Below are 230,686 nucleotides of genomic sequence, written 5' to 3' on the forward strand. Positions count from 1 at the left end.
CAGAATGGTAGTGCTGACAGGCGGTGTGATTAGTTTGCCGTCAATTACAAACATCAGGTTCATGGTGCCAGACTCCTCGATATACTTATGATCGCGGGCATCTGTCCAGATAAGCTGATGGTATCCTTTTTCCTGCATTTTGCGGGCAGGCAGAAGCGCCGCACCGTAATTACCTGCAGCCTTGGCAAAACCGGCTCCTCCCTCAGCTGAGCGCATATAATGTGGCTCTATGGCTACTTTAAGCGGTTGCCCGTAATAAGCGCCTACCGGGCAAGAAAAGATAATAAAACGGTATGTAGAAGATGGGCGCACTCCGATAAAATCATCGGTAGCGAACATAAACGGACGGATGTATAGCGCGCAACCTGCGGTTGGAGGAACCCAGGCAGCATCAAGTTTAAGCAACTGCTCCAGGCCCTGCATAAAGATATCTTCCGGTAACGCAGGCATGCACATACGCTCTGCGGAAATGTTCAGGCGCTTTAAATTATCCAGCGGGCGGTAAAGCAAAATAGCGCCATCCGTAGACTTGTATGCTTTCATGCCTTCAAAAATAGATTGCCCGTAATGCAGCGCCGACGTTGCCGGACTTAAAGACATATTGCCATATGGCATGATCTGAGGAGTTTGCCAGGCGCCATCTTTGTAATCTGCCACCAGCATGTGGTCTGAAAAGATCTTACCGAACTCAATATTATTATAGTCCAGTTCCGAAATGCGGGATTGTGCAACGCATTCGGCAGGTATCGTTAGCATATCTAAAGACATATTAGATTTGTTTGGTTCCTTTAATTGGGTATCAGACGCGCGGTTTCCAGGTTACTTCTTCGGCACCGAGTTCCTGCGTCATTTTACGGCAAAGAGCAAACAGATAGTCAGACAATCTGTTTAAATATTTTATAACAAGATCATCTACTTCTGAAACTTGCTGCAGGCTAATGGCCAGTCGTTCTGCACGGCGGCAAACACAACGGGCTACATGGCAAAACGAAACAGACTGATGCCCGCCTGGTAGTATAAACGCACGCAACGGAGGCACTTCAGCTGTATACGCATCAATCTCCTGCTCCAGTAACGTAATATCTTCTTCGTGCAGGTCCGGCGTTTTCATCTTTGATTTTCCGGGATCAGTTGCCAGCAATGCTCCAATGGTAAACAGCCTGTCCTGTATTTCTTTTAACACATCGAGGCGGCTGTTGTTTACCTCCTGGTCCCGCACTAAGCCAATGTATGAGTTTAGCTCATCCACGGTACCATACGCATCTATGCGCAGGTCAGCCTTAGACACACGGGTACCGCCAATGAGTGCTGTTGTCCCCTTGTCGCCTGTTTTAGTATAAATTTTCATTTAGTTTGAGTGCTCTGTCTGAAATCTGGAGGCGGTTATCACATCATCATTCATGATATCAGACTCTACAAGGCCATCGCGCAGGCGCACAATGCGGTGTGCGTAACGGGCAATGTCTTCTTCGTGTGTTACCATGATGATGGTGTTGCCTTTGGAGTGAAGGTTCTCAAAAAGCTCCATGATCTCGTAAGATGTTTTGGTATCAAGGTTACCCGTCGGTTCGTCGGCAAGTATGATACTTGGGTCGTTTATAAGGGCACGGGCAATAGCCACTCGCTGCCGCTGGCCACCTGATAATTCGTTTGGCTTGTGCTTGCCGCGGTTGCCCAGGCCTACACTTTCCAGGGCCTGCTGCGCTTTTTCTTCGCGCTGGCTTTTGCTGTAACCGGCATAAATCAATGGCAAGGCAACGTTTTCAAGAGAGCTTTGGCGCGGCAACAGGTTAAAGGTCTGAAACACGAAGCCTATCTCCTTGTTGCGTACTTCGGCCAGTTCGTTATCGCTCATGTTACTCACATCCTGCCCATTCAGTATATACTGCCCGCCGGTAGGGGTATCAAGGCAGCCTATAATGTTCATCAGCGTAGACTTACCGGAACCAGAAGGCCCCATAAAAGCTACATACTCGCCTTTGTTAATTTTGATGGACACAGAACTAAGGGCATGAATGGTTTCGGCTCCCATTCGGTAGACTTTGGATATGTCGTGAGTTTCGATGATAACGCTCATACAGCTTATTTTATAGTTGCCAGCTATCGGCTTTCGATTCAGCCTCCTGCCGCTTTTTGTCTAATTTCTCTATAAATGTAGTATATTCAGAGGCAGGAAGCAAGCTTTGCAAAGTCTCTTTAGCCTCATCTGCATAGTTGTAAAGGCCTAATTCTATACTTTCGAGGGCATAAGCCTTGTGCAGCTCCGGCGCAAATGGGTTATAAGTAATTCCGCTTAAAAGTATGTTGTAAGCTTTTTCCGTTTTTGGCTCGTTCCTTTGAAAAAAATCAGCTGCAGCTAACACCACTTCCTCATCATATAAAAGCATTTTCAGAGCCTGGTCATACCTGGAGGCAGCTTCTTCGTTTCGGCCTCTGGCGTCGGCTACTCTTGCTTTAAAGTATAAATACTGCCGCTTGTCGCGGTCGGTCAGGTGCAGCTGCTCCATCCTGGAAAGCAACAGATCATACTTGCCGGTATTTAGCCACAAGCGCAGCTGTTGCAGGTTTAAAGCAGATCGCAACTGCCCCTCTGGCAGCAGCTTCGTCGAAGCCTCTTGTATGGCATCATACGCCTCTTTCCATCTTTTCTTACCCATCAGGTAATTTACACGCGCCACCATGGCACTACGGCTAAGCTCCTTATCCTGTACTGAGCTTACCAAAGCGTTTACCTCTTGCATAGTCAGGCGCGGCAAAAACGACAACAGGTACTGCACTTTATCTTTGTCAGGGGCCTCTGCCACAATTGTTTGGGTATTTTGCTGCAGCACAGCCATCAGGTCTTGTGCCACGGCAATAGCTGCTTCGTTTTCGGTGTAAGCTACTTCCTGCAGCACCCCAATGGCTTGTTCAGGCTCGTTGGCCAGCGCCAGCGCATAACCGTGTGCCAGAAATGCGTTTTGGTAGCCATTGTCTTTTGCTTTCTTGAAGTATGAGGCAGCTGCTCTGTAGTTCTTCTCTTCCAGCATCCAATGGCCAAGGGCGTAGTTATAGTAACCACTCTTTGCTTCTGCCTGCAAGGCCAGGTTCTCCAGCAGTCGCCTGCCTTCTCTTGGCCGGCCATTGTAGTGGTGTATAAGGCCTTTCAAGTATAACAGGTCCTCGAAAAAAATCTGGTTGCCAGGCGATGCCAAATAGCGGTCTATCGGTGCAACACGGGCGGTATCGCCTGCGCTTAGCCTGCTTATGGTTTGGTTATAGAACAAGGTAAGGTCCTCTACAGCATCCAACGAATCAGGCATAAAGACTTCCTTATCTCGTGGTTCCATGCCAAGCAACTGCCTTAGCAAAGCGGTATTGCTGCGCAGCGTTTTATACTTCCCTTTTATAGATGCATCGAGCAGCTCCTGCGCAGGCTCAAGCATGGCTTGCCTTGTATAATAGGCCAGCCTGTTGCTGTAAATAAAATCTTTATCAGAAGTATACTTCTGGGCCAGGTCAAAGTAGTAGGCGGTGCTATCCTGCACATTGGTCTGTGCATACATCAGCGCCAGGTTATTGTAAATTTCTGCACTTTCAGGAAACTCCCTCACCCCCTCCTGCAACACGTACAGCTTCTCAAAGAAATAGCGTTTCGCATCGTACAGGTTCGCCAGCCTGATGTAAAGCTTCGGGTTAGGGCGCTTGGATATTGCATCTTTCAGGCGGAGAATCTCGTTGTTGCGCTGGTTTGTTTTACGGTATAAACCCGAAAGGCTATAATTGGCTTTTACGTTGTTTACGTCAAACACATCACTCTCTTCATAAAAGCGCTCTGCCAGTATATCATTGCCGGATGCGGTGTATAAATCGCCGAGGTAGCTGTAGTAACCGGCCTGCGCATACATGTAGGAGCGGTATTGCGTGCGCACAATAAGTATGGCAAAAAGTATAAGCCCCATGATGAAAAACGAGAACATCGACAGGTTTTTAGGCTCATACACCACCTTGTAAACCGGCAACCGCTGCTCTATCAGCCTGCCAAAGTTTACCATGATGTAGATAAAAAACATAAAGCCGAATGCCAGGTGCGTGTATACCACCAGATCACGGAAAAGCGCAATGTAAGTATCGTTGGCAGTTGCAAAGGCATAGCCTATACTTGCAAAGGCAATGGTGGCAAAAACAAGGTACAGTACAGCACCTGTTGGCCTGAACAAGAAGAGTTTTTTGTAGTAAGCTTCGCGCTGGCGCATGCCCCAAAAGCCTGCCACAGCCGACAGCAAAAGGATAACATACGCATTAATGTACAGCAGGTCGGCGTGCAGGTAACCGATGTGGCGCAGGTACAGCAGCAACAGGTTAAGCAAGTATAAAACAGCTACAAGTATAAACTGCCACATACTAAAGCGGCGCTCAGGTGTTTTAGCCTGTGTGTTTATCCAGAGCAGGACATTTACGTTTTCGTAAGATACCCACAGCATAAACAGCAGGGTAATGATAAGCGTGCCGATGCTGCTGTAGTTTACCAAGTGCAGGGTTACCAGCTCGGCTGAAAATTCGGCTTCGCTGTAAAAGAACACCCCAAGTATGCCCACAATGCCCAGCATGGCCAGCAGGCGCAGCGAAAACCTGGTAGTTGGCAGGAATGCCTGGAAAGCATAACTTCCTAAGGCCAGGGTAATTATACTTACCAGCAGCGCTGTCTGGCCTGTACCAGATCCAAAAATACTCAGCTCATCAAAATAAAAACTAGCCAAAAACAGCATCAGCAGCAGCATCCCTACAAAGTATGGGATCCGCTTCATGGTGCTGATGGCAGCGGCATAAAAGGCTATGCCAAGTGCGATGAAACCCAGAAAAAACGTGGCCGCCGTGGTGTTTACAGTTGGCAGGGTTACGTCGTACTGTTCAAAAATCAAATACCCATCCGCCGGTAAGGTAAACTCCTCCAGCAGGCGCGACACCTCGTGCACCGGAACCGGCACTACCTGCAGGTCTGAAATTTTATCCCAGCCGTAAACATAGCCCTCTCCGGTGAAGTAGTAAAACACACCTATAGCCAGAGCTAACGTGGCAAGCAGCAATAAAAAAAGATAGGGATACTTGGTGTCAGTATCCCAGCCTTTCCAGAATTTGATTTTGCTCATATGTAAGTCAGCAGATTACTCCAGCACTTTTGGTACCCTGAAATAATCGGAGTCTTTTTTAGGGGCATTCAGCAATGCCTGCTCATGCGATACGGTATTTTGCGCCACATCTTCGCGCAGCACGTTTACTTCTTCAGACATGTGGGTAAGTGGCTCCACATTCTCTGTGTCCAGCTCACGCAGCTTGTCTACCCAGTTCAGGATCTTGTTCAGGTCCTGCAGCACTTCCTGCTCTTTTTCCTCGTTAAACTCCAGCCTTGCTAAGTGCGCTAATTTTCTGATAGTCTGAATATCCGTTGACATGTGTCTTAGTATGTTTTGTTACTTCTGTTTGGATTATGTTAAAAACCCGCTCCTTTAAAAGTGGCAGGTCTGCTTGTGTCATTCCTTTGGTATCTATCGGCTCGTGGTATATTACCTTAAGCGGATGCCATCTTACTTTCAGTTTCCCGTCCAGGTCGGGCAGGAAGTGTTGGTTATATGGCATGGTTACCGGCACTACCGGCAACTGCTTTTCGATGGCCAGCTTAAACGGCCCGTCTTTAAAAGGCAGCAACTGCTCTCCGGCTGTGGGCGGTATGGTGCCCTCCGGAAAAATAACCAGATTGCGCCCCTGCTCCAGCGACCTCACCGATTTGATATAGCTTTTGGCGCTACTTACTGCGCTTCTACGGTCTACGGAAATGTACAGCTTGTTGTATACTTTCCCCCACAGCGGCACCTTAGCCAGCGAGCTTTTGCCCACAAAGTTAAGAAATCCCGGTATGGAATGCAGCATCATCGGGATGTCGAGGTAAGAGCTGTGGTTTGGGGTAAAGATATACTGCTGCTTCGGGTCGAATTTCATGCGCCACTCTACTATCAGCGGGGCCATAAACATCCTCAAAAATATGGTAGACCAGGCTCTGTTGATGCCATGCACGTGCTTATACCACTTCTCCTTCCGGATAAGCAACGCCTGCACCGGGTAAGAAACCACAAACGGCACTATAAACCAGGTGCAGCACCAGGTAGTGTATAGCCTTTGGGAGAGGTATTTAATAGCTTTCATGCACTCAAATGTAAGAATATTCCCGCATTGTTCAACTTCTACAAAACCATCGCATCTACAGAATAATTCAATAACGTTTTGTACTGTTGGGTGGTATAGCTTTAAGTTATATCTGTTGATTTTACTTATGCCTTTAGCTGGCTTTGCTTACTTTTGGAACCAGTCTATAATTTTATAGTTACGTGTGCTCGAAGTATAACTTGCTTATCGTTCTATAGTTGATTTTGGTGCCGTCCTGGGCCGGGAGGCCCCATCTTTGGGCATCGCGCAGCTGATTTGAAGCTAACCTCGTACCTCGGGTTGCCTGCAGCACCGCAACAAATCAAAGGCGCTCTTTATCGAGGGCCCCTACCCCCACTCAAAGACTGATACATTTCTCATTGCTACCATCTCCTATAGTTTAGACAGATTAGCTTCAACCTTTCCCTACAATATATTCCCGTAGGGATAGATCGCGACCTGTCCGCTTAATACAGTTAACAATGAAACTATAGATCAAGAATAGCACCCGCAGAAATTTCCCTCCTCAGAGGGGGTAGGAGTGGGTTAGATTTACAAGCCTACTTCTGCCCTTCCTGCTGCAACATGATATGCGCCTTAAGTATACCGGCTACGCTGATGGCGTCGGTTATCTCGTTGTTCATGGCCATGCGCACGGCTTCTCTGAAATGTACTTTTCTAATGTGCAGCTCTTCGGTTTCTTCAAAAGCGGTTTCGCCGGGGGTAAGCTCCTGTGCCAGGAAAACAAAGCCTTCTTCGTCGGTTACGGAATTGGAAGTATGCAGGCGGCAGATATTCGTCCACTTGGCAGCAGTAAAGCCAGTTTCTTCCTGCAGCTCACGCTTCGCCGATTCCAGGATGTCGTTCTCTACCAAGCCACCACCCATTGGTATTTCCCAACTGTACTCGTTTAGCGGGTAGCGGTATTGGCCGATCAGGTAAGTATAACCTTCGTCGTCTATCGGAATAATACCGATGGCTTTGTTTTTCATACTTACCACACCATAGATGCCTTTGCCGCCTTTTGGGTTCAGCACCTGGTCTTCGCGCACTTTAATCCAGGGGTTCTGGTAAATATCCCGGCTGGACAGGGTAGTCCAGGGGTTGTGTGTCTCGTCGATCATAGCTTGTAATGTTGCTGCTGCAAAGGTAAGAGGTTTTGAAGGTAATATTGCTCAGTTTAAACCGAAGCAGCCTTAAACCACTCCTGAAGCAACTGGCTGTTGATATCAGCTATACTTTTGATTTTGATGTGCCGCATATCTTTGCCGGTGCCTTGCAGCAGGTTTTGTGTATCGTTCAGCTTCTGGAAGTTAAAAAAGCCCAACGACACATATCCCTTGGCAGTTTTGAGGTAGGCGAAATCTTTATCGGATCGGAATACAGGCCTGCTCCACTTAAACTCTTCTGTCGCGTTGGGCACGCTTTCATGTATCAACTGGCGGATTGCCTGCATCATCTCTTGCTGTGCTCCGGCATTCTCGATGTAGGCTGTTACGTGTGGGTTCACTTTATTGGCGCTTAAATCCTCTGTCAAAAGTATAAAATCAGCCTCTCCTGGCAATCATCTCCAGTTCTACTTGCGCGCCCAGCGGCAGGGAGGCTACACCTATGGTGGTGCGGGCAGGGTAAGGCGCTGCAAACTGTCTTTCGTACACGGCGTTCATGGCTGCAAAATTGGCCATATCTGTTAAAAATACATTTACCTTTACTACATCATCAGGAGTTAAGCCAGCTGCAGCCAGCACAGTAAATAGATTTTTAAAACATTGTTCCGTTTGTGCTGCAATATCGCCTTCTACTAGTTTTCCTGTTTCTGCATCAATCGGTGTTTGCCCTGAGAGGAAAACAAGGTCTCCAGCCTCCACGGCATGTGAATATGGGCCTACGGCTACTGCCCCTTCTGCGGTAAATGCTTTTCTTGGCATGGTTTGGGTTTGTTATATTATAATGGTGTTAGTGTAAGCGTCGGCTGAAGGATGGCATTTACACCTTTTTACCAATTGTTTATTCTTGTTTAGTAAGATAATCTAAGATAGGTGCGTAAGATTGAATCAAAGCAATCTGTACTTGTCCTTTTTCGTCTCTTTCATTTAATATTGGTGTACCTTCTTTTACTACCCGAATTATTCCTTCCTTATCAACAAAGAAATTTATTGGGTAGCTTTCTATTCCCCATTTGTCAAATAATTCTTGTGCATTTGGTAAAATAAGAAACTCAAAAGGGTGCTTAGTTAAGAGCTTCTTAATTTTTGTTGGGTTTTCAGGTGCAGGGGCTAAGAAAACTACGTCCTTATACATTTCTTTTAGCTTGTTTAATTCTGGCATTTCAAAAATGCAGGGGTTACACGTGGTTGACCAAAAGTTAACCATAACCACTTTGCCTTTCAAAGAATTTAAATCGATTATTTTGCCATCCAGCGTCTTTAGTGAAAATGATGGTAACTCTTTGTTTTCGTATTTTAAGACAAAATCACTCTTCTGGGGCATAATTTTAAAATCAATAAAAGTAGTATCTCCTATAGTGGTTCCATTACCAGAAGTGGAAATAGGATACCCAAGGTCTCTTATACTATCTTTTTGGGCTACTGTATAAAGCTTACCTACTCCGTCACGATACATCTTTACTGCTTTCTGATTTACGCTCGTTTGAGCATAGCTTATAGTAATAATTAAAAACAGAAACCAAGCGGATAATAAAGCCTTAAGTCTCATAGCTATTTTAAAATGTTGTTTTAATTATTAGTGACGGTGTTAGTGTATGGGCAGTAGCGGAATAGAAGCAAAGACTTTTGATTTACTACTGCACCCGCTATTTTCCATACACCTTGTTATCGGTTCGGGCTTTTATTCAAACTACTTTTCAATTTCATTGTCAGCTTTATAATCACCGGTCTGATAAATTTATAGGTAAGAATTCCAATAGCTGCCAGTATAAGTATGAAAATGGTTGGCAATATTGCCCCAAAGGTAAAGGTCATGCTAAGAATGAAGCCTAAGATGAACTCAGCATAGTATATGGGAATAATTAAGCTGAGCACTAATATGATGTAAGGTACATTATCTAAAAAGAGGCTGTACCCATTCGTGAATGAAGCTGCTATTAAAACCCCTAAGCCCAAACCTGTTATAAAAAGTCTTATAGCCTGTCTTTGTAGATGATTTGTTTGCTGTCCCTGTGGAAGTTGTTTACCAATTCTCTTTTCCGTCCTACCTATAAGAAACCATGTAAGAGTAGGAAGCATTAATCCGTTCCACCAGTTGGAGATTGCAGGCAGGTCTTGTTGTTGTAGAATATGATGACTGGCGACCCCACCCTGAAAATGCTCCCAAACAAGTAAGGAGAGAACAAAAACAGTTACAATACCTGTAAGAAGGACTTTAGTATTTGACCTGATTTGTATTCGAGCAATTTCTTGATTTATCATTATTTTCTATCTGCTTTTTTATTGTCTGCTTGACCGCCAACGTGCTGGTATAGCAGATTGCAATGCGTAGCCGAAGCAGTACTGCTATACTTGGTTGGGCTGAGTTATTTTATTTCCATAACCTCACCGCCATGGTTGGTGTACTTTCCTTGTTTTAGTTTCATGTCCCAGCGCCCTTTCTTAACTTCATACTCCCTGTCAAACTGGTTTATTAAGTCTTTTACCAGCTTAGTTTCTGGGTTGTCTGGCTGTTGGTATAATTCAGGATAGCTGTAAGTTCTCATTCCCTTGCTATCATGAATAGCTATAGACCAGTAGTCACCGTCCAGCCAATGCACTTGATAACCGTCTATTGTTTCTGCTTTCTTTAAAAGCTCTGTCTCGTTTTTTACCACTTGTAGCAAGGTAGAGGTAGTGGGTACTTCCTTTTTCATTACAAGCAGTTTGTTGTCTTTAAGACGGTGCGTATAGCGGTAAAGGTCAGTCTTGCCCTCACCGTTCTTTTTGAGGCTGTAGAATAGCTTTGAAGCTACAGGGCTTGCACCCCTAAACGTAATTTCCATTAGTAATGAGTCAGTAGCAGCCAAGGTCCCGACTTGCGGCAATGACACTTCTGACTCTTCTTCTCTTCCGAGAGAGCAAGCAGACAGCAACACCACAAGACACATAGCTAAAATTGTTCTCATTCTATACTTTCTAATTTAGCCCAACGGATTAAGCTATGGTGCATTTTAATGCACTATAGGTGTGGTTACCTGATGATTTTCTTCCTTTATTCAATAACTACTACGTCGGTTTCATTCTGATTGTAGTCGTAAAACAACTTCCTGTTTTTCCAAGAGTATTCTGGTCCACGCCAAACAGTTGCCTTTAAACTAAAGAGAAGTGCAACAATCGAAAATACTATTATTGGTAGTATAAAACTTTCTTTACTAGCTTTCCTGATTCTAAATGTCCAGACTAAGTGAATGATTGTTAAAAGGTAAAGTATGGCAAAGTAGAATAAATCTCCAAGCCCGTGGCCAAATGTAACATGCAGTCCAAAGAATCCTGCAATACAAAGGAATATCTCAAAGAACAGTACTGCTGAATTAACTAATTTAAATGTTCTCAAAATTCATAATTGAATTGACAGGTAACGTGCTCGTGCTATAATGTGGGTAAGGCGTAGCCGAGACCTAAATTATGCACCTTGTTAGCGGTTCGGAGTTTTTTTACTTTAATTTTTTCTTATAATCAGGTATAAACTCTCGTGTATAACAGGCCTTATCTGTTTTAAATATACCTTTCTCAAATGCTTCCTTATGTAATTGTGGTAGCTTCTTAAATCTTTTCATTCGGATTCTATCTACCTTCTTGATAGTTATAAAATCATGTGTACCGCTTAACATCAATACAACCTCTACTTCATCACACTTATCTTCAAGCTCTATAGATGCCCAATCTATTCCAACAGTACCAAACATTAGTCTTTTCACGGAAACAGGAATCTCGATTTGGAAAAAACCATTTAAATCTGTTCTGCCGACTTCAACTGTGTCATTTATTATAATTGACACGTATGGCAAAGTCTCGAAATTATTATCAATCACCCTTCCTTTAACTGTTTTGTCTTGAGAATACAGTCTACATATTGAAAAACCGAATACAATAAAAAGAATTAACAACTTCTTCATTCCAATATTATTCTCTTTCAGTTTGTTTAGCCTCTAAATAGTATTCTGCGCTGACCGCTAACTACTGTATAAACGTAATAAACATACGCTTTTTTGTCGAAATCTACAGATAACCGTAATCGTGTAGGCAAATATTCTTACCTCACCAACTCCCCCACCGTCTTTATCCCCCGTTTTTTAGCCAGCGCCAGCAGCTTTAGCAAAAGTATGGCGGTGGTAAAAGCGTCGCCGGGGGCGGTGTGGCGGGCTTCGGTGGGCAGGTTATACTTTTGGCTGAGGGCGTCGAGGCTGTAATCGGAGCGGTTGAAGCTGTCGGGGCTGTGGCGGAAACGCTCAAGGCGCTGGGCCAATTGGGCGGTATCTATACTTCGGTTCAGCAGTTTGCCCTGTATGCCGCTGCGCCGGAGCATGCCGTTCAGCATGTCGGTATCGAACTTTACGTGGTGGCCTACCAGTATGGCGTTGCCAGCAAAGTATAAAAAAGCCTGCAGCGCCTCCTGCTCGGTTAGTCCCTGCTCCTGCACCTGCGAGGGAAGTATGCCATGCACCTCAGGGCTCTTGTTGCCCAACTCCACTTCCTGGTGCACCAGGCACTCCAGACTATCCTGCACCAGCACCTGCTGCCCCTGCACTTTTACGGCCCCTATACTTAGCACCTTATCTGTTTTAGTATCCAGGCCGGTGGTTTCGGTATCAAACACAACAAATACGGCATCCTGTAGTGGAGTAGCCGCAGCAGGCTGGCTGTTTATACTTTGGATGTAGATTTTCCAGAACTCCGGGTCGTGAGGAGCGGCCTGCGGCGGACGGGTAAAAAGTTTGTGTAGCCAGTTCGCCATCAGCCTAAATAGCTAAGTTGAAAGCGCACCTGCAGCAGCTCCTGCACATCGCTGATGGGCTTAAAGGTGTTGCGCAGCGTTTGTCGTTCCAGTTTGTTCAGTTCCTGCGGGTTCAGGTAGCGGCCCGAGTTGCGGTTGCGCAGTCCGTTCAGGGCGCGGTAACGCATCATAATTTCGTAGGCCATGGCGGCCTCGCGGTACAGGTCGGCGTTATGGGGTTCCAGCTCCGCAAGCTTCTCAAAGCGCTTAAAAGTATTGTTCATTCCGGCCACGCGGTTGTCCAGCGTCAGTACGCGGGCAGCATCTACCAGGGGCGTCATGGCGCGTAGTTTTATGTCGAACTGGTCTTTGTGCTCGCCGCCGCGTTCTACTACAAAATTGCGGAAAAAGCTAAGCGGCGGCGGTGTTTGCAGCGCATGCTTGGCCAGGTATGGCAGGAAAATCCGTTCCTGTTGTATGTGCTCGTAAATGTAATCGGTTAGCTGCGTAGCCAGTTTAAAATCGCCGTACACGGGGCGGTAATCGAAGAAGATAGAAGTATGGAGCAGCGCCTCTTCGGTGGGCTCGTGTATCCAGGTATAGAAATGCTGTTTCCAGGCGTGCAGCGGCTGGCACCACTTCGGGTTGCTACCCATCATGTTGGCCGGGCACCTCTCAAATCCGCTTTTCTCCAGCGTGTCATTCACGATACCTGCCAGCTTCAGGAAGTATACTTGTGCTTCTTTTTCGCCGGCGGCATGCAGGTCTTCAAACACCAGCGCATTGTCCTGGTCGGTGCGCAACAGTTGCTCTTCGCGCCCTTCGCTGCCAATGCTTAGCCAGCAATACTGCAAAGGCGGCTCGCCAAGTATAGTTTCGGCATGTTGTAAGGCCCGCACTATAAGTGCATCGTTTATCTCGGTGATGATATTGGCGACAAAGGCTATACTTACCTCCTGCTCCAGGTATTTTTGCAGCAGCTCTTCGGCACGGTTTCGCAATGCGGGCAAGTTATCTATACTTCTGGTTTGCCGGATTTCCTGCACCAGCACCGCCGGGTTATTGCCCTGCGCCAGCAACAGGTCGTGCTCCGTTACAACGCCTTGTACGGCTGTGTTTATACTTCCGTCGGCGGTAATGCAGAGGTGCTTTATCTTATGCCGCATCATGGCAATCAACGCTTCGGCCATGTGCGGGTTTGGCTGTATACTTACCACCGGCGACGACATGATAGCCGTTACCGGATCATCTATACTTACATGCCCTGCCACTACCCGCTTACGCATATCGGTGTCGGTAAGTATACCCAAGGGCTTTTGCGCATCATCCACCACCATCATAAAACTGGAGTCTTTGTCGCTCATGATCTGGGCAGCCAGGCGCAGCGAGGTTTCAGGCGAGCAACTTATAAGCCCCTGAGAAGTATCTACGGCCAGCACATCTTCCAGGTGCAGGGGCAGCGGCAATCCCAATTGGCTTTTCAGGCCGCGCCGGGCCTGGTTTGTTTCCTGCATTCGGCCATGCTGCACCGATGCCCCTGCCGCAAAGCCGGCTGCAAAGTATAAAGCCACCTCGGGGCTTTCGTGAAGCACAGGCTCAAAAAGCTTTATCGATACACCATACACCAGCGATTCTTCGGCAGCGGTGGCTGTAGAGGAATAGTCTTTTTTCGCAATCAGGGCACGCACTCCAAACACGTCGCCTTCATCGCATACATCCACCAGCCTTTTGTTGCCGCCTGTATCTTGCTGTTCCAGCCTCACCGATCCTTGCCGCACAATATAAAAGTATAAATGCGCCGCATCGCCTTGCGAGAAAAGCACTTGTTCCAGCTCTAGGTACAAAACCCGCACCTGCGCTGCCAGTTGCTGTAGTTTTTCCGGCTTTACCAGGTTAAACGGCGGATATTTTACCAGGAACTCAAGTACCCGTTCTTGTATGGCGTTGGAGGGTTTCATAGCGGTGGTTTATACTTGTTAAGTTACAGGTTTGGCTGTGGCTTTGCAATACCTTACCCTGGCCCTCCTCTAATAACAGGTGAGGGAGATGCAGTACCGGAAACAATCAGAGGTCAGGGAGAGGCAAAACAAAAGTCCTGCTACTGGTGCGGCAGGACTTTTGGCATTAAATTAAACTATCCTTAATTAAACTTTTGCTTTGCTCAACGATCCTTCTACAATCTCGTCTACCACAGCAGGATCGAGTAAAGTAGATGTATCGCCGAGGTTGGACACGTCGCCTTCGGCTACTTTGCGCAGGATGCGGCGCATGATCTTGCCTGAACGCGTTTTTGGCAGGCCACTCACGATCTGTATCTTATCCGGTTTGGCGATCTTCCCTATTTTTTCCACTACAGTTTCGATGATCTCGGCACGCAGCCACTCGTCGTTTTCCGGTCTGTCTTTGCAGATCACGAAAGCGTAAATGCCTTGCCCTTTTACATCGTGCGGGTAGCCAACTACAGCAGATTCGATTACATGCACATTGTGGTTGATGGCTTCTTCGATCTCGGCAGTACCAAAGCGGTGCCCGGATACGTTGATCACATCATCTACGCGGCCGATAATGCGGTACAGGCCGTTTTGATCGCGCTTGGCGCCATCGCCGGTAAAGTATAAACCTTTGTAAGTAGAGAAGTAGCTCAGGCGGCAGCGCTCATGGTCGCCGTAGGTGGTGCGTATCATGCCTGGCCACGGAAACTTCATGCACAAGTAACCTTCTACCTCATTATCGGTTATTTCTTTGCCTTCGCTATCTACCAGTATTGGCTGGATGCCAGGTAGCGGGAAGGCTGCATGCGCTGGTTTTATAGGCGTTACGTTTGCCAGCGACGAAATCATGATGCCGCCTGTTTCGGTTTGCCACCAGGTATCCACAACCGGGCAACGCTCTTTGCCTACGTGGGTGTGGTACCAATGCCAGGCTTCCTCGTTTATAGGTTCCCCAACAGAGCCCAACACTTTAAGCGAGTCCAGGCTGTAGGAGAGCACATCGTCTATGTCGCCGCCCATTAGCGAACGGATGGCTGTTGGTGCAGTATAGAAAATGGTTACGCCAAACTTATCGCATACTTGCCAGAAACGGCCCATGTCCGGGTAAGTAGGCACGCCCTCAAAAAGCAACGTGGTAGCCCCCGACAGTAAAGGCCCGTAAAGCAGGTAGGTATGGCCTGTAATCCAGCCTATATCAGCAGTACACCAGTAAATATCGCTTTCTTCGTACTGGAACACATTTGAGAAACTGTACTGGGCATACACCATGTAGCCGCCGCAGGTGTGCACCACTCCTTTTGGTTTGCCCGTAGAGCCCGAAGTATAAAGTATAAACAGCATGTCTTCAGCATCCATCTCCTCGGCGGGGCAGTCTTTGCTAACATCCTTCACCTCGTCGTGGTACCACACATCGCGGCCTTCTTCCATGTTTACAGCCCAGCCCAGGCGCTCCACCACAATTACCTTCTCTACTGATGAGCAACTTTCAAGTGCTTCGTCTACCACGCGCTTTACCGGAATTTGCTTTGTGCCCCGGTTAAGGCCATCCGAAGTAAGCACCATGCTGCATTGGGCATCGTTAATTCTATCGGCCATACTTACAGCCGAGAAGCCTGCAAACACTACCGAGTGAATGGCACCTATCCTGGCACAGGCCAGTACAGCAAAAGCAAGCTCCGGAATCATGGGCATGTAAATGCAGATGCGGTCTCCTTTTTTGGCGCCGTTCTTCTTCAGCACGTTCGCAAACTGGCATACTTTCTCGTGCAGCTCGCGGTAAGTATAGCGCACAAACCTTTCCTTCGGGTCGTTGGGCTCCCAGATCAGGGCCAGTTTGTTGCCACGCGTTTTCAGGTGGCGGTCCAGGCAGTTTTCGGTGATGTTCAATTTACCACCTTTAAACCACTTTACATTGGGCTCCTCAAAGTTCCACTCCAGGGTAGTGTTCCATTTTTTTCGCCAGGTAAAGGTGCTTGCAATTTCGCTCCAAAATCCTTCAGGGTCTTCTATACTACGCTTGTAAGCCTGCTGGTACTCGTCGTATGTTTTGACTTGAAAATTTGTCATCGCTTAGATAGGTTTAGTTGTTATTAGGTATCAGTTTAGTTCTACAGTTTTATTTTTACTTCGGAGTGTTTTACGCTACCCCGCCCCCTGGAGAGGAGAATTTTACTTTTGCATATAATACCTCTTCCCGGTGAGGGGTAGAAGTAATGCTTGTATGGCGTACCATGTGCAAATCATCTAAAGTATAAATGCTTTGCCAATAGACCTTGATTTCAGCTTGTCGTGAATCTCGGTTAGTATGGCCGGATCGTCTATGGTAGACGGGATGGCATAGTGGTCGCCGTCGGCAATGTTACGCATAATTTTACGCAGTATTTTGCCTGAGCGTGTTTTGGGCAGTCGCGGCACTACGAGCACATTCCTAAAGTATGCCACCGCACCAATTTTCTCACGTATCAGCGCCACTAGTTCCTGTTCCAGTTGCTCTTCTTTGATCAGTTGCCCATCCTTGAGTACTACCAAACCTATTGGCCGCTGTCCGCGCAACTCGTCTGCAATGCCCACTACAGCACATTCGGCAACAGCATGGTGGGCGGCTACCATTTCTTCCATTTCGCCGGTAGAGAGGCGGTGCCCCGATACGTTGATCACATCATCAATGCGGCCCATAATGTATATATAACCGTCTTCATCCATGTAGCCGCCATCGCCGGTCATGTAGTACCCGGGAAAGCGGTCTAAGTATGATTTCCGGAAACGTTCATCGTCTTCCCACAGCGTTGGCAGGCAGCCCGGAGGCAGCGGCAGTTTAACAGCTACATACCCTTCCTGCGCCGGAATAAGCTCTTTGCCATCTTCTCCCAGTATCTCAACTTTATACCCGCACACAGGCAAGCCGGCAGAGCCCGGCTCAGGAGGTACCAACCCGTAGCCTACCATATTTGCCACCATTGGCCACCCTGATTCAGTTTGCCACCAATGGTCAATCACCGGCACTCTGAGCAGGTCTTTTACCCAATAGTAAGTAGCCACATCGCAGCGTTCCCCGGCCAGGAACAGGTACTTTAGCGAAGGCAAGTCGAAACGTCTTTTATGATGCCCCTCCGGGTCTTCTTTTTTGATGGCGCGTATGGCAGTTGGTGCCGTAAAAAGTACTTTTACATCGTGCTGCTTGATAATGCGCCAAAACGTGCCGGCATCTGGAGTACGCACAGGCTTACCCTCGAACAGCACGGTGGTGCAGCCATGAATAAGTGGTGCGTATACTAAGTATGAATGCCCTACTGCCCAGCCCACATCCGAAGCAGCCCAGAACACATCCCCGGGGTCTACACCGTACACCGCCTGCATGCTATACTTTAGTGCCACCGCATGCCCCCCGTTGTCGCGCACAATGCCTTTGGGTTTGCCTGTAGTACCCGATGTGTATAGTATGTACAGCGGGTCGTGCGCATCTACAGGAACACAATCCGCGGGCCCGGTATTTTGCAGCAGCTCCATGTAATCAAGGTCGCGGCCAGGTTGCATGGCAGCCTCCACGTAAGGGCGCTGAAAAATAATTGTATGATCAGGCTGATGCTTACTAACTTCCAGGGCTTTATCCAGCAGCGGTTTGTAGGGTATGTGCTTTTCGAACTCGATGCCGCAAGAGGCGGAGATAACGATTTTAGGTTTCGCGTCATCAATGCGCACGCACAGCTCATGGGGAGCAAAGCCACCAAAAACAACCGAGTGTATGGCACCCAACCGCGCGCAGGCAAGCATGGCCACCACAGCCTCCGGTATCACAGGCATGTAAATCACTACTGTATCGCCTTTGCTTACCCCTAGCCCGCTCATGGCACCGGCAAAGCGTGCCACCATGTCGCGTAGCTCCCGGTAACTATACTTGCGAATCGTATTTGTAACCGGCGAGTCATAGATCAGGGCTGTTTGGTCGGCGCGTCCATTTTCTACATGATAGTCCAGGGCAAGGTAGGCGGTGTTCAGTTTCCCGCCTTTAAACCAGCGGTAAAAACCGTTTTCGTCGGTGGTAAGTATCTGCTCTGGCTGCTTGTACCAGGCAATCTGCCCGGCTTGCTCGCCCCAGAAGCCTTCCGGGTCGGCTATACTTTTGCCATAGGCCTCTACATAAGCGCTTGGTTTCTTGGTCTTGGTCTCCATAGTCTCAGGCATTTTATAAGATATACGTCAGCTGGCTGACAGTTCTTTTATCTTCTCCATCAGGAAGCGAGGCGAGAAGGGCTTTGGAATGTAAAGGTCCGCCCCTACTTCGTAGCCTTTTTTTATGTCGGCCTCCTTTGTTTTAGCACTCAGGAAAATAACTTTAGAGTCTTTCATTTCTTCCTTTTTGCGGATATAACGGCATACTTCGTAGCCATCCACGTCTGGCATCATTATATCGAGCACCACAACTTTTGGCAATTCTTTATTTACGCTGTCGATAGCCTCGGTACCGTTACGTGCCACAAAAACCTTAAACCCGTTTTTGCGCATCAGGAACTCCAGGGGCAGCAGTATACTAGGGGCATCATCCACTACCAACACCTTCAATTTTTCTGTATCCTTTTTCATTGCTTTATGCTTTTGCAACCGGGGCAGTTACTTTTACAGGCAGCACAAAAGAAAATCTGGCGCCGCTGCCAGGCTCACTCTCTACCCACAACCTACCTTGGTGCGATTCTATTATTTGCTTGCTGATGGCAAGGCCAAGGCCGCTGCCTTCCGGCTTTCTCAGGTTCTGATTTCTTGCCTGGTAAAATTTATCGAAAATTTGTTTCTGGGCTTCGGGCTCTATCCCTTTTCCATTATCTGCCACATTCACTTTTATGTCGCCGTCTATGTAATAGCTTGATACGATAACACGCCCCTGGTTTGGGTTGCAAAACTTAATGGCGTTCGAGATAAGGTTAACCAACACCTGCATCAGGCGGTCTTTATCTCCCTTAAACGCTGGCAGGTTATGCTGCACATCTACCACCAAGGCGATGTTCTTTTCCTGCACTAACTGTATTAACGCCTCTACTGATTCGTCTATTATTTCTTTCATCTGCAGCGGCACCAGGTTAAGCTGTTGCTTACCCGACTCGAAACGCTCCAGGTCCAGCACCTGCGTAATCAGCCTGGTAAGCCGCTCAGACTCCTTTACGATGGTGTGCAGGAAATGCTCCTGGTCTTCGCGCTCCATATCCGGGTTATCGTATAAAATCTCTGACAGGGCGCGGATTGATGTAAGTGGCGTGCGGAGCTCGTGGGTAACGGTAGATAGAAACTCATCTTTTAGCTCGTCTAGTTGTTTTAGCCGTTCGTTAGCGCCACGCAACTGCTCGGTAGCCCGGCGCAACTCCATCGATTTCCGGCGAAGCTCGTTGTTAATAGATATCAGTTGCTGCGACTCTTTAAGGATGTTGAGCACCTCTTCGATGCTTATCTTCTCCTCTGTTACTACTGATGAAACCATGATCCTGGCGGACGAGGAACCGATCACACCAGATAAAAGCTTTTCGGCATACGTTACTAATTTGGGATCTGCTTTACCGGTTTCGTCTGTTGGGGCGGGGTATTTGCGCTGATAAGCTTTCATGGCGGTTTCGGTGCGCTTGCGGCCCAGAAAGCTTACCAACAGCGATTTTATATCTGGTATATAAGCTGTTCCTTTCCATACTATAGATGACTCAAACACAGTAGAATACTTAAAGATATCTACAAAAACCTCTGCCTGGTTACGCTCCTGCGAGGTTTGCCGGCTAAGCAGCGATACGCCAATGTATAGCCCCGTATTCAGGAACATGGTCCAGAACATGGCATGCGAGATGTAGTCCATGTCTTGCAGGCCAAACAGGGCAAAAGGCTTTAGCCACTCCACCCCAAAAGGGCCATGTGTAAGTATGGTAGTCGGCAGCATGCTTACGCCCACCATAGATGGCACCACTAAGGTATAAAACCAAAGTATAGAGCCTACGATTATACCTGTCAGCGCACCGTTTTTAGTGCCCTCTTTCCAGAAAATGCCGCCTATCACAGCTGGTGCAAACTGTGCCGCCGCCGCAAACGACACCAGCCCCACCTCTACCAGCGAGTAATACTCTGCCACACCTTTATAGTACATATACGCAAGCAGAAGCACTACTAAAATGCAGAAACGGCGGCTATTTATAAGGATGCCCGTCAGCTTGTTTTGGTAACGTTTTTTGATGGCAGGCACACTTACCAGCACAGGCATAAACAGGTTGTTGCTCATCATCACGCTAAGCGCTATCACCGACACAATAACCATACTTGTAGCAGCCGAAAAACCGCCCAGGTACACTAAAACCGAAAGTATACTTTGCCCTTCGCTTAAAGGTATGGCCAGTACAAACATGTCAGCATCTACGGTGCCATTGGCAAAAAGCAGATCGCCGGCAAAGGCAATAGGCAGCACAAAAATGTTTATCGCAAACAAGTATAACGGGAACAGCCACATGGCCTTGTTCAGGTGCTGCTCGTTTACGTTTTCTACTACAGCAACCTGGAACTGGCGCGGCAATAGCAGTATGGCCAGCATCGAGAGCAGCACCATCCAGAACCACTCCGCAAAGCCTCCATCCTCATTAAAAGTCACCAGCCGCTCAAAGTCAGGCAATTGCGCTGCCTGCTGCATAATATCGCCAAAGCCATTAAAAACGCCAAAAGTCACAAACAGGCCCGCAGCTATAAATACCACCAGCTTCAGCACCGACTCAAAGGCGATGGCCGTAACCATACCCTCGTGGCGCTCGGTTGCCTCTACGTGGCGTGTGCCATACACAATGGTAAAAAGCGCCAGGCCAATTGCTATAAAGAACGAGGTATCCGGGAAAGCCTCTGCCTCTCCTACCCGCCCGGTAAGCATGCTCAGGCTGCTGGTAATAGCTTTAAGCTGGATAGAGATGTATGGAATAATGCCCATCACAAAAATGACCGTAACGATGCTCCCGAGGGTAATATTTTTACCGTACCGCGAAGAGATGAAATCGGCCAGAGTGGTAATGCGCTGCACTTTGCATATGCGGATGATTTTGCGCAGCACTACCCACCAAAGCGGCGCCATTAAAGTTGGCCCGATGTAAATAGCCAAGTACTCCAATCCTCCTGATGCAGCCCTGCCCACGCTACCGTAATACGTCCAAGCGGTGCAGTATACAGCCATCGATAAAGCATAAATATAGGGGTTGCTAACCAGGCTGCGCCCAGCAAGGGAACGCCTTTCTGCCCACGAGGCCAAGCCGAAAAGCAGCGCCAGGTAGCAAAACGATATGCCGATAACAACCCAGTAATTCATACTTTATCTCTTCTTTTTCGGGGGTCTTGCCTGTTTATAAAAAAGCCTATAGCCGCAATACACGCCAGCCATACCCCTGAAAGGTATAGGTACAGCACAGGAAAGCCACCAACCGTTCCGGCAGCGTTGAAAATGGAGATCAGGGGGAAGTTGAGCAACACGATAAACAGTACGCTGATAAAAAACAACCGCCTTCCTTTTACTTTGTCGCGCATGGTGGAGGGTTAAATTGATAAGGTTAAAATTGCTGAATGGCTACTTCCATACTGTCTACAGAAGCAACCATTCAGCAATTTTTACAACTACAAAGCAACTACTGGTTAATGATGCACCGCAGCCTCACCCGCACCTCTTGGTATGCGGATGTCCTCGATCAGCTCCTGGATGTGGGCTGGCGGGGCCGGTGTGAATCGGGACACGACAAAAGATACGATAAAATTAAGCACCATGCCAACTGTACCTATACCTTCCGGCGATATCTGTAAAAACCAGTTTTCAGGCACGTTGGCGGCAGGGTTTATAAACTTAAAGTATGAAATATAGGCAAGTGTGAACACCAGGCCTGTAACCATTCCCCAGATAGCCCCTTGTTTGTTCATGGTTTTAGAGAAAATACCCATGATGATAACAGGGAAGAACGATGCGGCTGCCAGGCCAAAAGCAAAGGCCACCACCTCGGCCACAAAGCCAGGAGGGTTAATGCCGAAGTAACCTGCAATCACAACGGCAAAGGTAGCTGCCACACGCGCTGCAACAAGCTCCTGTTTCTCGGATATGCCGGTCATAACGGATTTTTTAAGCAGGTCGTGGGCAATGGATGTGGAGATAACCAGCAAGAGGCCTGCAGCTGTGGAAAGCGCCGCAGCCAGGCCGCCAGCCGCCACCAGAGCGATTACCCAGTTTGGGAGTTGCGCAATTTCGGGGTTAGCCAGCACCATGATGTCCTTGTCTATTTTCAGCTCATTTACATCCGGATTTTTGACGTACTGTATGCGGCCATCGCCATTTTTATCGTCTACGCCAATCAGACCTGTTTTTTGCCAGTTGTTTACCCATTGCGGCATAGATGCAATGGGTTGGTTACTGGTGGTTTGCAGCATGTTGTACATACCAAAAGCGCCAACAGCAGGAGCTGCCGTATAAAGTATGGCAATAAACACCAGCGCATACCCCGCAGACTTACGGGCATCTTTTACTTTAGGCACAGTAAAGAAACGCACAATTACGTGTGGCAAACCGGCTGTACCAACCATCAGCGCAGCCGTGATAAAGAACACATCGATGGTTGCTTTGCTGCCGTCGGTGTAAGCCGTGAAGCCCAGCTCGGTGAGCATGCCATCAAGTTTATCTAACAGGTAAGTCCCGTCCTGCAGCGTACCACCCAGGCCCAACTGAGGGATTGGGTTGCCCGTAAGCATCATCGAGATAAAAATGGCAGGCACCATGTAGGCAAAGATCAGCACGCAATACTGCGCCACCTGCGTATAGGTAATGCCTTTCATGCCGCCCAGCACCGCATAAAAAAGCACGATGATCATACCAATGATTACGCCTGTCTCGATCTGTACTTCCAGGAAACGGGAGAACACGATGCCAACACCACGCATTTGCCCGGCCACATACGTAAAGGAAACAAAGATGGCACAAACCACAGCTACCAGGCGCGCTGTTTTGGAGTAGTAGCGGTCGCCCACAAAATCAGGCACGGTAAACTTACCGAACTTGCGCAGGTAGGGCGCAAGCAACAATGCCAGCAGCACATACCCTCCGGTCCAGCCCATGAGGTACACCGAGCCATCATAGCCCATAAAAGAGATAAGGCCAGCCATCGAAATAAAGGAGGCGGCAGACATCCAGTCGGCGGCGGTTGCCATACCGTTGGCCAGCGGACTTACGCCACCGCCAGCCACGTAAAACTCTTTGGTAGAGCCGGCACGCGACCAAATGGCGATGCCAATGTAGAGGGCAAACGAAAGGCCCACTATAATGTATGTCCAGGTTAAGATATCCATTGTTTTAGCTTTTTATAGTGGGAGATTAATCTTCGTGCACGTCAAATTCGCGGTCTAGTTTGTTCATCAGCCATACATAAAGGAAGATGATCAGCACGAACACATAAATAGAGCCCTGTTGCGCAAACCAGAAACCGAGCTTAAAGCCGCCCAACCTGATACTGTTCAGCTCATCTACCAGCAGTATTCCGAACACATAAGACACAGCAAACCAAAGGCCCAACAACGTGAGTAGAATCCGGACGTTGCGCTGCCAGTATTCCTGCATTCTATTTTTATTATTTTCCATGATGTTTTAGTTAAAGTATGATCAGGTTTTAAGGTTCTTATAAGTAAATCATAGCCTGCAACGTGATTTCGGGCCTATACTTGACATTGCTTGGATTAATGAAGTCAGGCCGGTTGCGCCAGTTAAGCGTTAGTTTGGAGTGGTGGCCCTCCAGCAGCAGATTTGCGCCAACATCCAGCACTTTTACCGACACCTTATCGCCGCTGCTGTCGCGCACGCCATCCAGGTTGCCGTAGCTAAACGCGGTGTAGGGCTGCAGCCTGGCTTTTTCGCTAATCAGGTTTTTAGGAAGCAGATATCCCAACTGCCCATACAGTATATCGCCTGTGCCAATGGTCGGGAAGGCATTGCCACGCAGAGCGCCACCGCCTGTGGCAGGGTTCATGATACCGATGCTGCGCACGTTGTTTCTGCCGAAGTCGTAGTTGTGGTATACAGCATATGCCGTAATCGCCGTACCTGCCTCCTGGTTAAGTGGCAGGTCCAGAAAAGCATCAACGCCAAAAAGACTGATGTCGGATGCTACTGTATCCTGCACCAGCCCACGCTGCTCGGTACGCCACATGCCATCTTCGTTGTGCATAAAGCCGGCACCGATGTTAAACACTCTTTTAGTGCCCAGGTAAGTACCCACCATAAAAGGCAACAGGTTTGATTCCTGCTCTAAAAACTGGTAATTGTAGTACCCTTGAAATACCTTCTTGTTGTTGCGCGGATTATAGTTGGCTGCCGACCCTATGGCCTGTGCTGTATTGGTAACAAAAGGATCGTTTACTGCCATGCGGTAGTCTAACTTACCGATTTTACCTTTGGCATAAACACCCAACATGCGCGCAAACTGGTCGGCAGCATCGATGGTAGCCCAGTTAAAAATCGGTGCATCGATGGCCATAAAATTAAGCGTACTTGCATTTGTCATGCGCGATACGCCGTTCCAGTAATGCAGGCCAGCCCCTAACGACAAGTACTGATCAAACACTTTATACTCTGTCCAGGCATCGTGGATAAAGAGTTGCGGCTTTTTACCGTCGGCGGCGCTTACGCCTCCGCTAACGGCATTCTGGTTATTTATACCAAAGTGCAGCAGTATCAGGAAACGTGGAGAAATCTGAGAATAGGTAAGAAAGCGGGAGCGGCGAAGGCCAACATCAAAGGTATTATCCTGGAACTCGTTGTTTCGGATAGAGCCACTATTGTTCTCGTTGTACCTGATCCATACCTGGTGCCAGGTTATAAAACGGATATACTTTGCACCATCTGGGCTGACAGGAATTTTTATACCTGAGCTATACTCTGTAGAGCCTTGAGCAGCTACATCTCTCCCAGCGCAGCAGAGCACCAGCCCTACTACCACATGAAGTAACAGTTTTTTCATTTGGTTACTTTTTAAAGGTTAAAGAGAGGTCAGCTGCTTCCCCGTTTTGTTCAAACTATATTATTCAGAATTAAGGGAAAAAGATGAGTTGCTGTTGATTTCTGCTAATTTAGTATAGCTAAAGCCTTCTAAGCTTAGTTATAGCTGTTCTTGATATCGTTTGAATAGGAAATCAGCTATACTATGTTGCTGCAGTTGGTCTATTCGCATTAAGTTTTTCAGCCTTTCAGATAAGGTTCAGGTTATTGTTCTAAGTATAACCTTGATAGCTTCCGAGCCAAACGCTTTGCGGTATCTGCCGTTCTTTCTCAGTTTTAATTACTTGTACTTTTATTTCTGGCATTGGTGCCCTCAGTCAGGGCAGGGGATAAAAGCCCCGTGCAGACGAATCTCTGTATTAGGCAAGGAGGGGTAAGGAGTGGTCGAATCCGGTACTGCAGAAGAAGTAAAGCAAATAGCTGGTAAGTTACTCCTTAAACCGCTTCCACTTAATCATCATATACTTGTCGCCAAGTTCTGTGATCATCATACCAGCACCTTTCAGGTTCCCACCGTTCTTGAAAAATTCTACCAGCTCGGCCTGGTTCATTATTTTGTAGGTAGGATGGTACTCTGTCTGCTCAGGGGCCTTTATTTTATACTTGCGCACCCAGTTCATCACGGATACATGACTTACGCCCAAAATCCGCTCTATCTCACGGTAGCTGATGCCTTCTATGTAAAGCTGTAGCGCTTTGGTAACATAATAGCTGTCTATACTTTTGCCGATCTTGTTTACTGTAAAGTAGTATCCGCATTTTTTGCAGCGATAACGTTGCCTGTCACCCACTATGCCACTCTTTACTACGTGTAGCGCATCGCACTTTGGGCAGATCGGATTCTTCATAAACAGCTAGATTTTAAACTATTAACTAAATAGCTATAGTAAGTTAGCATAACTATACCTATTTAGCAACAAAATCAACGACTAAGTAAGTACTTAATCACTCTTATCTGCAGGTAGCATAAAAAAGCCCGGCAAGCACAGCCGGGCTTTTTGTGTTGGTATGGCCATAATACAACCTCCAGCTAGCTTCTTAGCTGCTGACTTCTTTATCTTGCTACATATCCCGCACAGAAACCAGCACTTCATTATACTTATGGGTGCTATGCAGAAACTGCACTACCTTTCTACCTACTTCTTCAGGCGACGCAAGCTCACCGTTAGCTTTATACTCCCGGAAGCGCTGAATATTACTAAAGCTTTCTGCATCACTTTCGCGGATGTGCTCCTGCATACTTGTATCTACCACACCCGGCGACAGCGCATATATTTTAACGCCACTTCCACGGACATTCTGTTCCTGCTGTATTGCCTGAGACATCATATCCAAGGCTGCCTTTGAGGCGCAGTAACTAGCCCAGCCATCAATCGGGTACTTGCCGGCGCCGGAGCTAACGTTTACAATCACCTTCTCGCACGGCACGTTTTGGTATGCTTCCAGGAAAGTGTTCATCAGCATGGCTGGCACAATCACGTTCACATCAAACACAAACTCGAAACGCTCGTTGGCCATTCCTTCTCCCACATAACCGATATCGCCCAGCACACCGGCATTGTTTATCAGCACTAAGCGTTCTGCATCTTTGCAGGGCAGAAAAACCTTTTGCAGGTTATGCTCTACGGCAGGGATATCTGAAAAGTCGAGGGGTTGGTAACGGTAATTAGGGTGCTTTATACTATTGGTGCGCGATACGCCCACTACATGATTGTTCTCGTCTTTCAGTAGTTCTTCGGCTATCGCTTTGCCTATGCCTTTGCTGGCTCCGGTAATGATGTAGTAGTTCACGGTTAAATCTTTAGAGAGTTTGGGAGTTATGAGTTACGGGAAATGCAACAGGAAAGGTTATTCCTTCTTTCTGAAGTATAAAGTATAAAAGTATCCTCTAAAACAAAAAGCTGGTGCCTCTGCCTTTGCAGAAACACCAGCTTTAAAGTATGGTCAGAAGTATAAATAAGCTTTTGCCCTTTACGCCATTCACTTTACACCGCTACAAGCGCGACTGGAGCTAGCTTAAATGTTCACGCTTCGGTTTTAAAGTATATACTGGCTCAGGTCACGGTTTTTCACCATATCAGACAGGCGTTCCTGCACCATGGCGCGGTCAACTAAAATACGGGCATTGGCTCCGATCTTATCCGGCACATCAAAAAGTATATCGTTTAGCAGGCGGCTCATTACCGTTTGCAGGCGGCGTGCACCAATATTTTCTACTTCGGTGTTTACCTCGTAGGCAATAGATGCTATTTCGTCCAGGGCCTCGTCGTTAAAGGTAAGCTCTACATCTTCTGCTCCCAAGAGTGCCTCATACTGTTTTGTAAGGGCATTTTTCGGGAACTTCAGGATCTGGTAGAAATCATCTTTCGTCAGGCTATCCAACTCTACACGAATCGGGAAACGGCCCTGCAATTCTGGAATAAGGTCGGATGGTTTGGCTACGTGGAACGCGCCGGCTGCGATAAACAGAATATGATCGGTGTTGATGATGCCATACTTGGTGTTCACCGTAGAGCCTTCCACTATCGGTAACAGGTCGCGCTGCACACCTTCACGGCTTACATCTGGTCCGCCACCGCCTTTTTTGCTTGAGCTGGCAACTTTATCAATCTCATCGATAAAGATAATGCCGGAGTTTTCTGCTTTGAAGATGGCCTCTTCCTTTACCTCATCCATATCGATCAGTTTGGAAGCTTCTTCCTCGAGCAAAATTTTACGTGCCTCGGCGATAGTTACTTTACGCTTCTTGGTCTTCTTTGGCATCATACCGCTGATCATCTCCTGGATGTTCATCATAGAAGCCTCGTCCATTCCGGGCCCCATAACACCCATGCCCGGCATGGCATTTTGCTGCACCCGTATTTCAATTTTACGGTCTTCCAGTTCTCCGTTCCTGATCTTCTCCCTGAATTTCTCACGGGTACGCTCGTTCAGTTCGTAGTCTGTTTCAGGCATCGCATTTGGGTCGGCGCTCAGGCTAACGGGAGAATTGTTGCGTCCCTGGATGGGTGGAATAAGTGCATCAAGAATGATATCCTCTACCATTTCTGCAGCCTTCTGCTTTACTTCTTCCTTTTTCTTTTGCTTTACAAGGTTAACAGACTGCTCCACGAGGTCGCGCACCATACTTTCTACGTCGCGGCCTACATAGCCTACCTCCGTAAATTTAGAAGCCTCTACTTTAGTAAATGGTGCATCGGCAATTTTTGCAAGGCGGCGGGCAATTTCTGTTTTACCTACACCGGTTGCCCCAATCATCAGGATGTTGTTGGGCACAATATCACCCTGTATACTTTTGTCGGCGTTCATGCGGCGCCAGCGGTTGCGTAGCGCAATGGCCACGTTACGTTTGGCATCATTCTGCCCAATAATATATTTATCCAGCTCTGCTACAATCTGAGCCGGTGTTAAGTGTTCTATTGAATCTAGCATAGTAGTCTTTAAGTTAAGGTACGCTACGGTACTTTATAGGTGCCATAGCGTATACGTTATTAACTGCTTTTCTTTTTAAGAATTGTGCTGGTATTGGTGCTAACGGTAACATAATGGGTGGCACCGGACGGATGAAAGAAGGCGCTGCTGTAGTTAAGTTCGAAGGCTCGCACGCGTAACATTCCGCCAAGCGAGAAGCCTGCTCCGCCACCGCCATTATCCAGCCGAAGCTCTTTGCGGCGCAGGTGGTTGTAACCTGCTCTCAGGTTAAAATTTTTACTGAACACAAATTCAGCGCCTGCCACAAAGTGTCGTGCAATTTTATCGCCCAGCTGCTTTTCTTCTTTTACCTCGTTGCCGTTTTCATCCAGTTGGCCGGGAGCATTGGGGTCTAAGTAAACAACATCGAACTGATAAAGTTTATGTGCGGTAAGCGAAAGCCTGATGGGCATGTGTTCTGGTTTGTAGCTTACTCCCAGTTGGGCATCCCAGGGCATCGGCTGGCGTTCCCCGTCATCAAATGGCTTCACCTGGTAGCCCACATTTTTAAACGCAAGGCCGACAGTAAAGTCTTTTTCAGGATGCTTAAAGGCAACACCGGCATCGGCAAGTATACCTACCGCTTTGTTCCCAGCCATACTCGATACCGCTACTTTTGCCGTAGCACCTATGGTAAAAGCATCGGCCTGTCGGGCATGCGTGATACCCAAAGTATAGTCATTCACATTAAAGCTACCTTCTTCTAAGCCGGTAGCGTCGCGCTGCACAAAATCCCCGTAGTTTAGGTAATTCAGGTTTACAGCCCAGCGGCCATACTTTGTGGTGTTAAAAGCATAGGCAAGGTTGCTTTGCTTGATATCGGCCAGGTAGCCCACATAACTCAAACTTAGCTGGTTATCCATTTCGGGGTTCAGCAAGCCGGGGTTAGCCGACACCATGTTCACATCATGGCCTCCTGCGGTAACGTTTACGCCACCTAAAGCAGCCTGTTTAGCATTGTTAGGTAACTCCAGAAACGTAAAACCACGCTGCCCTCCTACCTGCGCCTGCGCCGTAAGCGCAAAGCCCAGCAAAATGCAAAGTATAAGAGCAGACGATTTTTTCACGTTACCAAGTATGAGTGTTATTGTCATTTCTAACGCTAGTGAGAAATCTGATCTATTGCATGACTATGAAAAGCTCCAGATTTCTCACTAGCGTTCGAAATAACAGATACCAATTACTCTTTATCAGCTGCGGCTTTCTCTTCCGTCACTACCAGTTTCAGCGGGTTCTTTACCTTCTCCTTCAGCAGCGCAATTTTAACAACCTCGTCCACACGATCTACATAATGTATGGTAAGGCCTTTAATGTACTGCTCCGGGATCTCGTTGATGTCTTTCCTGTTTTTCTGGCTAAGTATGATATCGGTGATACCGGCACGCTTGGCAGCCAGAATCTTCTCTTTTATACCGCCTACAGGCAATACCTTGCCCCGAAGCGTGATCTCGCCTGTCATAGCCAAACGCCCTTTTACTTTGCGCTGGGTAAACACAGAGGCAATGGACGTGAATATGGCAATACCAGCCGATGGGCCGTCCTTTGGCACAGCCCCTTCCGGGAAGTGGATGTGCAAGTCGTACTGGTCGAACAGGCGGTAATCTATGTCCAGTAAATCAGCGTGTGCTTTTAAGTATGAGATGGCCGTCATAGCCGATTCTTTCATCACATCTCCTAGCTGGCCTGAAAGCGTAAGTTTGCCTTTGCCCTTGCTAAGTATGGATTCGATGAAAAGGATATCGCCACCTACTGATGTCCAGGCTAAGCCTGTAACTACGCCAGCTGTGTCGATGTCCTGGTAAATTTCTTTGTCGAATATCTCAGAACCCAGGCGTTTAACCACATCTTCCGGCTTAATGTTAACCGGATATTCCTCTTCCATTGCCTTTAGTTTGGCTGTGTGGCGCACCAGTTGGCCAATTTTTCGCTCCAGGCTACGCACTCCAGACTCGCGGGTATAATCCTCTATTATTTTCTGAATCGTAGCTTTGGATACTTTAGCATCATCCTCTGTAAGGCCGTGCTCAGCTATCTGCTTTGGTAACAGGTGCCGCTTCGCTATCTCCGTTTTCTCCTCTAAAGTATAACCCGTCAGCTCGATGATCTCCATACGGTCGCGCAGGGCCGGCTGAATGGTATCCAAAGAGTTGGCCGTAGCGATGAACAATACTTTGGACAGGTCATATTCCACATCCAGGTAATTATCCATAAACGTGCTGTTCTGCTCCGGGTCCAGTACCTCCAGCAAAGCAGAAGACGGATCGCCACGGAAATCAGAAGCAATCTTATCTATCTCGTCGAGTATAATTACCGGGTTCGAAGAGCCTACTTTTTTAATCTGGTTGATGATCTTGCCGGGCATGGCACCTACATAGGTACGGCGATGACCGCGAATCTCGGCCTCGTCGCGCACGCCACCCAACGACATTCTGACATACTTTCGGCCCAACGACTCTGCAATAGACTTGCCCAACGATGTTTTACCAACACCCGGAGGTCCGTACAGGCAAAGTATAGGCGCCTTCATGTCGTTCTTCAGCTTCAGCACGGCCAAATACTCCAGGATACGCTCCTTCACTTTCTCTAGGCCGTAATGGTCTGCATCAAGTATTTTTTTGGTGCGCTTTAAATTAAAGTTATCCTTGGTGTACTCGTTCCATGGCAGGTCCAGCAGAAACTCGAGGTAGTTTACCGCCACCGGGTATTCGGCAGCCTGAGAGTTTAAGCGTGCCAGTTTATCTATTTCTTTTTTAAAGTGCTGCGCAACAGGCTCAGGCCATTTCTTCTTGGCGGCACGTTCTCTGAACCGCTCAATCTCCTGGTCTGGTCCCTCCTGTCCTAGCTCATCCTGCAATACCTTTATCTGCTGGCGCAAAAAGTAGTCGCGCTGCTGCTGGTCCAGGTCGGTATGTACTTTGGTATGGATTTCCTGCTTTAATTCAAGCAGCTGTATTTCGCGTAGCATCAGCTCCAGCAGCTGCGTGCCGCGTTCTACGCCGTCGTTTACCTCCAGCAAGGCCTGCTTCTGGGCTACATCTACGTTCAGGTTACTCGACAGGAAGTGCGTTAAAAAGCCCGGATTGTCAATATTATCGAGCGCTACCTGTGCCTCCTGCGGTATCTCAGGGTTCAGTTTCAGCATTTTACCGGCCGCATCTTTCAGCGATTGCACCAGCGCCTTTACCTTCTTATTCTTTTTATCCAGCGGAGTTTCGGTACAAGCTGTAACGCGCGCCGTTAAGTATGGGTCTTCAGACGTTACTTCTTCTATCTTAAAACGACTGTGCCCTTGAATAATGATCGTGGTATTGCCATCAGGCAATACCAGCATTTTCAGTATCTTAGCCACCGTGCCAACCTCGAAAAGGTCTTCTGCAGTAGGGTCGTCGCTGTTAGAGTTTTTCTGGGCAACTACGCCTACTATTTTATCTCCTTTATGTGCTCTCCGCACTAGTTTCACAGATTTTTTGCGGCTTACCGTAATTGGCAATACCACCCCCGGAAACAGTACTGTGTTGCGTACTGCCAGTATCGGGAGTTCATCAGGTAAAGCTTCAACAGGTAGATCGTCTTCTGCCTCCGCAGTAATAATCGGGATCAGCTCTACCTCTTCGTCGTCAGATAAATTGCTTAGCAAAAGGTTTTGTAAAAAGTTCTTTAAAGTATAGTTCATATAAAGATCAATGCCATAATGACAGAAACAAAGCAGTTGGAGCTATGTTCTGAGGTTTTTGTATAGTTGTCAAGACTTGTGCCATACTGTTATAGTCTGCTTATTTGTCCTGTGCCGAAATGTTTTATATGCAATATTAAAGCTAAAAAGACATTAGCATCTAAAATTAGCACAAAATATAGTTCAAAAATAATATCTTTGGCATGAGGATAAATCTAGTGTAATGCAGCAAAAATCCCTGCTCATAGCCATTTTTACAATACTGTTGTTTTTCCCCCTGCTTTGCATGGGGCAGTTACAACATATCCCGTTGGATAGCGCACAGGGGCTTAAGCTAAACAAGCAGGCACCAAACCCCGAGATTCACCTCAATTTCCCTAATATAAATAAAATACCTTACTATCGCGACCAGAAGAAGCTTTCTGCGATACAACGGCTGGAAAAAAGGAAGCAATACGACCAGGTGCTGCCGCTGCTAGAGCGTTATGTAACAAATTTTGGGATACAGAACTTCTACAAAGACACTTACCTGCTATGGCGGCTTGGGCAGCTTTTTGAGCGCACCGGCAGAAAAGAGGAGGCAAAGGAGCTTTACCGGCTGGTACTGAAGCACCACCGCACCGATGCTCGCGGTGTGTACTCCTATTACGACTCGCTGGAGCAAAACACAAAAGACTATTACGTGCCCCTGGATTATTATTATGAGCTGGTAGAGTATCGTAAATCCATCGCCACTTTTAAACCTCCCAAAGGCGTTTACCTGAACATGGGCAATGCCATCAACTCGCCTTACGAAGATTACGGCCCTACCCTGAACGAGGAGAATGAGGTGTTTATTTATACTTCTAAACGCAACTTGCAAGGCTTAAATGGCCGCGCCAACGAAGATTTATACTTCTCGAAGCAAAATAATGGCTTCTGGGAAGAGGCACAATCCTTTGGCAAGCCCATTAACAGCATATACAACGAGGGCTCTGCCTGCCTTAGCCGCGACGGCAAAACGCTATACTTTGCCCGTTGCGAATCGCCGGATGGCTACGGAAACTGCGACCTGTACATGGCTAAAATGCAAGCCGACGGCAAATGGGGTGAGATTACAAACCTGGGGCCCAATGTAAATACCAATGCCTGGGACTCTCAGCCTACCCTATCGCTTAACGAAGACACCTTATACTTTGCCTCTGACCGCCTGGATGGTTTTGGACTATCGGATTTATACTTTACCTACAAAAACAAAAATGGAGACTGGGCTCCGGCACAGAACATGGGCCCTACCGTGAACACCCGCGAGAGCGAAGTAAGCCCCTTCTACCACCCCAAGTACCAGGTTTTATACTTTAGCTCACGTGGCCAACTCTACAACTTCGGCGACTTCGACATCTACAAAACATACAATGTGCAGGGGCATTGGCAGGAGCCACGCAACATAGGCCCTTTGGTAAACGGGCGGGGCAGCGAGTACTACTTTACCATTGATGCCGATTCCCGAAATTTATACTATGCCCGCTCCGAAGCCGACGATATTCAAAACCTGGACCTGTACTCTTTTCCGTTGCCAATGGAGGCACACCCGCTGGCCGTAACCAAAGTGCAGGGTATCTTAACCGATTCGCTTACAAATAAACCACTATCTGGCATCGTTTCTATTATAGATCTGGATAACGGTATTGAGGTTTCCTCCAAATACTTGCGCCCGGACGGTTCTTTTGAGTTCGACCTTATTGATAACTCCCGGTATATGCTGATGATACAAGGGCCTGATTTTTTTACTCTCGAACGCGAAATCTCCCTGCAGCAGGATACATCATTTAAGCTGATGACAACACTTATCGACTACAGCATACCGATGGTGTTCGAGAACATTGAATTCGACCAGAATCAGTCTGAAATAAAAGAGAATATGAAGCCTATACTGGATGAAGTCGCGCTTTTCCTAATTGACCATCCTACATTCAGGCTTGAGATTGCCGGCCACACCGACGGTGCCGGCGACAAAGAATTTAACCTGGTGCTTTCCCAGGATCGTGCCGATGCCATCAGGAAATACATTGAACAGCGGGTAAACATGATAGAAGGCCGCATTGATGCCGTTGGCTTTGGCAGCTCTAAACCGCTAAGAGACGAAAAAACGGCCGAAGACAGGAAAATCAACCGCCGTGTAGAGTTCCGGTTGATAAAGCCGGAGAAACCTGAGCGCGGTTTAAAATAAGTATAATGCCTTTTACAGCCGCGCATCCTGCCATTGTACTTCCGTTGAAGTATAAATTTCGCCGCCTCTTTTCTACTACAGGATTGGTAATTGGCAGCATAGCTCCTGATTTTGCATACTTTATCAGCCCCCTTATCACAACTAAAGTCAGCCATACGTTAAAAGGTATACTTGTCTTCAATTTACCCGTCACCCTTATACTTGCTTTGCTTTTTCATGCAGTTGTAAGAGAGCAGCTTATTCGGTTTCTGCCTCCGTTTCTGGCACGCAGGGCTGCTGTGGCTGCACATGCTAATTGGTTCAGGTATATGCGCCAAAACTGGCATATCTTCTTTATTTCAGCCTTTATAGGTATTTTATCGCACTTGTTCTGGGATAGCTTTACACACTACTCAGGCTTTTTTGTGCGCCACTTCGCCATTCTCCGAAAGCCTGTTGATTTTTTGGGTTATGCTTTGCCCCTTTGCCGCTGGATACAGCATATCAGTACAGTTGCTGGCCTGGCAGCAATTTCTTTATACATAAGCAAGTTGCCAGTTTATACTTTACAGCAACAGCGAAAGTATAAATGGTTATTTTTCTGGGCTTTCGTGATGGGATCTGGGCTGCTGCTGTTGCTCTATACCAGCCCCAATATAGCTAGCATAAACCAGGTAGAACGATGGGTAGTGCGGTTTTTGAGCGGAGCCTTATCTGCGTTAATTATGCTGACGGCACTTTTAAAGGTGCGCCAATTGGTTTTAAAGTAAGATTATAGGGGTTTGCAGGGTACTATTTGTGTGCTTACGCCACTGGGTATAAGCTGTGGCTAAGCTTGCGGAAAGAAAAAACCTGGTGCTATAGCGTGAACTTCTTCTGTTCTTCGCCACGCTGCAGTAATACGCTTTCAGTTTTGCCTTTGTAGTTCAGGTTTACGATGTTCATCTGGTCGCCAAAAACCTCAGTAAGGACTGCATTTTTCACATATAGTTGCGCCAGCGAGGCACTTTTAACAGGCACTTCCACGTACATCCACACCGCATCAGTTTCGGCTTCTGAGCCAAGTAGCTTATACTTTAACGCCTTACCTTTTGCCAGTTCAAAACTTAGTTTGGTTTGCAGATAGGCATAGAGTTGCTGCTGCTGCTCCGCAGAGTTGCTGTTGTAGGTTATTTTTGTTTTGGTAAACTTAGAAACCGCCTCTTCCAGGTCGTCAGTAAAAACCTTGAGCGCCACCTCCAGGGTTTGGGTGCGGGGGTTATACTTTATATCGGTAATGCTTGTATGGAAATCGTGCGCCAGCGCAGGAAAAAAAAACGATACCAGCAGGGCCAGCACCAAAAACAGAGTTTTATACTTCATACTTATTTTCCAGAGGAAGGCAGGTCTGAAAGTACACGTTTTGCCATGGCAGGCATATTGTCGCTTACAATACGCTGCACATCGTTCATGTTAGACTCGTAATCTACACTTATCTTATTGCCAGACACCAACTCTCCTTTGTTATTGTAGATAGAGTAATGAACCAGGAAATTGCGCTCATAGTTCAGGGCAGCACGGTCCAGGCAGTTCTCATAGTTTGTTTTTACCTCAAACTGGTTAATGAAAACATAATAATCAATGCCATACTGGTTGTTGAAGTAGCTGAAGAAATTCGGGTCTTTCACTTTTACGCCAAAATGCTTTGTCGGGTCCTTGGCAACGGAAACCGGCTGAGTTTCTTTCTCACCACCCAGCTTCTCTTTCTGCCGTTGCACCCAATCCAAGGCTCCGCCTTTTTCCTCTTTTACTACTGGCTGGTTGTTATACTTAGATTGCTTGTTGTCCTGGTAGTTATAGCTAAGCGATTTATACAGGCGGCTAAGTTCGCTTACGCTGTCGCGGTAAACGCCTCCCAGCAAATGTATGGTTTCGTAACCTTCCGGAGCTAACAAAGCATTCAACCTGTTCCGGAAAACGTGGCGCACGTTTTGGCGCGGTATCTTTGATTTTTTGGCTATCTCATCATCCGCATCCGAAAAGTATAAGTATGGATCGAAGGGGATAACCATGACGCGACTTTTGGTTTTATGCTCGGCGGTGCGCGGTGCGGCGGCTCTGGAGGCAGAGTTACTTGCCACAGGTACTGTAGGAGCTGGTGCGGCTTTAGCTGCTGTTGGCTGTGGTTTTGGTTTGGCAACCTGCACACTTGCCATGGCCTTACGGTTCAGGTAAAGCGTCTGGCCTATCTGCAGTTTATACTCGTTCCATTTCTGAAGCGAATCCAAGGGAATATTAAAGCGGCGGGAAAGGCTGTAATAGGTGTCGCCTTGCTGTACCAGGTACACGCTATCGCCTTGTGCGGCAATAGCGTGCTGGTTTATAGTTGTAGGCCAGGCTGCGGGAGCAGCTTCGGCGGTGATAAAGGCAAATACAAAAATTAAGTTTGTCAGGGCGTACTTCACGATGGCTTTCATGAGAGGATCTTGGTTAGAAGATTATCTTGAACACATCATTAAATATAGCAAATGCCATTAAGCCTAACAATAAAACCATACCCACTTTTTGGGCATTCTCTAAAAAATTATCAGATGGCTTGCGGCCGCTGATGATCTCGTAAGTAAGGAAAACAACGTGACCACCGTCAAGCGCCGGAATAGGCAGGAAGTTCATGAACGCCAGCACCATAGACAGCATGGCCGTGATGTTCCAGAATTTGTACCAGCTAAATGTATCTCCAAAAATCTGGGCAATGCCAATTGGGCCGCTCAACGATTTAGAAGCAGAAACCTCACCTCTGAATATTTTGCCAAAGCCTTTTAAATTTGCTGTGATTACGCCAAATGCCTGGTTCGTACCCATCGGGATAGACTCGCCTAAACTATAGTTCTTTGTAGCGAACTGCAGCAAAGGCACCTGCATAAAGCCAAGCGTGCCTTCTTCGCTCACTTCGGCCTTAAGTTTTATAGGTTTACCGTCACGCTCTACCATCATGGTTACTGCTTTGCCTGCATTGGCATGCAGCGCCTGCTGTAGCTCATGGAAAAACTTAATGCTCTCGTTGTTAATTCTGGTAATAAAATCGCCCTCCTGCAGGCCAGCTTTGGCTGCTGCGCTTCCGGCCATTACCTGTCCTACTTTAAACGGCTGCCTTGGCTGCACAAAGAACATACGGTCCTTGTCGTCGGCTACGCGGTCCATCAGGTTGGCTGGCACCTCAATTTTAACCTGCTGCCCGTTGCGCTCTACTGTGTAGTAGGCATTGCGTCCAAGTATGGCATCCATAGAGTACACATCCTCAAAGCGCTCCAGTTCTTTGCCATTTACAGCTACTACCCTATCACCGGTCTGAAAGCCAATGTCTTTCCCGATCTCGTTAGGTACTACGCCATACTTTACTTCTTTTGCAGGTATGTACTGCTCGCCATAATTGTAAGTAAGGGCGATGTAAATTACAATACCAGTAATCACGTTCACAATAATGCCGCCCATCATTACAATCAGGCGCTGCCAGGCTGGTTTTGCGCGAAACTCCCACGGCTTCGGCTCTTCTTTCAGGGCTTCTGTATCCATGGACTCATCCACCATACCGGAAATCTTAACAAAACCGCCTAACGGGATAAGCCCCAGCATGTATTCTGTCTCACCGAATTTTTTGCTGAAAATCTTTGGAGGAAAGCCGATGGCATACTTCTCTACGCGCATTCCAAACCACTTTGCTGCCAGCATGTGGCCAAGCTCGTGTAATCCTACCAGTATCGTCAGGCCCAGGATGAGCTGACCAACCATTACTAAAATATCCATCAATAAAATCTTATTCTTGTTTTGCTATGGCCCGCAAAGGCTACAGTTCTTAGTTATTTATGAGTTCAATAGCTTTTTCCCTAGCCTCTCTGTCTGTATCAACATAGTCTTCGAAGGAAGGATTCGCAATATACGCAACTTTTGCCATACAGCTTTCGATGATATCCGACATCTGCAGGAAACCTACTTCATCGCGAAGGAAAGCGGCTACGGCCACCTCGTTGGCAGCGTTCAGGATGCACGGCATGTTTCCGGCCTGTTCCATTGCTGTAAAAGCCAACTGCAGGTTTCGGAACGTTTCCAGGTCGGGCTGTTCGAAGGTAAGCTGCGGGTAATCCATAAAGTTAAAGCGCGGGAAATCGGACTTTAGCCTGTTAGGGTAAGCCAGTGCATACTGTATCGGCAACTTCATGTCGGGCAGGCCCATTTGCGCCTTCATAGAGCCATCCTCAAACTGCACCAGCGAGTGGATAATTGACTGCGGATGCACCACTACTTCTATCTGCTCGTTTTTAAGGGCGAAGAGCCATTTGGCCTCGATCACCTCCAGGCCCTTGTTCATTAATGATGCCGAGTCGATTGTAATTTTAGCACCCATGTCCCAGTTGGGGTGTTTTAAGGCCTGTGCTTTTGTTACAGTAGCCAGTTCTGCTGCGGTACGCCCTCTAAACGGCCCACCAGAGGCTGTAAGTATAATTTTCTCGATCGGGTTATGAAACTCTCCTGCCAGGCATTGAAAAATAGCGCTGTGCTCCGAATCAACGGGGTAAATATTAACACCATACTCCTTCGCTAGATCTGTGATCAGTTGGCCGGCCACTACCAACGTTTCTTTGTTGGCTAGCGCAATGTGCTTGCCCGCCTTGATGGCCCGGATAGTTGGCTGCAAACCGGCATAGCCTACCATAGCGGTAAGCACCATGTCTACAGTACCCATCTCTACTACAGCATTAAGGGCATTTGCTCCGGCGTATACCTTGATGTCGGTGTGTTGCAAAGCACCCTGTACTTTATCGTAAAGGGCTTCGTTTGCAATTACAACGGTATTGGGGTTAAATTCCAGCGCTTGCTGTACCAGCAGGTCGGCGTTGCTGTGGGCAGTAAGCACCTCCAGTTCAAAACTATCGGGGTTTGCCTTTATAACCTCTAAGGCTTGCGTACCGATAGAACCGGTAGAGCCAAGTATGGCAATTCTTTTCATTTAATTTGAAGTATAAAGTATAAGTTGGAAAAGCGCCCAATCTATACTTCACGTGTCTTGAAAAAGTGTTAACTGTTAAACTTTGTTTGCTCCTCGTTTCCTATTGATAACAATCCATCAGCCAGGTTTCTATCATTACTTAAACGTGGCACCTTATTTTGGCCACCCAGTTTACCCTGAGACTTCATATAGTTCCGGAAAGAGCCTTTTGGCAGCTCCGTAAGCTTTAGTTTATGCAATATGTTACCCACAATCAGGTCGTAGTAATACGAGTTGAGCCTTTGGAGCTGCTCGTCCAGTTCATCGGCAAAGGCTGTTGCATTATGCGGTGGTTTGGCAAACTCAACCAGCCACTCATGATACGATGCCCCCTGGCTCTGACTAACGTAGGGTGCTACTGTAAACTCTGTTAACTCTACCTCTGTAAACTTAGCCATCGTTGCCTTCATTGCCTTTTCTACTTCCTCGCCGATAACATGCTCGCCAAAGGCTGATATAAAGTGCTTAATGCGGCCGCTTACCACTATTTTATAGGGCTTTACAGATGTGAACTTCACGGTGTCGCCAATAGAATAAGCCCAAAGCCCGGCGTTGCTGCTCACTACTAAAGCATAATTCACGCCAACTTCTACTTCGCCAATGGTTAAGCGGGTAGGGTTCTCGTTGAAATACTCTGAAACAGGTATAAATTCGTAAAAGATGCCTGTATCAAGCAGCAGCAGCAGCCCCGAATCGTTTTGCTTGTCCTGGTACGCAAAAAAGCCCTCTGATGCCGGAAACAGCTCAATAGAATCTACCTGCTTGCCAATAGACTCGAACAGTTTTTTGCGATAAGGCTCAAAATTAACGCCTCCGTAAACAAACAAATTAAAGCTCGGGAAAATGTCTTTTATCGACTTCCCCGTCTGCCGCATAAGTTTATCAAAGTACATCTGCACCCAAGGCGGTATCCCTGAAATCAGGGTCATGTCCTGGTCGATGGTTTCTTCGATTATCTGGTCCAGCTTGTTTTCCCAATCTTCAATGCAGTTGGTTCTGTAGCTTGGTAACTGGTTTGTGCGCAGGTAACCGGGCACATGGTGGTTAGCTATGCCAGACAAACGCCCTGTATTTATTCCGCCAACCTCTTCCAGCTCCGGGCTCCCGGATAAGAATATCATCTTCCCATCCAGAAAATCAGACTTACCGGTATCGTGCACATAAGCCAATAAAGCATTGCGGGCACCGTTTATGTGGTTCGAAATAGAATCTCTGGAGATAGGGATATACTTTGTGCCCGAAGTAGTGCCCGATGTTTTTGCCAGGTAAAGCGGCTTGCCAGGCCAGAGCACATCTTTCTCGCCTTCTTTTACTTTTATGAAATACTGGCTCAGGCCCTCATAATCGCGAACGGGCACAGCTTTCACAAAATCTGCATGCGATTTTATGTTGCTGAATTTATGGTCGCGACCAAACAAGGTGTTTTGAGCTTTGCTTATTATCTTCTGAAAAACTGCCTGCTGTGCTTCCACCGGATTCTCCATCCAACGCAGGTTCTTTTTATGCACATAGGCAGCAAGCGGTTTGCTCAACAATGCTTTTACACCCATACATTCTGTTTTTGTGTGATGGTAAATATAGCCAGATTAACCAGTATTGCCATATCGTCAGCTAATTTCAGCGGCTTAGCTCTTTAATTTTATACATCTACTGTAACATACAAAGGCTATTTGCACTATTAATGTGTTAAACCTTAACTAAATAAAAAGCTATGAGAGAACATAATGCAGAGGCTACCTGGAAAAAAGGCCTGAAAGACGGAGAAGGAAACATTAAAACCGGAAACGGCACTATCGAGTCGGCATACAGCTACGGCACACGCTTTGGCCACGAAACCAATGGCACCACCCCCGAAGAACTTATAGGCGCCGCACACGCAGGTTGCTACTCTATGTTTTTGAGCGCCTTGCTGGGCAAAGAGAGTTACACACCGGATTATATACACACAAAAGCGAAAGTTATACTTGGCGAGAAGGACGGCGCACCTTTGGTAGAGCGGATAGATTTAACTGTTGAGGCCAAAGTACCGAAACTATCTAACGAGGACCTTCAGAAACTTGCACAGGAGGCAAAAGAGAAATGTCCTATATCGAAAGCCCTTTCTGCTGTACCGGAGATTGGTTTGAAGGCAACTTTAATTGAATAAATTATTATATTGCACTAAGATATGAGATAAACCTGAAGTTTCACCAAATCACCTTAACATGGCAGTACCCGGTAGTAGTAACGCACGATCGTCGCTGATTGTGCAGCTAAGCCCAACAAAAAGTGCAAAACTCTCTTTTACAGTACAAATTATACTTACACTTTTTTGGCTGGCCTGGGCTGCAATGCTGCTCGTAACCGGAGAAGGTGAAAACGGACAAGGCTACTTATACTATGTTTTTTTTGGGCTTGCGCTTATTTTTTTCATGTATGTGGTGCTGCAAAATACTTCTATTTTCGGAGTACAATCTTACATAGAAGTCACGCCCCAATACATTGTGCAAAAGTATGGTGTATTCAGAACAAAGCACATCGTTTCGATACCTGACATAGAGGCCATGCATGTATCGCCGTATGCCCTTAGAATCTCGCTTAAAGATGAAAGCAAGGTATACATGGATTTAAAGCAGGTGCGTAAAAAGCGAGACCTGGAGAAGATCAAGAACAGAGTAAAGGATATTGCCGCAACCAACGGTTTCGCACTTTCTGAGTCTGTTACCAACCGGCCATAAAAACAACTGGTTTACACAAAAAAGAGAGCGGCCATACTTGTGCAAAGTATGGCCGCTCTCTTTTTTGCCTGGTTTTACCGCTTCCCTTTTAAGATGGAAGTAAACCACCACATAAATTCAAGGTAATACCCTACCAGGAAAATAACTAAAATAAAGAGGACCAGCATTATAAGCAGATCATCCACCGTCCAGGTTTTACCTTTTATCACTTTTACCAACCCAACAAGGCCATGCGTGGCAGCTGCTATAAAAAGTAAGAAAACAAAGAGGATGTTGGCTCCACCTGAATGGTTTAACAGGAATAAAGAACATAGCAGGAAGTATGTCAGGAAAATGATCAGTTGCCGTCTCAAAGCTAGCCAAATACCCATACTACTTGTTTTATAGTTGCAAATTGAAGACCAATGCTACCTTATACTTATGCCGAACGCTAATTGGTTTTCCTGACGCTGTTGGTGTTTTCAATAACAACTTGCACTACAGGATAACGGCTATTCTTCTTGCTGGTGAAAACGCGCAGCAAGGGCAGGCGATGAAGTATTATGTTCTGGTTGGTGTTTTCATTAACAGCGTAACGGTAGCGATGAAGCAGCAAACAACCGCACCCTCAACAACCTGACACTTGCAGCAGAAGAAGTATAAACAGTTGATGTTTGTAGGACTAAAGTTGCTGTTGGTGAAAACACCAGCAGCGGCGGGGTGACGTAAATTTCGCTTGCTACGAAAACACCTGGCAAATTAACATCTCTTAAGTCCTTTATAAAACGAAGCGGGCCATACTTTGCACAAGTATGGCCCGCTTCGTTTTACATGTATACTTATTAACCAGCTTTGGATTTAAACTTCTTCTGAAGCTCCTGGATACTGGCTTTAAACTTCTTATCTGTATCAATCAAGTCAGAAACTGTTTGCACCGAGTGTATTACCGTACTGTGGTCGCGGCCGCCGAAATGGTAACCGATAGACTTAAGCGAGTGGCTGGTAAACTCTTTGGCAAAGTACATGGCCACCTGGCGTGCCGTTACAATCTCTTTCTTACGCGTTTTGGCTTTCAGCGAGTCCAGGCTTACCTGGAAGTACTCGGCCACGGTTTTCTGGATGAAGTCAAGGTTTACCTCTGTCTCAACATCCTCAATAATATGCTTCAAGGCCTGCTTGGCAAGCTCCAAGTCAATTTCTTTGCGGTTAAGCGACGACTGCGCGATCAGAGAGATCAGCACACCTTCGAGTTCACGCACGTTGGTATCTACGCTGTACGCCAGGTACTCCACCACATTATCCGGAATATCAATACCGTCGCCTTGCATCTTTTTCTGGATGATGGCCATACGTGTTTCAAAATCCGGGCTTTGCAGGTCGGCCGTTAAGCCCCACTTAAAGCGGGATAATAAACGCTCTTCCAGGCCTTTCAGGTCGCGCGGCGGGCAATCTGAGGTCATTACGATCTGCTTGCCAGACTGGTGCAGGTGGTTAAAGATGTGGAAGAACATTTCCTGCGTCTTCTCTTTACCGCTCAAAAACTGCACGTCGTCGATGATCAGGATATCAACCAGAAGATAGAAGTTGGCGAAATCCTGTACGTTGTTCGTTTTCAGGGACTCGATGAACTGGTTCACGAACTTCTCTGACGAGACGTAAAGTACAAACTTCTCAGGGTTGCTGTTTTTGATCTGGTTACCGATGGCTTGCACCAGGTGCGTTTTACCTAAACCTACTCCACCGTACACCATCAATGGGTTAAAAGAGGTTGTACCCGGCTTGTTGGCTACGGCATACCCCGCAGAACGGGCCAGGCGGTTACAGTCACCTTCAATATAGTTCTCGAAAGTATAGGTCGGGTTCAGCTGCGAGTTCAGGAAGTTACGGTCAATCGTCTTCGACTCGAACGGGCTCTTGATGAAGTTTTGCTCGGGGCGGTACGAATTAACGACAGCCTGCGGTATTTTTTTTGTAGGAATATTTACCGTTTGTGGTTTGTTTACCTCGTTGCCGCGGTCCACAATGATAGAATACTCCAACCGGCCTTCGTTGCCTAGCTCCTGGTAAATGACTTTCTTTAGAAGTTGCACATAGTGCTCCTCCAGCCACTCATAAAAGAACTGGCTTGGCACTTGTATAGTAAGTACGCTATCGCGCAAGGATATAGGCTTAATTGGCTCGAACCAAGTCTTAAAGCTCTGTTCGCCAATGTTTTCCTTTATCACCTGCAGGCAGTTACTCCATACAGTTGTACAATCTTTGATCATCCAATTTTCCAAAACTCACTAAGATTCGTCTGGTGAAAATACCTCTCCTTTTATCAGCAGGGGGTTACAAATTTGCTTAAATATATGTAAACAAAAAATTATTTTTTCACGAAGTTGTTACAGGTATGTTTACCGGCAAAAGCGCAGTTCTCATATCTGTTCTTTTCTTAGTTGTTTTGTTGAAGGAGAAGTCGATGCGGCCAAGGTAAATACCAGACCAACCTACCTGATTCACAAGGGTTTCGTGACCGCTATCGTGTTTTACCAGGGTTGGCTCATCCAGGAAAGTATGGGTGTGGCCGCCTAAAATTAAATCTATCCCTTCTACCTGTGTGGCAAGCTTTAAATCGTCTATTTTTTCGTTATCGTATTTGTAACCTAAATGTGAAAGGCAAACAACAAGGTTACACTTTTGTTTATCGCGCAGCTCCTGCACCATTTCCCGGGCCACCGCCACCGGATCGTTGTATACCGTGCCCCCAATGTTGTTGTCGCCTACCAGGCCCTGCAGCTCAATGCCTAAGCCAAAAACGCCAACGCGCACCCCTTGCTTTTCAAAAACTTTGTAAGGCTCGAAGCGGTTTTTAAGGATGGTTTTAGAGAAATCGTAATTGGCAGACAGGAACGGGAACGATGCGTGCGGCAGCATTTTATTTAAACCTTCCAAACCGTTGTCGAAGTCATGGTTACCAAAAGTGGCGGCATCATACTTCATTTCGCTCATGAGTTTATACTCCAGCTCACCTCCAAAAAAGTTAAAGTATGGCGTGCCCTGCCAAATGTCGCCGCAATCGAGTAGCAGCACGTTTTGTTCCTGCTGCCTTATCTGCTCAATCAGCGTTTTACGTTTAGCCATGCCGCCCATACCGCCATACTTGCGCCCATCATCCGGAATTGGATCGATGCGAGAATGCTGGTCATTAGTATGTAGTATGGTAAGGGTTATACTTTGTGCAGCAGCAGCCGAAAAAGGCACGCCGAGCAAGCTTATACCAGCCGCCCCTACTGCTGTTGTTCTAAGAAAGTCTCTTCTTTTCATCTGGTTTTATACTTAAGGGAGGATGGTTACTCTATTCTGTACTTCTGCTGTTACGGGCTTGCCAGCGGCAGTTAGTTGCCTGATATGCTGCAGAATAGCATCCCGCAACAAAAAGCCAACTTTTTCATACTTTACCGGGTCTTTCAGCATCGCCAACCCGTCGCCGCTGCCAGCCAGGTAATCAGACGTAACTAAAGTATAGCTTTGGGTTACATCCAGCGGCTTCCCGTTTATTTTAATGTTTGTTGCCTTACCACCCGCCACAGTATAAGTGGAGTTGTTGATGGCTACAAACTTTTTCTCAGCGGCATAGTCAAAAAGCTGCTTTACGCTTTCGCCACTCAGGGTTAGCACTACCAGCTCATTCTCGAAAGGCATCAGCTCGAACACATGGCCTGTGGTAATGTTGCCCTCTGGCAGCGGCACGCGTAAACCTCCATTAGTAGTAAGCGATAAATCTATGGGTTTGCTGTAAAGCGGCTTGCTTTGGATAATCTGCAGGTCGGTTACGAAATTAGCCAGCGGCGACTCGTAATCTCCTTTTTGCAGAGCATTCGGTGCTATACCTACTACCTCCGACATTTTCACAGATACTTCCTGCCGGTAAGGCGCAATTTTAGCCTCCATCTGCGGGTCGGCCATAATGGCGGTATCAACAGGTACATCGGTAGTGGTTAGGCTAGGCGAAGCTACAAAAGTGCGCTGGCAAGCTCCTAAACTCAGCAGGAGTAGCAGGCCCCCTATGTACTTTGAGGCGTTTTGTTTCATGTTTATGTGTAAAATATGGCGCAAAGTTACCAGCCTCTTCAACAGCAAGCAAACAGACTAAGTTCTTACACACAAAATACACGGTAAACTTTGCAACGTTTTTTGCAATATTTCAACAATATAAAGGACTTAGCTTTAGTTAATATAATATATTGTGTATGAATTGACAACCACATCAGCATCATGAAAACGAAGCTTTTAGTCCTAATCCTCGCTGTTATCCTGCTTGTTCCATTTACCAGTAATTCCACACATATAAATGGGGCTTATTTTAGTTATAAGGTTGATTCGCAGAATCCGCTGAAGTATAAATTTAAGCTCACTATATTTTCAGATGATCGCTCTATTGCAGATGATCCTGTTGTACACATAGGTATGGGCGACCTAAATCAGGTTACAGTACCTAAAACCAAAAATATCTCTTATCAAAATTATAATAGCATCGAGGTTTATGAATGGGAATACACTTATGCTGCACCCGGTAACTATATGGTGTACTGGGTTGGTATTTATAGAAATCCCAATATTATCAATGTTCCACATCCATCTGATCAGCTGACCCAGTTTATAAGAACACAGGTAAAAGCTGGATTTACGACCGTTAACAATAATAGTGCAGATATTATTGTACCTGCCCCACATGAGGCATTTGTAGGCGAGCCGTTTAAAACGAATATGATCGCTTACGACGCCGACGGAGACAGGCTTACCTATGAACTGGTACCACCACAGCACCTGAATCAGAATAGCATACCCCAGAACCTGCCAGGATACCAGTTTCCGGTTGGCCTGCACATTAATAAATTTGGTGAACTGCATTGGCAAAACCCAGTTGTTAAAGGAGAATATGCCATCTCAGTTAAAATAACAGAGTATAGAGAACAGCAACCTGTAGGCTATATCGTAGTTGACATAAACCTGCTGGTAAAAGACAGGGATCATCAGCCTGTTGTAAAACTTTTGAATAAAGACAGACTCACAATAAACTACGACGGCTCTGTGTATGCAAAGCCAGAACAAACGTTAAAGCTCGAGTTCTTTGTGGAGAAAGCCCCCAATAGCACCCATCCAATCTATGCAAAACAATTCAGCGATTTGGACACGCTTGATCTTGCAACTCCTGATTTTGCGGCCCGCGACTCTGCCAATGGCCTGGCTGTAACTTTAAGGTTAACACCTGCTACAAGTATAGCACGCAACCAGCCTTACATAATTGGTTTAAGAGGAGCTTCCAGGATTGACATGAACCCTACCGCACGAAATCAATTTGCCTATGGCTGGGACTTTGTGAATGTATACATCGGAGCGCAGCAGCCAACTTCGTCAGGAGATCTAGCCGATAATGCAAGGGTGCAGCTATATCCAAACCCAGTTGCAAGTAAGTTTTTTGTGGAAGGCGATAACTTACACAACGCACAGTTAAAGGTGTTCAACAGCAACGGGAAGCATGTGTTTACATCTAACTTAATAGCTGGCAGAAATCTATTAAAACGCCCTGCGCATATATCAGCTGGTGTGTATGTGTTTCATATTGTAAAGGGAGGCAAAACTATAAAATCGGGCAGACTGGTGCTGGAATGACCGGACTGCAGCAGGATAAGCAAAAAAGCGGAACCTCATCAGTTCCGCTTTTTTGCTACTTTTTACTGTTCATGTAATTCAGCGCCAGGTTGGTCAGGGTCTTAACACCTAGCTTCATGCCGCTTTCATCAATGTAAAACTCCGGCGTGTGGTGTGCAGGTGCAGTTGCAGGGTCCTGTCCTTTTTTCATGCCGCCTACAAACAAGTATAGCCCCGGAATCTTCTGCTGGAAGTATGAGAAGTCTTCTGCTCCGGTCATGGCATTCATCAGCACTACCTTGTCTTTGCCTGCGGTTGCCTGTAATGTAGGCAGCATTTTTTCTGTTAAGGCTGGATCGTTATAAGTTAAAGCTGCTGCTTCCCTAATCTCCACTTCAGCAGTTGCCCCGGCACTCTCTGCAATTTTGGTAGCCGTTAACCTAATCTTGTCATGGATCTTTTTCTGCATTTCCTTATCAAGGGTGCGAATGGTACCTTCCATCATCACCTCTTCAGGAATGATGTTATTGCGTACCCCACCATGTATCTGCCCTACTGTAATCACTGCGGCGTCTTCGGTTAATTCTGTCTGGCGGCTGATAATTGTCTGCAATCCGTTGATGATCTGTGCCGATACAACGATAGGATCAACACCACCCCAGGGGCTGGCACCATGCACTTGCTTGCCTTTAACTTTTATCGAGAATACATCTGCAGCTGCCATTATACCACCTGGTCTATACTTTAGCGTGCCCACCTCCGTCTGCGAGTTAATGTGGAGGCCAAAAATCACTTCCGGCTTCGGCCCCTTCTCCAGAACGCCTTCTTTTACCATCAGAGCAGCGCCTCCCTCCTCTCCGGCAGGCGGTCCTTCTTCTGCTGGTTGAAACACAAATTTTACTGTGCCCTTTAGTCCGTCTTTCATACTGGTAAGCACTTCGGCAGCCCCTAAAAGCATGGCAATGTGCGTATCGTGGCCACAGGCGTGCATCACTCCAACTTCCTGTCCATTATAGGTGCCTTTTGCCTTGGAGGCAAAAGGGATATCGGCTCTCTCCGTCACAGGCAGTCCGTCGATATCTGCTCTCAAGGCTACCACAGGACCAGGCTTGCCTCCTTTCAGAACACCGACTACCCCTGTTTTTGCAACACCGGTTTCTACTTCCATACCCAATTTTTTAAGATGGGTCGCAATTTTTTCAGCTGTTTTAAACTCGCTGTTGCCCAGCTCTGGATGCGCGTGATAATCCCGGCGCCACTCAACTACCTGCGGCTCTATTTTATCGGCTAGCGTGTTTACCCTGGCCTGCAGCTTTGCATCTTGTGCCATGGCAGGTGCAGCCAGTAAGCTTAGCCCAAAGGCAGTAAGTAAGGTCCGTTTTGTGTTCATTGGGTTAGTTGCTTTGAGGTGGAGTATGAATATAGTAAGTTAAAGCAAATGATGGAAGTATGGTGAACTATATTTTGCACCACCTTGCCTATGCTTGTTTTGCCAGAACTGGCTGTATCAACTTTTAGATGGGCTCGCTGTTAAAGGGCAACAGGTAAATTTCGTGGCAAAAGTACAGGCAACCGTAAGGCTAATGCAAAGAATGCCTTGCAGCAAGAGCTTTATACAAATTCCTTTCAGAGGATATAAAAGGCTTATGCAAAGTATACCTGCCCTACGTTATGTTCAACAATGCTATAAACGGCTACTGGCCTACAACCTTTCGTAGAAAAGATTATCTTTACAACAAAATACAACAACAGCACGATGACGGAAGAGCAGAAGCTATTTTCAGAATTCAACCCAGCCACAGCGGCTGAATGGGAACACAAAGCACAAAAAGACCTGCGCGACACCTCCCTGGACAGCCTTACCTGGCACACCTACGAAAACATCGACGTAAAGCCATACTATGCAAAGGAAGATATAGCGAACCTGCCTTTTGCAACGCATTTACCGGGGCAATTCCCATACCTGCGTGGGCACAAAACAGCCGATAACAGCTGGAAAAACATACAGCAAATTACAGTATCCGGAGTAGGAAGAGCAGCCGTTGATAAAGCAGCTGACGCCCTTACCCGTGGTGCGGACGGTATACATTTCTTTATCCCAAAACACAAGGAGTTTGATATTGCCTATTTGGCTGATGTGATTGACCTGACAAAGTATAGCATCAGTTATACTTTACAGGAGCAGCCACAACTCTTCCTGAAGAACCTGTTCGCTGAACTGGAAAGCCGCCAAGTATCGCCGCACAACCTGCACGGCTTCCTTAACTTTGATCCGGTTACGGTAAAAAGCACTATCACAGACGAGGAAAGCAGCGCCATTATAGAAGTGCTGAACCTTACAAAAGACAGTCCTGATTTTTACGGCATAACCGTTAACGGAACAAGCTTTAGCGGTATTGGTGCATCTTTTACACAAGAGCTGGCTTATACTTTAAATGCTGCTGTGGCTTATACCGATAAGCTGACAGAAGCTGGTGCAGCGCTGGACGATGTGCTTTCGAATATGCAGTTCCAGATGGCGGCGGGCACTAATTACTTTTTCGAGATTGCCAAAGTGCGTGCCCTGCGCCTGCTCTGGGCTGCTGTGGTAGAAGCTTACCAGGCAAAGCCAGAACTGGCTGCGTTGTTGCGCATACACAGCGTTACCTCCAGTTGGTACCAAACCACCCTGGACCCGTACGTGAACATGCTACGCGCCACAACCGAAGCCATGGCGGCTGGTATCTCCGGCTGCGACTCCTTAACTGTAGCGCCATTCGATAGCACCTTTAAGGCCCCTGATGAGTTTTCGGAGCGCATAGCCCGCAACGTATCCATTATACTTAAAGAAGAATCTTATCTTGATAAAGCTATAGACCCTGCTGCCGGCTCGTATTACCTTGACTCATTGACAAATGCCCTCGCCACTAAAGCCTGGAAATTGTTTAAAGATGTGGAGACCCGTGGTGGCTTTGAGGCAGCTTATGCAGATGGTTTTATACTTGGCAGCATCACCGAAATAAGCCGCAAGAAGTTCCGAAACATAGCCACAGGCCGCGAGGTGCTGGTAGGTACAAACAAGTATCCGAACCCAAAAGAAGTCATCGATTACGATCCGGAGGCGCTTATCCAAAGCGAGGCTTTCGATACAACGCGCGCTGCCTATCCTTCTGAGGTGATGCGCATGGCTACCGAATTGCACCTGCGCAAATTGCAGCGTCGCCCAAGGGCCGTAGTTGCCGTAATCGGAGAGACTGTTCAACGGCACATCAATGCAACGTTTGCCCAGGAGTTTTTCTCTTGCGCTGGCTTCGAAACAGATGTGCAGCAGTTTGCTTCTGTAGAAGAGGCCTCTGATAAACTCGAAAATACGACGGCAGAGGTGGTGGTTGTGTCATCTTCGGAGGCTGCTTATGTGCGGGAGTTTGGCCCAAGAATCCGAAACCACCACGCTAAGCCAACCATCATACTTGCCGACGATCCGCAGCACATGAAAGACGAAATGGTGGCGAACGGTTACCAGGAATTTATTTTCGAAGACTGCGACATGACTGTGCTACTGGACATTATCCAGAGAAGGCTGAGCGAAGGAGAAGACAAAAACTAAGCATGAAAGCCTTACTTATAAGTATACTAATAATGGCCACTACAAGCACCCTAACCTCTTTTACTATGCCTAAGGGCGATGCCGTGCAGGAAGTAAAACAAGCGCTGGAAGGCCAGATAGAAGCCTGGAACAAAGGCGATCTGGAAAAGGCTATGACCTTTTACTGGAACTCGCCGGAAATGCTATGGATAAGCAAAAGCGGCACCGAAAAAGGCTATCAGGAAGTATATGATATGTTTCTGCAGGATTTTACCGACCGCAGCAAAATGGGCGTTTACACCTATGAGCCGCTGCACATCGAACAGGTATCCAAAGAGGCAGTATACTTTGTTTTCCGGTGGAAGATTGAGTTAGATGGCAAGCGCCTGATGGGTGGTGTGTCGTCGCAGGTATGGAAGAAAGTTAACGGCCGCTGGGTAGTAACATCCGAACACGCAAGTTAGAAAAATGACTGAATTGTGAATGAGTGGTTGAGTGAATGATTATAAAGCACTTAAATACTTGTTCTTATCTATTAAAAATGTGATTGAATTTTGATGAGCGAATGAATTGATAGTAAACCTATTCACACATTCACTCAACCACTCATTCAAAATTAAAATATGAAGCCTGACTTTTCTAAAATAGATTTAAACAAAGTAGCTGCAGCTGGCAAAAGTGCTGATGCCCCCGCAGAGGCCAACGTATGGAAAACAGCGGAGCAGATGCCATTAAAAAGCTTTTATACTTCGGAAGATGTAAAAGGCTTTGAACACATGGACTTTGCCGCTGGCTTACCGCCATACTTGCGTGGCCCTTACAGCACCATGTATGTGCAAAAGCCCTGGACAATCCGGCAGTATGCCGGTTTTTCTACTGCCGAAGAAAGTAACGCTTTTTACCGCCGCAACCTGGCTGGTGGGCAAAAGGGCCTTTCTGTTGCTTTCGACCTGGCAACGCACCGCGGCTACGACTCCGATCACCCGCGCGTGGTTGGCGATGTTGGTAAAGCCGGTGTAGCCATCGACTCGGTAGAGGACATGAAAATCCTCTTCGACAAGATTCCCTTGAACGAAATGTCAGTGTCCATGACCATGAACGGCGCTGTATTGCCAATTATGGCGTTTTATATTGTAGCCGCCGAGGAACAGGGCGTGAAGCCAGAGCAGTTAAGCGGAACGATACAGAACGATATCCTGAAGGAGTTTATGGTGCGCAACACCTACATCTACCCGCCGGAGCCAAGCATGAAGATCATCGCCGACATCTTTGCTTATACTTCCCAAAAGATGCCGCGCTTCAACTCCATTTCCATTTCGGGTTACCACATGCAGGAAGCCGGTGCCACAGCAGACATAGAACTGGCTTATACGTTGGCAGATGGCCTGGAGTATGTGCGTACAGGTTTACAGGCAGGTATGGATATTGATGAATTTGCTCCGCGCCTTTCGTTCTTCTGGGCCATCGGTATGAACCACTTTATGGAGATTGCCAAGATGCGTGCAGCCCGTATGCTGTGGGCGAAGCTGATAAAGCAGTTTAACCCCAAGAACCCGAAATCGCTGGCACTTAGAACGCATTGCCAGACTTCGGGATGGAGCTTAACAGAGCAAGACCCGTTCAATAACGTAACCAGAACGTGTGTGGAGGCTTTAGCAGCTGCACTTGGCGGTACGCAAAGCTTGCATACTAATGCCTTGGATGAGGCGATTGCCTTGCCAACTGATTTCTCGGCTCGTATTGCCCGTAACACGCAGATCTACCTGCAACAGGAAACTAATATTACCAATGTAGTTGACCCATGGGGTGGTTCTTACTACGTAGAGGCACTTACGCACGAACTGGCGCACAAAGCCTGGACGCTGATTGAGGAAGTGGAAGAACTTGGAGGTATGGCTAAGGCCATCGAAACCGGTTTACCTAAAATGCGCATCGAAGAGGCTGCTGCCCGCAAACAAGCCCGCATAGATTCAGGCAAAGACGTAATTGTAGGCGTAAACAAGTATAAACCAAATCAGATTCAGGAAATCGAGATCTTGGATATTGATAACACCGCTGTGCGCGAATCGCAGCTGCGCCGCCTGGCAAGTATAAAAGAGACACGCAACGAGGACGCCGTAGCCAATGCGCTGCAGGCTTTAACAGACGCTGCCGAGACAGGGGAAGGTAATTTACTTGATTTAGCAGTAGAGGCGGCACGCCATCGCGCCACTTTAGGTGAGATTTCGGATGCATTAGAAAAAGTTTACGGAAGACATAAAGCTGTGATCAGATCTATATCAGGTATCTATTCCGCGGAGCTGTCAGATGATGAGAACTTTGAGCGAGCCAAAGCCATGGCTGATCAGTTTGAAACGCTGGAAGGCCGCAGACCACGCATCATGGTCGCTAAAATGGGTCAGGACGGCCACGACCGTGGCTCTAAAGTAATTGCCACCTCCTTCGCTGACCTCGGCTTTGACGTGGACATAGGACCATTGTTCCAGACGCCAGCCGAAGTGGCCATGCAAGCCGCCGAAAACGATGTGCATGTGGTAGGTGTAAGCAGCCTGGCAGCCGGCCACAAAACGCTGGTTCCGCAACTCATTGAAGAGCTCCGCAAACTGGACCGTGACGACATCATGGTAATTGTAGGTGGCGTTATTCCTGCCCAGGATTACGATTTCTTATTTAAAGCCGGTGCAGAGGGCGTGTTTGGTCCTGGCACAATCATCTCGGTTGCAGCTCAGAATATCCTGGAAAAGCTGATAAAACGGGTAGAAGCTTAGGTTTAAATAAGCTATCATAAAGGCGCAGCTGCTTAGTTTCAGCTGCGCCTTTGTATTTCAGAGACTGGTGCCGGAATCTATCCGGTGAAGTATAGTGTATATTAGTCTCCAGACTTACTTTTATACGTTGTGCTCCTCCTGCTTTAGACGAGAAACAGCAGTATCAGTTCTACAAATTCTCCTTACCTTCACGTAAAGCAAACCTATACTATGGCATCAGCATTTGCGCATGCGCTGGCGGCAGTTGCAGTAGGCAAAACCTACCCTAAAACGTATACTTCTCCTAAATTCTGGATACTAGGAGTACTATGTACCATTTTACCAGATGCGGACGTGGTGATGTTTAAGTTTGGGGTGTCGTACGAGCATTTACTGGGCCACAGAGGCTTTTCTCACTCGCTGGTATTTGCCTTGCTGCTCGGAGTAGCGCTTACTGCTATTTTCTACAGAAGTATAAAATTAACAAGTAAACAAGGATTGGGTTTTATACTTTTCTTCTCGTTTTGCACCGCTTCGCACATCCTGCTTGATGCATTAACCAATGGTGGTTTAGGTGTAGCGGTGTTTGCTCCTTTAGATAATACGCGTTATTTCTTGCCTTGGCGGCCAATACAGGTTTCCCCCATAGGAGTAAGTAACTTCTTTAGTGAATGGGGCTGGCGCGTAATCAAAAGCGAAGTGCTGTGGGTGGGCTTGCCTGCTGCTATTTACCTGGTCATTGCGGGTGTTATCAAATCTGCAAAAGCCAGAAACAAAACTGCCCGAGCCTAGTTTACCATTAACGATACCTTTACCATGAAACTAAAACCCATTCTTATACTTGTTTCCGTCATCTTAATCGGCTGGTTTATTTACGACACCTTGTCTATACCTGGCGTTGATGACTTAAAAGGCGACTTTAAAGAAGTAGCCATGTACCGAAACGAAAACAATACCGGCCCGATTATAAGAATTTACGCTGTAACCGTTGATGATACACGATGGGAAGAGATGCAGGCTTACGGCGAATTTATGCCGCATACCAAGTATGGCAACACCAAAGTATACTTCTTCTTAAAAAACAGCCCCGCACCTAACGAGGTAACACCGGGAGACAGCAATTTTGAAGCACGATTCCGGGAATTTGCTGTAGCCAAGTATGAAAAGGACGCCATGGGCCAGGTTTCGTTTGTGCAATACCCTTTCCGTTAGTATACTTGTCGCTTTGCAGTTGGTTTGCGTAAGAAAAAGCTGATGTTTTCTCTCGTAACAAACCAAGGCAAGTATGACCTATTTTTATAGCATCTTTAGACTATACTTTCTGCTGGCTTTACCTTTTACCCTTATGCTGCTGCCTGCTCAAGCACAGCAGCTATACCGCCCGGAAAAGGACATGGGAGAGCTGTTTGAGCACGTGCAACTGCAGCGGGTCTTCCCTGATTCTAAAACATTTCCGGATTGCGTGCCTCTTGCTGATCCTGAGCACATTATACAGGCATTTTACAGGCAACGGCACCTACCAGGTTTTAACCTGAAAGCATTTGTACAAGAGCATTTTGAGCTGCCGGCACAACCAACAACAGCTTTCACCACCGACTCCAGCAACTCTGTAACAGAGCACATAGAACGGCTTTGGCCTGTGCTTACGCGCCAACCTGGTGCCGGTGTTGGCTCTCTTATACCTTTGCCACACGCTTATATTGTACCTGGTGGGCGCTTCAGGGAAATCTATTACTGGGACAGCTTCTTTACTATGCTAGGGCTACAAGCTAGCGACAAGACAGCGCTGATTCAAAGTATGGTGGATAATTTCACGCACCTTATCCATACCGTAGGCCACATACCGAACGGCAACCGCACGTATTACCTCAGCCGGTCGCAACCACCGTTTTATGCGCTTATGCTGCGTGTGCTGGCACAGCAAAAAGGCCGTGAAGTACTGCTAAAGTATGCGCCTGCCTTGCAAAAAGAATATAGTTTCTGGATGGATGGTGCAGCAACTCTATCTGCTGCCAACCCAACACACCGGAGAGTGGTGCGTATGCCCGATGGCAGTATACTTAACCGCTACTGGGACGACTCCCCTGCCCCACGACCGGAATCATACTTAGAAGATGTAGAACTGGCTAAAACATCTGGCAGAAACCCTGAAGAAATTTACCGTAATATTAGAGCCGCCGCAGAGTCTGGCTGGGACTTCAGTACGCGCTGGTTTGCTGATGGCAAGAATATCAGTACCATTCAAACTACCAGCATCATACCTGTTGATCTTAATGCGCTGCTTTACCACGTGGAACTTACACTACAGGAAATGGCTGTACTGGCAGGCAACCACGACGAGGCACGAAAGTATGAGAAATTGGCCAGGGCACGCCGCGATGCTGTATTAAAGTATAACTGGAGCAGTAAAGACAGCTTCTTTTACGACTACAATTTTGTAAAAGGCGCTACTACCCAAATACCTACCTTAGCATCCGTTTACCCGCTATACTTCAACATGGTAAAGCATAGGCCTGCCGCCGCTGTTGCACAAAAAATAGAGGCTGAGTTTATACGTCCGGGCGGAGCAGTTACTACACTTAACCCAAGTGGCCAGCAATGGGACGCTCCTAATGGTTGGGCTCCCTTGCAATGGATGACGATAAAGGCGCTCCAAAACTATGGCTTTAACGAGCAGGCAAATACCATCGCCAACAATTGGGTTATACTTAACAACGAAGTATACCAGGCTACCGGCAAGCTGATGGAGAAGTATAACGTTGAGAACCTTACATTAGAGGCCGGTGGCGGAGAATATCCCAACCAAGACGGCTTTGGATGGACCAATGGCGTATTGCTTAGGTTGCTTTCAGAAAACCCGGCGCTCTACAAGTTAACAGAAAAACAGGGGGTGCGACAGCAGAACTAAAGCAGATGTTTAGCTCTTTTTGCAAATTAATTTCTTTTTGGCTCGTACAACAGAGAGGTAAATAAATTTGACAGCTATGAAAAAGAAAATAAATATTTTAGCAACTATTCTTATCTCTGCTACTATGGCGCTGGCTTCATGCGGAGGCGGTGAGTACGGCGAAAATGCAGAAATGCCACCTGAGTCTACAACCGGAGAAACAAACGAAACGGGCGTTGACGGTTCCGGAGACTTACCGGGAACTGGTGCAGACTCATCGCACATAAACGATAAGTTATCAGGAGACACAACTTTACAGCAGCAATAACTTTTTTGAAGTATAGATCACAAAGAGAAGAAGCGGGTTAATAGCCTGCTTCTTCTCTTTTAAGCACCTCCCCTCGCTCTTTTTAAACATTAGCGGCAGGCTTGGCATTGCATTTGTACTTTGCGTAAGCAACAGAACGTTTAACAATTGCTATGATAAGATTTAGACACCTCGCAGCTGCAGCCATACTTACTTTTAGCAGCCTTAATGTATTTGCCCAAGGCGAAAAAAACAACTGGTACTTTGGAAAGGGAGCCGGAATCGTGTTTGCTGAAGGTACACCCACAGCTAACGCTAGCCGCTTGTTTACCGAAGAAGGCAGCGCCTCGTTATCAGATAAAGACGGCAACCTGCTGCTTTACACCAATGGCATTACCGTCTGGAACCGCAACCATAAAGTAATGCCTAACGGCAATAGCTTAATGGGCGGAAAATCCTCTACACAATCAGCGCTTATACTTCCCAAACCAGGCAGCGAAACTATCTTCTATATTTTTACAACGGATATACAGGCCCAAAGCAATGGCCTGCGCTATAGTGTTGTGGATATGAGCAAAGACAATGGCACCGGCGATATTGTAACCCGAAACAACTTTATGGTGGCACCTGCCACCGAAAAGCTTACAGCCGTGCGCCACAGCAACGGCCGCGATTGGTGGGTGCTGGCGCACCGATGGAACAGTAACGGCTACATGGCTTACCTGGTAGATGCGGAAGGTGTGGCAACGCAACCTGTCATGAGTATGGTAGGCATGGTGCACGGCGGGCCAAACCGAAAAGCCATAGGCTATTTAGTGCCCTCCCCGGATGGTACACGTTTGGCAGCGGCACTTTGGAACGATGATAGCAGCTTTGAGATACTTAAGTTTGACCGCAGCACAGGTAAAGTATCCGACCCGATACACTTAAAAGGGTTCTCACAGGCATATGGTGTAGCTTTTTCGCCGGATGGCAGCAAAGTATACGGCACCACGAATAACGGCCAGATGAACAAGGGACAGATTGTGCAGTTTGATTTGCGCGCTGGCAGCCAGGATGCCATTTCAAAATCAGCGGTAGTGGTGGCCACTTCTGGCAGCCCAAGTCTAGGAGCCTTGCAGCTAGGCCCTGATGGCAAAATGTATGTAGCCCGAAAAGACAACTATTACCTCGGAGTTATAGAAAACCCAAATGCAAAGGGTACAGCAAGTGGGTATGTAGATAACGGCTTTCACCTGGGCAAGCAAAAAAGTGATCTTGGTTTGCCTAATTTCCCTCAAGGTCTATCCAGATAAAATATTTTATAGTATAAACCAGAAGCGCCGGCCTTACAAGGGCCGGCGCTTCTGGTTTATACTTCTGTTACCAATGCCATTACAGCAACTTTGGTTTGCCAATTTTAAATTTCAGGAAGCCCATGGCGAAAGACCCTCCAGGGTTATTCTCTGTGAAAGGGGCTGTAATATCACGGGTACTAACTCCGAATTCGTAAACCGGTGTTACTATAGCCAAACCTAGTGGCAGGTTAAGCTTATCGCCTGCACCTGTAGATACTCCCGTACTGAATCGTAAAAAAGAAAGCGGCATTACATCAATCCCTAAACCAAAAAAATCCTGGGTGATGTTGCCTGGTGCGGTGTTTAAGGCATGAACATAGTCTAAACCCACTTCTACTTTACTTCCAAGCTTTACGCCAACACCCGCTCTAAAGCGCGTTGGCAGGTCGGTTTTAAGCTCATTTACCGGGCTAAACACCAGCGCACTATCAATAATGGTTTTAGCAATATCGCCGGCATCTTCAAAGCTGTACTCGTCTGTTCCCTCTATTTCAGGCAACTTAAAACCTCTGTCTTGCGCCTGCAGCAGGTTTTCAGTCCATGTAATTTTACCAATGTCTGTTACCGATACCCCCACTTTTACAATTTTGGCGATCTCAGCAGATAAACCCAAATCAAATCCATGGCCACGCCCAACCGGGCTCAGTAATCCATCCGCATCATTGTATGTAAACTTCGGGTCGTTCAGGTAGTCATCATAGTTGATATCCAGCACAGGAGACGCAGCACTATATGCTTTAACATCACCACCCTTAGAGCTGAACTCGTAAAGCGCCATGCCTTGTATGTAACGGTAGCCGGCACCGCCGTAGATATTAAACATTGGCAGGTCTATGATTTTGCGGCCGTATGCCACATTCCACTCATTTACCCACGATGCCTTTATCTCGGTGCCATCAAATAACTTAGAAGCATATACGGTTTGCCCTGGCGCCACATCATTATAAAGTTGTGCATCCTGCCCCAGAAAAAGCAGCTCAGAAAAGTTTTTATTGAACGCCGCATGCCCAAGTGCGCGCTGGCGGTTGCTGAACGCCAATGAACCGAACTTTGGCAGGTTGATGGAAATAGCAAAGGTGTTAAAGTCTACACCTGCGTTAAGCACATTGTCGCTTGTAAAGGCTTTGGCTAAATCACGACAGTCTTCCAACGTAATCTCGCTTCCATCTGCTGCATCAATAAATTGCTTAAGTGTACTTTTGTTAAAGGCTTGAGAACTTACAGCCAGGCCACCCTCGGCAATAGAAAATGTTACAATAGAAGTACCACGGCCCAGGTTGGCAGGGTTAACGCCTATGGCTTGGTAGTCGTTAACAAAAGTGTTCATTACGCCCCCACGGCCAGTTGCCGAGAAGCTGCTAAGTTCTGTTTGCGCCAGTACGCTTGCCTGCAACCCTAAAAACGCAGCAGCCAGCATCAACATCTTTTTCATAAAGGTGGTGTATATTTTATACTTTGTTTGATCTAAAATTAAAGGACAGGTATAACAAGAAGTCAAAGGAAAACTATTTATACTTCAACGCTTTAAACGGCTGCCAAATCGAATGCAATTTCTGGCTTTTAGCTTTCATTTCCATATATATCCACATAATTATTTAATATTTTATATATAGAGAAGCATATATTAAGGCTTAACTGGAGCTAATACGCGTATAAGTTTTAAATTTGCAGTAGTCGCAGCATCAACTAAAGTAAGCAGTTTGGCCAAACGATTTAGCACCGAAACCTATGTAAAAGGCATTTTAGCGGGAGACCGTGTTATGCTAAGCCGTGCTATAACGCTGGTGGAAAGCAAGCTTTTCTCAGATCAGGAACTTGCCCAACAGGTAATCAACGAGGTTTTACCGCATGCCGGAAAATCGGTTCGCATTGGAATTACAGGGGTGCCAGGTGTAGGTAAAAGTACTTTTATTGAGGCTTTTGGCACTTATCTGATAAAAGAGCAAGGTAAAAAGCTTGCCGTACTAGCTATAGACCCCACCAGCCAGCGCTCCGGCGGAAGTATACTTGGAGATAAAACGCGTATGGAGGCACTCTCCATGAATCCTCAAGCCTACATACGCCCTTCGCCGGCCGGTAAGTCGCTTGGAGGCGTAACCAGGAGCACGCGCGAAACAATTATACTTTGCGAGGCTGCCGGCTTTGACACTATTATTGTAGAAACTGTTGGTGTAGGCCAGTCTGAGACAGCGGTGCATGCCATGGTCGATTTCTTTTTGCTGCTGATGCTCGCCGGCGCAGGCGATGAACTACAGGGCATAAAGCGCGGCATTATGGAAATGGCCGATGCCATTGCCATTACCAAAGCCGATGAGCAGAATGTGCAGAAAGCACGTGCCGCTAAGGCTGAATACCAGAATGCGCTGCACCTGTATCCTATAGGCCCCTCAGGCTGGGTGCCTAAAGTAAGCACCTGTTCTGCCCTCCAAAACACCGGCCTCGACGCTATTTGGCAAACTACAGCTGACTACCTGGAGCTTACGCACAATAATGGTTTTTTTGAGAAGAAGCGCCGCGACCAGAACCTGCAATGGATGTATGAGGCGATACGCCAAGGCTTGGAGGATAATTTTTACAGCCACCAGCAGGTAAAGCAGCAACTGCAAAGTATAGCCGAGCAGGTTAAAAACGGGCAGAAGTCTGCTTTTGCCGCTGCTGCGGAGTTGCTAAGGCTGGTGTAATTCAAATATTTGCTAGGTTTAACTATCTCTGCCTTTCCTAAGCTATAAACCAAAAGCAGCTGGCTCATCTCCTGAACCAGCTGCTTCTGAGTATTTCTTTGAGTATAAACTACCTTGCTTCTTCTAAGCTAACTTTAGCCCATTTGCAGATACCTCCAAGAGGCGGGTTAAACTTATAAACGTTCACCTTAACAGACTGCACAAACGGAAACCGCTCGTAAACTTTGTCAATGATGCGGTGACCGAGATGCTCTAGCAGGCGTGCAGGTATTTTCATTTCCTCCAGCACCAGTTGGTACAGCACTTCGTAGTTTACCGTTTCGTCCAGGTTATCGGTTTCGGCGGCGCGGCGCAGGTCTGTGTTAATAAGCAGGTCGATGCCATACTTGTTACCGATCTTCTGCTCCTCGTCGTAAAACCCATGGAAGGCAAAAAACTCCATGCCCTCCAGCGCAATCTGCCCCATCCTTAGCTTAACTCATCAAAGAAAGAACCGCCGCCTTGCTTAACAGTTGCACCGTTAGTGGCATAAGCATTGCGCGATGGCTCTGTTAACGGAGGCTGAATTTCTGGCTTATCCGGGGTTACTGGTTTAATTTCCGGTATCGGTTGCTCAATATCCGGTGCAGGTACACGACCAGGATAATCCGGCTCTACTGGCTCTACTTCTGGCGATGGAATATTAGGTACCGGCGTTGTTGGCGTAGGCACTTCGTTTGGTTGCGTAACATCCGGTGCCGGATCGCCAAACGGATCGTAACCATTACCGTTTCTGATAGCTACAGGTGCATTGGCAGCCGTAGATTCAGGCAGAACATATGTTTCGTTTGCAGTATTCATTTCTTTCAGGTTTTTTAACAGCTCGGCGTTTTCAACTCTTACACCGGCCGCTCTTGAAAGAATACTGTTTGTATCGCTCTTAGGTTTAGATTTTGTACGCTCTGCTCTTTCCAGCGCCTCGTTAGCAAGATTCTTTAAATCGCGCACCATGGTATCCAGGTGGCCTTCCATGCGCTGGTAATCCTGCTCCAGGGCTTTTACCTCCTGCTGCATTTCCAAAACAATCTTTTCAGCTTCTTTTTTAGCCTCTTCCAGCATCTGGCGTGCCTGGTTGCGGGCCTGGCTCATCATTTCGTTGGCTTTCAGCTCGGCCTCGCGTGCCTGCAGCTGCGCTGATTTTGTGGCTTGCTCCAGTATGCTATTGCCTGTATCCTCGGCAGTTTTCAAGGTTTTATATAGCGACGACTCCACCTCACGCAGTTTTTGGGTTTCGCGGTGCGAAGCATCCAGTTTCATGCGCAGATCCTTGTTCTCATCCAGCAACTTTTCCCATTGCTGCGAAAGGGTTAGCAAAAACGCGTTTACTTCATCCTTATCTAATCCTCTAAATGCCTTCTCAAACGTTTTTTGCCTGATCTCTAATGGTGTAATCTTCATAACTTTAACCTAAATTAATATCCCAAACCGAAATGGTGCGGTCATCGCTACACGAAACTAACTGATTCTGGTGAGCCGACCAAAATAATTTATTTACTGATGTGCCGTGGCTTGCATTACGTACTTTGTCTATCACTTTCAACAACTTAAAAGTATCGGCATCCCATACTTTTATAGACTTATCCATGCTGCAGGTGGCAAAATAACGGCCATCTGGGCTAAAGGTAATATGGTTGATGGTATACATGTGCGCGATCAGGTAACCTCGCTCCTTGTACTGCTGCTCTACCTCCCACACCCGCAAGTGCGCATCACGGCTTCCGGTTAGCAACAGCTTGCCATCAGGAGTATAGGCCAAAGTAAACACAGAGTTTGCATGCGCTGCCAATTCATACTTTACTTCCCTGGTGGCGGCATCAAAAATACGCACTACATTATCACTATAGCCTACTGCCAGCTCATTGCTATACTTATTGTAAGCCAGGCAGCGGGCACTCTGGTCAGACTTCCGGATAATGGTCTCCAACTCAAAAGTATGGCTATCAAGCACACACACGGCTCCGTTACCTAAGGCCACGTATACATTATCAGCAGTAAACGCTATGTCAAAAATGGCCACTTTAGGCAGCGGCACGGACTTAAGTATTTGCTTGTTCTCGAGGTCTATCACCTGCACTCCCTCCTGGTTCTGCCCTATCAGCAGCAGGTTGCGCTCCGGCACATAGCGCAGCGCGTAAACCGAACTGGTCACCTTTGCAATCAATTCTCCATTCTCAGGTTGTGTCAGGTCCCAGGCTACTACCATGCCATCGCCTGCTCCTGAATAGATTATGTTATCGCTACCCGACCTTTCTAAAGTATAAATGCAATCGCGATGCCCGGTAAGGGTAGCTACTTTTTGTACTTGTATCTTGCTGGCCATAATGCCACTATGCTTCTGTGTCTTAAATTTTAGCTAAATTTACAACAATCTAGCCTAACAAAGCTTGCCTATACTTATAAAACCCGCCGCCTACCAGTTTATTGCCTATGCCGCTTCTCCAAATTAAACAGCTAAACCCACATACAGCACTCGGTATCTGGCAAACTGATGAGCCTGTAGAAGAGCTGCTTAGGCTATTACCAACCTTTGTAGATTGCACGCAGGTAGAGCGGGTGCACCAGAGGCGTAAACGGGAATGGCTGGCAAGCAGAGTACTGGTTTATAGAATGTTAGAGCAGTTCACCACCTCTCCTGCCGTTCTTCGGAAAAATGAAAATGGGAAGCCATACTTTGAGAATGAGCCTTTCCATGTTTCCATATCACACTCTCCTTACCTGGCTGCTGCTATCATTTCTGATAAATTTGAAGTTGGCATAGATATTGAACTCCTTTCGCAAAAGGCGCTGCGTGTGGCCGACAAGTTTTTAAGTGAGGCAGAGAAAATATTTACTGCACAGAACGAAGCACAAACTTGCCTGTACTGGAGCGCTAAGGAAACTTTGTATAAGTTGTATAGCCGTAAACAATTGATTTTTAAGGACAACCTTATTTTAAAGCCCTGCGAAGATCAAAATGTGCTGGATGGACAGGTATTTACCGCCAATTTAAGTAAATTGTATCGGGTTAACTTTGAATACCTGCAAAACCACGTACTAACCTACTGCCTCGACGACCTACAAGCTTAAACAGAACTAAAACAAAAAATCATGAAACACTTTGCCACATTTGCTGCCGCATTTTTGCTAACTACCTTTGCTTTTGCACAGGGCGGCGGTTACCAGCTAGGAGATAAAGTGGCGAATTTCTCCTTGCAAGGCGCAAACAACCAAAGCGTATCGCTCAGCGACTTTACCAGCGCTAAAACGGTAGTGCTGGTGTTCACGAATAACCAATGCCCGTATGCCAAACTGTACGAGAACCGCCTGGTTACGCTTGCCAGCACTTACGCCAGCAGAGGTGTGCAGTTTATCTTTATTAACCCTGGTGCAGGCGAGGGCAGCGAAACCCTGGAAGAAATGAGTGCTAAGAACTACAGCTTCCCATACCTGGCTGATGCCGGACAAAAGATAAGCGGACAGTTTGGCGCCACCAAAACACCCGAGGTTTTTGTACTGCACAACACCGGCGACAGTTTTGTGTTAAAGTATAAAGGAGCCATAGACGATAACCCGCAAGTAGAATCCGGGGTAAAAAACAATTACCTGCGCGGTGTACTTGATGATGTGCTGGCAAATAAGGCTGTTGCAGCCGGCGATAAAAGGGCTACGGGTTGTTTAATTAAAAAATATTAAGCTTATACAAGTATAAAAAGAGAGGGGCCAGCTTTAAAAGCTGGCCCCTCTCTTTTTATACTTGCGCCTTTCCCTAAACAGGTGGCTCCTCATCCGTGATAGAAGTCAGCAACTTTGTAACTTCTGTGGCTTTTTCGGGGTCGTTCATCTTCTCAAAAGAGAAGGCAAGGTTACGAAGGGCACGCTTAATAATGTCTAGGTTACTGCATGGCTCATAAAATATATCAATTGGGTTCAGGTTGAGCTGCAGTATGTAATTATCGATGTCCGATTTTGAAAGTATAAGCCCTTTGTTGTATACGTTGATGTAAAACTGCACCCCATCCAGCTTATAGGTAAGTATAAACAGGTTAGGTAAGTTTACTCCGTATACCGGCATATCGAGGCGCTGGGCCAGCGTCATGTAAAGTACGCATAGTGTTAGAGGGTTGCCACGCTTTGTCTCCAGCACCAGGTGCAGCATAGAGTTTGCCGGCGAGTGGAAGTTTTTGGTGTTCGCCGTGAAACGCTTCTCTTTAAACAACACATTGTTCAGCGCCTTTACCTGGTCATAAGGGTGCATTTCCTCCTTCATATGCGTCCAGGCATCAAAGTATAACTGGTCTATGGTTCTGGTTATGTTAGCATACTCTACATCAGGGTATAAGTATGAGTTAACCAGATACATGCCTTCCAACAAATCCTTGGCGCCGTTCTCTTTCCACTCCTTCAGGCGTACCATCAGCCCGTCGAACTGCAGGTTGTGTATCAGGTCTTCAATCTTTTTCTGAAGTTCTGTATCTAACGTTTCCTCCCACTCCTCCTCCAGGTAAGGTATAACGCCCACGCCCAAAGCTACAATTTGCTTCTCCACATGCGACGCCACCTCATGGTCTCTATCATCTAACAGCGAGATAAGCGCCTTTATTTCGTTCTTCGTCAAGGTAATCGGTAATTATAAATGACTTAACTCATTTCCAACATCTAATAATTTACAGCAATAAACACTAAATGGATTCTTCATTCACTTAATAATCCTTATAAAATGCTTATTTGCTGCAAACTAGGCACATGCCTTATTGCATCATCAGTTAAAATCATGTTTGGATAACGCCAACATTGTACGGTTTTTCGAGGGGTGCATGGTTGGCAGCTTCTATACCCATCGATATCACTTTGCGGGTTTCCAGCGGGTCGATGATGCCATCAACCCACAAGCGCGCGGCCGCATAGTATGGCGATAGCTCTTCGTTATACTTGGCGGTGATGCGTTCCAGCAGTTCCTGTTCTGCCTCTGGTGTAATTACCTCTCCTTTTGCTTTTAGTGAAGATACCTGTATCTGAAGTAACGTTTTTGCAGCTGAGGCACCGCTCATTACGGCAAGCTGTGCTGTTGGCCAGGAATAAATCAAGCGAGGGTCATATGCTTTGCCGCACATGGCGTAGTTACCGGCTCCGTAGCTGTTACCGATAAGTATGGTAAACTTAGGCACTACAGAGTTAGCCATGGCATTCACCATTTTGGCACCGTCTTTAATAATACCGCCGTGTTCTGCTTTGCTGCCCACCATAAAGCCCGATACATCCTGCAAAAACACCAATGGTATCTTTTTCTGGTTGCAGTTCATGATAAAGCGCGCGGCCTTGTCAGCAGAGTCGGAGTAAATAACGCCACCCATCTGCATTTCGCCTTTTTTGCTCTTTACTATTTTTCGCTGGTTTGCTACAATGCCCACAGCCCAGCCATCAATGCGGGCAAGGCCGCAGATAAGGGTTTGGCCGTAATGGTCTTTGTAAGCCTCAAATTCAGAGTTATCAACCATACGTAGTATAATATCCATCATATCGTAAGGCTTTACTCTGTCGGCTGGCATTAAACCGTAGATTTCCTTCTCGTTTAGTTTCGGGGCGGCAGGCTCAACGCGGCTAAAACCGGCTTTAGGGTTATCTCCCATCTTATCAAAGATGTTGCGGATGTGGTCCAGCGCCTCTTTGTCGTCTTTGCACTTGTAATCGGTTACGCCAGATATTTCGCTGTGTGTGGTGGCCCCGCCAAGCGTTTCATTGTCTATGGTTTCGCCGATAGCCGCTTTTACCAAGTATGAGCCAGCTAAGAAAATGGAGCCTGTGCCTTCCACGATCAAAGCTTCGTCGCTCATGATAGGCAAGTAAGCACCGCCGGCTACACAACTGCCCATAATGGCTGCAATCTGCACAATGCCCATCGAGCTCATCACGGCGTTGTTGCGGAACATACGCCCAAAGTGCTCTTTATCCGGAAAGATCTCGTCCTGCATCGGCAAAAACACACCTGCACTATCTACAAGGTATACTATGGGTAACTTATTTTCGATGGATACCTCCTGAGCACGCAGGTTTTTCTTGGCTGTGATCGGAAACCAGGCACCGGCTTTTACGGTAGCATCGTTTGCAACTACCACACATTGGCGGCCCTTAATGTAGCCTATACCTGTTACCACGCCGCCACTCGGGCAACCGCCAACCTCCTGGTACATACCATCACCGGCAAAAGCTCCGATCTCCAGAAACTCAGAACCTTCGTCCAGCAGGTACGCTACACGCTCACGGGCTGTCATTTTACCTTTATCGTGCTCTTTCTGGATGCGCTTTTCACCACCACCCAGGTGTACCTTCTGTAATTTACTTTTTAACTGAAAAATTAGCTGTTTAAGTGCGTCTTCGTTCTTGTTGTATTCGATATCCATGTAGGGTTAGTTTGTAGTTTGGGTGATAGACTATCAAAGAAAAATCCGCCCTGAAAAAGCGGATTTCACAAATATACAATTTTACATATAAGGCTTAATTAGATTTTAGGCCGGCAGCACCTTTACCTGTTTTGCTTGTATCAGGCACAGGAACATAAACAGTATCAGGTACTGTACGGAACTCCTGCGGGTTCTGATCTTGCAAGTCTTTTACCTCATCCAGGCCTATTACACGGCCTGTGGCATCCACCTTATACTTATCTTTTCGGCCGAATACTGAGAAGTTCACATAGCGCTTCGGATATGCCTGTATATCGCGCAGCAGCAGGTTAAGTGCCTCTGTAGAGCGGTTCATATTTTCATACAGTTGCTCGTCGTTCATCAGCTTGCCGATGGAGCCTTCGTCTGAGTTAAGCCTTGCTACAGCTGTCTGCAACTCCGAAACAGCGCCATTCGCATTCGACACCAGCTTGTTGAATTCAGCTCTTTTAAGTGTGTCTGTAATCTCAGTCATGTTACGGGCAAGTAAATTTATCTGCCGCTCAGTCTGCCGCAGCGACAAGGTTAGAGCGTTTACATTTGCCATAATGGCATTGATGTTCTGCTGATTTGCCCGCAGCATTTCGTTGAGTGCCTCTGTTGTTTTGTTTGTATTGGCAAGTATGCCCTGTATGTTTCCCTTGGCCTCGCTATCAAGCAACTTGTTTACACGGGCTAGTGTGGTATCTACTCTATCAATGATAGGTACAGTTTTAGAAGAGATAATATCGGTTATAGAGCTTTCTTTGTAAGGTATAAGCTTCTCATCTCCCTGGTATATTTTCTGGCTGTTGCCCAGGTACAAGGTAATGGCTTTGCTGCCCAGCAGGTCGGAGTTACCAAGCGCCGCAATCGTGGAGTCGCCCACTTGCAAGTTTTTAAGTACCTCTATTTTAACAAGTATGTTGTTATTCTGCTCCGTCATCAGAGTCATGTTCTGCACCGAGCCTACCTGCACCCCGTTAAGTATAACCGGGTTAGAAACGGTAAGCCCGTCCACGTTGTCATACACAACAAAGTAGGAACGTGTATCTGAGAAAAGGTCTGAGCCTTTCAGAAACATGAAACCAAAATACAGTATAACCAATGCTACTATACCTAGTAGCGCCACTTTTATTTCTTTGGATATTTTCACGTAGGGTGTGTTGCTAAAAGCGTTAGTTCATTGCCTCCAATTCTTGTTTATAATCTTTGAAGGCACGATATATTCCTGATGCCATATACGATTGGCCGCTTTTATCGTTAAGGAATTTTTCTTCGGTAGGATTAGTAAGGAAACCGCACTCGATCAGAACGCTTGGCATGTATGATTTCCAGAGCACCAGAAAACCTGCCTGCTTCACGCCACGGCTATGGCGGCCCACCCTGTGCTTGAATTCTTTTTCTACTTTATCGGCAAAGCGTATACTGTTATCCATGTGCGCGCTCTGGTGCAAGGCAAAGAGTATATGGCTCTGCGGAGACTTCGGATCAAAGCCGCCGTAGTTCTCTTTGTAGTTATCTTCCTGTAAAATTACGGCATTCTCACGCTTTGCCACTTCAAGGTTACCGTTTGATGTATGCAGCCCCATTGTGTAGGTTTCTGTACCGTAAGCAGCAGCAGGGCCAGCGTTAAGGTGTATGGAGATAAAAAGATCAGCATTGTTTTTATTCGCTATCCCTGCACGATCGATCAACTCAACAAAGTGATCTGATTTACGTGTATAGACTACTTTCACATCAGGTAAGTTCTTCTCTATCAAAGCGCCTACCTGCAAAGCAAGTTTAAGGGCAACATCTGCCTCTTGTGAAAATTTGCCGTTACAGCCTACATCTTTGCCGCCGTGGCCAGCATCGATAACTACTGTGCGTACTTTATAAGCCTTCTTGAACTCTAATGTGTTGGAAGAGAAAAGCAAGAAAACAATGGCCAGAAATGAAACAGTAACAATATTTCTCACAATGCTCGTTAGTTAAAAGCTAAAACAATAACTTTGTACAAAATAAATAAAACTTTAGGGAAGTCTGAAGAAGTTGCGACACATTTTGATTTTTTTACTGCTGCTGCAGTTTGCCATACTTACTCCTTCGTTTGTATCAGGCCAGGGTGCACCTACTCCGCGCACTCCTAAACCAGCTGCTACTCAAATACAAGACACTATTCCCGCTGGGCAAGACTCTCTTCGCCTTTCCGCACCCAAAGGAGACATCGAGACGACTATCAAATATTCTGCCAGAGACTCCATCATGTTTGAGGTAGACCGCAAAGTAGTCAACCTCTACGGCGATGCCAAAATTAATTACGGAGACCTCTCCCTCGACGCCGCCTATATCCAGATCGATTACGAATCAAATACGTTGCTTGCCACTCCCCTGCCAGACTCTACCGGCAAAGAAACAGGCGTGCCTCTTTTCAAAGACTCTGGCGGATCGTATGCTGCCAAGCGCATTGCCTACAATTACAAAACCAGAAAAGGACGAATATCTGAAGTAGTAACGCAGCAGGGCGAAGGGTATATACATGCCGAAGTCGTAAAAAAGAACGAGAATGACGAGTTTTTCGGTTACCATGCTCAATATACAACTTGTAACCTAGAACACCCGCACTTCTTTATCGGAACAGGCAAAATGAAAGGCATTCCGAATGAGAAAGTAATGACCGGGCCTTTTAACCTAGTAGTAGCTGATATTCCAACGCCCCTCGGATTCTTGTTCGGCCTTTTCCCGATGCCAAAGAACACCCGTTCTTCTGGTGTGATTGTACCCAGCTTCGGGGAATCAAGGGCGCAGGGCTTTTACCTGAGCAACGGCGGCTATTATTTTTCATGGAACGACTATATAGGCACGCGGGTAACCGGCGATATATACTCCCTGGGCGGTTATAATGTTAGTGTAGACAATACCTACCGCAACAGGTATTCTTACAGCGGCAGCCTTGGCTTTTCGTACCGTTACTTTAAAAACGACGAAGCTGACATTGAACGCTCCCGCTCTACAAACGACTTGCTAAATGCCCTGCCACCCACACAACGCACCATTTGGATCAACTGGTCGCACTCTCCAGTACAAAAACCGGGGCGCGGCCGCTTTTCAGCGAGTGTAAACGCAGGTAGCACAAGCCATCAGCGCCTGAACTACAGCAATACATCGCAGTACTTGTCGCCAACGTTTAACTCTAACATCACCTACCAGAAAACAATAGAGAATACACCGTTTAGCTATACCGCCAAGCTTTCGCAAGGCCAGACAAGTGGTGGCGTGTACAACTTTGTATTGCCAGACCTGAACTTCTCCATGACGCCGATCAGCTTTTTTGAGGCTTTTACCAACGACCAGCCTACAGGCAAATGGTACGAGCAGTTCACGATCGGCTACAACGTTACAGCCCAAAACAGACTAACAAACATTAGATCAGCAACTACTGATTCTTTCCAGGGTATTCCTATAACTGAGGGAAACACAACGCAGGATACTATTAGCCTGAGTAATTTTAACCAGCTCTGGAAAAACGGACGCCGCTCTGCTGACCATAACCTTCAGCTAAACCTGGGCAGCTATAAAATAGCGCGCTATTTCAACTTCTCGCCTTCGGTAAGTTACCGCGAAAGCTGGACCGACCAGAAGTATAGCTTCCGTTGGGATCCGGACTCTCAGAAGGTAGACGTAGACACAACTAACTTTGGCCGGGTGTATGATTACAATGCCAGCGCCTCGCTTAGCACTACTATATACGGAACGGTGTATGTTGGCGGCAAACGCGTAGAAGCTATTCGCCACCTGGTTCGCCCGACTATAGGTTACAGTTTCCGCCCAGACTTTGGCAGAGACAACTACGGCTTTTACCAGACAGTACAGACCAGCACCTTCCCTGCGCCTGGCAGAGATGTCTTTACCCGCCTTGCCCGTGTGAATAATGCTCCTGCGGCAGGCTTACAGAGTAACTTAACCTTTGGGGTTTCCAATAATATTGAGATGAAAGTAAAGTCGCAGAACGACTCTACAGCAAACCAATTTGAGAAAGTAAGCATACTGGACAACCTGGCTATTAACAGTTCTTACAACTTTGCAGCAGACTCTCTTAAACTTAACCCTATTTCATTAACGGCTAACACCAGGTTATTTAGAGTATTTAACGTTACTTTTAACTCTACTTTTGAGCCATACAAACGCGACTCACTAGGTGCCCGGATTGACGAGTATGTTTTTGACCTCTCAAAGTTAAAACTGGCCACACTAACAAACGCTAACTTTTCTATTAGTGCCAGCCTAAACCCGGAGGCAAGGCAGTCAAGGTCTTCTGGAGCCAGCAATTTGCCTATACTTAACCCTAACAGAGATCCCCTGCTGCCAGACTATGTGGATTTTAAAATTCCGTGGACACTTAGCTTCGACTATACAATCGGTTATTTTAGAACCTTTGGCAGATCAGAGAACACAAGCATAACGCAGACGCTGGGAGTAAACGGCTCGGTAAACCTGACAGATAAATGGAAAATAACATACTTTGCAGGCTACGATTTTACAAATAACAACATTGCCAACGCCAACCTGCAGATATACCGCGACTTGCATTGTTGGGAAATGAGTATCGGTTGGATACCTTACGGATTTGCACAAGGCTACAACATCACTATCAACGCCAAATCTGCGTTGCTGCAAGATCTGAGACTTACCCGAAACAGAACTGCCCGTAATAGATTTTAACAAAAACAGCCACACCAAAATGTGGCTGTTTTTGTTTTAGATTTTATAGCTTTACACCTTAACTATTGCAATTGCTATGTCTGTTCATAAAAGTGACTTAAAAAAAATCACGACACACCAGCTTCAGAACATGAAGGAGCGAGGTGAGAAGATCTCCATGCTCACAGCATACGACTACTCCATGGCTACTATCCTGGATGCAGCCGGAGTTGACGTATTACTGGTAGGCGACTCAGCATCCAACGTAATGGCTGGCCACGAAACAACACTACCTATCACCCTGGACCAGATGATCTACCATGCCTCTTCAGTAATTCGAGGGGTGAACAGAGCTTTTGTAGTAGTAGACTTACCATTCGGTTCTTACCAGGGTAATTCCTCAGAAGCTTTGCGATCTACAATCCGCATCATGAAAGAATCTGGCGCACATGGCATAAAACTGGAAGGCGGAGCAGAGATAAAAGAATCGATTACACGCATACTTAGCGCAGGCGTACCGGTAATGGGCCACTTAGGCCTTACGCCGCAATCTATCTATAAATTTGGCACTTACTCTGTGCGTGCCAAGGAGGAAGAGGAAGCTCAGAAACTGATAGACGATGCCTTGCTGCTGCAAGAGCTAGGCTGCTTTTCCATTGTATTAGAGAAAATACCATCCGAGCTCGCTAAGCGCGTGGCCGAAAAGCTCCAGATCCCGATTATAGGCATTGGCGCTGGTCCGCATGTAGATGGCCAGGTACTCGTAGTTCATGATATGCTGGGAATAAACAAAGAGTTTAAACCTCGTTTCCTGCGCCGCTACGCCGACCTGCACACCATCATGACAGATGCTGTACAGAACTACGTGAAGGATGTTAAAAACCACGACTTCCCGAACGAGAAGGAGGCATATTAAGCTTTATGCGATAGAAGGTCAGTAAGCCATACTTTAAAGTATAGCTTACTGACCTTCTTCATACTTTATACTTCTGATCACACCCCAACAAAGCAGGATAAAAGGTAAAGCTGTTTTTAGTCATATACCTGCTTTAGATTATACGTATGGCGTTAGACGTTCTTTTTGAGGATAACCATGTGCTGGTGGTAAACAAACCAGCCGGCTTACTTGTGCACGGCGACGAAACCGGCGATGTAACGCTGGCTGACCTGGCTAAAAAGTACGTCAAAGATAAGTATAACAAACCGGGCAATGTATTTATAGGCGTTGTTCACAGGCTAGACAGGCCAGTTAGTGGAGTTGTGTTGCTGGCAAAAACATCTAAGGCTCTCAGCAGGCTTAACGAACTCTTCCGGAGTAAAAAAACGCAGAAAACATACTGGGCCGCTGTAGAAAACAAACCGCAGCAAGAACAAGGCACCCTTGTGCACTGGCTCATAAAAGACAGCGCCAGAAACGTTACTAAGGCATATAGCAAGGAAAACAACAACGGTTTAAGATCGGAACTGCATTACAAACTATTAGTTGCAAGTAAAGACAGGTATCTGCTAGAAGTAAACCCTATTACAGGGCGGCCACACCAGATACGCGTACAGCTGGCATCTATGAAGTGCCCTATACTTGGCGATTTAAAGTATGGCGCCGCCCAGCCATTGCCAGACAAAAGTATAGCCCTGCACGCCCGGCAGTTGCAGTTTGAGCACCCAACCTTAAAAACACCTGTAACAGTTAGTGCACCGCTACCCGCTACACCTGTGTGGCAACCGTTCAGCAACTTACTTTAGTACTAAAGCAGGAATTCGCAAAAGTGATTTAAATCATTTTTATGAACTTTTATATGCTCCACTCTATTTTACATTAAATTCATGTTGTAGATTTGCGAAATAGCCTGGCAATTTGCTTGTGCTGCACAGCTTAACACATTATAAACACCTTCATATTAGTTAAATGGCAATACTCATTTTCTTTGTAGTGCATTGGTACCTGTCTCTTTTCGTTCAGACATTTTACCTGCACCGCTATGCTGCCCATAAAATGTTCACGATGAACCCTTTCTGGGAAAAGGCATTTTACCTGTTAACTTATATTGCCCAAGGCTCTTCATTCCTATCGCCACGTGCTTATGCTGTGCTTCACCGCATGCACCATGCTTTTTCAGACACAGAGCGCGACCCACATTCACCGCATTTTTCTAACAATGCCTTTACCATGATGTGGAAGACAAAAGAAATTTACAACAATGTACTTAACCGCCGTGTAGAGCCTGAACTTCGTTTCGAGGGCAACTACCCTGTCTGGAACGCTATTGAAAAAATAGGCGACTCATACTACTCCAGAATTGGGTGGGGCGTAGGTTATGTGTTATTCTATATCGCCTTTGCCACACAGTGGTGGATGTACCTGCTGTTGCCTGTACACTTCCTGATGGGCCCGGTACACGGCGCTATTGTAAACTGGAGCGGCCACAAGTATGGCTATCAGAACTTCGATAATAACGACAAATCAAGAAACTCGCTTTTCTTTGACTTCTTAACTGGAGGCGAACTGTTTCAGAACAACCACCACAAATTGCCGAACCGTGTTAATTTTGGTGTAAAGTGGTGGGAAGTAGACCCAACATGGCCAGTTATCTGGACACTTAATAAAGTTGGCATTATTAAGCTGAAAGAGCCGAAAGCTAAAACAGTAAGAGCCAGAGCAAATGCTTAGTATAAAAAGCCCTCCCGCAACGGAGGGCTTTTCTTTTTTGAAAAAATGACACTCTCTGCTCTAAGTACTTGTTTCTTTTATAGTATAAATACGGGGATAGTATAGTTGCCACTTAAGCACAGGCCTACTTAAAGCCACAGTATCACCTACTTTTCGTTTGCAAAACGTTGCACTTAACCAAATAATATTCTTACCTTTGCGGTTCTAAAAACTGGCGGACGGGATTCGCCGACTTAATTATTCTATAAAAAATGGCAGTAAAAATCAGACTGGCCCGCAGAGGCCGCAAGAAAGCCGCTATCTACGATATCGTAGTAGCCGATGCAAGATCACCACGTGATGGTAAGTTCATCGAGAAACTGGGTACTTACAACCCTAACTCAAACCCTGCTTTTATCGATTTCGATCAGGAGAAGGCGTTTAACTGGATGATGAACGGTGCTCAGCCAACTGACACAGTTAAGGCTATGCTTTCTTACACAGGTATCCTTTACAGAAGACACCTGCAAATAGGTGTTATTAAAGGTGCTATTTCTCAGGAAACTGCTAACTCTCGTTTCGAAGAGTGGAAGAAAGAGAAAGAATCTAAGATTGAGAGCAAGCGTCAAGGTCTGATGACTGACAAAGAAGCTAAGAAAAAAGCTGCTTTCGACGCTGAAACTAAAGTTAAAGAAGCTCGTGCAGAGTCTATTCGTCAGCGTGAGGCTGATAAAGCTGCTGCTAACGCTCCAGCTGAAGAAGCTGCAGAGGAAGCACCTGAAGCATCAGCTGAAGGTGGCGAGTCTACTGAAGAACAAGCATAATTTCTTTTGCCATGAATATTGATGCCTGCTTCCTTCTTGGATACATCGTCAAGACCCATGGCACAAAGGGCCAGGTAGTAGCGTTTTTCGACGTTGACTTTCCTGAAGATTATGAAGATCAGGAATCAGTTTTCCTTGAACAAAAAGGAAGACTGATTCCTTTTTTTATTGACGCTGTAGAGCCAATAAAAAACAGCCGTTTCATCATCAAGTTTGAAGATATAAACACGATGGAACAGGCAGAGGCGCTTCGCGGCACATCTTTATACTTGCCGCTGAACGAACTGCCAGAGCTGGAAGAAGATCAATTTTACTTTCACGAAGTGATCGGATATCAGGTAGTGGACCAGAACCACGGCAAGCTTGGCACAGTAAAAGAATTTTATGATTTGCCTCAGCAGCAGTTAATGGCTATGGATTACCTGGGCCAGGAAATGCTGATCCCGGTGATGGATGAAATCCTGCTACGTGCTGACCATAAAGCCAAAGAACTGTACATCATGCTCCCGGAAGGCCTTTTGGAAGTATACACCGAACCATCCAACCCCGAAGACGCCGACGATCAGGACGACGACACGGAGGAGGCAAAGTAATGCGTTTCGATATTATCAGCTGCCAGCCTGACCTGCTGGAAAGCCCCTTTAGCCACTCTATACTTAAACGAGCCCAACAAAAAGGCTTGGCAGAAGTGCATGTGCATGATTTACGCAAGTATGCCATTAACAAGCACGGCCAGATAGATGACTACGCTTTTGGCGGTGGAGCAGGCATGGTAATGATGATCGAGCCGATTGATAAAATGATTACTGAGTTGCAGGCCGAGCGCACCTACGATGCCATTATTTACATGACACCGGATGGCCAGACGCTTAACCAGCAAGTAGTAAACAAGTTTTCGCTGTTACAGAATGTGATTATACTTTGCGGCCACTACAAAGGCGTGGATGAACGCGTAAGGCAGCATTTTGTAACTCACGAAATCAGTATCGGAGACTACGTACTTTCAGGTGGGGAGCTGGGCGCAGCGGTTTTAGCAGACGCCATTATCCGTATCATTCCTGGCGTGCTAAACGATGAGTCCTCGGCATTGACGGACTCTTTCCAGGATGGGTTGCTGGCACCGCCGGTTTATACACGCCCTGCAGAATACAAAGGCATGAAAGTGCCTGATATACTGATGTCTGGAGATGCACCCAAGATTGAGCAATGGCGCTTTGAGCAGGCTGTAAACCGCACCAAACAGCGCCGGCCAGATTTACTGGAAGATTGATTTAGATTTTGGCAAACAGTTTTTGTAAACTTTATTACTGCTATGGCACATATTTTTGAGCGATGGCAGCAAAAAACTATATTTTTTTTCTGCAAATGTTCCTATGTAATAAATATTTACATATCTTTGCAGTCCGAATTTTGAAGAAGATACTTTAAGAAAATAGCCATCATGAGCGAGTTAATTAAATTTATTGAGCAGGAATATACTGACAAACGCGCCTCTTTCCCTGCTTTCAACGCAGGTGATACAATCAATATCCACGTTAAAATCCGTGAAGGTAACAAAGAGCGTATCCAGCAGTTCCAGGGCGTTGTAATCCAGCGTAAGAACGTAAACACTAACGGCGAAACATTTACTGTTAGAAAAGTATCTAATCAGATCGGCCTTGAGCGTATTTTCCCACTTCTTTCTCCATCTATCGAGAAAATCGAACTTGTGAGAAGAGGTAAAGTAAGAAGAGCAAGACTTTACTATTTAAGAGGTCTTTCTGGAAAAGCAGCTCGTATCAAAGAAAGAAGATAAGAATACCTGTTTTCATAAATTTTCCGTAGTTTTAGTGAAGAGGAGTTGTGCAAACAGCTCCTCTTTTTTTGTGCTGTATCCTTAAATTGCTTTAGTTACCGTCCCAGTTAACTTAGAAGTATAAACCCGTATTCCATGAGATATTGTTTTCACGCACTATTGCTCATTAGCATTCTTTTCATCACGAGTTGTAAAACAGATTATGCTACCCTGCCAACTTACACAGGCACCAGGCAATTACAGGCAGTTATAGAAGTACCGGCAGGCAATAACCTGCAGCTAAAGTACAACAAACAAACACAGGAGTTTGTAAGCGATAAAAATGCAGGGAAAGACCGAATAATAGAGTTTCTTCCGTTCCCGGGAAACTATGGGTTTATACCTTCCACAGAGGTTGGTAAGAATGGGAGTGGCCTACCTATACTTGTACTAGCCGAAAGAGTTGAAACAGGAACAGTAATGGAAGTTGTGCCATTAGGGATATTACAACTGGAAACAGAAGGCGAAATACAACCCATCGTAGTTGCAGTACCCGCACGCCCTAGCGAACGCACAATTGACGCTACTACGCTAGCAGCTTTCTCACAAAGCTACCCAGCAGCACAGTTTATACTTAAAGAGTGGTTTGTAAACCGTAATAAAACAGCTAACACTAAATTTGTCGCCTGGCGCGATGAACGATTTGCGGATAAGGAAATACAGCGTTGGATGATGCTTTAAGTACGTTCACTTAAAAGCTAGTAGCATGCCTGGTTTCGGAAAAAGTGACATAAGTAAAGTATTCTTAAGTAGATAAAGCAATTTCTAGCATTTAATAACAGTTCTTCCCGGTAGTCATAAAAAAGCGCTGACCGGCAGATACGGACACATCCACCAGTCAGCGTTAAATAAATTTGCTTGACGCTGTAGCTTACTTTATTTGTTGCAGCTTTGCTCTCACAGCCTCAACTGATTTTTCCATTTCTTGCACACGCTGGCGGCTAACCTCCTGCTGTGTCTGGTTATTTACCACTTCCTGTTCCAGTTGCTTAAGTTCTCCGGCATTGCGTACCAGCTCCGCCTCAAGCTCCTGCTTGCGCTTCTTGTTCTTGTCAATGTTTAGCTGTATATCGTTTGCCTGCTTCACAACACGGTCCTGCTCCTGCTTCGTTGCGCGCAGTACATCCTCGGCTTCGTTTATTTGGCGCAGCACATCTTCGCGGTACACTTTTCTGGCAAAACCTTTCATAAAGTTCTCCGCAGCGGTGTACTCCTGCGGCGTAGCATTCTTATCTACATAAGCTACACCCATATCAAGGCTCCACCATACATAACTGCCATTTGTACCGCTGCCTACAGTAGATAAAACACGCATAGGCTTATTACTGATAGTGTCTATAACAGCACTTTCAATAGTATACACTCCTTTAGTATATTTCACTTTCCCGGCTTTGCTAGACAGGTGGTCTTTCCAGTATTTTTCTACAAACTTAGGATCCAGCTGTACTGTAAGCTGCTGCCCCCGGCGCATGACACCATTAACTGTTTGCTCACTCTCCTCTACCTTAACTTGCTGCGCTTGGCAGATACCTGCTACCATTAATAGCATTACAAGTAAAACTGTTCTCATTCTCATGCCTGACTTTAGTGATTTGATGATGTGTACCTTGAAATGAAGTACGAAAATAAGTAATCGTACTGATAAACAGGATGTACCAAGAGAATAATTTAGCGAAAATTTGATTTGGGATTAGAATTAGCAGCGTTAACTTTGTAAACTTATAGCTTACGTAAAAATCGAAAGCCTTAAGCAAGGCAAAACATTAGCCATGCAGGGTTGTTGGAAACATTATGAGAGTAACCGTTTGCCGAAAAGAACACTTTAATGCTGCGCACAGGCTGTATAACCCGGCCTGGACCAATGAGCAAAACGACGCTTTTTTCGGGAAGTGCAACAACCCGAACTACCATGGCCACAACTATGAGCTTATCGTTAAGCTTACAGGGCCTGTAGATCCGGAAACAGGATATGTGTTCGACATGAAGAAACTGAGCACAATTGTGCAAGAGGAAATCATTGCAAAATTTGATCATAAAAACCTGAACCTGGATACACCTGAATTTGCGCAACTAAACCCCACAGCCGAGAATATAGCTGTTGTTATATGGGAGAAGCTGCGCCAAAAAATTGATGCCGGATTTGATCTGGCCGTAGTACTTTATGAAACAGAACGAAACTTTGTTGAATACAATGGATAACCAGGATTGGGATGATGAAATGGATGATCACATCCTGGGTTCATTAGAAACACCGATGCGACCTGATGCATTTGCGCTTTCTGATAGTGAGAAAATAGCGGTTATCGAGGAACACTTCGCACATATCATGACCGCACTTGGCCTTGACCTGACAGATGACAGCTTGAAAGGCACGCCACACCGTGTGGCAAAAATGTATGTGAAGGAGATATTCAGCGGTCTGCACCCGGATAATAAACCAGCTGTGCGCCGTTTCGAGAACAAGTACAAGTATAACCACATGCTTGTAGAGCGTGATATTACGCTTTACTCATCTTGCGAGCACCACTTTGTCCCTATCATTGGCAAAGCACACGTAGCCTATGTACCAAACGAGCATGTAATTGGCTTATCCAAGCTAAACCGCATTGTGCAGTATTATGCCCGTCGCCCTCAGGTGCAGGAGCGCCTTACTATGCAAATTGCCAATGAACTGAAGCAGGCGCTTAAAACTGAAAACGTAGCGGTAATGATAGAGGCGGATCACCTTTGCGTGATGAGCCGTGGTGTAAATGATGTTACCAGCAGCACTATAACAGCAGAGTACTCCGGGCTCTTTCAAGAAGACCACTTCCGAAATGAGTTTCTGGCACATATAAGCAAGAAATAAACGAATTTATAGCCGTATACAATACCAGCCTGCACTTAAAAGCCAAGTATAAACTGGTAATCAAAACTTATTACCAGCTTATTTACGTATAGTTACATTTCTATATTCATTTTTCTAAATTAGAATTATGCCAGGTAAAATACTTATTACAGGTGGTTCAGGGTTGGTAGGCATGCGCCTGTCCGAAATGCTGATTGACCTTGGTTATGAAGTTGCGCACCTGAGCCGTAATCCCAGCAAAGTATCAACCTACAAGACCTTTAAATGGGATATAGAGAGCGGGTATATTGATGATAACGCTGTTTCTTATGCCGATTACATCATCAACCTGGCAGGTGCTAGGGTATCTGATGGAAAGTGGACGGAGGAGCGAAAGAAGGAAATCCTGAAAAGCCGCGTAGAAAGTATAAACCTACTGCACAAGTGCCTAAGCAGATCTCAGCACCACGTTAAGGGTTTTATCTCCTCATCTGCTATTGGCATTTACGGCAACTCCGGCGAAAGGCTTATGTCTGAGGAGAGCACTTACGCCGATGATTTTCTAGCCGAAGTATGCAAAGCCTGGGAAGCAACCGCCTGGCAGATGCGCGACCTTAACTTACGCACCGTTATCTTAAGGTTAGGAATTGTGCTGAGCAACAAAGGCGGCGCCCTGCCCCAAATAGCAAAACCTATCAAACTAATGGCAGGCGCAGCCCTGGGCAGCGGCAAGCAATACATGTCTTGGGTGCATATAGACGATGCCTGCCGCTTATTTATTCGGGCTATAGAAGACACGCAGTTTGAAGGCGTGTACAATGCTGTTGCGCCACACCCTGTTACAAACGAAAAGTTTACAAAAGAACTGGCAGAGGCAATGCACAAACCTTTGGTATTACCCAAAGTACCTGCTTTTGCCTTAAACTTGGTAATGGGCGAGATGAGTGATGTGATACTGGCCAGCCAACGGGTTAGCGCAAACAAAGTGCTGCAAACTGGCTTTACCTTTGAGTACAATTACCTTGAAGAGGCGCTTGAGTCTTTTTACGATCCTTCTTAGAAAATATAAAAGTATAAAAACAGTAGAGGCCGCTATATACGATAGCGGCCTCTACTGTTTTAGGAATATGAGTGTGTTAAAGCAGGTTCCCTCCCAGGTTTAATATTTCCAGTACAGAATCCACTTCAGTAGAATCTATCTCTACGGCCCTTGGCAGTACCGTGGTACAGTTATACTTCTTGCTTATTTTAACGGTAGGCCCTGGGAAGCGCCCCATAGTATACCCTAGCGATTGGTCTTTGTAAATCTTCTCCATATAAAGCCCAAATACTGGCAAAGCCGTTTTAGAGCCCTCTCCTAGTTGTGATGTTCTAAAATGTATACTTCTGTCTTCGCCACCAACCCAAACACCTGTAACAAGGTCTTTTGTAACGCCCATAAACCAGCCGTCAGAGTGGTTGGACGTTGTACCAGTTTTACCGCCAATCTCGTTTCCTTTCCAGAGGTCATATTCCCACAAGGCCTGCGATGTGCCACCTGGCTCTTCTATACCGCCTTTGAGCATGTGCATCATCAGGAAAGCCGTTTCTTCGCTTAGTACCTTCTTCTGCCTTGGCATAAACTGGTGAATCAGGTTGCCGTTGCGGTCTTCGATACGGGTAATGAACATTGGCTTAGTATGGAAGCCCTGGTTCGGGAACGTACTATAAGCACCCACCATATCAAAAACAGATACATCGCTTGGGCCCAAGCCTATTGAAGGCACCGATTGCAAAGGGCTATTAATACCCAACCGCTTGGCATACTTTACTACAGTTTCCCAGCCGATAATTTCGGTGAGTTGTGCTGTTACAGAGTTTACAGACTTACCCATGGCGCGGCGTAATGTCATGGGTGCACCGGTGTACTGCCAGTCGGCGTTTGTTGGCGACCACGATTTTTTCTCCCCGTTCTCTACGTAGTTAATAGTGATGCGCTTATCCACTATTTTATCGCAGGGAGAATATCCGTTATCGATGGCAGCCACATAAACAAATGGCTTAAAGGTAGAACCAGGCTGGCGACGTGCCTGCTTTACGTGGTCATACTTAAAATACTTAAAATTGATGCCTCCTACCCACGCTTTGATGTGCCCGGTGAAAGGGTCCATGGTCATCATACCGCTGTGCAGGAAGTGCTTGTAATAAGCCAGCGAGTCAAGCGGCGACATTGTTACTTTCTTCTCTAGTGCCGGATTATCCCAGGTAAACACCATCATTTCGCGAGGCGTGTTCAGCTCGCGGTTTATGGCTTCTGTATCATTGCCATACTTCTTTTTCAGGCGCTGGTAATATGCTGTTCGCTTTATTGTTTCCTCTATAAAGCCCGGTATCTCACGGTCCTTTTCATCTACCCATGGGTTACGGCCTTTCCAGTGGTTATCGAAGCGGCGCTGCAACTTACGCATGTGCTCGTTCATGGCCTCTTCGGCATGCTGCTGCATTCTGGAGTCAATTGTAGTATAAACTTTAAGGCCATCGCGGTACAAGTCATAGCCATTCTGCTTGCACCACTCCTGCAGGTAGTCTGCAACTGCACCTCTAAAGTACGTGGCAGGGCCGTCGTAATGGTTTTCTACTTTATAATCCAGCACCAGAGGCAGCTGGCTAAGCGAGTCGGCCTTTGCTTTGGGCAGGTAATTATACTTCGCCATCTGCCCTAAAACCGTGTTGCGGCGTCGGGTGGCATTTTCAGGGTTAAACCTTGGGCTGTAGTAAGTCGGGGCTTTGAGCAAACCAACCAGCACCGCCGCCTGCTCTAGTTTTAAGCTATCAGGAGATGTGTTGAAGAATGTTTTTGAGGCTACCTTGATACCGAACGAGTTTGAGCCAAAATCCACAGTATTCAGGTACATGGCCAGGATCTCATCCTTGGTATAGCGCTGCTCCAGCTTAATGGCCGTAAGCCATTCTTTTGTTTTAGAAATAACAATGCTGAGACCAGGAATATGGCCCAACACGCCCTTAGAGTCATCGGTTCTGGTTTTGTACAGGTTTTTAGCCAGCTGCTGCGTAATGGTACTTGCGCCACGGGCCTCGCCTTTAAAACTGCCGTAAACTGCCGAGGCAATAGCGGCAGGGTCTATACCGGCGTGCTCGTAGTAACGCACGTCTTCCGTAGCCACCAGCGCCTTTATCAGCATCGGCGACATATCGGTATAAGATACAGGACTGCGGTTTTCACGGAAGTACTTCCCGATCAGTTGCCCATCAGAAGTATAAAGCTCTGAAGCCTGGTCAGAGCGTGGGTTCTCCAGTTTATCCAGGCTAGGCGAAGTGCCAAAAAGGAACAGCACATTGTATTCCACGCTTATCAGGTACAGCAGCACAAAGGCAAACCCAAGGAAAAAGCCTCTCCAGATAAACCTGATTATCCCCCTGTAAACCGACCTCTTTGGTTTTTCTATTTCTTTTTGCTCTTTCAGCATTGTATTCAAACAGAATCAGATCTATTATAAATCGTTTTAATCAGATGAAAAACGAGTGCAAATATACCTTTTGTACTTCACATGTTTGGATATAACTTGACAAAACTTAGCCAATAATCTGTAAATGCACGCTACTTTTAAGGTAGCTGATTATCTTTGCCTTAGCAAGTACAAATTAAAAACAGGCATGCAGCAGACCCCAGAACAGGCTTTTGATAGAATAATTGGCTTACCGCTAACTAAAACCACACGTAACGCAACTGTGCAATACTTCCATTTTGGCAACACGCATTACACTACGCCGCAGGGCCTTGTGCTCGACATTGGAGAGCTAACAATAGCCGTGAACTGCCCTTGGCAAGTACAGTTGCCTGACGGACAAACTATAAAGCACAGCGAAGTATACATTCGTAAACGCGAAGCCGGCTTACCCACACCTGTATGGGACTGGAAAAAGCCTGGCTCCAGTCTAAGCGATCAGCGTTTGATGCAGCTTACCAACGATAATCCAAACCTAGTGGTAGAGCGCGTGGAGCAGCAGCAGGATTTCACTTTGATGCTATACTTTAGCGACGGCACTTTGCTTAGCATCCTTTCAGACCCTGAAACGCCTGCAGATGAGTACTGGCAATTATTCAGCAACACCGGCGACGGCCTGTCTGTTGGTGCCGGCGCTAACGGTATAATTTTTTAACCAGTAAACAGAGGGCAAGCAATTGCCCGGCAACTTTTAGGGCGGCTGCTCAGTAACCTAAATAAAAACAGGTATTGAACATCCGCCTTCAACTTTTTGAACTGGAAGACCAAAGATGGTTTCCGCATGTGGTGCGCCAGGGTATGCTGGACTACCTGCGTTTCATGATAACCAAACTTGAAACGTACGAAGCTGCACTACCTTTACTGGAAGAGCTTTTAGTTAAAACAAAGCAGCACCATATTATTGATCTGTGCGCAGGCGCCGGAGGAGGTATAGCCGGCATTAGAGAAGGGCTTAGCAAACGCATGGCTGCAACCATTACCGTCACCCTCACCGACCTCTACCCTAACCTCGATGCTTACGAGTACTTGCAAAACGAATCCAAAGGGGCTATAGATTTTATTCCTGAACCGGTTAATGCCCTGAATGTACCCGAAAACCTGCATGGAGTGCGCAGCATTTTCTCATCGTTTCACCATTTCCCGCCGCAGATAGCGCAAAGTATATTACAAGATGCTGTAAACAAACGTGCTGCCATTGGCATATTTGAAGGAGCTAAAAAGAGCTGGACCGAAATGCTGTTGCTTTGGCTTACGTTTCCTTTTGCCATCATCTTTGTCACTCCCTTTATCAGGCCGTTTAAATTTAGCAGACTCTTTTTTACGTATGTCATACCCTTGATACCCTTGGGTATACTTTGGGACGGGACGGTTTCGCTGCTCCGTATATACCCACCAGGCAAACTGCAAAAAATGGCAAATAAAGTTAGTGGCACCTCTTATACCTGGAAAGCAGGCCGGGCGGGAAAAGGCCCTGGTAAGCACGTTATCTACCTGATTGGGTATCCGGAGACTAGCGACTAAGTTATGCTGCTTAAACCATACTTGTTACAGCAGTAGCAACCATATATTGCGTTACCTGATCATAGGAATTAAAGCTTAAGCAACTGAAGATTACACCATGGCAAATTACCGAAGCGCGCTCATACTTATGCGGATACCTTTCTCGGTGTACCTGATGCCTGTGTTTTGGTTTGCACTAAGCACGCTTCACAGTTTTGATCTATGGCGAGCAGCAGCTGTTTTTTTAATACTGCACCTGCTCGCTTACCCGGCCAGTAACGGCTACAATTCCTATTACGACCGCGACGAAGGCAGTATTGGCGGCCTGGAGCGGCCGCCACAGGTAACAAGGGAGTTAATGCACCTGGTGTTATTATTCGATATACTGGCTATTGCCTTTGCAAGTATACTTTCTCCGTTGTTTGGAGCCTTACTTGCTTTATACCTGCTCATCTCAAAAGCATACAGCTACGAGGGCATCCGGCTTAAAAAGTATCCTGTTCTCAGTACCTTTGTTGTCACTTTTTTCCAGGGAGCTTTTACGTATGGCATGGTACAGGTGGGCCTGGGTTTAGCAATATCGCAAGTGCTGCAGCAGCCAAATACATGGTATGCTCTGGTTAGCACCTTGTTTCTCTGCGGCTCCTACCCCCTCACGCAAATTTACCAACACCAGGAAGATGCAGCGCGAGGCGATAAAACACTTAGTTTACTTTTAGGCATCCGGGGCACGTATATTTTTGCTGCTGCCAGTTTGCTTTCCGGTACGGCCATATTGCTGTGGTTATACTTTAGCAGCACCCAGTTTCACAACATCTTTATCTTCCTGGTATGCACCATGCCCATTTTATACTTTTTCTCGGGCTGGGCTATTCGCGCCTTCAAAGACAACAGCGCTGCAAACTATAGCAACACCATGCAAATGAACAAGATATCTTCTGTGTGCATTAGTCTTGCTTTTATACTGATGACCTTTTTTAATGCTACCCCGAAAGTATAACTAAAGTGTAAAGCACCGTATACAGAAAAAAACTGCTGGCCTATGAAGCTACTATACGCTATACTTGCTGGCCTGGCCGCGACCGCCGCCATGACGGCCTTTTTATACTTGCTCTCATACCTGACGCACCGTGTCATGAAGGTGATAAAGATACTTGGCACCATGCTTACAAGGCGCACCCAACCCGACGGAAGCCTCTCTGATGCCGCCAGCACAAAAGTAATTGGAACCATAGCACACTATGCAGCAGGCATCTTTTTCGCCTTAATTTACCTGGCACTATGGGATTCTGAGGTTGGCTTGATTACAGCCTCGTGGGGTCTGCTTTTTGGCTTGGCGCACGGTATTATGGCCATGCTGATCTGGTACTTTTTTTTCATGATGCACCCCAACCCTCCTATCATTCCTTTAAGGTCCTATCTGCTCACATTAATCGCAGCACATGTTGTGTTTGGGTTTGTTGTTACTTATACTTTTCACCGGCTGTTGCAACCTGATTATTCTTTCTGGTGGTAAATTTATAAACAGCAAAGGAGGCAGCTACAAAACAAAGCCGCCTGCCAGGTGTAATACCCAGCAGGCGGCTTTTATACTTTAAGCTAATGTTTATACTTAGCCGTTCATCGAAATCAGGAACTCTTCGTTGCTCTTCGTGCCTTTCATTCTGTCTTTCAGGAACTCCATAGCCTCTACAGAATTCATATCCGACATAAATTTGCGCAGGATCCAGACACGGTTCAGTTCGTCTTTGTCCATCAGTAGGTCTTCGCGGCGTGTACCAGATGCAGGAACATCGATAGCCGGGTAGATACGCTTGTTGGCCAGCTTACGATCCAGCTGAAGCTCCATGTTACCTGTACCTTTAAATTCTTCGAAGATAACTTCATCCATTTTAGAACCGGTATCGATAAGCGCAGTAGCAATGATGGTAAGCGAGCCACCGTTTTCTACGTTACGGGCAGCACCGAAGAAACGCTTTGGCTTATGCAGCGCGTTGGCATCCACACCACCCGATAAGATCTTACCAGACGACGGAACTACGGTGTTATAGGCACGAGCCAGACGGGTGATTGAATCTAGAAGTATAACCACATCATGGCCACACTCCACCATACGCTTCGCTTTATCAAGCACAATGCTCGATACTTTTACGTGGCGCTCTGCAGTCTCGTCAAAAGTAGAGGCAATTACCTCTGCGTTTACGCTGCGGGCCATGTCAGTAACCTCTTCCGGGCGTTCGTCGATCAACAGGATCATCAGGTATACTTCCGGGTGGTTTTCTGAAATAGCGTTGGCAATTTCCTTCAGTAACACAGTTTTACCTGTTTTTGGCTGCGCCACAATCATACCACGCTGGCCTTTACCTATTGGGGCAAAAAGGTCCAGTATACGCGTAGACATCATGCTTGGGCGTGTTGTCAGTTTTAAACGCTCTTCCGGGAACAGCGGTGTAAGGTGCTGGAACGGTATACGGTCACGGATTTCTTCGGTAGTACGTCCGTTTACAGTCTCTACTTTAAGCAAGGCAAAATACTTTTCGCCTTCTTTTGGTGGACGTATCTGGCCTTTTACAGTATCACCGGTTTTTAAACCGAATAGCTTTATCTGCGATGGCGATACATAGATATCATCCGGAGATGCTAAATAATTGTAGTGCGTAGAGCGAAGGAAACCATACCCATCCTGCATCAACTCTAAAACACCTTCATTTAGGATTATTCCGTCAAACTCTTTAAAGTTGCTATTGCTTACCTGCTGCTGGTTTGCACGGCGAGGGTTGTTGTCGCTTCTTTCGTTGCGGTTATCGTTACGCTGCTCTCCACGGTTATCACGCGGTTGCTCGTTTCTGTTGTCGTTACGCTGCTGCTCACGTCCCTCGTTACGATTGTCGTTGCGCTCAAAACGATTTTCTCTGTTATCGTTGCGGTTGTCGCGCTGCTCGTTACGGTTATCGCGTGGTGGCTGTTCTCCGCGGTTATCGCGCTGCTCGGTGCGGTTATCGTTACGCTGCTCACGGCCTTCGTTGCGGTTGTCGCGGCGGTTTAAGCGCTCACGCGGCTGTTCAGGTGCAACAGTTTGCGGGCCATGGTCTTTTAATGGTGCCGGTGCTGCAACTGCTGCTGCGTCTCTGCGGTTTGCCTGCTGTTCGCGCGGGGCTCTTCTTTCCGCTGGCGCAGGCGCTGCTGCCTCAACTGGTTCTTCTACAGCAACAGTTGTATTATCTTCAGCCTCATTGGCTGCAATTTCAGGTGTACGGGCAGGAGATTTGTACTTTTTGGCTACTTTTTCGGGAGGGGTAATGGCTTGCTGATCAAGGATTTTGTAAATAAGATCTTGTTTACTAAGCTTCTTGAAATTTTTAACGCCCAGATCTTCAGCAATTTCCTTGAGTTCTGAAAGAAGTCTATCTTTCAATTCTTCAATATTGTACATAAATAGTGGTATGGTAGTTAAATTAACTTTGCTAGGTTTGCATGGGCGAACGCAGCGAGAGATTTTATTTTTAAACTAGGAAATAGAATAGGTTGCGAAAGAGTTTTTTGAGGCACAGGAAAGGGCCTACATTAAAATTGCAGTGCAATGTTATTGCAATGCAGACTAATTAACAAATATTACCGGTCATTTTATGAAAAAAGTTTCACTATTTGTGTAAAAGATTTCGTAAATGCCTCAAACTACCCAAAAAAGTATATTTTTGTAGGTATACATAACACCAACTATGCTACAGCTATCAGTTTTAAGAGAGCAAACCGAGCAGGTAATTGCCGGCTTGAACAAGAAAAACTACAAAAACGCGGCCGAAGAGGTTACCGCTTTACTGGAGCTCGACCAGCGCCGGCGACAGGTGCAGAACGAGCACGATGAACTTCAGAGCAAAGCAAATTCACTTTCGAAGGAGATTGGCATGCTGATGAAGAACGGGGACCGTGAAAAAGCAGAAGCTTACAAATCAGAAACCTCCGAATTAAAGATAAAAACGAAAGCGCTGGCTGAGCAGCAATCCGCCCTTGAGGAGGAGATTCAGCAGGCACTTTACAAGCTGCCAAACCTGCCGCATGATAGCGTTCCTGCTGGTAGAACAGCAGAAGACAACGAAGTAGTTCTACAGCACGGAGAAATTCCTACATTGCATGAGGGCGCACAACCGCACTGGGAGCTTATACAGAAGTATGATATCATCGATTTCGAATTGGGCAACAAAATTACGGGTGCTGGCTTTCCGGTTTACAAGAAGCAGGGAGCCCGTTTACAGCGTGCCTTAATCAACTTCTTTTTAGATGAGGCCATAAAAGCCGGATACATGGAAGTGCAGCCTCCGATCTTGATAAATGAGGCATCAGGTTATGGCACAGGCCAGTTACCGGACAAAGAAGGCCAGATGTACCATGCTACAGAGGATAATTATTATCTGATCCCGACGGCAGAAGTACCGATCACGAACATTTACCGCGATGTGATTGTGCCTACAGAGCAGCTGCCAATTAAAAACACCGGCCATACACCATGCTTCCGTCGTGAGGCTGGCTCTTGGGGGGCCGATGTGCGCGGCCTAAACCGTTTGCACCAGTTTGATAAAGTAGAAATTGTACAGATAACGACACCAGAAAAGTCTTACGAGGCGCTGGAGGAGATGAGCAGCTACATACAGGGCTTGTTACAGAAACTGGAGTTGCCTTACCGCGTGCTGCGCCTTTGCGGTGGCGATATGGGCTTTACCTCTGCCCTAACCTACGACATGGAAGTATACTCTACTGCCCAAAGCCGTTGGCTGGAAGTAAGCTCTGCCTCTAACTTTGAAACGTACCAGGCCAACCGCCTGAAGCTGCGTTACAAAACAGAATCAGGTAAAACACAGCTGCTGCACACCTTAAATGGCAGTGCGCTTGCCCTGCCGCGTATTGTAGCCGCTATACTGGAGAATAACCAGACACCAGATGGCATTAACATGCCGAAGGTGCTGCACCCATACTTAGGATTTGAGAAGATCTCTTAGAATTCCTGCTTTACTTTAAAACAGAACAGCCGCTGACTTTATACTTCAGCGGCTGTTCTGTTTTATACTTCAAGTTATCAGCAGCGCCCTGCCGGGTGCTGCCGTAACAGCCTTAGCCGTACTGCTCCAGGTACTGTTGGTAGTGGTTCTTCAGTTTATACTTCTTAAGTTCCTCCCTGGCTTCATCTATACTTTGTGCTGTTAAAGTATGTGTGCGCAGCAGCTCAAGTATGGCTTCCTCCTCGGCAGGTTCCATACTTTCGTAGGCTTGCACAAAGGCAACAGCAAGAGCCAGTTTGTTTTTCTGTACTTGCACAAGTTTAACAGCTATCAGTTTCTCCAGCGCCTCTTCCACCTCCTTTAAAGTATAAACGGTACCACCTGCAGCATCGGCCATTAGTAAAATTTCCTGCAAAGGGGCACCTCCCTCTCCGCCTGTTGCTAAAAGTATGGCTTCCAGAAATTGTGCGTCAGTTGGTTGCCAGGTTAGGTTATAGTCAGGCATCTTGTTTAATTATTTTAATCTCATGTAATTTTCTGATTTATTTTGATACTAACAACATACAAAAGCAAAACAGAAAGACATTCTTAACGCAGGTTTTCGCCAAAAAGGTAAATGCAAGTATGATTACCAAATCTCCAGAAGATGAATTCTTAGACATGATTCAGACAAATGCCAGCATCATACATAAAGTGGTGCGGCTTTATATAGACGACCCGGAAGACCGCAAAGATCTGCTGCAGGAGATTATTGGCCAAGCCTGGAAATCATTTTCAAGTTTTAGAGGCGAAGCTAAGTTTTCTACGTGGCTTTACCGGATTAGCGCAAACACGGTGCTTACATACAAGCGCAAACAACAACCTGTGCCTCACCCGCTGGACAATAAGTTGCACGATCATATCGCAGCCTCTGATGAGGTGGAAAACGCTCAGGCGGAGTTGCTTTTGGCAGCCATAAAGCGTTTGCCCGAAACAGACAGGCTGCTGGTATCGCTGCACCTGGATGGCTACAGCAACGAAGAAGTTGCCGATGTGGTGGGTTTAGATAAACCACATGTAGCCGTAAAGCTGCACCGCATAAAGCAGCAGCTCATAAAGATGCTGAAACCGCACGCCAACGCAAATGAATCAGTAAAAGCATCAACTAAGGCATAAAACTTAATCAACGACATAATGGACTTACATAAAGCGTGGCAAGATTTAAACCAGCCAGAAAAATCAGAAAATAAGTTAACAAAAAAAGAAATGACAGAAGCCCTTTACAAAGACTCCCAAATGCCCTTGCCGGGGCTGCGCAAGCGGCTGATAGCCAAACTTGGTTACCTGATTTTCTTTACAGCCTTGTATGCAGGTATTATTCTTTACGTGGATCAGGTATTTGTTAAAATCCTTTTTAGTATGGTTGTAGCCGTACATGCAGCCTTTATAGTTGCTTTTCTGGCAGAGCTGAAACAGCTTGACAACGCAGGAGCGCCAGATGCCAGCTTGCTGCAAACCTTACAAAAATACTACTACCATGTCCGGAAAATTCTAAAGTATGAGGAGTGGTACGGCATCGTAGTTTTCCCTATTATCATTCCGGCAAGTTTAATTCTGGGCCAGGTATTTACAGATCCTGCGGCAGAGGTTGTGTTCACGACCAAGCGACTACTTTATATGATCTTTTTAGTTGCTGTTTTAGGGCCCTTAGCACATTTCGCTGCCCGAAAAATGAATAATTACGCCTACGGAAGTTACCTGAAACAACTCAGAAACAACATTAAGGCTTTAAAAAGCTAGTACTACGCGTTAAGTGATAAACCGTCGAACGGTATATCGCGCATGCACTTAAAATGCCCTTTTGGGCATTTTTTGTATCCAATTTTAGAGCAGGGGCGACAGCTGAGGCCTTGCACTTCCAGCACCTTATACTTTGTCCGGAAGGGGTACATGCCAAACTCCGGAATGGTGTTGCCCCACACGCTGATAATATCTTTCTGAAAAGCGGCTGCAATGTGCATGAGGCCGGTATCGTGGCTTACCACCTGCGTTGCCTGCCGCACCAGCGAGGCTGAGCCGTTCAGGTTATACTTGCCGCAGGCGTTGTACACCTTCAAAGCCTCATTAAAGTTAGTTGCCCGCAAAAACTCGGCTACGGTATCTCCAGTATCAAAATCTTCTTTGCCCCCTAAAAGTATAATAGGCTGCTGCAGTTGCTCGCACAGTTCTATTATTCTGTCAACGGGCAAACGCTTAGTATAATGCTGTGCGCCAATGGCAAAGGCTACATAGCCGTTCTGAAAACCAGCTGGCAAAGTATGGATATCCACCTCATCCTTGGCAGGTATAAAATAATCTAAGCCTTTGCCGTCATCTTTCACGCCAAGGGCAGCGGCGGCATCCAGGTAACGTTGTACAATGTGCACATCCGGCAAACGGTTGATTTTAAAGTTCACCATCAGCCATTTTTCGTAGTTAAGCTTATTAAAGCTGCGGCTTGGCTTGCCCAATTTAGCTTTAATCACACGAGTGCGCAGGTTGTTGTGCAGGTCTACTACATAATCAAAGTTTTCTGCCTTTAGCTCCTGCACCAGGTCGCCTAACTTATCGCCCAGCACATGCACCTTGTCTACATACGGGTTATTGGCAAGTATACTCTGGAAAGCTTTTTTAGTGCAATAGTGCACCTCCGCGCCGGGCACCTGCTCTTTTATGCAGCGGATTACGGGTGTGGTAAGCACAATATCCCCGATAGAGGAAAAACGTAGTATGAGGATTTTTGGCATTTTATACTTTCAATAATGGCGTGAGCCGCAGTTCCAAGTATTTTTGGAGCATTCGCGCGCTTGTTTTGCTATAGCAGGGGCCTCTGGACTAAATATGCTATTCCCCTCCGAGGAGGGGAATTCTAGTTGCAAGGCAATAGTTTATACTTTACTACTTTATCTTCTCCTTCCGCTCTCTGAAATACTGCTCTGCTTCCTCCACAGATTTTGAGTTAAAAGTCATTTCTTTGGTTAAGCCTCCTTTGCGGCCAACCAGTACGCCATACTTCATGTCGTCGTAGCCGCTGGTGTGGTGGGCATCGGGGTTTATACTTAGCATTACGCCTTTATCAAGCGCATACTGTACCCAACGCCAATCCAGGTCCAGGCGCCACGGGTTTGAGTTTATCTCGATGATCACGTTGTTGGCAGCACAAGCGTCTATTACCTCTTTATGGTTGATGGGATAGCCTTCGCGGCGCAACAATAAACGGCCGGTTGGGTGGCCCAGCATGGTTGTGTATGGATTTTCGATGGCTGCTATCAGACGTGCTGTAGCCTTTTTCTCGTCCATGTTTAAAGTGCTGTGGATGCTGGCAACTATAAAGTCAAAAGTTTTGAGGATATCCTTGTCGTAGTCCAGCGAACCATCTCCCAGAATATCAGACTCAATGCCTTTAAATATCTTAAACGGAGCCAGTTTCTTGTTCAGTTCGTCAATCTCTTTTTGCTGGCGCAGCACATCGCCTTCGCGCAAGCCGCCGGCATAAGAGGCTGTTTTGCTGTGGTCGGAAATGCCCAGGTACTGGTAGCCCATGTCGCGGCAGTAAACAGCCATTTGCTCCAGCGTATGCGCGCCATCAGAGTAGGTGCTGTGGTTGTGCAGTATTCCTTTCAGGTCGGTGAGCTCCAGCAGTTCCGGCAGTTTGTTTTCCAGCGCCAGTTGTATCTCGTTGGTGCCTTCGCGCAGTTCCGGCGCTACATAAGCCATGCCTGCCGATTTGTAAATGTCTGCCTCAGAAGTATAGCCCTGTTCACGTACCACCGTTAATAAGTTCGTGCTGCTTGTAAATGGCTGCGACAGGTGCTCCAGGCTTGAAGAACAAAGAAAAAGCTCGTTTGCAAAACGCTCTTCCGGCACCAGCTTAACCTCCACCGAGAGGCCGTTTAAAGTATATGCCCCGCGCCAGGCAAATGGGCCTGATGCTCTTTCATCTTCCTCCAGTTCTGCAATTGTATTCAAGGCACCATGTGCAGTAGCAGGAGTGCTAGTACCAAGTATAAACTGCAGGTTGGTGATGATCTCCATGCGGCGGCGCACCTCTCCTGCCAACGCCACCTGTGCACCTGGCAAGGCTGCTTTTATACTTTGCAGTAAGGCCTCTGCTCCTGCCTCGGCCTCGGCATAAAGCAGTTTGCCACGGTTTTGCTGGGTAAAGAGCAGCGCCTGTTTTATGTTTTCTTGTGTTTTTGCGCCAAAGCCTTTCAGCTTGCTTACCTTATCCTGTTCGCAGGCCTCCAGCAGTTCTTCCACGGTTTCGGTACCGAGCTCCCTCCAGAGGTTGCGTACTTTTTTGGGGCCGATGCCTTTAATGCGCAGCATCTCCACCACTCCCGGAGGCGTGGCTGCCAGCATCTGGTCCAACTCTTCAAACGAGCCGGTGGTGTTTATCTCTACTATTTTAGCCGCAATGCCCTTGCCTACGCCCTGTATACTTTCCAGCTGGGTTTGGCTCATGCCGGCTAGCGGATCTTCTACGAGCTCCAGGGTGCCTACTGCATTGGTGTAGGAACGTATTTTGAATGGATTCTCGTCGTGCAGCTCCATCAGCTCGGCTGCAAGCTTAAATAATCTGATTATCTTCTTATTTTCCAAGGCTCTGTTGCGTATAGTTACAAAGATAGAAAAAGCACCCGAACCCTTTGCCTGTGCTTTTATATTCGTTTACTTCTATATAAAGACAGAATTAACTATCTTAGCAAAGTAAACATATATACTATATGAAATACGCTTCGTTGCTATGCCTGCTTTGCCTGCTGTTTATGGCAAATACCTGTAAAAGAAATAAACTGGAATCTGAGCTGATAGGCAAAACATGGTTGCACTCTTACGAAGAAGATGAAGGCGACATAACCGTTTACCGCCCCAACACTTTTGATTTTCCGCCGTCGCGCGGCAGAACAGGTTTTGCCCTGGAAAAAGAAGGCGTACTAAAGCAATATGACATTGCCCCTACCGATGGACTGGAAGAGCACCTGGGCAAATGGACAAGGGAAGACAAAGATAAAATACGCGTACAGTTTGAGGGCAACGAGCAGCAGGAACAAGGCTACCTTATAGAGGTGGTATCGCTAAAAAATGATGTGCTTAAGATAAAGAAGACTGCCGCAGATAAGGAAGAGTAAGCTTGCTGGCAAGTATAAATTCGGTCATGTTATACATTCATACGTTACGCCTTATGAAATACCAGAACCTGAATAACCGCACACGCATACGCATTATCCTTGCCCTGCTGTTACTGCTGGTGCTTATGATAAGCTTTAACATTGGCTCTGGCTTTTTTACTGGCCTGGCAGGTGGGTTGCTTCTGAGTGCCCTTGTTGCAGAACTTGTTATTTACTATAACAGAAGCACGCATTAATCCATTTAACGGCTCTAAAACCTTAAATACCAGACTCATGCTATCCTTTTACAGCAAATTAACGCGCAACACCCGCTGGCTTATTTTCATGCCGCTGTTGTTCTTAAATTCTGTGCTTACGGCTTTCAAACTTGTGCCAGGCCCGGTAAGCTGGTTATTCTCCGGAGTGTTATTTGGCATGCTGCTGTTCGCCTTGCTAGTGTATATAAAAGAACAAAAAAAGGCCTGAAGTCCATCTCTTAATCAAACTTGGACTTGTGAGGTTAACAACTCATACTAAAGCAGCTTTCTTCTTGCTGATAATAGCCGTTACCACGGGCCTTATACTATCCGGCACCTCGTTTACACCTTTTTGGGCCGGTGCAATTTATACCTGGCTTGCCTGCGGCATTGCTGGCGTAATGGTGCAACTAGTTTTATACTTTAAAAACAGGCTATCAACCTGAACTGCCTATGCTGGTCTACGAGAAAATATCAAAATCAAACCGTACTATAATTGCCATACTAATGCTGTTTGTATTTATGGCTTTGGTGGTGGCCGATATTTTCATCAGCTTTTTCGGAGGCATGGTGGTGGGGGTGCTGCTGTTCCAGTTTTTCCTGGAGGCCCGCATGTTTCTCTACGCCAAAAAACGCCGAAAATTTTAACACCCACTAACGTAACATCACAAGTATACTTTTAACCTTTACTTACCCTAATTAAACGAATGCATTACTGGCTTGTAAAATCAGAACCAGAAACTTACTCCTGGGCGAACCTGGTAAAAGACGGAAAAACAATGTGGGATGGCGTGCGCAACTACCAGGCACGTAATAATATGCAGCAGATGCAACCCGGCGATATGGTTTTGTTTTATCACAGCGTATCCGAAAAGGCCATTGTAGGCATTGCTAAAGTAGACAAAGCCGCTTACCCCGACCCAACTGCTAAAGAAGGAAACTGGGTGGTGGTAGACCTCGTGCCTTTCCGTGATTTTAAGGAGCCTGTAACGTTGGAGCAAATAAAAAAAGACGAACGCTTGCAAAACATTGCTCTTTTGCGCCAGTCGCGCCTCTCGGTAATGCCGCTTAAAGCAGAAGAGTTTGATGTGCTGCTGGCTTTAGGCAATTAGGGCCCTGCAGCTGTAGGGGCTGATAAAATATAACCGATATAACAACGAATGGCGCCTGAAACAAGTACATAGGGACAGGCGCCATTTATACTTTCCTGGTACTACATAGCATAAAAACCCTACTATGGCTAAAGTACGCATCGTATTATACTTGTACCTGTTGCTGTTTGCTGCTGTTACTCTTGCACAGCAGCCTGCACAGCCTGTGCGCCTGGAGCTGCCTTTCGATAAAACCGCAACTGTGGCAGAGGTACTCGCCTTACCGGATAGCGCCCTCCTGCTTTACCACAAAACCAGCAACGCCTGGAACACCAAAGCCACCTTTTACTTTACAAAGTATAACCATAAGCTGGAAGAAGTATGGAGCACAACCGCAGAACTCCCGCCTCGCTACGACTATATCCGGCACTACAACGAAGCTCCTTATACTTACCTCATCTTTAGCGGCGAGATACCCGAGCAGTACATTATTACCAGGACAAACATAAGCAACGGCATCACAGAAGTTAAAAAGTATGAGTTAAAAGACATTGAAACCATACATGAGTTTAATGTACTGCAGGGCAATTATTTTCTGATAGGCCGCGACCGCTTTAGCCAAAAGCCGCTGCTGCTGCACCTGAAGCCCTCCGACGACAAGCCAAAGCAACTACCCTCCGTTTACGGCGATGAGTCCACGTTTTCGGACATGCTGGCCGACCTGGAGAATGAGCGGCTGGATGTGGTACTTACCGAGTCCAATGGCCGTGTATCGAGGCTACAGGTAAAGAGCTTTACAGCAGAAGGAGAATTAATAAGCAACCATTTTATACTGCAGCAGAACAACATGAGCCTGCTTAATGCCGAAATTACGCCCGGCGACAGCGCCCAGAAAATGCTGTTAGGCACATATGGCACCCGGGATCTTCGGTTTACCAGCGGTTTCTTTTCCACGCCAGTAACATCGGTTTATTCCAGCGGAGACTTTTATAGTGTGCTGCAGTTTAAAAACTTCCTGAAGTACATGAAGCCCCGCCGCGAGGAACGCACGCGTAAGCGTGAGGCCGAACGCCTGCGCCTGGGCAAAGAGCCACAGTACCGTTTCCGTATACTGCTGCACGACCTAATTACCACCCCTACGGGCTATGTATTGGCTGGCGAGGCATACTACCCTCAATACCGCAGCAACTCAAACCAATATAACATTGACAGGCTAGGCCAGCGGCAGGCCTTTATGCAACAATCGGATGGATATAAGCGCACGCATGCCATTGCGATGGGTTTTGATAAGCAGGGAAATTTGTTGTGGGATAATGCTTTTCCGCTGAAAGATGTATCAAGCATGGAACTGGTGCATACCGTAGAAGTTGCCCGTGCCAGAGATGGCCGCGTGATAATGGCCTATCCCGAGAAAGACGAAGTTATCTACCATATCATGCACGAAGACAAGTATGACGACAAAGCGCACAGGCTACAGATAATGACTTACAACGAAAGCGAAAAGGCGCAGCTCACAGAGTATCCCGGCATCATTAAGTGGTTTGACAATAATTTCGTCGCTTTTGGGTTCCAGCGCATCAAGCCATCCCGTGGCGAGGCTCGCAATGTGTTTTACCTGAACAAGATCAGCTTTTGATTATTGGCAACTAATTGTTTGCTGCAGGGAAGTAGAGTATAGACGCGACTTTTTCCGCAATGAAACAATTAACCCATCTAACCATTCAACAATCAACTTAAACTCTCTATATTTGTAAGCAAGACAACCGGCTATGCAGAAAAGACTCATCGTAAACCACCAATTGCTCGAGATCATGGTGATGCGCCTTTGCCACCAGCTTATCGAAAACCACGGCGACTTTTCTGATTCTGTTATACTTGGCCTGCAACCCCGCGGCATTCACGTAGCCCAGCGCATCCAGAAAACTTTAGCATCCATACTTGGCAAGCAGGTACCAACCGGCTACCTCGACACCACGTTTCACCGCGACGATTTCCGCCGCCGCGACACCCCACTTACAGCAAACGCAACTAAAATAGATTTTCTGATTGAGGGTAAGAAAGTGATATTAGTGGATGATGTGCTGTATACGGGCCGCTCTGTAAGGGCTGCCATGGATGCCATGATTGCTTATGGCCGCCCTGCCAACGTGGAGCTGCTCGTGCTGATAGACAGGCTATACACGCGCCACCTGCCCATACAACCAACGTATGTGGGCCGCCATGTAAACTCCTTGCAAAGCCAGCGGGTACTGGTAGCATGGCAGGGGCAGGATACACCGGAAGACAATATCTGGCTGATTACTAAAACCGACGAATAGATTCCTCCCATGCAAGAGCTTAGCGTTAGGCACCTTTTAGGCATCAAAGACATCACTTCTCAGGATATTCAACTCATCTTCGAGACTGCCGACAATTTTAAAGACGTGCTTAACAGGCCTATTAAAAAAGTGCCCTCGCTGCGCGATATTACCATTGCCAACGTTTTCTTTGAGAACTCTACCCGCACACGCCTCTCCTTCGAGCTTGCCGAAAAGCGACTTTCTGCCGATGTGATCAACTTCAGCAGCAGCGGCAGTTCCGTTAAAAAAGGCGAAACCTTGCTGGATACGGTAAACAATATCCTGGCCATGAAAGTGGACATGATCGTGATGCGCCACTCCAGCCCCGGGGCACCGCACTTCCTGAGCCGCCATATACAAGCCAACATCGTAAACGCCGGCGACGGTACACACGAGCACCCAACGCAGGCACTACTGGATAGTTTCTCCATCCGAGAAAAGTTCGGAGATGTGGCTGGGAAAAAAGTAGTGATCATTGGTGACATTCTGCACTCCAGGGTGGCGCTTTCGAACATCTTTGCTTTACAGAAGCTGGGCGCTGAGGTGATGGTTTGCGGGCCTATTACCTTGTTGCCAAAGTATATCAAGGAACTTGGCGTTAAAGTAGAGCTTGACATCCGCAGGGCCCTTGCCTGGTGCGATGTAGCCAACGTGCTGCGCATACAGCTGGAACGCCAGCAAATGAAATACTTCCCGTCGCTGCGAGAGTACACGTTATACTATGGCATCAACAAAAAAATGCTGGATAGCCTGGACAAAGAGATTGTGCTGATGCACCCGGGCCCGATAAACCGTGGCGTAGAACTTAGCTCCGATGCCGCCGACTCACACCACTCTATTATACTGAACCAAGTAGAGAACGGCGTTGCCATACGCATGGCCATTTTATACTTGCTCGCTTCTAAGCAATAAGTATAACACCCACATAAATACGTTATTTACTGGCATCAGCAACAACTTATGAAGGATACGCAGGTGATACATGTGCCGGGTTTAGGAAACTCTGGTCCTGAGCATTGGCAAAGCATCTGGCAACAAAACGAACCTGCCAGCCTACGTGTGCAGCAAGCAGACTGGGATAATCCTGTTTGTGAAGACTGGGTAGAGGAATTGCAGCGTGTCATCTCTGCTGTAAAAGATAAAGATATTCTGTTGGTGGCACACAGCCTGGGTTGCCTTACGGTAGCGCATTGGGCCAAAAAGTATAAAGCACCCGTAAAAGCGGCATTTTTGGTTGCGCCCCCTGAAGTTGAAATAAATGTTACGCTAAAGGAGGTGCTTGATTTCGCTCCGTTCCCGAAGTATAAACTCCCTTTCCGGTCTATGCTGGTGGCAAGCACCGACGACGAGTACTTAACAATTGAACGAGCAGAATACCTGGCAAACCTATGGGGTAGCGAGTTTGTGAATGTTGGTGCATTAGGCCACATCAACGCTTACTCGAATATAGGTGCCTGGGAACAGGGGCAAAAGCTTTTTGAGAGGCTAAAGGCTTAATAATAAGTATAAACAGAAAAGGGCCGCAGATAAATCTGCGGCCCTTTTCTGTTTATACTTAGATACTTAATCTAAATTCAGTTGCATGTCCGGGGTATTCATTTCAAATCCTACCCTTCTGTTTCTGGCTCTTGCGCTTTCTGTTCTGCGCTTAGACAACCTTTCGTTTACTTTCACAAGTGGCTGGCTTTCACCGTAACCTCTTGTTACTAATCTGTCTGGGTTCTGAACACCACGCTCAATTAAGTAATCCTTAACGGCTTGTGCTCTGCGCTCAGAAAGAGCCTGGTTGTACTCTTCAGAACCAACGTGGTCAGCGTGACCTTTGATCAACAGTACGTGGTCTGGGTATTTACCTAGCACAGTTACGATGCTGTCAAGCAGTTGCTTGTAGCCTTCCTGTACTCTGGCTCTGTCAAACTCGAAGCGTACTTTCTCTTCCAGTATTTTCTTCGTAGCTGCATCTAGTTCAGGGCAACCGTTGGCGGTACCTGGACCTGGAGTGTTAGGGCAAGCATCTTCGTTATCAGCTACACCGTCACCGTCAGAGTCTGTTGGGCAACCGTCTGGGCCTGTCTGTACGCCAGCCGGAGTATCAGGGCACTTGTCGTCTTTGTCAGCTACGCCGTCACCGTCAGAGTCAGGGCAACCGTTAGTGGCAGCTGTACCGGCCTCATCTGGGCACTCGTCATTTCTGTCTGCTACGCCGTCACCATCTCTGTCAGGGCAACCGTTCAGGTTAGCTACGCCAGCCTCTGTAGGGCACTCATCCTGGTAGTCAGCTACACCGTCGCCGTCTGTATCAATCGGGCAACCGTCTTTGTCAACTTGCACACCAGTCGGAGTGTCTGGGCATTTGTCTCTTCTGTCAGGCACACCGTCCATGTCTGTATCTGTTGCTTTACCTAAGTTAAAGCCCAGACCAACGTTGTGCATCAGGAAGCGGTCGTTGTCACTTACATCATAGCCATCAATCTTATCCTGGCCCATGATCATGTAGTTGGTTTCTACAAATGCGGAAACAGCATCAGAAAAACGGAAGCGAATACCGGCACCACCTCTTGCAGCAGCCGTTATAAACTTGTCGTCAACCTGAGGGCTGCCATCGGCTCTTACTGCATCCGTTTTAACCCATGCACCACCACCGGCAATCTGCAGGTATGGCCCGATAAAAGCATCTTCTTTAAGAATGGTACCATACATTTTCAGCCTTAAGCCAAGCATAGCTGTACCCATCTGGGCATCAAATCTACCGAGTGCTTCATTCGCCTCAGTACTTCCGTAGGTCAGGTGCAAACCTCCATCAAAGGAACGGCTTATGTAACGGTTAAGCGATAAACCGCCGCCCCATTCCAGGTCACCGAATTTATCGTCACCATCTAAATCACCTTTGTATTGCAGGGCACTTCCGTATATCTGGAGATTTGTCCTCTGGTCACCGCTTTGTGCAAATAACGCTGAACTTGCTGTCAGCATTAATGTAAGCACGAAAGCAATTGTACTCAGTTTTGTAATTCTTGTTTGCATGATTCTATATTGTATATTTTGATATGATAATACGCGCATGTTTTCATTCAAGTTTTAAGATATTAAAAAAATAACTGAACGTAGAGTCTGGGAAGCGTTTGATAAGGCAGGGCTAGTGGTGGTGTAAACATTCTATTCATAAGCAACGCTTTTAAAAATCATGGAACGAAAAGATCTGACATCTAACTCTTTCCTAATTCAAAATTGTACAGCTTTTTAAAGCCGCACCAACCTCTGGCTAGAAGTAATTACCCAATATTTTAAACTGATAAAGGGTTACAAGGTTGTAGCTACATAAAAAAATTAGAGCAAAGGCCCTTATTTTAGAGTAAGAACAATAAAAAAGGTTGCCAGCAAATTGCCAGCAACCCTACCGATACGCTATGTTAACCCCTTTATTTAAACCTTTTGCATAATTTGCTCTATCTCATCTGCCTCCAGGGGTATGTTTGCCATCAAATCCACCGGCCCATTAATAGTTACAAGTATATCATTCTCTAACCTGACGCCTATACCTTCTTCTCTTATATAGATGCCCGGCTCGCAGGTAAATACCATGCCCTCTTCAAAAGTACGGTGCTTATCTCCTACATCATGCACATCCAGGCCCAGGTGGTGCGAGGTGCCGTGCATAAAATATTTTTTGTAAAGAGGGTTTTGCGGGTCTTGGTGGCGCACATCGTTTTCGTTTAGCAAGCCCAGTTGTATAAGTTCGTTTTCCATAACTGTACCTACAAACTTATGGTATTGGCCTAAAGTGTTACCAGGCACCAGCATTTGCGTTGCGGCCTTCATTACACGTAGCACCGCATTGTATACTTCGCGCTGCCTTTTGGTGAATTTACCATTTACAGGTATGGTGCGCGTTAAGTCCGATGCATAGTTGGCATACTCTGCCCCAAAATCCATCAGCACCAAATCACCGGCCTTGCATTCGCGTTCGTTATCTACATAATGTAAAATGCAGGCATTTGCCCCAGATGCTATAATAGGTTGGTAAGCTGGCCCTTTAGACCGGTTACGGATAAACTCATGGTAAATTTCTGCCTCTACGTCGTACTCCATTACACCTGGCCTCATAAACCCAAGCACTCTCCTGAAGGCTTTTTCGGTGATGTGGCATGCCTGCTTTATCAGCGCCACCTCTGCCTCAGACTTTACAGCACGCAGCAAATGCATAATGAGTGCCACGCGCTCATACTTATGCACCGGGTAGTTTACCATCATCCATTTCATAAACCGGGCATCGCGGGTCTCTACCTCTACTACGGCCCTTGGGTGCTCGTTCGAGTTCAGGTAAATGTACTCTGCCTCTGGCAGCAACGCATGCAGAAAGGAATTGAACTCGTGCGTCCAGAGCACGGTTTTTATGCCCGATACATCCTGTGCCTGCTGCTTGGTAAGTTTGTAGCCTTCCCATGTGAGGATGTGGTCATTGGTTTCGCGCACAAAAAGCACTTCTTTCAGGCGTGGGTCCCTGGAGTCAGGAAACAGGAGCAGGATGCTTTCTTCCTGGTCTATGCCTGACAGGTAAAAGAGGTCGTTGTTTTGCCGGAAGGGCATCGTGCCATCCGCATTGGTCGGCATTACATCGTTGGAGTTGAAGATGGCGACAGAACGGGGCTTGAGGTGCTTAATTAAATTGCGGCGGTTTTGCACAAACAGCTCTTGTGCAATGGGGGCGTATCTCATAGTTTACTCTTAGGGTCTGGATGATTATCAGCCTAAGTTAGTAAAATTATTATTTCAGAGGGCAGTTGGAAAGGCTATACTTTATACGTGTTGTTTTATACTATCTCAGCCAGTTGCAGCACCTCCAGCAGTTGCTCGTTGCGTATTTCCCTGGCGCATTTAAAGTGTCCTTCAGGGCAGGCTTTGTAACCATGCAGGCCACATGGGCGGCAATACAAGGGTTCTTCGCGTTCTACTATGTTAGCAAAATCGGCCAGCGGCCCAAACCCAAATTTAGGAACAGTAGAGCAGTATATGGCACAGGTAGGAGCATTCAGCGCAGAGGCAAGATGCATTGGTCCCGAATCATTCACATAATTAAGTACGGCATCGCGCATAAGTGCCGCAGACTGCAACAGGCTTAGCTGGCCGCACAGGTTCTGTACACGCTCGTTTGTGCTATGCCCAATAATCTCGTCGCAATGGGCCTTATCTGCCGGAGAGCCCAACAAGTATACTTTATACTTTGGATCTATACTATTAAGAAGTGTTACCCATTGCTCCTTCGGGTACTGCTTAGTAAACCAAACCGAGGTTGGGGCCATGCAGATAAACTTTTCCTGCTTCAGGGCTTCTACCTTGGCAAAATCAACCTGGCTTGGGTATAGCTTCGGCTTGGCGGGCGTGGCATCGGTTATACTTTTAATCAGCAGGTGGTTGCGCTCTACCTCGTGTGTGCCGGTAGTTACATCGTGCCGGTGCTTGTGCGTAAAAAACCTCGAAAACGGGTTCTTGTCAAACCCTACAGTCTCCTTTGCACCAGACAAGGCGGTAAGTATACCTGTTGCGCCAAAACGCTGCACGTTTATTACTAAGTCATACTTCTCGGCACGTATCTGCGACAGCAGCTGCATCAGGCTTTTATACTTGCCTTCTTTCTTGTTCCAGATAAGAACCTGCCGCAGCAGCGGGTGCTCCTTTATCAAACCTTCGTTGCCTTTGCGCAACAGGAAATCAAGCTGCGCCTCCGGATAAAATGCATGCAGTTTCTCGATCAATGCCGTTGCCAGCACCACATCTCCTAAAAAGGCGGTTTGTATGATCAGTATCTTTTTCATGATAAGCACCCGAAGTATGGGGCAAAGCTACTTTAAACTTGCCTGAGTTAAAAATTACGGCCTTCTCAAATCTTAAACAGAGTGCAGGTATAATATAGTATTAAATCTATACTTTGCCTGACAAATATTTTCCCTAAGTTATTATGAATAATTTAGGTTTTATTTCGTTTTCTAGCTTGTTTTAAGCTTCGCGCTTGCGCCAGCTGCTTAAAAGGCCGGGCCCCTGAAACGTAACTTAGCAAAGTATAGCACTTAATTAAAGTATGAAAAAAACCAGTACACTCCTATATCTTAAACAAAGCCGTTCCCCCTTTGCATTTTACAGCGCTTTGGCATTTATACTTTTGTTTATGCCCGGTTGTGTGTCTACCTATATGCCCAATGTGCCCAATGTGCCCATGTTCACGCAAAAAGGAGAGCTAAGTGCTGGTGGCCATATTACTCCCAAAGGCAATATCACCTTTAATACAGCGTATGCGGTTACAGATAATTTTGCAGTTATTTTAAACGGCTCTATGCTGAACAGCGAACGAAAGAAAAGGGATTTCAGGCACAACCTGCTGGAGGCTGGCGGTGGTTACTTTACTACGTTTGGCCCGGACCAGAACAGGATACTGGAAATTTATGCTGGCTATGGCGGGGGCAGCAGCGACCGCACCGAGAAAGACAAGTATGAAGACGGCACCATGCACTATAAACGCATGGAGGCCAACTTCAGCAAGTATTTTGTGCAGGCAAACTTTACTTCAAAAAAGAAGAAATCGCTGAAGCTGTTCAGCAGAGAGTACCCGTTAAACTATGGCACCACCCTGCGTGCAAGCTACGTAAACATGCACGACTACCTGGTAAACAGCGAGCCCGCTAAAGAAGAAGACAATATTTTCCTGGAGCCCATTTTTTACACCCGCCTCACGCTTAACCCATCGGTGCAGCTGCAGTATACTTCTGGCACCACCTTCGGGCTGAAAAACCGCGATGCATTAACAGCCGCCTATTCTGTTTTCTCGCTTGGGTTTGTGATTAACGTAGGGGGCAAAGCCAAGGGAAATTAAACTTAATAGCGTAACAACAGGCAATTTAGCTGCTTATGCGGGTTAACTTGAAGTCAGGTGTATTGCCTGGTTTAAAGTATGTGCCCATGCAGGCAATGGCCTGGCCACGCCCACCACAAAGCCGAATTTATACTTTGATTTTACTGCGGCAGCTATAACCTGAAATTTGCCAACCCAATCTAAAGCACCCGTTAGCCTAAAATAAGGAGAAAAGGCATGTGGCAGCACTAAACCAGGATGCTGTAAAGTATAAATGCTTAGCAGGGAGATGTAATTCCTGTTAAGCTATTTACTTACAAAGAACCTTCGCTGTCTCCTCAAGATTCTACTTCTTTTTCCGTACCTTTGCAGGCTAATTTCAAATTGAATGCTTGATTATCAAACCCATACATTACCCAACGGAATACGCATAGTGCACAAGCAAGTGCTGCATACCAAAATTGCCCATAGCGGGTTTATTATGGATATAGGCAGCCGCGACGAATGCCCAAACCAATTGGGCCTGGCCCACTTCTGGGAGCACATGGCATTTAAAGGCACGCAAAAGCGTAAATCATTCCATATACTTAACCGCTTAGAGTCTGTTGGCGGCGAATTGAACGCCTATACCACAAAAGAAAAAATCTGCTTTTACAGCTCTGTACTTGATAAACACTTTGATAAGTCTTTTGAGCTGCTCACGGACATTACCTTTCACTCTGTTTTTCCGGAAAAGGAAATAGAAAAAGAGCGCGGGGTTATACTTGAGGAGATGGCGATGTATTTAGACACACCCGAAGAAGCCATTGTAGATGAGTTTGATGCCGTTATTTTTGAAGGCCACCCGCTGGGCAACAACATACTAGGCACAAAGGAGAGTGTTTCTAGCGTAACCAAACAGGATTTCCTCGACTTCATTAACCGCAACCTTAGCAACAACTCGCTGCTGTTCTGCTCGGTAAGCAACCTGCCCTTTGAAAAAGTGGTAAAGCTGGCCGAACGTTATTTAAGCGATATCCCCAATGTACAGAAGCAACGGGAGCGCATACCGTTTACAACCTACACGCCTAAAACTGTAACAATCGAGAAACCGATTTCGCAGGCACATTGTGTTATGGGTTGCCCTGCCTATGCCCTGTCCGACGATCGCAGAATTCCGTTCTTCATGCTCTCGAACCTTTTAGGCGGCCCCGGCATGAACTCCCGCTTAAACCTGGCAGTCCGCGAAAAGCACGGCTTGGTTTATACTATTGATGCCAATTACGCTACGTACATAGATACAGGCTTGCTTACGATTTACTTCGGCACAGAGAAAAAGCAACTAAAGCGCACCACCTCACTTGTACTAAAAGAACTGAAGAAGCTACGCGAAAAGCCACTAGGATCGCTGCAACTGCACACCGCCAAAGAGCAATTAATGGGGCAGTTGGCTATGGCCGAGGAGAGTAACATGGGCCTGATGATGATGATCGGCAAAAGTATACTTGACTTGGACCGGGTAGAATCCCTAAACGAGATTTTCGACAAGATCAAAAGCATACAGGCCAACGACCTGGTAGAGATTGCCAACGAAGTACTGCGCGAAGACCAGCTAAGCTTCCTGAACTATGTGCCTGTTAATGATTAGATGGCTGAACTGACTGGCAAGTATATACTTTCAGTAAACCACTAACGTTCATAAACTTAAAAAACAATATAGCCCAAATGGAATTCATTGATGAGGACCTGCAACGCTACGCAGAAGAGCATACTTCTCCTGAAAACGAGATACTTCGCAAAGTAAACCGACAGACGCACCTGAGCGCCATGAAGCCACGCATGCTCTCGGGGCATATGCAAGGCAGGTTGTTGTCGATGTTTTCGCAGATGCTAAAGCCAAAGCAGATATTAGAGGTAGGCACTTACACAGGTTACTCTGCCCTTTGCCTCGCCGAAGGACTACAGCAGGGCGGCACCCTGCACACCATTGATATCAACGAAGAGCTGGAGGACCGTGTGCGCGGCTATTTTGAAGATGCAGGACTCTCCCAAAGTATAAAATACTATATCGGCAACGCCCTGGATATTATACCCACAATAGACGCAGCGTTTGATCTCGTGTTTATAGATGCCGATAAAATAAACAACGCCGCCTACTACGACATGGTGATTGACCGCGTAACAACCGGCGGTTATATTATTGCAGACAATGTACTCTGGAGCGGCAAAGTGCTCGAGAAGTATAGAAAGAAGTTAGACGAAGACACAGCTGCCTTACTTGCCTTCAATAAAAAAGTGCACGACGACCCGCGGGTAGAGAATATCCTGCTGCCCATTCGCGATGGGTTGATGGTAGCCCGGAAAATATAAGCAGCACAACGCTGAAAAAAAGGGGAACAAGCTTATTGCTCGTTTCCCTTTTTTGTGTAATACCTATCTCCATCAAAATATTTGCAAGGCACTACCTAAAACAGCAAACCCTGCGATGGGTAAAAAATTTAACTAAAAATACTTCGTTAGTAAGTATAAAGAGCGGTAAAATCCTTTAATTTTGCATTAACTATATTGTTTTCTGAATATATTAATGCATAGATAATTAGCTCGCTGTTATTCAACCGGCAGTAGAGCCTAAACACAGATTTTTTAGCCAAAGTATAATTACCATTTTCCTTTTTATGAGAAAACAGCTACCCCTTCTCGTTTTGCTGCTTTTGCCTTTGCTGGCATGGGCGCAAAACGTAACTGTACCCAAAAATGTGTACTTCGCTGATGTGCACCTGAGAATATCAGACGGCGCACAGCAGGAGATTCAGAAGAAAGTAGACGCCCTGCACCGAAACCAGACTTACTTTAAAATCAAAGTTGACCTGGCAAACGCTTACTTCCCGGTTATTGAGCGCGTATTTAAAGAAGAAGGCGTTCCGGACGACTTTAAATACCTTGCCCTGCAGGAAAGTGGCCTTATCGGCGATGCCGTTTCTACTTCGAATGCTGTTGGTTACTGGCAATTTAAGAAAGAGGCCGCTTCGGATTTTAACCTGCGCATGGATAACGTGGTGGATGAGCGCCGCCATATCATCGAGGCCAGCCGTGGTGCAGCGCAGTATTTTAAGCGCAGCAACAAAAACTACGACAACTGGTTTACCTCGCTGCTGTCTTATTACCTGGGTTATACAGGCGTAAAAACCTATTCGAAAGCATCAGACAAAGGTGCCCGAAAAATGGATATCACAGAGAAGTCTCACCCATACGTAATTACTTTCCTGGCACACAAGATAGCCTACGACAACTTTGTAGGCAGAGACAAGCCGGCTGTATCGCTGCGCGAGCTGCGTGCTACCCCGGGCCAAAGCCTGACAGATATCGCCCTTGCCACTAAGACAGATTTTGCTGAGTTGGAGAAATATAACAAGTGGTTGTTGGGCAACTCTATCCCATCAGACAAAGATTACTACGTAATGATACCAGTACGTGGGGATGACAAAGGATTAGTGGCATCGACTAAAGAAGAGGCCCCTGCGCCAGCAGCTAAACCGACTCCCAGTACAGCGCAGCAAACAGCCGCTGCGGCAATAGTAAAACGCAACGGGTTAAATGCAATAATTGCCCGCCCTGACGACACAAAAGACAAATTGGCTTTACAAGCCGGCCTATCAACCCGCAAGTTTTTAAAGTATAACGACCTGCATGCATTTGATGAAATTGTAGCTGGTGCGGCATACTATACTGAGCAGAAAAAAGTAAATGCAGATGCTGAGTACCACGTAGTACAACCCGGCGAAACAATGCAGCTGATATCGCAGCATTACGGCATCAGGTTAAACTACCTGCGCTATAAAAACCGCATGGCCCGCAACGAGGTAGCTGTACCAGGCCGTGTACTTTGGTTACAGAAGCGCCGTCCGGCTGCTACGCCTGTAGAGGTAAAAGATGCCAATGCTAAGCAAAGTATAGCTTCAGCCACAAAAGGCAACAGCCGCCAGGAAAACACAGCGGTAAAAGAAACTACTGCAGCAGCTAAAAACGAAGCACCAAAAGAGAACATTTTCAGGCGCTTCATCAACAGCTTTAAGAAGGATAAAAAAGAAACTGCCCCTGCAGCGGAAAAATCACCGGTTGCACAAGCTGCACCAGTTGCCGCACCTGCCAAGCAAGCAGAGCCAGTAGCAACAGAAACAGCACCTGAAGCAACTCCTGTAGCAGAGAGAACAGCAGCAGTTGAAACTCCTGTAACAGAAGAAGCCGCTCCAAAGCCTGCTGCTGTTTTATACCCTTCCAGCAAGGATAGGCTGGTGATAAAGCCTAAACCAGAGAACCCGGCAGCAGCTAAAGCCGAACCAAAGAAAGAAGCAAAAGCAGAGCAGCCGAAGCAGGAAGTTAAGCCTGAAGCAAAACCAACACCAGCTGCACCTCAAAAAGAGGCCCCTGTTGCAGCCGCACCGGAAGCAAAAACTGAAGCCGTTGCGCAACAGGAACCGGCAACAGTTCCTGCCAAAGAAGCAACTCCGGCTAAGCCAGCCGAGACTGTTAAAGAGGTTGTGGCGGCACCAGCTAAAACGGTAACAGCTACCCCAGCAGCAGTTGAAGAGGAGGCTACCTACACCTCCACAGAAGCTCCGGTTGCAAAATCAGCAAAGCATGTGGTAGCAAAAGGAGAATCGCTTTATAGTATATCAAAGCAGTATAACACAACTGTGGCAGAACTTACAAGCTGGAACAAGCTAAGCAGCACCGCGCTACAGCCTGGCCAGGAGCTTATTATCGCAGAACCATTGGCTGCCGCAGAAGTAAGCGATGTTGCCGGGAATGCAACAGAAGTTCAGGAAACGGAAAAACCCGCTGCAGATTACCATACGGTAGTAGCCGGTGAAACCCTTTACCAGTTGTCTAAGCGTTACAATGTGTCTGTAGATAACCTGCGTGCCTGGAACAACCTACTTGACAACAACCTGAAGCTTGGGCAAGAACTGCGTTTGACTGCACCAGAAGATGCCACAGAAGAAGTTGAAGCAGAACCAGCTGCCACAACAACAACTGAAAAGGCGACAGCTGTCCCGACTACAACTGGAAGCACGTACCATACCGTGGTAACCGGCGAAAGCATGTACCAGATATCGCGCAAGTATGGCGTTACCATAAAAGATGTGATGGAGTGGAACAACAAATCCGACTTTAATGTAAAGCCAGGCGATAAGCTCCTGATCAAAAAGAAAGATTAACGTTTGACGCCTAATAAGATAAAGAGCCTGCCGCAAAAGCAGGCTCTTTTTTTGACATGTTTTCCTTATCAGAAACAAAAGCTAAAGGCAACCTATCGCTCTTCTGGCGGTGCAGTTAAGTTAGATGCAGTATGTAAACCTCTTGCAATTTCAGGCACTATGCCGAGGCGCTCGTAAATAGGTTGCACCATGCGCCGCAGCTTAGGCCGGTAAACTGCAAACGGAATTATACTTAAAGCACAAAGCAATCCGCAGCCAGCTAATGTATACCCTACCCCTATCTGCTCTGCAACAGAGCCAGCCAGCATGCTGCCAATAGGTGCCATTCCCATAAAAGCTGTAGAATAGAGGCTCATTACACGGCCCCGCTTGTCATCGTCGACCAGGGTTTGCAGCAGCGTATTACAGGAGGCCATCGTTACGATCATCCCGAAACCTGAAAACAGCATAAGCACCAACGACAGCAGCAGCACTTTAGAGAACGAAAACGCAATAAGGGCCAGCCCAAAAATAAGCATGGTGGCCAGTAATACCTTGCCCAACCCTACCACCGATTTGCGCTGCGCCAAAAATAGTGCTCCGGTAAGTGCGCCAAATCCGGAAGCTCCCATTAAATAGCCCAGCGTATTGGCACCACCGTGTAAGATATCGCGGGCAAAAACAGGCAGCAGTACCGTAAAGGGCATTCCGAACAAGCTTAGCAGGGCCACAATAATAATAAGTGAGCGGATAGGCGGAAAACCGAAAGCATACTGAAAGCCATACTTAAGCGATTGCCATACTTTATGCTGCTGTGCCACACGCTCAAATGGCTTCAGGCGCATCAGCAGCAACGAACCAAGTACAGCTATATAACTAACAGCATTAATTAAAATGCACATGCCCTCTCCCACAGCCGCTATCAGCAACCCCGCAATAGTTGGCCCCACCAGTCGCGCCATGTTAAATAACGATGAATTAAGGGCTATGGCGTTGCTCAGGTCTTCTCTTTTATCCACCATCTCCACCACAAAAGTTTGCCTGGTAGAAATATCGAACCCATTCACAATGCCCAGAAAAGCGCTTAAAGCCAGCACCTGCCATATCTGAATCGCATCGGTGAGCACCAGCACCGCTAGCGTAGATGCCTGCACCATGGATAGGGTTTGGGTAACGAGCAGTACCTTGTGGCGGTTAAACTTATCGGCTAGCACACCGGCAAAAGGGCCAAGTATAAAAGACGGAATCTGGCTTGAAAATGTGACTGCCCCAAGAAGGAACACAGAATCGGTGAGGCGGTATACAAGCCAGCTAAGTGCTATTTGCTGCATCCAGGTACCGATTAGCGAAATACCCTGCCCCACAAAAAAGAGCCTGTAGTTACGGTAACGCAAGGCTCTGAACATGCCACCAAGTTTGCTTTCTGTTGTTTCTTCCATACTTCTGTTCATCCGTTACTCCGGCGTAGGCCTATACTTACGTATAAGGCAAGTTTAACAGTTATATCGTTTTCCCGGCAAACGCTAAGCCCGGAACACAGGGTACATTTTCTGATTAAGGGAGATAAATGGTAACTTAGCAAACAGACCACACATTAGACCCTATAATTATTTAAGCATGGAGCAACTGTTAGAGAGAGTATACTTTCAAAACACAGTACAGGATTACATTATCGTTTTAAGTGCCATTGCAATTGCAATGCTTTTGATCAAGTTTTTCAAGCGCACGATCCTGTTCAGGATCATAAGATGGGCTGAAGCTACTGACACGCGATTTGACAATTACATTGTTGAGGGAATAAATAAGTTCGGTATTCCTATACTTTACTTTAGCGCTATCTATATCAGTATAAGTTACCTCACGCTTTCAGAAAGGGCGCAGCGGGTGTTAACCATAGCTGTCACAGTAGCCATTACTGTGATGGTGGTGCGTTTTGTGATATCAACCATCCTCTTGATTATCAGGTCGTACCTGCACCGGCGACACCCTGAAAAAGACACAGTAAACGAGTTAGGCGCTCTAAAGCTAATCGTAAACGCACTTATCTGGTTTATAGCCATAGGCTTTTTACTGGACAACATGGGTTACGACCTAACCGCGATCATTGCTGGTTTGGGTATCGGTGGTATAGCTGTGGCACTAGCTGCGCAAAATATACTTGGCGACCTTTTTAACTACTTCGTAATTTTCCTGGATAAGCCTTTTGAGGTAGGGGATTTCCTGGCCGTGGATGATAAAAGCGGAACCGTAGAGCATATCGGTGTTAAAACAACCCGCATTAAAACCCTGTCGGGGGAGCAACTGGTTTTCGCAAACAGCGACCTTACAAGCTCCCGCATCCACAACTACAAGCGCATGCAGCGCCGCCGCATTGTTTTCTCGATTGGTGTAACGTACCAAACTGGCTATGAGCAACTGGAAAGGCTACCGGCTCTGCTGCAATCCATTGTGCAGCGCCAGGACGATGTTGAGTTTGACCGCGCCCATTTTAAATCATACGGCGACTCCAGCCTCGATTTCGAAATAGTATACAACGTGCTGCGCCCAGACTACAACTTTTACATGGACACGCAACAAGCTATCAACCTGGCCATATTTAAAGAATTTGAACGCATGGGTGTTGAAATGGCTTATCCTACACGCACACTTTTTGTGGTAAACCAACAGCAGGAGGAAGTGCGTAACCAGGAAGTATAAGCTACAACTTTAGCTAAGTATAAACTTAGAGGCAGCGGGATTATTCCTGCTGCTTTTTTGTTAGTAAGTGTGTTAGTAAATGGGCTGCTTTAGGTTTGGGCGGCCGGTCTATTTTCCGTAATTTTAACATCCCGAAAATGGCTTCAAGTACAGCTTTTACTTTACTTTAAGGTCATTGTTAATTCTTCTTTCGTATTACATAATTCCTCCTGAATGCCAGTTTTTTCGCATTTACATACGCATACGCAGTACTCGCTGCTCGACGGTCAGGCTAGCATCAGCGCGCTTATGAAAAAAGCGCAGGCCGATGGCATGCCCGCCGTTGCCATGACCGACCACGGAAACATGTTTGCCGCCTTCAACTTCGTGAACGAGGCGAACAAGTATAACGTGAAACCAATTGTAGGCTGCGAGTTTTATCTTGTAAAAGACCGCCACCAGAAAACGTTCAGCAAGGAAGTAAAGGATGTACGCCATCACCAGCTGCTGCTTGCCAAAGATCAGGAAGGCTACCAAAATTTGGCCAAGCTTTGCTCTATGTCTTACATTGAGGGTATCTACAGCAAGTGGCCGCGCATTGATAAAGAACTCCTGCTGAAGTATAGCAAAGGCTTAATTGCCACCAGTTGCTGTATTGGTGCCGAAGTGCCGCAAGCTATACTTTGGAAAACCGAAGAGGAAGCCGAAGAGATATTTAAGTGGTGGCTCGATGTGTTTGGTGAGGATTATTACATCGAGATTCAGCGCCACGGCCTGATGAACATTGACGGGACCGGCAAAAGCCAGGAAGACATCAACCAGGTGCTGCTGAAGTGGGCCAAAAAGTATAACGTAAAAGTTATCTGCACCAACGACTCGCACTATGTGGACCAGGAAGACTGGAACGCACACGACATTCTGCTTTGCGTGAATACCGGCGAGGACCAGAGCACCCCGGTTGGTGACTTTACCACAAAATATTACCGCTTTCTGAGTGATGACCAGAAGGTGATCTATGATACGGTGGAGAATGTGCGCAGCACGTATGGCCATCAATCCAGCGTGCGCCAGATGCTGAACCGTATTGATGAGGCTGGTCCGAAAACACGCTTTGGCTTCCCTAACGACCAATTCTACTTTAAGACGCAGGCCGAGATGAACGAGTTGTTCAAAGATGTGCCTGAGGCTGTAGATAATACAAACGATATTGTAGACAAGATCACGCCTCCTAAACTGAAGCGCGATATTCTGCTGCCCAATTTCCCGATTCCGCCGGAACATGCCGGCCCGGATGCATTCCTGCGCCACCTTACGTACGAGGGTGCCAAAAAGCGCTATACGGATATCACGCCTGAAATTGAAGAACGCCTGGACTATGAGCTCCGCATTGTGGAGACGATGGGATTTGCCGGTTACTTCCTTATTGTGCAGGATTTCATTAACCGTGGCCGCGACATGGGTGTGTTTGTGGGTCCTGGTCGTGGTTCGGCTGCTGGTTCTGCGGTGGCTTATTGCATAGGTATCACCAACATCGACCCGATAAAGTATAACCTGCTGTTCGAACGTTTCCTGAACCCGGAGCGTGTGTCAATGCCCGATATTGATATTGACTTTGACGACGTTAACCGCCAGCGCGTGATCGATTATGTGGTGGACAAGTATGGCAAAACACAAGTAGCCCAGATCATCACATTTGGCACCATGGCTGCCAAGTCATCTATCAAAGACGTGGCGCGCTCTACCTCGCTGCCGCTTGCAGAAGCAAATGAACTGGCCAAAATGGTACCGGACACCCCAGGCACTACCTTGGCGAAGGCTTTTATGGAAAACCTGGACCTGGCTGCCATCCGCGAAGGAAACGACCACCGCGCTGCTGTGCTTAAACTTGCTGAAAAGCTGGAAGGCTCTGTTCGTAACACAGGTATCCATGCGGCAGGTGTAATCATTGCTCCGGATGATATTACCAATTACATCCCGGTTTCCACTTCCAAAGACTCTGACCTGCTGGTAACACAGTTTGATGGAAAGGTAATTGAGAGTGCCGGCATGCTAAAGATGGACTTTCTGGGCCTGAAAACCCTGACCATTATCAAAGATGCGCTGGAGCTGATCAAGAAGAACCACGGTGTTGAGATCGATATAGATGAAATTCCGATAGACGACGAAAAAACCTACCAGCTTTACCAGCGTGGTGATACGATAGGCACGTTCCAGTTCGAGTCGGAGGGTATGCGCATGTACCTCAAAGATCTGCAGCCTACCAACATTGAAGATTTGATTGCCATGAACGCCCTTTACCGCCCGGGCCCGATGCAGTTCATCCCGAACTTCATTAACCGTAAGCATGGCAGGGAGGAAGTGGAGTACCCGCACGAACTGCTGGAGCCGATCCTGAATTACTCTTACGGGATCATGGTGTACCAGGAGCAGATTATGCAGACGGCCCAGATTTTGGCTGGTTACTCGCTGGGTGGTGCCGACTTGCTGCGCCGCGCCATGGGTAAAAAGGACATGAAAAAGATGGCCGAGGAGCGTGAGAAATTCATTGCCGGAGCCGCCGAAATTCATAAGATCCCTGCCAAGAAGGCCTCGGAGGTATTCGACGTGATGGAGAAGTTTGCCCAGTACGGCTTTAACCGCTCCCACTCTGCCGCTTACTCAGTTGTTGCTTACCAGACGGGTTATCTGAAGGCTCACTACCCTGCTGAATACATGGCTGCCGTGCTTACCAACAACATGAACGACATCAAAAAAGTGACGTTTTTTATTGAGGAAGCCCGCAAGCAAGGCGTTGCCGTACTTGGTCCGGACGTGAACGAGTCGTTACTCAAGTTCAACGTAAACGAGCAGGGGCAGATCCGTTTCGGTTTGGGTGCGATAAAAGGTACCGGTGAAGCTGCTGTAGAAGCCATCATCTCCGAACGTGAGAAAGGCCTGTACCAGGATATCTTCGACTTTGCCAAGCGCATTAACCTGCGTGCGGTAAATAAAAAGACCTTTGAAAGTATGGCCCTGGCCGGCTGCTTCGACTCATGGGAGCTATACCACCGTGCCCAGCTGATTGAGATACCGGAAGGCGAAAGTATGCCTTTACTGGAGAAAGCTGTGCGTTACGGCAACAGTTACCAGGCAGAGCAGCAGGCAGCACAACAGTCGCTGTTTGGTGGTGGAGCCGCTGTAGCTGCGCCGCTTCCAAAAATACCGGAAGTACCTGTCTGGACACAGGCAGAAATGCTTCGCCGCGAAAAAGAGGTAGTAGGCTTCTACATGTCCGGCCACCCACTCGATCAGTTTAAGCTGGAGATAGATTCTTACTGCACCTGTCCGCTGGATAAGATTGAAGAGTATAAAAACCGCGATGTGAACGTGGCCGGCATGGTAACCGATGTGGTGATCCGCACGGCTAAAAATGGTAACCCGTTTGCGCTATTTACCATCGAGGATTACGACACGTCGATGCAGATGGCGCTTTTTGGCGAAGACTACGTGAAGTTCTCGCCATACCTGAAGATGGGTTTATACTTGTTCATCAGGGGCAAGGTGCAGCTGCGTTACAAAACCGAAGACCAATGGGAGTTAAAGCCACAAAATATCCAGCTTTTGGGTGATGTGCTGGACAAAATGGCACAAGGTGTTCAAGTTAATGTTAACCTGCAGCTTTTCACGCCAAACCTGGCCGAAGCTTTAGAAAACGCCATTGTTTCAAGCCCTGGACAGAAACGCCTGGAAATTATGCTGCATGTACCCGAGGAAAAGCTTGCCTTGCCAACCTACTCCAGAAAGTATAGAATCGATCCGAAGTTATTCTTAAGCTCCATCAAGGAATTGGGCTTAGGTGAGTGTAAGTTGCTGTAGCATCAATTTCGAATAGAACCTGCTCAAGTATAAGAAAAGAGGCTGTTGCTACAAACAATAGCCTCTTTTCTATTATAATAGCGCTATCATTTTGCTACCTCAGCGCTGTGGCTCCACGGTTTCTTGGCCTCGGCGATAGCTGCATCTAAAAGTGCATCCTTACCTGCCGCTATACTTGCTATAGTAGGCTTTACCTCCTTGTCAATCTTCACACCCTTACGTTGCTCGAAAGTGCCATTTGCGCCACGCTCTCCTACACCTGTAAACGCAACTCTGGCACCGCCTGGCAATGGTAGCCAGGTAACATTGCCTGTTGTTCCGGCCGTTTGCGATCCCATCACGATGGTATTAGGCCGCTGGGCCAGGTTAAAAGCACAACTCTCTCCCATACTTTGCGTGTGTTCATTTACCAGCACAATCATATTACCGTTGAATGGCACCAGTTCAGATTTGGCAGGTCGTTCAAAATCATAAGCAAATGTTGCAAAGAACCCCGGGTAGGTTACCAAGGCGTTTGCAGACATAGAAACAGGCATCTTTTGCTGGAAAAAAGCAGGTATTGCCTGGAGGTATACATTATAATTGGGGTACTTGCGCAGGTCCATGATAACGGTTTTAGCATGCTGCAAATCCAGGAACAGCTCTTTTAATAAAGCTGTACCTTTTATTGCCCCAAAATCTACCCATACTATACCATCCCCCACTTTGCTCCACAGCGGCTGCTTTGGCTTATCATGCATTTTTGCAAACTGCTGATACGGGTAACGCTTTATGGTTTTGGTTAGTCGTTGGTTCCCTCGTTTAAATTCTACTGTCACATTATCAGTAGTATCTACATGCAGCAGGTAATCGGCGATATCGCGGTTGGTAGCAGCTTCGTTTGAGCTTATCAGTAAGGGTTGCAGGAATTTTACCCGCTCTTTTACCGGTTTTCCATTTATACTTGTAATGATGTCTCCCGCTTTTACATCCAGCGCTTTGGCTACTGAGTCCGAAACAACTTTGGATACCACGAATCTATTTTCTACATAACTCAGGTAAAACGGAGCCTTAGGCCCCCACATATTGTTAAGCACCGGGCTATTCAAAAAAGCATGGCTGTCAACCAACTCTTTGTTCAGCTTCTGGATAGCCAGGTGATAAGCAACTTCATTTGCGGCCTCAGAGAACACAGGAATGTAGGCGTCCAGCACAGAGATCCAACTTTTCCCAATAGTCTGCTTGTGCGGGTAAAAAAAGTTGATGGTGTTCCAGTACCTTGCCAGCGCCAGTAGCCTTGTCTCCTTACCAGGGTAAGCAGGGGTTGCCATTGGCTCCTCCGTAAAAAGCACATAATCCAACGTGTACTCTTTATACTTGTTAGTGATGTATTTGCTATCAACCGGCTTATGGTGTTCATACATCTTTTTTAGTTGCTGCTTTAAGGTACCACTAATGTTGTAGGCCTCAATTTCTTTTGCAGAGAATATGGCTTCAATAGAATCCGCCTTGGGTAGGTTGTAAGCAGCGGCAAGCTCCGGGGCAGGAACCAGGTTGTATAAACCGTCCAGTAATTTGTTAAACTCCCCCTGGCTTTTACTTACCGTTACTTTAGGAACATAGCTTATATATACCGAATCCCAGTTTATTGTGCCGGAGGCAACCTCAGGGTGATAGTACTTCATCAGGCCCCATACTTTGGTCAGAGTGGCAATACGGTCAACGGTTCTTTTATCCTGGGCAAAAGCCTGGCGGTGTACTGCCAGCGCAAGTATAAAGAAGAGGCAGATTTTAAATGATTTCATTTTTCTGTTCCGGAGGATTGTTATTAAGCGTTAGGTAATGCACTTACGTACAAACTATTATACTAGTATAGATGCTTTAAAGAGACTAACCGTTGCCTGATAGCTTGATGTATGCTTCTGTTTAGATCTCCTGCGTTCACTTATCTTTTTAACTGCTCCTCCAGATGCCAATTTATCTACTTATACTCCGCTTCCGAATTATTTTCTGCCCCTGAACTTGCTTCTAAAACTTTTATTCAAAACATTTGTTTGTACAAATAACTTGCACCTATACGCATACTTTATCGTAAGTAAACAGGTGTAGATAGAACCAGTAACAAGAGCAACAGGACAGCTTGTCAGGTTTAGGTAGTTTGGGCGGAAATTTGCCAAACCTGTAATTGTTACTATATTTAAACTTAGAAATTAACACAACAAACCATTAAAGTTATGGCTAACAAAGCAATAGAGATCACAGACTCGAATTTTGATGAGATCATCAATTCAGATAAACCAGTATTGGTAGACTTTTGGGCAGAGTGGTGCGGACCGTGCCGCATGGTAGGCCCGATTGTAGAAGAATTGGCTGGCGAGTACGAAGGCAAAGCTGTTATCGGTAAAGTTGACGTGGACGCTAACCCTCAGACATCTGCTAAATTTGGCATCCGCAGCATTCCTACGCTGCTGGTTTTCAAGAACGGCGAAGTAGTAGATAAGCAAGTAGGTGCTGTGCCTAAAAACGTGCTATCGCAGAAGCTGGATGCTCAAATGGCATAAGTAACAAAATAAAAGTATAAAAACGGCCTCTCCCGCTACTACAGCTAGAGAGGCCGTTTCATTTTAATCCTCTTCCTTGCAGATAATACTGATATCGCCGTTGCGCTCTAAGTAAGCTTTGTGGATGGCACTTATCTCTGGCCTGTGCCCGGAGTTGCGCATAGCCTCCAGAAGGTCGTTCTCGGTAACGCTGTTGCTGCGCATTACCTCCCACCGCACCTCTCCATCTTTCACAAGCTCCTGTGGTTTGCCCTTGATAATGTTTCCGAATCCGTTTTCAGTATTAAATGCCACCGTTGCCAACAGTTTATGGAGCAATACCAAAGTTAAGGCAGCAGCTAGTGTTGGCCAGAATGGCGCATTGCCCGTAATAGCACGGCTTAAGATGGAGCCGTAAATGATACCCAGTACAATATCGAATGCTGTATTTTTACCAAATATTCTATGGCTGCCAATGCGCATAATAGCAAGAGCCGCGAAGAATACTCCCACGGCTCTCAATGACATCTGCCACCAGTTAAGCGTTCCTTCCCCGATGCCAAACAATAAATTAAAAGTATCAATGGCTTCCTGCATACTTCAGAAAACGCACAGGAAACCGAAGGGTTATACCTGCCTTAGCCGGCGTCGTTGCAGTTGCAGAGGCTTTTATCAAGGCTGTACAGCACCTCGAAGTTCTGCTCCACTTCTTTTATAAGCTCTCGCAGCCTATTGTTATACTCCTGCACCCGCGTTAGCCTTACCACCTCCAGTTCTACCTTATTCACCTGGTCCAGCAACTGTATACTTTTCCCGAACTCAATATTTTTCTCAACCATGCGGCTAATATACTGCTCCAGGGCTGTGTTGGGAGTGGCTGTTGCGGTTTGCAGGTTGCTCTCGATGCACAACTGTCTTTTAAGGTATTTAAAAACTGTCTGCTCGGCAGTCTGGTTTAGTTCGTCTTTCTTTTTTAGCGCTTGCTTTAACTTATAGCCGTCGTAGCGTTTGTTATACTCTGTTACAGCATCGCGTACTTTTTCGCGGCAGCTGTGGCATTTGCTTGCCGCAGCTTTGTCTAGTAAAGCATTTCGCTGTGGTACTGTTTCGTCGGTAGCCTCAGCTGCGTCTAGCTTCTGCAATTCCTGTGCATATACTTCGGTGTACTGCAGGTCTTCCAGCTTCTTTATCAATCTTATTATGGCTTCGCCTTCTACAGACGCAGACAAGTACTCCGCTTTAGGCAATTCCACGGCATAAAGCTTCGCTAAAGCTAGCTCCCGCTTATCAGGTGTGTTCCAGCTTTTAGGATCATTTTCAAGATCACGCAGGGTATTAACCAGTATTTTACCGTTTTTCAGGTTATGGTCGGCCTCTAAGTATAAATCAGCGTTGCCAAGTATGGCTTCGTACTCTGACTTAAAGATATTTATGTACGCGCTGTTTTTCTTAAACTCCTTTTCGCGGGCATCAAAAGTGCTTTTCAGGCGCTTATACTCCTGCACAATGCCAAACAGGTTTTTAGCATTTACCTCCGGGCTGTTGTTGCGGTAGTTGAGGCGGTATGTGTTCAGGTTCTGCTTCATTTCAGCAAATACACGCAAAAACTCCACATAGAGCTTCTCCTGCCGGAACGTTTCATCGTTTACCAGCTTTTGCTCATAGGCGCTCAGTATTTTTTGCTTGCGCTTCTCAATTAAATCCAGCGTTACTTCATCACCAGTCAGCACATCCATTTTGTATAGCGATTTGTAATTGGCCACCACCATAAACGGATAGTCTTTGTAGGCAGCAAACTCCTCCAGGCTTTTGCGGTCTAACCTGCTGGTGCTTTTAGACAGGTAATCTGCTAGCTTAACGGATTTTATACTTACTCCTTTCACATCGTTTGGCACAAATACATAAATGCGCACCGAGTGCAGGCGTGTGTCAAACTCCTGGCCCTCGTACAGGCGGATGGTAGAGCTAAACTTATACTCTTTTTTACCTGAGCGGGCATTTAGCAAGTTGCCAAACTCACCAACCAGCGATAGTATGGCTCCCGACGGATTTGTAAGCTTTGACAGATTTACCAGTTGGTTGGCAACAAGGCTAAACACCTGATCGCCATCATTGTTTGTAACTGCCTTTGCATTTATAACGGCATCAATGCTGCTTTGCGTAGAGGTTAAAGGCATTTTATCGATGATACGCACTACCTCCAGGTGGTCGCTTACCTGTGTTTTATACTCTTTCTTATCCTGGTTTACATAAAAATTGTAGAGCGGGTATACAATGGCATCGTTGCCGAAAAGCTTCATGTTTTTTAGCTGCGCCGTTATAAACAGGTACTCTAATTCGTTGCCGTATTTTTTCTTCGGTTTCTTTACCCCTCTCTCCAACTCGTTTAGCACCCGGGTAAACTTGTTGCCGTTAAACAAATAAATGTCTGTGGAGAGGTACTGCCACTCATCCGTAAATGCAAAATCATCGTTATAGCTGTAGCCAAGGCGAGTTTCGATAGTGCGTTGGGCAAAAGCCTGCTGGCAAAGCAACAGCAGAAAAAAAGCGAGAACTATTTTCTTCATAAACTACGTTAAAAATCTTGTAGCAGTACAGGTAAAAAATACTGAGAAAGGGCAACGTTTTTGGTTGATCATTAGTGCAATAAAATTGCTAATAATAACGGTAGAATCATAAAATAATTATTTAAAACAGATTAAGGTATGTTGAGACATGTGATGTTAGGGCTAGCGCTTATCTTTAGTACCAGCACCCTTATGGCCAAGGCCCCTATGGGTAATGCAGGTGATATTAACTATAGGGCAGCGGCAGAGCTTACAGAAAGCCAAAAAGTAGAGAGGCTGATACTGTTTATAAAAAGCCTGAAAGACGCTACGTTTGTCAGGAATGGCAGCGAGCATACGTGTGAGCAGGCAGCAGAGCACTTACAGTCTAAATGGGAGAAACACAGAAATAAAATACAGTCGGCGAGGGCTTTTATAGAAGATCTGGCTTCTAAATCCGGGTTGTCAGGCCAGCCGTACCTGATCAGGTTTAAAGATGGCACAGAACTAACCACTAACGCTGTACTAAACCAGGAACTTGAAAGATTAGAAGCCATGTAATCATACTTTTTGCCGGAGGCTGGCGTTTTACCAGTCAAAGCCAAGTATAAAAGTATGAATCGCACGATAAAAGAAATGTCTATGATACAGCTGTTGGAAGAATCAAGAGATGATTTAGTAGCATTCAGAATTTCAGGGCATATTGATAAAAACGATTATGAAGTGATGCTGCCCGTGCTGGAGGAAAAGATAAAGCAGCATGGCAAAATAAGAGTGTTTGCGGAGGTACAGGAAGTAGCGGATTACTCGATAGAAGCTCTTTGGGAAGATGTTAAATTTGACTTTAAACACGCCTCGGACTTTAGCCGCGCAGCCATTATCGGCGACAAAGCCTGGATTGACTGGCTGACAGTTCTGGCAAAGCCTTTTACCACCGCCGAAATTAAATATTTTGATTTTACACAGCGCGAACAGGCCTGGCAATGGATAAATGAATAAAAAGGAAAGCACAAGCGAAGAGGGCCGGTAAAGTATACTTTACCGGCCCTCTTCGCTTGTGTGGCTGATAATGCAGTCCCTGTTTTCTTAGTCTTTGTAAATGTATACCTCGGCTTTCCCGTTTTTAATAGCGCCACGGTACATACCCGCAGAGTTGAAAGGCATAGAAAAATTGCCGTTTCTATCTAAAGCAATCACACCGCCTTCGCCGCCAAACTCCACCAGTTTTTTCATTACCACTTCTTCGGCTGCTTTCTTTACAGAGTAGTTTTTATACTTCATCAAAGCGGCAATGTCGTGGGCTACTACTGCACGTATAAAATACTCGCCGTGGCCTGTTGCAGATACCGCGCAACTAGCATTATCGGCGTATGTACCTGCCCCAATAATAGGAGCATCGCCTACGCGGCCGTAGCGTTTGTTTGTCATGCCACCGGTTGTTGTAGCGGCAGCTAGGTTGCCGTAAGCATCCAGGGCAACGGCACCAACTGTACCGAATTTGTTTCCTTCTGTAAATATGTTTTCGTTGCTGCCTGTGCCGCCGTCATGGTCAAGCTGTGTTTTTTCTTTGTCCTTTATTTTCTGCAGCTGCTGGTAGCGTGTTTCGGTGTAGAAGTAAGATGGGTCTACGATTTCGATCTGCTGCATTTGGGCAAATTTTTCGGCTCCGGCTCCAATCATCATCACGTGCTCTGATTTTTCCATAACGGCGCGTGCAGCCGTGATCGGGTTTTTGATGGTGGTTACGCTGGCAATAGAACCGGCCTTTAGCGTTTTGCCGTCCATGATGGCAGCGTCCATTTCATTTTTGCCCTCGCTGGTAAATACAGCTCCTTTTCCAGCATTAAATAGCGGCGAGTCTTCCATTACTTTTACGGTGGCCTCAACAGCATCTAAGCTTGTGCCGCCCTTTTTCAGAACTGCATACCCTACCTGCAACGCTTCGTTTAATTTTTCGCGATAGGCTTTCTCTTTCTCTGGTGTCATGTTCTGGCGGGTGATTGTACCGGCACCTCCATGTATAACCAAAGTTACTTTACTGTAATCGGGTTTTGTTTGTGCAAAACTTACGGCGCTTAACAGGAAGCAGGCAAGCAGCAAGTATACATTCTTTCTCATGGCCTTTTTTGTAGGTATAATGACAGGTAATCTCTCTTAAATATAGGTGATTTTAGTGTATTGCGTACAATTTTATAAAATTGCAGCCAAAGCGCTTCACATACCTTATCTAACGTGCTATGTTTCTACTACGGCTAAAGCATTGGCAGGCATTTCTGCTCCTTTTTATACTTCCGTTTATACTTCAGTATGTGTTTACTCGGTTGCTGTCTGTTGCAGGCCTCTCCTCAGATTCGCTGCTTTATACTTTAATTGATTCTATACCGACAATAATTCCTACGGCCTGGCTCTGGCTGATAGGTCTGCACTTTTACCGGCGGCTGCCTGCCAGCATTAAAATCAGCGCTTTATACTTTCATCTAGGTGTTTTATACTTTGCAGCTTACATTCCTCTCCTGATTTATACCTTAGGCCTGGTGCGCGAAAGTATGGCCGAAGGAACAATACCTTTGGGCATGCTGGGTTTGCTGCTGCCCATGCACCTGTTTGCCACCTTTTGTTATCTGTATGTGGTTTACTTTTCGGCCAGGTGCATTGCAAGCGCAGAAAAGCAGCGCATAGTGGCATCTAACGAGTATATAGCCGTGCTTTTTCAAATCATGTTTCTGCCCATCGGAATTTGGTTTATACAACCCCGCATCAACCGCCTTGCCTCAAAAACACCTGAAGTATAAATCCTTAACCAAACAACGCAGTTCTCCAAAGTTAGCTTAAGTGCAATTATTAAAACTATTTAAGAATTTATATAGGCATACTACAATATATCAGGAAAATAAGCGTTTAGCAGCAAAAGTTTTATAGTTAAGAGAGTAATTTTGAGCAATTATATAGTTTTAAGAACAATCTTTTACCATATTTGCAATCAAGTTTTATAACAAAGTAAATAAACCTTAACCAACAAATTCACAAACGCACATGAAATTCAACTTCTTCAAAGCAGCATTCACCATGTTGCTGTGCTCTTCACTAATGGTATCTTGTGTTTCTTCTAAGAAATACGAAGACTTGAAAGCTAGCAAAGAGGCTCAGGAGCGCGAGCTTGCTGACTCTAAAGCAAAAGCTGATCAGTTAGCTGCATCTTTAAAAGAACGTGAGCAGAAGCTTGCTGAAATGGAGCGTGCTATGAACGAGCAGCAAAAAGTATTGGATAACCTTAAAAACGAAGTTAACGCTGCTCTGCAAGGCTTTAACCAAGGCGACCTTAGCGTAAGCGTTAAAGACGGAAAAGTATACGTTTCTATGTCTGATAAGCTTCTTTTTGCTACTGGTAGCACTAAAGTGAACACAGGTGGCCAGAAGGCTATCAACCAACTGGTAGACGTATTGAAGAAAAATCAGCAGGTAGGTGTAATGGTAGAAGGCCACACAGATGACGTATCTGTTGCTAACGGCATGAAATACCTTACTGACAACTGGGACCTGAGCGTACTTCGCGCTACTGAAATCACACGTATGATGACTGAGAAAGGTCTTTCTCCTGACAGAATTACGCCAGCTGGCCGTTCTTTCTACATGCCAGTTGATACAGGCCGTTCTGCTGACGCAAAAGCGAAGAACCGTCGTACTGAGATCATCTTGACTCCAGACTTTACTGAGATCTACAAAATCCTGGGCATCCAGGCGTAGTTCTTACTAAATACAAGTATAAAAGCCGATGCTCTGAAAAGGGCATCGGCTTTTGCTTTTAGAGGTAGCCATCTGTAGATGAGAGAACAGGTTAAGCTTGCAGCTATAAATCATTTGCGCTCTTTAGCCAGCTTAATGGCATTGTATAAGGCAATTGCGTTCTGAGAGCCGATCAGCAAGGGATCGCGGTCATAAAAGTGCAGCTGCACCCCCTCTCCTCCGGACACATTATAGGCTTTCCCTTTAGTGCCCCACCGAATGCCCCAGCCTCCGTAGTCACGAATGGCGTTGTAAGTTATCTTCTCATAGTCGCGCACCAGGTGCAGAGGTATAGTAACAGGGCGCGCATGAAAAGGCCAAAAACGTACTTGCAGCTCTCCCTGCCTTACTTCTGTAGTCAGCTTCATTTTGTAGAAAAACCAAGGCATCCCCACACCTATCAACGCGAAAAGTATAGCCAGCTGCACATCAGCTACAGGCCTGTTGCCAAACGCTCCGCCTAACAACACCTGGTAAATAAAGCCCGCCCAAAAAATTGCCGTTGTGCCAAGTATAACTACCCAAAGCCAGAATTGCTTAAACCGCTGTTGCTCTCTGTAAAGTATAAATTGGCCTGCCATTTTCTTGACAAAGGATTTATTGGACAAAAGACAAAGGACTTATAAGTTAAGGAAAAATCAACATCTTAAATAAAGAAAGCCGCCTGCAGATTAGTTTTGCAGGCGGCCTCTATTAGTGCAATCTTTTGTCAAATAGTCCTTTGTCAAAGAAAGACTATCCTATCGCAGACTCCAGGTCAGCAATAAGGTCATCTGCGTCTTCTACGCCAACACTCAACCTGATAAGCGAATCGCTTAAGCCGCCTTTCATACGCTCTTCACGTGGAATGCTGGCATGCGTCATACTAGCTGGATGGCCGCACAGCGACTCAACACCTCCCAAAGATTCTGCTAACGCAAAAAGCTTCAGGTTTTCTAATACCTTTGTTGCATCCTCTACCTTATCACCTTTCAGCACAAACGACAGCATGCCTCCAAAATCGCGCATCTGCTCTTTGGCAACGCTGTGGTTCGGGTGGTCTTCAAAACCTGGCCAGTATACTTTCTCTACTTTCGGATGGTTTTTCAGGAATTCTGCAACTTTTCGTCCGTTCTGGCTATGGCGTTCCATGCGCAGGTGCAGCGTTTTTATGCCCCGCAACACCAAAAAGCAGTCCTGGGGGCCAGGGGTGCCACCGCAGGCATTCTGTATAAAGGCAAGGCGATCATGCAGTTCATCATCCTTCACAATAACGGCACCCATAACCACGTCAGAGTGGCCTCCCATATACTTTGTAAGCGAGTGCATCACAATATCAGCACCCAGGTCAATAGGAGTTTGCAGGTATGGTGTTGCAAAGGTATTGTCGGCTACCAGCAGCAGGTTGTGCTTTTTAGTGATAGCTGCGCAGCCTTTGATATCAATGATGTTCAGCAGCGGGTTAGTTGGCGTTTCTACCCAAATCATTTTGGTGTTCTCGTTTACCAGCGCCTCCACCTTGCTCAGGTCCTGCATGTTGGTAAAGTGGAACTTGATGCCGTAGTTCTGGAAAATCTTGGTAAAAATACGGTAGCTGCCGCCATACAAGTCGTTTGTAGAAATAACCTCATCGCCTGGGCTTAGCAGTTTGATGATGGCATCAATGGCTGCCATACCAGAAGCAAAGCAAAGGCCATGCTTGCCGTTTTCCAGGGCAGCCAGCGCATTTTGTAACTGCGTGCGGGTTGGGTTATGCGTACGCGAGTATTCGTAGCCTTTATGGTCGCCTGGCGATCGCTGCACGTAAGTTGATGTCTGGTAAATTGGCGTCATGATGGCGCCTGTTGTTGGGTCTGGCTCTACGCCAGCGTGTATCGCTTTTGTTCCGAATTTCATATTCAAAGTATGTTTTATAGAATGATCGGTATGCTGCAAGTTATAAAAATTAAGGAAGAAGAAAGCACAGGCATTTATACTTAGCCCCCGCCCCGACAGAAAGCACTTTTAAAGCCGCAAAAATCTTTTGTCCTTTGTATTTCGTCTATTGCTAAGTATAAACTAAAAATTACTGCATGAAGTTACTCCCCCTGCTGCGCAATCTTGTACGTGAAAATGCCTCAACGTTTGTATCGATGTTGCTTTTGGTGGTGGTGCCTGTGGTAGTAAGCTCTACGCTGGCGTTTATACTTTACCAGTACCAGGACTTTTTGCGTGAGCTTAGCTGGCTGCAGATGCTGCTGTACTTTGCTGTAATATCGGTAACAATGGCACTTGCCTTAACTCCAACTACCTTTGTGGCCTTGGTCAGCGGCTTTTACCTGGGTTGGAACGGCTTTGCAGGTATTGTGGTATCGTATGGCATTGCAGCGCTGGTTGGCTACGGCCTTGCCCAGTTAATAGATCATGGCAAAATGATGAGTTTCCTGAACCGCTTTGAAAAAGCCCGCAATCTGATGCAGGAACTGCGCAACCAAAGCTGGAGCCTGATCTTTTTAACGCGTATTTCGCCGGTGCTTCCCTTTGCTTTGATGAACTTTGTGCTCTCGCTGCTGCAGGTAAACAAGAAAAAATTCTTCCTGGCAAGTATAGTTGGCATGCTGCCACGCACCCTTTTCTTTTTTTGGATAGGCACGCAGGCAAACGATATCATAAAATTATTGCAAGACCCTGACAGCGGCACCGGTGGGCATATACTCTTAATCTCGCTGATAGTCATTTCGATAGGCGGCTTATACTTCGTTTTTGACCGCGCCCTGAAGAAAGCATTGAAGAACGCTAGCGCTAAAAATTAAAAAAATGTGCAATCAGGACTTGCGCTGTAAGAAAAAATGCCTTTACTTTGCACTCACAATCACGGTAAAAGGTCACGTAGCTCAACTGGATAGAGCATCTGACTACGAATCAGAAGGTTAGGGGTTCGACTCCCTTCGCGACCACGAAAAGCCTCTTAGAGAAATCTGAGAGGCTTTTTTAGGCTTTATGCTAAACTAAAAAGGGCCGGAGCACAAGCCCCCGACCCTTTTTAGTTTAGTTGTGTAAAGCTACTTAGACCTCTACAACGGTTTAGAACTTAGCTAAGCCACCTGTTTATTAGCATTATTCTTTAGCGCTTCGCTTATAATAGCACTCCATTTGGTTGCCAGCTGCAGTTCACCACCTAAAAGCATGTTATCTTCTTTCTGATAAAACACCAGCAACTGCGGCTTTGCAGCACGAAATGACAACCGTAGAGCAATCAGGTCAATAATTTTATTGTCGTTAACCTCTCTGCTATCTTTCACTAGTTCGCAGCTTTTTACATCGGCTAAGTCAAGCAGCAAGACCTGCTCCTTATCTGCTTGCTTGCAAAAGTAAAAGAGTTTATGCTGCTTTTCATCAAGCCCAAGGGCAAAGCGCTGGTTCCAGAAATCATACTTTGTGAGGCTTAACTCTTGCTGCCCGGCTAAAGCAAGAAACTCTTGCATTGCCTTGCCTGCTACTTGCTTTTGCTTTCTGGAGATATACATGATAGGCACTATAAATAATGCCAGGGAAATTAAGCCGATAATTATTGTTACGAAATCCATTTTATATATTTTAAAGTAAATGCAAAACATACTGCGCTACCCAACACACGCTACACGTTGCTGAACGGCACAACCTTATTTGGCTAAGCAAATCCTAGCCTGAAACAAATACATTAAATGGATTACCAGAAATAGTGAAACGGGAAGATAAGGTCGCCGCTTGTCAAGCTGCGATGAATATCTTTTGAGAATAAAATGTAAAGCGTCGCAATGGATTGCAACTTTAGCTCATGAGCATGAAGATATGCAAATAAACTGTTTGATTGGCTTTTGGAGGGTGGGGCCGGGGAATTATTCTGTACAATTAGATTCTCTTCTGCGCGCTGAAGCCCCGGGGGGGTGTGAAACTTATCTCCTGACAAGCTTTCCGGTGAATGCTTAGCCTTTACCTCCTTAACAGCAGCAAATACTTTTGCATCACTACCCTCACTTGTGCCAGCGCAGGCAAACACAAGCGAGAAGAGCAGGAATAGGTATTTGATTAAGTTACTCACAATGCAAAGCTACATGTATAACAATGCAAAATAGCCTTGTAGCCCTAAATTATTTTTGGAGCCATACTTTACAAAGTACTAGCTTAATGCTATATACAAAGTAAAAAGCCAGGCACTACCCTACTAGTAATAGGTTGATGCCTGGCTTTAAACTTTGTAACCTTCCTGAGGTCAGGCTACTTTATTTTGAGATGTGTATAGTTGGTTTCTGAAATTCTCAAGCGCAAGCATCTCATTTTGTCTAACGCTGTACTTTTCATGGTCGCCATAAAGCTCCTCCCAATCCTCAAACACCTTCCATACTTCTGCCTTGTTGTATGCTGCACCCTCTTTTCTTGTTAAAGCACGCGTATGAAAAGGTTCAAGAAGTATGTCCTCTTCCCACATGGGCACCTTAACAGTATGGCTTTTACTGTTTAGCACCTCAATTATCTCTGCACTTCTTCCTTCGCGTGCGGCCAGGTAATAGTACCTTACAAAGGCCTTGATGTTCTGTGGGTGAGACATTAGAATTAACTTAAGTATTCTGTTAAGGGTTTTCTGTAATTCGCTATACTTAACAGGTTATCTGAAGTTGTGGCTAAAGTATAGATTCACAATACATTACAAATTAATATTCATATCCTTTTGTTTTAAGCTGCTCCTAACTAAATTTACCTGGCTTGTACCCTCACTAACAACTATAATTAGTTATTATTTGTTAATTTTGCAGCATATTGTTAGTTACTTAAAATATTGAATAGTATGGGAATGTATCCTGAATATATGGTTGCTCCAATTCGTGAAGATTTAACTTCATCTGGCTTTGAGCAATTGATGACACCTGAAGAAGTAGAGCAAGCGCTGAAAACTGAAGGTACTGTATTGTTAGCTGTTAACTCTGTTTGCGGTTGCGCAGCCTCTAAAGCACGCCCTGCCCTTAAAATGGCTGTAGCTGCCGGCGATAAAACACCAACAAAACTTGTAACTGTATTTGCTGGCATGGAGCAGGACGCAGTAGCTAAAGCACGTGAGCACATGCTGCCTTACCCTCCATCATCACCGTCAATCGCATTATTTAAAGATGGCGAGCTGGTGCACATGATAGAGCGTTACCACATTGAGGGCAATGAACTGCACCGCATTGTAGATAATCTTAAAGGCGCTTTTGAAGCTTACTGCTAACCAAAAGTAGATCTAAAGTAAAAGGGCAGCGGCCGGTATGTAATGTACCGGCCGCTGCCCTTTTAAACGTTTTATACTTTTACCTATACATGCATGCCCTTTAAATCTAGGCCGATATCGCGGCGGTAGTTACGGTCTTGCCAGGTAATGGCCTCTGCGGCGGCGTTAGCCTTTGCAAGTGCTTCTTCCATGGTATCGCCAAGGGCAGTAACAGCTATTACGCGGCCACCGTTGCTTACCATTTTATCGCCCACCATTTTAGTGCCTGCATGAAAAACAAGTACATCCTGCGGCACATTCTCTATGCCTGAAATCTCTTTTCCTTTCTCAAAGCCTTCAGGGTAACCTCCCGACACTAAGAATACTGTTGTAGCCACTCTTGGGTCAATCTCTAATTTATACGCTCCCAAGGTATGATCGTGGAGCGCCTTAAACATTTCGAACAAGTCAGATTTTATGCGCGGAAGTATAGCTTCTGTCTCCGGGTCTCCAAGGCGCACATTGTACTCAATTACATAAGGGTCTCCATTTACATTCATCAACCCGATAAACAGGAATCCGGAATAGTCCATATTATCCTGCTGCATGCCTTTAAGCGTTGGCTCAATTACACGCTCCTTCACTTTTGCCATAAAGGCATCATCAACAAATGGCACCGGCGAAATGGCGCCCATACCGCCTGTATTCAGGCCTGTGTCGCCTTCGCCTATCCGCTTGTAATCTTTTGCCTCCGGCAGCAGCACATACTCTTTACCATCAGTAAGTATGAAAACTGATACCTCTATACCTTGCAAATACTCTTCGATTACAACTTTGCTGCTGGCATTACCAAAACGCTTGTTGCGTAGCATGGCATCTAAAGCATCATAAGCTTCGTCGTAATCCTGGGCAATAATTACGCCTTTACCAGCCGCCAAGCCATCTGCCTTAAGTACAGCAGGATAACTGTGGTTTTTCAGGTACTCGCAGGCTTTGGTAAAAGTCTCCTCTGTGAAGGTTTGATAGCGCGCTGTAGGGATATTGTACCTCTGGAAAAAAGCCTTGCAAAAATCTTTGCTCCCTTCAAGCATAGCTCCTGCTTTTTTCGGCCCTACAACCAGGATGTGCTTCAGGTATTCTTTTTCCTGGAAATAATCGTGCATCCCCTCCACCAGGGAGTTCTCCGGGCCTATCACCACCATCATGATGTTAAAGTCTGTGGCAAACTTGGCTACTTCTTCAAAGTCATGTATGTTGATGTCAGCGTTTGTATGAAACTCAGAAGTTCCGGCATTGCCGGGTGCCACAAAAATCTGGTCGCAATACTCGCTTTGGCTTAGTTTCCAGGCAATGGCGTGTTCTCTGGCCCCGGATCCGATAATTAGTACATTCATAGTTTGGTTGCTAATTGCTGATTGTTGATACCTGTACTCAGCGTTGCTAAAAGTACCGCTGCGAAGTTATAAATTTATACTTGCCGGCGCAGCACATTCCGCAGTTTTATACTTTGTTGATCTACATCTTCTTTAAAACAAAAAGACCGCTGCTTAATCACAACGGTCTTTTTGTTCTTCGTCATACTTTCATCACAAACCGATTAGTTCGCGTACTCAGACAGGAACTTGATGCGCATCAGGCGAAGATCCTCTTCTGAGAAATCGTCGGTGCCAAGCTCTTTTACTGCCTCGCTGATATTATCAGTACTGGCATTCATAAAGTAGTCATAAATATCGTCCTGGCGTTCCTGATCAAGTATATTATTGATATAGTAGTTCAGGTTAAGTTTTGTACCGGAGTAGCAGATGTGCTCGATTTCCTCTATCAGCTCCTGCATTGTCAGGTCCTTAGAAGCTGCAATCTCTTCCAGGTCTACCTTCTTGTCAATCTGCTGAATAATGTAGATCTTGATCTTCGACTTGTTAACTGTTGTTTTAACTACCACGTCGGCAGCTGTTACAATGTCGTTTTCCTCTACATACTTCGTGATCAGGTCCAGGAACGGCTTACCGAACTTCTGCACCTTGCCCATACCCACACCACCTACGTGCGCCAGGTCTTCTTTGGTAGTCGGGTAAACAGTTGCCATCTCCTTTAAAGATGGATCCTGGAACAAGACGTACGGCGGCAGGTTTTTCTCCTTCGCCATTTTCTTGCGCAACGTCTTCAGCAGGTCAAACAACACTTCATCGTGTCCGGCAGATGCCTGCGTCTCTTCCTTCTCCTCGTCTTCTTTTACCTCCTGCTCGTAATTATGGTCTTTTGTAAGCTGTATACTTTGCGGTTTGGCTATAAAGTCTAATCCTTTCTGCGTCAGCTTTACCACCCCAAAGTTTTCTATGTCTTTTTCAAGATATTCAGATAGAAGGACTTGGCGGATAACAGAGCTCCAGAACTGCACATCGTGGTCTTTGCCTTTAGCAAAAACATCGAGTTTATCGTGGTCGTAGCTGGTTACATACTGGTTACGCAAACCTGTAAGCACGGCTGTAATGTGCTCTATGCTAAAACGCTCTCCTGTTTGCTGTACTGCCATTAATGCCAGCTGTGCCTCTTCCTTCGCCTCAAAACGCTCTTTAGGGTGCAGGCAGTTATCGCAAAAACCACAATCTTTTTCGTAAGCCTCGCCAAAGTAGTGCAACAGTTGCTTACGGCGGCATACTGCAGAGTCGGCATATGAGGCCATTTCCTGCAGCAACAGCTTTGAGTTATCGCGCTCTGTTACCGGTTTATCTTTATTGAATTTCTCCAGCTTTACGATGTCGTCATAGCTGTAATACATGATACAGTTTCCCTCCATGCCATCGCGCCCGGCACGGCCAGTTTCCTGGTAATATCCTTCTATAGATTTTGGGGTGTCGTAGTGGATCACAAAGCGAACATCCGGCTTATCAATGCCCATACCGAATGCAATGGTCGCCACAATCACATCAGCATCTTCATTCAGGAAAGCATCTTGGTTGGCCATTCTTATGCTGGAATCCAGGCCTGCATGGTAAGGCAATGCCCTTACATCGTTTACACGAAGCAACTCCGCTATTTCCTCTACTTTTTTGCGGCTTAGGCAGTATACAATTCCGCTTTTGCCTTTATTTCTTTTTACATATTGGATAAGCTGCTTTTTAGTATTGTGCTTTGGCCTAACCTCGTAGTATAAGTTGGTACGGTTAAAAGACGATTTAAACACAGAAGCCTCGTCCATTTGCAAGTTGCGCTGTATATCCAGCTGCACTTTAGGGGTGGCTGTGGCTGTAAGCGCAATAATTGGCAGGTTACCGATCTGGTCTATAATGCCACGTATACGGCGGTATTCCGGCCGGAAGTCATGCCCCCACTCCGAGATGCAATGCGCCTCGTCTATGGCCACAAACGAAATGTTGGAGCTGCGCAGAAACTCAACGGTTTCCTCTTTGGTAAGCGATTCCGGGGCTACATACAGCAGCTTTACCTCACCAGCCAGCGTCTCTTTCTTTACTTTATTAATTTCTGCCTTAGACAAGGTAGAGTTAAGAAAATGTGCGTTAACCCCGAAGGCGTTAAGCTGGTCTACCTGGTTTTTCATAAGGGCAATCAGCGGCGATATAACGATAGCTGTGCCTGGTAAGGAGAGTGCAGGTAGTTGGTAACACAACGACTTGCCGGCGCCTGTAGGCATAATCACAAAGGTGTTCTTGCCATTGATAATGTTGTTAATTATCAACTCTTGATTTCCTCTAAATTGATTATACCCAAAAACTTCCTTTAATTTGTTCTTGAGATTGACCTCTTGTTGTACTGACATGTAATCTTGCAGAAAATTAATCAATTGCATGTACCTTTTGGGGTACCTTAATACAAATTTACTTTGAATCTTGTTAATAATATAGCCCTAACAGCAAAAAAAGTCTTAATAGCCGAAGCGGAAGCAATCGCCAGACTAGCAGATTTTATCGACGAAAGTTTCGAAAGTTGCGTCGAAGCCATTTTACACTCTAAGGGCCGCGTGGTGGTAACCGGTATTGGCAAAAGTGCCAACATCGCCACCAAGATTGTTGCCACGCTAAACTCTACAGGAACACCGGCCATATTTATGCACGCTGCTGATGCTATTCACGGTGATTTAGGCATGATACAGCCCGATGATTTTGTGATCTGCATTTCTAAAAGTGGCAACACCCCAGAGATAAAAGTTCTGGTTCCCCTTCTTAAACGCAAAGGTTCTAAATTGGCTGCAATCGTCTCAAGTATAGACTCCTACCTGGCCCAGAGCGCAGATTTTGTGCTTAACGCTAACGTAGAGCGCGAGGCATGCCCACATAACCTGGCCCCTACCACCAGCACTACTGCTGCCCTTGCCTTGGGCGACGCCCTTGCGGTAAGCCTGCTGGAGGCCCGTGGTTTTAGCAGCGCCGATTTTGCGCACCTGCACCCAGGTGGCTCGCTAGGCAAACGCCTCTACCTGATGGTAGGCGATATTTATGGTCACAACCAGGCACCCAACGTTAATGAAAACGCTTCGTTAAAGGAGATTATTATTGAAATCTCATCTAAAAGGCTGGGGGCAACCGCTGTCGTTAAAGAAGGAAGCAAAGAGTTGGTTGGTATTATTACTGACGGTGACCTGCGCCGCATGCTTAACAAGTATGATAAAACAGAGGGCATCAAAGCCAGCGACATCATGACACCGTCTCCTCTCACAATAGAGCCGGACCAGTATGCCGCAGAAGCGCTTGCCATGATGCAGGATAAAAGTATAACACAGTTAATCGTAACTAAATCCGGTAACTTTGAGGGGTTTGTGCACCTGCACGATCTCCTGAAGGAAGGACTTGTATAAAACAAATGGATAAGAACACTTACGTGGTGATAATGGCCGGCGGCATCGGAAGCCGTTTCTGGCCATTCAGCCGTACCAACTACCCAAAGCAGTTTCATGATGTGCTGGGTATAGGCGAAAGCATGCTGCAAATGACAGCAAAGCGTTTTCAGGATATTTGCCCGCCTGAGAATGTGTACGTGGTTACAAACAAAGATTACGAGGCACTTGTAAAACAGCAATTGCCGTCTTTAACGGATAACCAGATCTTATTGGAGCCGATTGGCCGCAACACCGCTCCCTGCATTGCTTATGCGTCTTACAAAATAGCGCAGCTAAACCCGAACGCCAACTTGGTAGTTACGCCATCTGACCACGTAGTGCTAAAGCAGGATGTGTTCACTAGTGTAATCAAAGAGGCTGTAACGGCTGCCGACAAAGATGATGTGCTGATAACCCTAGGCATTACGCCAAGCAGGCCAGACACCGGCTACGGCTACATCCAGTTTATCGGTGATGAGTCCCAAAGTATAAAAAAGGTTAAGACATTTACCGAGAAGCCAAACCTGGAGCTTGCCGAGATGTTTATTAACAGCGGTGACTTTGTTTGGAACTCTGGTATTTTTATCTGGAACGTAAAAAGTATACTTAACGCTTTCAGGCAACAGCTGCCAGAGATCACAGAGATTTTTGAGGAAGGTGTAACCACATTAAATTCGCCTCAGGAACAGAATTTTATCACTAAAGCTTATTCGCAATGCCGCAACGTGTCTATTGACTATGGCATTATGGAGAAAGTAGATAATGTATTTGTGCTGCTTGCTGATATTGGTTGGTCTGATTTAGGCACCTGGAACTCGCTGTACACGATAAACGACAAAGATGATAACGGCAACGTGATAGATGGCGAGGTGCTGCTTTACGACACAAAGGACTGTATCATTAAAACGCCTAAAGAGCGCCTGGTTGTGCTACAAGGCTTAGAAGATTATATAGTTGCAGAATATGACAATGTGTTGATGATCTGCAAGAAATCTGAAGAGCAGAAAGTAAAGGAGTTTATGGCTGATGCCAAGTCTAAAAAAGGCGTAGATTATATCTAAGTATAAGTAAATAAAGCAAAAGGTCCTGAAGCAAGTAATCTTCAGGACCTTTTGCTTTATACCCCTCACAGTAAAAGCACATTAGTTAATGGCTGTTTTTTTATACTTATACTTTATAGAAAAGCTAAAAACTGGGTTGCTCTTATATTGCCGTGTAAATTAGAAAAGGCAGCAGCTAAAGTATAGCTGCTGCCTTTTCTAATTTATTTAAAAGTATAAACTTTATCTTGGCTCCAGGCTACCCAAGCTTGAGTAACCACTCTCGCGGAGGCGCTGGCTCATGGCTTCGTAAAGTATGATGCCTGTCGCTACAGACACGTTTAAGGATCCAATCTGGCCCATTAAAGGGATACGCACACGCACATCGGCACGCTTTAGATATTCCGGCGAAATACCATCTTCCTCGCTACCCATGATAATGGCAGTTGGCCCTGAAAAATCAACAGCAAAGTCTGTGATCATGTGCTCCGTTTTTTCGGTACAGGCTACAATCTGAACACCGTAGTCTTTCAGGTAATCAATAGTATCCTTTAGGTTTGGCTCGCGGCATACAGGTACCAGGTTAAGTGCGCCAGCAGAGGTTTTCATGGCATCCGCATTTACCTGTGCACCTCCCCGGCTTGGTATCACAATGGCATCTACTCCCATACATTCTGCATTTCGGGCAATAGAACCAAAGTTTCTCACATCAGTTACCCTGTCAAGTATAAGCAGCAGCGGTGTTTTGCCTTGCTCAAAAAGAGAGGTTACAATTTCTGATAGCGGCAAGTATGTAATAGGAGATATTAAGGCTACGGCTCCCTGATGGTTTTTGCGCGTTAGCTTGTTCAGCTTTTCCAAAGGCACAGATGCAACCGGTACATCATACTTTTTGGCCTCTGCCATAATCTCGTCAGTAGTCGGGTTTTTCGTACCGCGCAGCAGGAAAATCTTCTCTAATGTTTTTCCGGCAAGCATTGCCTCTAATATAGGCCGCGAACCGAAAATCATTTCTAACTTTTCTTCTTTGGGTATTCTAGGGCCGTTATAACGGTTGCCTACATGTTGTCTGTTATTCCTGCTCTCCATTTTGCTACTGTGCTGTACCAGCTTTCCTCGTACTCGCGGTGCCGTATCAGCTCATAATAATTTTTGGTAAAGTTATTCTCTTTTTTGTTAAAAACGAACTTAACATAAGGGCTTACCTCCGACTCGCGGTAAATCCAGGTTTCGGTGTTGCCTGTGCGGCTAATGGTATTGGGCTTGCCGTAGATAATGTAAATCATGCCTCTGTCTGTTGCCCAGCCGGGTTTATGGCATGTAAAAAGCGTATTCGCCTTCTCTACCCGCCCATAATACGACCTGATCAGCTCTCGTGCAGTTGCCTTGTCGCCGGCTACTTTAAGCCAGAAATTATCAATGGCTTCTTTTGCGTCAGTTGCATTCATCAACGACTCACGCTCTGCTGAGGTAGTTATATAGATGAGGGGCTGCAATAATTCCTGCGCCATGGATAGTTGCGGATATGCCCATTTCTGCACCAATATTCCTTTGGCAAAGGTAGAAGATGGCTCGAAAAGGTAGAAGCCGTCCCTCTCAAATCCAACAGTATCGCCGGCACTAAAGGCAAGCGTATCTGCCACAGGCATGGCTGGTGCGGTTGCCCGCTGCTGTGCAGACATAGGTGGCAAGGCAGGTGCTAAATCGCCTTCAAAGTAATGGACTGTTAGTGGTTGTGTCTGGCTATCATATTGGCGTATAAAAATCTTATCCGAGGTGTTAAGATAGTCTCCGAAGATGGGTTTCTCGTCTTTAACCTTTACAAGCAGGTAACTCTTTTCGAGCATTTGCGCTTTAAGCGGAATTCTATACCGTATGGCCATCCGCTCCTGCCCTACCAAAGCCTGCCATATCCTTATATGTAAAATATTAGGCTCAGCAATTATACTTGCCGGTATCGTAAACGACATGTGCAACTGCCCCTCTATATCGGTTATCTTTCTGGCTGGCTTCACTAATGAGTCTGCGGCCAGTACTTTATCTCGATCCGACAGGCCTGTTTTTACAAAATACTCTACTGACGTGGTAGATTGCAGCACATCCAGTACCTCCTGCTCGTCTTCAAACCTCATATAAAAATGCAGGCTGTCGTTCGCTTCATAAAAGTTATACTTCATGGAAATCTCCGGGGCAACAGGCCGCGCAACAACTGGCTGTAAGCGCGTAGCTTGTGGTGTGCCACAGGCAAACATGCCTATTAGTATAAGCAGTGAGGCAAATGGTAAAGGTATGCGTGTCATCTACAGCAAATTTTCTTTAAAGCCCAGAACTGGAAAGCCGGTCCGCAGTAGTACTGTGGCCCGGCTTTCTTTACTGTGTAATACTACTTTTTGTTTAACGTCGCATGCGCTGCAGGTATTGCATAAACTGTTGCTGCAACTGCTGTGCTCGGTCGTTCATGCCCATTTCTTCTGCAATGCCTACTAACTGCTGCATAATGATCATGTTTGTCTGGATCTCCATATCAAACAAGGCTCCCTTTGCAAAGTAGTAATCCAGGGATTTTGTAGACTTCTGCACCATAGAGTCCATTATCTCTTTTGCCTTTTGATCATCTCCAACGGCTTTGAACAATGGTATAAACTGTGGAGTGTAATAATCATAAGGCACCGCTGCTTCTGGCATCACCTTAAAGCAATAGTCCAGAATTTCTTTGGCACGGGCAGTATTTCCATCTTCCAGATACGCTGTTGCCAGCTTGGCAAACTTATCACGGGCGTTGGCAGAGAAGCGGTAATAATTCTCGTCATAGAAGATGTCTTCTCTGTCGAAGTTACGGAACTTGAATTCTTTCATCATGTTCTCATACATCACCTCTTTGTTTACAAAGCCTTGGCTGCCTTCTTCTGTGGTTCTCACAGGCACAACTCTGTAAGCAAGTCCCTCCAGCTGGAAGTACTCCGATAAGCCTATAAAATCGGCGCTGTTTACCGTAGTTGAGAAATAGATTGGGCGTTCCCAATTATTAGTGGCTAAAAGGTCGAGTATGATCAGGTGCTTTTTCTCAAGTATAGATTTGTTGATCGTCCACTGCATGCGGTCAACGATCTCTCCTTCTTTCTCTTCAGGCACGATGTTCATGGCATCAACCTTTGCCTTATCAACTGCAAGCGAGAAGTTTTTAGTAGGGAATGTAAGCAGGGTAGTACCCGCACCATACTGCACCTGCAAGGCCGGATGGTTTTGCTTCACCAGGTCTACATACTGTTTAAGGTCTATACCGGCAGCCACCTGAGAACGCTCTACATAAGGCAGGTAATCATTTATACCCTGGCGGTAATTCTGGTTTTCAAGCGTTAGTGGCCACGGCTCAGATTTATAGGCCTGGCGTTGCATCTGGTCGATGTACCAGTCTGTGTTAAGATAGCTAAGCACGGCTACACGAACGTCGGTTCGGTATCCTTCTACTTCCTGCGCATACCATAACGGGAATGTATCGTTATCGCCGTTCGTGAAAAGGATGGCATTTGGTGCACAAGAGTCCAGCAGGTTTTTGGCGGAGTCTACGGAGTGGTAGCGGTCTGAGCGATCATGGTCATCCCAGCCTTCTGCAGCCATAACACCAGGCACTAACAAGCCCAATAACGTAGCTACGGAAGCCGTAACCTTGTTATTTTTTATTCCTTTGTTCAGCAGGTCTGCCAAGCCCATCACACCCAATCCGATCCAGATACTAAAGGCATAAAACGAACCGGCAAACGTATAATCTCGCTCGCGTGGCTCTACTGGTGGCTGGTTTAAGTATAAGGCGATGGCGATACCGGTAAAAAAGAACAGCAAACCTACTACAAAGGCATTCCGCTCATCTTTCCGAACCTGGTAGATCAGGCCTAGTATACCAATCAGCAAAGGCAGCAGGTAAAAACAGTTTCTGGCTTCGCTTTCCAGCACGCGATCCGGTGCATTCGGGTCAGATTTGCCAAACCAGAGTACTCCGGCATGCTGCACATCGCTCTCGCGGCCCACAAAGTTCCAGAGGAAGTAGCGCCAGTACATGTGCCCGAGCTGGTAGTTAACCAGGAAACTGAGGTTTTGCCCAAATGTCGGACTTTGCCCTTCACGCAGGTCAACCCATTTCTTGTATTCGGCTAAGTGCTGCGGGTTATCGCTGTAAATACGCGGCAGTAAAGTTTTGTCTTTGCTGTCGTAAATAGGCTCTACGCCTCCTTTAACTTCGATGTACTTGTCTTTGCCTTTAATGTAGCGTGGTGCTTTTTCCTGCTGATCAACTGGCTGCGCATTGTATTGCGGCCCGTAAAGCAACGGACGATCGCCATACTGCTCACGCTTCAGGTAAGAAACGAACGTCATAATATCGTCCGGATCATTCTCATCAATTGTAGGGTCGTAAGAAGATCGTATCGGGATAATCATGTAAGAAGAATACCCGATCAGGACAAAAATAAAGCAGAGCACCGCTGTATTAAGGATACGGTTGTTATGCTTGATGGAGTAGCGAAGACCAAAAACAATGGCAGCGATCAACAATACCAGGAACACAATCAGGCCTGAGCTAAACGGCATGCCGAATGTATTTACGAAAGTAACCTCGAAAGCACCCGCTACCGATGGCAGACCTGGTATTACACCCCAAAGTATGGCCACCACAATAACTGCACTTATAGCAAAGGCAATAATGCCGCCCACCAATGATGGTTTATACAACCTGAAGTAGTAAATAAACGCCAGGGCAGGAATTGTTACTAGGTTTAGTAAGTGAGCTCCTATCGACAAGCCAACCAGGTAAGCGATGAGAACCAGCCACTTATCAGAGTGAGCCTCTCCTACTTTTGCCTCCCAGCGCAGAATAGCCCAGAAAACAATTGCGGTAAAGAACGACGACATGGCATATACCTCGGCCTCTACAGCTGAGAACCACGCTGAATCTGAGAAAGTATAAGCCAGGGCACCTACTGCGCCACTACCCATTATCAGCAAAATATTGCCTTGCGTTGGCTCAGCCCCCTCTTTCACCATCAGCTTACGGGCAAGTATAGTTATCGTCCAGAACAGGAACAGCACCGTAAAGGAGCTACACAGCGCCGAAAGCAGGTTTACCCACCATGCCACTTGTGTTACATCGCTGGCAAACATGGAGAACATTCGCCCAAGCAGCAGGTAAAATGGCGCCCCCGGAGGGTGTGGCACTAAAAGTTTGTACGAGCAGGCAATAAATTCGCCTGCATCCCAGAAGCTGGCAGTTGGCTCCAGCGTTAGTACATATACTGCAGTCGCGATAAGGAACACGACCCAGCCCACGAGGTTATTTATCTTACGATAATCCGTCATAGCATTAGTTTATTCAGCCCCGAAAATAGTAAATTTAAACTAACGTGGCTAAGCAATTTTAAGGGTTAGTAACAAAAAAAGCCGGCCTGTTGGCCGGCTTGATACTTTTAGGAAAGCCTTTTACTGTTATCGCTGAAGCACAAGGCGCTTAGTTTCAACAGTTTTATCGTTTACAAGAAGACTGTAAAAGTATATTCCTGATGGAAGGCTTGTCATGTTCAGTTCAACCTCCAGCTTTTCGGCCGGCACTAATTCATGTACACTCAGTACCTTACCAATTGTATTAGAAATCCTGATCTTATAGTTCTCCTGGGCACCTGGCAAATTAAGCGAAAGCCTTGTTATGCCTTTTGATGGATTTGGGTAAGCATTGATCGAAGGAAGTTGCTTTATAGTACGTGCAGGCGCTATAGAAGCTAAGCTTACTGTAGCAAACATACTCTTTGTACCGCGGCTCTCCACAACATGAAATTCCTGGCTAACAGCGGAAGCATACAGTTTAGAACAGGTATGCTCATCCTCGTTGCGCACAAAAGCCGGACGGGCATTCTGAGCGGATACGCTCAACTGCGATCCTTTTTCCTGGATAAGTTTCCAGGTAGTGGTGCCGCCTTTGTAGGTTGGTGACTCCCCTTCAACCACAGACATGCTGTTATTTGCATTTGCTGCAAAACCCAACAGGTGTGTGCTTACAAGGGTGGCTATAAAAAATAGTTTAGTAAAGTTCTTCATAAGGGCTACGTCTCGATTTAGATTTTATGATCTATTCTGACATTAAGATCAAAGATAGTTTAAAATGCCAAAACTTTAAATATTATTTTTGAAATATTTGGTAAAGAATAAAATTGGCAAAAACCTGATTTCTATACTTCTACTTACATACTTTTAGGCTTTGTCAAAAATGATGCCTTATTAATCAAAATGGTTGCATGCGCTTTATCAGAATACGAACGTTATAGGAGCATCACAAATGCCATATATATAAATTTACCAGCATAAACGCCAATAACTAAAGTATAATTCTCAGCATTTCCTCTACCACACAAAATTGCACAAACCCACACTAGTAGCAGCAGAAATTACACTTTAAGAAGAAGATGATTGGACTCTAAACAAAACATAGCAGAACTGCACAACCAGCCCGGCAGCCCTCCGTTACAAAAAATATAATATTAAACCAGGATTAGCTGATTTTATAAAATTTAAGAATAGCTTCTATAAATTTTGAAGTAGCATAAATTATTACCCTCTACACAGGCACGTTGGCTGTAGCCCTGTCCGCTTGGTTATACCCTGCCCCAAATGCCACTTAAAGAATGAGCATGCCTTTACTTTGGCAGCGTAGACTAAATTACTTATAAAACGGCAACTATCTCAGGTTTAACAAGTTCATAATACTATACTTTCTTTACTTTTATGAAACCGTATTTCATGTTGTTGCTAACCTTTCTGCTTTGCTGGCAGGTAAGTATGGGGCAGCAACCTACTTATACCGGCATTGGCCACGTCACCTTTTCGGCTGGCGCACCGCTTGATCTGATCAAGGGCACATCAACGGAAGTAACCGGAAGTATCGATCCGGTTACAGGCAAAGTATATTTTGAAATTCCTGTTAAGTCGTTTCAGTTTGCCAACTCACTAATGCAAGAGCGATTTAACGACAAATACATGCAAACCGACAGGCACCCTAAAGCAATTTTTACAGGGCAGGTAGCCAATTTCAGCGAGAGCAGCAAAGAAGTGACTGCTAGTGGCACTTTAACCATCCATGGGGTATCAAAGCGCAGAAGCATAAAAGGCAAAATAACAAGAAAAGGAAGCCAGCTTATACTTGAGTCGTTGTTTGTGGTTAGCACAAAAGAGCACCACATAGACTCACCGAAACTTACCAGCGGCTTTATGGCAGAGAATATTAACGTGAACCTGCGTTTGCAGCTAACACCAGACCAGAAGCCAGCCCAGGTAGTTGTACTAAATCAGAAACGGGGCATTAAATAACAAAAGCTATTTCTTTAAAAGAGAAGTATCGCAGCTCACCGTCTATTTCAACGGCAAGGCGCCCTTCTTCATCTACACCCTGAATCTGCCCCCTTACCCGTTGGTTTTGCACCTCAAACACATGTTGTTCCTGGTAGCGGTAAAGCCCCTGCAGGTACTCATACTTCAGCTTGGCTGTTTTGCCGTTACGCAACTCCAGGTATCTTTTTTCCAACAGTTCCAACAATCTGTTCGTAACTTGGCCAAGGTTTAACGCGTGGCCTAATACTTTTGCAAGCGAAGTGGCCGTTGTATAACCAAACTCTAGCTGGTTCACATTTAAACCAATCCCGATAATACTATGTTGTAAAGTCAGGCTATTTATTGCGTTCTCTATTAAAATCCCGCCAAGTTTTTTATCTTCAAAGTATAAATCGTTTGGCCACTTAACCTGTGCGTTTTTAAGGCCTAACTCGTGTAGCAGGTCCAGTACGCCCAGCGATACAGCCATGTTAAGGTAAAACTGGTGCTTAACAGCCAGAAATTTTGGCATCAACACAACCGAGAGCGTGATATTTTTACCAGGTTCAGCCTCCCAGGCATTGCCACGTTGTCCGCGGCCGGCCGTTTGGTTGGTTGTTATTACCGTACAGCCTTCTGTGGCCTCATTTTTGAGGAGAAGCTGCTGGGCCTCAGAATTTGTAGAATCGCAAGCCGGCAGAAAATTTAGCTGCTGGCCTATAAACAGCGTATTAGGCAACATACTTTAACCCAGAATTTAATACTTTTGTACATCAAATTTAAGTATAGCAAATGAAAGAAACCAAGGTTGAGGCTAATTCAGACATATTGGCAGAACTAGTCGTGAAGGGAATGCAAGAAAGAAAAGCATCCGATATTGTCATAATTAACCTTAAATCACTTAAAAACGCCGTATCAGATTACTTCGTAATAGCATCAGCCAGTTCCGATACACAACTTGATGCCATTGCTACCTCTATTGAAGAGGAAGTTTTTAAAGCGATAAAGCAGAATCCGTGGCAAAGTGAAGGCCGCATCAACAAAGAGTGGGTGCTGCTGGATTATGTAGATGTGGTAGCACACGTCTTTTTAAAGGACAAGCGCGAGTTTTATGCATTGGAAGAGCTTTGGGGTGATGCCAGCATAAAGCACGTAGAATCTGTCTAATGCATTTGGCCTAAACATTTGGATATGGCCAATGTTTACATACAACTGAAACTAAACATCAATGGCAGAAAATAACAAAAAAGGCACTAATAAAAAGAAAAAGCCGATTATCCCTAATACCCCGCCGCGCCCGACTATGCAACTCTGGATGCTGGCTGTGTTGATACTACTGATATTTGGACTTACATACCTGAACAAAAGCAACTCCTCTATCGAAACTACCCAGCAGGAGTTTGAAGAAATGCTGTTAAGCGGCGATGTGAAGAAACTAAACATCGTTAATGGCAAAACTGTAGAAGTTATACTTAAGGATGAAGCCGTAGAAAACGAGAAGTATAAGCAGGAACTGACTGACCGTGGCATGCTGACCATGGACCAGGGCCCGCACTATCACTTCCAGGTAATCTCTGCTGAGTCATTTAAAGAAGACTTAGATAAACTTCAGGCTAACATCCCGAAAGAGCAACATGTAGGCTACAGCCTTGTAGACCGTACCGGCTTTGGCGATTTCTTCCTGCAATGGGGCTTCCTGATACTGCTTGTATTTGGATTCTGGTTCCTGATGCGCCGGGTAACTTCCGGTGGCGCTGGTGGCCAGATATTTAACATCGGCAAATCAAAGGCTGCACTTTTCGATGCTGAAAACAAAGTGAAGATCACATTTAAAGATGTGGCTGGCCTTGAAGAAGCAAAAGAAGAAGTACAGGAGATTGTGGAGTTTCTTAAGAACCCTAGCAAGTTTACCATACTTGGTGGTAAAATACCGAAAGGTGCGTTGCTGGTAGGCCCTCCGGGTACCGGTAAAACGTTGCTTGCTAAAGCTGTTGCCGGCGAAGCTGATGTACCTTTCTTCTCACTTTCAGGTTCCGACTTCGTGGAGATGTTTGTGGGTGTGGGTGCAGCACGTGTGCGCGACTTGTTTAAGCAGGCAAAAGCCAAAGCTCCTTGTATTATCTTTATTGATGAGATTGATGCTATTGGCCGCCACCGTAGCCGTGGTGCTACTCCGGGTGGTAACGATGAGCGCGAGAACACATTAAACTCTCTACTTGTGGAGATGGACGGTTTCGCAACCGACTCAGGTGTTATTATACTTGCTGCTACCAACCGCCCAGATACCCTGGACTCAGCTTTATTGCGCCCTGGCCGTTTTGACCGCCAGGTAAGTATAGATAAGCCGGATATTAACGGACGTACCGAGATATTTGATGTACACTTAAAACCGCTTACACTTGCATCTGATGTGGATGCCAGAAAGCTTGCTGCTCAAACACCTGGTTTTGCCGGTGCCGAGATAGCCAACGTGTGTAACGAAGCTGCCCTGATTGCTGCCCGTCGAAACAAAAAGGCTGTAGAAATGCAGGACTTTAACGACGCCGTTGACCGTGTGATTGGTGGTTTGGAGAAGAAAAACAAGATCATCTCTCCACAGGAAAAGAAAATTGTAGCATACCACGAAGCTGGTCATGCTATTGCAGGCTGGTTCCTGGAACATACTGATCCGTTGGTAAAAGTAAGTATAGTACCTCGTGGTGTTGCCGCATTGGGTTATGCGCAGTACTTGCCAAAAGAGCAGTTCCTGTACACTACCGAGCAGCTGATAGACGAAATGTGCATGGCTCTTGGTGGCCGTGCCGCTGAAGATATTGTATTCGGCAAAATATCTACGGGTGCTTTAAGTGACCTGGAGCGCATTACCAAAATGGCCTACAGCATTGTAACCATGTATGGTATGAACACGAAGATCGGCAATGTATCGTTCTACGACTCTAAGCAGACAGATATGGCCTTTAATAAGCCATACTCTGAAGCTACAGCTGAGACTATAGACGAGGAAGTACGCAACATCATCAACGCGGCTTACGAGAGAACAAAAGCTTTGCTGATGGATAAGCGTGCAGAACTGGAAATTATCGCCAAGGAATTACTGGATAAAGAAATCCTTTTCCAGAGCGATCTAGAGCGATTGGTTGGTCCTCGTCCGTTTGATGCCCTTACAACATATCAGGCGCATACAGCTGGCACAGACCGTAGCCAGACAAAAAGCGAGGTAGAGCAAACACACCCAGTTGAGCTTGGCAACACAGAACATCCTGAACAAGAAGAAGGATCTGTACCGGGCACTCCGCTGGCAAACAATAACTCACCTGCTGAAAGAGATAATATCAACTCCAGAACAGCTTAGTAACAAGCATGTACGAAGCAAAATCAAAAGAAATAGTTTTAAGAAGAGTAAGAGAGGCGCTGACTAAGTCGGCGCCTTTTCTGCCTCCTACTCCAGACTTTACATCACCGCTGCACACACCTATACCCTTAGATGATTTGTCGGTGGTGTTTGCGGAGAACTTTATCAAAAACGCAGGCGTGTTTATCTACTGCGACAACGAGGAAACATTCTTCGACCAACTTTACATCTACAAAAAAGAGCAGAACCTGCAGCACATGTATGTGTGGGAATCTAACCTGCAAAATGCATTGCACCATGCTGGCATCGAGTTCTCGGCAGACCAGGATAACTTTGTGCGTGACGCTGACTCCAGCCTTACCACTTGTGAAGCGCTGATTACCCGCACCGGAAGCGTACTGGTAAGCTCTGCCAATGCAGGAGGTCGCCGCTTAAGCATTTACCCACCAACCCACATGGTTGTGGCCAAAGCAAGCCAGTTAGTGCCTGATATCAAAGATGCTCTACAACGCGTGCGCGATAAGTATAAAGAGAATTTTCCTTCGATGGTATCGATGGTTAGTGGCCCAAGCCGCACAGCCGATATCGAAAAAACATTGGTAATGGGCGCACATGGCCCTAAGCAGCTCGTACTTTTCTTGATAGATGACCTTCCGCATTAACAGTCTGGAAGTAGGCAAAAAAGTATACTTTGCCTCAGACTTTCATTTAGGCGTACCTGATGCCGCCACCAGCCTTGCCAGGGAAAAAAAAATTGTAAAGTGGCTTAACCATGCAAAACAAGATGCTGCGGCCATACTTTTACTCGGTGATATCTTTGATTTCTGGTTTGAGTATAAACATGCCATACCCAAAGGTTATATCAGGTTGCAGGGCAAGCTTGCCGAGATAACAGACGCAGGTATACCTGTATACTTTTTCACGGGGAACCACGACATGTGGATGTTCGATTACTTCCCAACGGAACTGAATATACCCATACTTCGCGAACCAATATCTACTACCATAGGTGATAAGACCTTTTACATTGGCCACGGAGACGGCCTAGGCCCTGGTGACCATACGTATAAAGTACTGAAGCGCGTCTTTAACAACAAGGCCTGCCAATGGCTTTTTGCACGCATCCATCCAAACCTGGGCATAGGCGTGGCTAACATGTGGTCGCGCAGGAGCCGCATCAGCAACATAAAAAAGGATGAGGCATACTTAGGAGATGATGAGTGGCTTGTTCAGTACAGTAAAGAAGTACAGGAAAAGCAGCATCACGATTATTATGTTTTTGGCCACCGGCATTTACCTCTTGATATTCCTATCGGAACGCAAAGCCGCTATCTTAATTTAGGAGAATGGGTCAATTTTTGCACATACGGTGTGTACGATGGAAATAACTTTGAGCTTAAGACTTTTGAAGGCTAGCTATTGCATACTGCTGCTTCTGCTGGCGCTGCTAATGGGTGCTATACCTGCCTTTGCCCAGGATTTGGTGCAGACTGCTGCTGTTGTAAAGGTTGGCCCAAGTATAGCCATCAGTTCTCCCACAGCAATCTCTAAAGACCGAAACGGCAATTTATACTTTCTTGCTGCCAACCGCAGTCTTCTACGAATCGATTCTTTAGGGAAACCGCTGGGCAATTTTTCGCCACCCACCCGCGGCCGTATAGCCAGCATAGATGCCTGGAACCCCATGAAGATCCTTTTGTTTTACGAAGACAGGCAGGAACTGCTTTTGCTCGATAGATTTCTGCGCCCAGTAGCTAACACCACCCTACAAGACCAAAACTATACTGGCACCGCTAAAGCCGCAGCACTTGCCGCCGACGATAACTTTTGGCTTTTTGACGAGACAAATCTTACCTTAAGCAAGCTGGACCTGCAGCTGCGCAAAATAACAATTGACACACCCTTAAATCTGATACTGGATAAAGAGCGGTTTAATGTGAGGCAACTGCGGGAGTACCAGAATATGGTATACTTACTCGATGCCAACGGGATTTTCGTTTTTGACAACCTGGGCAATTACAAAAAGAAACTGCCTTTTGCAGGTGTTAACTTTATCGACTTCCTGAACAATGAATTATACTTTGTGCAGAACGGCACCTTGCACTTTGTAAACCTTTACACTTCAGAAACGCGCACCTTACAGCTACCATCAAACTATGTGACAGCCTTAGCAAGCGATGCCCGTTTATACTTGTTCGCTGTAAAGCAGCTGGACATCTACACCTTGCATTAACTTATTTTGCCCCGGAGAAAACCTTTAAGCCAATTACCCCGGCAACAATCATCAGTATACAAAAAATACGTATCGCATCACGTGGCTCGTTCAGGAAAACAATGCCAAGTATAGCAGTACCCGCTGCCCCAATTCCCGTCCAAATGGCATAGGCAGTACCTAAGGGTAGGTGCTTCATTGCCTGGGCCAGCAATACAAAGCTCAAAATCATAACCAGCACCGTTACTACACTAACCCCAAGTTTAGTGAAACCTTCGCTGTACTTTAGCCCAAAAGCCCATCCTATTTCGCAAATACCTGCCAATATCAGGTATATCCAAGCTGTGTTCATATATGCCCTATAAATTTAAAAAGTAAAGATACTTATTGCCTGCTACTTACTACTTAAAAGAATTCATTAACATTTTGGCTTAATCCCACTAAAGAAATAAATTAGCCTCCTAAATGCCTCAAATCCAAAACTATGAATGCTTCCTTAGCTCCTGCCCGCGTTAACAATACGCATGTTGCCGCAGGTTTTGCTGTACTTTTTGCAGTTTACCACTTCCACGAGTTCTTCCAGTCATTAACTATTTCAGCTATTACCCTGCTCACGTTTATGGTGGTAAGCTATGTGGTGGCGCGTGCGCAGCAATTGCGGGGCCTGCAAAGTTGGGGCTTGGGGATGCAGCAGCATTGGTGGGTAAAGTTAGCATTAGGTTTGGCAGCAGGTATGTTGTTTGTAAGCTTATCAACAGCTGCATCTGTTTACCTTGGCTACGAAAGAGCAACAGCATCGCCTGGAGCAACTGTTTTCTTTAAGCAGATCTGGTGGATTATGTTCATGACCTTTTGGCCATCATTAGCTGAGGATATTCTTACCCGAGGTTACCTATACAAGCACTTTGGGCATCGGATGCCGCCCTATACTTGGGTGGCGTTTTCTGCAGTTGTTTACGTTCTGAACCACATTTGGCGCTTAACTGATCATCCTGCCGTACTTACTTACCTTTTTATACTTGGTTTAGTTCTAGCAACAGCCATGGTTCTTACAAAATCGATGTGGCTTACACTTGGCATACATTGGGGTGCAAATATTTTGTATTACGTTTCGGTGGATATTTTTGCTGTAGAGGCTGTGGTAGACGGCCGCGAGAGCACATGGGTGTTAGCTGCTGCATACTTGCTTCTTCTTGTAGTGATGCTACTAACTGCCGGAGTGCTGCAGAAATCTAAAACTCGAAAAACCGCAAGCACACCAGGCTTAGCTTATAAATTATAAAGCACAATTAAACGGGCATTTGCATTTCGTACTGCACCAGAACACGCTTAAAGTTGCGCTGTTCCAAGTATGAAATAAAACCTGCCCTTGCCCTATCCACATTGATAAGCATAAGCGCAGGAGCCTTTGTTAGTTGTGCTGCCTGCCGCAGCAATGCTGTACCAATGCCACTACAACGCATGCTCCTGGCTACTGCCAACTGTGCTACTGCACCATTGCCAGGATAAAGTATGAGAAACCCACAATGGCGCTGCTCTTTGTCCAAGGCCTCTAGTATAATGTTTTCATAGGAGCTCCTTTTGATAGCGGCAATAGTATTCTGCCAGGATGGAGCAATGTCCCAGAAAGTTTGATAAACATCCCAATTTGGCTTAGAGGTTATTTTTATACTTATGTTTTCGGGTGCTTCTACCCCTAAAAGCAACTCTTCCTTCTTTGCCCGGAAGCAGTCTAATGTCCGGGTTATCTTAAAGCCTATACTTCTGTAGCTTTTGAGTGCAGGCTCATTTTCCTGTATTACCTCCAATTGGCAAAGCGTTATGCCGCTTTCACGTAGTTTAGGTAGCAGAAATGCATAAAGTTGCTGCGTCAGCTTTTGTCCTCTAAAAGCAGGTATCACACCGGTTCCGGCATTATAGGCAGCCGGTGTGCCCGCCCACTCTCCTAAGCCGGTAAGTATAAACCCCACCATCTCGCTGCCTGCATAAGCTGCCACACAATAGGTCGGTTCTATTCCTTCACGCTGCAACTTCGCCTTAAACTGGTGTTCGCTTAACTGTATCGGTACAAGGTAATCCGCAAAAGCTTTAAGGAAGGTTTGGTGCAGCAAAGGCATATCGTGTGGTTGCAGAAAACAGAATGTAAAGTCAGGCATGGCAACAAATTCGGTTACTGATTCTTTTTACGGTTATCAGCGGAAATCTTCTGTGCTTGCAAATGCCTCACCATTTATCCGACAACTACTTATGCACTAAACCGTTAGTATTTTTATTTGATCGGCCAGCCTGCTGGCCATGCAACCAAACCAAAATAATAAGCTATGAAAGCACTTGTTTTTCACAAAATCAACGACGTTCGCGTGGAAACCGTGGACGACCCGCGCATTGAGGAAAGCCGCGACGCTGTAATACGTGTAACTTCTACGGCCATCTGCGGTTCAGACCTGCACATACTAGATGGCTTTGTGCCACAAATGCGCAACATGGTACTAGGCCACGAGTTTATGGGTGTTGTAGAAGAAATAGGACCTGGCGTAACAAACCTGAAAATTGGAGACCGCGTGGTTGTGCCTTTCCCGATAGCCTGCGGTACCTGCTATTTTTGCAACCACCAATGGCCTACCCAATGCGAGAACTCAAACTCTAACTACGGCCCCGACGGAGGCTTTATGACAGAGAAAGCTGCTGCACTTTTTGGGTATACAGATTTGTACGGAGGGTATAATGGCGGCCAGGCCGAGTATGTACGGGTACCGTTTGCTGATTTTGGACCGCGTAAAGTGCCTGATGGCCTTACTGATGAGCAAGTGCTTTTCCTGACAGATATTTTCCCGACAGGCTGGGCCGCAGCCGACTGGGCAAAAATTAAGGGTGGCGAAACGGTAGCTATTTTTGGTGCAGGCCCTGTGGGCATCATGGCTGCAAAATCAGCATGGCTGATGGGTGCTGGCCGCGTAATAAACGTAGATGTGCAGCAGTACCGCTTGGATATGGCTAAAAAGTCGGCTAACTCAGAAACTATACTTTGGCAAGACCAGGACCAGGTGGTAGAGCTTATCCGCAGCATGACCGAAGGCCGCGGCGCTGATGTTTGCATCGACGCTGTAGGCATGGAAGCAAACCGCAGTTTCTTAGATAAAGCAAAGGCTGTGTTTAACGCAGAAAAAGGTACGGCAAAAGTACTCGAAACCTGCCTTAGAGCTGTCAGAAGAGCTGGCGTTGTAAGTGTCGTAGGCGTTTATGGTTCGCCGTTCGATAACTTCCCGATTTACCGTTGGTTTGATAAAGGTATAACACTAATGGGCACCCAAGCACCCGTGCAAATTTACATTGACCACCTGATGCAGCTAGTGCAGGATGGCAAAGTGAAGCTTGATGATATCATCACCCATACTTTGCCGCTAGAGCAAGCAGCGTATGGTTATGAGATCTTTAAAAAGAAACAGGACAATTGCGTGAAGGTAGTTCTGAAACCCTAGTTTGGCTGAAATTTCTGTGATCAGCATGTATAAGCTATGTGCTGATCACAGAAATTTAACATATTTACTAAATACGCTCGGCAAAGATTCGATTTTCTCTTTAAACTGTATATCTTTTTCACCAATGTAAGTTGCAAAAGAGTTAGCCTTTTTGCCACACATGCCTGCATATAATCCAACGGAGCTAAGAAAAACATAAAAGTTAATATCTGCGAGGTTATTTCCTGCAATCAACTCTAGGGAGCAAGTTGAAGAAAGTTCTATTACTTTGATACCACGCTTATACCTTGTTACAACGTTCCTAATCTCTTGCAGATGAGTGGCATTATTGTACTGTTCTGGATGATATTTTATATAGATCTGATCAACTTTTCTTTTCTGAAAGTATAAGAACATCTTCTCAATAGCCTGCACATAAACAGCCTTCTCTACGATTCCGTACTCATAAAGTGCATCCAAGGCAATAAGATGGCCATTTATGCAGTTACTGGCTTCTGAGTTGTAAAAGGGATTATCAAGTATAATTTTGTTCCTGAATTCTGGAAAAGCTGCTTCGCTTATTCCGTAAACTTTGTCATAACCTTCATCATAGAAGTATGGGTTCTGTGATAGTCTTCCAAAATAATTAAGATGTTTCAGTAATTTGTAAAAAGAAGTCGCGTAACCCGCAGGGCATATCTCATTATTGATTTTGGAGATAGGATAAAACGATGCCATTCCTTCCTCTAGGAAACTGAACCCGCTACACTTCCTATGCGATATAAATAACTGAATAAAGCTCGTACCAGACTGATTGGTATACAAGTGGAACGAATCACTATTTGTGATCTGAGCAACATAATCGTCAAACGCCCTCAGTTTTCTCCAGCCATTCCAGAGTTGTTTTTCAACAGCAAATGAATCAAAGAGATGATGGCTAAAAGGAACTATACTTTGTTTTATCTCAGAAAACTTATAAAGTTGCTTAAAACCTCTTCCCAATAAAAGGCAACAGGCATGCTTATCCAGTTTTTTATACTTTATTACTTCCAAAGCAACAAAGTATGTTACTGTACTATGTATGTAGAAAAGGTGTTTCACCTGATAAAATATTGAGCAAAATAATATTTATACTTATAGCCTAAGGTTAGACCAAGCAATCCTAGCAACACAGTTACAACTATCTTATAAATTACCTCCGCATCAGCCAAAGTATACACCACCACCAGCGCCAGTACGGTTAGCGACAACCATAGCCATGGATAATAGTTAATGTCAGCTACTTGTTTATACTCTTTTAAAGCATAACCCGAATAGCCCATGTACATTAGTGCTGCAAATGTGGTGATGGCTGCAGCCTCTATTCCAAAATAAGGTACAAGCATAAGGTTTAGCAGCACGTTGCCCATACCAGCCACCGTAGATATTTTCCAGAGTACTTTGGTGTGCTCTCGGTACACCAGCAAATTTACTGCGCCAAGGTACATGGGGCGGTAATTGTATCCCATCATGATGATAATGGCTAATGGGTAAGCCTTCTGCAATTCTTGGTTTTTGATCAGAAGTATAAACAGCTCTTTTAGCCACAGGCAAAGTATAAATGTTAACCCCAGAAAAAGGGCTTGCAGCGAAAAAGTCATGCTGCGGGCTTGCTTTGCAGCTTCTGTGTCTCCTTTGGGCTTAGAGTAATACTGCATGTAGAACGGAGAGGCTGCCTGCACTATTGAGGTAGAGGCTGCCATAAAGTAAAGGCCAAAGCTCGAGGCAATATTATACAAACCAATGCGCGGCAGCGGCACCTTCAGGAAGTCAAGCACCAGTTTATCAGAAGTATCGAGCAAAAAGAAAGAGAAGTGGTGCGGAATTACAGGCAAAGACACCTTCAGCGATTTTTTGATGCGATGCCACCTGTAGTTAAAAACCGGCCACATCTTCTCTTTAAAGTATAAAGGATAGCCATATAGTATAAACCCGACAAGCGCACCGGCAGCGTTTGCATAAAACCAACCCATATAGCCCATCTGCAAATAGGCTATCGTGTAAATATTTAGCCCAACTGTGATCACTCCTACTATAAACGAACGAATAGCTACCGGCACCGGCCGCTGCGAAATCTGGAACAGGAACATTGCCTGAAACTCTGTTACGCCGAACAGCACCACCGGCAGCACATTAAGCGCTAATAGTTCCCAATGGTTTTCCCGCGCCTCATCGGGCATTCCCCACCACAGTAACGCACCAAGTATAAGGCCATACAGCACCGCCCACTCCGAAAGAAACCCGTGCAGTTGCCGCCAAACCCACTTGTAACGCATTGGGTGCTTGGCATAAGCATTTACCATTACCACAGACAGCCCCAGCGAAAAGAGTGTGTTAAGTGCAACCACATAGGCCGTTACAATACCGCCTACACCATAATCTAAGGTAGTAAGGTATGGTGTGATAACGGGCAACGAAAGTACGCCGGCCAGGCGGGGCACGTGTGCCGCCAACCCATATATTGCCGCATGTGATAGTAACTTCCGAAGCATTGCCTAAAATTATACTTAAATTTCAAGCCTTTCTCCACTACGCATCATTTTTCGTAATTTACCTCTCAACATCTGCTGCTGGTACTGCTTCATGAATTAAATTAGCATGACTCATGTTGGCATATGTTGTACTTTAGGTAGTGGGAAAAGCAAAAGCCTAAAATTTTAGTATATTTGTTAATTAACGATAATTGAAAACAAGAATAGCCTAGCTATATAAGGAGATATAAAAGTGGGATGTAGTTCATGTTCTAGTGGCGGATGCGGCACCAAACCAGGTGGCTGCAAAAGCAACGGCGGGTGCAGCACGGGAGGCTGCAACCGTTTAAACGTGTTCGACTGGCTCAGCGATATGGAATTACCCGTTTCGTTTGAGGAGTTTGACATAGTAGAAATAAGATTTAAAGGAGGCCGCAAGGACTTCTACCGTAACGATAACAGAATAGAGCTGACAACGGGCGATGCCGTGGTTGTAGATGTTCCAAATGGGCACCACATTGGCTTTGTATCGCTTAAAGGCGAGTTAGTGCGCCTGCAGATGATGAAGAAAAAGGTGGATAACAACGAAGAGATTCGCAGCATCTACCGCATTGCCAACGAAAAGGACATGGAGAAGTTTAACGAGGTAAGAGACCTTGAGGGAACCACCATGTACCGCAGTCGCGAGATCATTCAGCAGTTGGGCCTTAAAATGAAGCTCTCTGATGTAGAGTATCAGGCCGACAGAAGTAAGGCTACGTTCTATTACTCTGCCGACGACCGTGTAGATTTCCGTGATTTGATACGCAAGCTTGCCGAAGAATTTAAAGTGCGTATAGAGATGCGCCAGATAAGCCTTCGCCACGAAGCCGGCCGATTAGGAGGTATAGGCTCGTGCGGCCGTGAGCTTTGCTGCTCTACCTGGCTAACTGATTTTAAAAGCGTGTCTACCACGGCAGCGCGTTATCAAAACCTATCGCTGAACCCTAGTAAGCTATCAGGCCAGTGCGGGCGCCTTAAATGCTGCCTTAACTATGAGCTCGAAACATACATGGATGCCCTAAAGGATATCCCGACAGTAAACCGCCCGCTGCAAACAAAGCAGGGTGATGCGGTACTGCAGAAGACGGATATTTTTAAGCGCATGATGTGGTTTGGCTACAAAGGCGACAATAATTGGTATGCTGTGCCGGTAGAGCGTGTGCAGGAAATACTGGAGCAAAACGCGAAAGGTGTTGCTGTAGACACCCTGGTGCTGGTGCAAGAAGAAGAGCCGAAACAAAATGAGTTTGTAGCGCAAGTAGAAGGTAGCCTGGAGCGCCTCGACGACAAGTATAAAAACAAGAAAAAGAAAAAGAAGAAAAAGAAAAAGCCAGGTGCCGGCACGCAAGCAGAGCAAGTTGTAGCTGATGCTCCTAAGCCACAGAAAGAGCGTCCTGAGAGAACACCTGAGCCACAAGGCGAAAAAACTGAGCTGGACCAGAGGCCTCGCAGGCAAAAGCCTTTCAAAAACAAAAACCGCGAAGACAGGGAAAACCGTGGCCCTCGTGAAGGCAGAGAGCCAAGAGAGGGCAGAGAACAACGCGAACCAAGAGAAGCCCGTGAGCCTCGCGAACAACGTGAACCGAGAGGCGAGCAGCGAGAAGGCAGAGAGCCAAGAGAGCGTCGTGAGAACAGGCCTCCGCGCCCTCCTAAGCCTGAAGGCCAAGGGGCTGCCACACCTGCTGCCAACCAGGAGAGAAACCCTGAGCAGAAACCGAAAAAGCGCAACAGAAAGCCTTTTAAGGGTAAAAAACCAGATCAAGAATCTAAACCACCGCGAACCGATGCATAAAAACCTGGTATGGTGGGTTGCCGCCTTACTGCTGCTACTAAGCAGCTGCGACCCTGCCCGCATTTATGAGCAGAACGTGGAGTTGCCGGAAAGTAACTGGCAAATTGATAATGCACCTGTTTTTGAGTTTGAGATAACAGACACAACGAAGGTATATGATGTATACTTTAATGTACGCTACAACATAGAGTACGATTATTATAACCTGTACCTGCGTCACCAACTGGTAGGGCCGGATAGTGTACAGGTATCAGCTAAGTTGCATGAGGTGCTGCTAATGGATGCTAAAACCGGCAAGCCTTTAGGTGATGGCTCCAGCGATACGTTTGATCTGCAAACCCTGGCGCTGGATAATGTTAGGTTTGCCAAAGTAGGCAAGTATAGCTTAAAGCTAACACAGTATATGCGCCGCGATCCGTTGCCACATATTGTGGCCGTTGGTGTAAGAGTTGCCGAAAACGCAGCAGAATAAAAATCAAACTAACGATGCATAAAAGCCCTGCACAGATTTGCTGTGCAGGGCTTTTGCTTTTTGTTGCTTTTACGTACAGCGGTAATACCTATACCTTTCATTATTTAACGTATAGTTATGTAGCAACAAAACACTTGTTCCGTAAGTATTGATTAGCTCGCATAATTATAAGCACATACTGTCAAAATGAAATCCACTCTTATCATACTAGGCTTCGTCTTCACCCTCTTTTCATTTCTTCCATTTATCAAATCACCGCTCTGGTGGATCAGGGTTTTAGACTTTCCGCGTTTACACATCGCCATATTTCTGACAATCATACTTGTAGTATATATCAGCATGTATGGCCTCGGCGACACATCGGATAAACTAATGCTTGCATTATGGTTAGCTGCCATCCTAAACCAGGTTAGATATATATTCTGGTTTACACCTGTTGCAAAGGTAGAGGCACTACGAAGCGAGCAAAAGCAGCCAGCCAATGCCTTTACCCTAATGATCGCCAATGTGCGGATGGTGAATAAGAAGTACCAGAAGTTTAAAGAACTTGTGTTGAAGGAGAACCCAGACATGCTGGTAATGAACGAACCCGACGAGGCATGGCACGAAAGCGTACGCATGGAGTTTGATAAGCTTTTCCCGTTTTCCATTAAAAAGCCTATTAGCAATACCTATGGCATGTTGCTCTGGAGCAAGTTTAAGCTGCACGACAGCGAGATCAGATTTTTGGTAGAGGAAGACATACCTTCTTTTTATACTATAGTTGAGCTTCCCAGCGGCAAAAAATTTGACCTTTTCACAGTACACCCACAGCCCCCCCGCCTGATGCGCAATACAGAAACCCGCGAAGCCGAGTTGCTTATTGTTGCCAAACAAGCTAAAGAAAGCAAGTACCCAAGTATAGTTGCCGGCGACCTGAACGATGTGGCCTGGTCTAGTACCACCAAGCTATTCAAAAAGATAAGTTGTATGCTGGACCCACGTGTTGGCCGCGGATTTTACAATACCTATAACGCTTTAATCCCTTTCTTCCGCTACCCCTTAGACCATGTGTTTTATGAACCGGATTTCAGGCTGGTAGACCTAAGACGGCTAAGCAAGTTTGGGTCGGACCACTTTCCTATTGCTATTACGCTTAATTATGAGCCTATCACCCAGGAAAAGCAGGAGCCACCAAAAGCAGACACCGAAGACAAAGTAGAAGCAAAGGAGTTGATTGAGGAAGGATTGGAAAAAGGCGAAGAACGTAGCCAGGAGAAAAGCGAAGAGCAGAAGCAGCGGACATAAAAAAACCCGCTCAGCAACTGAGCGGGTTAAAATAGATGAATGATGCCTTGCGGCACTATATGGTTACAACCTAGATTTTCTCTACGTTGATTGCATTCAATCCTTTTTTGCCATCTTTAACTTCGTAAGACACGTGGTCGTTTTCGCGGATCTCATGGATCAGACCAGTCTGATGCACGAAAATTTCCTGGTTAGTGTCGTCGGCTACTATGAAACCGAAACCTTTTGATACGTTAAAGAATTTTACTTTACCTGTCATCATTACAATAATAATTAATTAATGAGGCAAAGGTACATATTCCTTTCAAAATTACTACTAACTGCAAAAAAATATCAACCGGAACATCATCAGACACTTACAGAAGTATACCTCTGTAAAGCAACTCCTTTGTACTACTACTTTTAAGGTTATCTGCTGCCTCCGTTTTCATGCTTCCGTGGCCTTTAATATTGCATTACTCCTCTACCCTTATACTCCAATATCGAAATAACCAACTAACGTGGGGTTCGTATAGCTAAAACGTTCTGTTACATTAAAAAAGCGGCACCGTCACCAGTATTTTGTGCCGGTTCTGTGGGTAACAGAATCCACATCTGCCGCCCCTGTGGCTCAAATGTGCGGGGCACGCAACAAACTTAATTTTAACAATAAACAAGGAGATCAGAACTATGAAAGACACTGAGAAAAACCAAAGCTCGAATGAATCATCTAATATGTCGAGCGGGTCGTCCAGTAACCCCTCGTCATCATCTAATACATCAATGGGAAGCTCCAGCAGCGGCCTAACTTCATCTTCAGGATCTGACAGCGGCTCTTCATCCTCAAAAAGCGGTAAATCGTCTGGCTCAGGCTCTAAATCTTCCACTACAAAGGCCAGTTCTTCTAAGTCTGCCAGCGGCAAATCTTCAAGCACTACTTCAGGCAAATCGTCTGGCTCTACGTCAGGCAAGTCATCAGGGTCCAGCTCTGGCAAATCTTCGTCAGGCTCTTCCTCTTCTTCTCAACAGGGCAGCAACATGAACCAAGGCTCCGACTCAGGCAGTTATGGCTCCATGAGCAGCGGCTCGCAGCAAGATTATCAAGGCTCTAACCAGGGTGGCTACGGCAACCAGAACTCCGGCGACCAAGGTGGCTATGGCAGCCAGGGCGGTTACGGCTATGGATCGCAGCACGGCAACTACGGAGGCCAAAGCGGCTATGGTTACCAAGGCGATTATGGCTCTTCTTCTCAGGGAGGCGGCATGAGCCAAGGCTCAGGCATGCAAAGTGGCTATGGTAGCGGCAGCCAAGACATGGGTAGTGGTTACGGCGGATCTTCTCAAGGAAGCAACTATGGCTCTTCATCACAAGGAATGTCAGGTAACACGTATGGCCAGGGTGGCTCTTATGGCTCGTCAGGAGGCTACAACTATGGCAACCAGGGCGGCATAGAGGGCAACCGTGTAAGAAACCAGGATCAGGATTTCGGCGCTAGCCGCGGTGGCATGCAAGGAGGTTACCAGGACAGAGAAGGCGACAGACAAGGAGGCATAATCTCGGGTGGCACTTCAGGTGCGTTCGGAACACAAGGTAACTCGTCGCAGGGTAGCTATGGCAGCTACGAAAGTGGCTTAAGTGGCAATTACGGCAACCACGGCGGTGGCTACACCAGCCAGAACCAAGGCTCGCATCGCTTTGGATCAGGCCAGGGCGGCTACGGTGGCAGCGGTAATTATGGTTCGTCAAACCAAGGCAACTACGGCATGATGAACGACCAGGGAGGCATGGGCCGATACGGCGAAAGCGGCGGTTCTGGCAACTCCAACTATGGTTCTGCTTCGCAAAGCTACGGTTCATCATCAGGTGGCATGGGCAGCGGCTACGGCGGCTCATCCAGAGGAGGCTCTTCTCAGGGTGGATACCAGCAAAACTACGGCCAGGGCGACTATGGCCAGCGAGGCAGCTCTAACCAAGGCATGTCTGGCGGATACGGCTCTTCCAGCTATGGCGGCAGCGGCTCTATGGGCGGTAACTATGGTTCATCTTCAGGCAGCGGCCAGCAAGGCTATGGCTCAAGTATGACAGGTTCCGGATCATCCAGATCTGGTATGCAAGGTGGCTACGGCGACAGAGACCGTTACGGTTCTATGGGTTATGGCTCATCGAGAGGCATGAGCGAGTACGACCGTGACAACCAAGGCTCACAGCGTGGCTGGGATTCTCAAAGCTCGATGCAAGGTGGCTACGGCAGCCAGGGCGGTTATGGCTCAAGAGGTGGTTCTTATAACGATGAGTATCGTTCAGGAAGATCAGGTTCTCAGGGCAGCGACTATGGACAAGGCGGCTACGGCTCAGGTTCTGGCAGTTCTAGCTCCAACAACTATGGAGGCAGCAGCAGATCAAGCTACGGCGACCGCGACAGAGGCGGCTACGGCGATAGCAACTACAGTAGCGGTATGAGCGGTGGCTATGGTTACGGATCAGGCTCTGGCAGTTCAGGCCAGGGCAACTACGGGCAGAGCGGCTATAGCTCAGGTGGCTACAACCAGGGTGGCCGTGGCGGCGACCAAAGCCGTTATGGCTCTATGGATAGCAGCACATCCTACTACAGCGATAACCGTGGTTCAAGCTCTCGTGAAAACTACAGAGGCTATGGCAGCGGCGACTATAATTCTGGATCAGATTCGGACCAGAACAGAAGCAGCCGCAGAAGCGATCGCTATCGTAACTTAGACAGAGACGAATAATATACTATAATACTTATAAAAGAGGCCACTCCAGAATCTGGAGTGGCCTCTTTGTTTATCAACCAACATCATTAATGTATAGATTTCTCTACTCAAAGCATTCTTTGTAATCTTGTGCAAACTGCTTAAAAGTATGAGGCTTACGGTCAATAACTGCCTGCACAGAATCAAAAACCTGGTTTGAGTTTCCGGCTTTATACACATCGTACAGTTCTATCATAGCGTCAGCCATCCAATCTGGCGCGCCCTGCGCTATCATAGCCTGTCTGGCAGCATCGCTGGGCACATCTACAAACTCAACTTGCTTGCCTGTAACTTCGCTTAGCACTTGTGCCGCCTCCCCGTTAGATATAGCCTCTGGGCCAGTTAGCTCATAAATTTTACCTTCGTGGCCTTCGCCTGTCAATACCTCTACGCCTACTGCTGCAATATCACGCACATCTATGTATCCTATTTTGCCGTCGCCGGTAGGTAAATACACTTTGCCTTCGCTCTTGATGGTGCTGGCGCTGTAATTCACAAAGTTTTGCATAAAAGAGGCAGGTCTTAGAAAAGTATAAGCAATGCCGCTGTCTTCGATGTATTTTTCTATTTCGCGGTGCCAGCTGCCCAGCATTATAGGAGGCTCAGCGTCTGCCCCCATAGCCGATAGCTTTACAATATGCTTTACTCCGTTTTCTTTGGCCTCGTCTACCAGCGTTTTAGCCATGTGCACCTGCCCTTTTGCAAAAGGAGTGATTAAAAAAAGCTTGTCTACATGCGTAAAAGCGGCCTGCAAAGAATCTTTGTCTTCAAAGTCCATTTCCACTATCTCGACCCCGGGTAGGCGTGTCAGGTTTTCGCCTTTGATGACAGAGTGTACTCCGGCTCGTACTCTTATGTCGCCATTATACATTGAAAGCTGCTTCACCACTTCTCGCCCAACGGTACCGGTAGCACCCGTTACTAATATTGTTAAATGCATAGTTTTATTCTGGTTTAGGATGTATACCTTTAGTACGGCTTTTTAGCTATTCTTGATGATAAATTGACAGCTACAAGCCTTAAAAAAGATGAAACAGCTACTGGCCTAACGTCAGTTTAAATAGCTTGCCACCCTCATTTGTGAGCAGCAACTCGTGTTGCGAAGTATAAAGTATGGCCTCTGCCTGGCCGGTTCTGGCAAGCGGTATACAAAAGTGCCTGCCGCCAAGGTTTATACTTCCGTTCTGCACCTCAAACAAGTATAACTTACCATAGCCAAGTATGGCAAACTGATCTCCTGCCGGCGAGAGGGCTGCGGCTGTAGTCATGGCTTTTACCGGCAGTTGCTCCTGTAGCTGGGCCGTATAATTGCCCGGTGTGGCTGGCAAAGTATAAAGCTTCAGCTTTTTATGCCTGCCACGGCTCTTGGTAAAAAGGTACAGCGAGTCCTGGTGGTAAAAGAAAGCCTCCAGGTCAAAATGCAGGTTATCTTCGGCTGGCGGAAAAGCATTCTGGTCTTCAAACGCAAAGTTTATAGTGCCTGCTAACGTATAATTCTCCTTGTTGATTTTGTAGATGCGCAGGTCTTTGCGTTGGTTCGCGTTGTTGCCAAAGTCCCCGATGTAAAGATGATCTTCATCCTCTGCCAGATCTTCCCAGTCTCTGTTCTGTAGTTGTGGCAGCGGTACAGCATTCAACAACTCTCCCTTTTTGCTGATGTTGTAAAGTATGGCAGGATTGCCGCTATCAGGATGGGTCCAGAGGGTGCTGTCTGGGCCATGGGCCAGGCCGGAGCTTTCCTGTACTTGCTTGTCCATCTTACTTACCCGCTCCAGTTTATACTTGAAGTCAGGTTTCTCAAAACCATTATTGCGCCTGTCAGGGCCACAGCCACAGAAGCTGGTTTGCAAGTAGATGTAGAGGGTAAAAAGTTTGAGGAGCAAAGTCTTAAATATTAGAGAGCTTAGAAGTTAAAAAGTTGTTTAAAGTTACAGAAATTATAAATTCTATCGCCATTCAGAATAGGTAAAGCCTCCGGTGCTGCCATTGCTGCTACAGCGGTGATCATCAACATTGTAACAACTTAACTCCCAAACCATCTAACGTCGCCTCCGGATTCTCCCAATACTGCCTGCTGTATACTTTAACGTAGGGCCAATGGCGCTGCTTTAGAAGTTGCGGCACATCAGCGTGCAGGTGGCGCACCGCATGTTGGCTGTAAAATAAGTCATCGTCGGTGAACACTACAGCTTTGTAGGTATTGTTTTCTACCATTGTTAAATCGGCAAAAGGCACTTCGGGTTGTAAGTATGGCAGTTGTGCAGCCAACCTCTCTTTAAGCAAAGGCACGTGCGTTGGTATATGCTCTTTTTTAGGCTGATACCGGAAATACCGCCTGCTAACCTGCTGTGCATAGTGCAGGTAATCTTTCAGTAGCTTTGGCCCCGGGTGCAGCGTGTTCTCTACTAGCAACTGCTCTGCCCGGATGCTGCTCACCACCAGCACCTGCTGCCGTGCACGGGTAATGGCTACGTTAAGGCGGTTTTCGCCGCCTGCCTGGTTCAGGCTGCCAAACTGCATGTTCAGTTTGCCTTTTGCATCGGGCGCGTAACCCACCGAAAGTATAATTACCTCCTTCTCGTCGCCTTGTATGTTCTCAATGTTTTTTACTAAAACAGAGGCCGGTATAGCTATACTTTGCTGCGCGGCTTTCTCCTCCAGCAGGTCCTGCACCAGCATTTGTTGGTTATAGTTAAAGGTAATCACCCCGATTTCCTCCTGACCTGCCTTTAGCTGCTCCAGCACCAGTTCTACCACTTTCTCTGCTTCGGGTAGGTTCTGGTTGTCCTGCCACAGCCCGTGTACTTTTACAAACTGTATGGCTGGTTGCCTGTCGTTCAGGTCGTGCAGTTCCGGTATCAGTTCCAGTTTGTGGCGGTAAAAGTAGCGGTTCGAGAACTCAATCAGCTCCGGATAACGGCTGCGGTAATGCTGCGTAAGCATCGTCTGAGGCAAGTATAAACCGCAAAGCTGCAACAAGGATTCTGCAAACAACTCTTCAACTTCCTCCTCCTCAGAGGTGCTCCAGCGGGCACGGTATAAGTCGGACGGTTTTAGCTGCTGCTGATCGCCAGCCACTACTACTTGTTTGCCACGCAGCATGGCCGGTATACCTGTTTCGGCATAACATTGCGAGGCTTCATCAAAAATAACCAGGTCAAAACAAGCCTCCAGCGGAAACACCGCCGACACCGTTTCCTGCGAAGCCAGCCAGCAGGGCATCAGATCTAATATCTCTGCAGCGAACATAGAGAACAGCTTGCGCAGCGGGTACAGGCTGCGCTTTTTGCTTACCTGCGCATGCAGTCTGCGGTAGGTAACAGGGTTGCCGAGGCGGTTAAGCTCGATGTTCTTGTAGGTTTGTTCCCGCAAGCGCGACAGCACAATTTCCTGGCTCAGCTGCTGCTTTTCCTGCAATAGCCGCTGCAGGTCTTCCTCCAGTTTGGTGAGGCCTCCGTTGCTGGGCAGGCGCAGCTCCGGGTGCTGGCTTTCGAGGTGGTGCAGCCAGGCAAGGTACAAACTGTTCAGGAACAGCTTCTCCCCTTCCTCTCCGGATTTTATACTTTCGCTTAAGAGCAGTTTAGCCACTTCACGCTCTGCCTGCGTCAGGTCTTCTTTTAACGCATCAAAAGCCACCAGTTCCTCAAAGTATAAAGGCAACGCCTGTAGCAATTCATCAGCAAAATCCTTCTCCCGCAAAAGCCTTTCTACCTGGTGCTCCGTCAGCCATTGCAGCCAGTTTTTCTGCGCCTCGTCCAGCTGCAGTATAGTTTGTTTCAGCTCCTGCAGGTGCTCGGGTAAGTTTACCGTTTTCAGCAGTTTTTCGTGCAGCACTTTATTATGGTGCAGTTTATTTAGTTGCTGATGTGCCTCCAGGGCCTGCTCTACTACCGCCAACTGTTGCAGCACAGGTGTTGCGTTATCCTCAACGGTTAAGTTATACTTTATACTTTGGTTAATGGCCTGCATCAGCGTTTCGGCCTGCTGCCTTAGCGCCAGCCTGCGCTGCAGTTCGCTTACACCGGCTGCATCCAGCTCTAGTTTATACTTTGCCAGCGCCTGTTTCAGCGTGTTCTTATCTTTAGAGAATTGCCAGCTTATACTTTTAAACAGGTTGCCCTGCTGCTCCTCATACTTTGCAATAGCAGCTTTTACTTTCTCAACATCAGCCGCAGGAATGGCAGCATCCGGAGCAGGGCCAACGGAATATAATTTTTTCAGTTCCTGCACCTGCTTTGTTAGTTCTTTTATACTTACAGGCTTTTGCAGCAGCACCTCCACCACCTCGTGCACCCCATTTTGCAATAACCATTGGTGTACATGGTTTATACTTTCGAGGATGTTTGGTGGCAGCGCGTTCAGCTCCAGATCAAATCCACTTTGCTCGTTTATACTTTGCTGTAGCGCATCGTACTCTTCCTGCACCGCTTTTATACTTTGCTCGAGTTGCTGCCGCTGCGGCCAGCTGTAGCCTTTCATACTTCGCCGGTCGCGCCACACAAAACCGGGTGCCTCAAACCTGACAGCCTGCTCTAGGTATTGCCTTAGCCTTGGTAAAAAAGCGACTACTGTATCAGCCGAAAAATTCTTGTAGAAGTTATCTAGATTTATGTGTGGTTGCTGCAGGCTGCTGAGCAAGTATAATTCTTTAGCCGACCAGCCGCATACGCTGGTATCAAACAGGGCTTTTTTAAAACTCTCGAGCTGCTCTGTGCTTTTGTTGATGCCGCGGCTAACTTCCAGAAAGGCCCTGTCGGTGTAGATGCTGTTGAGTGCCAGGTTCTGTTTTTTATACTCGTCGAGTTGGTCTACCTGGTGCAGCAACTGGCTAAAAATGGCTTTGCGATCGGTGTTGATATCGTGCACCAGGCCGGCAAAAATGCTTAAACCCTGCTGCGACAAACGCTGATGCACCACATCCAGAGCGGCTCTTTTCTGGCTCACGACCAGCACCTTTTTGCCCCGCGCTGTAAAATCCGACACTAGGTTACAGATAAGTTGAGACTTGCCTGTGCCCGGCGGCCCCTGCACCACCAAAGATTTGCCTTGCTTTACCGCCTGCAGCGCGGCCTCCTGCGAGGCATCTATGGCAAAGGCTGTAAAGGTTTGCTGTGCAGGCGCTTGTGTGTTTATACTTTCGAAAGGTGTGGCAAACAGGTCTTCCATCTGCTGCAGGTCCTCGCGCTCCAGCAGTACGTCGTAATCATTAAGTAGATAGGAACCCGTCTGCGGAAAAATACCGATCACGGCCTCCGGCTCCAGGTGTAGTTGCCCGTCTTTCAGGTGCGTTTCGTAGTCTGCTTTTTTATAGTCGCGGAACGCTTTAAGCTTATCACCAAACAACTCACGACCTGCATTTATACTTAGCTGGCTCTCTTTCAGCAGTTCGTATACTTTGGTTTTAAACTCCAGCGGATGCTGCGGCAGCGTGCTCAGGTCCAGTTCGGTAAGATCTTCGGCAAGCGGTGTGCCCATGTAGTGCGCGTAAGCCAGCAAAAAGCTTTGGTTAAACTGCGGCTGCTGCGATGTATCCGGCACCAATTCCCACTCCTGCGCCGCATTAACCTGTAATGCCACCGGGAAGAACAGCAAAGGGCAACGAACCGGCGTACCATCCGAGAATTTACCGTGCACAAAGGGCCAGCCCAGGTATAACTCCCGGCTGCCGCGCTCTTCAAAAATCATATCGGCTTTGCGCTTGATGTAACGCAACTTTCGGCTGGCATGTGTAACCGGGGCGTAACGGCTGTCGGCGTACGGGCTTAGTGTTATTTTCTTTTTACCGGAAAGCAGTTTATTCAGTACCTCAAAGGCCGGCTCGCTGTTTAAAAAATCAAGCGCCTCCACATCTACGTGCAGCTCCTGGTACAGGCGCAACAGCAACAGCGCACGGTTTCCGGTGCCCAGGTTCAGTAGTCTGCGTCGGTAGTTTTTGAGGATGTTTTTCATATTGCCTTTCCCGTAAACGAAGAATCGCCTGCGGTAGTCTTAGCGCATTAGCAAGTTACAAGTAAAAGGACTGAGTTGGAAGTGGAAGTATAAACATCGCTGGTTACATTTGCAGCAGATACATTCCGTCTTTCATGATCGCTGCCATAGCTACTTCTATCATTTTCCTGCTGATACAGGTTTTCCTGCGGCACAAGCAAAAGCCAGTTGCAAATTATGATACCTTACTAGCGGTTAACGAGTGGAAGTATAAATCGCTTGAGATCTTCTCTTTGATTCCGCTTTTCTTTTTTATTGGCAGTATCAATTACATCGTTTACCTGCTTGGCAACGATGTTCAGCAGCTGGTAACGAAAGGTAACAGCTCAGACTTCAGCATTTTCCCCTCTGAGAATTTCTGGCTGATGATCGGGCTGTTTTTTGGCTTTGGCTTGGTTATTACTCCCATGGAGGCAATTTATACCTTGATCCTGAGAGAAGAATACTCCGCTTACCTGGAGTACACCAACCGCAAGCACGGCTACGACGGCCTTAAACTGCTGCGCCCTGCTTGCAGGATGCTGGTACTAACCGGATTTATACTTTCATGTCTTGGGCTGAATTGGTATGTACAGCTCAAAAACGACACGATCACTTTTAACGATTTTTTCCAGCTTCAGCCAAATACTTATAAGGCAGGAGATGTGGTAACTATAAACCACTTCAGTCAGATCAGCAATAAAGAAGGTGAGCTGGAAGACCGGCCGCACTATAAAGTTGTTTTCTCGGATGGCAGAGAGTGGAATACTGACAAGAACATGATTGGCGGCAGCTACGAAACCTATACAGCTATGGTAGAGCATTTAAGTATACAATCTGGTAAGGAGGTAAAATACCAGGACTCTGAAGCAAATTAATTTTGCGGCTGCTATAACTTAACAGCTGAAGATTATACGTATTCGATTGCAACTTTTTCGTCCTTTGCAAGTTCATTAGTAAACTACCAAAGCAGAGCCTCCTCCTCTTTAGTCATACATAAACCGATGATCCGATCACTCCTGAAGCGCTACACCTACCTGCTACCGGCTCTGCTGGTGCTGCTCACCCTCTTCTCCTCTTGCCGCAAAGAAAGACAGGAGAAGGATGTAAAGCGCATGAACGAGTACTCCACCTCTAAAAAATACCCTTCTAAATTTGCCGATGAAAGCTTGGACAGGTGGAAGCAGCAGGTACCAGACATACAGGATGTAAAAATAAAATCTACTGCCGATGGCACTATGCAGCCTGCTTTGTTTTACACATCAAACACGATAGGCAAAAGGCCGCTGCTTGTTATGCTGCACAGCTGGAGCAGCGAGTACCTGCAGTTGGTAAGTGTTCCGTTCGCGAAGTGGGCTATTAAGTATGACTGGGCATTTATACACCCAAATTACCGGGGTAAATTTGATAACCCGGAGGCAATGGCCTCTGACCTGGCTATACAGGATATTGTAGATGCTGTAAACTACGCTAAGCAAAATGCTGAAATAGATGAATCGCGCATTTACATCATGGGCTCTTCCGGTGGCGCTATGACAGCCCTGGTAGCCGCAGGAAAGCACCCTGAAATATGGGCAGGCGTAGTGGCTTGGGTTCCGGTTTACGATCTGGTAGATTGGTATGCCTTTAGCCAGAATTACCCGCACCGCGATTACAACCGCCATGTAGTAGCAGCCTGTGGCGGCGAACCTTTGCCCGGAACACCGGCTGCCGAAGAATGTAAGCGCCGAAGCCCCAGCATGTACCTGCCTAATGCCAAGGGAGTACCTGTGTTCCTGGCAGGCGGCACCGAAGATGTGCTGGTTCCGGTAAGCCACACCATCCGGGCATTTAATGTACTAGCCGCCCCGGCAGATACTATCTCAAAAGAGCATATGGATTACCTTGACCAGGAGCAGCAACTGCCAGAAGAGTTAGCCAGTACATCAGCAGAGTTTAAATATTTTGGCGGCTCCGACCCTGAAGTTGTGTTTGCACGGCAGTCCGGAGACGTGCGGCTGGTGTTGTTTAAAGGTGTGCACGATATGGCCTATAACCCCGGCCTGCTGTGGCTGAACGAGCAACGAAAGAAAAGTACAGCTCCGGCAACTGGCACCGCAAAAAACTAAAGCAGATGGAGCCAGATGCACCAAAACCTAAATTGCCTGTAGTAGATCAGGTTTCTTCGGGTGGCGTGACATTACGCAAGAGAGATGCTGGAGTAGAGGTGGCACTCATTTCTGTTGGCAAACCGGCAAGGTGGCAACTACCCAAAGGCATCGTAGACCCCGGCGAGACACCTGAAATAACGGCCCTCCGTGAAGTTGAGGAAGAGGCTGGTATCAAAACAGAACTACTGCAGAAGCTGGATACTATTGAATACTGGTACGTGGGTAATAAAGGGCAGCAGCGGGTACGCTTTCATAAGTTCGTGCATTTCTTTTTACTGGCTTATATTTCCGGCGATATTGGCAGGCACGATTGGGAAGTAAATGAGGCACGATGGGTTGAGATGAAAGAGGCAGAGCAGCTGCTAGCCTTCAAAAGCGAAAAGCAAATGGTGGCAAAAGCCTCGGCAATAATTGCAGCCCTAAATAAAGCTTAGCTCTCCTTTTTAAAGCTTAAACAAACATTGCTGCTAGGGCCTAACAAAACGTATACTTTAATTATCGGATTACGCTTACAATATTATGACAGAAACAGAATCATCTGAAGAAAAATACCTGCACGGATATTCCAAAGAAGAGCAGCAGCGCTTGTACAAGCAGGCCCGCTTTATGGAAAATAAGATTTACTCTGATATTGATTTTTCTACGGTTACGAACCTGCTCGAAGTAGGCTGTGGTGTGGGTGCACAAAGCGAGGTTCTGCTGCGCCGTTTCCCGCACATACACCTCACCGGCCTCGACTACTCCGAAAAGCAGATAAAGCAGGCGGAAAGTTACCTCTCCACTATCCCCTACGCCACGAACCGTTATACTTTGCTGCAGGGCAACGCCATGGACATGAACTTTGACTCGCAGACGCAGTTTGACGGAGCTTTTCTGTGCTGGGTGCTGGAGCATATCCCGGAGCCGGCGCGTGTGCTGTCGGAGGTGCGGCGTGTGTTAAAGCCGGGCAGCCCAGTTGTGATAACTGAAGTACTAAACTCCAGCTTTTTTGTAGAGCCTTACTCGCCCAGCGTACTGCAGTACTGGATGCGCTTTAATGATTTGCAGTATGATATGAGCGGCGACCCATTCGTAGGCGCTAAGCTCGGCAACCTGCTGCAGTCGGTGGGATACAAACGCATTACCACAGAACCAAAAACCTACCACCTCGACAACCGCAATCCAGCCAAACGTGCTGAAATGATCGGCTTCTGGACAGAACTGCTCTTGAGCGGATTGCCACAACTACTGGAAGCTGGCTATGTAGACGAAGATCTTGCCGATAAGGTGCGGGAGGAAATGCGCATCGTAGCAAAAAGCCCTAATGCAGTATTCTTCTATACATTTATGCAGGCGAAGGCTTATACTTCGTGAAGGTAAATTTAATGGCGTAAATGCCGCAGGTTTGCGTCAGCGCAACCTGTGGCTTAGCTTTAAGCCAGTTTGTAACTGGCGTAATTTTCATATCTATAATTTCGCCAGTTACAAACTGGCTATCATGCATAACCACCAGTTACCGCTGCGCTCAAACTGGCGGTATTTCTTAGCTGTTCATTCATCCTACCAAGCTGTGAACATTCTCGCCTATGTCATGATCTAAAACCACTACACCTCCAGGTACGGCCTCAACTTCTCAAACTGCTCTTGGGTAATAATCTTGATGTTCCTGATTTCCTCTAGCTGCTGGTAAGCCCCGTGCTGCTCCCGGTAAGCCACAATCAGGCGGGCCATGTTTGAGGTAACATAAGGGTGCGCGCGCAGTTCATCAGCCGAAGCTTTATTGATATTCAGCTTTTGCGGCGTGTTGGCCTTAGGAACAAAAGTATACTTCTCCAGGCTATCCACGACATTAGGTGGTAAACCAAACACCTCCCGTACCTGTGCCATACTATGAAAACCGCCGAGGCTGTTCCTATACTTTAAAATACGGGCAGATAGCTTGCTGCCAATACCTCTGATCTGCTTTAGCTGCGTAGTATCAGCGGTGTTGATGTTGAAGGGTGCAAGTATAAACCGTTCGCGCGGAGGGCGGTTGTTGCTCCAATCAGGGTAAGGTGTTGGACGGGAGTTACCAGCATATTTTTGATTGTTTCCATACTTGCTTGGCCTGTCTACAGGCAATTGAATGTATGGGTACAGCTGCTGAAAAACAGAATCCGGGAAGCCGTATATTTTACCAAGTTCTGCTTTATAGGTAAAGTCGCCAACCTTTTTGCGGTAATTAAGGATGCGCTGCGCCATGTAGGTGGGCATGCCCAGCTGCTGCCAGCCCTCTGCGGTTAGCTGGTTTGGGTTGAACGGCTGTAACTGATCCGGCACATTATACTGCTGCTTGCGTTGCGGCCTCTCCGGCTGTTTTGCCTCCAGCTGCGCCACCAGGCTGTCGAGCAGTTGCCTGTCAGATGCGGAGTTTATACTTTGCTCCGGAGTATACAACTTACTAAAAAGAAATGGTGCTGCCGTAAGCAGCACCATTAAGGTTATCAGCCACAGAAACCCGTTTACCTCGCGCTGCGAAAAGCCAAAGTATCGCCGGATTAAGTGTCTGAGTTTATTCATTCTTTATCGTAAAGTTTCCTGACGGCCTGGCTCGTCATCATTATCCAGGTACGAATCTGGCTCAGGTTTTGGCGGTGTTTTTATTACTCTCCAGAAGAAGTATAACATCAAACCGGTTACTGTGCCCAAAGTCAGCAGCATGACAACAATTGCAGATGTATTCATAGTTTCTTAAATTCTACCTTCTCTAACTCTTTTTTTATAGGCGATATACACCAGCAACGCCAAGCTTAGCCACACAGCTACTAACAGTATACGCGAAGCATTCACAAAGAACAGGGTATCCTGTAGTTGCTCTATTACGGCTGGATCTGTGGCAGCAGCTAGTTTTGCCTTAAGGTCGCTGTTGGCAATTTTCTTGATGATGGAGCTGTTATCAAGTTCCCAGTTGCCGCTGAAAGCTGCAGCCCAATCGCCACCTTTTGGTGTAAACAACGAGCCCAGGAATACCCATAGCAATAGCGCAGGGGTGACAAACTTGATGATGAATTTGTAGATACCCGGTACTTTGATATCAGAACCAGAGATAATCTCTCTCCAGCCTTTGTTGATGCCAAACACCCAGGCAAAAAGTATAGACTCGAGCAAGGCAAACACTACCAGCGATACTGTACCAGCCCAATAGTCGTACTCATCAAACACACCGTAGTTAAAGAACAACACGGTTGGCATACCCAAAATCAGAACGATCAAACCAAAAGACCAGGCAGCAGATTTGCGTTTCCAGTTAAACTCGTCCTGCAGGAAGCCAATCCAAGGGGTACCCATAGCCAGCGACGAAGTTATACCTGCAAAGAATAGTAAGCCAAACCACATAAATCCGGCAAGTGCACCCAGGAAGTCGCCCCACTGGTAGAACAAGTATGGCAACGTTCGGAAACCAAGGCCAAGGCCACCGCTTTGCACCAGCTCTGTTACTCTGTCAATACCTAAGTAGCCAATAGAGATAGGAATAAGTATAGCACCACCCAGCACAACTTCCACAAACTCGTTCATCCAACCAGCAGACATAGCGTTAAGGGCGATATCGTCTTTTGAGCGCACATAGGATGCATAGCAATGCACAGTACCCATACCTACTGATAAGGTAAAGAAGATCTGTCCGGCGGCAGCCAACCAAACCGATGGCGACCACAGCTTATCATACTGCGGCGTCCAGAGGAAGTTTAAGCCTACGGTACTGTCGTTGATCGCACCGTTTTCGCCGGCTGTAATTGTAAAGCCTTTATAAGCCAAGAAGATACCAAATAAAATCAGCAATGGCATACCGATCTTCGCAACACGCTCCACCCCTTTTGCAAGGCCCTGAGAAAGAATCCAGGTGTTAAGCAACAAGCAGATCAGGAAGAATACAACTGGCTCGAAAGGAATGCCAAATGTAGATTCGCCGAGGCTAACATACTCTACAAAGAATGCTGCCACGCCATCCTGGTCCATGCCACTAAATGTACCACCCAGCGAGTGGAACACGTAAGAAAGCGTCCAGGACTCGAGGTAGCAATAGTAGGCGGCAACGGCAATGTTCGTCCAGATACCAAAAACCCCGATATATTTCCAGAGGCGGTTTTTACCCATGGTATCCACGATAAACGGAGTAGAGTGGTGCCCGAATTTACCACCGAAGCGGCCCATAGACCACTCGATCCATAGAAGCGGAATACCCATTACCAGGAAGCAGACCAAGTAAGGGATAATGAAGGCGCCACCACCGTTCTGCACTGCCTGCACCGGAAACCTAAGAAAGTTGCCGAGACCAACAGCATTACCGGCCATAGCCAGAATGAGACCCACACGTGAGCCCCACGATTCTTTGTTAGCACTCATAAATTAAGGTAGAAGTGTTTAGATTAGTTTAGTTTGGGTTAATTGCGTTATAGCTTAGTTTGTTTTAAACTGAAATTTAAAGAAACAATTTTAACATTGCCTAACAGATACGCATTAAAAATCAGATATTTTTAATATTGACAAATGCGCTGGTAGCTTTGGCCTGTTTTAAAGTATGCGCTCTGCCTGTTCGGCTACCATACGTATGCCCTCCATGAAACTGCGAGGCTGGTATCCAAGGTCTTTTTGTGCTTTGCTGATGTCGAAGCCTGTGCGTGCCGGGCGCTTGGCCGGCTGAGAGAATGTAGAAGCATCTGCTTTGTCTATCAGAGACTTATCCAGCGTAAAGTATTCTGCTACTTGCATGGCCATAGCATAGGGTGTAAGCATTTCGTTGCCAGAGATGTTGTAAATGCCTTCTGCGTCGTGCTCAACAGCCAACCAGCATCCCATGGCAAGGTCTTCGGCTAAGGTTGGCGTCCTGAACTGGTCATCAACCACCTTTATTACCTTACCGGCCTGCAAACTATCGCGTACCCACAGCACAATGTTAGTGCGCCCGTAATTATGAGCAACGCCAAAAACGAGTACCGTGCGCAGTATGGCCCATTTGCAGTTCGCTTTTTTAACAAGCTCTTCTGCCATCAACTTTGTTTCGCCGTAAAAATTTACCGGCTTTGCTTCTGCTTCCTCGTCGTAAGGGCCATTTTCGCCATCAAAAATAAAGTCAGTAGACAGATGCACAAGATGCACGTTATACTTCTCGCAGGCATTTACCAGGTACTGCACCGCATTACGGTTTTGCTCTAAAGCGCCCTCATGGTCATCTTCGCACTGGTCCACGTTTGTCATGGCGGCAGTATGGATGATGTGCGTTGGCTTAAACTCACCAACCACCTGCTCCACCTGCTCCGGGTTGGTTACATCCATACTTCTGAACGGCAGCGTTGGCAGCACCTCTGCCAGCTTGTTTTCTCCGCGGCTTGTAGCCAGTAACGTCACATTTGTTGTTGGCAAGAGTAGCTCGGCCAGTTTCTGCCCTAGCAGGCCGTTTGCTCCTGTAATAAGTATTCTTTTCATTGTGCGTTATTTCTTCAGCGACTGCGTGTTATAATCGTAGTTATACTTTTTGGCTATTTTTTTCTTTTTTACCTCTTCTACTTTTACCTTCATTTTGATGTCTGACAACGGTCTGTCGCGGCCACCTTTGGGCACTTCGGCAATTTTATCAATTACATCCAGCCCATCTACTACCTGCCCGTAAACAGTATACACCTCGTCGAGCATCGGGGTACCGTCGTGGTTCTCCACAATGTAAAACTGCGAGCCGCTGGAGGCACGCTCCGGGTTTACGTTATCACCCATTCGGGCAGCAGCCACGGCACCTCTTACATGCTTGTGCTTCGGGTTTATCTCAGCAGGAATTGTATAGCCGGGGTTACCAGACCCATCGTTGTTCGGGTTATCGTCTTTTGTGTTCGGGTCGCCGCCCTGTATCATAAACCCGTCTATTACTCTATGAAAGGTAGTGCCATCGTAATAGCCTTCTTTGGCCAGTTTCAGGAAGTTCTCGCGGTGCCTAGGGGTATCCTCAAACAATACCAGCTTTATCTCTCCCTGCGGTGTCTCTATGGTCACCAATTGGTCTTTACCCTTTACCTTCTGGCCCATTACTGCCATTGGCAATAGTGCAAAGCCAGTTACCAACACCAGGTCTTTCAGCAGTTTCATACTTGTCAATTATCGGTTTATACTTTGATTTTGGAATTGCCTATACTTTGCAGGCTCTCAAATTTAAACCTTTTTAGGTCTTATTTATACTTTCACAGCTATTTATGGCAGCGTAGCCTTGCCTGCCCGCCATATCCTTTACCAAATGCCCTATACTTTGTATTGCATTATTAGAACTAGTTTCTGCACCCTCAGATGCTATTGAAGTGTAAATTTCATATTCCCCTACAAAAATGTTATATTCACAAACTGACTAATCAACATAAAACTTATAAATGAAAAGAACACTCCTCACAGCAGGGCTCTGTTCGGCATCGGTTAGCAGTCTTTTGGCACAAGCGCCTAAGGCTTCTGTAGATGACCAAATAGATGCCGCTGTTGGTCCTGCAGCGCAATTTATCTCCGATATTATCTTTTATGAACTTCCCCTTAACGATACCATAGGCATTCCGCTTATACTTATCTGGCTATTGGCTGGGGCTGCTTTTTTTACTGTATACCTGGGTTTTGTAAATGTGCGCGGCTTTAAATATGCCCTTGATATTGTGCGCGGCAAGTATAACCAGAAAGACGCCCCCGGCGAAGTGTCCCATTTTCAGGCACTAACTGCAGCCGTATCTGGTACTGTTGGTTTGGGTAACATTGCAGGTGTTGCCATTGCTATCTCTCTTGGCGGCCCCGGAGCCACTTTCTGGATGATCATAGCGGGCCTGCTTGGTATGTCTTCTAAATTTGTATCGTGTACGCTTGGTGTTAAGTACAGAGATGTGCACGCTGACGGTACTGTATCGGGTGGGCCAATGCACTACCTGAACAAAGGCCTGAACGAACGCGGTATGGGCGGCTTAGGCAAGTTTCTGGCTGCTTTTTTTGCTGTAATGTGCATTGGTGGCGCCATAGGTGCTGGCAACATGTTCCAGATAAACCAGGCAACCCAGCAGTTTATAGCAGTTACCGGTGGCCAAGAGGGCTCTTTCTTCGGGGGCGGCAATGCCTGGATCTTTGGGCTGATAATGGCTGTGCTGGTGGGCCTGGTTATAATTGGCGGCATGAAAAGCATTGCCAAGGTTACCGAGAAGGTGGTACCAATTATGTGTGGCATTTACATAGTGGCAGCCTTAATCGTTCTGGCGGTTAACTACTCGCAAATACCAACTGCTTTTGTGGCTATTTTCGAGGGTGCTTTTTCTGGTACTGCTATCACGGGCGGCATTGTAGGCGTAATGATACAAGGTTTGCGCCGTGGCGTGTTCTCTAACGAAGCCGGTATTGGATCAGCCTCTATTGCGCACTCTGCCGTTAAAACAAGTGTGCCTGTAACCGAAGGCTTTGTTGCTTCCCTGGAGCCCTTTATAGACACCGTGATTGTGTGCACCATGACGGCCCTGGTAATTGTAGTAACCGGCGCTTACAACCTGGATACAGGCGATGGCATTGCCCTTACCTCTACTGCCTTTTCAACTGTTATCAGTTGGTTTCCGATGGTTTTGGCAGCAGCAGTTATCTTGTTTGCTTTCTCTACCATGATCACCTGGTCATACTATGGCTTAAAATCCTGGACTTACCTTTTCGGTAACACCAGAATCTCTGATATCTCTTTTAAAGTGCTTTTTTGTGCTTTTGTTATTCTAGGTGCACCCATACAGTTAAACAGCGTTGTTGCTTTCTCTGATGCCATGCTGTTTGCCATGAGTATACCGAATATGGTTGGTTTATACTTGCTGGCCCCTGTGGTAAAACAGGAGATGCAGGCGTTCTTGGTCTATGCCCGCTCAAGCAAAAGGCAACCGCTTACAGAAGAGGCTGTAGAAGCAGCACAGGTTTAACCTGTACGGCAAGGTTGTTCTTACAGAAAGCTCTGATAAACTGACAAGGCCCGCTCATACTTAGTATGAGCGGGCCTTGTCAGTTTATACTTTAAAAGTATACTTCTAAATCTCGCTGCGTTCGCGTTTTATACTTGTTAGTATTTCTTCGCCACCGTTAGTTAGCGTGCTGTTGGCAAGCTTCTCTCCCAGCCTCTCTGCTGCCTCTTGTGTGTCTGTCATGGTTTGCTGCAGCAGCGTTTTGCCATCCAGGCTTACAATACCGCCATTTATACTTACCCCTGTAGCAGTTAAAGTAGCCAGCGCAAAAGACGGAATGCTGCAACCGCCCTCCATTGTTCTCAGGAAAGCGCGCTCAGCCAACAGGCAAACATGGGTTTCAGCGTGATCTAAAGCACTTTTTATCGCTGCCTTTAAGCCGGGCTCTAAATCTTTAGCACATTCAATGGCCACACTTCCCTGGCCAGCTGCCGGCACAAACTCATCTTCCGGGAAAGTATGCACTATCAGGTTATCATAACCCATACGGTACACACCGGCATAAGCCAGCATGAGTGCATCAAACTGTTTTTCTTCCAGCTTGCGCAAACGCGTTTGCAGGTTCCCTCTCGATTCTGCGGTAGTTACATTGGGGTAGTGCTTTTTCAGAAGCGCCTTGCGTCTTGTGGATGATGTTCCAATCACGACGTTACTATCGCGCTCCAGCTTAAAATTTGGGTCGAAGCTAAGTATAACATCATTCACTTTTTCGCGCTCCATAAAGGCCACCAGTTCCAAATCGTCAGGTATACTAGACTGCACATCTTTAGCACTATGCACGGCTATGTCTATATTTCCTTCACGCAGGCTAACTTCCAGCTCCTCCGTAAAAACGCCTTTAGAGCCAATTTTGTCAAGAGAGCGATCCAACACCTGGTCGCCTTTGGTGCTGATGATAACAAGCTCTGTTTGCAAACCAGCTGCCTGCAGTTTTTCCGCGGCGTGTTCTGCCTGCCACAAAGCCAGCTTGCTGCCGCGCGTACCTATGCGTATTACTTTATCTTTACTATCGTTTTGCATCATTTCCTTCTCTCAAGTATGCTTGTGTTTGATGAGCTGCAATACTTTGTTTTAGCCAAAACAGGGTTTAGCCATGGCCTGGCCAACTGCCAAAAGTATAGCGCTGCAAAAATTTAATTTCCTCTTAAATAACCGGCTATTTGTATAGAGCTATCTACAAAAACCATTTTTGGGTTTGCGTTACGCTCAATATGGTAATGCGCCTGGTTTAGCTCTTCGGCCAGTTGTCCGGCATTGTCACCAGTAATCAGTTTCGAGAATTTCTGCACAAAATCCAGCTCTGCTGGTGGCAGGTAGGTTACTAAGCCCGCATCAATGCCATACAACATTACTTTCCGGAACAAGTTAAGCGCATAAAGCAAAAAGTTCTTCTGGTTTTCGCGGCCCAGCGTCTGAAACTTATCACTCATGTCCACCATCTCGCCAAACTTATAACTATAGCAGTTACGCATCCAATCGGTAAAGAAGCTAAAATAATCGCTGCTGATCTCGGAGGTAAGTTTGCCTGCTACATTCAGATTGCCTTCGGCAAGTTGTGCTACCTGGTGCGCCACATCCGGGTTTGTATTGTATTGTTCCTGCAGGTATTGCACCACCTCCTGCTCAGTAAACTGGCGTACCTGCATAATTTGCGTACGCGAGGTTATAGTTGCCAAAAGTTTTTCCGCTGCCTGGGCCACTAGCAAGAACAGCGTTTTGGCAGGGGGCTCCTCCAGCAGCTTTAGTAGTGCATTGGCCGCAGTAGGGTGCATTAACTCCGGCAGCCACACCACAACAATTTTGTAGTCACCTTCAAACGCCTTCAGCGACACCAGCTTCACCAGTTGGCGGCTTTCTTCTTTTGAGATGTTACCCTGTTTGTTTTCTGCGCCAATGTGCTGCATCCAGTCGTTAAGGCCCTGGTAGGGGTTTGCCAAAACAAACTCGCGCCACTCGTTCATAAACCGGCTGCTCAGGGCATCTTTACTAACCGATTTGGTTGTAGTAACCGGCATCACGAAGTTAAAGTCCGGGTGTACCAGCTTGTTCATTTTCGCGCAGCTGCCACATGTTCCACATGAATCATTGGCCTGTTTAGCTTCGCAGTTAACGTAAGTTGCATAAGCCAGCGCCAAGGCAAGGTTGGCGCTTCCCTCCTGCCCCAGAAACAGCTGCGCATGCGCCACATGGTTTTGCTGCACAGATTTCAGCAACATTGCCTTCGCCTCCTGATGCCCTATTATTTCTGAAAACTGCACTTATTTATATTATTTTGATTATTGGATGGTTAAATGCTGTACTGGATGGACAATTTACTCATTTATACTTTCCTGTCCCAAACCCTGTACTGTTGTGTCTCATCGAACACCTGCTGCAGTATGGCTTTATCTTCGTCAGTAAACTTTATACTTCGGCGCTCCATTACTTTCTCGGCTACCTCGTAGGCTTTGCGAATGGAAAAAGTCTCGAACCCAGCCGATCCGCCCCAGCTAAACGAAGGTATGAAATTACGCGGAAACCCTGGCCCGAAAATGTTCGCACTTACGCCTACAACGGTGCCTGTATTAAACATCGTGTTAATGCCGCACTTGCTGTGGTCGCCCATGATGAGGCCACAGAACTGCTGCCCGGTATTTTTAAAACCGCCTTTAGCGTAGTTCCATATCTTTACCTCAGCATAATTATTCTTAAGGTTAGATGTGTTGGTATCAGCGCCAATATTGCACCACTCACCCAGCACAGAATTACCTAAATATCCTTCATGCCCTTTGTTTGTATAACCAAAGATAACAGATGCAGCCACCTCGCCGCCTACTTTACAGAATGGGCCAATACTCACATCGCCGCGCATTTTACCGCCCACATTCACGTTGCTGCCCTCACCTAAGGCAAATGGCCCTTTAATGATGGCCCCCTCGTGCACTTGCGCATTTTTACCGATATAGATCGGCCCGTTCTCGGCGTTCAGGATTGCTGCTTTTATAGAGACACCTTCTTCAATAAAGATATTTTCCTCGCCATACACCATCGTGTATTTATCATTAATTGGCTGGCTTGTACGTTCAGCTGTAATCACTTTATAGTCGTTGCGTATCTGCTGCCCGTTCTGCAGAAAAATATCCCACAAATCCCGGATCATGTGGCACTCTACAGCGCAGTCCTGCCTTGATGAAGAGGATGTCTCTATAATATCAGCAATGCTATGCACCTGCAGGTTGTCGCCGTTAAAAGCAAGCAGCGTATCGCCAAAGTACAGGGCTTCGCCAAGCTTTAGCTTTTTAATCTCCTCCAGCATTGGCGTGCTTGGAAGCAGCGCCCCATTTACATAAATGTTTTCGTGAGTTTGCCGCAAAGTATACTTCTCCTGCAGGTATGGCTCCGTCATAAAAGAAACGGTTGCACCTGCATACTGCTCCCATTTTTCGCTGATGGTAAGTATCCCTACCCTGATTTCAGAAACAGGCCTGGTAAAAGTCAATGGCAAAAGGTTCTGCCTGATTACAGGGTCACAAAAGAGAATTATATTCATAAGGACAAAAATAAAAAAAAGTCTTCCCGGATTTTACGAGAAGACTAAGTTTATTACTGCTAATCTTTTTCTCTAGTAAATTATTAACTGCACTTTCTTCTCCTGCAAGTCAGAAGGCAGCGTTTCGCTTTTCCCGAACGAAGATTGCATTACCGTATACCCGCTGCCGATAAATATATTTTCTTTCTTATCCTGAACGGCAGGTACTGTTTTTGTTAGCTGCAGTTTTTTTCCCCGTACCGGTATGTCTTTTAGCGCGCTGGTAAATGATGTATCAAATACTACCGTTTCTTCCTTTGTCAGTTTATTTACCCGCCTGATTAACAGTTCGACCAGCACCTGCTCATCGCCGTACCTGCTGTACGAAAAGTCCTGGTTTCCAAAAATTTCAAAAACTACAGATTTATCAACAGGTACTGCTTCGGGCAATACTTCTTCAGTTGTGTCACAGGCGGCGCAAAACAGTAACAGCGCTAATACAGCAAAAAAGTTAGTAATGGCTACTTTCATAGTATAGATTTTAAGGAATATCTTAATATAGCTTTTTGCTATACATAAACCAAGCCAAAACCCGATGAGCTTAAAGCAAAAAGGCCTTCCCGTATTGTACGGGAAGGCCTTTTCTGAAACGTTTTAACCGGTTAAAACCGCTTATTTTTTCTTGTAACGGGTGTTGAATTTCTCAACACGGCCAGCAGTATCAACGAAGATATTTTTACCAGTATAGAAAGGGTGAGAAGCAGAAGATACTTCCACTTTGATTACTGGATACTCTTTACCGTCTTCCATCGTAATAGTTTCGTCAGAAGTCATAGTGGAACGAGTGATAAATTTGAAATCACTTGTCATATCCTGAAAAACCACCTGTCTGTACTCTGGGTGAATGCCTTTTTTCATTATTTATAAACGTTAATTAACCTTAATTTCTGAATCGGACTGCAAATTTAATAAGATTTTTGTAAAGTAAGATGCTATTCACCAAAATATTTTACAAGTTGCCTAAATGCTGCTACTGAAGCGATTATCTTGTTACATTTGCCTTAACCGGCTTTGTATACCGAACATAAACCTATACAGCTACACCCCATGACACCGCAAACGCACCACCAAAATATGATTCTTGACAAAGGCCAGATAGAGCAGAAGATTATACGCATGGCTTACGAGATTTATGAGCAGAACTTTGAGGAGCAGGAACTCGTGCTGGCAGGCATTTACCAAAACGGTTATACATTGGCCGAAAAACTGGCGCTGCAATTAGAGGCCATCTCGCCCATTAAAGTACAGCTGCTGCAGGTTAATTTAAACAAAACAGCTCCTCTGGAAGCCCCGGTTATACTTACTCCTGCTGCTATTAACTTAAGCGAAAAAGTGGTGGTGCTGGTAGATGATGTGCTGAACACAGGCAAAACGCTGGCTTATACGTTGAACTCTTTTTTACCGAAAAATCCAAAAAAGATAGAAATTGCCACCCTTGTAGACAGGCACCACCCGCTTTACCCGATGGCAGCTACCTATACCGGCTACTCGCTGGCCACAACCCTGCGCGAGCGCGTGGAAGTGGTGTTGGAAGAAAATGAGGTAGCAGCCTATTTACTATAAATTAAACAACTAAGTAAGAATTGATGAACGACAAGGAACAGGCATTTATAAGTGCATGGCAGAAATACCATGAAAAGGGCAAGGCAGTATACTTAGCTGGGTATGCTTTGGTTTATGCTGCAATCACAGCCATCATCACTTTGCTGTTCAGGTGGGGCGACGCTCCCATTCAGGACCTGCTGCTTACGAAGGAATTCCTGACAAGGCTTGTTTTGTTTATGCTGATAGGTTTGATCTTCGCCCACTTTAAGTGGAAAACCAACGAAAACAGGTACAACGAAATTAAGAATAACTCCGGGCAACGCCGCTAAGCTGCTGCCTGTAAACTTTAAGCCATTAAAACGCCCTACCCATGAAAAAGATCTGCTTCGCCACCAACAACAAACACAAGATAGCGGAAGTAAGCCAGATGCTGGCAGGCAAGTATAAACTGGTAAGCCTGGAGGAGATTGGCTGCAGCGAAGAACTGCCCGAAGACCACGACACCATGGAGGCAAACTCGAGGCAAAAGGCGCAGCACGTATGGCAAAAGTATAACATCAGCTGTTTTGCAGATGATAGCGGCCTGGAAGTGGATGCCCTGCAAGGTGCACCCGGAGTATACTCTGCACGCTACGCAGGTCCGCAACGCTCAGACAGCGACAACATAAACCTGCTGCTACAAAACCTGGAGGGCAATGCCAACAGAAAAGCTAATTTCAGGACCAGCATTACCCTTATACTTGATGGCCAGGAACACCAGTTTGAGGGAACCGTAGACGGAAGTATAACAAAAGCATGGAAAGGCGACAAAGGCTTTGGTTATGACCCCGTTTTTGTGCCAGAAGGATATACCCAGACATTTGCAGAAATGTCGCCTGAGGCGAAAAACGCCATCAGCCACCGTGGCCGGGCAGTCAGAAAATTGGTCGATTTCCTGAAAACTCAGGGATAATTGTAAATTAATGCCCAGGTATGTGGTCTTGTTCTGCTAATGTCTTAATTTTGTATCCTGAAACTAAAGCTTCCAATGCAAAAGCCATTTATTGTCGGGATTACGGGAGGTAGTGCTTCAGGAAAAACAACTTTTTTGAACAAGCTACTCACTTCGTTCTCACCGGAAGATGTTTGCCTGATCTCGCAGGACAACTATTACAAAGACAGGGAACATCAAACCAAAGATCCAAACGGAGTCGTTAACTTCGACCTCCCGTCCTGTATCGATGACGAAGCCTACGCTGCAGACATCTTAAAAGTAAGCCAGGGCGAGACTGTTTACCGCAAAGAATATACCTTTAACAACCCAAATGTTGTAGCCAGGCAACTCGAGTTCAGGCCTGCTCCGATTGTGGTGGTGGAGGGCATCTTCGTGTTTTACTTTGAGGAGGTGGCCAAGCTGCTGGACCTGAAAGTATACATCGATGCAAAAGAGTACATTAAATTGCAACGGCGCATTGTTCGTGATAAAGTGGAGCGCGGTTACGACCTGGACGACGTACTTTACCGCTACACACACCACGTAGCCCCCACATACGAGAAGTACATCAAACCATATAAGAACGATGCAGACATCATCATCCCGAACAACGCCAACTTTGAGCGCGGACTTGATGTGCTGACCACCTTCTTAAACGCTAAAACGAAAGCATGAGAAGCAAATTTGCGGTAATAGGCCTGGGTATTTTCGGTAACTCGATTGCCCGTACGCTGGCAGAACGGGGAGCTGAGGTAATCGCCATCGACTACAACGAAGACCACGTTGAAGCAATTAAAGACGAGGTTGCCTACGCCGTAGCTCTGGATGCAACTGATATTCGTGCCCTCGAAGCCCAGAATATACAGGACATGGACGCCGTAGTAGTTGCCATCGGCGAGGACTTTGAGGCCTTGCTGATCACAACCGCCAATTTGCAGGAGCTCAACATTAAGCGTGTTATTACCCGTGCCTCTAACAAGCAGCAGCGCCGCATTCTCGAGAAAATGGGTGTGCAGGAAATACTTTCACCAGAGGGTGAGGTTGGTAAAACAGTAGCAGAACGCTTGCTGCAGCCAAACATCCGCACGTTCCTGCCGTTGCCCGATAACTACGAGATCGTAGAGATAAACGCCCCACGCAACATTGCTAACCGCAGCCTTGCCAAAATATCGCTCCGCGAGAAGTATAACCTTAACCTGATCACCATAAAGCGCTTTTTTGAGGAGATACAGGATGGCAAACCAACGCAAGTAGAGCACATTATTGGTGTACCAAAAGCTGATACCATTATTTATCCTTCTGATATCCTGATCCTTATAGGAAAAAAGAACGATGTAAAACGATTTATTGACATTAACCGCTAAGTATTTCTGTTTTTTACAGAAAAGATTTTACATTTGTGGTTATACATGCCAAAAGCCAAGAACATACCAAGTCATTTTAAGCATCTCCTGATGACGCTTACCCTGTTATGGGCACTTATGCTCAATGGGCAGGAAGTGGTGGCTTACACTTTTGCGGCAGATGGCATGCCACAGCAAGCCGACTCCAGGCTTACTGACGCGCAGAAAAAGGAACACAAAACAGTTGTTAAGCAGAAAGTATCTTTAGAGGCCACCACCTCTTTTGTTGCCCTTGACCTGCAGCAGGCCGTAAAGCCATTACAGCAACCAGCTTTTGCAAACCCAACCGATCTTCTTTTACCCGCTTATACTACCATCCCTCCCAGCGTTGGTTTATTGGCACAAATATTCCCGATTACCATTCAGCCCAACGCTCCCTGAGCGAGGCTTATACTCCTATCCTTCTATTTTTCAGCGGCTTTTTGTTTGGTTAAAAACCAGATAATCAAGCCCCTCCGGAACAACTAAGCTTTTTTGACGGTTGATTTAAAGTGGCTTTCTCCGGAAGTTGATATTGTATTTATAATTCACTTATACTTTCACTAATTAAACAATGCGTAACAAATCGTTCATCATCGTATTAACGGTAATTGTATCGGCTGTCTGCCTTTACTTCTTATCGTTTTCGTTTGTTGCCAACCGCATCCAGAGCAAAGCCGAGGCTTATGCCACAGATGCTCAAGGCAATGTAGATATGGCTAAGCAGCAAACATACTTAGACTCTATCTGGAAAGAAGAAGTATTCTTGGGCATGACCTACCAGGAAGTTAAAGAAAACGAACTTGGTCTTGGCCTTGACCTTAGAGGCGGTATGCACGTGGTACTTGAGGTATCTCCAATCGAGATCATCAAGTCTATGTCTGGCAACAGCAAAGACCCTAACTTCCTGAAGGCCCTTGAGCGTGCACAGCAGCTACAGCGCAACAGCCAGGAAAGCTTTACGACCCTTTTTGGGCAGGCTTACCGCGAAGTAGAGCCAGACGGACGCCTTAGCCGTATTTTCTCTAACACCGCCAACCGTGGCAAAATCAGCTACGAATCTTCTAACGATGAGGTGATCGAGGTGATCGAGACTGAAGTTGAAGATGCGATTGACCGCTCTTTTAATATCCTGCGTACTCGTATCGATAAATTTGGCGTTAACCAGCCAAACATCCAGCGCTTGAAGGGAACTGGCCGTATCCAGATTGAATTACCGGGTGTAGACAACCCTGACCGTGTGCGTAAGCTATTGTCAGGTATGGCTAACCTTGAGTTCTGGGAAGTATGGACTCCGCAGGAATTTGGCCCATACTTTGTGCAGCTTGGCACGTACCTAGATAAGCAGCAGCAAACAGGCAAACTAAATACTGGTACTGCCGCTACTACTCAAAAAGATGCGCTTTCTGCTGCAGCAACTGCCGGCGACACGACACAAGATGTATTAGCACAGGCTGCTGCCGGCGATTCAGCTGCTTTAGCAACTGCTACTACCCCAGACACCAACGCAACCGCACTTGATACGACTGCACAGCAAGGTAGCGTTTTGGCTACTTTATTTACGCAAATGCCTGGTGGCCTAGGTGCTAATGTACGCGATACTGCCCGAATCAACGAAATCTTCAGCCGCCCGGAAGTACGTGCTATGTTCCCTCCAAACATGAAGTTCTTATGGTCTGTTAAGCCGATCACAGGCGACAACCGTCAGGAGTTTGTGGAGTTCTATGCAATTAAAAAAGGCCGTGATGGCAAGGCTCCTATGGGTGGCGATGCTATCAACGATGCCCGTCAGGATTTTGACCAGCAGGGTCGTCCTGAGATTACCATGACAATGAACGCAACCGGCTCTAAGAAGTGGGCTCGCCTTACAGGTGAGAACGTTGGCCGCCAGGTAGCCATTGTACTTGACAACTATGTATACTCTGCTCCTGTAGTACAGGGCGAAATCACAGGCGGTAACTCTTCTATCTCAGGTAACTTCACCATTGAGGAGGCGCAAGACTTAGCCAACATCCTGAAAGCAGGTAAAATGCCGGCTCCGACACGTATCGTAGAAGAGGCAGTTGTTGGTCCGTCGCTTGGTAAAGAAGCCATCAACCAAGGTCTGATTTCTACATTGGCTGGTTTGGTAGTTGTGATTATCTTCATGATTGCCTACTATGCACGCGGTGGTTTCATCGCTGACCTTGCCCTTGTGTTTAACGTGTTCTTTATACTTGGCATACTTGCCCAGTTTAATGCTGCACTTACCCTGCCTGGTATCGCCGGTATCGTACTTACATTAGGTATGGCCGTGGATGCGAACGTACTGATATTTGAGCGTATGCGCGAAGAGTCTCTGAAGGGGCTTAGCATGCGTGAGATCATCAACAAAGGCTACGACAAGGCGTTCAGCACGATCTTGGATGCGAACGTTACTACCTTCCTGGTAGGTTTTATACTTTACTTCTTCGGTTCTGGTCCGGTAAAAGGCTTCGCCATCACCCTGATGATCGGTATCGTAACGTCTTTCTTCACGTCAGTATTTATCTCAAGATTGCTTGTTGAGCGTACTTTCAAGAAAGCCGGTAAGCTATCGTTCTCTTCTTCGCTGGCAGACAAAATGTTCCGCAACGTGAAGTTTGATGTAATGAAGTTCAGAAAAGGTGCTTACGCATTCTCTCTTGCTGTGATTGCATTCGGTTTTATTGCCATGTACATCAACGGTGGCCCTAACCTGGGTGTAGACTTCAAAGGTGGCCGTTCTTATGTAGTAGAGTTCGACCAGGCTGTTCCTGCATCTGAAATTCGTGAGTCGTTGGTTGGAAACTTCCAGGGTGCCGGTACCGAGGTGAAGACCTTCGGCGCATCTAACCGTGTGAAGGTAATTACCAGCTGGTTAGCCGACGATGAAAGCATTGAGGCAGATACAAAAGTAAGAACTGCGCTGGAAGAAGGACTTGCAGCATACAGCAACCTGACTCCGGAAGTACTAAGCACATCTAAAGTTGGTGCCACTATGGCCGACGATATTCAGAACACGGCCCTTATCGCTGTACTTCTGGCGCTGGTAGGCATCTTCCTTTATGTGATGATTCGTTTCAGAAAGTGGCAGTTCAGTTTGGGTGGTGTTGTGGCCTTGCTACACGATGCCCTGATGATCATTGCCGTGTTCTCTATACTTGACCTGTTCGGTATCTCTTATGAAATGGACCAGGTGTTTATCGCAGCGGTATTAACGATTATCGGTTTCTCTATCAACGATACCGTGGTAATCTTTGACCGTGTTCGTGAGTACATGAACGATAATCCACGTGCAGCTATCAGAGACATTGTTAACCCTGCACTTATCAGCACATTCAGCCGTACCATCATCACTTCCCTGACATTGTTCATGGTGGTTGTGATCCTGTTCATCTTCGGTGGCGAAGTTCTTCGTGGCTTCTCATTGGCTATGATCATCGGTGTGTTGTTCGGTACTTATTCTTCCCTGTTCATCGCTACGCCAATTGTAGTGGATACTATAAAGGATGAGAAGCAAACCCCGGTTGCAACACAACAAGCTACCAGAGTTTAAGTATAAACTCAAATTATACAGGAAAGCCCGGGGCAAACGCTCTGGGCTTTTTTTATACCGATGATTAAGCATTACCCGACTGTAGATTGATGGGTAATAGATTGATTTAGCAGACTTCTTAGCAACCACCTTTGGCCTCTCCTTGTCAAAGGCAGGCAACTCTGAAATTACTCAAGAAAATGTATGAACTCTGTAGTTTCTGCTTAGCCTTCTTTCCTCCAGAATACCCTAAAACAAGTATAAGATGAGCCACTTATGGGATCATAAAGAGAAATTAGCTTTACCTATTGAGATGGTAGTTGAAGAAGCAAGTATAAATTTCCCGCCTTAGACAAAGAGGAGCAAGAGGTGGTTGAACCAGATACCATAAAAATCAAGCGGCCAGCCCTTATTCAGAGCTGGCCGCTAATTTATACTTTAGCTTCGGTTAACCTTACACAGTCACACCGTCAGCTACTACTTCTTTCACTTCCGGCACCATACGCTTCAGCAGGTTTTCGATACCGGCTTTAAGCGTTACAGTTGCAGATGGGCAACCGCTGCATGAGCCCTGCAGGTGCACCGTAACCACACCCTCGTTATAAGATTTAAAAGTGATGTTACCACCATCCTGCTCCACAGCCGGACGCACGTAATTATCAAGCAAATCAATGATTTTTTTAGAAATCTCAGTATCTTCTGCAGATGCTTCGCTGTTAGCATCGGTGGCAGCAGCTTTCTTGGCAGAAAACCCTTCGTTAAAGATAGGGCCACCAGCCTCAACATAAGACTTCAGAAAAGTGCGCAACTCAGGAATAAGCTTAACCCACTCCAGGTCTGCACTTTTGGTAACTGTTACAAAGTTGCTGGCAATGAACACACGCGAAACGTAATCGAAGTTGAAAAGCTCCTGCGCCAACGGCGACTCCATGGCACTTTCCAGGTTCGGGTAATCTACGCTCTGCCCATCAGGCAACAGCTGCTGGTTCATTACAAATTTCATCGACTCTGGGTTCGGGTTAGCCTCTGCGTAAACCGAAACCATTTTTTCTTTATTTTCTGACATGTAAATCCTTGTTTAGAAATAAAACTAGCGAGTACCTCATTAAGTTTCCAAAATTAGCTATTATTTCCGATGAAGTAAACCGCCTTGCATGTATCTACACAAATTCCGGACCGCCCCTAGCCTTCTATGCTTTTAAACTGGCAATTTTCCTCAGAAAATGTATCTTTGTGCAACAACCAATTAAACTACCTAATCTTTTTACCGCACTAATCTAGACATGCTAAACAATTTTATACTACTGGTGCAGTCACAACATGCTGCCCCTGGCTTTCTTATTATTCCTTTCCTGCTTCTGATCGGAATGATTGCTGCCGGTCCGATATTCTTTGGCCACTTCTGGGAGCACAACTATAAAACTATCGCCGTTACCCTTGGCTTAACTGTACTGGCCTATTACCTCTTTGCCCTCGGCGATTACCACATGCCGATCCATACTTTCTTTGAGTATGCAGCTTTTGCTATCTTGCTTAGCTCCCTGTACATTGCTGCAGGCGGTATCTACATAAACATAAATGCAAATGCGACACCTGCCATGAACGTGGCCTTAGTAGCCATAGGTGCTGTATTAGCAAATTTTGTGGGTACAACGGGTGCCTCCTTGCTGCTTATTCGCCCTTTTATCCGGCTAAACATACACCGCATTAAGCCTTACCAGATTGTATTCTTCATTTTTATAGTAAGTAATGCGGGTGGTTTGCTTACACCACTAGGAGATCCTCCGTTGTTTATAGGATTCCTGAAAGGTGTGCCATTTTTCTGGACACTTGAGCACTTGTTTACTCCTTGGGTGTTAACTATTGCCCTACTGTGCCTTATCTTCTTCTTTATTGATAGAAGAAACAAAGAAACAGCACATACGCCTCGCCCTGAAGTAGTAGCTAAAAACAATGAGAAAATTGAATTTCATGTAAGCGGAAAACGTAACATCTTCTGGCTTGCCATTATAATAGGTGCTATTTTCTTGGATCCTAACGTAGTTGAAGGTTTGCCACACATCTACTATGATGGCAATAAATTCTCTTACCTCCGTGAGATCATCCAGCTTTCAGCTGCTTTTGCGTGTTTCAAGTACTCAAGTAAAACTGCTCTGGCAGGTAATCAATTCAGTTTCCACCCTATCCTGGAGGTTGTGTTCTTGTTCTTCGGTATCTTCTTTACCATGATGCCTGCCTTGCAACTTTCGGCAGCTATTGCATCGTCACCGGAGTTCTCTCAGTACATCACGCCAAACTTCCTGTACTGGGCAACTGGTTCACTTTCGGGCTTCCTGGATAATGCACCTACTTATGCAAACTTCTTATCGCTGGCTATGGCCAAGTATGATATGGCCCAGAATATGCCTGCAGAAGTAAGCGCATTCGCCAACGGTACTGGTGCAAACCCAGAAACGTTGATTCTGCTAGAGGCCATCTCGCTTGCTGCCGTATTGTTTGGTGCCTTTACCTACATTGGCAACGGGCCTAACTTCATGGTGAAGGCCATTGCTGAAAGCGCCGGCATTAAAATGCCTTCGTTCTTTGCGTACATCGTACGTTACTCTATACCTTTCTTACTACCTGCTCTAATCCTGGTTTGGTACCTTGTAGTGCACCTAAGGTTGTTCTAAGTATACAGTATAACTATAAAAAAGCGCCACCCCTGTTATCGGGGTGGCGCTTTTTCTTTGGCGGCATTTCTGCCATACATCACAGCAAGTATAAACTAAGCAAAATAAGCAGGCAGTAATACCGTTGTAGTATATAGATATGTTAATATTATACTTTAAGTACAACCCGCGTCTGATTGAAACTCATCTATAAAGCCTGAAAACAAGTATAGCCAGATGAAGAGGTATAACCTGCAGCTTATCATACTTACCAGTATAGCTTTTATACTTGTTTTAGGGGCACAGCAGCAGGCACAGGCACAACATGTGGTGCAGTTGTCGGGGTTGATAACTTACGAAGACAGCCTCGCTGAAGCGGCGGCCGGTATTGCAGTATTTGTACCGCATACATCCAGGGGCACGCATACTACCCAAAGCGGCTTTTTCTCGCTTCCTGTTTTACCCGGCGATAGTGTGGTTATAGCTGCACTTGGCTACGAAAAGCAGTACATCCGTATCCCGGATGGTTTTAAAAGCTATAGTTATGCCACAACTATAAAACTTAAACCCAGCTCTGTTGCACTACCTACTGTGGATGTAATGCCCTGGGCAACTGAGCGCGATTTAAGAATGGCTGTTGCTAAAGTAAAACTGCCTAAACAAGCAACCCCGGAAGTAGACATGGAGGTTGTGCACAAAAAAATACAGCGAACACACTACCCCATGGATGCCGCAGCCAATCAAAAGCATGGGCTACAGCAGCAAAACCGCCAGATGCAAGGCCGCTACATGGTGCCCTCTGATGTTAAACTGTTTGGCATACCTATCCGGTAGTTCAGAAATTTACTTATCTTCCGTAATACAACCCTTGCCTTATGCACCAACTGCAACTGCGCCTGCACTACTACAAGGTACTGCAAAGCTTTAATCTGCCTTTTTCGTTGTTTGTTAGCCTGTTCGGGTTAATGTTCAGCCAGCACGTTTTGCCCAGAATGATCAATGCTTTTAGTCTGAGTCTTCTGACCGGAGGCTTTATAATTTCTGTGTACATGTTCGGGCAGCTGTACAACAACCAGTACTACTTTTACCACAACATGGGCATCAGCAAGACCAGTATTATTGCAAGCGCTTTTCTGTTTAACCTGGCTGTAGTTATCCTGTTGTGGTTTCTTAAACTGTACCTGTATGCATAAGCATGTACTTCAGGCAGATAGTATACAGTACCGCATAGGCGAAAGGCAATTGCTGACGGATATTTTCCTTAAATGCGAAACAGGCGAGATAATTGGCTTACTTGGCCGGAACGGCTGCGGAAAAACGACTTTGCTACAAATACTCTTCGGTACAAGACATACTGATAACAAGCACATCCGGATTAACGACAAAGTATACCCAGCGCCATACAAGCACAAACACCTGATGGCATACTTGCCACAGCACAATTTCCTGCCAAAGAACATCTCACTTCAAAAGATCATCAATTTATACGTTGCAAACGCAGCCAAACAGGAAAGTATAAACCAGGACGAGCGTATACAAGCGCACCTGCATAAGCGTGCTGATGCACTATCGAAGGGCGAGGCAAGGTATTTTGAGTTACTGCTACTACTGCAGCTGGATGCCAGGTTTCTGCTACTCGATGAGCCCTTCTCTGGCGTGGCGCCCTTGTATGCCGAGTACATTGAAGAATTGCTACTTGCGCACAAACACCGTACAGGCATCATCATAACCGACCATGACTACCGCTCTGTATTGCGGGTGAGCAACAGAATTATACTACTGACAGATGGCTACTGCCGCCCTATAAACCATGAAGAAGAGCTGCTGGAATGGGGATATATACCAGCAGGAACGTTTAGCTAACTAAAATTATACTTTGTTTGCCTGTTGCCGCATTATAAAATCAGCAATAACCAGGGCAGCCATAGCATCTACAATTGGTACGGCGCGCGGCAACACACAAGGGTCATGGCGGCCTTTGCCTTTTAGGGTGATATCTTCGCCGGCATCGTTTATAGTTTGCTGCGGCTGCAGTATAGTGGCTACCGGTTTAAAGGCTACATTAAAGTAAATGTCCTGCCCGTTGCTGATGCCACCTTGTATGCCGCCGGAGTTGTTGGTGCGTGTGCGAACATTACCTGCTTCATCGGTATAGAACTGGTCATTGTGCTCAGAGCCGCGCATACTTACGCCTTCAAAACCGCTGCCATACTCAAAGCCTTTCACAGCATTTATACTTAGCATGGCTTTACCTAACTCTGCGTGCAGCTTATCAAATACCGGCTCGCCTAGTCCGGCTGGCACACCTTGTATAACGCAGCTTACCACCCCTCCAATCGTATCCAGGTTATCGCGGGCTTCCTCTACTACCCCAATCATACGGGCAGCTGTTTTTCCATCAGGGCAACGCACTTTATTTGCATCTATCTTACTTAGGTCCAGTTTAGTGTAGTGCTTGCGCAGCTTTACCTTACCCACCTGCGATACGTAGGCATTTACGCTGATGCCATACTTTTGCAGCAGTTTGATGGCTAACGCACCGGCTGCCACGCGTGCTACAGTTTCGCGGGCAGAGCTACGGCCGCCGCCACGGTAATCGCGGGTGCCATACTTTGCCGTATAAGTATAATCCGCGTGAGACGGCCTGAAAGCATGCTGAATGTGGCTGTAATCGTGGCTGTGCTGATCTCTGTTGTTTACAGCTAAGGCAATAGGCGTGCCTGTTGTTTTCCCCTCAAAAACGCCGGAAAGTATCGTTACCTTGTCATCTTCATTTCGTGGTGTGGTGATGTCGGACTGGCCGGGGCGGCGGCGGTCAAGCGCATGTTGGATCTCTTCATGGCTTATGTCTAACCCGGCTGGGCAGCCATCTACAATTACGCCAACAGCAGGGCCATGTGACTCGCCAAAAGTAGTTATCCTGAAAAGCTTACCGTATGAATTGCTCATGCTTTGTTTTTTAGAAACACAAATGCCGATACCAGTAACAGCACGACAAGTATAAGGTTTGTATTACGCTTTATCTCATCAAAGAAGTGCAGACTCCTTAAAGTGTTGTCTTCGTTGTCAATGATGTTGTAGAAAGAGCCCAAATCTCGCGACAGCACCAGGGCGTCGCTGTCGCGGGCACCGGTAACCCGCACCTGCAGCGTTGGGCGCAAGGTGTCGTAAGCTGCCGTGGTTGGGTTAAAATAAATCCACTCTAGTGTGTTGTTGAGATTATAAGTGCCGGGCTCGCGCGGCAAAATCGCGTAGGAAAAACTTTTGGAGCCAGATATTCTGCCACTACGCCGCACCACATCCTGCCGTACATCCGGCGGATAATACTCCAACCCTGCCGGAACAATCGGGGCAGGCGGCATTACAGCATCTAAATTGCCCTCGCCAGCCACCTCGAAAACGTACGTAAAGCTTTTATTTACCGCCACCTGCTTTCTTGAAATGCTTTCCTGCAAAGTATAATTACCCACAGACACCACATTGCGCAAAGGGTGCGGGGGCAGTTCTATTACCTCCACCCGGCGCTCACGGCTGTAAAATATCTTGAAGCCTTCCTGCCGGTCCTCGGTAAGCAGGTTGGGGGTTTTAGCCACCTTGTACTTTATCATTTTAAGCTGCAGTTGCGGAAACGTTAGCGCTTGCAGGTTAATGGGGTAAAGCACCGCCTCATATAACCTGAACCGTAAGTATGGTTCGCCTTTCACAGTTACATTTTCGGGGGTGATCTCGGAAAACTCAAACATCTCCTCCCACACGTTAGGCTGCTTTATCTGGCGTATGATTCCTGTTATCTGGTTTGCAAAGTCATGAAAATCTAACAGGCGTTGGTCTTCTTCGGCCAGGTAAAAGTATAAAGTTACTCCTACGCCTTCTCCTACATATACTTTATCTTTGGTGGTGTACAACGTCAGAAAGGCGTTGTCATCTTTATCCACAAACTCTATCTCCTCGCTTGCAGGCACCTGCTCGTCCTGCTTAGTAATCAGATCAGGAAGGTTAGGGCCTTGCTGTGTATTGGCTTGCATAGGCACTACCTTAATGGCCATACCCTGCGACTGCACCGTTACGCCATTCACTTTCATGGTAAAAGGCTTCAGCACAAAATCACCTTCTTCCAGAGGAGCGTAATTCTGGGTATATGTCCGGATGATGTTGGTAACGCCCCCTACTGTCACCGTTTTTTCTGAGGAATACCGGGTACTTTTCTTAAACCCTTCTATCTCCGGGAAAGGTGTGTATTCTTTTAGCTGATCGCCCTGCAGTTTAACAGAAACGGTGTAATACTGGTTGATAGGCACAGGACTTTTACCCAGCTCGATACTTACCTGCTGCGCCATACCAGACGCTGTTAGCGCTAAAACCCAGAATAAAGTAAGTATGAGGAGGCGCATATTAACAGCCGAATCGAGGTAAATTAAGAATGTACAATAGCAAATTTAGTTAAAATCCGGCACTTACTCCAGCAGTAAAGTTTACAACCTCTATTCTAAAAAAGGCACGAATATTAAACTATGCTTATATAGATTCGGAAGTTTTTTCGTTTAATTAATACACGTGGCTAACGGCTGCAGGTTGTATTTGTGGAGCACCTGTACAGCAATTTGAGCAGAAGCAAAGCAGCGGGCTAAGCTGTAAGTACTTTAATATCATTGCTGTATTATATTATGTTGATAATTTATGATACATTTACACTAAAATTAGTACGTAAAAAGCAACCTTTTTAGCCTGCGACGTAATTAGAAGCAGAATAAAAATCATTCGCCTACCGAAATGTTAGAATACATTAAAACCATTTTGCTGAAGGTCAGCTTCGACAAAATGCTGTTTGAAAAAGAGCTTAGAAAAGCTTTTAAAGTTTTACTCAGAGAAGAGCTACAACAACTAAAAAATTGGTGCTACGACCAATTCTCAAGCAAATACTTATTTATATTAAACCGGGTATTTGCCAAAGCACAGGTATAGGCCAATTAGTTTTCTTCAGGGGCGTTATCCTGCACAAACTGAATGTTGCGCAGCAGCCCCTTGTAGCCTGTTCGTTTAACCGCTGATTTCTTAAATAACTGCGAGAAGACTTCCTGTGAGAGGTCTTCCCAGTCACTTTTGTTCAAGTCCTTTAAAGAAGGGTGCGGGTGAAAGGCAGGTTCGCTATGCGGTTTACTGAAACGGTTCCAGGGGCAAACATCCTGGCAAATGTCGCAGCCAAACACCCAATTGCCAAACTTGCCCTGCATTTCCTGTGGCAGTTGGTCTTTTAGCTCTATCGTAAAGTAGGATATGCACTTACTGCCATCTACCACATAAGGCGCTACAATGGCATTTGTGGGGCAGGCATCGAGGCAGCGGGTGCAAGAACCGCAGTAATCTTTAATTGGCCCGTCGGGCTCCAGTTCCAGGTCTATGATCAGCTCAGCGATAAAATAGAAGCTACCAACCTGCGGCGTGATCAGGTTTGAGTTTTTGCCAACCCAGCCCAGGCCGCTTTTCTTTGCCCAGGCTTTATCCAGCACAGGCGCTGAGTCTACAAAACAGCGGCCACCAACCTCTCCTATCTCTTCGTTTATAAAATTCAGCAGTTCTTTTAGCTTGTCTTTTATTACAAAGTGATAGTCGGTGCCGTAAGCATACTTCGATATTTTGTAGGTATCATCGCTTTGTTGCTGCTCCTCTTTTTGGGGGTAATAGTTTAGCAGCAGCGACACTACAGTCTTAGCACCATCAACGAGCAGGCGCGGGTCCAGGCGCTTATCAAAGTGGTTTTCCATGTAATGCATTTGCCCGTGCATGTTTTGGTTAAGCCAACGCTCCAGGCGTGGCGCCTCCTCTTCCAGAAAATCAGCTTTGGAAATGCCACAGTACATAAACCCCAGTTCCTGTGCCTTCTGCTTTACCTGATATGTATATTTCTCTCTGCTCAAAATTTATGATGTGCCCTTTCTTATACTTTGGCGGCTATACTTTGCCTAACAAAAGTACGTCAAAATAAATCCGTTTAGAAGTATAGTTACAGGTTAGCTAAGCGATTAAAATATGTCAAAACTTATACTTAGTATAACCATATTCGCTATCTTTCTCAGATAAATTTTAATCTGCAAAAACTATGAAAAATGTATTTCTGATCCTGCTTGTTTTGTATACTGGATTCGCTCAACAGTCTAAGGCACAAGGCGTGATGGAAAATAATGGCAAAGTTTTCCACCTGCACCCCAGCGAAAAAGACTACAACTACGCACAAGCCTACCGCAGCGGCAACTTGCTGTTTATTTCAGGTACTGTAGGAGGTGGCACTATGGATGAAGCCATGGAGCGTGTGTATAAAACGTTGGAGCTGACGCTGAAGAAGTATAACCTCGATTTTACGCACGTTATAAAGGAGAATTTATACACCCTGGATATGGAAGCCAGCAAGAAAAGTATGGCTATCCGCAAAAAGTACTATGGCACCCACTCCCCTGCTGCCACCTGGCTTCAAATTTCAAGGTTATTCGAAGAACAGTCGGTACTTGAGGTTGAGTTGATTGCTGAGATAAAGAAAACAGAGTAGGTTATACTTTGGCGTAAAGTTCTGCGCAAATAAAAAAGCAGGCCTGGGGCCTGCTTTTTTATTATATCACAAACAGTTTATTTTTATTCAGGTTGATTAAATAAGCCTGTGTTTACCACCTGTTGCGGTGGCACCTTACCTAAATGCTTGTAAGCAGCCTCTGTTGCCTCACGGCCACGTGCGGTACGCTTTATATAACCTTCCTGTATCAGGAACGGCTCGTAAACTTCCTCAATAGTCTCGGCTTCTTCGCCACAGGCAGTTGCTATGGTAGAGATACCTACCGGGCCGCCTTTATACTTATCGATGATGCACGAAAGAATGCGTTTATCCATGTCGTCCAAACCGTTATGGTCCACATCAAGTGCACCCAGGGCAAACCTGGCTATCTCCACATCAATGGTACCATTGCTTTTTACCTGTGCAAAATCGCGGGTACGGCGCAGCAGGTTGTTGGCAATACGCGGTGTGCCACGGCTGCGGCGGGCAATCTCATAGGCGGCATCTTCGTGTATAGGTGCGCCAAGCAATGCCGATGAACGCTTCACAATAGAGGTGAGCAACTCAGCATCGTAATATTCTAGGCGGCTGTTTATACTGAAACGGGCACGTAACGGTGCCGTAAGCAATCCGGAACGGGTAGTAGCACCGATCAGCGTAAACGGGTTCAGACTGATTTGCACAGAGCGTGCATTCGGCCCTGAATCGAGCATGATATCGATCTTGTAATCTTCCATCGCAGAGTATAAATACTCTTCCACGATCGGGTTCAGGCGGTGTATCTCGTCAATAAAGAGTACATCGTTCGGATCGAGGTTCGTAAGCAGACCAGCTAAATCGCTTGGCTTATCCAATACCGGCCCCGATGTCATTTTTATACCAGAATCTAATTCTGAGGCGATAATGTGGGAAAGTGTTGTTTTACCCAAGCCCGGAGGCCCATGCAACAGCACGTGGTCCAGGGCTTCGCCACGTCTGCGTGCCGCCTGTACAAATATTTTCAGGTTCTCCACCACCTTTGCCTGCCCGGTAAAATCAGCAAAACTAAGCGGACGGAGGGCCTTATCTACATCACGTTCGGTCGGCGTCATGTGTTCTTTGTCGCCGGTGAGATAATCTTCTCTCATTCTTCTATTCTCTACTTTTAAATCAGCTTTTGCTCTACCTAAAGGTAACAGTTCGGGTCTTGCTTTCGCTCCATTTATTGCTACGAATTTACGTAATTTTGCTAATTATTTTATAGTATTCGCGCATAATTCTAATACCATTAGCATTTTTACAGATTCTTACCAAAACTAAAGTTGTAAACGTACCTTTCAGCAGCCTAATTTATAGCGCATGCAGCAAAAAATAACCAGCCACGCCTTCTTTAGTCCCGGCGACGATTGCCTCGAAGCCATCATCACAGCTATTGATGATGCTGAACAAACAATAAAGATATGCGTGTTCACGATAAGCGATGACCGTATTTCTGATGCTATTGTTAGGGCGCACAGGCGGGGGTTGCACATCAAAATCATCACGGATAACAAAAAACTGCACGATGCGGGCTCTGATATAAGAGAACTGGCGGCAAAGGGCCTTGAAGTGCGCATAGATAAAACACGCAGCCACATGCACCACAAGTTTGCCGTTTTCGATGAAACGCGCGTGCTTACCGGCAGCTACAACTGGACCCGCAGCGCCGCCATGCACAATCACGAAAACGTATTAGTAACCGATAACCTTAGTATTGTGCAGGATTACAGCCACGAGTTTGACAGGCTCTGGAAAGGCATGATGAAGTATAACTCCGGCGGCAAAAGCAGGGAGGAGTTTAGGGAAGAGGAGTAATTCGAAATAATTTTTAAACCTCTTCCAACTCTTGCTGCAGTTCTTCCAACTCTCTTATAACAGGTTTATATGTATTTTCATTATGCCGTTTACTGTAATAAAAGGATACTACTCCTATGGTTATCATAACAGCATTAAGTAAAATATGCATTACCAACCGCAGTTTAAAGCTCCCGTTCCAAAAAATATCTACATAAATTAAGTTGATGCCTATCAGTATAAAAGCCATCAACACAGGGGTAGTTTTCAGGTTAGTGGTGTTTAAAAAGGTATACTTGTTTATCGCCCTAGTAACATACTCTCTACTGCTTAAGTCTAGCTGACGGTTTTTCCAGGATGCGGTTTTAAACCATTGCATAATGGTCACCAAAAGCACAGTCACGAAAACAATACCAACTCCGACATCATACCAAATGGTATTAGGATTGAGGAAAGGGCGAAGTATAAAAACAAAAGCAGCTACAGTAGCGCAAAGTACAACGGTCATGATGGCATTGGTGTGAACTACTTTCTGCTGTAGTGCCTTAACTTTTGCGATAGTTTCCAGAGCAGTTGGCTTATTGGGCTGCTCAGGAGCCTGCTGGGTTTGCCAGCTTTTTTGAAAATCTTCTAAGTTCATCTTAAATCAGTTTTGTTAAGTTCTAGTTCAGCACCGATGGGCTTCTCCATTAGCAGGGCCAGCTTCTGTTTAATGCGGTTTATCTTTACGCCTACATGGTTTGTTGTGAGCCCAAGCACCTCTGCAATTTCCTTATAAGACACCTCTTCCAGCACCAACGAAATGATAAGCCGTTCCTGTTTCTCGAGGCAGCTGATGCAGTAGTGTAGTTTCTGCAGCAAAACTTCCTGCTGCTGTTTATGGGCGGTTTCGGTAGCTGTATCGGCGAGTGCCGAAATGTGCTGAGGCAGCAGCTCTGTGTGTTTACCCTGATGCTTCTGGTGAAGTATAGCCGTATTCAGGGTGATGCGGTAAAGCCAGGTGCTAAGCTTGGCATCGCCCCGGAAAGTATGCAGGTTCAACCATACTTTTACCAACACCTCCTGGTAAAGGTCGTTAGCGTCATCATGAGAGGGTACACAGGCGCGGCAGATACGGTACAGCCGGTCCTGGTTATCCTGCACGATTTGCTCAAACAGTTTCTCCTTATCAGACATTGGTTTTATACTTTAATGCTTGATGAGAGAAGGTGTACATATTATTATGCTCTGCCTGAGGCTCAGCTTTGTAGTTTACTGGCATAAAATAAAAATCTGTGGCGTGAACAATTAAAGCTGGTTCCGGATCCAGTTTATACTTAGAGTAAAAGCACCCACTTTTATTACAGGATAAGCTAAAAATTTTAATCAAAAAAAGAGTCACACAAAAAAGGCAGCCACTTTCGCAGCTGCCTTTTATACTTTATACTTTATTATACTTTATTTAAAAGCCTGAATGCCTGTAATATCCGCGCCTGTAATCAACAGGTGAATATCGTGGGTTCCTTCGTAAGTTATTACTGATTCCAGGTTCATCATGTGGCGCATGATCGGGTACTCGCCTGTAATGCCCATACCGCCGTGTATCTGGCGTGCTTCGCGGGCAATGTGTAGCGCCATATCCACGCTGTTGCGCTTGGCCATCGAAATTTGCTGGGTAGTGGCTTTGCCTTCATTCATCAGCGTACCTAAACGCCATACCATCAACTGTGCTTTGGTTATTTCGGTCAGCATTTCTGCCAGCTTTTTCTGTGTTAGCTGGAAAGCGCCGATTGGTTTATCGAACTGTATACGCTCTTTGCTATACTTCAAGGCCGACTCGTAGCAATCGATGGCAGCACCAATGGCCCCCCACGAAATACCGTAACGCGCAGAATCAAGGCAGCCCAGCGGACCGCGCAAGCCATCAACGTTTGGCAGCAGGTTCTCTTTTGGCACTTTCACGTTATCAAACACTAACTCGCCGGTGCAGCTAGCGCGTAAGCTCCATTTGTTGTGGATCTCTGGTGTAGAGAAACCTTCCATGCCACGCTCCACGATCAAGCCTTTTATGCGGCCTTCTTCATTCTTGGCCCATACTACAGCTACCTGGCACTCCGGAGAGTTCGATATCCACATTTTAGAACCGTTGAGCAGGTAATGGTCGCCCATGTCTTTTATGTTGGTCATCATACCACCCGGGTTAGAACCATGGTCTGGCTCAGTCAGGCCGAAACAACCCAGCCACTCGCCGCTACCTAATTTTGGCAGGTACTTATTGCGTTGCTCCTCCGAGCCATACTTGTAAATAGGGTACATTACCAACGAGCCCTGCACCGAAGCTGTGGAACGCATGCCAGAATCTCCTCGCTCTATCTCCTGCATAATAATGCCGTAGCTGATGTAATCCAGGCCGCCACCGCCGTACTCGGTAGGTATAGTTGGTCCGAAGGCACCTACATCCCCAAACTTCTTCACAATTTCGGATGGAAAATGTGCATCCTGAGCCCATTTCTCGATATTCGGGGAAATTTCGCGCTTTACAAAGTCGCGCATTGTCTGCCGTATAAGTTTATGCTCTTCTGTTAGCAGGTCGTCGATATTGAAGTAATCAGGCGCACCTGATGGTTCGTAAGCCATAGTTTTGTTTTAAGGGTTAATGAGAAGGGTAATACGCAAAGTTAAAATTTTAAGTATAACCACCATGTTTTGAGAGCAAGATTATTGCCCGTTGATCAAAGGGATCATTCTGTTAGCAGGATTCCTGAAGAATCTGAAGTAAACAAAGAAGCCCTACCAGCTGGCAGGGCTCCCTTACACAAAGTATAATTTATACTTTAAAACTTAAGGCCAACAGACAGCAGGAAGTTGCGGGTAGCCTGCGGGTAGTAAAAATTCTCGGTTACCTGAGAGCCACCTGAAATGTAGCTAAAAGTATAGCCATTTGCGGCATACTTCTCACCAAACACATTGTTTACCAGTAGTCCGAGCTCAAGCTCTTTCAAAACATTTTTAAAGCCCAGGTTGTAGCGTAAGCGCAGGTCACCCACCTGGTAAGGACGGATAATACGGCTTTCGTTCTCGGTGTTATCCAGGTACTGCTTGCTAACTGTTTTGTAGATAAAAGCTGCGCGCAGGCCTTTTAGCACCTCCACCTCCAGCTGACTTGCAGATACAAAAGCAGGTGAGAAAGCAATAGTACTCTCGTTGTACTTATTTACAGCCTGGTCGCCGTTATCGTAATCATCAATAAACTCGTTAAAGCCTTTTATTTTATTTTGACTGTACGCTAAGTTCGAGCTTAGTTTGGCTGTAGAACCTAATCGCAAAGCTCCGGCCAACTCTATACCCTGTCGGTAGCTGTTGTCGATATTTGTGCGGGTGTAGGCTCCTACATCGTTTATCTGCCCCGTTACCACTAATTGGTTTTTGTAGTCCATGTAAAAATAGTTGGCTTCTACGTCGGCAGACAGCGTTTTACCTGCTAGTTCAGTTAAACTGATTTGCCCTCGGTAGCCAGCCTCTACATTATAAAGCGTTTCATGTTTGGGGCGACTATTAGGTGTAGATTCGGTAAAATCGTCGCGGACTGGCTCCCGGTTACCTACCGCATAAGAGGCATATAGTTGGTGTGTAGGTTGCAGGTTGTAAGTAATGCCTGCCTTTGGGTTCACAAAAGTATAATCCACGTCCTGTTCTATACTTTCCAGGTCGTTATCAAAGCCCATAAATGCGTAGTTAATGGTACGCACTTGCAGATCACCAAACAAGTTCAGCTTATCTGTAAGGCCATAAGATGCTTTCGCAAAAATGTTGAAATCGCGCTTCTTAGCGTTATTGTCGTAGTATCTGTCGCCGAGATTTGATGTGGAGGCATAACGCGCCCAGATTACTTCCCCGAAATGGTCGCCGTCATACTTGTTCCAGGCGCCGCCCAGCGTAGCATTCAGGCGTGCGTTCGGGTTATACTGCAGCGCATAAGTAACCCCGAAAAAATCATTGTCGAGCCAGCGGCGGCGGATAATATCAGAGCTTTCAATAGTTTCACCGCCAATCTCAACGTTAGGCAAACCATAATCCGCAAAGTCATCATCTGCTTTATACTGCTCGTAATAACCCTGCCCCAAAGTATAGTGCAGCGCTCCAGACAGAGTTAAACCCGGCATAAAATCATGCGACAGGTGTAGTTGGTAATGGTCTTGCTGGTAGTTATCGGTTTCGTTGTCGTAAGTATAATAATTATACTTGCGGCCGGCGTTTAGCAGGTTTTCTTTATCCTCCCCTTCTATCCAGTTACGGTCTATGTAGTCCTGCAGGTCCTGGGCGTTGCCGTAGACAAGCGCCTCTGGTGTACCATACCAGGCTTGGTACGTTTTTTCCTGACCCGAGAAGGTGACAAACTTAACCGATGTCTTATCGCCGTAGTAGCCGCCCGAGAAGTATAAAGACTTCAAATCGGAAGAAGCGCGGTCTATGTAGCCATCGGATTTAATACGCGACAATCGTCCGTCAAAAGCAAATTTCCCGTTGATCAGCCCGGTACCAAAGCGCACATTGTTCTTCCAGGTATTAAAGGAGCCGTAGCTGTTATCGGTTTCAGCATAAGCCTGGCGGCGCACCTGCTGCGTTTGGATGTTTATACTTGCACCAAAGGCCCCTGCCCCGTTTGTAGAGGTACCCACGCCGCGCTGCACCTGTATATCCTGCACCGACGAGGCAAAGTCAGGCATATTCACGAAAAACGCACCGTGGCTCTCAGCATCGTTTACCGGAATGCCGTTTACCGTTACGTTGATGCGCGTAATATCAGACCCTCGGATGCGAATGCCTGTATACCCTACACCTGCGCCGGCGTCGGAGTTTACCACTACCGATGGCACCTGCTCGAGCAAGTATGGCAAGTCCTGACCGAAATTGCGCTCTGCCAGCTCTTGTTGCGTAACGTTGGTAAAGGTGGTGCCGGTGGTTTGGTCGGCGCGGGTGGCATGCACCATTACTTCATCTGTTTTCAACGCCTGTTGCCGAAGACGAACCTGCACTACCTGGTCTTGCTGCAGGTTTAGGGCCAGCTTTTTAGCTTCGTAACCAAGGTAGCTTATACTTAACGTATAGTTTCCGGCTGGTAAATTGGTAAACGAAAATGCGCCTTGCTGGTCTGTTGCTGCGCCTGTGCCAGCGCCTTCAATAATAATGTTTGCTCCTGCCAATGCGCCTCCGGAGGCAGCATCGGTTACGTGCCCGCTCAGGTTAAACTGTGCAAGCAACTGCAATGGCAATACGATTGCCGCCATCGCAAATAATAGCTTTTTCATTAAAATGGTTTGATAAAAAGTTTGACATAAAAATTTATGCCAGGGGGGAATAGCAGCTATACTATTCAATTGTTACCGTTTTGTATTCCCTTCGACGGCATTACCCGCATCAGGTTCAATGGGTATGATCTCAGCCCGTTATTTTAAGGCACCCCTAACAGAGGCAAAGGTATAAGGCTTTCCGGTTTATTCAAAAAATAACTTTTCGCATATGGGCAAACGTGTACTACAAGCTGGTTAGTAGCGTGTTATTTTTCATTAAATGAAAAAACCACAGAAGCAGAAAGTACGTTGAAATCTATACATGGCACACATTCCTCTACATGCCCTTTATAATCGTATAGTGTAGTAGAAGCCAGCTGAAATTTTAATAATTAAGTAGAACTGTGATGATGATCAGCATTTTGTATACAATGGCGCTCCTTACCATACTGGCATATTATGCTTTTGCTCCACGCAAAAAATTTAATCACCCGCCATCAACTGATAGTGATGATGATGGAGGTGAGCCGCTAGGAGACGATTTACCAGACTTGGACCTCCCACCCGGCATTTCGTTGCCGATAAATGATTTTGAACCAAGGTATGATTTCAGGAACATCAAAGTACCGAAGTTCCCGGAACCGTCTTTGCATTGACTGAAAAATTAAAAGCCCTAGTTAACTAAATAACCAGGGCTTCTTTTTTATACTTTGTTTTACCAGATTGTTATACTATACGTTCGTTCGAATACATGCTTGGGGCGCAACTCGTTTATACCTTCCTTGTCTTGCAGTTCGCCGCTGTCGTGGTTGCTGCTGGCGATGCCACACCAAGGCTCAATGCACAGATAAGGCGATGGCCCCGGCTTTGCCCAAAGGCCTAAGTATGGAAATCCTTCGAAGCTAAACTCAATTTTACGGGCCCCGTTTTTGCTGGCCAATACCAGCTTTTCAGAGTTCAGGTCTTTTAAAACAATGGCATCTTTCTCAAAATAATCGTGGGTAAGTGGTAGTATGCGGCTGTTTTCTAACATTAATTCTGTATCGCCGGTCTGTAGTCCGTTTTCGTCTATCAGGTAGCGCCGCAGGCTTTCCTCCTCCTCAAACTCCAGGTAGTAATCTGTGTACTTTTCGTCAGGGTACAGGGGCACGTTAAATCCGGGGTGGCCGCCCACCGAAAACCACATTGCTTTTATATCTTCGTTCAATATTTGGTAGGTTACTTCCAGCTTGTTTTCTTCAAGTTTGTACGCTATCAGCAACCTGAACTCGAAAGGGTACTGCGCCAGCGTCTCCTCATCATACTCCAGCTCAAATACCAGTTTGCTGTGGTGCTCCTCTACCAGCTTAAACTCTTTTTTGCGGGCAAAACCGTGCCTTGCCATGTTGTATGTTTCGCCTTCGTAAGTATACTGCTGGTTTGGTAACTCCCCCACAATCGGGAAAAGGTTAGGCGCATGGCTGGCCCAAATCGCGGGATCTGCCGTCCAGATAAACTCCAGGTTTTCGTCTTTTTTTATGAAGTGCTGCAGTTCGGCACCCAGGCTTTCGATGCCAACTTTAAAGTGATCGTTCTCTAGGAAGTATAACATGGTTAGTTTCTGTATTGATGTTTCTGGAGCAGATTATCTACGTGCTGGCGTGCCATTTCGAAACGCTCCTGCTGCTGCCCTTTAACTTGAATAAAAGGCACCTGCAACGTTTCCAGCTCACGCTTGTACCAGTCGTAAAAGAACTGGCGCATGTGCGGATGCTCACGCTGCGGATCTGGCTCCCACGGCAAATCAACGCCCATCAGCAGGCAAAGGTTGTAGTCTTGCTGCTTTAGTTTTTGCGTTATCCAATCGGGGCATTGGCCAAAAGCATGTTCGCTCCAGATCTTGAGCACCAGCATGTCGGTATCAGCAAAAAGTATGGTTTTTGCTTGCCTCATGGCCTCCTGCTCTAGCTCCCATTGCCCATGCGCTATTTTCTCGATGTCCTGCAAAGTATATGCCCTGCTCAGGTTGCCCACATAGCTGCGCGCATACTCGGGCACCCAGACTGTATCGTAATGCCGCGCCAACTGCTCCGACAACGTAGACTTGCCCGTAGACTCAGGTCCTGTGATAGAAACTTTAAGCATAAGGCAAAGGTCTGAAAAATTAAGCCACAATTAAGCTATAAGTCGATAAAACGTGCACCTACTTAATTTATAGCAATAGCTTTTACCACATAAAAATAGTGGGTTACCCAAAACTTGAGTAACCCACCTTTTAAACAGCCTCCTTACTGCTTATTTCTTTTTTGCAGTGGCAATAATGGCATTTGCCGCCCAGAGCACTATTACATCATAAACCAATGTTAATCGGTTGCCTACAAACAAATATCCTGACAATAGTTGCCTGTTATTAATAACGAAAGCGACTAGAATCAGGATAATGCAACTATCAAATTAAAGTAAAGAGGTAAAATCAGATGGCAAGGCCCTTAATTATCAGGTTAAATAAGCAAGGGGATTAAACTCCAAAGTTCTAATTTTCTGAAAAGCTGTAGTCGTAAAAATTATATACTTCCAGCTCTGTTTCTACAGTATCGCCGTGCTGCTTAAACAGCATCTTTTTCGGACTTTCGTCAGGCGACTCATAGCCCCACTTCAGACGATTAACGTACTTTAATTCTTCGGGTAATAGTAACTTCTTTTGCTTCATGTCCTTTCACATTTAATCGTTACACATACATCCCTCGAACGTAGGGTGTTCATTAAAATCACTTATATGTACGTAGTGCACCTACCGGTAGATTATACTTATGAGCAGTATAAATAGTACAAAAACATTTAATTAGCGGCCAACTCTTCTCTTTTGGCTTCTACTAAAGATTTTTTCCAGTCTATCCAGCCAATTACACAAAGAATCAAGAAGATAAAGTATAGCACGCTGGTAATATACAACTCCTTATAAGTATAAACGCCTATATACACCACATCTACCACTAACCAAACAATCCAGTTTTCTATCTGCTTTTTAGCCATCATCCAATAGCCAATTAAACTTACCGCTGTTGTAGCCGAGTCGGTGTAAGACAAGTCTGCATCTGTGTAATTCTCCAGGAAGTAGCCAAGCCCTAGCGTAAATGCAGCACCAAGCAAAAGCAGTACCATCATCTCTACTTTCCCGACATGGCCTACCTTGCGTTCGGTGTGTCCTTTACCGCCATACAACCAGATATACCACCCATATAAGCTGGTAACCACATAAAAGGCATTCAGCCCCATATCGGCATATAACCTTGCATCGTAAAATACAATAACGTACATGGCCACGCTTACAAGGCTTACCGGCCAGGTTAAAACGCTTTGGCGGGCCGCAAGCCATACGCCGGCCACACCCGTTATGGCACCGGCAAGCTCTATAAGACTCATAGCCTGGATGGCCTCTAGTATGGTTTGGGTGATAGTTGTTGTCTCCATTGCGTAAAACCAGGTGCTGCTTTATAAAGATAAATAGAATTCGGTGCTAAGTTTGTAAATCAATTTAACTCTGCCAAAACAGCTTAACTGCTGGCAACTTACAAGTATGGAAGAAATTACAGCAACAGAACTTAAAGAACGGCTTGCCCGCAATAATAAAATACAATTGGTAGATGTGCGCGAGCCGTCTGAGTTTGAGATATGCAACCTGGGCGGTGAGCTTATCCCCTTGGGAGAGTTAACAAAGCAAGCCAGCCGCATCCGGCGCGATATTCCGGTGGTGGTTATCTGCCACCACGGCTTTAGAAGCGCCCAGGCCATTAATTACCTAACGCAGCGCCTGGGCTACGAAAACCTGCTTAACCTGAAGGGAGGCATACATGCCTGGGCCACACAAGTAGACCCAAGTATGGCAGTTTACTAACGCATACATCAGGTTTAAACTCTGATTAAGAAAAGTTTTCCGGCACATTTGCGTTATATTGCCAACTAATTTTCGTAGTTTTACGCGGCAAATAAGGACCCCTAATTTATTTGCCATGCTCTCTGAACAGTCAAGCATTTTATTTGAGGCGCTCACGTACGATGACGTGCTTCTACTCCCGGCTTACTCCGAGGTACTCCCACACCAAACCGACACTTCTACCCAGCTTACGCGCAACATACGCATAAACATTCCGCTTTTATCGGCTGCCATGGACACCGTAACCGAAGCTGATTTGGCTATTGCTATGGCACAGGAAGGTGGTATTGGCATCATACATAAAAACATGTCGATCAAGAAGCAGGCGGCGCAGGTTCGAAAAGTAAAACGTTCGGAAAGCGGCATGATCCTGGACCCGATCACCCTGAATGAGAATGCTACATTAGGCGATGCGGTGCAGATTATGACGGAAAACAAGATTGGTGGTATTCCCATCATAAACGATAATGGCCTGCTTACCGGCATTATAACCAACCGCGACCTTCGCTTCCAAAAAGACCTTACCTTAAAAGTATCGCTTGTTATGACCAGCGATAACCTGATAACGGCTAAGAAAGGAACCGACTTATCTAAAGCAGAAGACATTTTGCAGGAGTTTAAGATCGAAAAACTGCCAGTAGTAGATGATGAAGGAAAACTTGCCGGACTTATCACTTACAAAGACATTCTAAAAAAGAAAGACCGCCCATACGCTTGCAAAGACGAGTTTGGCCGCCTGAGAGTAGGTGCAGCCGTAGGTGTAACGCCTGATGTTCTGGACCGTGTTAAAGCGTTAGTGGATGCCGGTGTAGATGTGATCAGCGTTGATACTGCCCACGGCCACTCGAAAGGGGTGCTGGAGGCAGTACGCAGAATAAAAGACCTTTTCCCGGATGTTGATCTTATTGCCGGTAACATTGCTACTGCCGAAGGAGCAAAAGCCTTGGCTGATGCAGGTGCAGATGCCGTAAAAGTAGGTGTAGGCCCAGGAAGTATATGCACTACCCGTGTAATTGCCGGTATAGGCGTTCCGCAGCTATCTGCTGTAATGGAGGCAGCAAGAGGCTTAAAAGGAACTGGCGTACCAATTGTGGCAGATGGTGGCATTAAGTTTTCTGGAGATATCGTAAAGGCCCTTGCTGGTGGTGCTAGCACCGTAATGATAGGATCGTTGCTTGCCGGTACCGAAGAGGCCCCAGGCGAAATGCTGATTTATGAAGGCCGTAAGTATAAAACGTACCGAGGCATGGGTTCTGTTGAGGCCATGGAAGAAGGCTCGAAAGACCGCTACTTCCAGGGTAACGAGAAAGACTCCAAGAAACTCGTACCGGAAGGCATTGTTGGCCGGGTAGCTTATAAAGGTTTTGTAAACGAGGTGATTTACCAGTTGGTTGGTGGCATAAGAGCGGGCATGGGCTACTGCGGCACACCAAGTATACAGCACCTGCAGGGTGCCAAAATGGTTAAAATTACCGGTGCCGGCCTTCGCGAAAGCCATCCGCACGATGTGCAGATTATGCGCGAAGCCCCTAACTACAGCAGATAGTTACATAGCATTAAGTATAAAAGCACCGCTGCACCAGAAGTATGATGCAGCGGTGCTTTTGCATTTAACTCACCTACACACTTTACATTGGCTGCTGCAGTTCTTTTCAAGTATGAGCTTACCTCTCACTAAACGCGCTTAAGGCAATTTCATAATCAGAAGGTGTAATGCCATAGCGTCAACTCCGTTTGCCGCAATTATACGGCATATAGGCAGAGTACTGCCTTCCTGACAATTACTTAGCATTTATTGAGAACTGGTACTGCCACAAACGGAGCCTGACGGACAAATACATATATTTAACCAAATCCATTATATTTACGTTATGCTATATGTTTTTGCATACAGGCCACGGCGCATTAGCAGAAAATTTTATTACCTTTCACTATTATTCTAATCAAAACAGCTAATTAGCAACGCCTTAAAAATCGGGCTCGGTTTTCCGTTTTATGTTATACAAGACAAACGCAAAATCTTTATTACTAACCACAGCTATTGTTAGCTGGGCGCTGCTGTTGCTTAACATTCTCATTTCGGCGGAGGCCATAAATCAACCCGGTGCCGTTAAAATTTCCATTCCCTATATCAATAACTTTCTTATAGTTATTTTTATAGTCTCTGTTTTCTTGTACCAGCGCATTAGCTCTGAGAACCTGAAGGGCATTGACTTTATCACTTACCTCTGGACCTTGTTCTCTAAAGCAGGTGTGGCTGCTTATGCAAGTTTGGCTTTATTTCTGGGGTATAGGCTTACCATCAACTACACCAACATCGACTCACCGTCGCTGCTGCACTTTGTTTACCAGATTAACTTCGGATTGCTCGTGGTTTTCCTGGCAAAGAGTTTTTACATATGGCGCCAGCTGCTGCTCTACCATAAAAACAAGTTTCTGCAGATTGCCTGGGACTGGTTTGAGCTGCTGATTTTTGGTACATTGCTGCTCACGCTGTTAAACTTTAACTACACCAGCTATATCTTTTTACCCCTGCTGGCGCTGCTGAGTTTCTATATACTTTTCCTGTGCACCAACTTAAAATGGGTAGCTTACCTCACGTTTAACAACAAAAGCAGGTCGCTGGTGCTGCTGGGGGCTATACTGCTAAGCTGCTACATTTTCATCAACTTCTTCAGGCAGTTTGCCGATAGCCCGGATCTGGTAATTGATTACACCGATGTAGGTTTCCTGTTGCTGGCCATGCTATTTGTTGGGCTTTACACGCTGGCTGCTTTCCTGGTGTCGCTGTTCAGCTTGCCTACCTCCAGCGTATTCGAGCAAAAAAGCGAAGACCTGCTAAACTTTCAGCGCCTTAGCCAATCTATACAGCAAGGGCAAAGCGAGGCGCAGGTGTACGATATGCTTTTTGAAAGCACTATCAAGGCATCAGATGCAAGCGCAGCCTGGTTTGAACTGATCCGCAACAGCGAGCCGCAGGTTACACACCTGCTAAGTATAAACGCAGAGCAGATCACCCGCATCCGGCACCTACTACTGGCTTACAATATCCAAAACATCGACTACATCAACAACAACCTGGACCGCAACCCCGGATTCCGCGACCTTACGCTGCCCTGGAAGTCGCTGATCATACTACCGATAAAATCCAAAAAGCATTTATCAGGCGTTTTATACTTGCTGAAGGATATAGAGCAAGGCTTTGACCGCGAGACGACGAATGTGCTGCGTACTTTTACAAGCCAGACTATACTTACCATCGAGAACTTACGTTTAGTTACCGAATCGCTGCAGAACGAACGTTATAAGGAAGAGCTTAAAATTGCCACCCAGGTGCAGGAAAGCCTTATCCCAAAAACATTTCCTACCGACAGCTGGTTTGAAATAGCAACGCATGCTGTGGCGGCCAAAGAAGTAGGAGGCGACTTTTACGATTTCCTGCAGCTAAGCGAGTCTCGTATTGCCATTATTATCGGCGACGTGTCGGGCAAAGGTATCTCGGCAGCGTTCCATATGGCCCAGATGAAAGGCATTTTTCATGGGCTGATGCAGCAGGATATGCCGCCAAGCGAGTTTATGAAACAGGCCAACAGCGCTCTGAGCCGCTGCCTTGAGAAAACCTCGTTCATCACATCAGCATTATATATCATCGATTATAGAATGAAAGGCTTTATGTTTGCCCGTGCGGGCCACTGCCATACGCTATACTATAACTCGATGATGGAAGACGTATTCTACTTCCAGACAGACGGCCTGGGCCTGGGCATTATCCGGGACAAGAGTTACAACAACCACGTGCGCGAGATGTACTACGATTACAACCCGAACGATGTGATGGTGATTTATACCGATGGCATTGTGGAAGCACGAAGCCCCGACAACGACGAATACGGCGAAGACCGCCTGAAATACATGCTTACCCAAACCTACCACCTGGAGGCCGAGGATATCAAATGCGCCATCATAAACGACCTGGAGGATTTTACAGGCCCAGGCAATCTTTATGATGACCAGACATTGCTTGTTATTAAATTTAAACCGACTCAACCTAACGAATAACGCAGCCGTACATAAGCCGATGAAAATTACACAAGAAATCAAAGACAACACCATCGTTATGACCCTGGATGGTGAACTGGATGCAAGCTCTTCAGTTATACTGGACGAAGAGTTGTCGGATCCTAAAATCATGGAATACACGAAAATACTGGTGGATTGCGAGAACCTGAACTACATCTCCTCTGCCGGCCTTGGTGTGTTTATTTCTCACCTGCAGCGCTTCGAAGACGCACAGATTAAGCTTATTTTTTACAACATGCAGGATAAAGTGCGCAACGTATTTGAGATACTCGGTCTGGATCTGCTCATGACCATCGTGTCTGATTACGAAGAAGCAAGAACTGTTTCAAATGAATAACTCGATTCGGGTAAATTGTACTAAAAAGAACCTGAAGTTAATACGTGACTTTGTCGTGGAGTATCTGCAAACCTATGCGTTGTCGGATATCATGACAAATCAGATCGTGTTAGCCGTGGATGAGATATGCGCTAACCTCATCATCCACGCCAACCACGAAAATCCAGACAAGTTCATTCACCTTGCCATCAAAAAGCAAAAGGAGATGCTTGTATTCGAAATATCGGACAATGGTTTAGCCTTTCAGCGGTCTAAGTACAAGGAACCTAACATTGAAGAAAACATCCGGATGGGTAAAAAGGGAGGCGTGGGCATCGCCCTTGTCAACCGCATCATGGATAAAGTAGAGTTTGAGACAAACGACACACAGAACGTTTGCGTGCTCTACAAAAAAATTAAATAGGCCGCCCTGGCACACTTTTACTGCGCATTAGTCGTTATCCGGAACAAAACCGCATGCAATTGGATTATAGTTATACTTTTTGCCAAATCTGTCAGAAAATTTAATTAAAATTGCATGGTCTGAGTCAGATCAGCTATACTAATAGTTTGTATTCAATCAACTTATGCGCAGCAACTACCTACTTGTTGCAGCCGCCGTTTTAATGGCCGGATGCACTGCAACCAAGAAGAACGATTCTAAAGAACCCTCAATCGCTACACTAGGCACAGAGCCTATCTCTACCTCAGAGTTCCAGTATGTTTATGAGAAAAACAACGCTGGCAACGAAGATGCTTATACACGTGAGAGTGTTACCGATTACCTTAACCTGTACACAAATTTTAAGCTGAAGGTAAAGGAAGCTGAGAGCCGAGGCTTGGATACTACTACCGCCTTTAAGCGTGAACTGGAAGGTTACAAAGAACAACTGGCCCAGCCATACCTCTCTGAAAAGAGTGTTACCGACCAACTGGTAAAGCAAGCGTATGACCGCTTGAGCCAGGAAATAAACGCATCGCATATATTGCTGACGCTGCAGCCGGAAGCTGCGCCAGAAGACACACTAGCTGCCTATAACAAGGCCATTGAACTACGACAGCGCGCCCTTAACGGCGAAGACTTTGGCAAACTGGCACAATCTTTTTCTCAGGACCCATCGGCTGCCGAAAACAAAGGCAACCTAGGTTATTTCACGTCAATGCAAATGGTGTATCCTTTTGAGGATGCCGCCTATAAAACACCTGAAGGGCAGATCTCGATGCCTGTGCGTACCCGCTTTGGTTACCACTTAATAAAAGTGCACAGCAAGCGCCAGGCACGCGGCGAGGTTAAAGTGGCCCATATTATGGTACGCTCTACTCCGGGAATGCCTAAAGCAGACTCACTGGCAGCCAAACAGAGGATAGACGCTATTTACAAGCGGTTGCAGCGAAACGAAAACTGGGATAAGCTGGCCACAGAATTTTCTGAGGATGCTAACTCCGCGCAAAACGGTGGTGAACTGCCTTGGTTTGGCACAGGCCGAATGATTCCGAACTTTGAGGATGCAGCCTTTGCTCTTACAAAAGAGGGAGAAATAGCAAAGCCTCTTGCAACACCTTATGGCTGGCACATAATTAAACTTATTGATAAGCGTGGCCTGCCACCTTTCGAGGATATGGAGCAGAACCTGCGCAACAAAATAGCAAAGGACTCCCGCTCAGAACTAAACAGGACAGCATTTTTGAAGCGCATAAAAGCAGAAAACAACTTTACTGAAGATGCTACTGCCAAAACAGCTGCGCTTAGCAAGGCCAACGCTGACCTGCTGCAAGGCAAATGGAGCTTTGATGCTAACGACAAGGGCCTGAACCAAACGCTGTTCACTATACAGGGCAAACCTTATACGGTAAACAGCTTTTATACTTTTGTGAAGGAGCAGCAACGCCCACGTGCAACCGGCACGCCAGCTTACGCCATGAGCACGCTGTACGATGCCTATGTTGACAAAAGCCTGGTAGAGTACGAAAAAGCAAACCTGGAAAACAAGTATACGGACTATAGAATGCTGGTAAAAGAGTACCACGATGGTATCCTGCTTTTCCAGTTGATGGATGAAAAAGTATGGTCTAAAGCAGTGGAAGACTCTGTTGGCCTGAAAGCATACTTCGAGCAGAACAAAGAGAAGTATAAATGGGGGCCGCGTGTACAGGCTACAGTTATCAGCGCAGCAAACAAAGAGCTTCTTAGCAAAGCACAGCAGCAGCTGGCCACGCGTCGTTATCCTGTTAAATCGGCTAACTTGCCAGATGTGCTGTTTGAGCAAAACAAGGCAGACTTAACAAAAGATGCCACCCTAAAATTAAATGAATTTGCTCAGCTGCTGAAGGACAACCCAGCATTATCGCTGGATGTGAACGGCCATGCTGATGCACGTGAGGCAACAGCTAAAGAGAACATCTCTGACTTAAGAACGCAGCGCATTGTAAAATACCTTACTGAAGAGGGTGTGCCTGCAAATCAGATCAAAGCAAGTGCCTTAGGTAAAACAAAGCAGGCCGGCCCTGATAACACCGAAACAGGCCGCCGCCGTAACCGCCGTGCATCTTTTATACTTTACTCTTCTGATGTAAGTGCACTTGCCGATAACCTGAACGCAAACAACCCGCTTGATGTGCAGATAACGGAGAAGAAATTCCAGAAAGGCGAAAACAAAGTAGTGGACGCGGTAAACTGGGAGAAGGGCACGCATACTTTACAGCAAAATGGGCGTGAGTATTTAGTGATCATCAGCGAAGTGCTGGAGCCGGCTTACAAACAGCTAAACGAGACACGCGGCTTAGTCATTTCAGATTACCAGAACCACCTGGAGCAGCAATGGGTTAGCCAGTTGCGCCAGAAGTACCCGGTAAACGTGAACGAAACTGAGGTAGAGAAACTTGTTCGGAAATAAAGTTGCCGCCACGCATAATTTCTCGCGACTGAAAAGCAAAATCCCGAAACTCAGAATAAAGCAGTATCTTGCACGTTGTTTTAGCAGCGTGATTATTATAAGTATTATAACCTTGAGAAAGACAATCAACTTTGGCAAACTGGCCTTTGTCGCAATTTGCTTTATCATTTCCTCACTTTCCGTTGTGGCACAGGCACCCGTGCAGCGTAAAGTAGACGGCATTATTGCCAAAATAGATAACCACATTATACTTCGCTCTGACCTGGAGTTCAGTTACCTGCAGTACCTGGCGCAGTCTAAGCAGCAGCCTAACGAAGAACTTAAGTGCGACATTTTGCGCTCTATGGTACAGGAAAAACTTTTGCTAGCCCGGGCCGAGATTGACTCTGTTGTAGTTGATGAAGGTATGGTTACAGACCAGCTTAACCGCCGTATAGAGTACCTTACCGCTCAGGTGGGTGGTGTTGAGCGCCTGGAGCAATACTACAACAAAAGTATCAAGCAGCTTAAAGACGAACTTCGCTCTACTGTGAAGGAACAGATGATAGCCGAGAAAATGCAGCAGGAAATCTCTGGTAAAATCAAAGTTACTCCTAAAGAAATCAAACGTTACTTTAACGCCATCCCAACCGACAGCCTACCCTACTTCTCTAGTGAGGTAGAGCTTGCCCAAATTGTGAAGTATGCGCAGGTAAGCAAGCAGCAGAAACTGGAGGCAAGAAAGAAACTGGAGGCAATACGTGCCCGCATAGCAGCAGGCGAGGACTTTGCAACACTTGCAAAGCAATATTCTCAGGATCCGGGTTCTGCAGCAGCAGGTGGTGAACTTGGCTTTTTTAAGAGAAAAGAACTGGTGCCAGAGTACGAAGCTGCCGCAATGCGCTTAGAGCCAGGTCAAATGTCGAATGTGATTGAGTCGCAGTTCGGATTTCACTTAATACAGTTAATCGAGCGTAAAGGCCAGGAATTTAACTCACGCCACATCCTGATAAAGCCTGAAACTGCAACAGTAGATGTTGCTTCCGCAGCGTCTGAGTTAGATAGTGTACGTACTTTGATTCAGGCTGACAGCATCACTTTTGCAAAGGCAGCTAAGGATTTCTCGGATGATAAAGCCACGAAAGACAATGGCGGCTCTATTACACACCGCTCTACAGGTAGCATGTACATCCCGATGGACCAGGTAGACCCGTCTATCTTCTTTGTGATTGACACCATGCAGATTGGGGAGATATCCAAACCGATTGCTTTCCGTACGGAAGATGGCCAGGAAGCCGTTCGCATTATTTACCTGAAGTCAAAATCTAAGCCTCACATGGCTAACCTTCAGGATGATTACCAGAAAATAGCTACTGCTGCGTTAAACCAGAAGAAGGGAAAAGCCGTTGAAGATTGGTTCCGCAAAAACATTGATACCGTTTTCATCGAAATAGATCCGGAGTACCAGGATTGCAAGGTGCTCCAGTTAACACAATAAGAAACTATGACGCAGTTCTCCTCTGACAAAGCAGCAGCAGACGCACTACACGATGCTTACCGCACCCTGACCTCCGAAATATCGAAAGTAATTGTAGGCCAGGAAGAAGTAGTTAAATTAGTACTAACAGCTGTTTTTTGTCAGGGGCACTGCCTCCTGGTTGGAGTTCCGGGGCTTGCCAAAACGCTCCTGATCCAAACCATTGCCGATTCCCTGGATATGTCCTTCAGCAGGGTGCAGTTTACGCCCGACCTGATGCCCTCTGACATTGTAGGCGCTGAAACCCTGGACAAAGACCGCAACTTTAAGTTTGTTACCGGCCCGGTGTTCGCCAACATCGTACTTGCCGACGAAATAAACCGTACGCCGCCTAAAACGCAGGCAGCCTTGCTGGAGGCCATGCAGGAGCATGCCGTAACTGTTGCAGGCCGCAAGTATGAATTACCAAAACCGTTTTTTGTGCTGGCAACGCAGAACCCGATTGAGCAAGAAGGTACCTACCCCCTGCCTGAGGCCCAGCTAGACCGCTTCATGTTTAACATTACGTTAGGCTATCCTAGCTACGAGTCGGAGCTACAGATCGTGAAAAACACTACCGGAGCTGTTATCACACACCTGAACAAAATATTGCATGCCGATGAGATACTGGCTTTCCAGCAACTGGTACGCCGTGTGCCTGTAGTTGATAACGTGGTGGAATATGCGGTGCAGCTGGTACACAAAACCCGTCCTGGCCAACCTATGGCTTCACAGCAGGCAGACCAGTACCTGGAATGGGGAGCTGGCCCAAGAGCTTCGCAGCATTTAATTGTGGGCGCTAAATGTAACGCTATCCTCAACGGAAAGTATAGCCCCGACATTGAAGACGTGCAGGCAGTTGCCTTGCCTATACTTCGCCACCGCATTGTGCGCAACTTTAAGGCAGAAGCCGAGGGCGTAACCGTAGAGCGCATTATACAGGATTTACTGTAATTACCTGTTGCTGATGGCTCAAAGAGGCGATTTGTCAATTTAACCGTCAAACAATTTAGCAATCTAAGCTTATTGGTGTAATTTTGCTCCCGTTCAATTTTATTCACATTACCCTGAAAACTTATGGAAGCGGCTGCTTTATACTTTCGCTTTAAGGATAACCTGGCTACGATAGCGGGTGCGCTTAACAGTAAACTGGAAGTGCGCTCTATGCCTTACAATACCTCTATCCCATTAGAGATTGATTTACTGGCAGATATTCTTCGCCTGCACGGCCTGGATTTCACATCATCTACCCCGGGGGCTGCCCGTCTTTTTGATTTTCAGCAATGGTATGCACAGCACGAGGAACAGGTACACGACATTATGCACCGCGTATTGGAAGAGAAAAGAGCTTACATGAAAACTGCCACCGGCACCGTGTTGCAAAAGGAAATGCTTTACCGCCGCCTGGAATATTTTAAAGAGACCGCACATACGTTAGAAGTGATGATGGCACAGCAGCAATTGCATAGCCCGAAGCATTTCAGCTATCCGTTTCTGGGTAACTAAGTATGATCATAAACAGAAAAGCCTCTGCTATATTTTTATAGTAGAGGCTTTTCTGTTTATAAGGTATAAACCGTCTGCCAAGCTAATGCTCTTTTAAAACCAACAGTTTATACTTGTGCACACTAATTAATTACTGCGGATAGAAGTATGGCCTTCTTTGGAGTGCTTGAGTTTAAGCTCTCCCTCCGGCTCATCTTTCATACTAGAGTCAGCCTGGCTGCCGACGCCGCCTTTAGCTACTGTAATGCCGCCATCAACCATGTACAGGGCACCTGTTACGTAAGTTGCCTCATCTGATGCCAGGAACAAGTATACATTAGCCACCTCCTCAGGGGTACCACGGCGCCCCATGGGCGTAGCCTCTTTCATCGTTTTTACCATCTTGCTATCCATCGGCCCTGTACCGGTGTGGGTCCAGGCGGTATCAATGGGGCCGGGGCCAACCACATTACATCGTACCCCAAACTGAGCCTGCTCTACAGCCAACCCTTTCATAAAAGCATGCATAAAGCCTTTAGTGCCGCCATAAGGTGCGTTCTGTGCTATACCTAACACACCTGACTCAGAGCCCGCCGAAACAATGTTACCCTTTGTTTTATGCAGCTCAGGCAAAGCGGCCTTACTCATGGCAAAAGCCGAGCGCAGGTTGTTTTTAATCATATAGTCAAAGGCCTCCTCAGAGTAATCCTGCAGCATGTTAACCTCCGGAAAAACGCCGGCATTGTTTATTAAGATGTCTAGTTTACCAAACTCCTTAACAGCCATCGCTACACAGCGCTGCGCATTTGCCAAAACGGATATGTCTCCTGCAAAGGCAATGGCAGTACCACCTGTCTTTGATATCTCTTCCGCCACTTTCTCCACAGGGTCCTCAGGAAAACCGGCCACTACCACACTTGCCCCCTCGCTTGCAAATTTTTTACATATAGCTTCTCCAATGCCTGTACCGCCACCTGTCACGATGGCAACTTTGTTTTTAAGTCTGTTTGCTGTCATAGTATTCATTTATTTTTAGATACACTATGCTTAACGTTAGCCGCACTTACGCAGTTAAGAAATGACCTTTATATTACAGCAGCCATACATTTTTTCATAGTTAGCGTATGACTTAACAAGGCACCCCGTACCATTAAAAAGTTAAGAACTGCCACCATGAGCATACTACATGAAACCCTGCCAGAATCATTCGAGAATAAATTAGAGACCAAGCACCTGCTGCTGCGCCCATACCAGGAAGGCGACGAAAACGATTTCATGCGCTTGCTGCAGGAGAACTCCTCTATATTAAACCCAGCTTTTGGAGGACGTTTGGCCCGTGTGCGCGCACTAGACGATGCCAGAATACAGGTAAAGCAGCTGCGCACAGAGTGGGAAAACCGAAAAGTATTTGATTTTGGGGTATGGTTAAAAGAAGAGCATGAGTACATCGGCGACATAGCTTTGAAGAACCTGGACCACCGCGTGCCTAAAGCAGAATTAGGCTTATACTTTACCAGCTGGCCAGATACCCGCGAACTGGCACTTGAGGCGCTTCAGGCTATCCTTACCTTTGCCTTTGATACATTGGCTCTAAACAAAGTATACTTGCGTTGTACGGCTTCAAATCTATACTTTGGAGAGCTTGCCGAAGATAGCGGTTTCCTAAAAGAAGGTTTGATCAGAAGCGACTACAAAGGCGCAGACTCTGAAGAATTGTTAGACCTAAGCTACTATGGCATGACGCGCCAGGATTATGAGCAAAGGCAACGTCACGCTTCCCACACGAACTCCGCGGCTTTAGCTTAATGTTAAAAAGCAGCTTACTTTTTGGGTTTAGCTACAAAAAAATCGGTGTCAAAAGACAGGTAAAGTGAGTTAGAGAACTCCAGCTTTGGATCGTTGAAATCAATGACTGGCTCCAGGCGCAATGTGAGGTACATATCGTCTACGATCTTGATGTCCTTCATCAAGCGTACAATCAGTAACTCCCGCTCTTCTTCCAGGTAGTTCGGATTTTTGAAAGTAGTTGACGCTGATTGGTACAATTGGCCTCCTAGCTCGGTGATATAGCCATCGCCCCTCCAGTAGCTCAGCATCACGTCCTGGTATTTGGTATCAGCACCCACGTTCAGGTAGATACCGTGCCCATCTTTGTAGGGCAATCGATATGTATTCGAAAAGTCTTTAAAACCAAGCAGGTAGTTCTTGGTATACAGGCGGTGCAGCACTCTGCTGCTATACTTCTTCTCCAGCTCCAGGCCAACGGCTACGTTTACAACTGTAAGCAAGGGCAAATCAGAAGCATCAATCTGCCCGCCCTTGTGCTGCGCAGTAAACTGTATAGGCAATGTTAGCTTTACACTATCTGCCAGGTTGCCCCTTCCCTCTTTTTCCAGTAGTGTGAAAGCTGTTACAGCGCCCCCATCAACCTGTTCCTGGTTATCTTCGCCGCGGTAAAGCATGTTTGCCCAGTTAAGCCAGGCATCTATTTTAACACGGTGCGTATTCATTTTGTATTGTAATCCATTCTCCAGCCGGTTAAGCATAAGCCGCTCAAAATCGTAGAGAGGTTCTATGTAACCATGGCTCAGGTTACCCTCTAAAGTACCGAAGGTAAAGCTCCAGTTCTCTTTTAAAAACTTAACAGAGAAGGTCGGAGAGATATCCTGGTAGCCGGAGCTGCCAAAGTCTTTCCAGAGAAAAATACCCGCGTCCAGGCGTACTGTTGGCGCTGGCTGGTAAATAAGTTTGGGGTTAAGGTGATACCCAAATAAAGTATAGCCATCTGCAATTTTATTGAAGTATTCGTTGTTCTTAGAAAAGCCTAAAGCATACAAGCCAAATCTAATTTCATTAGCATTTTCAGGTTTAACAGGTATTGTTTGGGCTAGTACGCTGTTGTTAAGTTGCCCATAACACAAACCACTACTAAACAAGCACGTAATAGCGAAAATAAGCTTAAAAAAGCACATAAAAAGTCTGCAAAAATGGGACGAAAGTGCAGCCGCTGTTGTTATAATCAGACTGCGGTAAACAGCTAAAAAAATTAGTAAAATAATTATTGGCTTTCTTGCAAGTAGCTGTCGAAAGTAGTAATTTCACCTTCAATATAAAGCAATTTAATTAAACACACATGAGCGTAAGCAACGAAAAACTTAAAGCCCTACAGCTGACTATGGATAAGCTCGACAAAACATACGGTAAAGGAACCGTTATGAAGTTGAGCGATAATAAAGTAGAAGATATTCCGGCTATCTCTACAGGCTCACTGGGGCTTGATATTGCTTTGGGTATTGGCGGTTTACCACGTGGCCGTGTCGTAGAGATCTACGGTCCGGAATCATCAGGTAAAACCACACTTACCATGCATTGCATCGCTGAGGCACAGAAAAAAGGTGGCTTGGCAGCTTTTATTGATGCAGAGCACGCATTTGACAAGGTATACGCCCAAAAGCTTGGCATTGATACTGAAAATTTATTAATCTCTCAGCCAGACAATGGCGAGCAAGCACTAGAGATTGCGGATCACCTGATTCGTTCTGGTGCTATAGATATTATCGTAATTGACTCTGTTGCCGCTCTTGTACCGAAAGGTGAACTAGAAGGCGACATGGGTGACAGCAAAATGGGTTTGCAGGCACGTTTGATGTCTCAGGCACTTCGTAAGCTGACAGGTACGATCAATAAAACCGGCTGTACGTGTATCTTTATTAACCAGCTGCGTGAGAAGATCGGTGTGATGTTTGGTAACCCTGAGACAACTACAGGTGGTAACGCTCTTAAATTCTACGCTTCTGTGCGCCTGGATATCCGTCGTATTGGCCAGATAAAAGAGTCTGCTGATAACATTACCGGTAACCGCACACGCGTGAAGGTTGTTAAAAATAAAGTAGCGCCTCCGTTCAAAGTAGTTGAGTTTGATATCATGTATGGTGAGGGTATCTCTAAAGTAGGTGAGATTCTTGACCTGGGCGTTGAGCTTGGTATCGTGCAGAAATCCGGTTCTTGGTTCTCTTACAACGGAGACAAATTAGGCCAGGGCCGTGATGGTGTAAAGCAAATACTGTTAGACAACCCGGAATTACAGGAAGACATTGAAGGCAAGATCAGAGCCATTGTAAAAGGTGAGCCTGAGAAAGTAGCAGCAGCCCTTGATGATGCAGCCGCTTCAGCTGAATGAACACTTTTCCCAAACCTTAAGTAAAAAGAGGAGCTACATAAAGTAGCTCCTCTTTTTTTTGCCTGATAATGAATTGATTTGCTGCTTAGAACTGTTTAACTTAGTGAATAAACAGTAGTTGGTATAAAACTTGTTTAAAGCTAATTACACAACTGAGTTTAAGCTAACCTTGATTATGAAGAGATTTTTTCCGGCTATACTTTTGATTCTTGTTGCAGCATTTGGCTTTGTAACCAAAGACAGGATGCGAACCGTCCCAAATGAAAGCTTTTCGTCTGGAGAAGTATTAAAGTATAAAGTACACTATGGCCCTATTACAGCAGCAGAGGCAGTTATAGACGTTGCCCCTACATTGCATACCATCAATGGCAGGCCGTGTTACCGCGCTACGGTAACGGGTAAAACAAACGGCTCCTTCGATCTTTTTATTAAAATTCGCGATACATGGCAATCTTATATTGATACCGCAGCCCTTGTACCGCAGCGCTCTTTCAGAAATATAGAAGAAGGCAATTACCGTAAGCGCGAAACTGTTGATTTCAACCATTACAACAACACCGCTTCTGTTGAGAAAAAGAAAAAGAACAGAGACAAAGAATCCAGCAAACACAAAGTACCTGATAATGTACAGGATATTGTGAGCGGCTTTTACTACATGCGCACTTTTGACTATGATAAGATGCGCGTGGGCGATAAGTTTAACATCCAGGGCTTTTTTGACGAAGAGAATTTTAACATGGAAGTAACTTACCGCGGCAAAGAGGTGGTGAATACAAAAGCAGGAAACATCAGGGCTATTAAGCTAACGCCAAAAATGCCGAAGAACAAAATGTTTAAAGACGGCAACTCAATTGCGGTATACTTGTCTGATGACGATAATAAAATACCCGTACTGATACAGGCCGAAATGTTTGTGGGCTCTGTTAAAGTAAACCTGTACGAATACAAAAACCTGAAACACAAGATTTTGCTAGCGCAGAATTAACAGAAGAGGCCAGTTTTATACTGGCCTTTTTTACGCCTTGCATATGCTGCACCACCAGCTAATGTTAAGAAAGTATTAAGAATTAATTATCAAAGATCAAATTGATACAGGAATAGTATATTTGTATTGTAAGCCAGCAAATAGCTAAATAGAATGCGCTGGCTAAGTACAATCATAAGTTTCATGCTATGTGCCAAAGGGGCACCAGCCATACTTTTTCGTAACGCTAATCCCGAGATTTGTGCAAACTGCAGCAAACTATAAAGTCTTAGTAGTAGACGACGATCCAGACATCGTAGAGCTACTGCAATATAACCTGGCCCGCGAAGGGTATGATGTATCTGTAGCCGAAAACGGCAAAAAGGCAGTAGAGGTAGCGCAAGACACCAAACCAGATGTTATCCTGATGGACGTGATGATGCCTGTTCTGGATGGAATAGCAGCCTGCCGCCAACTGCGTGAAATCGGTGATTTCCGTAACACCCACATTATCTTTCTGACAGCCCGGGCCGAAGAGTTTTCTGAAGTAGCCGCCTTTGAGGCAGGAGCTGACGACTTTATAACGAAGCCAATAAAACCCCGTGCCTTACTAAGCCGCCTGGCAGCGTTTACCCGACGCGATGCACAGCTTGAGGAGCAAAACCAAGTTATTGAGATTGGGGGCCTGCGTATAGACCGCAACAGCTTTGCTGTTTACAAAGGCGATGAAAAAATCACCTTACCTAAAAAAGAATTTGAGCTGTTAGCCTTTTTAGCAACCACACCAAACAAGGTTTTTGGGCGGGAAGAACTGCTGAACAACGTTTGGGGAAGCGATGTATATGTTATAGCCCGAACTGTTGATGTACACATCCGGAAAGTGCGTGAGAAGATTGGGGAGGATAACATTAAAACTATAAAAGGCGTGGGCTATAAGTTCAACACCGATTAATACATGAATTTAAACTCCCGTTCGCTTACACTCTTAATCTCATTGGCGGTGGCTTTAGTGCTTACCGCCTTTCTTGCTTTAGCTAGCTACTTTTCTTCAGAGGGGTTCAAGGTAGCATTGCTTATCGTATTCTTCAGCTGCTTTTTACTTGTCTACTTTTCGTACGAGGCTTTGGTGCTGCGCGAGATCAAAAACATTCACACCAGCCTGGATAAAGTAAAGCGTCAGGACTTCAAGAAAATTGAAAGTAGGTCCATCTTCATCTCCGATCCGCTGACAAAAATCAAAGACGAGATTTACCTTATTGCAGAGCGCAAGCAGCAGGAAATAGATGAATTGAGAAGCCTGCAGGTAATGCGCCGCGAGTTCTTAGCCGATGTGTCGCACGAGCTAAAGACGCCCATTTTTGCGGCGCAGGGCTTTATACACACCCTCCTTGATGGCGCCATGGACGACCCTAATGTGAGAGAGCGGTTTCTGCAGAAAGCAGCTAAAAGCCTGGATGGCCTGGATGCACTTGTGCAGGACCTGATTAGCATATCGCAGTTTGAAAAAGGCGTGGTAAAAATGGCGAAGCGCAACTTTGATGCGGTGCAGTTGATGCAGGAAGTATTTGAGCAACTGGAGCAAAAGGCGGCACAGCACGATGTTACACTCCACCTCGAGACCAGCTCCAACGAACAAGTAATGCTTTATGCCGACCCTAACCGCATGCGGCAGGTATTTATAAATCTGGTTGATAATGCCATAAAGTATGGGCGCAAAGGCGGTAACATATGGGTGATGTTTGACGAAGGCCGAAAAAAATACACCATTACTGTAAAAGACGACGGCAAGGGCATTGCCCAGGAACATATAAACAGAATTTTTGAGCGCTTTTACCGCATCGATAAAAGCCGTGCCCGCGATACAAGCAGCACAGGCCTAGGCTTAGCAATATGCAAACATATAGTAGAGGCGCATCGGTCTTTTATAGCCGTTAAAAGCGAAATAGGCAAAGGCACTACGCTACGGTTTAAGCTACAGAAAGCTAAACTTGCTTAACTGCTGCGGCTCTACTGGTTTAACCCGTACTTCATAAAACTTCTTATCAAGTTAAAGAACCTTAAAAGCCGCTATTCAGAGCCTTGGGGAAACTATCAGCACATATCTATACTTTAACGCTAGCTGTTTTTGAGTATGATACCGTACAGCTACAAGCGAAGCCTGTTCCTTGTTAGCATGGTACCTCCCTTTAGAGCACAGGCTAATTGCGCAGTAACATACCCAAGCAACACCGGCCACTAACAATCAAAAAACAGCAATTATTATTAGTATCTTTGCAGCATTGCACAGAGTAACGTATAACTGTGCTGATTACAAAGTATAACAACACATGAAATACCCGGTTTTTGAAGACCTGATTATATTCGAGAATGAGGATTACGTGGTGGTAAATAAACCACCCTTTCTGGCTACGCTTGAAGACAGAACACCAAACACTACTAACTTGCTAAAAATTGCAAGACAGTATAACCCCGACTTACAAGCTTGCCACCGCCTGGACAAAGACACATCGGGTTGCCTTGTTTTTGCTAAAAACCCAGAGGCATACCGCCACCTGGCCATGCAGTTTGAGCACCGGCAGGTGTACAAAGTATACCATGCAGTAGTGTGGGGGGCGCATAAATTCGAGGATCAACTGGTAAACAAATCTATACTTGCTGGTGCCAAAGGGGTGGCAAAACTTACACCTCAGGGAAAATCCGCAGAAACATACTTTACAACCGTTGAGAATTACGGCCGCCACAGTTTAATAGAATGCGTGCCTGTTACGGGCCGCCTGCACCAGATACGTGTGCACCTGGCATCGTTAGGGGCTCCCATTGTAGGAGACGAACTATACGGTGGAGAGAATTTATACTTGAGCAGCCTTAAGCGAAAGTTTAACTTAAAAAAGGAAACGGAGGAACAGCCGCTGATCAAGCGTTTTGCCTTACACTCGTTCAATATTGGCTTTACGCTGCTAAACGACGAGCCTGTTAAAATTGAGGCTCCTTATCCGAAGGATTTTGCGGTATTGGTAAAGCAACTGCGCACGCACTAATTTTTACTGGCAAAGGTTTCTGGCAAAGGACAAAGGAGGTGGTTATACTTCTTTTGTCCTTTATCTTTTATGCTATACTTCATGCCGCCAGTTTAGCTTTAGCGTCACTTGTGGCTGTATGGCAGCAGTTTGTAACTGCTTTGCTTCGGAGAAGCAGGAATGTAGTGGCTTACTTAGGCTATGATTTATACATTGGAAACAAGCAATAAAGTATAAGCCTGTATAAACTCCCTAAAGTATACTTTCCTGCTTGAGCAGAAAGCCAGTTACAAACTGGCATCATGCATAGCCACAAGTTACGCTTCCGCTAAACTTGCGGCATGTTCTGTGTTTTGTCAAATAGTTCTTTTCTTGCAGTTCCTCGTCCAAAATCCCTTAACCAGGCTTAACTCACCCGCAACACAATCTTACCGATGTTCTTATTCTGCTCCATGTAACGATGCGCCTCGGCTACATCCTGCCAGTTGTATACAGAATCCACTACAGGTTTGATAGCACCGCTTTCAAAGTGCGGCATTGTGTAGCTGCTCATCTCCTGCGTCAGCTTTATCTGGTAGTCTTTTGTTCTGGAGCGGAGCGTGGAGCCCATTACTTGCAGGCGCTTCACCAGTATTTTGCGCAAATCAAGGCTCTCTACTTTACCTCCACCTAAACTGGCAAGTATGATCAGGCGGCCATCAGTTCTAAGGCACTCGATGTTCTGGTTAAAGTATGGCCCCGCTATAAAATCTACTATCACATCTACGCCCTCACTATTTGTATGAGCCAGCACATGAGCATCAAAAGTAGCTTCCGGGTCTTTGTAATTTATGGTTTTATGCGCCCCAAGTTCTTTACAGGCATCCAGCTTTGTTTCAGAGGCAGTAACTAGTACCTCGGCCTTGTGTACGCGCGCCAGCTGTATAGCTGCCGTACCTACGCCACTAGCTCCGGCATGTATTAAGGCACGCTCTCCGGGTTGCAGCTTACCTAGCCAGAACAGCGCCTGGTAAGCCGTCATAAAAACTTCTGGTATCGCAGCGGCCTCTTCCATGCTCAAGTTATCCGGCACGGGCATGGCCATGTGCTCGTTAATAATGGTATACTCGGCGTAACCGCCTCCGGGCAGCAAGCCAAATACCTTATCCCCTTTCTTAAAGCGTGTGCAGTTAATGCCTGCCTCCACTACCTCTCCGGCTATCTCTAAACCAAGTATAGGGCTGGCACCTTTAGGCGGAGGATATTTGCCTTGGCGTTGCAGGGTATCGGCACGGTTAAGTGCGGTGGCATGTACTTTTACAAGTAAGTCGTAGGGGCCCGGTAATGGCTGCTCGTACTCGCCGAGTGTAAGTTGCTCGGGGCCGCCGGGTTGTTTTACAAGTATGGCTTTCATAGTTTAAAGTATGGCTGTTTTTATAGACGCAAGATAAGCCTGTAAAGATTTTATACTTTGTCTGCTACTCTCTTCGGATTGCTTCCACCGGATTTAGTCTGGCCGCACGTGTGGCCGGGTAAGTGCCGAAAACAATTCCCACAATAACAGCTATGATGGCAATAACCAGGAACGTATTAAGTGTATAAGCAGCGGCAAACTCCACATCGGCAAGCGCATTGATAATGGGCACAACACCGAGCGTTACCAGGATGCCCAATAGCAGACCAAGTATACTTCCGAACAACGACACAGTAATCGACTCCGCCAGGAACTGCATCAGTATGTCGCGCTTTTTGGCTCCCATTGCTTTGCGTACACCAATCTCTACGGTACGCTCTGTAACAGAAATAAGCAGCACGTTCATTACCCCGATACCGCCCACTACTACCGAAATTCCCACGATCAGCCCCATCACAACTCTGAAAAGCAAAAATGCCTTTGCCGCCTGGTCAACCCGAGACTCATTACTGATCACCCTGAAATCGG

At 46.3% G+C, this 230,686-nt stretch carries 218 protein-coding genes, 1 tRNA gene and 1 riboswitch (2 of these 220 cut by a window edge); of the genes, 108 read left to right on the forward strand and 111 right to left on the reverse strand.

The annotated features are described in order from the left end of the window. From Q1A23_RS16005 to lon, 29 genes are all read right to left on the reverse strand, one after another. A protein-coding gene (locus tag Q1A23_RS16005) for a branched-chain amino acid aminotransferase (RefSeq protein ID WP_299825078.1) crosses the window boundary here: on the reverse strand, positions 1 to 768 show its 5' portion. 306 nt of this gene lie to the left of the window's left edge; only the first 768 of its 1,074 coding nucleotides appear in the window; the start codon lies at positions 766 to 768; the stop codon falls past the left edge of the window. A 31-nt stretch (positions 769 to 799) separates the two neighbouring features. After that, entirely contained in the window at positions 800 to 1,348 is a 549-nt protein-coding gene (locus Q1A23_RS16010) for a cob(I)yrinic acid a,c-diamide adenosyltransferase (protein ID WP_299825080.1), read from the reverse strand. Further along, entirely contained in the window at positions 1,349 to 2,077 is a 729-nt protein-coding gene (locus Q1A23_RS16015; RefSeq protein WP_299825082.1) for an ABC transporter ATP-binding protein, read from the reverse strand. It lies immediately after the preceding gene. Positions 2,078 to 2,087: 10 nt separating this feature from the next. After that, the gene (locus Q1A23_RS16020) at positions 2,088 to 5,129 is read right to left on the reverse strand and encodes a hypothetical protein (protein WP_299825084.1); all 3,042 of its coding nucleotides are present in this window, start codon (positions 5,127 to 5,129) and stop codon (positions 2,088 to 2,090) included. A 15-nt stretch (positions 5,130 to 5,144) separates the two neighbouring features. Next, positions 5,145 to 5,432: an Asp-tRNA(Asn)/Glu-tRNA(Gln) amidotransferase subunit GatC gene (gene gatC / locus Q1A23_RS16025; RefSeq protein WP_299825086.1), complete on the reverse strand. Its 288-nt coding sequence runs from the start codon at positions 5,430 to 5,432 to the stop codon at positions 5,145 to 5,147. Next, entirely contained in the window at positions 5,374 to 6,180 is an 807-nt protein-coding gene (locus tag Q1A23_RS16030) for a lysophospholipid acyltransferase family protein (protein WP_299825088.1), read from the reverse strand. Before Q1A23_RS16030 ends, gatC begins: the two co-directional genes overlap by 59 nt. Positions 6,181 to 6,740: 560 nt before the next feature. Further along, positions 6,741 to 7,304, reverse strand: coding sequence for an NUDIX hydrolase (locus Q1A23_RS16035; protein WP_299825090.1), 564 nt, complete (start codon positions 7,302 to 7,304; stop codon positions 6,741 to 6,743). 56 nt (positions 7,305 to 7,360) lie between these two features. Next, positions 7,361 to 7,717, reverse strand: coding sequence for a DUF1801 domain-containing protein (locus Q1A23_RS16040; RefSeq protein ID WP_299825092.1), 357 nt, complete (start codon positions 7,715 to 7,717; stop codon positions 7,361 to 7,363). A gap of 10 nt (positions 7,718 to 7,727) precedes the next feature. After that, the gene (locus Q1A23_RS16045; RefSeq protein WP_299825094.1) at positions 7,728 to 8,108 is read right to left on the reverse strand and encodes a Rid family detoxifying hydrolase; all 381 of its coding nucleotides are present in this window, start codon (positions 8,106 to 8,108) and stop codon (positions 7,728 to 7,730) included. Between the two features lie 79 nt (positions 8,109 to 8,187). Continuing rightward, the gene (locus Q1A23_RS16050) at positions 8,188 to 8,895 is read right to left on the reverse strand and encodes a TlpA disulfide reductase family protein (protein WP_299825095.1); all 708 of its coding nucleotides are present in this window, start codon (positions 8,893 to 8,895) and stop codon (positions 8,188 to 8,190) included. A 116-nt stretch (positions 8,896 to 9,011) separates the two neighbouring features. Continuing rightward, complete coding sequence (locus Q1A23_RS16055) at positions 9,012 to 9,608, reverse strand: hypothetical protein (RefSeq protein WP_299825097.1); 597 nt, start codon at positions 9,606 to 9,608, stop codon at positions 9,012 to 9,014. Positions 9,609 to 9,712: 104 nt separating this feature from the next. Beyond that, positions 9,713 to 10,294 carry a hypothetical protein gene (locus Q1A23_RS16060; RefSeq protein ID WP_299825098.1) on the reverse strand — a complete coding sequence of 194 codons (582 nt, stop codon included), beginning with the start codon at positions 10,292 to 10,294 and terminating at the stop codon, positions 9,713 to 9,715. 86 nt (positions 10,295 to 10,380) lie between these two features. After that, the gene (locus tag Q1A23_RS16065) at positions 10,381 to 10,722 is read right to left on the reverse strand and encodes a hypothetical protein (protein ID WP_299825099.1); all 342 of its coding nucleotides are present in this window, start codon (positions 10,720 to 10,722) and stop codon (positions 10,381 to 10,383) included. 100 nt (positions 10,723 to 10,822) lie between these two features. Then, positions 10,823 to 11,284, reverse strand: coding sequence for a hypothetical protein (locus tag Q1A23_RS16070; protein ID WP_299825101.1), 462 nt, complete (start codon positions 11,282 to 11,284; stop codon positions 10,823 to 10,825). Between the two features lie 137 nt (positions 11,285 to 11,421). Then, positions 11,422 to 12,123 (reverse strand): 3'-5' exonuclease, encoded by a 702-nt coding sequence (locus Q1A23_RS16075; RefSeq protein WP_299825102.1) that lies wholly within the window; start codon positions 12,121 to 12,123, stop codon positions 11,422 to 11,424. Next, positions 12,123 to 14,060 (reverse strand): DUF294 nucleotidyltransferase-like domain-containing protein, encoded by a 1,938-nt coding sequence (locus Q1A23_RS16080; protein ID WP_299825104.1) that lies wholly within the window; start codon positions 14,058 to 14,060, stop codon positions 12,123 to 12,125. The genes Q1A23_RS16075 and Q1A23_RS16080 overlap by 1 nt, the downstream gene beginning before the upstream one ends. 186 nt (positions 14,061 to 14,246) lie before the next feature. Continuing rightward, positions 14,247 to 16,160, reverse strand: coding sequence for an acetate--CoA ligase (gene acs / locus Q1A23_RS16085; protein ID WP_299825106.1), 1,914 nt, complete (start codon positions 16,158 to 16,160; stop codon positions 14,247 to 14,249). 177 nt (positions 16,161 to 16,337) lie between these two features. Beyond that, positions 16,338 to 18,275, reverse strand: a complete 1,938-nt coding sequence (locus Q1A23_RS16090; RefSeq protein ID WP_299825107.1) for a propionyl-CoA synthetase — start codon at positions 18,273 to 18,275, stop codon at positions 16,338 to 16,340. A 15-nt stretch (positions 18,276 to 18,290) separates the two neighbouring features. After that, positions 18,291 to 18,674 (reverse strand): response regulator, encoded by a 384-nt coding sequence (locus Q1A23_RS16095; protein WP_299825108.1) that lies wholly within the window; start codon positions 18,672 to 18,674, stop codon positions 18,291 to 18,293. Positions 18,675 to 18,678: 4 nt separating this feature from the next. Then, on the reverse strand, positions 18,679 to 21,402 hold the full coding sequence (locus Q1A23_RS16100; RefSeq protein WP_299825109.1) for a sensor histidine kinase: 2,724 nt from the start codon (positions 21,400 to 21,402) through the stop codon (positions 18,679 to 18,681). Next, a complete protein-coding gene (locus tag Q1A23_RS16105) occupies positions 21,399 to 21,617 on the reverse strand; it encodes a hypothetical protein (protein WP_299825110.1) in 219 nt (72 codons plus the stop codon). Before Q1A23_RS16105 ends, Q1A23_RS16100 begins: the two co-directional genes overlap by 4 nt. A gap of 105 nt (positions 21,618 to 21,722) precedes the next feature. Further along, complete coding sequence (locus Q1A23_RS16110) at positions 21,723 to 23,414, reverse strand: sodium:solute symporter family protein (RefSeq protein ID WP_299825112.1); 1,692 nt, start codon at positions 23,412 to 23,414, stop codon at positions 21,723 to 21,725. Between the two features lie 25 nt (positions 23,415 to 23,439). Next, entirely contained in the window at positions 23,440 to 23,703 is a 264-nt protein-coding gene (locus tag Q1A23_RS16115; protein WP_299825114.1) for a DUF4212 domain-containing protein, read from the reverse strand. A gap of 37 nt (positions 23,704 to 23,740) precedes the next feature. Next, the gene (locus Q1A23_RS16120; RefSeq protein WP_299825116.1) at positions 23,741 to 25,078 is read right to left on the reverse strand and encodes a hypothetical protein; all 1,338 of its coding nucleotides are present in this window, start codon (positions 25,076 to 25,078) and stop codon (positions 23,741 to 23,743) included. A gap of 466 nt (positions 25,079 to 25,544) precedes the next feature. After that, complete coding sequence (locus Q1A23_RS16125) at positions 25,545 to 25,964, reverse strand: helix-turn-helix domain-containing protein (protein ID WP_299825118.1); 420 nt, start codon at positions 25,962 to 25,964, stop codon at positions 25,545 to 25,547. Positions 25,965 to 26,178: 214 nt separating this feature from the next. Continuing rightward, on the reverse strand, positions 26,179 to 26,907 hold the full coding sequence (locus Q1A23_RS16130) for an SDR family NAD(P)-dependent oxidoreductase (RefSeq protein ID WP_299825120.1): 729 nt from the start codon (positions 26,905 to 26,907) through the stop codon (positions 26,179 to 26,181). Between the two features lie 246 nt (positions 26,908 to 27,153). Further along, positions 27,154 to 28,548 carry an ATP-dependent protease ATPase subunit HslU gene (gene hslU, locus Q1A23_RS16135; RefSeq protein ID WP_299825122.1) on the reverse strand — a complete coding sequence of 465 codons (1,395 nt, stop codon included), beginning with the start codon at positions 28,546 to 28,548 and terminating at the stop codon, positions 27,154 to 27,156. A 59-nt stretch (positions 28,549 to 28,607) separates the two neighbouring features. Next, positions 28,608 to 29,681 carry a type IX secretion system protein PorQ gene (gene porQ / locus Q1A23_RS16140; RefSeq protein WP_299825124.1) on the reverse strand — a complete coding sequence of 358 codons (1,074 nt, stop codon included), beginning with the start codon at positions 29,679 to 29,681 and terminating at the stop codon, positions 28,608 to 28,610. An 86-nt stretch (positions 29,682 to 29,767) separates the two neighbouring features. Next, positions 29,768 to 32,260 (reverse strand): endopeptidase La, encoded by a 2,493-nt coding sequence (gene lon, locus Q1A23_RS16145; RefSeq protein ID WP_299825126.1) that lies wholly within the window; start codon positions 32,258 to 32,260, stop codon positions 29,768 to 29,770. Positions 32,261 to 32,483: 223 nt separating this feature from the next. On the opposite strand from lon, the gene Q1A23_RS16150 reads away from it, so the two are divergent. Beyond that, positions 32,484 to 34,469 (forward strand): OmpA family protein, encoded by a 1,986-nt coding sequence (locus Q1A23_RS16150; RefSeq protein ID WP_299825128.1) that lies wholly within the window; start codon positions 32,484 to 32,486, stop codon positions 34,467 to 34,469. A 5-nt stretch (positions 34,470 to 34,474) separates the two neighbouring features. Beyond that, positions 34,475 to 35,218 carry a DUF4184 family protein gene (locus Q1A23_RS16155; protein ID WP_299825129.1) on the forward strand — a complete coding sequence of 248 codons (744 nt, stop codon included), beginning with the start codon at positions 34,475 to 34,477 and terminating at the stop codon, positions 35,216 to 35,218. Positions 35,219 to 35,306: 88 nt separating this feature from the next. Here Q1A23_RS16155 and Q1A23_RS16160 read toward each other — a convergent pair whose 3' ends face one another. The 5 genes from Q1A23_RS16160 to Q1A23_RS16180 all read right to left on the reverse strand — a co-directional run bounded on the left by Q1A23_RS16160 (position 35,307) and on the right by Q1A23_RS16180 (position 41,021). Continuing rightward, positions 35,307 to 35,810, reverse strand: a complete 504-nt coding sequence (locus Q1A23_RS16160) for a DUF6702 family protein (RefSeq protein ID WP_299825130.1) — start codon at positions 35,808 to 35,810, stop codon at positions 35,307 to 35,309. 2 nt (positions 35,811 to 35,812) lie between these two features. Then, positions 35,813 to 36,904, reverse strand: a complete 1,092-nt coding sequence (locus Q1A23_RS16165; RefSeq protein ID WP_299825131.1) for a LysM peptidoglycan-binding domain-containing protein — start codon at positions 36,902 to 36,904, stop codon at positions 35,813 to 35,815. Positions 36,905 to 36,917: 13 nt separating this feature from the next. Beyond that, positions 36,918 to 38,231 carry an RIP metalloprotease RseP gene (gene rseP / locus Q1A23_RS16170; protein ID WP_299825132.1) on the reverse strand — a complete coding sequence of 438 codons (1,314 nt, stop codon included), beginning with the start codon at positions 38,229 to 38,231 and terminating at the stop codon, positions 36,918 to 36,920. Positions 38,232 to 38,280: 49 nt separating this feature from the next. Next, positions 38,281 to 39,432 carry a 1-deoxy-D-xylulose-5-phosphate reductoisomerase gene (locus Q1A23_RS16175; protein ID WP_299825133.1) on the reverse strand — a complete coding sequence of 384 codons (1,152 nt, stop codon included), beginning with the start codon at positions 39,430 to 39,432 and terminating at the stop codon, positions 38,281 to 38,283. A gap of 68 nt (positions 39,433 to 39,500) precedes the next feature. Beyond that, a complete protein-coding gene (locus Q1A23_RS16180) occupies positions 39,501 to 41,021 on the reverse strand; it encodes a GH3 auxin-responsive promoter family protein (protein WP_299825134.1) in 1,521 nt (506 codons plus the stop codon). Between the two features lie 161 nt (positions 41,022 to 41,182). Here Q1A23_RS16180 and Q1A23_RS16185 point away from each other — a divergent pair, with 161 nt between their 5' ends. After that, positions 41,183 to 41,617, forward strand: coding sequence for an OsmC family peroxiredoxin (locus Q1A23_RS16185; RefSeq protein WP_299825135.1), 435 nt, complete (start codon positions 41,183 to 41,185; stop codon positions 41,615 to 41,617). A gap of 58 nt (positions 41,618 to 41,675) precedes the next feature. Beyond that, entirely contained in the window at positions 41,676 to 42,188 is a 513-nt protein-coding gene (locus Q1A23_RS16190) for a hypothetical protein (RefSeq protein ID WP_299825136.1), read from the forward strand. Positions 42,189 to 42,262: 74 nt separating this feature from the next. On the opposite strand, the gene Q1A23_RS16195 is transcribed toward Q1A23_RS16190, so the two are convergent. Beyond that, positions 42,263 to 42,559 (reverse strand): hypothetical protein, encoded by a 297-nt coding sequence (locus Q1A23_RS16195; protein ID WP_299825137.1) that lies wholly within the window; start codon positions 42,557 to 42,559, stop codon positions 42,263 to 42,265. 23 nt (positions 42,560 to 42,582) lie between these two features. Between Q1A23_RS16195 and Q1A23_RS16200 the strand changes: the two genes are divergently transcribed. Then, positions 42,583 to 42,807 carry a hypothetical protein gene (locus Q1A23_RS16200; protein WP_299825138.1) on the forward strand — a complete coding sequence of 75 codons (225 nt, stop codon included), beginning with the start codon at positions 42,583 to 42,585 and terminating at the stop codon, positions 42,805 to 42,807. Between the two features lie 202 nt (positions 42,808 to 43,009). Here the strand turns inward: Q1A23_RS16200 and dnaA are convergent, their stop codons facing one another. From dnaA to Q1A23_RS16215, 3 genes are all read right to left on the reverse strand, one after another. Then, on the reverse strand, positions 43,010 to 44,434 hold the full coding sequence (dnaA, locus tag Q1A23_RS16205) for a chromosomal replication initiator protein DnaA (RefSeq protein WP_299825140.1): 1,425 nt from the start codon (positions 44,432 to 44,434) through the stop codon (positions 43,010 to 43,012). 106 nt (positions 44,435 to 44,540) lie between these two features. Beyond that, the gene (locus tag Q1A23_RS16210; protein WP_299825142.1) at positions 44,541 to 45,473 is read right to left on the reverse strand and encodes a metallophosphatase; all 933 of its coding nucleotides are present in this window, start codon (positions 45,471 to 45,473) and stop codon (positions 44,541 to 44,543) included. A gap of 12 nt (positions 45,474 to 45,485) precedes the next feature. After that, complete coding sequence (locus tag Q1A23_RS16215) at positions 45,486 to 46,241, reverse strand: 5'-nucleotidase (protein ID WP_299825144.1); 756 nt, start codon at positions 46,239 to 46,241, stop codon at positions 45,486 to 45,488. 183 nt (positions 46,242 to 46,424) lie between these two features. Between Q1A23_RS16215 and Q1A23_RS16220 the strand changes: the two genes are divergently transcribed. Beyond that, positions 46,425 to 47,822, forward strand: coding sequence for a T9SS type A sorting domain-containing protein (locus tag Q1A23_RS16220; protein WP_299825145.1), 1,398 nt, complete (start codon positions 46,425 to 46,427; stop codon positions 47,820 to 47,822). Between the two features lie 55 nt (positions 47,823 to 47,877). Here Q1A23_RS16220 and Q1A23_RS16225 read toward each other — a convergent pair whose 3' ends face one another. Then, complete coding sequence (locus Q1A23_RS16225) at positions 47,878 to 49,191, reverse strand: amidohydrolase (protein WP_299825146.1); 1,314 nt, start codon at positions 49,189 to 49,191, stop codon at positions 47,878 to 47,880. Between the two features lie 366 nt (positions 49,192 to 49,557). Here Q1A23_RS16225 and Q1A23_RS16230 point away from each other — a divergent pair, with 366 nt between their 5' ends. The 8 genes from Q1A23_RS16230 (at position 49,558) to Q1A23_RS16265 (ending at position 58,602) form a co-directional block, all read left to right on the forward strand. Next, entirely contained in the window at positions 49,558 to 51,387 is a 1,830-nt protein-coding gene (locus Q1A23_RS16230) for a methylmalonyl-CoA mutase family protein (RefSeq protein ID WP_299825148.1), read from the forward strand. 2 nt (positions 51,388 to 51,389) lie between these two features. Further along, on the forward strand, positions 51,390 to 51,830 hold the full coding sequence (locus tag Q1A23_RS16235; RefSeq protein ID WP_299825150.1) for a nuclear transport factor 2 family protein: 441 nt from the start codon (positions 51,390 to 51,392) through the stop codon (positions 51,828 to 51,830). Positions 51,831 to 51,989: 159 nt separating this feature from the next. Next, positions 51,990 to 54,134, forward strand: a complete 2,145-nt coding sequence (scpA, locus tag Q1A23_RS16240; protein ID WP_299825152.1) for a methylmalonyl-CoA mutase — start codon at positions 51,990 to 51,992, stop codon at positions 54,132 to 54,134. A gap of 210 nt (positions 54,135 to 54,344) precedes the next feature. Further along, complete coding sequence (locus tag Q1A23_RS16245) at positions 54,345 to 54,905, forward strand: metal-dependent hydrolase (RefSeq protein ID WP_299825153.1); 561 nt, start codon at positions 54,345 to 54,347, stop codon at positions 54,903 to 54,905. A gap of 24 nt (positions 54,906 to 54,929) precedes the next feature. Next, positions 54,930 to 55,325 (forward strand): hypothetical protein, encoded by a 396-nt coding sequence (locus Q1A23_RS16250; protein WP_299825155.1) that lies wholly within the window; start codon positions 54,930 to 54,932, stop codon positions 55,323 to 55,325. A 73-nt stretch (positions 55,326 to 55,398) separates the two neighbouring features. After that, entirely contained in the window at positions 55,399 to 57,021 is a 1,623-nt protein-coding gene (treF, locus tag Q1A23_RS16255; protein WP_299825157.1) for an alpha,alpha-trehalase TreF, read from the forward strand. A gap of 76 nt (positions 57,022 to 57,097) precedes the next feature. After that, the gene (locus Q1A23_RS16260; RefSeq protein WP_299825159.1) at positions 57,098 to 57,328 is read left to right on the forward strand and encodes a hypothetical protein; all 231 of its coding nucleotides are present in this window, start codon (positions 57,098 to 57,100) and stop codon (positions 57,326 to 57,328) included. 152 nt (positions 57,329 to 57,480) lie between these two features. Then, positions 57,481 to 58,602: a hypothetical protein gene (locus Q1A23_RS16265; protein ID WP_299825162.1), complete on the forward strand. Its 1,122-nt coding sequence runs from the start codon at positions 57,481 to 57,483 to the stop codon at positions 58,600 to 58,602. Positions 58,603 to 58,681: 79 nt separating this feature from the next. On the opposite strand, the gene Q1A23_RS16270 is transcribed toward Q1A23_RS16265, so the two are convergent. Continuing rightward, the gene (locus Q1A23_RS16270; protein ID WP_299825165.1) at positions 58,682 to 60,076 is read right to left on the reverse strand and encodes a DUF5723 family protein; all 1,395 of its coding nucleotides are present in this window, start codon (positions 60,074 to 60,076) and stop codon (positions 58,682 to 58,684) included. A 268-nt stretch (positions 60,077 to 60,344) separates the two neighbouring features. Here Q1A23_RS16270 and meaB point away from each other — a divergent pair, with 268 nt between their 5' ends. Next, positions 60,345 to 61,325: a methylmalonyl Co-A mutase-associated GTPase MeaB gene (gene meaB / locus Q1A23_RS16275; RefSeq protein WP_299825167.1), complete on the forward strand. Its 981-nt coding sequence runs from the start codon at positions 60,345 to 60,347 to the stop codon at positions 61,323 to 61,325. A gap of 109 nt (positions 61,326 to 61,434) precedes the next feature. Here meaB and folB read toward each other — a convergent pair whose 3' ends face one another. Genes folB through Q1A23_RS16290 form a run of 3 tightly spaced genes read right to left on the reverse strand, consistent with a single transcriptional unit; the run spans position 61,435 to position 63,684 of the window. Next, positions 61,435 to 61,791, reverse strand: a complete 357-nt coding sequence (gene folB, locus Q1A23_RS16280) for a dihydroneopterin aldolase (RefSeq protein WP_299825170.1) — start codon at positions 61,789 to 61,791, stop codon at positions 61,435 to 61,437. Between the two features lie 2 nt (positions 61,792 to 61,793). Beyond that, the gene (locus Q1A23_RS16285; protein WP_299825171.1) at positions 61,794 to 62,762 is read right to left on the reverse strand and encodes a DivIVA domain-containing protein; all 969 of its coding nucleotides are present in this window, start codon (positions 62,760 to 62,762) and stop codon (positions 61,794 to 61,796) included. Positions 62,763 to 62,766: 4 nt separating this feature from the next. Next, positions 62,767 to 63,684 (reverse strand): WD40 repeat domain-containing protein, encoded by a 918-nt coding sequence (locus Q1A23_RS16290; protein ID WP_299825174.1) that lies wholly within the window; start codon positions 63,682 to 63,684, stop codon positions 62,767 to 62,769. Positions 63,685 to 63,791: 107 nt separating this feature from the next. Between Q1A23_RS16290 and Q1A23_RS16295 the strand changes: the two genes are divergently transcribed. Both Q1A23_RS16295 and Q1A23_RS16300 read left to right on the forward strand, forming a co-directional pair. After that, positions 63,792 to 64,430: a 4'-phosphopantetheinyl transferase superfamily protein gene (locus Q1A23_RS16295; RefSeq protein ID WP_299825176.1), complete on the forward strand. Its 639-nt coding sequence runs from the start codon at positions 63,792 to 63,794 to the stop codon at positions 64,428 to 64,430. 21 nt (positions 64,431 to 64,451) lie between these two features. Then, complete coding sequence (locus tag Q1A23_RS16300; protein WP_299825179.1) at positions 64,452 to 65,036, forward strand: thioredoxin family protein; 585 nt, start codon at positions 64,452 to 64,454, stop codon at positions 65,034 to 65,036. 73 nt (positions 65,037 to 65,109) lie between these two features. Here the strand turns inward: Q1A23_RS16300 and Q1A23_RS16305 are convergent, their stop codons facing one another. From Q1A23_RS16305 to Q1A23_RS16320, 4 genes are all read right to left on the reverse strand, one after another. After that, the gene (locus tag Q1A23_RS16305; RefSeq protein ID WP_299825182.1) at positions 65,110 to 65,958 is read right to left on the reverse strand and encodes a transglutaminase-like domain-containing protein; all 849 of its coding nucleotides are present in this window, start codon (positions 65,956 to 65,958) and stop codon (positions 65,110 to 65,112) included. 154 nt (positions 65,959 to 66,112) lie between these two features. After that, positions 66,113 to 67,741, reverse strand: coding sequence for a carboxyl transferase domain-containing protein (locus tag Q1A23_RS16310; RefSeq protein ID WP_299825185.1), 1,629 nt, complete (start codon positions 67,739 to 67,741; stop codon positions 66,113 to 66,115). 94 nt (positions 67,742 to 67,835) lie between these two features. After that, positions 67,836 to 68,915: an MlaD family protein gene (locus Q1A23_RS16315; protein ID WP_299825188.1), complete on the reverse strand. Its 1,080-nt coding sequence runs from the start codon at positions 68,913 to 68,915 to the stop codon at positions 67,836 to 67,838. A 22-nt stretch (positions 68,916 to 68,937) separates the two neighbouring features. Beyond that, positions 68,938 to 69,720 carry an N-acetylmuramoyl-L-alanine amidase gene (locus tag Q1A23_RS16320; RefSeq protein WP_299825191.1) on the reverse strand — a complete coding sequence of 261 codons (783 nt, stop codon included), beginning with the start codon at positions 69,718 to 69,720 and terminating at the stop codon, positions 68,938 to 68,940. Between the two features lie 85 nt (positions 69,721 to 69,805). Here Q1A23_RS16320 and Q1A23_RS16325 point away from each other — a divergent pair, with 85 nt between their 5' ends. The 9 genes from Q1A23_RS16325 (at position 69,806) to Q1A23_RS16365 (ending at position 78,428) form a co-directional block, all read left to right on the forward strand. After that, positions 69,806 to 72,463, forward strand: a complete 2,658-nt coding sequence (locus Q1A23_RS16325; protein ID WP_299825194.1) for a putative LPS assembly protein LptD — start codon at positions 69,806 to 69,808, stop codon at positions 72,461 to 72,463. 76 nt (positions 72,464 to 72,539) lie between these two features. Next, positions 72,540 to 73,358, forward strand: coding sequence for a 3-methyl-2-oxobutanoate hydroxymethyltransferase (gene panB / locus Q1A23_RS16330; protein ID WP_299825197.1), 819 nt, complete (start codon positions 72,540 to 72,542; stop codon positions 73,356 to 73,358). Between the two features lie 146 nt (positions 73,359 to 73,504). After that, positions 73,505 to 74,185: an RluA family pseudouridine synthase gene (locus Q1A23_RS16335; protein ID WP_299825199.1), complete on the forward strand. Its 681-nt coding sequence runs from the start codon at positions 73,505 to 73,507 to the stop codon at positions 74,183 to 74,185. 163 nt (positions 74,186 to 74,348) lie between these two features. After that, positions 74,349 to 75,110, forward strand: coding sequence for an acyl-CoA desaturase (locus Q1A23_RS16340; RefSeq protein ID WP_299825202.1), 762 nt, complete (start codon positions 74,349 to 74,351; stop codon positions 75,108 to 75,110). A 251-nt stretch (positions 75,111 to 75,361) separates the two neighbouring features. After that, on the forward strand, positions 75,362 to 75,913 hold the full coding sequence (locus tag Q1A23_RS16345) for a 30S ribosomal protein S16 (RefSeq protein WP_299825205.1): 552 nt from the start codon (positions 75,362 to 75,364) through the stop codon (positions 75,911 to 75,913). Positions 75,914 to 75,924: 11 nt separating this feature from the next. Next, the gene (gene rimM / locus Q1A23_RS16350; protein ID WP_299825208.1) at positions 75,925 to 76,506 is read left to right on the forward strand and encodes a ribosome maturation factor RimM; all 582 of its coding nucleotides are present in this window, start codon (positions 75,925 to 75,927) and stop codon (positions 76,504 to 76,506) included. Continuing rightward, positions 76,506 to 77,183, forward strand: coding sequence for a tRNA (guanosine(37)-N1)-methyltransferase TrmD (gene trmD, locus Q1A23_RS16355; RefSeq protein WP_299825211.1), 678 nt, complete (start codon positions 76,506 to 76,508; stop codon positions 77,181 to 77,183). The genes rimM and trmD overlap by 1 nt, the downstream gene beginning before the upstream one ends. A gap of 171 nt (positions 77,184 to 77,354) precedes the next feature. Further along, positions 77,355 to 77,708 carry a 50S ribosomal protein L19 gene (rplS, locus tag Q1A23_RS16360; protein WP_299825213.1) on the forward strand — a complete coding sequence of 118 codons (354 nt, stop codon included), beginning with the start codon at positions 77,355 to 77,357 and terminating at the stop codon, positions 77,706 to 77,708. Between the two features lie 135 nt (positions 77,709 to 77,843). Then, the gene (locus Q1A23_RS16365; RefSeq protein ID WP_299825215.1) at positions 77,844 to 78,428 is read left to right on the forward strand and encodes an inorganic diphosphatase; all 585 of its coding nucleotides are present in this window, start codon (positions 77,844 to 77,846) and stop codon (positions 78,426 to 78,428) included. 190 nt (positions 78,429 to 78,618) lie between these two features. Here Q1A23_RS16365 and Q1A23_RS16370 read toward each other — a convergent pair whose 3' ends face one another. Further along, positions 78,619 to 79,317 carry a DNA repair ATPase gene (locus Q1A23_RS16370; protein WP_299825218.1) on the reverse strand — a complete coding sequence of 233 codons (699 nt, stop codon included), beginning with the start codon at positions 79,315 to 79,317 and terminating at the stop codon, positions 78,619 to 78,621. Between the two features lie 221 nt (positions 79,318 to 79,538). Between Q1A23_RS16370 and Q1A23_RS16375 the strand changes: the two genes are divergently transcribed. The 3 genes from Q1A23_RS16375 to Q1A23_RS16385 all read left to right on the forward strand — a co-directional run bounded on the left by Q1A23_RS16375 (position 79,539) and on the right by Q1A23_RS16385 (position 81,634). Beyond that, positions 79,539 to 79,946, forward strand: a complete 408-nt coding sequence (locus tag Q1A23_RS16375; RefSeq protein ID WP_299825221.1) for a 6-carboxytetrahydropterin synthase — start codon at positions 79,539 to 79,541, stop codon at positions 79,944 to 79,946. Then, on the forward strand, positions 79,909 to 80,595 hold the full coding sequence (folE, locus tag Q1A23_RS16380) for a GTP cyclohydrolase I FolE (protein ID WP_299825224.1): 687 nt from the start codon (positions 79,909 to 79,911) through the stop codon (positions 80,593 to 80,595). Before Q1A23_RS16375 ends, folE begins: the two co-directional genes overlap by 38 nt. A gap of 127 nt (positions 80,596 to 80,722) precedes the next feature. Continuing rightward, positions 80,723 to 81,634 (forward strand): TIGR01777 family oxidoreductase, encoded by a 912-nt coding sequence (locus tag Q1A23_RS16385; protein ID WP_299825227.1) that lies wholly within the window; start codon positions 80,723 to 80,725, stop codon positions 81,632 to 81,634. A 76-nt stretch (positions 81,635 to 81,710) separates the two neighbouring features. Here Q1A23_RS16385 and Q1A23_RS16390 read toward each other — a convergent pair whose 3' ends face one another. Beyond that, positions 81,711 to 84,041: a transglycosylase domain-containing protein gene (locus Q1A23_RS16390; RefSeq protein WP_299825229.1), complete on the reverse strand. Its 2,331-nt coding sequence runs from the start codon at positions 84,039 to 84,041 to the stop codon at positions 81,711 to 81,713. 124 nt (positions 84,042 to 84,165) lie between these two features. Here Q1A23_RS16390 and Q1A23_RS16395 point away from each other — a divergent pair, with 124 nt between their 5' ends. From Q1A23_RS16395 to Q1A23_RS16410, 4 genes are all read left to right on the forward strand, one after another. Next, a complete protein-coding gene (locus tag Q1A23_RS16395) occupies positions 84,166 to 84,735 on the forward strand; it encodes a hypothetical protein (protein ID WP_299825232.1) in 570 nt (189 codons plus the stop codon). 74 nt (positions 84,736 to 84,809) lie between these two features. Beyond that, positions 84,810 to 85,601, forward strand: coding sequence for a class I SAM-dependent methyltransferase (locus Q1A23_RS16400; protein ID WP_299825235.1), 792 nt, complete (start codon positions 84,810 to 84,812; stop codon positions 85,599 to 85,601). Positions 85,602 to 85,698: 97 nt separating this feature from the next. Then, a complete protein-coding gene (locus Q1A23_RS16405; protein WP_299825237.1) occupies positions 85,699 to 86,580 on the forward strand; it encodes a UbiA family prenyltransferase in 882 nt (293 codons plus the stop codon). A gap of 42 nt (positions 86,581 to 86,622) precedes the next feature. Continuing rightward, positions 86,623 to 87,096 (forward strand): hypothetical protein, encoded by a 474-nt coding sequence (locus Q1A23_RS16410; protein WP_299825239.1) that lies wholly within the window; start codon positions 86,623 to 86,625, stop codon positions 87,094 to 87,096. A gap of 96 nt (positions 87,097 to 87,192) precedes the next feature. On the opposite strand, the gene rho is transcribed toward Q1A23_RS16410, so the two are convergent. After that, the gene (rho, locus tag Q1A23_RS16415; protein ID WP_299825241.1) at positions 87,193 to 89,013 is read right to left on the reverse strand and encodes a transcription termination factor Rho; all 1,821 of its coding nucleotides are present in this window, start codon (positions 89,011 to 89,013) and stop codon (positions 87,193 to 87,195) included. A gap of 286 nt (positions 89,014 to 89,299) precedes the next feature. Here rho and serS point away from each other — a divergent pair, with 286 nt between their 5' ends. Beyond that, positions 89,300 to 90,574, forward strand: a complete 1,275-nt coding sequence (gene serS, locus Q1A23_RS16420; protein WP_299825242.1) for a serine--tRNA ligase — start codon at positions 89,300 to 89,302, stop codon at positions 90,572 to 90,574. Between the two features lie 112 nt (positions 90,575 to 90,686). Here serS and Q1A23_RS16425 read toward each other — a convergent pair whose 3' ends face one another. Further along, entirely contained in the window at positions 90,687 to 91,079 is a 393-nt protein-coding gene (locus Q1A23_RS16425) for a hypothetical protein (protein WP_299825244.1), read from the reverse strand. 119 nt (positions 91,080 to 91,198) lie between these two features. Between Q1A23_RS16425 and Q1A23_RS16430 the strand changes: the two genes are divergently transcribed. Together Q1A23_RS16430 and Q1A23_RS16435 are read left to right on the forward strand one after the other, a co-directional pair. Next, positions 91,199 to 91,729, forward strand: coding sequence for a sigma-70 family RNA polymerase sigma factor (locus Q1A23_RS16430; RefSeq protein WP_299825247.1), 531 nt, complete (start codon positions 91,199 to 91,201; stop codon positions 91,727 to 91,729). A gap of 18 nt (positions 91,730 to 91,747) precedes the next feature. Beyond that, positions 91,748 to 92,353: a hypothetical protein gene (locus tag Q1A23_RS16435; RefSeq protein WP_299825250.1), complete on the forward strand. Its 606-nt coding sequence runs from the start codon at positions 91,748 to 91,750 to the stop codon at positions 92,351 to 92,353. A gap of 2 nt (positions 92,354 to 92,355) precedes the next feature. On the opposite strand, the gene Q1A23_RS16440 is transcribed toward Q1A23_RS16435, so the two are convergent. Continuing rightward, on the reverse strand, positions 92,356 to 93,339 hold the full coding sequence (locus Q1A23_RS16440; RefSeq protein WP_299825252.1) for a glycosyltransferase family 9 protein: 984 nt from the start codon (positions 93,337 to 93,339) through the stop codon (positions 92,356 to 92,358). Between the two features lie 151 nt (positions 93,340 to 93,490). After that, the gene (polX, locus tag Q1A23_RS16445) at positions 93,491 to 95,194 is read right to left on the reverse strand and encodes a DNA polymerase/3'-5' exonuclease PolX (RefSeq protein WP_299825255.1); all 1,704 of its coding nucleotides are present in this window, start codon (positions 95,192 to 95,194) and stop codon (positions 93,491 to 93,493) included. 125 nt (positions 95,195 to 95,319) lie between these two features. On the opposite strand from polX, the gene Q1A23_RS16450 reads away from it, so the two are divergent. Both Q1A23_RS16450 and Q1A23_RS16455 read left to right on the forward strand, forming a co-directional pair. Further along, positions 95,320 to 95,724, forward strand: a complete 405-nt coding sequence (locus Q1A23_RS16450; RefSeq protein ID WP_299825258.1) for a hypothetical protein — start codon at positions 95,320 to 95,322, stop codon at positions 95,722 to 95,724. 53 nt (positions 95,725 to 95,777) lie between these two features. Then, on the forward strand, positions 95,778 to 95,960 hold the full coding sequence (locus tag Q1A23_RS16455; RefSeq protein ID WP_299825261.1) for a hypothetical protein: 183 nt from the start codon (positions 95,778 to 95,780) through the stop codon (positions 95,958 to 95,960). 48 nt (positions 95,961 to 96,008) lie between these two features. Here Q1A23_RS16455 and Q1A23_RS16460 read toward each other — a convergent pair whose 3' ends face one another. Next, the gene (locus tag Q1A23_RS16460) at positions 96,009 to 96,140 is read right to left on the reverse strand and encodes a hypothetical protein (RefSeq protein ID WP_299825264.1); all 132 of its coding nucleotides are present in this window, start codon (positions 96,138 to 96,140) and stop codon (positions 96,009 to 96,011) included. Between the two features lie 77 nt (positions 96,141 to 96,217). On the opposite strand from Q1A23_RS16460, the gene Q1A23_RS16465 reads away from it, so the two are divergent. From Q1A23_RS16465 to Q1A23_RS16495, 7 genes are all read left to right on the forward strand, one after another. After that, positions 96,218 to 96,406, forward strand: coding sequence for a hypothetical protein (locus Q1A23_RS16465; protein WP_299825266.1), 189 nt, complete (start codon positions 96,218 to 96,220; stop codon positions 96,404 to 96,406). 7 nt (positions 96,407 to 96,413) lie between these two features. Next, positions 96,414 to 96,608, forward strand: coding sequence for a hypothetical protein (locus Q1A23_RS16470; RefSeq protein WP_299825268.1), 195 nt, complete (start codon positions 96,414 to 96,416; stop codon positions 96,606 to 96,608). A gap of 59 nt (positions 96,609 to 96,667) precedes the next feature. Continuing rightward, a complete protein-coding gene (locus Q1A23_RS16475) occupies positions 96,668 to 97,072 on the forward strand; it encodes an EVE domain-containing protein (RefSeq protein WP_299825271.1) in 405 nt (134 codons plus the stop codon). Positions 97,073 to 97,196: 124 nt separating this feature from the next. Next, positions 97,197 to 98,687 (forward strand): hypothetical protein, encoded by a 1,491-nt coding sequence (locus Q1A23_RS16480; protein ID WP_299825274.1) that lies wholly within the window; start codon positions 97,197 to 97,199, stop codon positions 98,685 to 98,687. Between the two features lie 133 nt (positions 98,688 to 98,820). Next, positions 98,821 to 99,369 (forward strand): bifunctional pyr operon transcriptional regulator/uracil phosphoribosyltransferase PyrR, encoded by a 549-nt coding sequence (pyrR, locus tag Q1A23_RS16485; RefSeq protein WP_299825277.1) that lies wholly within the window; start codon positions 98,821 to 98,823, stop codon positions 99,367 to 99,369. Positions 99,370 to 99,378: 9 nt separating this feature from the next. After that, on the forward strand, positions 99,379 to 100,302 hold the full coding sequence (locus tag Q1A23_RS16490) for an aspartate carbamoyltransferase catalytic subunit (protein ID WP_299825280.1): 924 nt from the start codon (positions 99,379 to 99,381) through the stop codon (positions 100,300 to 100,302). A 48-nt stretch (positions 100,303 to 100,350) separates the two neighbouring features. Next, on the forward strand, positions 100,351 to 100,887 hold the full coding sequence (locus Q1A23_RS16495; protein WP_299825283.1) for an alpha/beta hydrolase: 537 nt from the start codon (positions 100,351 to 100,353) through the stop codon (positions 100,885 to 100,887). Positions 100,888 to 100,953: 66 nt separating this feature from the next. Here Q1A23_RS16495 and Q1A23_RS16500 read toward each other — a convergent pair whose 3' ends face one another. The 3 genes from Q1A23_RS16500 to Q1A23_RS16510 all read right to left on the reverse strand — a co-directional run bounded on the left by Q1A23_RS16500 (position 100,954) and on the right by Q1A23_RS16510 (position 105,203). After that, positions 100,954 to 102,414, reverse strand: a complete 1,461-nt coding sequence (locus tag Q1A23_RS16500; RefSeq protein WP_299825286.1) for an OmpA family protein — start codon at positions 102,412 to 102,414, stop codon at positions 100,954 to 100,956. Positions 102,415 to 102,813: 399 nt separating this feature from the next. Beyond that, positions 102,814 to 104,106, reverse strand: coding sequence for an aminopeptidase P N-terminal domain-containing protein (locus tag Q1A23_RS16505; protein ID WP_299825288.1), 1,293 nt, complete (start codon positions 104,104 to 104,106; stop codon positions 102,814 to 102,816). Between the two features lie 95 nt (positions 104,107 to 104,201). Continuing rightward, positions 104,202 to 105,203, reverse strand: coding sequence for a glycosyltransferase family 9 protein (locus Q1A23_RS16510; RefSeq protein WP_299825291.1), 1,002 nt, complete (start codon positions 105,201 to 105,203; stop codon positions 104,202 to 104,204). Between the two features lie 263 nt (positions 105,204 to 105,466). Between Q1A23_RS16510 and Q1A23_RS16515 the strand changes: the two genes are divergently transcribed. After that, entirely contained in the window at positions 105,467 to 106,255 is a 789-nt protein-coding gene (locus tag Q1A23_RS16515) for a hypothetical protein (RefSeq protein WP_299825294.1), read from the forward strand. Between the two features lie 42 nt (positions 106,256 to 106,297). On the opposite strand, the gene Q1A23_RS16520 is transcribed toward Q1A23_RS16515, so the two are convergent. After that, entirely contained in the window at positions 106,298 to 106,483 is a 186-nt protein-coding gene (locus Q1A23_RS16520; RefSeq protein WP_299825297.1) for a hypothetical protein, read from the reverse strand. A 139-nt stretch (positions 106,484 to 106,622) separates the two neighbouring features. Here Q1A23_RS16520 and Q1A23_RS16525 point away from each other — a divergent pair, with 139 nt between their 5' ends. The 3 genes from Q1A23_RS16525 to Q1A23_RS16535 all read left to right on the forward strand — a co-directional run bounded on the left by Q1A23_RS16525 (position 106,623) and on the right by Q1A23_RS16535 (position 111,432). Continuing rightward, positions 106,623 to 107,861, forward strand: coding sequence for a pitrilysin family protein (locus tag Q1A23_RS16525; RefSeq protein WP_299825300.1), 1,239 nt, complete (start codon positions 106,623 to 106,625; stop codon positions 107,859 to 107,861). 77 nt (positions 107,862 to 107,938) lie between these two features. Further along, positions 107,939 to 108,583: an O-methyltransferase gene (locus Q1A23_RS16530; RefSeq protein ID WP_299825303.1), complete on the forward strand. Its 645-nt coding sequence runs from the start codon at positions 107,939 to 107,941 to the stop codon at positions 108,581 to 108,583. Positions 108,584 to 108,888: 305 nt separating this feature from the next. Further along, positions 108,889 to 111,432, forward strand: a complete 2,544-nt coding sequence (locus tag Q1A23_RS16535; protein ID WP_299825306.1) for a LysM peptidoglycan-binding domain-containing protein — start codon at positions 108,889 to 108,891, stop codon at positions 111,430 to 111,432. A 92-nt stretch (positions 111,433 to 111,524) separates the two neighbouring features. Here Q1A23_RS16535 and Q1A23_RS16540 read toward each other — a convergent pair whose 3' ends face one another. Next, positions 111,525 to 112,850, reverse strand: a complete 1,326-nt coding sequence (locus Q1A23_RS16540; protein ID WP_299825308.1) for an MFS transporter — start codon at positions 112,848 to 112,850, stop codon at positions 111,525 to 111,527. A 178-nt stretch (positions 112,851 to 113,028) separates the two neighbouring features. Between Q1A23_RS16540 and Q1A23_RS16545 the strand changes: the two genes are divergently transcribed. Both Q1A23_RS16545 and dnaE read left to right on the forward strand, forming a co-directional pair. Next, on the forward strand, positions 113,029 to 114,108 hold the full coding sequence (locus tag Q1A23_RS16545) for a mechanosensitive ion channel family protein (protein WP_299825312.1): 1,080 nt from the start codon (positions 113,029 to 113,031) through the stop codon (positions 114,106 to 114,108). Positions 114,109 to 114,321: 213 nt separating this feature from the next. Then, complete coding sequence (gene dnaE, locus Q1A23_RS16550; RefSeq protein WP_299825313.1) at positions 114,322 to 117,942, forward strand: DNA polymerase III subunit alpha; 3,621 nt, start codon at positions 114,322 to 114,324, stop codon at positions 117,940 to 117,942. Between the two features lie 86 nt (positions 117,943 to 118,028). Here the strand turns inward: dnaE and Q1A23_RS16555 are convergent, their stop codons facing one another. Continuing rightward, a complete protein-coding gene (locus Q1A23_RS16555; protein ID WP_299825315.1) occupies positions 118,029 to 119,726 on the reverse strand; it encodes a S41 family peptidase in 1,698 nt (565 codons plus the stop codon). Positions 119,727 to 120,155: 429 nt separating this feature from the next. Here Q1A23_RS16555 and trxA point away from each other — a divergent pair, with 429 nt between their 5' ends. Then, positions 120,156 to 120,482 (forward strand): thioredoxin, encoded by a 327-nt coding sequence (gene trxA / locus Q1A23_RS16560; RefSeq protein ID WP_046310372.1) that lies wholly within the window; start codon positions 120,156 to 120,158, stop codon positions 120,480 to 120,482. 63 nt (positions 120,483 to 120,545) lie between these two features. Here the strand turns inward: trxA and Q1A23_RS16565 are convergent, their stop codons facing one another. Together Q1A23_RS16565 and Q1A23_RS16570 are read right to left on the reverse strand one after the other, a co-directional pair. Continuing rightward, positions 120,546 to 121,058, reverse strand: coding sequence for a YetF domain-containing protein (locus Q1A23_RS16565; protein WP_299825324.1), 513 nt, complete (start codon positions 121,056 to 121,058; stop codon positions 120,546 to 120,548). 41 nt (positions 121,059 to 121,099) lie between these two features. Continuing rightward, positions 121,100 to 123,028, reverse strand: a complete 1,929-nt coding sequence (locus Q1A23_RS16570; protein ID WP_299825326.1) for a hypothetical protein — start codon at positions 123,026 to 123,028, stop codon at positions 121,100 to 121,102. 192 nt (positions 123,029 to 123,220) lie between these two features. On the opposite strand from Q1A23_RS16570, the gene Q1A23_RS16575 reads away from it, so the two are divergent. After that, the gene (locus tag Q1A23_RS16575; protein ID WP_299825328.1) at positions 123,221 to 123,568 is read left to right on the forward strand and encodes a DUF5329 family protein; all 348 of its coding nucleotides are present in this window, start codon (positions 123,221 to 123,223) and stop codon (positions 123,566 to 123,568) included. Positions 123,569 to 123,622: 54 nt separating this feature from the next. Then, complete coding sequence (locus tag Q1A23_RS16580) at positions 123,623 to 124,006, forward strand: STAS/SEC14 domain-containing protein (protein WP_299825331.1); 384 nt, start codon at positions 123,623 to 123,625, stop codon at positions 124,004 to 124,006. Positions 124,007 to 124,093: 87 nt separating this feature from the next. On the opposite strand, the gene Q1A23_RS16585 is transcribed toward Q1A23_RS16580, so the two are convergent. After that, positions 124,094 to 125,125 (reverse strand): isoaspartyl peptidase/L-asparaginase, encoded by a 1,032-nt coding sequence (locus tag Q1A23_RS16585; protein ID WP_299825333.1) that lies wholly within the window; start codon positions 125,123 to 125,125, stop codon positions 124,094 to 124,096. 119 nt (positions 125,126 to 125,244) lie between these two features. Between Q1A23_RS16585 and Q1A23_RS16590 the strand changes: the two genes are divergently transcribed. Further along, complete coding sequence (locus Q1A23_RS16590; RefSeq protein WP_299825336.1) at positions 125,245 to 125,799, forward strand: hypothetical protein; 555 nt, start codon at positions 125,245 to 125,247, stop codon at positions 125,797 to 125,799. 241 nt (positions 125,800 to 126,040) lie between these two features. Continuing rightward, the gene (locus Q1A23_RS16595; protein ID WP_299825339.1) at positions 126,041 to 126,751 is read left to right on the forward strand and encodes an OmpA family protein; all 711 of its coding nucleotides are present in this window, start codon (positions 126,041 to 126,043) and stop codon (positions 126,749 to 126,751) included. A gap of 110 nt (positions 126,752 to 126,861) precedes the next feature. Here the strand turns inward: Q1A23_RS16595 and Q1A23_RS16600 are convergent, their stop codons facing one another. After that, positions 126,862 to 127,371: a DUF6141 family protein gene (locus Q1A23_RS16600; protein WP_299825342.1), complete on the reverse strand. Its 510-nt coding sequence runs from the start codon at positions 127,369 to 127,371 to the stop codon at positions 126,862 to 126,864. Between the two features lie 154 nt (positions 127,372 to 127,525). Then, on the reverse strand, positions 127,526 to 128,671 hold the full coding sequence (locus Q1A23_RS16605) for a cystathionine gamma-synthase (RefSeq protein WP_299825349.1): 1,146 nt from the start codon (positions 128,669 to 128,671) through the stop codon (positions 127,526 to 127,528). 170 nt (positions 128,672 to 128,841) lie between these two features. Between Q1A23_RS16605 and Q1A23_RS16610 the strand changes: the two genes are divergently transcribed. After that, positions 128,842 to 129,561, forward strand: a complete 720-nt coding sequence (locus tag Q1A23_RS16610) for a VTT domain-containing protein (protein WP_299825352.1) — start codon at positions 128,842 to 128,844, stop codon at positions 129,559 to 129,561. A gap of 70 nt (positions 129,562 to 129,631) precedes the next feature. Next, positions 129,632 to 129,705: transfer RNA gene (locus tag Q1A23_RS16615), tRNA-Arg, on the forward strand. Positions 129,706 to 129,843: 138 nt separating this feature from the next. On the opposite strand, the gene Q1A23_RS16620 is transcribed toward Q1A23_RS16615, so the two are convergent. From Q1A23_RS16620 to Q1A23_RS16630, 3 genes are all read right to left on the reverse strand, one after another. Next, positions 129,844 to 130,335 (reverse strand): hypothetical protein, encoded by a 492-nt coding sequence (locus Q1A23_RS16620; protein WP_299825355.1) that lies wholly within the window; start codon positions 130,333 to 130,335, stop codon positions 129,844 to 129,846. 122 nt (positions 130,336 to 130,457) lie between these two features. After that, positions 130,458 to 130,829 carry a hypothetical protein gene (locus tag Q1A23_RS16625; RefSeq protein WP_299825356.1) on the reverse strand — a complete coding sequence of 124 codons (372 nt, stop codon included), beginning with the start codon at positions 130,827 to 130,829 and terminating at the stop codon, positions 130,458 to 130,460. A 171-nt stretch (positions 130,830 to 131,000) separates the two neighbouring features. Then, positions 131,001 to 131,336, reverse strand: coding sequence for a hypothetical protein (locus Q1A23_RS16630; protein ID WP_299825359.1), 336 nt, complete (start codon positions 131,334 to 131,336; stop codon positions 131,001 to 131,003). A gap of 243 nt (positions 131,337 to 131,579) precedes the next feature. Here Q1A23_RS16630 and Q1A23_RS16635 point away from each other — a divergent pair, with 243 nt between their 5' ends. Beyond that, on the forward strand, positions 131,580 to 131,993 hold the full coding sequence (locus Q1A23_RS16635; protein ID WP_299825624.1) for a BrxA/BrxB family bacilliredoxin: 414 nt from the start codon (positions 131,580 to 131,582) through the stop codon (positions 131,991 to 131,993). 83 nt (positions 131,994 to 132,076) lie between these two features. On the opposite strand, the gene purD is transcribed toward Q1A23_RS16635, so the two are convergent. Together purD and recQ are read right to left on the reverse strand one after the other, a co-directional pair. Beyond that, entirely contained in the window at positions 132,077 to 133,366 is a 1,290-nt protein-coding gene (gene purD / locus Q1A23_RS16640) for a phosphoribosylamine--glycine ligase (protein ID WP_299825362.1), read from the reverse strand. Positions 133,367 to 133,569: 203 nt separating this feature from the next. Then, complete coding sequence (gene recQ / locus Q1A23_RS16645; protein WP_299825365.1) at positions 133,570 to 135,750, reverse strand: DNA helicase RecQ; 2,181 nt, start codon at positions 135,748 to 135,750, stop codon at positions 133,570 to 133,572. A gap of 63 nt (positions 135,751 to 135,813) precedes the next feature. Here recQ and Q1A23_RS16650 point away from each other — a divergent pair, with 63 nt between their 5' ends. Both Q1A23_RS16650 and Q1A23_RS16655 read left to right on the forward strand, forming a co-directional pair. Further along, entirely contained in the window at positions 135,814 to 136,785 is a 972-nt protein-coding gene (locus Q1A23_RS16650; protein WP_299825368.1) for a KpsF/GutQ family sugar-phosphate isomerase, read from the forward strand. Between the two features lie 5 nt (positions 136,786 to 136,790). Beyond that, entirely contained in the window at positions 136,791 to 137,867 is a 1,077-nt protein-coding gene (locus tag Q1A23_RS16655; protein WP_299825371.1) for a mannose-1-phosphate guanylyltransferase, read from the forward strand. 222 nt (positions 137,868 to 138,089) lie between these two features. Here Q1A23_RS16655 and rlmB read toward each other — a convergent pair whose 3' ends face one another. From rlmB to Q1A23_RS16675, 4 genes are all read right to left on the reverse strand, one after another. After that, the gene (gene rlmB / locus Q1A23_RS16660; protein ID WP_299825374.1) at positions 138,090 to 138,935 is read right to left on the reverse strand and encodes a 23S rRNA (guanosine(2251)-2'-O)-methyltransferase RlmB; all 846 of its coding nucleotides are present in this window, start codon (positions 138,933 to 138,935) and stop codon (positions 138,090 to 138,092) included. Next, a complete protein-coding gene (locus tag Q1A23_RS16665) occupies positions 138,905 to 140,146 on the reverse strand; it encodes a GWxTD domain-containing protein (protein WP_299825377.1) in 1,242 nt (413 codons plus the stop codon). Before Q1A23_RS16665 ends, rlmB begins: the two co-directional genes overlap by 31 nt. Positions 140,147 to 140,240: 94 nt before the next feature. Next, positions 140,241 to 143,195, reverse strand: a complete 2,955-nt coding sequence (locus Q1A23_RS16670) for a DUF2723 domain-containing protein (protein WP_299825379.1) — start codon at positions 143,193 to 143,195, stop codon at positions 140,241 to 140,243. 126 nt (positions 143,196 to 143,321) lie between these two features. Further along, entirely contained in the window at positions 143,322 to 143,927 is a 606-nt protein-coding gene (locus Q1A23_RS16675; protein WP_299825382.1) for a T9SS type A sorting domain-containing protein, read from the reverse strand. Positions 143,928 to 144,611: 684 nt separating this feature from the next. Here Q1A23_RS16675 and Q1A23_RS16680 point away from each other — a divergent pair. Further along, on the forward strand, positions 144,612 to 145,193 hold the full coding sequence (locus tag Q1A23_RS16680; RefSeq protein WP_299825384.1) for a YceI family protein: 582 nt from the start codon (positions 144,612 to 144,614) through the stop codon (positions 145,191 to 145,193). Here the strand turns inward: Q1A23_RS16680 and Q1A23_RS16685 are convergent. Then, entirely contained in the window at positions 145,186 to 145,935 is a 750-nt protein-coding gene (locus Q1A23_RS16685) for a biotin--[acetyl-CoA-carboxylase] ligase (protein WP_299825387.1), read from the reverse strand. The two genes, Q1A23_RS16680 and Q1A23_RS16685, sit on opposite strands and share 8 nt — an antisense overlap. A 50-nt stretch (positions 145,936 to 145,985) precedes the next feature. Between Q1A23_RS16685 and rsfS the strand changes: the two genes are divergently transcribed. The 5 genes from rsfS to Q1A23_RS16710 all read left to right on the forward strand — a co-directional run bounded on the left by rsfS (position 145,986) and on the right by Q1A23_RS16710 (position 150,778). Continuing rightward, a complete protein-coding gene (gene rsfS, locus Q1A23_RS16690; protein WP_299825390.1) occupies positions 145,986 to 146,360 on the forward strand; it encodes a ribosome silencing factor in 375 nt (124 codons plus the stop codon). Between the two features lie 61 nt (positions 146,361 to 146,421). After that, complete coding sequence (gene ftsH / locus Q1A23_RS16695) at positions 146,422 to 148,545, forward strand: ATP-dependent zinc metalloprotease FtsH (protein ID WP_299825393.1); 2,124 nt, start codon at positions 146,422 to 146,424, stop codon at positions 148,543 to 148,545. Between the two features lie 8 nt (positions 148,546 to 148,553). Continuing rightward, a complete protein-coding gene (locus Q1A23_RS16700) occupies positions 148,554 to 149,207 on the forward strand; it encodes an LUD domain-containing protein (RefSeq protein WP_299825396.1) in 654 nt (217 codons plus the stop codon). Then, positions 149,191 to 149,961 (forward strand): UDP-2,3-diacylglucosamine diphosphatase, encoded by a 771-nt coding sequence (locus Q1A23_RS16705; RefSeq protein WP_299825399.1) that lies wholly within the window; start codon positions 149,191 to 149,193, stop codon positions 149,959 to 149,961. The genes Q1A23_RS16700 and Q1A23_RS16705 overlap by 17 nt, the downstream gene beginning before the upstream one ends. After that, positions 149,936 to 150,778: a hypothetical protein gene (locus Q1A23_RS16710; RefSeq protein ID WP_299825402.1), complete on the forward strand. Its 843-nt coding sequence runs from the start codon at positions 149,936 to 149,938 to the stop codon at positions 150,776 to 150,778. The genes Q1A23_RS16705 and Q1A23_RS16710 overlap by 26 nt, the downstream gene beginning before the upstream one ends. Position 150,779: 1 nt before the next feature. On the opposite strand, the gene Q1A23_RS16715 is transcribed toward Q1A23_RS16710, so the two are convergent. Next, positions 150,780 to 151,109 (reverse strand): multidrug efflux SMR transporter, encoded by a 330-nt coding sequence (locus Q1A23_RS16715; RefSeq protein WP_299825405.1) that lies wholly within the window; start codon positions 151,107 to 151,109, stop codon positions 150,780 to 150,782. Between the two features lie 132 nt (positions 151,110 to 151,241). Between Q1A23_RS16715 and Q1A23_RS16720 the strand changes: the two genes are divergently transcribed. Then, positions 151,242 to 152,039: a CPBP family intramembrane glutamic endopeptidase gene (locus tag Q1A23_RS16720; protein ID WP_299825408.1), complete on the forward strand. Its 798-nt coding sequence runs from the start codon at positions 151,242 to 151,244 to the stop codon at positions 152,037 to 152,039. A gap of 7 nt (positions 152,040 to 152,046) precedes the next feature. On the opposite strand, the gene Q1A23_RS16725 is transcribed toward Q1A23_RS16720, so the two are convergent. Continuing rightward, on the reverse strand, positions 152,047 to 152,913 hold the full coding sequence (locus Q1A23_RS16725; RefSeq protein WP_299825410.1) for a GNAT family N-acetyltransferase: 867 nt from the start codon (positions 152,911 to 152,913) through the stop codon (positions 152,047 to 152,049). Between the two features lie 165 nt (positions 152,914 to 153,078). Between Q1A23_RS16725 and Q1A23_RS16730 the strand changes: the two genes are divergently transcribed. Continuing rightward, entirely contained in the window at positions 153,079 to 154,236 is a 1,158-nt protein-coding gene (locus Q1A23_RS16730; RefSeq protein WP_299825413.1) for a zinc-dependent alcohol dehydrogenase, read from the forward strand. A gap of 45 nt (positions 154,237 to 154,281) precedes the next feature. On the opposite strand, the gene Q1A23_RS16735 is transcribed toward Q1A23_RS16730, so the two are convergent. Together Q1A23_RS16735 and Q1A23_RS16740 are read right to left on the reverse strand one after the other, a co-directional pair. Beyond that, positions 154,282 to 155,316 carry a polysialyltransferase family glycosyltransferase gene (locus Q1A23_RS16735; RefSeq protein WP_299825415.1) on the reverse strand — a complete coding sequence of 345 codons (1,035 nt, stop codon included), beginning with the start codon at positions 155,314 to 155,316 and terminating at the stop codon, positions 154,282 to 154,284. Then, on the reverse strand, positions 155,313 to 156,746 hold the full coding sequence (locus Q1A23_RS16740) for a lipopolysaccharide biosynthesis protein (protein ID WP_299825417.1): 1,434 nt from the start codon (positions 156,744 to 156,746) through the stop codon (positions 155,313 to 155,315). The genes Q1A23_RS16735 and Q1A23_RS16740 overlap by 4 nt, the downstream gene beginning before the upstream one ends. Before the next feature lie 352 nt (positions 156,747 to 157,098). Between Q1A23_RS16740 and ricT the strand changes: the two genes are divergently transcribed. The 3 genes from ricT to Q1A23_RS16755 all read left to right on the forward strand — a co-directional run bounded on the left by ricT (position 157,099) and on the right by Q1A23_RS16755 (position 160,318). Next, positions 157,099 to 158,559 carry a regulatory iron-sulfur-containing complex subunit RicT gene (ricT, locus tag Q1A23_RS16745; protein ID WP_299825627.1) on the forward strand — a complete coding sequence of 487 codons (1,461 nt, stop codon included), beginning with the start codon at positions 157,099 to 157,101 and terminating at the stop codon, positions 158,557 to 158,559. Further along, positions 158,552 to 159,031, forward strand: coding sequence for a gliding motility lipoprotein GldH (locus tag Q1A23_RS16750; protein WP_299825420.1), 480 nt, complete (start codon positions 158,552 to 158,554; stop codon positions 159,029 to 159,031). Before ricT ends, Q1A23_RS16750 begins: the two co-directional genes overlap by 8 nt. Before the next feature lie 186 nt (positions 159,032 to 159,217). Continuing rightward, positions 159,218 to 160,318 (forward strand): endonuclease/exonuclease/phosphatase family protein, encoded by a 1,101-nt coding sequence (locus tag Q1A23_RS16755; protein WP_299825423.1) that lies wholly within the window; start codon positions 159,218 to 159,220, stop codon positions 160,316 to 160,318. A gap of 70 nt (positions 160,319 to 160,388) precedes the next feature. Here Q1A23_RS16755 and Q1A23_RS16760 read toward each other — a convergent pair whose 3' ends face one another. Beyond that, positions 160,389 to 160,580, reverse strand: a complete 192-nt coding sequence (locus Q1A23_RS16760; RefSeq protein ID WP_299825425.1) for a cold shock domain-containing protein — start codon at positions 160,578 to 160,580, stop codon at positions 160,389 to 160,391. A gap of 271 nt (positions 160,581 to 160,851) precedes the next feature. Beyond that, positions 160,852 to 161,292: a hypothetical protein gene (locus tag Q1A23_RS16765; protein ID WP_299825428.1), complete on the reverse strand. Its 441-nt coding sequence runs from the start codon at positions 161,290 to 161,292 to the stop codon at positions 160,852 to 160,854. Positions 161,293 to 161,335: 43 nt separating this feature from the next. Here Q1A23_RS16765 and Q1A23_RS16770 point away from each other — a divergent pair, with 43 nt between their 5' ends. Next, positions 161,336 to 163,045: a hypothetical protein gene (locus Q1A23_RS16770; protein ID WP_299825430.1), complete on the forward strand. Its 1,710-nt coding sequence runs from the start codon at positions 161,336 to 161,338 to the stop codon at positions 163,043 to 163,045. An 88-nt stretch (positions 163,046 to 163,133) separates the two neighbouring features. Here Q1A23_RS16770 and Q1A23_RS16775 read toward each other — a convergent pair whose 3' ends face one another. From Q1A23_RS16775 to Q1A23_RS16785, 3 genes are all read right to left on the reverse strand, one after another. After that, a complete protein-coding gene (locus Q1A23_RS16775; RefSeq protein WP_299825432.1) occupies positions 163,134 to 164,009 on the reverse strand; it encodes an SDR family oxidoreductase in 876 nt (291 codons plus the stop codon). A 97-nt stretch (positions 164,010 to 164,106) separates the two neighbouring features. Beyond that, positions 164,107 to 164,952, reverse strand: coding sequence for a hypothetical protein (locus Q1A23_RS16780; protein WP_299825435.1), 846 nt, complete (start codon positions 164,950 to 164,952; stop codon positions 164,107 to 164,109). A 124-nt stretch (positions 164,953 to 165,076) separates the two neighbouring features. Continuing rightward, positions 165,077 to 169,018, reverse strand: a complete 3,942-nt coding sequence (locus tag Q1A23_RS16785) for an AAA domain-containing protein (RefSeq protein ID WP_299825437.1) — start codon at positions 169,016 to 169,018, stop codon at positions 165,077 to 165,079. A gap of 134 nt (positions 169,019 to 169,152) precedes the next feature. On the opposite strand from Q1A23_RS16785, the gene Q1A23_RS16790 reads away from it, so the two are divergent. The 4 genes from Q1A23_RS16790 to Q1A23_RS16805 all read left to right on the forward strand — a co-directional run bounded on the left by Q1A23_RS16790 (position 169,153) and on the right by Q1A23_RS16805 (position 172,539). Then, positions 169,153 to 169,914 (forward strand): hypothetical protein, encoded by a 762-nt coding sequence (locus tag Q1A23_RS16790; protein WP_299825439.1) that lies wholly within the window; start codon positions 169,153 to 169,155, stop codon positions 169,912 to 169,914. Between the two features lie 126 nt (positions 169,915 to 170,040). Further along, positions 170,041 to 171,144: a prolyl oligopeptidase family serine peptidase gene (locus Q1A23_RS16795; RefSeq protein WP_299825442.1), complete on the forward strand. Its 1,104-nt coding sequence runs from the start codon at positions 170,041 to 170,043 to the stop codon at positions 171,142 to 171,144. Then, positions 171,084 to 171,620 (forward strand): NUDIX domain-containing protein, encoded by a 537-nt coding sequence (locus tag Q1A23_RS16800; RefSeq protein WP_299825444.1) that lies wholly within the window; start codon positions 171,084 to 171,086, stop codon positions 171,618 to 171,620. The genes Q1A23_RS16795 and Q1A23_RS16800 overlap by 61 nt, the downstream gene beginning before the upstream one ends. A gap of 85 nt (positions 171,621 to 171,705) precedes the next feature. Beyond that, the gene (locus Q1A23_RS16805; RefSeq protein ID WP_299825447.1) at positions 171,706 to 172,539 is read left to right on the forward strand and encodes a class I SAM-dependent methyltransferase; all 834 of its coding nucleotides are present in this window, start codon (positions 171,706 to 171,708) and stop codon (positions 172,537 to 172,539) included. A gap of 231 nt (positions 172,540 to 172,770) precedes the next feature. Here the strand turns inward: Q1A23_RS16805 and Q1A23_RS16810 are convergent, their stop codons facing one another. From Q1A23_RS16810 to Q1A23_RS16830, 5 genes are all read right to left on the reverse strand, one after another. Continuing rightward, entirely contained in the window at positions 172,771 to 173,724 is a 954-nt protein-coding gene (locus Q1A23_RS16810; protein ID WP_299825450.1) for a helix-hairpin-helix domain-containing protein, read from the reverse strand. Between the two features lie 3 nt (positions 173,725 to 173,727). Further along, positions 173,728 to 173,889 (reverse strand): hypothetical protein, encoded by a 162-nt coding sequence (locus tag Q1A23_RS16815; protein ID WP_299825452.1) that lies wholly within the window; start codon positions 173,887 to 173,889, stop codon positions 173,728 to 173,730. 6 nt (positions 173,890 to 173,895) lie between these two features. Continuing rightward, positions 173,896 to 175,548, reverse strand: coding sequence for a sodium-dependent transporter (locus tag Q1A23_RS16820; RefSeq protein WP_299825455.1), 1,653 nt, complete (start codon positions 175,546 to 175,548; stop codon positions 173,896 to 173,898). 168 nt (positions 175,549 to 175,716) lie between these two features. Continuing rightward, positions 175,717 to 176,628, reverse strand: a complete 912-nt coding sequence (locus tag Q1A23_RS16825) for an SDR family oxidoreductase (RefSeq protein WP_299825458.1) — start codon at positions 176,626 to 176,628, stop codon at positions 175,717 to 175,719. 6 nt (positions 176,629 to 176,634) lie between these two features. Then, a complete protein-coding gene (locus tag Q1A23_RS16830; RefSeq protein ID WP_299825460.1) occupies positions 176,635 to 177,279 on the reverse strand; it encodes a peptidylprolyl isomerase in 645 nt (214 codons plus the stop codon). A gap of 275 nt (positions 177,280 to 177,554) precedes the next feature. Here Q1A23_RS16830 and Q1A23_RS16835 point away from each other — a divergent pair, with 275 nt between their 5' ends. Continuing rightward, positions 177,555 to 179,105: an alanine/glycine:cation symporter family protein gene (locus Q1A23_RS16835; protein ID WP_299825463.1), complete on the forward strand. Its 1,551-nt coding sequence runs from the start codon at positions 177,555 to 177,557 to the stop codon at positions 179,103 to 179,105. Positions 179,106 to 179,210: 105 nt separating this feature from the next. On the opposite strand, the gene hemC is transcribed toward Q1A23_RS16835, so the two are convergent. The 5 genes from hemC to Q1A23_RS16860 all read right to left on the reverse strand — a co-directional run bounded on the left by hemC (position 179,211) and on the right by Q1A23_RS16860 (position 183,570). Then, complete coding sequence (gene hemC / locus Q1A23_RS16840) at positions 179,211 to 180,164, reverse strand: hydroxymethylbilane synthase (RefSeq protein ID WP_299825630.1); 954 nt, start codon at positions 180,162 to 180,164, stop codon at positions 179,211 to 179,213. 113 nt (positions 180,165 to 180,277) lie between these two features. After that, positions 180,278 to 181,402 (reverse strand): DNA polymerase III subunit delta, encoded by a 1,125-nt coding sequence (locus Q1A23_RS16845; protein ID WP_299825465.1) that lies wholly within the window; start codon positions 181,400 to 181,402, stop codon positions 180,278 to 180,280. A 62-nt stretch (positions 181,403 to 181,464) separates the two neighbouring features. Further along, on the reverse strand, positions 181,465 to 182,673 hold the full coding sequence (locus Q1A23_RS16850; RefSeq protein WP_299825467.1) for a GlmU family protein: 1,209 nt from the start codon (positions 182,671 to 182,673) through the stop codon (positions 181,465 to 181,467). A gap of 72 nt (positions 182,674 to 182,745) precedes the next feature. Further along, positions 182,746 to 183,183: a hypothetical protein gene (locus tag Q1A23_RS16855; protein ID WP_299825469.1), complete on the reverse strand. Its 438-nt coding sequence runs from the start codon at positions 183,181 to 183,183 to the stop codon at positions 182,746 to 182,748. Positions 183,184 to 183,324: 141 nt separating this feature from the next. Further along, the gene (locus Q1A23_RS16860; RefSeq protein ID WP_073853987.1) at positions 183,325 to 183,570 is read right to left on the reverse strand and encodes a type B 50S ribosomal protein L31; all 246 of its coding nucleotides are present in this window, start codon (positions 183,568 to 183,570) and stop codon (positions 183,325 to 183,327) included. Positions 183,571 to 183,759: 189 nt separating this feature from the next. On the opposite strand from Q1A23_RS16860, the gene Q1A23_RS16865 reads away from it, so the two are divergent. The 7 genes from Q1A23_RS16865 to secDF all read left to right on the forward strand — a co-directional run bounded on the left by Q1A23_RS16865 (position 183,760) and on the right by secDF (position 190,168). Continuing rightward, a complete protein-coding gene (locus Q1A23_RS16865) occupies positions 183,760 to 184,275 on the forward strand; it encodes a phosphoribosyltransferase family protein (RefSeq protein ID WP_299825473.1) in 516 nt (171 codons plus the stop codon). Positions 184,276 to 184,298: 23 nt separating this feature from the next. Then, on the forward strand, positions 184,299 to 184,586 hold the full coding sequence (locus tag Q1A23_RS16870; RefSeq protein ID WP_299825476.1) for a hypothetical protein: 288 nt from the start codon (positions 184,299 to 184,301) through the stop codon (positions 184,584 to 184,586). Positions 184,587 to 184,627: 41 nt separating this feature from the next. Beyond that, the gene (locus Q1A23_RS16875; RefSeq protein WP_299825479.1) at positions 184,628 to 185,209 is read left to right on the forward strand and encodes a non-canonical purine NTP diphosphatase; all 582 of its coding nucleotides are present in this window, start codon (positions 184,628 to 184,630) and stop codon (positions 185,207 to 185,209) included. A 75-nt stretch (positions 185,210 to 185,284) separates the two neighbouring features. After that, the gene (udk, locus tag Q1A23_RS16880) at positions 185,285 to 185,905 is read left to right on the forward strand and encodes a uridine kinase (protein WP_299825482.1); all 621 of its coding nucleotides are present in this window, start codon (positions 185,285 to 185,287) and stop codon (positions 185,903 to 185,905) included. After that, the gene (locus Q1A23_RS16885; RefSeq protein ID WP_299825485.1) at positions 185,902 to 186,594 is read left to right on the forward strand and encodes a TrkA family potassium uptake protein; all 693 of its coding nucleotides are present in this window, start codon (positions 185,902 to 185,904) and stop codon (positions 186,592 to 186,594) included. Before udk ends, Q1A23_RS16885 begins: the two co-directional genes overlap by 4 nt. A gap of 45 nt (positions 186,595 to 186,639) precedes the next feature. After that, positions 186,640 to 187,014 (forward strand): RNA methyltransferase, encoded by a 375-nt coding sequence (locus Q1A23_RS16890; RefSeq protein ID WP_299825488.1) that lies wholly within the window; start codon positions 186,640 to 186,642, stop codon positions 187,012 to 187,014. Positions 187,015 to 187,186: 172 nt separating this feature from the next. Then, on the forward strand, positions 187,187 to 190,168 hold the full coding sequence (gene secDF / locus Q1A23_RS16895) for a protein translocase subunit SecDF (RefSeq protein WP_299825491.1): 2,982 nt from the start codon (positions 187,187 to 187,189) through the stop codon (positions 190,166 to 190,168). 433 nt (positions 190,169 to 190,601) lie between these two features. Here the strand turns inward: secDF and Q1A23_RS16900 are convergent, their stop codons facing one another. Next, positions 190,602 to 191,213 (reverse strand): NifU family protein, encoded by a 612-nt coding sequence (locus Q1A23_RS16900; RefSeq protein ID WP_299825494.1) that lies wholly within the window; start codon positions 191,211 to 191,213, stop codon positions 190,602 to 190,604. A 217-nt stretch (positions 191,214 to 191,430) separates the two neighbouring features. Here Q1A23_RS16900 and Q1A23_RS16905 point away from each other — a divergent pair, with 217 nt between their 5' ends. The 4 genes from Q1A23_RS16905 (at position 191,431) to Q1A23_RS16920 (ending at position 194,661) form a co-directional block, all read left to right on the forward strand. Further along, positions 191,431 to 192,819 (forward strand): sodium:proton antiporter, encoded by a 1,389-nt coding sequence (locus tag Q1A23_RS16905; protein WP_299825497.1) that lies wholly within the window; start codon positions 191,431 to 191,433, stop codon positions 192,817 to 192,819. 216 nt (positions 192,820 to 193,035) lie between these two features. Next, complete coding sequence (locus Q1A23_RS16910) at positions 193,036 to 193,632, forward strand: carboxypeptidase-like regulatory domain-containing protein (RefSeq protein WP_299825500.1); 597 nt, start codon at positions 193,036 to 193,038, stop codon at positions 193,630 to 193,632. A gap of 41 nt (positions 193,633 to 193,673) precedes the next feature. After that, the gene (locus Q1A23_RS16915) at positions 193,674 to 193,991 is read left to right on the forward strand and encodes a hypothetical protein (protein WP_299825503.1); all 318 of its coding nucleotides are present in this window, start codon (positions 193,674 to 193,676) and stop codon (positions 193,989 to 193,991) included. Further along, positions 193,984 to 194,661, forward strand: a complete 678-nt coding sequence (locus Q1A23_RS16920; protein ID WP_299825505.1) for an ATP-binding cassette domain-containing protein — start codon at positions 193,984 to 193,986, stop codon at positions 194,659 to 194,661. The genes Q1A23_RS16915 and Q1A23_RS16920 overlap by 8 nt, the downstream gene beginning before the upstream one ends. A gap of 6 nt (positions 194,662 to 194,667) precedes the next feature. On the opposite strand, the gene aroC is transcribed toward Q1A23_RS16920, so the two are convergent. Both aroC and Q1A23_RS16930 read right to left on the reverse strand, forming a co-directional pair. Next, positions 194,668 to 195,747, reverse strand: coding sequence for a chorismate synthase (aroC, locus tag Q1A23_RS16925; RefSeq protein WP_299825508.1), 1,080 nt, complete (start codon positions 195,745 to 195,747; stop codon positions 194,668 to 194,670). Then, positions 195,744 to 197,189 carry a BatD family protein gene (locus Q1A23_RS16930; protein WP_299825510.1) on the reverse strand — a complete coding sequence of 482 codons (1,446 nt, stop codon included), beginning with the start codon at positions 197,187 to 197,189 and terminating at the stop codon, positions 195,744 to 195,746. The genes aroC and Q1A23_RS16930 overlap by 4 nt, the downstream gene beginning before the upstream one ends. Positions 197,190 to 197,568: 379 nt before the next feature. Here Q1A23_RS16930 and Q1A23_RS16935 point away from each other — a divergent pair, with 379 nt between their 5' ends. Beyond that, entirely contained in the window at positions 197,569 to 197,760 is a 192-nt protein-coding gene (locus Q1A23_RS16935; RefSeq protein WP_299825512.1) for a hypothetical protein, read from the forward strand. 5 nt (positions 197,761 to 197,765) lie between these two features. Here Q1A23_RS16935 and queG read toward each other — a convergent pair whose 3' ends face one another. Further along, the gene (gene queG, locus Q1A23_RS16940) at positions 197,766 to 198,713 is read right to left on the reverse strand and encodes a tRNA epoxyqueuosine(34) reductase QueG (RefSeq protein ID WP_299825514.1); all 948 of its coding nucleotides are present in this window, start codon (positions 198,711 to 198,713) and stop codon (positions 197,766 to 197,768) included. A gap of 182 nt (positions 198,714 to 198,895) precedes the next feature. Here queG and Q1A23_RS16945 point away from each other — a divergent pair, with 182 nt between their 5' ends. Then, entirely contained in the window at positions 198,896 to 199,339 is a 444-nt protein-coding gene (locus Q1A23_RS16945; protein WP_299825516.1) for a RidA family protein, read from the forward strand. Positions 199,340 to 199,422: 83 nt separating this feature from the next. Here the strand turns inward: Q1A23_RS16945 and ruvB are convergent, their stop codons facing one another. Further along, on the reverse strand, positions 199,423 to 200,466 hold the full coding sequence (ruvB, locus tag Q1A23_RS16950) for a Holliday junction branch migration DNA helicase RuvB (protein WP_299825519.1): 1,044 nt from the start codon (positions 200,464 to 200,466) through the stop codon (positions 199,423 to 199,425). A gap of 211 nt (positions 200,467 to 200,677) precedes the next feature. On the opposite strand from ruvB, the gene Q1A23_RS16955 reads away from it, so the two are divergent. Continuing rightward, positions 200,678 to 201,172: a phospholipase D-like domain-containing protein gene (locus Q1A23_RS16955; protein ID WP_299825522.1), complete on the forward strand. Its 495-nt coding sequence runs from the start codon at positions 200,678 to 200,680 to the stop codon at positions 201,170 to 201,172. Between the two features lie 13 nt (positions 201,173 to 201,185). Here the strand turns inward: Q1A23_RS16955 and Q1A23_RS16960 are convergent, their stop codons facing one another. The 4 genes from Q1A23_RS16960 to Q1A23_RS16975 all read right to left on the reverse strand — a co-directional run bounded on the left by Q1A23_RS16960 (position 201,186) and on the right by Q1A23_RS16975 (position 206,439). Next, positions 201,186 to 201,791 (reverse strand): hypothetical protein, encoded by a 606-nt coding sequence (locus Q1A23_RS16960; protein ID WP_299825525.1) that lies wholly within the window; start codon positions 201,789 to 201,791, stop codon positions 201,186 to 201,188. Beyond that, positions 201,788 to 202,327 (reverse strand): sigma-70 family RNA polymerase sigma factor, encoded by a 540-nt coding sequence (locus Q1A23_RS16965; protein ID WP_299825528.1) that lies wholly within the window; start codon positions 202,325 to 202,327, stop codon positions 201,788 to 201,790. The genes Q1A23_RS16960 and Q1A23_RS16965 overlap by 4 nt, the downstream gene beginning before the upstream one ends. Before the next feature lie 261 nt (positions 202,328 to 202,588). Next, positions 202,589 to 203,767 carry an acyl-CoA dehydrogenase family protein gene (locus Q1A23_RS16970; protein ID WP_299825530.1) on the reverse strand — a complete coding sequence of 393 codons (1,179 nt, stop codon included), beginning with the start codon at positions 203,765 to 203,767 and terminating at the stop codon, positions 202,589 to 202,591. Between the two features lie 197 nt (positions 203,768 to 203,964). After that, on the reverse strand, positions 203,965 to 206,439 hold the full coding sequence (locus Q1A23_RS16975; RefSeq protein ID WP_299825533.1) for a TonB-dependent receptor: 2,475 nt from the start codon (positions 206,437 to 206,439) through the stop codon (positions 203,965 to 203,967). A 68-nt stretch (positions 206,440 to 206,507) separates the two neighbouring features. Further along, a riboswitch (TPP riboswitch) is annotated at positions 206,508 to 206,605 on the reverse strand. A 223-nt stretch (positions 206,606 to 206,828) separates the two neighbouring features. On the opposite strand from Q1A23_RS16975, the gene Q1A23_RS16980 reads away from it, so the two are divergent. After that, positions 206,829 to 207,077, forward strand: coding sequence for a hypothetical protein (locus Q1A23_RS16980; protein WP_299825536.1), 249 nt, complete (start codon positions 206,829 to 206,831; stop codon positions 207,075 to 207,077). 59 nt (positions 207,078 to 207,136) lie between these two features. Here the strand turns inward: Q1A23_RS16980 and Q1A23_RS16985 are convergent, their stop codons facing one another. From Q1A23_RS16985 to pnuC, 4 genes are all read right to left on the reverse strand, one after another. Beyond that, positions 207,137 to 208,012: an aldose 1-epimerase family protein gene (locus tag Q1A23_RS16985; protein WP_299825539.1), complete on the reverse strand. Its 876-nt coding sequence runs from the start codon at positions 208,010 to 208,012 to the stop codon at positions 207,137 to 207,139. A 2-nt stretch (positions 208,013 to 208,014) separates the two neighbouring features. Next, positions 208,015 to 208,545, reverse strand: coding sequence for an ATP-binding protein (locus Q1A23_RS16990; protein WP_299825541.1), 531 nt, complete (start codon positions 208,543 to 208,545; stop codon positions 208,015 to 208,017). 388 nt (positions 208,546 to 208,933) lie between these two features. Continuing rightward, entirely contained in the window at positions 208,934 to 209,110 is a 177-nt protein-coding gene (locus tag Q1A23_RS16995; protein WP_299825544.1) for a hypothetical protein, read from the reverse strand. Between the two features lie 128 nt (positions 209,111 to 209,238). Next, entirely contained in the window at positions 209,239 to 209,871 is a 633-nt protein-coding gene (gene pnuC, locus Q1A23_RS17000) for a nicotinamide riboside transporter PnuC (protein WP_299825547.1), read from the reverse strand. Positions 209,872 to 209,977: 106 nt separating this feature from the next. Here pnuC and Q1A23_RS17005 point away from each other — a divergent pair, with 106 nt between their 5' ends. The 9 genes from Q1A23_RS17005 to Q1A23_RS17045 all read left to right on the forward strand — a co-directional run bounded on the left by Q1A23_RS17005 (position 209,978) and on the right by Q1A23_RS17045 (position 220,625). Then, on the forward strand, positions 209,978 to 210,295 hold the full coding sequence (locus tag Q1A23_RS17005; protein ID WP_299825549.1) for a rhodanese-like domain-containing protein: 318 nt from the start codon (positions 209,978 to 209,980) through the stop codon (positions 210,293 to 210,295). A 115-nt stretch (positions 210,296 to 210,410) separates the two neighbouring features. After that, positions 210,411 to 211,880 carry an IMP dehydrogenase gene (gene guaB, locus Q1A23_RS17010; RefSeq protein WP_299825552.1) on the forward strand — a complete coding sequence of 490 codons (1,470 nt, stop codon included), beginning with the start codon at positions 210,411 to 210,413 and terminating at the stop codon, positions 211,878 to 211,880. Between the two features lie 449 nt (positions 211,881 to 212,329). Then, positions 212,330 to 214,393 carry a GAF domain-containing SpoIIE family protein phosphatase gene (locus tag Q1A23_RS17015; RefSeq protein ID WP_299825554.1) on the forward strand — a complete coding sequence of 688 codons (2,064 nt, stop codon included), beginning with the start codon at positions 212,330 to 212,332 and terminating at the stop codon, positions 214,391 to 214,393. A 19-nt stretch (positions 214,394 to 214,412) separates the two neighbouring features. After that, the gene (locus Q1A23_RS17020; RefSeq protein ID WP_299825557.1) at positions 214,413 to 214,751 is read left to right on the forward strand and encodes an STAS domain-containing protein; all 339 of its coding nucleotides are present in this window, start codon (positions 214,413 to 214,415) and stop codon (positions 214,749 to 214,751) included. Continuing rightward, on the forward strand, positions 214,744 to 215,154 hold the full coding sequence (locus tag Q1A23_RS17025) for an ATP-binding protein (protein ID WP_299825561.1): 411 nt from the start codon (positions 214,744 to 214,746) through the stop codon (positions 215,152 to 215,154). Before Q1A23_RS17020 ends, Q1A23_RS17025 begins: the two co-directional genes overlap by 8 nt. A gap of 163 nt (positions 215,155 to 215,317) precedes the next feature. Then, on the forward strand, positions 215,318 to 217,624 hold the full coding sequence (locus Q1A23_RS17030) for a peptidylprolyl isomerase (protein ID WP_299825564.1): 2,307 nt from the start codon (positions 215,318 to 215,320) through the stop codon (positions 217,622 to 217,624). Positions 217,625 to 217,736: 112 nt separating this feature from the next. Then, positions 217,737 to 219,101, forward strand: a complete 1,365-nt coding sequence (locus tag Q1A23_RS17035) for a peptidylprolyl isomerase (RefSeq protein WP_299825567.1) — start codon at positions 217,737 to 217,739, stop codon at positions 219,099 to 219,101. Between the two features lie 6 nt (positions 219,102 to 219,107). Next, positions 219,108 to 220,073, forward strand: a complete 966-nt coding sequence (locus Q1A23_RS17040) for a MoxR family ATPase (RefSeq protein WP_299825569.1) — start codon at positions 219,108 to 219,110, stop codon at positions 220,071 to 220,073. A 123-nt stretch (positions 220,074 to 220,196) separates the two neighbouring features. After that, positions 220,197 to 220,625, forward strand: coding sequence for a hypothetical protein (locus Q1A23_RS17045; protein WP_299825572.1), 429 nt, complete (start codon positions 220,197 to 220,199; stop codon positions 220,623 to 220,625). A 126-nt stretch (positions 220,626 to 220,751) separates the two neighbouring features. On the opposite strand, the gene Q1A23_RS17050 is transcribed toward Q1A23_RS17045, so the two are convergent. Beyond that, a complete protein-coding gene (locus Q1A23_RS17050; RefSeq protein ID WP_299825574.1) occupies positions 220,752 to 221,621 on the reverse strand; it encodes an SDR family oxidoreductase in 870 nt (289 codons plus the stop codon). 156 nt (positions 221,622 to 221,777) lie between these two features. Here Q1A23_RS17050 and Q1A23_RS17055 point away from each other — a divergent pair, with 156 nt between their 5' ends. After that, positions 221,778 to 222,410, forward strand: a complete 633-nt coding sequence (locus Q1A23_RS17055) for a GNAT family protein (protein ID WP_299825577.1) — start codon at positions 221,778 to 221,780, stop codon at positions 222,408 to 222,410. 14 nt (positions 222,411 to 222,424) lie between these two features. On the opposite strand, the gene Q1A23_RS17060 is transcribed toward Q1A23_RS17055, so the two are convergent. Then, positions 222,425 to 223,576: a hypothetical protein gene (locus tag Q1A23_RS17060; protein WP_299825580.1), complete on the reverse strand. Its 1,152-nt coding sequence runs from the start codon at positions 223,574 to 223,576 to the stop codon at positions 222,425 to 222,427. A gap of 161 nt (positions 223,577 to 223,737) precedes the next feature. Here Q1A23_RS17060 and recA point away from each other — a divergent pair, with 161 nt between their 5' ends. From recA to Q1A23_RS17085, 5 genes are all read left to right on the forward strand, one after another. Continuing rightward, a complete protein-coding gene (gene recA / locus Q1A23_RS17065; RefSeq protein WP_299825584.1) occupies positions 223,738 to 224,784 on the forward strand; it encodes a recombinase RecA in 1,047 nt (348 codons plus the stop codon). A 175-nt stretch (positions 224,785 to 224,959) separates the two neighbouring features. Further along, entirely contained in the window at positions 224,960 to 225,769 is an 810-nt protein-coding gene (locus Q1A23_RS17070; protein ID WP_299825586.1) for a DUF3108 domain-containing protein, read from the forward strand. Positions 225,770 to 226,010: 241 nt separating this feature from the next. Beyond that, positions 226,011 to 226,700, forward strand: coding sequence for a response regulator transcription factor (locus Q1A23_RS17075; protein WP_299825589.1), 690 nt, complete (start codon positions 226,011 to 226,013; stop codon positions 226,698 to 226,700). A gap of 3 nt (positions 226,701 to 226,703) precedes the next feature. Further along, the gene (locus Q1A23_RS17080) at positions 226,704 to 227,744 is read left to right on the forward strand and encodes an ATP-binding protein (protein WP_299825592.1); all 1,041 of its coding nucleotides are present in this window, start codon (positions 226,704 to 226,706) and stop codon (positions 227,742 to 227,744) included. Positions 227,745 to 228,075: 331 nt separating this feature from the next. After that, positions 228,076 to 228,786, forward strand: coding sequence for an RluA family pseudouridine synthase (locus Q1A23_RS17085; protein ID WP_299825595.1), 711 nt, complete (start codon positions 228,076 to 228,078; stop codon positions 228,784 to 228,786). A gap of 385 nt (positions 228,787 to 229,171) precedes the next feature. On the opposite strand, the gene Q1A23_RS17090 is transcribed toward Q1A23_RS17085, so the two are convergent. Both Q1A23_RS17090 and Q1A23_RS17095 read right to left on the reverse strand, forming a co-directional pair. Beyond that, positions 229,172 to 230,158: an NAD(P)H-quinone oxidoreductase gene (locus tag Q1A23_RS17090; protein ID WP_299825597.1), complete on the reverse strand. Its 987-nt coding sequence runs from the start codon at positions 230,156 to 230,158 to the stop codon at positions 229,172 to 229,174. Between the two features lie 64 nt (positions 230,159 to 230,222). Next, on the reverse strand, positions 230,223 to 230,686 hold the final stretch of the coding sequence (locus tag Q1A23_RS17095) for an ABC transporter permease (protein WP_299825601.1). Its footprint extends 763 nt past the window's final position; only the last 464 of its 1,227 coding nucleotides appear in the window; the start codon falls outside the window, past its right edge; the stop codon is at positions 230,223 to 230,225.

The sequence above is a fragment of the uncultured Pontibacter sp. genome (genome assembly GCF_947492645.1).
Taxonomy (GTDB): Bacteria; Bacteroidota; Bacteroidia; order Cytophagales; family Hymenobacteraceae; genus Pontibacter.

Bases quoted from the DNA above. Each gene is read 5' to 3' on its own strand.
- Q1A23_RS16010 (WP_299825080.1), bottom strand. From the start codon at position 1,348: ATGAAAATTTATACTAAAACAGGCGACAAGGGGACAACAGCACTCATT.
- Q1A23_RS16015 (WP_299825082.1), bottom strand. From the start codon at position 2,077: ATGAGCGTTATCATCGAAACTCACGACATATCCAAAGTCTACCGAATG.
- Q1A23_RS16020 (WP_299825084.1), bottom strand. From the start codon at position 5,129: ATGAGCAAAATCAAATTCTGGAAAGGCTGGGATACTGACACCAAGTAT.
- gatC (WP_299825086.1), bottom strand. From the start codon at position 5,432: ATGTCAACGGATATTCAGACTATCAGAAAATTAGCGCACTTAGCAAGG.
- Q1A23_RS16030 (WP_299825088.1), bottom strand. From the start codon at position 6,180: ATGAAAGCTATTAAATACCTCTCCCAAAGGCTATACACTACCTGGTGC.
- Q1A23_RS16035 (WP_299825090.1), bottom strand. From the start codon at position 7,304: ATGATCGACGAGACACACAACCCCTGGACTACCCTGTCCAGCCGGGAT.
- Q1A23_RS16045 (WP_299825094.1), bottom strand. From the start codon at position 8,108: ATGCCAAGAAAAGCATTTACCGCAGAAGGGGCAGTAGCCGTAGGCCCA.
- Q1A23_RS16050 (WP_299825095.1), bottom strand. From the start codon at position 8,895: ATGAGACTTAAGGCTTTATTATCCGCTTGGTTTCTGTTTTTAATTATT.
- Q1A23_RS16055 (WP_299825097.1), bottom strand. From the start codon at position 9,608: ATGATAAATCAAGAAATTGCTCGAATACAAATCAGGTCAAATACTAAA.
- Q1A23_RS16060 (WP_299825098.1), bottom strand. From the start codon at position 10,294: ATGAGAACAATTTTAGCTATGTGTCTTGTGGTGTTGCTGTCTGCTTGC.
- Q1A23_RS16070 (WP_299825101.1), bottom strand. From the start codon at position 11,284: ATGAAGAAGTTGTTAATTCTTTTTATTGTATTCGGTTTTTCAATATGT.
- Q1A23_RS16075 (WP_299825102.1), bottom strand. From the start codon at position 12,123: ATGGCGAACTGGCTACACAAACTTTTTACCCGTCCGCCGCAGGCCGCT.
- Q1A23_RS16080 (WP_299825104.1), bottom strand. From the start codon at position 14,060: ATGAAACCCTCCAACGCCATACAAGAACGGGTACTTGAGTTCCTGGTA.
- acs (WP_299825106.1), bottom strand. From the start codon at position 16,160: ATGACAAATTTTCAAGTCAAAACATACGACGAGTACCAGCAGGCTTAC.
- Q1A23_RS16090 (WP_299825107.1), bottom strand. From the start codon at position 18,275: ATGCCTGAGACTATGGAGACCAAGACCAAGAAACCAAGCGCTTATGTA.
- Q1A23_RS16095 (WP_299825108.1), bottom strand. From the start codon at position 18,674: ATGAAAAAGGATACAGAAAAATTGAAGGTGTTGGTAGTGGATGATGCC.
- Q1A23_RS16100 (WP_299825109.1), bottom strand. From the start codon at position 21,402: ATGAATTACTGGGTTGTTATCGGCATATCGTTTTGCTACCTGGCGCTG.
- Q1A23_RS16105 (WP_299825110.1), bottom strand. From the start codon at position 21,617: ATGCGCGACAAAGTAAAAGGAAGGCGGTTGTTTTTTATCAGCGTACTG.
- Q1A23_RS16110 (WP_299825112.1), bottom strand. From the start codon at position 23,414: ATGGATATCTTAACCTGGACATACATTATAGTGGGCCTTTCGTTTGCC.
- Q1A23_RS16115 (WP_299825114.1), bottom strand. From the start codon at position 23,703: ATGGAAAATAATAAAAATAGAATGCAGGAATACTGGCAGCGCAACGTC.
- Q1A23_RS16120 (WP_299825116.1), bottom strand. From the start codon at position 25,078: ATGAAAAAACTGTTACTTCATGTGGTAGTAGGGCTGGTGCTCTGCTGC.
- Q1A23_RS16125 (WP_299825118.1), bottom strand. From the start codon at position 25,964: ATGAAGAATCCGATCTGCCCAAAGTGCGATGCGCTACACGTAGTAAAG.
- hslU (WP_299825122.1), bottom strand. From the start codon at position 28,548: ATGCTAGATTCAATAGAACACTTAACACCGGCTCAGATTGTAGCAGAG.
- porQ (WP_299825124.1), bottom strand. From the start codon at position 29,681: ATGACAATAACACTCATACTTGGTAACGTGAAAAAATCGTCTGCTCTT.
- lon (WP_299825126.1), bottom strand. From the start codon at position 32,260: ATGAACTATACTTTAAAGAACTTTTTACAAAACCTTTTGCTAAGCAAT.
- Q1A23_RS16150 (WP_299825128.1), top strand. From the start codon at position 32,484: ATGCAGCAAAAATCCCTGCTCATAGCCATTTTTACAATACTGTTGTTT.
- Q1A23_RS16155 (WP_299825129.1), top strand. From the start codon at position 34,475: ATGCCTTTTACAGCCGCGCATCCTGCCATTGTACTTCCGTTGAAGTAT.
- Q1A23_RS16160 (WP_299825130.1), bottom strand. From the start codon at position 35,810: ATGAAGTATAAAACTCTGTTTTTGGTGCTGGCCCTGCTGGTATCGTTT.
- Q1A23_RS16165 (WP_299825131.1), bottom strand. From the start codon at position 36,904: ATGAAAGCCATCGTGAAGTACGCCCTGACAAACTTAATTTTTGTATTT.
- rseP (WP_299825132.1), bottom strand. From the start codon at position 38,231: ATGGATATTTTAGTAATGGTTGGTCAGCTCATCCTGGGCCTGACGATA.
- Q1A23_RS16175 (WP_299825133.1), bottom strand. From the start codon at position 39,432: ATGAAAAGAATTGCCATACTTGGCTCTACCGGTTCTATCGGTACGCAA.
- Q1A23_RS16180 (WP_299825134.1), bottom strand. From the start codon at position 41,021: ATGGGTGTAAAAGCATTGTTGAGCAAACCGCTTGCTGCCTATGTGCAT.
- Q1A23_RS16185 (WP_299825135.1), top strand. From the start codon at position 41,183: ATGAGAGAACATAATGCAGAGGCTACCTGGAAAAAAGGCCTGAAAGAC.
- Q1A23_RS16190 (WP_299825136.1), top strand. From the start codon at position 41,676: ATGGCAGTACCCGGTAGTAGTAACGCACGATCGTCGCTGATTGTGCAG.
- Q1A23_RS16195 (WP_299825137.1), bottom strand. From the start codon at position 42,559: ATGGGTATTTGGCTAGCTTTGAGACGGCAACTGATCATTTTCCTGACA.
- dnaA (WP_299825140.1), bottom strand. From the start codon at position 44,434: ATGATCAAAGATTGTACAACTGTATGGAGTAACTGCCTGCAGGTGATA.
- Q1A23_RS16210 (WP_299825142.1), bottom strand. From the start codon at position 45,473: ATGAAAAGAAGAGACTTTCTTAGAACAACAGCAGTAGGGGCGGCTGGT.
- Q1A23_RS16215 (WP_299825144.1), bottom strand. From the start codon at position 46,241: ATGAAACAAAACGCCTCAAAGTACATAGGGGGCCTGCTACTCCTGCTG.
- Q1A23_RS16220 (WP_299825145.1), top strand. From the start codon at position 46,425: ATGAAAACGAAGCTTTTAGTCCTAATCCTCGCTGTTATCCTGCTTGTT.
- Q1A23_RS16225 (WP_299825146.1), bottom strand. From the start codon at position 49,191: ATGAACACAAAACGGACCTTACTTACTGCCTTTGGGCTAAGCTTACTG.
- Q1A23_RS16230 (WP_299825148.1), top strand. From the start codon at position 49,558: ATGACGGAAGAGCAGAAGCTATTTTCAGAATTCAACCCAGCCACAGCG.
- Q1A23_RS16235 (WP_299825150.1), top strand. From the start codon at position 51,390: ATGAAAGCCTTACTTATAAGTATACTAATAATGGCCACTACAAGCACC.
- scpA (WP_299825152.1), top strand. From the start codon at position 51,990: ATGAAGCCTGACTTTTCTAAAATAGATTTAAACAAAGTAGCTGCAGCT.
- Q1A23_RS16245 (WP_299825153.1), top strand. From the start codon at position 54,345: ATGGCATCAGCATTTGCGCATGCGCTGGCGGCAGTTGCAGTAGGCAAA.
- Q1A23_RS16250 (WP_299825155.1), top strand. From the start codon at position 54,930: ATGAAACTAAAACCCATTCTTATACTTGTTTCCGTCATCTTAATCGGC.
- treF (WP_299825157.1), top strand. From the start codon at position 55,399: ATGACCTATTTTTATAGCATCTTTAGACTATACTTTCTGCTGGCTTTA.
- Q1A23_RS16260 (WP_299825159.1), top strand. From the start codon at position 57,098: ATGAAAAAGAAAATAAATATTTTAGCAACTATTCTTATCTCTGCTACT.
- Q1A23_RS16265 (WP_299825162.1), top strand. From the start codon at position 57,481: ATGATAAGATTTAGACACCTCGCAGCTGCAGCCATACTTACTTTTAGC.
- Q1A23_RS16270 (WP_299825165.1), bottom strand. From the start codon at position 60,076: ATGAAAAAGATGTTGATGCTGGCTGCTGCGTTTTTAGGGTTGCAGGCA.
- folB (WP_299825170.1), bottom strand. From the start codon at position 61,791: ATGGGGCAGATTGCGCTGGAGGGCATGGAGTTTTTTGCCTTCCATGGG.
- Q1A23_RS16285 (WP_299825171.1), bottom strand. From the start codon at position 62,762: ATGAAGATTACACCATTAGAGATCAGGCAAAAAACGTTTGAGAAGGCA.
- Q1A23_RS16290 (WP_299825174.1), bottom strand. From the start codon at position 63,684: ATGGCCAGCAAGATACAAGTACAAAAAGTAGCTACCCTTACCGGGCAT.
- Q1A23_RS16295 (WP_299825176.1), top strand. From the start codon at position 63,792: ATGCCGCTTCTCCAAATTAAACAGCTAAACCCACATACAGCACTCGGT.
- Q1A23_RS16300 (WP_299825179.1), top strand. From the start codon at position 64,452: ATGAAACACTTTGCCACATTTGCTGCCGCATTTTTGCTAACTACCTTT.
- Q1A23_RS16310 (WP_299825185.1), bottom strand. From the start codon at position 67,741: ATGGATATCGAATACAACAAGAACGAAGACGCACTTAAACAGCTAATT.
- panB (WP_299825197.1), top strand. From the start codon at position 72,540: ATGTCTGTTCATAAAAGTGACTTAAAAAAAATCACGACACACCAGCTT.
- Q1A23_RS16335 (WP_299825199.1), top strand. From the start codon at position 73,505: ATGGCGTTAGACGTTCTTTTTGAGGATAACCATGTGCTGGTGGTAAAC.
- Q1A23_RS16340 (WP_299825202.1), top strand. From the start codon at position 74,349: ATGGCAATACTCATTTTCTTTGTAGTGCATTGGTACCTGTCTCTTTTC.
- Q1A23_RS16345 (WP_299825205.1), top strand. From the start codon at position 75,362: ATGGCAGTAAAAATCAGACTGGCCCGCAGAGGCCGCAAGAAAGCCGCT.
- rimM (WP_299825208.1), top strand. From the start codon at position 75,925: ATGAATATTGATGCCTGCTTCCTTCTTGGATACATCGTCAAGACCCAT.
- trmD (WP_299825211.1), top strand. From the start codon at position 76,506: ATGCGTTTCGATATTATCAGCTGCCAGCCTGACCTGCTGGAAAGCCCC.
- rplS (WP_299825213.1), top strand. From the start codon at position 77,355: ATGAGCGAGTTAATTAAATTTATTGAGCAGGAATATACTGACAAACGC.
- Q1A23_RS16365 (WP_299825215.1), top strand. From the start codon at position 77,844: ATGAGATATTGTTTTCACGCACTATTGCTCATTAGCATTCTTTTCATC.
- Q1A23_RS16370 (WP_299825218.1), bottom strand. From the start codon at position 79,317: ATGAGAACAGTTTTACTTGTAATGCTATTAATGGTAGCAGGTATCTGC.
- Q1A23_RS16375 (WP_299825221.1), top strand. From the start codon at position 79,539: ATGAGAGTAACCGTTTGCCGAAAAGAACACTTTAATGCTGCGCACAGG.
- folE (WP_299825224.1), top strand. From the start codon at position 79,909: ATGAAACAGAACGAAACTTTGTTGAATACAATGGATAACCAGGATTGG.
- Q1A23_RS16385 (WP_299825227.1), top strand. From the start codon at position 80,723: ATGCCAGGTAAAATACTTATTACAGGTGGTTCAGGGTTGGTAGGCATG.
- Q1A23_RS16390 (WP_299825229.1), bottom strand. From the start codon at position 84,041: ATGCTGAAAGAGCAAAAAGAAATAGAAAAACCAAAGAGGTCGGTTTAC.
- Q1A23_RS16395 (WP_299825232.1), top strand. From the start codon at position 84,166: ATGCACGCTACTTTTAAGGTAGCTGATTATCTTTGCCTTAGCAAGTAC.
- Q1A23_RS16405 (WP_299825237.1), top strand. From the start codon at position 85,699: ATGGCAAATTACCGAAGCGCGCTCATACTTATGCGGATACCTTTCTCG.
- Q1A23_RS16410 (WP_299825239.1), top strand. From the start codon at position 86,623: ATGAAGCTACTATACGCTATACTTGCTGGCCTGGCCGCGACCGCCGCC.
- rho (WP_299825241.1), bottom strand. From the start codon at position 89,013: ATGTACAATATTGAAGAATTGAAAGATAGACTTCTTTCAGAACTCAAG.
- serS (WP_299825242.1), top strand. From the start codon at position 89,300: ATGCTACAGCTATCAGTTTTAAGAGAGCAAACCGAGCAGGTAATTGCC.
- Q1A23_RS16425 (WP_299825244.1), bottom strand. From the start codon at position 91,079: ATGCCTGACTATAACCTAACCTGGCAACCAACTGACGCACAATTTCTG.
- Q1A23_RS16430 (WP_299825247.1), top strand. From the start codon at position 91,199: ATGATTACCAAATCTCCAGAAGATGAATTCTTAGACATGATTCAGACA.
- Q1A23_RS16435 (WP_299825250.1), top strand. From the start codon at position 91,748: ATGGACTTACATAAAGCGTGGCAAGATTTAAACCAGCCAGAAAAATCA.
- Q1A23_RS16440 (WP_299825252.1), bottom strand. From the start codon at position 93,339: ATGCCAAAAATCCTCATACTACGTTTTTCCTCTATCGGGGATATTGTG.
- Q1A23_RS16450 (WP_299825258.1), top strand. From the start codon at position 95,320: ATGAAATACGCTTCGTTGCTATGCCTGCTTTGCCTGCTGTTTATGGCA.
- Q1A23_RS16455 (WP_299825261.1), top strand. From the start codon at position 95,778: ATGAAATACCAGAACCTGAATAACCGCACACGCATACGCATTATCCTT.
- Q1A23_RS16460 (WP_299825264.1), bottom strand. From the start codon at position 96,140: ATGCCAAATAACACTCCGGAGAATAACCAGCTTACCGGGCCTGGCACA.
- Q1A23_RS16470 (WP_299825268.1), top strand. From the start codon at position 96,414: ATGCTGGTCTACGAGAAAATATCAAAATCAAACCGTACTATAATTGCC.
- Q1A23_RS16475 (WP_299825271.1), top strand. From the start codon at position 96,668: ATGCATTACTGGCTTGTAAAATCAGAACCAGAAACTTACTCCTGGGCG.
- Q1A23_RS16480 (WP_299825274.1), top strand. From the start codon at position 97,197: ATGGCTAAAGTACGCATCGTATTATACTTGTACCTGTTGCTGTTTGCT.
- pyrR (WP_299825277.1), top strand. From the start codon at position 98,821: ATGCAGAAAAGACTCATCGTAAACCACCAATTGCTCGAGATCATGGTG.
- Q1A23_RS16490 (WP_299825280.1), top strand. From the start codon at position 99,379: ATGCAAGAGCTTAGCGTTAGGCACCTTTTAGGCATCAAAGACATCACT.
- Q1A23_RS16495 (WP_299825283.1), top strand. From the start codon at position 100,351: ATGAAGGATACGCAGGTGATACATGTGCCGGGTTTAGGAAACTCTGGT.
- Q1A23_RS16500 (WP_299825286.1), bottom strand. From the start codon at position 102,414: ATGCAAACAAGAATTACAAAACTGAGTACAATTGCTTTCGTGCTTACA.
- Q1A23_RS16505 (WP_299825288.1), bottom strand. From the start codon at position 104,106: ATGAGATACGCCCCCATTGCACAAGAGCTGTTTGTGCAAAACCGCCGC.
- Q1A23_RS16510 (WP_299825291.1), bottom strand. From the start codon at position 105,203: ATGAAAAAGATACTGATCATACAAACCGCCTTTTTAGGAGATGTGGTG.
- Q1A23_RS16515 (WP_299825294.1), top strand. From the start codon at position 105,467: ATGAAAAAAACCAGTACACTCCTATATCTTAAACAAAGCCGTTCCCCC.
- Q1A23_RS16525 (WP_299825300.1), top strand. From the start codon at position 106,623: ATGCTTGATTATCAAACCCATACATTACCCAACGGAATACGCATAGTG.
- Q1A23_RS16530 (WP_299825303.1), top strand. From the start codon at position 107,939: ATGGAATTCATTGATGAGGACCTGCAACGCTACGCAGAAGAGCATACT.
- Q1A23_RS16535 (WP_299825306.1), top strand. From the start codon at position 108,889: ATGAGAAAACAGCTACCCCTTCTCGTTTTGCTGCTTTTGCCTTTGCTG.
- Q1A23_RS16540 (WP_299825308.1), bottom strand. From the start codon at position 112,850: ATGGAAGAAACAACAGAAAGCAAACTTGGTGGCATGTTCAGAGCCTTG.
- Q1A23_RS16545 (WP_299825312.1), top strand. From the start codon at position 113,029: ATGGAGCAACTGTTAGAGAGAGTATACTTTCAAAACACAGTACAGGAT.
- dnaE (WP_299825313.1), top strand. From the start codon at position 114,322: ATGCCAGTTTTTTCGCATTTACATACGCATACGCAGTACTCGCTGCTC.
- Q1A23_RS16555 (WP_299825315.1), bottom strand. From the start codon at position 119,726: ATGAAATCATTTAAAATCTGCCTCTTCTTTATACTTGCGCTGGCAGTA.
- trxA (WP_046310372.1), top strand. From the start codon at position 120,156: ATGGCTAACAAAGCAATAGAGATCACAGACTCGAATTTTGATGAGATC.
- Q1A23_RS16565 (WP_299825324.1), bottom strand. From the start codon at position 121,058: ATGCAGGAAGCCATTGATACTTTTAATTTATTGTTTGGCATCGGGGAA.
- Q1A23_RS16570 (WP_299825326.1), bottom strand. From the start codon at position 123,028: ATGAAGAAAATAGTTCTCGCTTTTTTTCTGCTGTTGCTTTGCCAGCAG.
- Q1A23_RS16575 (WP_299825328.1), top strand. From the start codon at position 123,221: ATGGCCAAGGCCCCTATGGGTAATGCAGGTGATATTAACTATAGGGCA.
- Q1A23_RS16580 (WP_299825331.1), top strand. From the start codon at position 123,623: ATGAATCGCACGATAAAAGAAATGTCTATGATACAGCTGTTGGAAGAA.
- Q1A23_RS16585 (WP_299825333.1), bottom strand. From the start codon at position 125,125: ATGAGAAAGAATGTATACTTGCTGCTTGCCTGCTTCCTGTTAAGCGCC.
- Q1A23_RS16590 (WP_299825336.1), top strand. From the start codon at position 125,245: ATGTTTCTACTACGGCTAAAGCATTGGCAGGCATTTCTGCTCCTTTTT.
- Q1A23_RS16595 (WP_299825339.1), top strand. From the start codon at position 126,041: ATGAAATTCAACTTCTTCAAAGCAGCATTCACCATGTTGCTGTGCTCT.
- Q1A23_RS16600 (WP_299825342.1), bottom strand. From the start codon at position 127,371: ATGGCAGGCCAATTTATACTTTACAGAGAGCAACAGCGGTTTAAGCAA.
- Q1A23_RS16610 (WP_299825352.1), top strand. From the start codon at position 128,842: ATGAAGTTACTCCCCCTGCTGCGCAATCTTGTACGTGAAAATGCCTCA.
- Q1A23_RS16620 (WP_299825355.1), bottom strand. From the start codon at position 130,335: ATGGATTTCGTAACAATAATTATCGGCTTAATTTCCCTGGCATTATTT.
- Q1A23_RS16630 (WP_299825359.1), bottom strand. From the start codon at position 131,336: ATGTCTCACCCACAGAACATCAAGGCCTTTGTAAGGTACTATTACCTG.
- Q1A23_RS16635 (WP_299825624.1), top strand. From the start codon at position 131,580: ATGTATCCTGAATATATGGTTGCTCCAATTCGTGAAGATTTAACTTCA.
- purD (WP_299825362.1), bottom strand. From the start codon at position 133,366: ATGAATGTACTAATTATCGGATCCGGGGCCAGAGAACACGCCATTGCC.
- recQ (WP_299825365.1), bottom strand. From the start codon at position 135,750: ATGTCAGTACAACAAGAGGTCAATCTCAAGAACAAATTAAAGGAAGTT.
- Q1A23_RS16655 (WP_299825371.1), top strand. From the start codon at position 136,791: ATGGATAAGAACACTTACGTGGTGATAATGGCCGGCGGCATCGGAAGC.
- rlmB (WP_299825374.1), bottom strand. From the start codon at position 138,935: ATGGAGAGCAGGAATAACAGACAACATGTAGGCAACCGTTATAACGGC.
- Q1A23_RS16665 (WP_299825377.1), bottom strand. From the start codon at position 140,146: ATGACACGCATACCTTTACCATTTGCCTCACTGCTTATACTAATAGGC.
- Q1A23_RS16670 (WP_299825379.1), bottom strand. From the start codon at position 143,195: ATGACGGATTATCGTAAGATAAATAACCTCGTGGGCTGGGTCGTGTTC.
- Q1A23_RS16675 (WP_299825382.1), bottom strand. From the start codon at position 143,927: ATGAAGAACTTTACTAAACTATTTTTTATAGCCACCCTTGTAAGCACA.
- Q1A23_RS16680 (WP_299825384.1), top strand. From the start codon at position 144,612: ATGAAACCGTATTTCATGTTGTTGCTAACCTTTCTGCTTTGCTGGCAG.
- Q1A23_RS16685 (WP_299825387.1), bottom strand. From the start codon at position 145,935: ATGTTGCCTAATACGCTGTTTATAGGCCAGCAGCTAAATTTTCTGCCG.
- rsfS (WP_299825390.1), top strand. From the start codon at position 145,986: ATGAAAGAAACCAAGGTTGAGGCTAATTCAGACATATTGGCAGAACTA.
- ftsH (WP_299825393.1), top strand. From the start codon at position 146,422: ATGGCAGAAAATAACAAAAAAGGCACTAATAAAAAGAAAAAGCCGATT.
- Q1A23_RS16700 (WP_299825396.1), top strand. From the start codon at position 148,554: ATGTACGAAGCAAAATCAAAAGAAATAGTTTTAAGAAGAGTAAGAGAG.
- Q1A23_RS16705 (WP_299825399.1), top strand. From the start codon at position 149,191: ATGACCTTCCGCATTAACAGTCTGGAAGTAGGCAAAAAAGTATACTTT.
- Q1A23_RS16715 (WP_299825405.1), bottom strand. From the start codon at position 151,109: ATGAACACAGCTTGGATATACCTGATATTGGCAGGTATTTGCGAAATA.
- Q1A23_RS16720 (WP_299825408.1), top strand. From the start codon at position 151,242: ATGAATGCTTCCTTAGCTCCTGCCCGCGTTAACAATACGCATGTTGCC.
- Q1A23_RS16725 (WP_299825410.1), bottom strand. From the start codon at position 152,913: ATGCCTGACTTTACATTCTGTTTTCTGCAACCACACGATATGCCTTTG.
- Q1A23_RS16730 (WP_299825413.1), top strand. From the start codon at position 153,079: ATGAAAGCACTTGTTTTTCACAAAATCAACGACGTTCGCGTGGAAACC.
- Q1A23_RS16740 (WP_299825417.1), bottom strand. From the start codon at position 156,746: ATGCTTCGGAAGTTACTATCACATGCGGCAATATATGGGTTGGCGGCA.
- ricT (WP_299825627.1), top strand. From the start codon at position 157,099: ATGGAATTACCCGTTTCGTTTGAGGAGTTTGACATAGTAGAAATAAGA.
- Q1A23_RS16750 (WP_299825420.1), top strand. From the start codon at position 158,552: ATGCATAAAAACCTGGTATGGTGGGTTGCCGCCTTACTGCTGCTACTA.
- Q1A23_RS16755 (WP_299825423.1), top strand. From the start codon at position 159,218: ATGAAATCCACTCTTATCATACTAGGCTTCGTCTTCACCCTCTTTTCA.
- Q1A23_RS16760 (WP_299825425.1), bottom strand. From the start codon at position 160,580: ATGATGACAGGTAAAGTAAAATTCTTTAACGTATCAAAAGGTTTCGGT.
- Q1A23_RS16770 (WP_299825430.1), top strand. From the start codon at position 161,336: ATGAACCAAGGCTCCGACTCAGGCAGTTATGGCTCCATGAGCAGCGGC.
- Q1A23_RS16775 (WP_299825432.1), bottom strand. From the start codon at position 164,009: ATGCATTTAACAATATTAGTAACGGGTGCTACCGGTACCGTTGGGCGA.
- Q1A23_RS16785 (WP_299825437.1), bottom strand. From the start codon at position 169,018: ATGAAAAACATCCTCAAAAACTACCGACGCAGACTACTGAACCTGGGC.
- Q1A23_RS16790 (WP_299825439.1), top strand. From the start codon at position 169,153: ATGATCGCTGCCATAGCTACTTCTATCATTTTCCTGCTGATACAGGTT.
- Q1A23_RS16795 (WP_299825442.1), top strand. From the start codon at position 170,041: ATGATCCGATCACTCCTGAAGCGCTACACCTACCTGCTACCGGCTCTG.
- Q1A23_RS16805 (WP_299825447.1), top strand. From the start codon at position 171,706: ATGACAGAAACAGAATCATCTGAAGAAAAATACCTGCACGGATATTCC.
- Q1A23_RS16810 (WP_299825450.1), bottom strand. From the start codon at position 173,724: ATGAATAAACTCAGACACTTAATCCGGCGATACTTTGGCTTTTCGCAG.
- Q1A23_RS16815 (WP_299825452.1), bottom strand. From the start codon at position 173,889: ATGAATACATCTGCAATTGTTGTCATGCTGCTGACTTTGGGCACAGTA.
- Q1A23_RS16820 (WP_299825455.1), bottom strand. From the start codon at position 175,548: ATGAGTGCTAACAAAGAATCGTGGGGCTCACGTGTGGGTCTCATTCTG.
- Q1A23_RS16825 (WP_299825458.1), bottom strand. From the start codon at position 176,628: ATGAAAAGAATACTTATTACAGGAGCAAACGGCCTGCTAGGGCAGAAA.
- Q1A23_RS16830 (WP_299825460.1), bottom strand. From the start codon at position 177,279: ATGAAACTGCTGAAAGACCTGGTGTTGGTAACTGGCTTTGCACTATTG.
- Q1A23_RS16835 (WP_299825463.1), top strand. From the start codon at position 177,555: ATGAAAAGAACACTCCTCACAGCAGGGCTCTGTTCGGCATCGGTTAGC.
- hemC (WP_299825630.1), bottom strand. From the start codon at position 180,164: ATGCAAAACGATAGTAAAGATAAAGTAATACGCATAGGTACGCGCGGC.
- Q1A23_RS16850 (WP_299825467.1), bottom strand. From the start codon at position 182,673: ATGAATATAATTCTCTTTTGTGACCCTGTAATCAGGCAGAACCTTTTG.
- Q1A23_RS16855 (WP_299825469.1), bottom strand. From the start codon at position 183,183: ATGAAAGTAGCCATTACTAACTTTTTTGCTGTATTAGCGCTGTTACTG.
- Q1A23_RS16860 (WP_073853987.1), bottom strand. From the start codon at position 183,570: ATGAAAAAAGGCATTCACCCAGAGTACAGACAGGTGGTTTTTCAGGAT.
- Q1A23_RS16865 (WP_299825473.1), top strand. From the start codon at position 183,760: ATGACACCGCAAACGCACCACCAAAATATGATTCTTGACAAAGGCCAG.
- Q1A23_RS16870 (WP_299825476.1), top strand. From the start codon at position 184,299: ATGAACGACAAGGAACAGGCATTTATAAGTGCATGGCAGAAATACCAT.
- Q1A23_RS16875 (WP_299825479.1), top strand. From the start codon at position 184,628: ATGAAAAAGATCTGCTTCGCCACCAACAACAAACACAAGATAGCGGAA.
- udk (WP_299825482.1), top strand. From the start codon at position 185,285: ATGCAAAAGCCATTTATTGTCGGGATTACGGGAGGTAGTGCTTCAGGA.
- Q1A23_RS16885 (WP_299825485.1), top strand. From the start codon at position 185,902: ATGAGAAGCAAATTTGCGGTAATAGGCCTGGGTATTTTCGGTAACTCG.
- Q1A23_RS16890 (WP_299825488.1), top strand. From the start codon at position 186,640: ATGCCAAAAGCCAAGAACATACCAAGTCATTTTAAGCATCTCCTGATG.
- secDF (WP_299825491.1), top strand. From the start codon at position 187,187: ATGCGTAACAAATCGTTCATCATCGTATTAACGGTAATTGTATCGGCT.
- Q1A23_RS16900 (WP_299825494.1), bottom strand. From the start codon at position 191,213: ATGTCAGAAAATAAAGAAAAAATGGTTTCGGTTTACGCAGAGGCTAAC.
- Q1A23_RS16905 (WP_299825497.1), top strand. From the start codon at position 191,431: ATGCTAAACAATTTTATACTACTGGTGCAGTCACAACATGCTGCCCCT.
- Q1A23_RS16910 (WP_299825500.1), top strand. From the start codon at position 193,036: ATGAAGAGGTATAACCTGCAGCTTATCATACTTACCAGTATAGCTTTT.
- Q1A23_RS16915 (WP_299825503.1), top strand. From the start codon at position 193,674: ATGCACCAACTGCAACTGCGCCTGCACTACTACAAGGTACTGCAAAGC.
- Q1A23_RS16920 (WP_299825505.1), top strand. From the start codon at position 193,984: ATGCATAAGCATGTACTTCAGGCAGATAGTATACAGTACCGCATAGGC.
- aroC (WP_299825508.1), bottom strand. From the start codon at position 195,747: ATGAGCAATTCATACGGTAAGCTTTTCAGGATAACTACTTTTGGCGAG.
- Q1A23_RS16930 (WP_299825510.1), bottom strand. From the start codon at position 197,189: ATGCGCCTCCTCATACTTACTTTATTCTGGGTTTTAGCGCTAACAGCG.
- Q1A23_RS16935 (WP_299825512.1), top strand. From the start codon at position 197,569: ATGTTAGAATACATTAAAACCATTTTGCTGAAGGTCAGCTTCGACAAA.
- Q1A23_RS16945 (WP_299825516.1), top strand. From the start codon at position 198,896: ATGAAAAATGTATTTCTGATCCTGCTTGTTTTGTATACTGGATTCGCT.
- ruvB (WP_299825519.1), bottom strand. From the start codon at position 200,466: ATGAGAGAAGATTATCTCACCGGCGACAAAGAACACATGACGCCGACC.
- Q1A23_RS16955 (WP_299825522.1), top strand. From the start codon at position 200,678: ATGCAGCAAAAAATAACCAGCCACGCCTTCTTTAGTCCCGGCGACGAT.
- Q1A23_RS16960 (WP_299825525.1), bottom strand. From the start codon at position 201,791: ATGAACTTAGAAGATTTTCAAAAAAGCTGGCAAACCCAGCAGGCTCCT.
- Q1A23_RS16965 (WP_299825528.1), bottom strand. From the start codon at position 202,327: ATGTCTGATAAGGAGAAACTGTTTGAGCAAATCGTGCAGGATAACCAG.
- Q1A23_RS16970 (WP_299825530.1), bottom strand. From the start codon at position 203,767: ATGGCTTACGAACCATCAGGTGCGCCTGATTACTTCAATATCGACGAC.
- Q1A23_RS16975 (WP_299825533.1), bottom strand. From the start codon at position 206,439: ATGAAAAAGCTATTATTTGCGATGGCGGCAATCGTATTGCCATTGCAG.
- Q1A23_RS16980 (WP_299825536.1), top strand. From the start codon at position 206,829: ATGATGATCAGCATTTTGTATACAATGGCGCTCCTTACCATACTGGCA.
- Q1A23_RS16985 (WP_299825539.1), bottom strand. From the start codon at position 208,012: ATGTTATACTTCCTAGAGAACGATCACTTTAAAGTTGGCATCGAAAGC.
- Q1A23_RS16990 (WP_299825541.1), bottom strand. From the start codon at position 208,545: ATGCTTAAAGTTTCTATCACAGGACCTGAGTCTACGGGCAAGTCTACG.
- Q1A23_RS16995 (WP_299825544.1), bottom strand. From the start codon at position 209,110: ATGAAGCAAAAGAAGTTACTATTACCCGAAGAATTAAAGTACGTTAAT.
- pnuC (WP_299825547.1), bottom strand. From the start codon at position 209,871: ATGGAGACAACAACTATCACCCAAACCATACTAGAGGCCATCCAGGCT.
- Q1A23_RS17005 (WP_299825549.1), top strand. From the start codon at position 209,978: ATGGAAGAAATTACAGCAACAGAACTTAAAGAACGGCTTGCCCGCAAT.
- guaB (WP_299825552.1), top strand. From the start codon at position 210,411: ATGCTCTCTGAACAGTCAAGCATTTTATTTGAGGCGCTCACGTACGAT.
- Q1A23_RS17015 (WP_299825554.1), top strand. From the start codon at position 212,330: ATGTTATACAAGACAAACGCAAAATCTTTATTACTAACCACAGCTATT.
- Q1A23_RS17020 (WP_299825557.1), top strand. From the start codon at position 214,413: ATGAAAATTACACAAGAAATCAAAGACAACACCATCGTTATGACCCTG.
- Q1A23_RS17025 (WP_299825561.1), top strand. From the start codon at position 214,744: ATGAATAACTCGATTCGGGTAAATTGTACTAAAAAGAACCTGAAGTTA.
- Q1A23_RS17030 (WP_299825564.1), top strand. From the start codon at position 215,318: ATGCGCAGCAACTACCTACTTGTTGCAGCCGCCGTTTTAATGGCCGGA.
- Q1A23_RS17040 (WP_299825569.1), top strand. From the start codon at position 219,108: ATGACGCAGTTCTCCTCTGACAAAGCAGCAGCAGACGCACTACACGAT.
- Q1A23_RS17045 (WP_299825572.1), top strand. From the start codon at position 220,197: ATGGAAGCGGCTGCTTTATACTTTCGCTTTAAGGATAACCTGGCTACG.
- Q1A23_RS17050 (WP_299825574.1), bottom strand. From the start codon at position 221,621: ATGACAGCAAACAGACTTAAAAACAAAGTTGCCATCGTGACAGGTGGC.
- Q1A23_RS17055 (WP_299825577.1), top strand. From the start codon at position 221,778: ATGAGCATACTACATGAAACCCTGCCAGAATCATTCGAGAATAAATTA.
- Q1A23_RS17060 (WP_299825580.1), bottom strand. From the start codon at position 223,576: ATGTGCTTTTTTAAGCTTATTTTCGCTATTACGTGCTTGTTTAGTAGT.
- recA (WP_299825584.1), top strand. From the start codon at position 223,738: ATGAGCGTAAGCAACGAAAAACTTAAAGCCCTACAGCTGACTATGGAT.
- Q1A23_RS17070 (WP_299825586.1), top strand. From the start codon at position 224,960: ATGAAGAGATTTTTTCCGGCTATACTTTTGATTCTTGTTGCAGCATTT.
- Q1A23_RS17080 (WP_299825592.1), top strand. From the start codon at position 226,704: ATGAATTTAAACTCCCGTTCGCTTACACTCTTAATCTCATTGGCGGTG.
- Q1A23_RS17085 (WP_299825595.1), top strand. From the start codon at position 228,076: ATGAAATACCCGGTTTTTGAAGACCTGATTATATTCGAGAATGAGGAT.
- Q1A23_RS17090 (WP_299825597.1), bottom strand. From the start codon at position 230,158: ATGAAAGCCATACTTGTAAAACAACCCGGCGGCCCCGAGCAACTTACA.